Source organism: Paracoccus mangrovi (assembly GCF_042648425.1).
GTDB classification, from domain to species: Bacteria; Pseudomonadota; Alphaproteobacteria; order Rhodobacterales; family Rhodobacteraceae; genus Paracoccus; species Paracoccus mangrovi.
In genome coordinates this window covers 111085-334749 of the sequence record NZ_JBHRXJ010000003.1, presented here as the reverse complement: position 1 = coordinate 334749, position 223665 = coordinate 111085, and the positions used below count along the sequence as shown (strand labels likewise).

At 65.6% G+C, this 223665-nt stretch carries 211 protein-coding genes and 1 riboswitch (1 of these 212 only partly in view); of the genes, 107 read left to right on the top strand and 104 right to left on the bottom strand.

Features of this window, described 5'->3' with window-relative positions:
• Position 1 precedes the first annotated feature (1 nt).
• On the top strand, positions 2-343 hold the full coding sequence (locus ACFOMH_RS06250; RefSeq protein WP_374423449.1) for a DUF2853 family protein: 342 nt from the start codon (positions 2-4) through the stop codon (positions 341-343).
• Positions 344-415: 72 nt separating this feature from the next.
• Here the strand turns inward: ACFOMH_RS06250 and ACFOMH_RS06245 are convergent, their stop codons facing one another.
• Positions 416-1033 carry an enoyl-CoA hydratase/isomerase family protein gene (locus ACFOMH_RS06245; RefSeq protein ID WP_377743308.1) on the bottom strand — a complete coding sequence of 206 codons (618 nt, stop codon included), beginning with the start codon at positions 1031-1033 and terminating at the stop codon, positions 416-418.
• Between the two features lie 94 nt (positions 1034-1127).
• Here ACFOMH_RS06245 and ACFOMH_RS06240 point away from each other — a divergent pair, with 94 nt between their 5' ends.
• The 4 genes from ACFOMH_RS06240 to ACFOMH_RS06225 all read left to right on the top strand — a co-directional run bounded on the left by ACFOMH_RS06240 (position 1128) and on the right by ACFOMH_RS06225 (position 5742).
• Positions 1128-2729, top strand: a complete 1602-nt coding sequence (locus tag ACFOMH_RS06240) for a DUF2125 domain-containing protein (RefSeq protein WP_377743306.1) — start codon at positions 1128-1130, stop codon at positions 2727-2729.
• A 245-nt stretch (positions 2730-2974) separates the two neighbouring features.
• Positions 2975-4327, top strand: a complete 1353-nt coding sequence (locus ACFOMH_RS06235; protein ID WP_377743304.1) for a TldD/PmbA family protein — start codon at positions 2975-2977, stop codon at positions 4325-4327.
• Entirely contained in the window at positions 4314-5114 is an 801-nt protein-coding gene (locus ACFOMH_RS06230) for a 3'(2'),5'-bisphosphate nucleotidase CysQ (protein WP_377743302.1), read from the top strand. The genes ACFOMH_RS06235 and ACFOMH_RS06230 overlap by 14 nt, the downstream gene beginning before the upstream one ends.
• A gap of 79 nt (positions 5115-5193) precedes the next feature.
• A complete protein-coding gene (locus ACFOMH_RS06225; RefSeq protein WP_374423456.1) occupies positions 5194-5742 on the top strand; it encodes a flavin reductase family protein in 549 nt (182 codons plus the stop codon).
• Here the strand turns inward: ACFOMH_RS06225 and ACFOMH_RS06220 are convergent.
• From ACFOMH_RS06220 to ACFOMH_RS06200, 5 genes are all read right to left on the bottom strand, one after another.
• Positions 5739-6233, bottom strand: coding sequence for a DUF2867 domain-containing protein (locus tag ACFOMH_RS06220; protein WP_377743300.1), 495 nt, complete (start codon positions 6231-6233; stop codon positions 5739-5741). The genes ACFOMH_RS06225 and ACFOMH_RS06220 overlap by 4 nt on opposite strands.
• A 78-nt stretch (positions 6234-6311) precedes the next feature.
• Positions 6312-6962, bottom strand: coding sequence for a PqiC family protein (locus ACFOMH_RS06215; protein WP_374423459.1), 651 nt, complete (start codon positions 6960-6962; stop codon positions 6312-6314).
• A 2-nt stretch (positions 6963-6964) separates the two neighbouring features.
• Positions 6965-9028, bottom strand: a complete 2064-nt coding sequence (locus tag ACFOMH_RS06210; RefSeq protein WP_374423461.1) for a PqiB family protein — start codon at positions 9026-9028, stop codon at positions 6965-6967.
• Complete coding sequence (locus ACFOMH_RS06205; protein ID WP_377743298.1) at positions 9025-9687, bottom strand: paraquat-inducible protein A; 663 nt, start codon at positions 9685-9687, stop codon at positions 9025-9027. Before ACFOMH_RS06205 ends, ACFOMH_RS06210 begins: the two co-directional genes overlap by 4 nt.
• The gene (locus tag ACFOMH_RS06200; protein WP_374423464.1) at positions 9684-10361 is read right to left on the bottom strand and encodes a paraquat-inducible protein A; all 678 of its coding nucleotides are present in this window, start codon (positions 10359-10361) and stop codon (positions 9684-9686) included. Before ACFOMH_RS06200 ends, ACFOMH_RS06205 begins: the two co-directional genes overlap by 4 nt.
• A 106-nt stretch (positions 10362-10467) precedes the next feature.
• Here ACFOMH_RS06200 and ACFOMH_RS06195 point away from each other — a divergent pair, with 106 nt between their 5' ends.
• The 6 genes from ACFOMH_RS06195 to ACFOMH_RS06170 all read left to right on the top strand — a co-directional run bounded on the left by ACFOMH_RS06195 (position 10468) and on the right by ACFOMH_RS06170 (position 17970).
• The gene (locus tag ACFOMH_RS06195) at positions 10468-12066 is read left to right on the top strand and encodes a GMC family oxidoreductase (protein ID WP_377743295.1); all 1599 of its coding nucleotides are present in this window, start codon (positions 10468-10470) and stop codon (positions 12064-12066) included.
• Positions 12067-12131: 65 nt separating this feature from the next.
• Complete coding sequence (locus ACFOMH_RS06190) at positions 12132-12932, top strand: flagellar motor protein MotB (protein ID WP_374423469.1); 801 nt, start codon at positions 12132-12134, stop codon at positions 12930-12932.
• Positions 12933-13019: 87 nt separating this feature from the next.
• A complete protein-coding gene (locus ACFOMH_RS06185; RefSeq protein ID WP_374423471.1) occupies positions 13020-14360 on the top strand; it encodes a flagellar hook protein FlgE in 1341 nt (446 codons plus the stop codon).
• Positions 14361-14396: 36 nt separating this feature from the next.
• A complete protein-coding gene (gene flgK / locus ACFOMH_RS06180) occupies positions 14397-15857 on the top strand; it encodes a flagellar hook-associated protein FlgK (RefSeq protein ID WP_377743293.1) in 1461 nt (486 codons plus the stop codon).
• A complete protein-coding gene (locus tag ACFOMH_RS06175; protein ID WP_377743291.1) occupies positions 15854-16873 on the top strand; it encodes a flagellin N-terminal helical domain-containing protein in 1020 nt (339 codons plus the stop codon). The genes flgK and ACFOMH_RS06175 overlap by 4 nt, the downstream gene beginning before the upstream one ends.
• Positions 16870-17970: a flagellar basal body P-ring protein FlgI gene (locus tag ACFOMH_RS06170; RefSeq protein WP_377743289.1), complete on the top strand. Its 1101-nt coding sequence runs from the start codon at positions 16870-16872 to the stop codon at positions 17968-17970. The genes ACFOMH_RS06175 and ACFOMH_RS06170 overlap by 4 nt, the downstream gene beginning before the upstream one ends.
• A gap of 89 nt (positions 17971-18059) precedes the next feature.
• Here ACFOMH_RS06170 and ACFOMH_RS06165 read toward each other — a convergent pair whose 3' ends face one another.
• Entirely contained in the window at positions 18060-18710 is a 651-nt protein-coding gene (locus ACFOMH_RS06165; RefSeq protein WP_374423801.1) for a carbonic anhydrase, read from the bottom strand.
• Between the two features lie 144 nt (positions 18711-18854).
• Between ACFOMH_RS06165 and ACFOMH_RS06160 the strand changes: the two genes are divergently transcribed.
• From ACFOMH_RS06160 to ACFOMH_RS06140, 5 genes are all read left to right on the top strand, one after another.
• Positions 18855-19232 carry a hypothetical protein gene (locus ACFOMH_RS06160; RefSeq protein WP_374423479.1) on the top strand — a complete coding sequence of 126 codons (378 nt, stop codon included), beginning with the start codon at positions 18855-18857 and terminating at the stop codon, positions 19230-19232.
• A 71-nt stretch (positions 19233-19303) separates the two neighbouring features.
• Complete coding sequence (locus tag ACFOMH_RS06155) at positions 19304-20698, top strand: leucyl aminopeptidase family protein (RefSeq protein ID WP_377743288.1); 1395 nt, start codon at positions 19304-19306, stop codon at positions 20696-20698.
• Positions 20695-21546, top strand: coding sequence for a C40 family peptidase (locus tag ACFOMH_RS06150; RefSeq protein ID WP_374423482.1), 852 nt, complete (start codon positions 20695-20697; stop codon positions 21544-21546). Before ACFOMH_RS06155 ends, ACFOMH_RS06150 begins: the two co-directional genes overlap by 4 nt.
• A 22-nt stretch (positions 21547-21568) precedes the next feature.
• A complete protein-coding gene (locus ACFOMH_RS06145; RefSeq protein ID WP_377743287.1) occupies positions 21569-22651 on the top strand; it encodes a saccharopine dehydrogenase in 1083 nt (360 codons plus the stop codon).
• 69 nt (positions 22652-22720) lie between these two features.
• The gene (locus ACFOMH_RS06140) at positions 22721-23929 is read left to right on the top strand and encodes a PQQ-dependent sugar dehydrogenase (RefSeq protein WP_377743286.1); all 1209 of its coding nucleotides are present in this window, start codon (positions 22721-22723) and stop codon (positions 23927-23929) included.
• A gap of 31 nt (positions 23930-23960) precedes the next feature.
• Here ACFOMH_RS06140 and ACFOMH_RS06135 read toward each other — a convergent pair whose 3' ends face one another.
• From ACFOMH_RS06135 to ACFOMH_RS06095, 9 genes are all read right to left on the bottom strand, one after another.
• Positions 23961-24332: a DUF3775 domain-containing protein gene (locus ACFOMH_RS06135; RefSeq protein WP_374423488.1), complete on the bottom strand. Its 372-nt coding sequence runs from the start codon at positions 24330-24332 to the stop codon at positions 23961-23963.
• Between the two features lie 76 nt (positions 24333-24408).
• On the bottom strand, positions 24409-26244 hold the full coding sequence (gene mutL, locus ACFOMH_RS06130; RefSeq protein WP_377743284.1) for a DNA mismatch repair endonuclease MutL: 1836 nt from the start codon (positions 26242-26244) through the stop codon (positions 24409-24411).
• A 43-nt stretch (positions 26245-26287) separates the two neighbouring features.
• Positions 26288-27601, bottom strand: a complete 1314-nt coding sequence (locus tag ACFOMH_RS06125; RefSeq protein WP_377743283.1) for a M16 family metallopeptidase — start codon at positions 27599-27601, stop codon at positions 26288-26290.
• On the bottom strand, positions 27598-29010 hold the full coding sequence (locus tag ACFOMH_RS06120) for a M16 family metallopeptidase (RefSeq protein WP_377743281.1): 1413 nt from the start codon (positions 29008-29010) through the stop codon (positions 27598-27600). The genes ACFOMH_RS06125 and ACFOMH_RS06120 overlap by 4 nt, the downstream gene beginning before the upstream one ends.
• A 125-nt stretch (positions 29011-29135) precedes the next feature.
• A complete protein-coding gene (locus ACFOMH_RS06115; protein ID WP_374423496.1) occupies positions 29136-29696 on the bottom strand; it encodes a DUF3035 domain-containing protein in 561 nt (186 codons plus the stop codon).
• A 31-nt stretch (positions 29697-29727) separates the two neighbouring features.
• Positions 29728-30408, bottom strand: a complete 681-nt coding sequence (lspA, locus tag ACFOMH_RS06110; protein ID WP_377743279.1) for a signal peptidase II — start codon at positions 30406-30408, stop codon at positions 29728-29730.
• Positions 30408-31997, bottom strand: a complete 1590-nt coding sequence (gene purH / locus ACFOMH_RS06105; protein ID WP_377743278.1) for a bifunctional phosphoribosylaminoimidazolecarboxamide formyltransferase/IMP cyclohydrolase — start codon at positions 31995-31997, stop codon at positions 30408-30410. The genes lspA and purH overlap by 1 nt, the downstream gene beginning before the upstream one ends.
• Positions 31998-32049: 52 nt before the next feature.
• Positions 32050-33699 carry a heparinase II/III family protein gene (locus tag ACFOMH_RS06100; protein WP_374423502.1) on the bottom strand — a complete coding sequence of 550 codons (1650 nt, stop codon included), beginning with the start codon at positions 33697-33699 and terminating at the stop codon, positions 32050-32052.
• Positions 33700-33729: 30 nt separating this feature from the next.
• On the bottom strand, positions 33730-34974 hold the full coding sequence (locus ACFOMH_RS06095; RefSeq protein WP_377743432.1) for an RsmB/NOP family class I SAM-dependent RNA methyltransferase: 1245 nt from the start codon (positions 34972-34974) through the stop codon (positions 33730-33732).
• A 96-nt stretch (positions 34975-35070) separates the two neighbouring features.
• Here ACFOMH_RS06095 and ACFOMH_RS06090 point away from each other — a divergent pair, with 96 nt between their 5' ends.
• From ACFOMH_RS06090 to ACFOMH_RS06070, 5 genes are all read left to right on the top strand, one after another.
• A complete protein-coding gene (locus tag ACFOMH_RS06090; RefSeq protein WP_374423506.1) occupies positions 35071-35244 on the top strand; it encodes a DUF1674 domain-containing protein in 174 nt (57 codons plus the stop codon).
• Between the two features lie 208 nt (positions 35245-35452).
• On the top strand, positions 35453-36589 hold the full coding sequence (locus ACFOMH_RS06085) for an efflux RND transporter periplasmic adaptor subunit (protein WP_377743275.1): 1137 nt from the start codon (positions 35453-35455) through the stop codon (positions 36587-36589).
• 9 nt (positions 36590-36598) lie between these two features.
• Positions 36599-39724: an efflux RND transporter permease subunit gene (locus tag ACFOMH_RS06080; protein ID WP_377743274.1), complete on the top strand. Its 3126-nt coding sequence runs from the start codon at positions 36599-36601 to the stop codon at positions 39722-39724.
• A complete protein-coding gene (gene selD / locus ACFOMH_RS06075; RefSeq protein ID WP_377743272.1) occupies positions 39694-40746 on the top strand; it encodes a selenide, water dikinase SelD in 1053 nt (350 codons plus the stop codon). The genes ACFOMH_RS06080 and selD overlap by 31 nt, the downstream gene beginning before the upstream one ends.
• A gap of 34 nt (positions 40747-40780) precedes the next feature.
• The gene (locus ACFOMH_RS06070; protein WP_374423513.1) at positions 40781-41188 is read left to right on the top strand and encodes a PaaI family thioesterase; all 408 of its coding nucleotides are present in this window, start codon (positions 40781-40783) and stop codon (positions 41186-41188) included.
• A gap of 25 nt (positions 41189-41213) precedes the next feature.
• Here the strand turns inward: ACFOMH_RS06070 and ACFOMH_RS06065 are convergent, their stop codons facing one another.
• Positions 41214-41909 carry a fumarylacetoacetate hydrolase family protein gene (locus ACFOMH_RS06065; protein ID WP_377743270.1) on the bottom strand — a complete coding sequence of 232 codons (696 nt, stop codon included), beginning with the start codon at positions 41907-41909 and terminating at the stop codon, positions 41214-41216.
• 111 nt (positions 41910-42020) lie between these two features.
• On the opposite strand from ACFOMH_RS06065, the gene ACFOMH_RS06060 reads away from it, so the two are divergent.
• The 3 genes from ACFOMH_RS06060 to ACFOMH_RS06050 are packed head-to-tail and all read left to right on the top strand — an operon-like array spanning position 42021 to position 44929.
• Complete coding sequence (locus tag ACFOMH_RS06060) at positions 42021-42674, top strand: protein-L-isoaspartate O-methyltransferase family protein (protein ID WP_374423517.1); 654 nt, start codon at positions 42021-42023, stop codon at positions 42672-42674.
• 21 nt (positions 42675-42695) lie between these two features.
• Entirely contained in the window at positions 42696-44090 is a 1395-nt protein-coding gene (locus ACFOMH_RS06055; RefSeq protein ID WP_377743267.1) for a TolC family outer membrane protein, read from the top strand.
• Between the two features lie 26 nt (positions 44091-44116).
• Positions 44117-44929: a hypothetical protein gene (locus ACFOMH_RS06050; protein WP_377743266.1), complete on the top strand. Its 813-nt coding sequence runs from the start codon at positions 44117-44119 to the stop codon at positions 44927-44929.
• Positions 44930-45106: 177 nt separating this feature from the next.
• Here ACFOMH_RS06050 and ACFOMH_RS06045 read toward each other — a convergent pair whose 3' ends face one another.
• The 3 genes from ACFOMH_RS06045 to surE are packed head-to-tail and all read right to left on the bottom strand — an operon-like array spanning position 45107 to position 47782.
• Entirely contained in the window at positions 45107-46285 is a 1179-nt protein-coding gene (locus tag ACFOMH_RS06045; RefSeq protein WP_377743264.1) for a LysM peptidoglycan-binding domain-containing protein, read from the bottom strand.
• A 31-nt stretch (positions 46286-46316) separates the two neighbouring features.
• Positions 46317-46982 carry a protein-L-isoaspartate(D-aspartate) O-methyltransferase gene (locus ACFOMH_RS06040; protein ID WP_377743262.1) on the bottom strand — a complete coding sequence of 222 codons (666 nt, stop codon included), beginning with the start codon at positions 46980-46982 and terminating at the stop codon, positions 46317-46319.
• Positions 46983-46987: 5 nt separating this feature from the next.
• Positions 46988-47782, bottom strand: coding sequence for a 5'/3'-nucleotidase SurE (gene surE, locus ACFOMH_RS06035; RefSeq protein WP_374423527.1), 795 nt, complete (start codon positions 47780-47782; stop codon positions 46988-46990).
• 166 nt (positions 47783-47948) lie between these two features.
• On the opposite strand from surE, the gene ACFOMH_RS06030 reads away from it, so the two are divergent.
• Together ACFOMH_RS06030 and ACFOMH_RS06025 are read left to right on the top strand one after the other, a co-directional pair.
• Complete coding sequence (locus ACFOMH_RS06030; RefSeq protein WP_374423529.1) at positions 47949-48872, top strand: sulfite exporter TauE/SafE family protein; 924 nt, start codon at positions 47949-47951, stop codon at positions 48870-48872.
• Positions 48869-49672, top strand: a complete 804-nt coding sequence (locus tag ACFOMH_RS06025; RefSeq protein ID WP_374423531.1) for a TIGR02186 family protein — start codon at positions 48869-48871, stop codon at positions 49670-49672. The genes ACFOMH_RS06030 and ACFOMH_RS06025 overlap by 4 nt, the downstream gene beginning before the upstream one ends.
• Here the strand turns inward: ACFOMH_RS06025 and ACFOMH_RS06020 are convergent.
• From ACFOMH_RS06020 to ACFOMH_RS05995, 6 genes are read right to left on the bottom strand one after another with little or no spacing between them, the layout of a single operon-like run.
• The gene (locus tag ACFOMH_RS06020; protein WP_377743261.1) at positions 49669-50799 is read right to left on the bottom strand and encodes a GNAT family N-acetyltransferase; all 1131 of its coding nucleotides are present in this window, start codon (positions 50797-50799) and stop codon (positions 49669-49671) included. The genes ACFOMH_RS06025 and ACFOMH_RS06020 overlap by 4 nt on opposite strands.
• Positions 50800-50831: 32 nt before the next feature.
• Positions 50832-51578 (bottom strand): SDR family oxidoreductase, encoded by a 747-nt coding sequence (locus tag ACFOMH_RS06015; RefSeq protein ID WP_377743260.1) that lies wholly within the window; start codon positions 51576-51578, stop codon positions 50832-50834.
• Positions 51579-51611: 33 nt separating this feature from the next.
• Positions 51612-52370 carry a glycerophosphodiester phosphodiesterase family protein gene (locus ACFOMH_RS06010; RefSeq protein WP_374423537.1) on the bottom strand — a complete coding sequence of 253 codons (759 nt, stop codon included), beginning with the start codon at positions 52368-52370 and terminating at the stop codon, positions 51612-51614.
• Positions 52370-52810: a RidA family protein gene (locus ACFOMH_RS06005; RefSeq protein ID WP_374423539.1), complete on the bottom strand. Its 441-nt coding sequence runs from the start codon at positions 52808-52810 to the stop codon at positions 52370-52372. Before ACFOMH_RS06005 ends, ACFOMH_RS06010 begins: the two co-directional genes overlap by 1 nt.
• 9 nt (positions 52811-52819) lie before the next feature.
• Positions 52820-53272: a YbjN domain-containing protein gene (locus ACFOMH_RS06000; protein ID WP_374423540.1), complete on the bottom strand. Its 453-nt coding sequence runs from the start codon at positions 53270-53272 to the stop codon at positions 52820-52822.
• A gap of 41 nt (positions 53273-53313) precedes the next feature.
• Entirely contained in the window at positions 53314-56760 is a 3447-nt protein-coding gene (locus ACFOMH_RS05995; RefSeq protein WP_377743257.1) for a chromosome segregation SMC family protein, read from the bottom strand.
• A 151-nt stretch (positions 56761-56911) separates the two neighbouring features.
• On the opposite strand from ACFOMH_RS05995, the gene ACFOMH_RS05990 reads away from it, so the two are divergent.
• Together ACFOMH_RS05990 and ACFOMH_RS05985 are read left to right on the top strand one after the other, a co-directional pair.
• The gene (locus tag ACFOMH_RS05990; RefSeq protein WP_377743256.1) at positions 56912-57274 is read left to right on the top strand and encodes a CidA/LrgA family protein; all 363 of its coding nucleotides are present in this window, start codon (positions 56912-56914) and stop codon (positions 57272-57274) included.
• Positions 57271-57987 carry an LrgB family protein gene (locus tag ACFOMH_RS05985; protein WP_374423545.1) on the top strand — a complete coding sequence of 239 codons (717 nt, stop codon included), beginning with the start codon at positions 57271-57273 and terminating at the stop codon, positions 57985-57987. Before ACFOMH_RS05990 ends, ACFOMH_RS05985 begins: the two co-directional genes overlap by 4 nt.
• A 53-nt stretch (positions 57988-58040) precedes the next feature.
• Here ACFOMH_RS05985 and thiC read toward each other — a convergent pair whose 3' ends face one another.
• The 3 genes from thiC to ACFOMH_RS05970 form a co-directional block, all read right to left on the bottom strand.
• Positions 58041-59897: a phosphomethylpyrimidine synthase ThiC gene (gene thiC, locus ACFOMH_RS05980; RefSeq protein ID WP_377743254.1), complete on the bottom strand. Its 1857-nt coding sequence runs from the start codon at positions 59895-59897 to the stop codon at positions 58041-58043.
• Positions 59898-59984: 87 nt separating this feature from the next.
• A riboswitch (TPP riboswitch) is annotated at positions 59985-60105 on the bottom strand.
• Between the two features lie 26 nt (positions 60106-60131).
• Positions 60132-60428 (bottom strand): DUF6525 family protein, encoded by a 297-nt coding sequence (locus ACFOMH_RS05975; protein ID WP_374423549.1) that lies wholly within the window; start codon positions 60426-60428, stop codon positions 60132-60134.
• A 9-nt stretch (positions 60429-60437) separates the two neighbouring features.
• Entirely contained in the window at positions 60438-61664 is a 1227-nt protein-coding gene (locus tag ACFOMH_RS05970) for a GTP-binding protein (RefSeq protein ID WP_377743252.1), read from the bottom strand.
• A 210-nt stretch (positions 61665-61874) separates the two neighbouring features.
• Here ACFOMH_RS05970 and ACFOMH_RS05965 point away from each other — a divergent pair, with 210 nt between their 5' ends.
• The gene (locus ACFOMH_RS05965; protein WP_377743251.1) at positions 61875-62663 is read left to right on the top strand and encodes a response regulator; all 789 of its coding nucleotides are present in this window, start codon (positions 61875-61877) and stop codon (positions 62661-62663) included.
• On the opposite strand, the gene ACFOMH_RS05960 is transcribed toward ACFOMH_RS05965, so the two are convergent.
• Both ACFOMH_RS05960 and ACFOMH_RS05955 read right to left on the bottom strand, forming a co-directional pair.
• Complete coding sequence (locus tag ACFOMH_RS05960; RefSeq protein WP_377743249.1) at positions 62639-63823, bottom strand: sensor histidine kinase; 1185 nt, start codon at positions 63821-63823, stop codon at positions 62639-62641. The genes ACFOMH_RS05965 and ACFOMH_RS05960 overlap by 25 nt on opposite strands.
• 5 nt (positions 63824-63828) lie before the next feature.
• Positions 63829-66456, bottom strand: a complete 2628-nt coding sequence (locus ACFOMH_RS05955) for an ATP-binding protein (protein WP_374423557.1) — start codon at positions 66454-66456, stop codon at positions 63829-63831.
• A 259-nt stretch (positions 66457-66715) separates the two neighbouring features.
• Here ACFOMH_RS05955 and fmdA point away from each other — a divergent pair, with 259 nt between their 5' ends.
• The 3 genes from fmdA to ACFOMH_RS05940 are packed head-to-tail and all read left to right on the top strand — an operon-like array spanning position 66716 to position 68827.
• Positions 66716-67942, top strand: a complete 1227-nt coding sequence (gene fmdA / locus ACFOMH_RS05950) for a formamidase (RefSeq protein WP_377743247.1) — start codon at positions 66716-66718, stop codon at positions 67940-67942.
• A 57-nt stretch (positions 67943-67999) separates the two neighbouring features.
• The gene (locus tag ACFOMH_RS05945; protein ID WP_374423560.1) at positions 68000-68512 is read left to right on the top strand and encodes an AmiS/UreI family transporter; all 513 of its coding nucleotides are present in this window, start codon (positions 68000-68002) and stop codon (positions 68510-68512) included.
• A gap of 18 nt (positions 68513-68530) precedes the next feature.
• Complete coding sequence (locus ACFOMH_RS05940; protein ID WP_377743245.1) at positions 68531-68827, top strand: zinc ribbon domain-containing protein; 297 nt, start codon at positions 68531-68533, stop codon at positions 68825-68827.
• Between the two features lie 117 nt (positions 68828-68944).
• Here the strand turns inward: ACFOMH_RS05940 and ACFOMH_RS05935 are convergent, their stop codons facing one another.
• Both ACFOMH_RS05935 and ACFOMH_RS05930 read right to left on the bottom strand, forming a co-directional pair.
• Positions 68945-72151 (bottom strand): efflux RND transporter permease subunit, encoded by a 3207-nt coding sequence (locus ACFOMH_RS05935; RefSeq protein WP_377743243.1) that lies wholly within the window; start codon positions 72149-72151, stop codon positions 68945-68947.
• 2 nt (positions 72152-72153) lie between these two features.
• Complete coding sequence (locus ACFOMH_RS05930; protein WP_374423565.1) at positions 72154-73326, bottom strand: efflux RND transporter periplasmic adaptor subunit; 1173 nt, start codon at positions 73324-73326, stop codon at positions 72154-72156.
• 374 nt (positions 73327-73700) lie between these two features.
• Between ACFOMH_RS05930 and ACFOMH_RS05925 the strand changes: the two genes are divergently transcribed.
• From ACFOMH_RS05925 to ACFOMH_RS05915, 3 genes are all read left to right on the top strand, one after another.
• The gene (locus tag ACFOMH_RS05925) at positions 73701-74129 is read left to right on the top strand and encodes a hypothetical protein (protein ID WP_377743241.1); all 429 of its coding nucleotides are present in this window, start codon (positions 73701-73703) and stop codon (positions 74127-74129) included.
• Between the two features lie 86 nt (positions 74130-74215).
• Positions 74216-75721 carry a multicopper oxidase family protein gene (locus tag ACFOMH_RS05920; protein ID WP_377743239.1) on the top strand — a complete coding sequence of 502 codons (1506 nt, stop codon included), beginning with the start codon at positions 74216-74218 and terminating at the stop codon, positions 75719-75721.
• A gap of 98 nt (positions 75722-75819) precedes the next feature.
• Positions 75820-76320 carry a DUF411 domain-containing protein gene (locus tag ACFOMH_RS05915; RefSeq protein ID WP_377743237.1) on the top strand — a complete coding sequence of 167 codons (501 nt, stop codon included), beginning with the start codon at positions 75820-75822 and terminating at the stop codon, positions 76318-76320.
• A 19-nt stretch (positions 76321-76339) separates the two neighbouring features.
• Here the strand turns inward: ACFOMH_RS05915 and ACFOMH_RS05910 are convergent, their stop codons facing one another.
• Together ACFOMH_RS05910 and ACFOMH_RS05905 are read right to left on the bottom strand one after the other, a co-directional pair.
• A complete protein-coding gene (locus ACFOMH_RS05910; RefSeq protein ID WP_374423573.1) occupies positions 76340-76864 on the bottom strand; it encodes a cytochrome b/b6 domain-containing protein in 525 nt (174 codons plus the stop codon).
• Positions 76857-77114, bottom strand: coding sequence for a PepSY domain-containing protein (locus ACFOMH_RS05905; protein WP_377743235.1), 258 nt, complete (start codon positions 77112-77114; stop codon positions 76857-76859). The genes ACFOMH_RS05910 and ACFOMH_RS05905 overlap by 8 nt, the downstream gene beginning before the upstream one ends.
• A gap of 126 nt (positions 77115-77240) precedes the next feature.
• Between ACFOMH_RS05905 and ACFOMH_RS05900 the strand changes: the two genes are divergently transcribed.
• Together ACFOMH_RS05900 and ACFOMH_RS05895 are read left to right on the top strand one after the other, a co-directional pair.
• Positions 77241-77894, top strand: a complete 654-nt coding sequence (locus ACFOMH_RS05900; RefSeq protein WP_374423577.1) for a response regulator — start codon at positions 77241-77243, stop codon at positions 77892-77894.
• Positions 77891-79159, top strand: coding sequence for a histidine kinase dimerization/phospho-acceptor domain-containing protein (locus ACFOMH_RS05895; protein ID WP_377743234.1), 1269 nt, complete (start codon positions 77891-77893; stop codon positions 79157-79159). The genes ACFOMH_RS05900 and ACFOMH_RS05895 overlap by 4 nt, the downstream gene beginning before the upstream one ends.
• A 32-nt stretch (positions 79160-79191) precedes the next feature.
• On the opposite strand, the gene ACFOMH_RS05890 is transcribed toward ACFOMH_RS05895, so the two are convergent.
• Both ACFOMH_RS05890 and ACFOMH_RS05885 read right to left on the bottom strand, forming a co-directional pair.
• Complete coding sequence (locus ACFOMH_RS05890) at positions 79192-80550, bottom strand: ATP-binding protein (protein ID WP_374423581.1); 1359 nt, start codon at positions 80548-80550, stop codon at positions 79192-79194.
• Positions 80547-81212, bottom strand: coding sequence for a response regulator (locus tag ACFOMH_RS05885; protein WP_377743232.1), 666 nt, complete (start codon positions 81210-81212; stop codon positions 80547-80549). The genes ACFOMH_RS05890 and ACFOMH_RS05885 overlap by 4 nt, the downstream gene beginning before the upstream one ends.
• 113 nt (positions 81213-81325) lie before the next feature.
• Here ACFOMH_RS05885 and dsbD point away from each other — a divergent pair, with 113 nt between their 5' ends.
• The 4 genes from dsbD to ACFOMH_RS05865 are packed head-to-tail and all read left to right on the top strand — an operon-like array spanning position 81326 to position 85456.
• Positions 81326-83221 carry a protein-disulfide reductase DsbD gene (gene dsbD, locus ACFOMH_RS05880; protein WP_377743230.1) on the top strand — a complete coding sequence of 632 codons (1896 nt, stop codon included), beginning with the start codon at positions 81326-81328 and terminating at the stop codon, positions 83219-83221.
• Entirely contained in the window at positions 83221-84021 is an 801-nt protein-coding gene (locus ACFOMH_RS05875; RefSeq protein ID WP_377743228.1) for a TlpA family protein disulfide reductase, read from the top strand. The genes dsbD and ACFOMH_RS05875 overlap by 1 nt, the downstream gene beginning before the upstream one ends.
• Positions 84018-84806: a L,D-transpeptidase gene (locus ACFOMH_RS05870; RefSeq protein WP_377743227.1), complete on the top strand. Its 789-nt coding sequence runs from the start codon at positions 84018-84020 to the stop codon at positions 84804-84806. The genes ACFOMH_RS05875 and ACFOMH_RS05870 overlap by 4 nt, the downstream gene beginning before the upstream one ends.
• Before the next feature lie 14 nt (positions 84807-84820).
• Positions 84821-85456 carry a DsbA family protein gene (locus ACFOMH_RS05865; protein ID WP_377743225.1) on the top strand — a complete coding sequence of 212 codons (636 nt, stop codon included), beginning with the start codon at positions 84821-84823 and terminating at the stop codon, positions 85454-85456.
• A 21-nt stretch (positions 85457-85477) separates the two neighbouring features.
• Here ACFOMH_RS05865 and ubiG read toward each other — a convergent pair whose 3' ends face one another.
• The gene (gene ubiG / locus ACFOMH_RS05860) at positions 85478-86254 is read right to left on the bottom strand and encodes a bifunctional 2-polyprenyl-6-hydroxyphenol methylase/3-demethylubiquinol 3-O-methyltransferase UbiG (RefSeq protein WP_377743223.1); all 777 of its coding nucleotides are present in this window, start codon (positions 86252-86254) and stop codon (positions 85478-85480) included.
• Between the two features lie 107 nt (positions 86255-86361).
• Between ubiG and pip the strand changes: the two genes are divergently transcribed.
• From pip to infB, 6 genes are all read left to right on the top strand, one after another.
• On the top strand, positions 86362-87285 hold the full coding sequence (gene pip / locus ACFOMH_RS05855) for a prolyl aminopeptidase (protein WP_374423594.1): 924 nt from the start codon (positions 86362-86364) through the stop codon (positions 87283-87285).
• A gap of 24 nt (positions 87286-87309) precedes the next feature.
• The gene (tspO, locus tag ACFOMH_RS05850; protein WP_377743221.1) at positions 87310-87759 is read left to right on the top strand and encodes a tryptophan-rich sensory protein TspO; all 450 of its coding nucleotides are present in this window, start codon (positions 87310-87312) and stop codon (positions 87757-87759) included.
• 152 nt (positions 87760-87911) lie between these two features.
• Positions 87912-88520 carry a ribosome maturation factor RimP gene (gene rimP / locus ACFOMH_RS05845; protein WP_374423597.1) on the top strand — a complete coding sequence of 203 codons (609 nt, stop codon included), beginning with the start codon at positions 87912-87914 and terminating at the stop codon, positions 88518-88520.
• A 3-nt stretch (positions 88521-88523) separates the two neighbouring features.
• Positions 88524-90203: a transcription termination factor NusA gene (gene nusA / locus ACFOMH_RS05840; protein ID WP_374423600.1), complete on the top strand. Its 1680-nt coding sequence runs from the start codon at positions 88524-88526 to the stop codon at positions 90201-90203.
• 15 nt (positions 90204-90218) lie between these two features.
• Positions 90219-90839 carry an RNA-binding protein gene (locus ACFOMH_RS05835; RefSeq protein ID WP_377743219.1) on the top strand — a complete coding sequence of 207 codons (621 nt, stop codon included), beginning with the start codon at positions 90219-90221 and terminating at the stop codon, positions 90837-90839.
• A gap of 7 nt (positions 90840-90846) precedes the next feature.
• Positions 90847-93396, top strand: coding sequence for a translation initiation factor IF-2 (gene infB, locus ACFOMH_RS05830; RefSeq protein WP_377743217.1), 2550 nt, complete (start codon positions 90847-90849; stop codon positions 93394-93396).
• 166 nt (positions 93397-93562) lie between these two features.
• Here the strand turns inward: infB and ACFOMH_RS05825 are convergent, their stop codons facing one another.
• From ACFOMH_RS05825 to ACFOMH_RS05810, 4 genes are all read right to left on the bottom strand, one after another.
• Entirely contained in the window at positions 93563-93694 is a 132-nt protein-coding gene (locus tag ACFOMH_RS05825; protein WP_374423606.1) for a hypothetical protein, read from the bottom strand.
• A 119-nt stretch (positions 93695-93813) separates the two neighbouring features.
• The gene (gene mutT, locus ACFOMH_RS05820; protein ID WP_374423608.1) at positions 93814-94212 is read right to left on the bottom strand and encodes an 8-oxo-dGTP diphosphatase MutT; all 399 of its coding nucleotides are present in this window, start codon (positions 94210-94212) and stop codon (positions 93814-93816) included.
• Entirely contained in the window at positions 94209-95594 is a 1386-nt protein-coding gene (argJ, locus tag ACFOMH_RS05815) for a bifunctional glutamate N-acetyltransferase/amino-acid acetyltransferase ArgJ (RefSeq protein WP_377743214.1), read from the bottom strand. The genes mutT and argJ overlap by 4 nt, the downstream gene beginning before the upstream one ends.
• Before the next feature lie 3 nt (positions 95595-95597).
• Positions 95598-96437: a peptidylprolyl isomerase gene (locus tag ACFOMH_RS05810; RefSeq protein WP_377743213.1), complete on the bottom strand. Its 840-nt coding sequence runs from the start codon at positions 96435-96437 to the stop codon at positions 95598-95600.
• 208 nt (positions 96438-96645) lie between these two features.
• Between ACFOMH_RS05810 and secA the strand changes: the two genes are divergently transcribed.
• Positions 96646-99351, top strand: a complete 2706-nt coding sequence (gene secA, locus ACFOMH_RS05805) for a preprotein translocase subunit SecA (protein WP_377743211.1) — start codon at positions 96646-96648, stop codon at positions 99349-99351.
• 156 nt (positions 99352-99507) lie between these two features.
• Here the strand turns inward: secA and ACFOMH_RS05800 are convergent, their stop codons facing one another.
• A complete protein-coding gene (locus ACFOMH_RS05800; RefSeq protein WP_374423615.1) occupies positions 99508-100224 on the bottom strand; it encodes a response regulator in 717 nt (238 codons plus the stop codon).
• Between the two features lie 2 nt (positions 100225-100226).
• Positions 100227-100745, bottom strand: a complete 519-nt coding sequence (locus ACFOMH_RS05795; protein ID WP_374423617.1) for a MarR family winged helix-turn-helix transcriptional regulator — start codon at positions 100743-100745, stop codon at positions 100227-100229.
• A 148-nt stretch (positions 100746-100893) separates the two neighbouring features.
• Between ACFOMH_RS05795 and ACFOMH_RS05790 the strand changes: the two genes are divergently transcribed.
• Together ACFOMH_RS05790 and ACFOMH_RS05785 are read left to right on the top strand one after the other, a co-directional pair.
• Entirely contained in the window at positions 100894-101763 is an 870-nt protein-coding gene (locus ACFOMH_RS05790) for a branched-chain amino acid aminotransferase (RefSeq protein ID WP_377743208.1), read from the top strand.
• Positions 101760-102158, top strand: coding sequence for a VOC family protein (locus ACFOMH_RS05785; protein ID WP_377743207.1), 399 nt, complete (start codon positions 101760-101762; stop codon positions 102156-102158). Before ACFOMH_RS05790 ends, ACFOMH_RS05785 begins: the two co-directional genes overlap by 4 nt.
• On the opposite strand, the gene ACFOMH_RS05780 is transcribed toward ACFOMH_RS05785, so the two are convergent.
• The gene (locus tag ACFOMH_RS05780; RefSeq protein WP_377743206.1) at positions 102155-102532 is read right to left on the bottom strand and encodes a winged helix-turn-helix transcriptional regulator; all 378 of its coding nucleotides are present in this window, start codon (positions 102530-102532) and stop codon (positions 102155-102157) included. The genes ACFOMH_RS05785 and ACFOMH_RS05780 overlap by 4 nt on opposite strands.
• A gap of 92 nt (positions 102533-102624) precedes the next feature.
• Between ACFOMH_RS05780 and ACFOMH_RS05775 the strand changes: the two genes are divergently transcribed.
• On the top strand, positions 102625-103479 hold the full coding sequence (locus tag ACFOMH_RS05775; protein ID WP_377743204.1) for an NmrA family NAD(P)-binding protein: 855 nt from the start codon (positions 102625-102627) through the stop codon (positions 103477-103479).
• Between the two features lie 33 nt (positions 103480-103512).
• Here ACFOMH_RS05775 and ACFOMH_RS05770 read toward each other — a convergent pair whose 3' ends face one another.
• The 8 genes from ACFOMH_RS05770 to ACFOMH_RS05735 all read right to left on the bottom strand — a co-directional run bounded on the left by ACFOMH_RS05770 (position 103513) and on the right by ACFOMH_RS05735 (position 108591).
• Positions 103513-103701, bottom strand: coding sequence for a hypothetical protein (locus ACFOMH_RS05770; protein WP_374423627.1), 189 nt, complete (start codon positions 103699-103701; stop codon positions 103513-103515).
• Positions 103702-103775: 74 nt separating this feature from the next.
• Positions 103776-104240, bottom strand: coding sequence for a PTS sugar transporter subunit IIA (locus ACFOMH_RS05765; protein ID WP_374423629.1), 465 nt, complete (start codon positions 104238-104240; stop codon positions 103776-103778).
• 79 nt (positions 104241-104319) lie between these two features.
• A complete protein-coding gene (hpf, locus tag ACFOMH_RS05760) occupies positions 104320-104895 on the bottom strand; it encodes a ribosome hibernation-promoting factor, HPF/YfiA family (RefSeq protein WP_374423631.1) in 576 nt (191 codons plus the stop codon).
• Between the two features lie 169 nt (positions 104896-105064).
• Positions 105065-105859 (bottom strand): LPS export ABC transporter ATP-binding protein, encoded by a 795-nt coding sequence (gene lptB / locus ACFOMH_RS05755; RefSeq protein ID WP_374423632.1) that lies wholly within the window; start codon positions 105857-105859, stop codon positions 105065-105067.
• A 29-nt stretch (positions 105860-105888) separates the two neighbouring features.
• On the bottom strand, positions 105889-106380 hold the full coding sequence (gene lptA / locus ACFOMH_RS05750; protein ID WP_377743202.1) for a lipopolysaccharide transport periplasmic protein LptA: 492 nt from the start codon (positions 106378-106380) through the stop codon (positions 105889-105891).
• A gap of 57 nt (positions 106381-106437) precedes the next feature.
• On the bottom strand, positions 106438-107016 hold the full coding sequence (locus tag ACFOMH_RS05745; RefSeq protein ID WP_374423636.1) for a hypothetical protein: 579 nt from the start codon (positions 107014-107016) through the stop codon (positions 106438-106440).
• A gap of 3 nt (positions 107017-107019) precedes the next feature.
• Complete coding sequence (locus tag ACFOMH_RS05740) at positions 107020-107967, bottom strand: KpsF/GutQ family sugar-phosphate isomerase (protein ID WP_374423637.1); 948 nt, start codon at positions 107965-107967, stop codon at positions 107020-107022.
• A gap of 9 nt (positions 107968-107976) precedes the next feature.
• Positions 107977-108591: a ribonuclease D gene (locus ACFOMH_RS05735; protein ID WP_374423639.1), complete on the bottom strand. Its 615-nt coding sequence runs from the start codon at positions 108589-108591 to the stop codon at positions 107977-107979.
• Between the two features lie 256 nt (positions 108592-108847).
• On the opposite strand from ACFOMH_RS05735, the gene ACFOMH_RS05730 reads away from it, so the two are divergent.
• The gene (locus ACFOMH_RS05730; RefSeq protein ID WP_377743199.1) at positions 108848-110872 is read left to right on the top strand and encodes a TonB-dependent receptor domain-containing protein; all 2025 of its coding nucleotides are present in this window, start codon (positions 108848-108850) and stop codon (positions 110870-110872) included.
• A 236-nt stretch (positions 110873-111108) separates the two neighbouring features.
• Here the strand turns inward: ACFOMH_RS05730 and ACFOMH_RS05725 are convergent, their stop codons facing one another.
• A complete protein-coding gene (locus tag ACFOMH_RS05725; protein WP_374423643.1) occupies positions 111109-112020 on the bottom strand; it encodes a LysR family transcriptional regulator in 912 nt (303 codons plus the stop codon).
• A gap of 118 nt (positions 112021-112138) precedes the next feature.
• On the opposite strand from ACFOMH_RS05725, the gene ACFOMH_RS05720 reads away from it, so the two are divergent.
• Positions 112139-113080 (top strand): ring-cleaving dioxygenase, encoded by a 942-nt coding sequence (locus ACFOMH_RS05720; RefSeq protein ID WP_377743197.1) that lies wholly within the window; start codon positions 112139-112141, stop codon positions 113078-113080.
• Positions 113081-113164: 84 nt separating this feature from the next.
• Here ACFOMH_RS05720 and purU read toward each other — a convergent pair whose 3' ends face one another.
• The 4 genes from purU to ACFOMH_RS05700 form a co-directional block, all read right to left on the bottom strand.
• Complete coding sequence (gene purU / locus ACFOMH_RS05715) at positions 113165-114049, bottom strand: formyltetrahydrofolate deformylase (protein WP_374423647.1); 885 nt, start codon at positions 114047-114049, stop codon at positions 113165-113167.
• A gap of 101 nt (positions 114050-114150) precedes the next feature.
• A complete protein-coding gene (gene folD, locus ACFOMH_RS05710; protein ID WP_377743195.1) occupies positions 114151-115077 on the bottom strand; it encodes a bifunctional methylenetetrahydrofolate dehydrogenase/methenyltetrahydrofolate cyclohydrolase FolD in 927 nt (308 codons plus the stop codon).
• A 294-nt stretch (positions 115078-115371) separates the two neighbouring features.
• Positions 115372-117105 carry a peptidase M14 gene (locus ACFOMH_RS05705; RefSeq protein WP_377743193.1) on the bottom strand — a complete coding sequence of 578 codons (1734 nt, stop codon included), beginning with the start codon at positions 117103-117105 and terminating at the stop codon, positions 115372-115374.
• Positions 117106-117186: 81 nt separating this feature from the next.
• Entirely contained in the window at positions 117187-118320 is a 1134-nt protein-coding gene (locus ACFOMH_RS05700; protein WP_377743430.1) for an iron-containing alcohol dehydrogenase, read from the bottom strand.
• A 182-nt stretch (positions 118321-118502) separates the two neighbouring features.
• Between ACFOMH_RS05700 and ACFOMH_RS05695 the strand changes: the two genes are divergently transcribed.
• Positions 118503-119276 carry a DeoR/GlpR family DNA-binding transcription regulator gene (locus ACFOMH_RS05695; RefSeq protein WP_374423653.1) on the top strand — a complete coding sequence of 258 codons (774 nt, stop codon included), beginning with the start codon at positions 118503-118505 and terminating at the stop codon, positions 119274-119276.
• A 9-nt stretch (positions 119277-119285) separates the two neighbouring features.
• Here the strand turns inward: ACFOMH_RS05695 and ACFOMH_RS05690 are convergent, their stop codons facing one another.
• The 3 genes from ACFOMH_RS05690 to ACFOMH_RS05680 all read right to left on the bottom strand — a co-directional run bounded on the left by ACFOMH_RS05690 (position 119286) and on the right by ACFOMH_RS05680 (position 122409).
• A complete protein-coding gene (locus ACFOMH_RS05690) occupies positions 119286-120656 on the bottom strand; it encodes a TrkH family potassium uptake protein (protein ID WP_377743191.1) in 1371 nt (456 codons plus the stop codon).
• Positions 120646-121308: a potassium channel family protein gene (locus ACFOMH_RS05685; RefSeq protein ID WP_374423656.1), complete on the bottom strand. Its 663-nt coding sequence runs from the start codon at positions 121306-121308 to the stop codon at positions 120646-120648. The genes ACFOMH_RS05690 and ACFOMH_RS05685 overlap by 11 nt, the downstream gene beginning before the upstream one ends.
• A gap of 63 nt (positions 121309-121371) precedes the next feature.
• Positions 121372-122409 carry a substrate-binding domain-containing protein gene (locus ACFOMH_RS05680; RefSeq protein ID WP_377743188.1) on the bottom strand — a complete coding sequence of 346 codons (1038 nt, stop codon included), beginning with the start codon at positions 122407-122409 and terminating at the stop codon, positions 121372-121374.
• 191 nt (positions 122410-122600) lie between these two features.
• Between ACFOMH_RS05680 and ACFOMH_RS05675 the strand changes: the two genes are divergently transcribed.
• The 4 genes from ACFOMH_RS05675 to ACFOMH_RS05660 all read left to right on the top strand — a co-directional run bounded on the left by ACFOMH_RS05675 (position 122601) and on the right by ACFOMH_RS05660 (position 127280).
• A complete protein-coding gene (locus tag ACFOMH_RS05675; RefSeq protein ID WP_377743428.1) occupies positions 122601-123152 on the top strand; it encodes an NADPH-dependent FMN reductase in 552 nt (183 codons plus the stop codon).
• A 90-nt stretch (positions 123153-123242) separates the two neighbouring features.
• Positions 123243-124175, top strand: a complete 933-nt coding sequence (locus tag ACFOMH_RS05670; RefSeq protein ID WP_377743186.1) for a pirin family protein — start codon at positions 123243-123245, stop codon at positions 124173-124175.
• A 114-nt stretch (positions 124176-124289) separates the two neighbouring features.
• A complete protein-coding gene (locus ACFOMH_RS05665) occupies positions 124290-125309 on the top strand; it encodes an LLM class flavin-dependent oxidoreductase (RefSeq protein ID WP_374423664.1) in 1020 nt (339 codons plus the stop codon).
• 168 nt (positions 125310-125477) lie between these two features.
• Entirely contained in the window at positions 125478-127280 is a 1803-nt protein-coding gene (locus ACFOMH_RS05660; protein ID WP_377743183.1) for a monovalent cation:proton antiporter-2 (CPA2) family protein, read from the top strand.
• A 6-nt stretch (positions 127281-127286) separates the two neighbouring features.
• Here ACFOMH_RS05660 and ACFOMH_RS05655 read toward each other — a convergent pair whose 3' ends face one another.
• The 6 genes from ACFOMH_RS05655 to ACFOMH_RS05630 all read right to left on the bottom strand — a co-directional run bounded on the left by ACFOMH_RS05655 (position 127287) and on the right by ACFOMH_RS05630 (position 134610).
• The gene (locus ACFOMH_RS05655) at positions 127287-128351 is read right to left on the bottom strand and encodes an AbrB family transcriptional regulator (RefSeq protein WP_377743181.1); all 1065 of its coding nucleotides are present in this window, start codon (positions 128349-128351) and stop codon (positions 127287-127289) included.
• 83 nt (positions 128352-128434) lie between these two features.
• A complete protein-coding gene (locus ACFOMH_RS05650) occupies positions 128435-130204 on the bottom strand; it encodes an acetyl/propionyl/methylcrotonyl-CoA carboxylase subunit alpha (RefSeq protein ID WP_377743178.1) in 1770 nt (589 codons plus the stop codon).
• The gene (locus tag ACFOMH_RS05645) at positions 130201-131757 is read right to left on the bottom strand and encodes a 5-oxoprolinase subunit B/C family protein (protein ID WP_377743175.1); all 1557 of its coding nucleotides are present in this window, start codon (positions 131755-131757) and stop codon (positions 130201-130203) included. Before ACFOMH_RS05645 ends, ACFOMH_RS05650 begins: the two co-directional genes overlap by 4 nt.
• A gap of 1 nt (position 131758) precedes the next feature.
• Positions 131759-132550 (bottom strand): putative hydro-lyase, encoded by a 792-nt coding sequence (locus ACFOMH_RS05640; protein WP_377743174.1) that lies wholly within the window; start codon positions 132548-132550, stop codon positions 131759-131761.
• On the bottom strand, positions 132547-133320 hold the full coding sequence (locus tag ACFOMH_RS05635; protein WP_377743172.1) for a LamB/YcsF family protein: 774 nt from the start codon (positions 133318-133320) through the stop codon (positions 132547-132549). Before ACFOMH_RS05635 ends, ACFOMH_RS05640 begins: the two co-directional genes overlap by 4 nt.
• A gap of 54 nt (positions 133321-133374) precedes the next feature.
• Complete coding sequence (locus ACFOMH_RS05630) at positions 133375-134610, bottom strand: NRAMP family divalent metal transporter (protein WP_377743171.1); 1236 nt, start codon at positions 134608-134610, stop codon at positions 133375-133377.
• Between the two features lie 200 nt (positions 134611-134810).
• Between ACFOMH_RS05630 and ACFOMH_RS05625 the strand changes: the two genes are divergently transcribed.
• The 5 genes from ACFOMH_RS05625 (at position 134811) to ACFOMH_RS05605 (ending at position 140405) form a co-directional block, all read left to right on the top strand.
• Positions 134811-135554: a GntR family transcriptional regulator gene (locus ACFOMH_RS05625; RefSeq protein WP_377743170.1), complete on the top strand. Its 744-nt coding sequence runs from the start codon at positions 134811-134813 to the stop codon at positions 135552-135554.
• Between the two features lie 23 nt (positions 135555-135577).
• The gene (locus ACFOMH_RS05620; protein WP_377743168.1) at positions 135578-135973 is read left to right on the top strand and encodes a VOC family protein; all 396 of its coding nucleotides are present in this window, start codon (positions 135578-135580) and stop codon (positions 135971-135973) included.
• A 104-nt stretch (positions 135974-136077) separates the two neighbouring features.
• A complete protein-coding gene (locus ACFOMH_RS05615) occupies positions 136078-137289 on the top strand; it encodes an HPP family protein (protein ID WP_377743167.1) in 1212 nt (403 codons plus the stop codon).
• A gap of 59 nt (positions 137290-137348) precedes the next feature.
• Positions 137349-138311 carry a glycosyltransferase gene (locus ACFOMH_RS05610; protein WP_377743165.1) on the top strand — a complete coding sequence of 321 codons (963 nt, stop codon included), beginning with the start codon at positions 137349-137351 and terminating at the stop codon, positions 138309-138311.
• 9 nt (positions 138312-138320) lie between these two features.
• A complete protein-coding gene (locus ACFOMH_RS05605) occupies positions 138321-140405 on the top strand; it encodes an NAD-dependent epimerase/dehydratase family protein (RefSeq protein ID WP_377743163.1) in 2085 nt (694 codons plus the stop codon).
• Positions 140406-140415: 10 nt separating this feature from the next.
• Here ACFOMH_RS05605 and ACFOMH_RS05600 read toward each other — a convergent pair whose 3' ends face one another.
• The 4 genes from ACFOMH_RS05600 to ACFOMH_RS05585 form a co-directional block, all read right to left on the bottom strand.
• Entirely contained in the window at positions 140416-141441 is a 1026-nt protein-coding gene (locus ACFOMH_RS05600) for a hypothetical protein (protein ID WP_377743426.1), read from the bottom strand.
• Positions 141442-141574: 133 nt separating this feature from the next.
• The gene (locus tag ACFOMH_RS05595) at positions 141575-142672 is read right to left on the bottom strand and encodes a DUF475 domain-containing protein (RefSeq protein ID WP_374423684.1); all 1098 of its coding nucleotides are present in this window, start codon (positions 142670-142672) and stop codon (positions 141575-141577) included.
• A 180-nt stretch (positions 142673-142852) separates the two neighbouring features.
• Positions 142853-144265, bottom strand: a complete 1413-nt coding sequence (locus ACFOMH_RS05590; protein WP_377743161.1) for a sensor histidine kinase — start codon at positions 144263-144265, stop codon at positions 142853-142855.
• Positions 144262-144945: a response regulator gene (locus ACFOMH_RS05585; RefSeq protein WP_374423689.1), complete on the bottom strand. Its 684-nt coding sequence runs from the start codon at positions 144943-144945 to the stop codon at positions 144262-144264. The genes ACFOMH_RS05590 and ACFOMH_RS05585 overlap by 4 nt, the downstream gene beginning before the upstream one ends.
• 78 nt (positions 144946-145023) lie before the next feature.
• On the opposite strand from ACFOMH_RS05585, the gene ACFOMH_RS05580 reads away from it, so the two are divergent.
• The 5 genes from ACFOMH_RS05580 (at position 145024) to ACFOMH_RS05560 (ending at position 149670) form a co-directional block, all read left to right on the top strand.
• The gene (locus ACFOMH_RS05580) at positions 145024-146139 is read left to right on the top strand and encodes an ABC transporter substrate-binding protein (protein ID WP_374423691.1); all 1116 of its coding nucleotides are present in this window, start codon (positions 145024-145026) and stop codon (positions 146137-146139) included.
• Positions 146140-146349: 210 nt separating this feature from the next.
• Positions 146350-147291, top strand: a complete 942-nt coding sequence (locus ACFOMH_RS05575; RefSeq protein WP_377743159.1) for a Bug family tripartite tricarboxylate transporter substrate binding protein — start codon at positions 146350-146352, stop codon at positions 147289-147291.
• A complete protein-coding gene (locus tag ACFOMH_RS05570) occupies positions 147288-147782 on the top strand; it encodes a tripartite tricarboxylate transporter TctB family protein (RefSeq protein ID WP_377743157.1) in 495 nt (164 codons plus the stop codon). The genes ACFOMH_RS05575 and ACFOMH_RS05570 overlap by 4 nt, the downstream gene beginning before the upstream one ends.
• Before the next feature lie 5 nt (positions 147783-147787).
• The gene (locus tag ACFOMH_RS05565; protein ID WP_374423696.1) at positions 147788-149305 is read left to right on the top strand and encodes a tripartite tricarboxylate transporter permease; all 1518 of its coding nucleotides are present in this window, start codon (positions 147788-147790) and stop codon (positions 149303-149305) included.
• Positions 149306-149514: 209 nt separating this feature from the next.
• The gene (locus ACFOMH_RS05560) at positions 149515-149670 is read left to right on the top strand and encodes a hypothetical protein (RefSeq protein ID WP_374423698.1); all 156 of its coding nucleotides are present in this window, start codon (positions 149515-149517) and stop codon (positions 149668-149670) included.
• A 20-nt stretch (positions 149671-149690) separates the two neighbouring features.
• Here ACFOMH_RS05560 and ACFOMH_RS05555 read toward each other — a convergent pair whose 3' ends face one another.
• A complete protein-coding gene (locus ACFOMH_RS05555) occupies positions 149691-150578 on the bottom strand; it encodes a DMT family transporter (protein WP_377743155.1) in 888 nt (295 codons plus the stop codon).
• A 142-nt stretch (positions 150579-150720) separates the two neighbouring features.
• Between ACFOMH_RS05555 and ACFOMH_RS05550 the strand changes: the two genes are divergently transcribed.
• Genes ACFOMH_RS05550 through ACFOMH_RS05535 form a run of 4 tightly spaced genes read left to right on the top strand, consistent with a single transcriptional unit; the run spans position 150721 to position 153879 of the window.
• Positions 150721-151626, top strand: a complete 906-nt coding sequence (locus tag ACFOMH_RS05550; protein WP_377743153.1) for a helix-turn-helix transcriptional regulator — start codon at positions 150721-150723, stop codon at positions 151624-151626.
• Positions 151627-151663: 37 nt separating this feature from the next.
• Positions 151664-152293 (top strand): lysophospholipid acyltransferase family protein, encoded by a 630-nt coding sequence (locus ACFOMH_RS05545; protein WP_374423704.1) that lies wholly within the window; start codon positions 151664-151666, stop codon positions 152291-152293.
• A gap of 3 nt (positions 152294-152296) precedes the next feature.
• Positions 152297-153235 (top strand): phosphatidate cytidylyltransferase, encoded by a 939-nt coding sequence (locus ACFOMH_RS05540; protein ID WP_377743151.1) that lies wholly within the window; start codon positions 152297-152299, stop codon positions 153233-153235.
• Complete coding sequence (locus ACFOMH_RS05535) at positions 153232-153879, top strand: CDP-alcohol phosphatidyltransferase family protein (protein ID WP_377743149.1); 648 nt, start codon at positions 153232-153234, stop codon at positions 153877-153879. Before ACFOMH_RS05540 ends, ACFOMH_RS05535 begins: the two co-directional genes overlap by 4 nt.
• Here the strand turns inward: ACFOMH_RS05535 and ACFOMH_RS05530 are convergent.
• The 5 genes from ACFOMH_RS05530 to ACFOMH_RS05510 form a co-directional block, all read right to left on the bottom strand.
• A complete protein-coding gene (locus ACFOMH_RS05530) occupies positions 153876-154745 on the bottom strand; it encodes a transglutaminase family protein (RefSeq protein WP_377743147.1) in 870 nt (289 codons plus the stop codon). The genes ACFOMH_RS05535 and ACFOMH_RS05530 overlap by 4 nt on opposite strands.
• Before the next feature lie 3 nt (positions 154746-154748).
• Positions 154749-157175, bottom strand: a complete 2427-nt coding sequence (locus ACFOMH_RS05525; protein ID WP_377743145.1) for a circularly permuted type 2 ATP-grasp protein — start codon at positions 157173-157175, stop codon at positions 154749-154751.
• A 7-nt stretch (positions 157176-157182) separates the two neighbouring features.
• A complete protein-coding gene (locus ACFOMH_RS05520) occupies positions 157183-160587 on the bottom strand; it encodes a transglutaminase family protein (RefSeq protein ID WP_377743143.1) in 3405 nt (1134 codons plus the stop codon).
• 198 nt (positions 160588-160785) lie between these two features.
• Complete coding sequence (locus tag ACFOMH_RS05515; protein WP_374423715.1) at positions 160786-161421, bottom strand: NrsF family protein; 636 nt, start codon at positions 161419-161421, stop codon at positions 160786-160788.
• Positions 161418-161960, bottom strand: coding sequence for a sigma-70 family RNA polymerase sigma factor (locus ACFOMH_RS05510; RefSeq protein WP_377743141.1), 543 nt, complete (start codon positions 161958-161960; stop codon positions 161418-161420). Before ACFOMH_RS05510 ends, ACFOMH_RS05515 begins: the two co-directional genes overlap by 4 nt.
• A gap of 185 nt (positions 161961-162145) precedes the next feature.
• On the opposite strand from ACFOMH_RS05510, the gene ACFOMH_RS05505 reads away from it, so the two are divergent.
• The 4 genes from ACFOMH_RS05505 (at position 162146) to ACFOMH_RS05490 (ending at position 164575) form a co-directional block, all read left to right on the top strand.
• Positions 162146-162436 carry a BufA1 family periplasmic bufferin-type metallophore gene (locus tag ACFOMH_RS05505; protein WP_374423720.1) on the top strand — a complete coding sequence of 97 codons (291 nt, stop codon included), beginning with the start codon at positions 162146-162148 and terminating at the stop codon, positions 162434-162436.
• Positions 162437-162526: 90 nt separating this feature from the next.
• On the top strand, positions 162527-163381 hold the full coding sequence (bufB, locus tag ACFOMH_RS05500) for an MNIO family bufferin maturase (protein ID WP_374423721.1): 855 nt from the start codon (positions 162527-162529) through the stop codon (positions 163379-163381).
• Positions 163371-164135, top strand: a complete 765-nt coding sequence (locus tag ACFOMH_RS05495; RefSeq protein ID WP_374423723.1) for an HvfC/BufC N-terminal domain-containing protein — start codon at positions 163371-163373, stop codon at positions 164133-164135. Before bufB ends, ACFOMH_RS05495 begins: the two co-directional genes overlap by 11 nt.
• Positions 164132-164575: a DoxX family protein gene (locus ACFOMH_RS05490; protein WP_377743139.1), complete on the top strand. Its 444-nt coding sequence runs from the start codon at positions 164132-164134 to the stop codon at positions 164573-164575. The genes ACFOMH_RS05495 and ACFOMH_RS05490 overlap by 4 nt, the downstream gene beginning before the upstream one ends.
• Positions 164576-164679: 104 nt before the next feature.
• Here ACFOMH_RS05490 and ACFOMH_RS05485 read toward each other — a convergent pair whose 3' ends face one another.
• The 4 genes from ACFOMH_RS05485 to ACFOMH_RS05470 form a co-directional block, all read right to left on the bottom strand.
• Complete coding sequence (locus ACFOMH_RS05485) at positions 164680-164958, bottom strand: I78 family peptidase inhibitor (protein WP_377743137.1); 279 nt, start codon at positions 164956-164958, stop codon at positions 164680-164682.
• A gap of 11 nt (positions 164959-164969) precedes the next feature.
• On the bottom strand, positions 164970-165308 hold the full coding sequence (locus ACFOMH_RS05480; protein WP_374423728.1) for a hypothetical protein: 339 nt from the start codon (positions 165306-165308) through the stop codon (positions 164970-164972).
• Between the two features lie 101 nt (positions 165309-165409).
• Positions 165410-166054, bottom strand: coding sequence for a TetR/AcrR family transcriptional regulator (locus ACFOMH_RS05475; protein WP_374423730.1), 645 nt, complete (start codon positions 166052-166054; stop codon positions 165410-165412).
• A 617-nt stretch (positions 166055-166671) separates the two neighbouring features.
• Positions 166672-166992 (bottom strand): DUF6280 family protein, encoded by a 321-nt coding sequence (locus tag ACFOMH_RS05470; RefSeq protein WP_024842734.1) that lies wholly within the window; start codon positions 166990-166992, stop codon positions 166672-166674.
• A 673-nt stretch (positions 166993-167665) separates the two neighbouring features.
• On the opposite strand from ACFOMH_RS05470, the gene ACFOMH_RS05465 reads away from it, so the two are divergent.
• The 9 genes from ACFOMH_RS05465 to ACFOMH_RS05425 all read left to right on the top strand — a co-directional run bounded on the left by ACFOMH_RS05465 (position 167666) and on the right by ACFOMH_RS05425 (position 176287).
• Positions 167666-168292, top strand: coding sequence for a hypothetical protein (locus ACFOMH_RS05465; RefSeq protein WP_377743136.1), 627 nt, complete (start codon positions 167666-167668; stop codon positions 168290-168292).
• A 111-nt stretch (positions 168293-168403) separates the two neighbouring features.
• Complete coding sequence (locus ACFOMH_RS05460; RefSeq protein ID WP_377743135.1) at positions 168404-168709, top strand: GNAT family N-acetyltransferase; 306 nt, start codon at positions 168404-168406, stop codon at positions 168707-168709.
• Positions 168710-169031: 322 nt separating this feature from the next.
• Positions 169032-170096 (top strand): multiple monosaccharide ABC transporter substrate-binding protein, encoded by a 1065-nt coding sequence (gene chvE, locus ACFOMH_RS05455; protein WP_374423737.1) that lies wholly within the window; start codon positions 169032-169034, stop codon positions 170094-170096.
• Positions 170097-170163: 67 nt separating this feature from the next.
• Positions 170164-171738, top strand: a complete 1575-nt coding sequence (mmsA, locus tag ACFOMH_RS05450) for a multiple monosaccharide ABC transporter ATP-binding protein (RefSeq protein WP_377743134.1) — start codon at positions 170164-170166, stop codon at positions 171736-171738.
• The gene (gene mmsB / locus ACFOMH_RS05445) at positions 171731-172918 is read left to right on the top strand and encodes a multiple monosaccharide ABC transporter permease (RefSeq protein ID WP_374423740.1); all 1188 of its coding nucleotides are present in this window, start codon (positions 171731-171733) and stop codon (positions 172916-172918) included. The genes mmsA and mmsB overlap by 8 nt, the downstream gene beginning before the upstream one ends.
• Before the next feature lie 3 nt (positions 172919-172921).
• Positions 172922-173824, top strand: coding sequence for a 2-dehydro-3-deoxygalactonokinase (locus ACFOMH_RS05440; RefSeq protein WP_377743132.1), 903 nt, complete (start codon positions 172922-172924; stop codon positions 173822-173824).
• The gene (locus tag ACFOMH_RS05435) at positions 173821-174438 is read left to right on the top strand and encodes a 2-dehydro-3-deoxy-6-phosphogalactonate aldolase (protein WP_377743131.1); all 618 of its coding nucleotides are present in this window, start codon (positions 173821-173823) and stop codon (positions 174436-174438) included. The genes ACFOMH_RS05440 and ACFOMH_RS05435 overlap by 4 nt, the downstream gene beginning before the upstream one ends.
• A complete protein-coding gene (locus ACFOMH_RS05430) occupies positions 174435-175283 on the top strand; it encodes an SMP-30/gluconolactonase/LRE family protein (RefSeq protein WP_377743129.1) in 849 nt (282 codons plus the stop codon). The genes ACFOMH_RS05435 and ACFOMH_RS05430 overlap by 4 nt, the downstream gene beginning before the upstream one ends.
• Positions 175280-176287 (top strand): aldose epimerase family protein, encoded by a 1008-nt coding sequence (locus ACFOMH_RS05425; RefSeq protein ID WP_377743128.1) that lies wholly within the window; start codon positions 175280-175282, stop codon positions 176285-176287. Before ACFOMH_RS05430 ends, ACFOMH_RS05425 begins: the two co-directional genes overlap by 4 nt.
• Positions 176288-176407: 120 nt before the next feature.
• On the opposite strand, the gene ACFOMH_RS05420 is transcribed toward ACFOMH_RS05425, so the two are convergent.
• Positions 176408-177859 (bottom strand): aldehyde dehydrogenase family protein, encoded by a 1452-nt coding sequence (locus tag ACFOMH_RS05420; RefSeq protein WP_374423749.1) that lies wholly within the window; start codon positions 177857-177859, stop codon positions 176408-176410.
• Between the two features lie 166 nt (positions 177860-178025).
• Between ACFOMH_RS05420 and ACFOMH_RS05415 the strand changes: the two genes are divergently transcribed.
• Positions 178026-178688 (top strand): peroxiredoxin, encoded by a 663-nt coding sequence (locus ACFOMH_RS05415; RefSeq protein WP_374423751.1) that lies wholly within the window; start codon positions 178026-178028, stop codon positions 178686-178688.
• Positions 178689-178741: 53 nt separating this feature from the next.
• On the opposite strand, the gene ACFOMH_RS05410 is transcribed toward ACFOMH_RS05415, so the two are convergent.
• The 3 genes from ACFOMH_RS05410 to putP form a co-directional block, all read right to left on the bottom strand.
• Positions 178742-179539, bottom strand: coding sequence for a hypothetical protein (locus ACFOMH_RS05410; RefSeq protein ID WP_377743127.1), 798 nt, complete (start codon positions 179537-179539; stop codon positions 178742-178744).
• Positions 179540-179611: 72 nt separating this feature from the next.
• Positions 179612-181762: a polyribonucleotide nucleotidyltransferase gene (pnp, locus tag ACFOMH_RS05405; protein WP_374423755.1), complete on the bottom strand. Its 2151-nt coding sequence runs from the start codon at positions 181760-181762 to the stop codon at positions 179612-179614.
• Between the two features lie 235 nt (positions 181763-181997).
• Positions 181998-183449 (bottom strand): sodium/proline symporter PutP, encoded by a 1452-nt coding sequence (gene putP / locus ACFOMH_RS05400; RefSeq protein ID WP_377743125.1) that lies wholly within the window; start codon positions 183447-183449, stop codon positions 181998-182000.
• A 288-nt stretch (positions 183450-183737) separates the two neighbouring features.
• Between putP and ACFOMH_RS05395 the strand changes: the two genes are divergently transcribed.
• Both ACFOMH_RS05395 and ACFOMH_RS05390 read left to right on the top strand, forming a co-directional pair.
• Positions 183738-184151 (top strand): hypothetical protein, encoded by a 414-nt coding sequence (locus tag ACFOMH_RS05395; RefSeq protein ID WP_377743124.1) that lies wholly within the window; start codon positions 183738-183740, stop codon positions 184149-184151.
• Between the two features lie 40 nt (positions 184152-184191).
• Entirely contained in the window at positions 184192-185568 is a 1377-nt protein-coding gene (locus tag ACFOMH_RS05390) for a PepSY-associated TM helix domain-containing protein (protein WP_377743123.1), read from the top strand.
• A gap of 65 nt (positions 185569-185633) precedes the next feature.
• On the opposite strand, the gene rpsO is transcribed toward ACFOMH_RS05390, so the two are convergent.
• The 5 genes from rpsO to ACFOMH_RS05365 all read right to left on the bottom strand — a co-directional run bounded on the left by rpsO (position 185634) and on the right by ACFOMH_RS05365 (position 189454).
• Positions 185634-185903: a 30S ribosomal protein S15 gene (gene rpsO / locus ACFOMH_RS05385; protein WP_374423763.1), complete on the bottom strand. Its 270-nt coding sequence runs from the start codon at positions 185901-185903 to the stop codon at positions 185634-185636.
• A gap of 169 nt (positions 185904-186072) precedes the next feature.
• Positions 186073-187035, bottom strand: a complete 963-nt coding sequence (locus ACFOMH_RS05380) for a calcium-binding protein (RefSeq protein WP_377743120.1) — start codon at positions 187033-187035, stop codon at positions 186073-186075.
• 92 nt (positions 187036-187127) lie between these two features.
• Positions 187128-187652, bottom strand: a complete 525-nt coding sequence (locus tag ACFOMH_RS05375) for a DUF1643 domain-containing protein (RefSeq protein ID WP_377743119.1) — start codon at positions 187650-187652, stop codon at positions 187128-187130.
• 41 nt (positions 187653-187693) lie between these two features.
• A complete protein-coding gene (locus tag ACFOMH_RS05370; RefSeq protein ID WP_377743117.1) occupies positions 187694-188347 on the bottom strand; it encodes a YggS family pyridoxal phosphate-dependent enzyme in 654 nt (217 codons plus the stop codon).
• Positions 188348-188422: 75 nt separating this feature from the next.
• Positions 188423-189454 (bottom strand): porin, encoded by a 1032-nt coding sequence (locus ACFOMH_RS05365; RefSeq protein WP_377743116.1) that lies wholly within the window; start codon positions 189452-189454, stop codon positions 188423-188425.
• A gap of 335 nt (positions 189455-189789) precedes the next feature.
• On the opposite strand from ACFOMH_RS05365, the gene ACFOMH_RS05360 reads away from it, so the two are divergent.
• The 5 genes from ACFOMH_RS05360 (at position 189790) to ACFOMH_RS05340 (ending at position 195658) form a co-directional block, all read left to right on the top strand.
• Positions 189790-190293, top strand: a complete 504-nt coding sequence (locus tag ACFOMH_RS05360; RefSeq protein ID WP_377743114.1) for a DUF3576 domain-containing protein — start codon at positions 189790-189792, stop codon at positions 190291-190293.
• A 65-nt stretch (positions 190294-190358) separates the two neighbouring features.
• Positions 190359-192941, top strand: a complete 2583-nt coding sequence (gene leuS / locus ACFOMH_RS05355; protein ID WP_377743112.1) for a leucine--tRNA ligase — start codon at positions 190359-190361, stop codon at positions 192939-192941.
• Entirely contained in the window at positions 192928-193425 is a 498-nt protein-coding gene (gene lptE, locus ACFOMH_RS05350) for an LPS assembly lipoprotein LptE (RefSeq protein ID WP_377743111.1), read from the top strand. The genes leuS and lptE overlap by 14 nt, the downstream gene beginning before the upstream one ends.
• The gene (gene holA / locus ACFOMH_RS05345) at positions 193422-194450 is read left to right on the top strand and encodes a DNA polymerase III subunit delta (protein WP_377743109.1); all 1029 of its coding nucleotides are present in this window, start codon (positions 193422-193424) and stop codon (positions 194448-194450) included. Before lptE ends, holA begins: the two co-directional genes overlap by 4 nt.
• Positions 194423-195658: a BaiN/RdsA family NAD(P)/FAD-dependent oxidoreductase gene (locus ACFOMH_RS05340; protein ID WP_377743107.1), complete on the top strand. Its 1236-nt coding sequence runs from the start codon at positions 194423-194425 to the stop codon at positions 195656-195658. Before holA ends, ACFOMH_RS05340 begins: the two co-directional genes overlap by 28 nt.
• Here ACFOMH_RS05340 and ACFOMH_RS05335 read toward each other — a convergent pair.
• Positions 195634-196221: a glutathione S-transferase family protein gene (locus ACFOMH_RS05335; protein WP_377743105.1), complete on the bottom strand. Its 588-nt coding sequence runs from the start codon at positions 196219-196221 to the stop codon at positions 195634-195636. The two genes, ACFOMH_RS05340 and ACFOMH_RS05335, sit on opposite strands and share 25 nt — an antisense overlap.
• A gap of 122 nt (positions 196222-196343) precedes the next feature.
• Between ACFOMH_RS05335 and ACFOMH_RS05330 the strand changes: the two genes are divergently transcribed.
• From ACFOMH_RS05330 to ACFOMH_RS05305, 6 genes are all read left to right on the top strand, one after another.
• Positions 196344-197612 carry an MFS transporter gene (locus tag ACFOMH_RS05330; RefSeq protein ID WP_377743103.1) on the top strand — a complete coding sequence of 423 codons (1269 nt, stop codon included), beginning with the start codon at positions 196344-196346 and terminating at the stop codon, positions 197610-197612.
• A 70-nt stretch (positions 197613-197682) separates the two neighbouring features.
• Positions 197683-198459 carry a 5'-nucleotidase, lipoprotein e(P4) family gene (locus ACFOMH_RS05325; RefSeq protein WP_377743101.1) on the top strand — a complete coding sequence of 259 codons (777 nt, stop codon included), beginning with the start codon at positions 197683-197685 and terminating at the stop codon, positions 198457-198459.
• A 99-nt stretch (positions 198460-198558) separates the two neighbouring features.
• Positions 198559-199485, top strand: a complete 927-nt coding sequence (locus tag ACFOMH_RS05320) for a glycosyltransferase (RefSeq protein WP_377743100.1) — start codon at positions 198559-198561, stop codon at positions 199483-199485.
• Positions 199486-199553: 68 nt separating this feature from the next.
• On the top strand, positions 199554-200747 hold the full coding sequence (locus tag ACFOMH_RS05315) for an MFS transporter (RefSeq protein WP_377743099.1): 1194 nt from the start codon (positions 199554-199556) through the stop codon (positions 200745-200747).
• Positions 200740-201801, top strand: a complete 1062-nt coding sequence (locus ACFOMH_RS05310) for a glycosyltransferase family 4 protein (RefSeq protein WP_377743098.1) — start codon at positions 200740-200742, stop codon at positions 201799-201801. Before ACFOMH_RS05315 ends, ACFOMH_RS05310 begins: the two co-directional genes overlap by 8 nt.
• Positions 201798-202418, top strand: coding sequence for a glycosyltransferase family 29 protein (locus ACFOMH_RS05305; RefSeq protein WP_377743096.1), 621 nt, complete (start codon positions 201798-201800; stop codon positions 202416-202418). The genes ACFOMH_RS05310 and ACFOMH_RS05305 overlap by 4 nt, the downstream gene beginning before the upstream one ends.
• On the opposite strand, the gene ACFOMH_RS05300 is transcribed toward ACFOMH_RS05305, so the two are convergent.
• The gene (locus ACFOMH_RS05300; protein WP_377743094.1) at positions 202415-203485 is read right to left on the bottom strand and encodes an NAD(P)H-dependent flavin oxidoreductase; all 1071 of its coding nucleotides are present in this window, start codon (positions 203483-203485) and stop codon (positions 202415-202417) included. The genes ACFOMH_RS05305 and ACFOMH_RS05300 overlap by 4 nt on opposite strands.
• Before the next feature lie 204 nt (positions 203486-203689).
• Here ACFOMH_RS05300 and ACFOMH_RS05295 point away from each other — a divergent pair, with 204 nt between their 5' ends.
• Together ACFOMH_RS05295 and ACFOMH_RS05290 are read left to right on the top strand one after the other, a co-directional pair.
• Positions 203690-204712, top strand: coding sequence for an aspartate-semialdehyde dehydrogenase (locus tag ACFOMH_RS05295; RefSeq protein ID WP_377743092.1), 1023 nt, complete (start codon positions 203690-203692; stop codon positions 204710-204712).
• 95 nt (positions 204713-204807) lie between these two features.
• Complete coding sequence (locus tag ACFOMH_RS05290) at positions 204808-206451, top strand: DUF4139 domain-containing protein (protein WP_377743091.1); 1644 nt, start codon at positions 204808-204810, stop codon at positions 206449-206451.
• A 46-nt stretch (positions 206452-206497) separates the two neighbouring features.
• Here ACFOMH_RS05290 and ACFOMH_RS05285 read toward each other — a convergent pair whose 3' ends face one another.
• The 3 genes from ACFOMH_RS05285 to ACFOMH_RS05275 all read right to left on the bottom strand — a co-directional run bounded on the left by ACFOMH_RS05285 (position 206498) and on the right by ACFOMH_RS05275 (position 210263).
• Positions 206498-207130, bottom strand: coding sequence for a 5'-methylthioadenosine/S-adenosylhomocysteine nucleosidase (locus ACFOMH_RS05285; protein ID WP_377743089.1), 633 nt, complete (start codon positions 207128-207130; stop codon positions 206498-206500).
• Positions 207131-207253: 123 nt separating this feature from the next.
• A complete protein-coding gene (locus ACFOMH_RS05280; protein ID WP_377743087.1) occupies positions 207254-208855 on the bottom strand; it encodes a PAS-domain containing protein in 1602 nt (533 codons plus the stop codon).
• A 64-nt stretch (positions 208856-208919) separates the two neighbouring features.
• On the bottom strand, positions 208920-210263 hold the full coding sequence (locus ACFOMH_RS05275) for an ActS/PrrB/RegB family redox-sensitive histidine kinase (protein ID WP_377743086.1): 1344 nt from the start codon (positions 210261-210263) through the stop codon (positions 208920-208922).
• Between the two features lie 115 nt (positions 210264-210378).
• Here ACFOMH_RS05275 and ACFOMH_RS05270 point away from each other — a divergent pair, with 115 nt between their 5' ends.
• The 3 genes from ACFOMH_RS05270 (at position 210379) to ACFOMH_RS05260 (ending at position 212011) form a co-directional block, all read left to right on the top strand.
• Positions 210379-211017 carry an SCO family protein gene (locus tag ACFOMH_RS05270; RefSeq protein ID WP_377743084.1) on the top strand — a complete coding sequence of 213 codons (639 nt, stop codon included), beginning with the start codon at positions 210379-210381 and terminating at the stop codon, positions 211015-211017.
• A gap of 52 nt (positions 211018-211069) precedes the next feature.
• Positions 211070-211618: an ActR/PrrA/RegA family redox response regulator transcription factor gene (locus ACFOMH_RS05265; RefSeq protein WP_374425696.1), complete on the top strand. Its 549-nt coding sequence runs from the start codon at positions 211070-211072 to the stop codon at positions 211616-211618.
• 84 nt (positions 211619-211702) lie between these two features.
• On the top strand, positions 211703-212011 hold the full coding sequence (locus tag ACFOMH_RS05260) for an H-NS histone family protein (protein WP_374425697.1): 309 nt from the start codon (positions 211703-211705) through the stop codon (positions 212009-212011).
• A gap of 115 nt (positions 212012-212126) precedes the next feature.
• On the opposite strand, the gene ACFOMH_RS05255 is transcribed toward ACFOMH_RS05260, so the two are convergent.
• From ACFOMH_RS05255 to ACFOMH_RS05245, 3 genes are all read right to left on the bottom strand, one after another.
• Entirely contained in the window at positions 212127-212744 is a 618-nt protein-coding gene (locus tag ACFOMH_RS05255; RefSeq protein WP_377743082.1) for an HD domain-containing protein, read from the bottom strand.
• A gap of 99 nt (positions 212745-212843) precedes the next feature.
• The gene (gene secB / locus ACFOMH_RS05250) at positions 212844-213377 is read right to left on the bottom strand and encodes a protein-export chaperone SecB (protein WP_374425699.1); all 534 of its coding nucleotides are present in this window, start codon (positions 213375-213377) and stop codon (positions 212844-212846) included.
• A gap of 49 nt (positions 213378-213426) precedes the next feature.
• Positions 213427-213981 carry an FxsA family protein gene (locus ACFOMH_RS05245; protein WP_374425700.1) on the bottom strand — a complete coding sequence of 185 codons (555 nt, stop codon included), beginning with the start codon at positions 213979-213981 and terminating at the stop codon, positions 213427-213429.
• Positions 213982-214091: 110 nt separating this feature from the next.
• Between ACFOMH_RS05245 and ACFOMH_RS05240 the strand changes: the two genes are divergently transcribed.
• Entirely contained in the window at positions 214092-214748 is a 657-nt protein-coding gene (locus ACFOMH_RS05240) for a Tim44/TimA family putative adaptor protein (RefSeq protein WP_374425701.1), read from the top strand.
• Positions 214749-214751: 3 nt separating this feature from the next.
• Positions 214752-215354 carry a Smr/MutS family protein gene (locus tag ACFOMH_RS05235; protein ID WP_377743079.1) on the top strand — a complete coding sequence of 201 codons (603 nt, stop codon included), beginning with the start codon at positions 214752-214754 and terminating at the stop codon, positions 215352-215354.
• Positions 215355-215400: 46 nt separating this feature from the next.
• Here the strand turns inward: ACFOMH_RS05235 and ACFOMH_RS05230 are convergent, their stop codons facing one another.
• From ACFOMH_RS05230 to hslV, 3 genes are all read right to left on the bottom strand, one after another.
• On the bottom strand, positions 215401-215583 hold the full coding sequence (locus ACFOMH_RS05230; RefSeq protein ID WP_374425703.1) for a PLDc N-terminal domain-containing protein: 183 nt from the start codon (positions 215581-215583) through the stop codon (positions 215401-215403).
• A 57-nt stretch (positions 215584-215640) separates the two neighbouring features.
• Positions 215641-216948 (bottom strand): ATP-dependent protease ATPase subunit HslU, encoded by a 1308-nt coding sequence (hslU, locus tag ACFOMH_RS05225; RefSeq protein ID WP_377743077.1) that lies wholly within the window; start codon positions 216946-216948, stop codon positions 215641-215643.
• A 93-nt stretch (positions 216949-217041) separates the two neighbouring features.
• Entirely contained in the window at positions 217042-217596 is a 555-nt protein-coding gene (gene hslV, locus ACFOMH_RS05220) for an ATP-dependent protease subunit HslV (RefSeq protein ID WP_374425705.1), read from the bottom strand.
• A 102-nt stretch (positions 217597-217698) separates the two neighbouring features.
• On the opposite strand from hslV, the gene ACFOMH_RS05215 reads away from it, so the two are divergent.
• Positions 217699-218601: a hypothetical protein gene (locus ACFOMH_RS05215; protein WP_377743076.1), complete on the top strand. Its 903-nt coding sequence runs from the start codon at positions 217699-217701 to the stop codon at positions 218599-218601.
• 37 nt (positions 218602-218638) lie between these two features.
• Here ACFOMH_RS05215 and trxA read toward each other — a convergent pair whose 3' ends face one another.
• The 3 genes in view from trxA to addB are tightly spaced (at most 52 nt apart) and all read right to left on the bottom strand, a layout consistent with a single transcriptional unit that may run on beyond the window.
• Complete coding sequence (gene trxA, locus ACFOMH_RS05210; protein ID WP_374425707.1) at positions 218639-218959, bottom strand: thioredoxin; 321 nt, start codon at positions 218957-218959, stop codon at positions 218639-218641.
• 52 nt (positions 218960-219011) lie between these two features.
• Positions 219012-222401: a double-strand break repair helicase AddA gene (gene addA, locus ACFOMH_RS05205; protein WP_377743074.1), complete on the bottom strand. Its 3390-nt coding sequence runs from the start codon at positions 222399-222401 to the stop codon at positions 219012-219014.
• Positions 222394-223665: the 3' portion of a double-strand break repair protein AddB gene (addB, locus tag ACFOMH_RS05200; protein ID WP_377743072.1), read on the bottom strand. The gene runs 1668 nt beyond the window's last position; the window shows 1272 of its 2940 coding nt (coding positions 1669-2940); its start codon lies off the right edge, out of view — the gene reads right to left on this strand; its stop codon occupies positions 222394-222396. The genes addA and addB overlap by 8 nt, the downstream gene beginning before the upstream one ends.

Here is a 223665-nt window from a genome sequence, read left to right as displayed (position 1 = left end):
TATGAGCAAGAGAGACGACCTGATCGCCAAATATGCCGGCGATATGAAGGACAAGCTGGGCGTATCGCCCGACATGGATCTTTTGACCAAGGTGGTGATCGGCTGCGGCCCCTCGATCTATAACGCCGATGCCGAAACCATCGCCGGTTCCGACAAGGATGAGATCGAGCGCGTCAGGACCAATTATCTGGTGAAAAAGCTGGGCCTCGCCGATGGACCCGAGCTGATGACGGCAATTCAGGACGTGCTGGCGAAATACGGCAGCGGCAACCGCAACAAATATCGCGCCGTGGTCTATTACATGCTGTGCGTGCATTTCGGCAAGCAAAGCGTCTACGCCTGAGACCCGCGACTGCGGCATAAGGTCGCAGCACGGCGGGGCGTTCCGTGACGCCCCGCCGCGTGCCTGCAGCGTTCAGTGCAGCAGCGCCTTGATCGCGCGCAGGTGCTCGGCGCTGGCGCCGCAGGCATCGGTGGCGATCCGCGCCGCCTCATCCAATAGCGCATCGGGGGCGACGATCCGGTCGATCAGCCCCCAGGCCAGCGCCTCGTCGGCGGGGATTTTCTGTCCGCCCATCAGGATCATTTTGGCCCGCGCCGGCCCGATCAGCGCCATCATCCGCTCGGGATCGCCCGGCCGGGGCAGAAACCCCAAACGCATAACAGGATAGAATAATTTCGCCTGCGGCACCGCAAGCCGCACATCGCAAGCCAGCACCATGCCCAGCGAACCGCCCGCCGAGGTGCCGTTCAGCGCCGCGATGGTCAGGCAGGGCATCGAGGCCACGCGCGCCGACAGCCGTTCCCATTCCGGCGACACCGCCAGACCGGCCCGCGCCGCATCCAGATCGGCCCCGGCCGAAAACACCGTCCCGCGCCCGGTCAGCACGACCGCGCGCAGATCGGGCCGGCCGGCGAAATCGTCGAATGCGGCGGTCAGATCGCGCAGCATCGGCTCGGTCAAGGCATTGGCCTTGGCGGGGCGGTCGATCACGATCCGGCCAACCGGTCCTGAAATCTCGGTTAAGATCACATATCCCTCCTTGGACCTGCGGGCTGGCTGTGGCAAAAGCCCCGCAAGTATTTCTTGCGTAAATCGCGATAATCTCGCTGGGAAAGGTAAAGAGATGAACCTGCGACTGACAAGCTCGGCCATTGCGCTGGCCGCGATGACGGCACCGGCCTTTGCGGACGTCACCCCGGAACAGGTATGGCAGTCTTGGGTGGATTACTATCAGGGCGCCGGCTACCAGATCAAGGAAGGCGGCCGCGAAAAGGCCGGCGACACGCTGACCCTGACCGATGTCGTGGCGGCGGGCGGCACGGCAGAAAACCCGGCGAGCTTTGCCTTTGGCACCGTCACGCTCAGCGATACCGGCGATGGCAAGGTGCGCACGGTATTTTCCGACCGCGCGACCGGCAGCATCAAGGGCAGCGAAGCCGATGGCAAATCCTTCGAGATCCCCTTTACCATCGACATGCCGGGCAACTCGACCGTGACCTCGGGCGCGCCCGAGGACATGACGCATGAATTCAACTATCCGACCATCGATATCGCGCTGACCACCATGAAGGTCGGCGACAAGGAAAACCCGCTGCCGATCCGGTTCAGCATCGCGGGCAGCACCGGCACCATGCATTTCGTCGCCGGCGAAACCGCCAAATACGAATATAAGGCGCATGCCGAACGCATGAATGCCAGCGGCGATATCCAGACCGAAGACGGCGGCAAGATCAAGTTCGACACCAATATGTCCGGGCTGGAAATGAGCGGCGATCTTGCGCTGCCCAAGGGTGCGAACATGGGCGGCGACATGAATGCCGCCATCAAGTCGGGCACCGCGATGAGCGGCAGCGTCAAATCCGGGGCGATGACCGCGACCTTCGATTTCACGGCCACCGGCGAAGACGGGCAGCCCCAGACCGGCAAGGGCAAATACGATGGCAAGGGCTTCGATCTGACCTTTGCGATGTCGCAGGACGGGCTGACCTATCAGGGCAATTCCGACGCCTTTACCAGCGAAATCAGCGGCGGCCAGTTCCCCTTCCCGATCAAATACGCCGCCGAAAGCGGCAGCTTCGATCTGCAATTCCCGGTGTTGAAATCCGATACCGCGCAGCCCTTCAAGCTGGCCTATTCGCTGGCCGGGCTGACCATGGGCGATGAGATCTGGGCGCTGTTCGATCCCGAAGCCAAGCTGCCGCGCGATCCGGCCTCGCTGGATCTGGACCTGACCGGCACGGCCAAGGTCAATGAGGATCTGCTGGACCCGGCCGTCATGGCCGCCGAGGCCGAGGCGGCCACACCGACCGACGCCGCGCCCGAAGCCAACCCCGAGACCACGCCCGATGCCGGGGACGCCGCCACGGCCGATGCCGAAGCGGTCGCGACCCCCGAACCCTTCGTGCCGGTCGACCTGAACATCAATCAGTTCGCGCTGAGCGCTCTGGGCGCCAAGATCACCGCCAATGGCCAATTGACCGGCCCCGAAGGCGGCGATCTGATTCAGGCCCCGGTGGGCAAGCTGAACGCCACCTTCGAGGGCGTGAACGGCCTGCTGGACACGCTGGGCAGCATGGGTCTGGTCCCCGAGGATCAGCTGATGAGCGTGCGCATGATGCTGACCATGTTCGGCAAACCCGCCGCCGAGGGCGAAGACAAGCTGACCACCGAGCTTGAGTTCAAGGAAGACGGCTCGCTCACCGCCAACGGCCAGCAGCTGCGCTAAGCGCGGGCTGACCCCGATAACGACGTTCGGGGGCCGGGATCAATGGCCCGGCCCCCAAATCATTCAGGCCCTATATCTGGGCCGCCATTCCGGTACGGCCGTTCCGGTGCCATTTTCCCGGCGCGCCTGTCCTGACCCGCTTTTTCCGGCCCACTTGTTCTGGCCCACTTGTTCCGGCCCCTGTCCCGGTTACGATCTGGCCCTGTCGGACCAGTCCCGGCCCGGCACCGCATCCGAGGTAGACCATGTCCGAATTCCAGCATCTTGAGCGGCTGACCCAGGCGCTTTTGGCGGCGGCGACCCGGGCGGGCGCGGATCAGGCGGATGCCGTCGCGCTGGATGCCAGCGCGGTTTCGGTCGATGTCCGCGCCGGCAGGCTGGAACATGCCGAACGCGCCGATGGCGTCGAGATCGGCCTGCGAGTGATCTGCGCGGGTCGGCAGGCCAGCGTTTCGGCCTCGGACCACACGACGCGCACCATCGACGAGATGGCCGCCCGCGCCGTCGCCATGGCACGCGAGGCGCCGGTGGACGACACGCTGGGCCTGGCCGATCCCGACCAGCTGGCCCACGACATCGACATGGCGCGGCTCGAGATGAACGATCCCGGTTCCGACCCCACGCCGCAGGCATTGCAGGAAATGGCCCTTGCGGCCGAGGCGGCGGCGCTGGCCGTCATCGGCATTTCGACCGTCGAATCCGCAAGCGCCGGCCATTCGCGGCGACGGATCTGGCTGGCGGGATCGAACGGGTTTTCCGCCGGTTACGGGCGCAGCGGGCACAGCCTTTCGGCCATCGCCATCACTGGCGAGGGGCTGGGCATGGAACGCGACTGGGCCGGTGAAAGCCGCGTATTCGCGGCCGACATGCCCTCGCCCGAGGAAATCGGCCGTCTGGCCGGTGAACGCGCCATCGCCCGGCGCGGCGCGCGCAAGCCGCCCACCGGCGCCTTTCCCATTCTTTACGACGAACGCGTCGCCGGCGCGCTGATCGGCCATCTGGTCGGCGCGGTGAACGGAACCGCCGTGGCGCGCGGCGCCAGCTGGCTGCGCAATGCGCTTGGCGAGGCGGTGCTGCCGCCGGGCTTTGACCTGCGCGAGGATCCGCATCGCCCGCGCTATGGCGCCTCGCGGCTGTTCGACGCCGAGGGGCTGGCGACCGCGCCGCGCCTGATCGTCGCCGATGGCGTCTTGCAGGGCTGGACGCTCGATCTGGCCACCGGGCGCAAGCTGGGCATGGCCTCGACCGCAAGCGCGATGCGCAGCGCCGGAAGCCCGCCTTCTCCCGGGGTGACCAACCTGGAACTGACGCCGGGCACGCGCACGCGCGAGGCGCTGATCCGCGACATGGGGCGCGGGCTCGTGGTGACCTCGATGCTGGGGGCCTCGATCAACGCGACGACGGGGGATTATTCGCGCGGCGCGGCCGGCTTCTGGGTCGAGAATGGCGAAATCACCCATGCCGTCAACGAATGCACCATTGCCGGCAATCTGCGCGACATGCTGATGCGCGTCACCGCCGCGAACGATCTGCCCGATTGGCGCGCCATGCGCGTGCCCAGCCTGCTGGTCGAAGGGATGACCGTTGCCGGCGGATGATCTGAGCCTTTTGGAACGGGCCGCCCGCGAGGCCGGCGAGATCGCGCTGCGCTATTGGCGCCGCGATCCGCAGGTCTGGGACAAGGCGGACGGCGCCGGTCCGGTGACCGAGGCCGATCTGGCCGTGAACGCGCATCTGGAACAGATGCTGCGCGCCGCGCGCCCCGATTACGGCTGGCTCAGCGAGGAAAGCCCCGATGACCCGGCCCGGCTTGCGGCGGGGCATTGCTTTGTCATCGACCCGATCGACGGCACCCGCGCCTTTATCGACGGACAGGCCGGCTTTTCGGTTTCGCTTGCCATTGCGCGCGGGCATGAAATTGTCGCGGCCGTGGTGCATCTGCCGGCGCAGGATCTGACCTATACCGCCGCCAAAGATGGGCCCGCGCGGATGAACGGCGCCGTCATCGCGCCTTCGGATCACGGCTATGAGGGCGCGACCGTGCTGTCGGGCAAGCCCGCCTTCGATCCCGTGCATTGGCGCGGCAGCGCACCGCCATTGCAGCGCGCCTTTCGACCGTCGCTGGCCTGGCGGCTGTGTCTGGTGGCCGAGGGGCGGTTCGACGCCACCTTGTCGGTGCGGCCCGCATGGGAATGGGACATCGCCGCCGGCAGCCTGATCGCGGCGCGGGCCGGCTGTCTGGTCACCGATCTGGCGGGTCGGGCGCTGCGCTTCAACACGGCCTCGGCGCTGTCGGACGGGCTGATCGTGGCGCCGCCCGCACTGCATGGCCGGATCATCGCCGCGATGACGCCGCATCCGGCGGGACCGGCGGCCGCAACTTGATGCGCTGCCCCACGGCGGCTAATAAAGGGAAAGGCCGGCCATGCTCCGGCGACATCCCCGCAGCTGACAGGGCCCGCGCATGAACCGTCTTCCCCCCGCGACCCGCGACCGGCTGGCCGACGCCATCACCTTTCACCCCGCCAATGCCGAGGCCCGCCTGCTGCGCGAGGCGCTTGGCCGGTTCGCGACGGGGGTGACGGTGGTCACCACCATGGGATCGCGCGGGCCGGTGGGCATGACGGTCAACAGCTTTACCAGCGTCTCGCTTGAGCCGCCGCTGGTCTTGTGGTGCCCGGCGCGCAACTCGACCCGGCACGAGGTATTCACCGGCGCCGAGGCCTGGTCCGTGCATGTGCTGGGCGCCGAACAGCTTGAGACCTGTCTGCGCTTTACCAAGGGCGGCCGCCAGTTCGACGAGCTTGAGCCGGTCATCACCGACGAGGGTGTGCCCGTCCTGCCCGGGGCGGCGGCGCGCTTTGACTGTCTGACCCATGCCGTGCATGACGGCGGCGATCATTCCGTGGTGATCGGCCGCGTGCTGCGCGTGACGGTGGGTGGCCCCAGCGACCACCCGCTGGTCTTTGCCGCCGGACGCTTTGGCCAGTTCAATCCCGACGACGCGGTCTAGGCGCCCGTCTCGCGGCGCAGCCAGCGCAGCATGTTCCAGACGATCAGCTTATGCGCCGGCCCCACCACCAGCATATAGGCGCGGCCAAAGAGGTTATGCGTCAGCACCGATGAAACGATCGCAACGCGGGTCCCGGCGGTCGAAATACAGGTCATCACGTCCAGATGCCGGTCGCGTTCGGTCAGCACCAGAAGATCGGGCGCGGCATGTTCGACCAGAAAGAAATCCAGCCGGTCGCCCACAGCCACCTGCGCGACCGGCTCGGTGGTAAAGCCGCCGATCCGCCGCACCCCGAACCGCGCCGACACCGCGTCCCGGATACGAAAAGCCGCGCGCAGAAAGGGTTGCGGGCGGCAGCGCAGCAGGTTCCAGACCTGTAAGGCGGTCATCGGCTCAGACAGGATCGCGACCTGCCGGTCATGAAAATCCAGCCTTTCGGGCGGGGCCAACAGGCATTGGGGCGGCTCGGCGACGGGGTGACCGGATGGCATCAGAACCTCGAACGAATATCGCGACGCGCAGGCCATGCCCCCACATCATGCATCAGCGGGCAAAGTGAGGCGGGAATGTCAGCTGCCTTCCAGCGGCGGCAGGGGCTGCGAAAAGATGTCGTTGATGTCCGGCACCGGGGCCGAACTGGTGCGGATCGACCGACCCGGCCCCGCCAGCTGCGCGATCTGGCGCGCAAGCTGGCCGACGGCCTGTGACTGCGCGCGCGCGATGGTGGCGGGCTTGTCATCGGCCAGCGGCACGGAAATGTCGAAGCTGCGCGCCTGATTGGCGCCGCCCGCGCCACTATCGGCGACGAAATAGCGCCCGCTCAGGCGATAGATGCCATCGGCCCGGGCCAGCGCCTGTTCGACGCGGACCTCGATCTTGCGGCGCGGCGGCTCGGCCAGCGGCCATGGCTCGGCGATCACCGTCGCGCCCGACACGTCCGAAATCGCCCGCGCCAGGCTTTGGGTCACGGCGCGTTGCGGATTGTCGGCCCACAATTCCTTGGTGTTCGAACGCACGGCCCCGTCGGCGGTCTGCCAGCTGACTTCGCCCGCCGCCGCATATTCCGGCAGCGACACATCCTTAAGCTCGGCGGTGCCCAGCCGGTTGGGCACCGATCCCCCCGTCACCGGCGGGTCGATCAGATAGCGGGCGGTCTTTTCGCCGTTAGAACACGCGCCCAACAGGGTCAGCACAGCGACGGAAACAAGGATCAGGCGCATCGTTATCGTCCCAGAATAAAGGCTTGCGGATTGCGTTCGATGGTGCGCGCCAGACTGCCAAAGGCATTCGCGGCGCGGCGCATCTCGCGCATCAGGTTGACGGTTTCGTTGTTGAAATCCGAACGCGCGCCATAGGCCGCCAGCACCGCATCGGCCCGCGCCGCAAGCTGTTCCAGCCGCGCCGAAAGCTGCGGCAGGCTTTTCGCCGCCTGGGACACATCCCCGGCCGCCGTGCTGGCCGAGGCCAGCGCACTGTTCAGGCTGCCGGCGGCATTGCCGTCGCGCAGATCGTTCAAAAGACCCGAGGCCGCCTTGAGCGTGTCGGACAGGTTGCGCGGCAATTGCTCGGCATCCTCGGTGCCCAGCACGGCGCGCAGATCGCGCAGGATGCCCTCGGCCTCGGTGCCGATGGCAGCAAAATCGACCTCGCCGACCTTGGCGACGGTTTCGTCGATATCCTTGACCATTTGGGGCACATCGGCGGCGGCCAGCTTGACCGCCTCGGCGGCGGCCGTGGCCTCGTCGATCATGGCGCGGATCTGGGTCAGGGCGCCGGATTCGCGCAGTTCGGCCGTGGCCGAGCGGATTTCGTCGGTGGCGGCCTGCGCATTCTCAAGCGTGCCTCGCAGCGCGGTGGGAATGGCGCGGGTATCCTCGTTGCTGGCCAGCGCAGTGACGCTGTTCATCATGTCGGTCGCGGATTTCAGCACCTCTTCCAGCGGCAGGTTGCCGACACGCGCCAAAAAGCCCTGCGCATTTCCGGTGAAATCGGAAATGTCGCCCGCGACGGCGGGGATGCGCGGATAGGGCTGGGCCGTGCGGTCCAGCTCGGCCGCGGCGGAATCGGGCAGTTCGACCAGCTCGATCTCAAGCGAGCTGCCGAAAAAGCCGGCGCTGGCCAGCCGCGCGCGAAGGCCTGCGGCGACCTGATTGGCGATGAAATCAAGTCCCTGTTCCTGGGTCGCGTCGGCGCCAAGACCAAGCCGCGCCGGCGTGATGGCCAATGTCACCTCTTGCTGGACGCGTTCCTTGCCCTGATCGTCGGTCGTCACCCGCGCCGCCAGATCGGTGACACGCCCCACGGTCAGTCCCATGAACTGGACATTGGCGCCGGTTTCCAGCCCGGTCACCGATTCGTCGATCAGCATGGTCAGGCGGACCGCGTTGGATTCCTCGGAAAACAGGTTCGCGCGGGCGGCCTCTTCGTCCGGTTGCAGCTGGAAGACATGGCCATCCTCGACCGGCTGCCCGCCCGAGGTGAAGGTGGCGAACTCGGCCCCGCCCTGAAGCACCGAAGCCAGCGAATTCACATTCAGCGACACCCCCTGCGCGCCCAGCGAAACCGAAAAGCCCGAGGTGTCCCAGAACGCCGAACTGGTGGTCAGACGGCGGTCATGCGGGGCGGCGATAAAGACATCGGCAAGGACCGACTCGTCATCCTCGGACAGGCGCAGGTTCTGCATCTGGCCGACCTGAATGCCGCGAAACGTGACCGGCGCGCCATCCATCATCCCGCGCGAGCGGTCGGTCGACAAAACGATCCGGGTGCCCTTTTGGCCCAAACTCGCCGGCGGCTTATCCAAGCCCTGGAAATGGCTCAGCTTTTCGTCGGGCTTGTCGTCCCAATACCCTTCGATAAAGGCACCGGTCAGCACCGTGTCCAGCCGCGAAATCCCCTGTGCCGAAACCTGCGGCCGCACGATCCAGAACTGGGCATCCCTGTCGATATAAGGGGCCAGATCCTTGTCGACGCGGATATTGACCAGCACCTGTTGCAGATCGTCGGTAAAACGGACGGATTCCACCTTGCCCACGGTGATCTCGCGGAATTTCAGCGCCGTCTCGCCCGGGGTGATACCGGTTGCATCCTTGAACGAAACCGAAATCAGCGTGCCGCGGCTGGCCAGAATGTTCCAACCCACGCCCAGCGTCACGATCAGCGCCAGAATCGGCACCAGCCAGATCAGCGACATGCCCGCGCGCACCTTTCGGACGGCAGGCTTGCGGGCGGGTTCGGCGGGTTTCAGGGGGGCGTTATCGCGGTCGGGCGGAGTTGTGTCCGTCATTCTTCTTCCTTGCGGCTGCGCAGCGGCAGGCCGCGCCAGATAAGTCTTGGGTCAAAGCTTTGTGCAGAAAGCATGGTAAAGGCAACAGAAAGCGCAAAGGAAACCGCCGCCGGCCCCGGATGGATCGAGGCGACAAAGCCCAGCTGCACCAGCGCCGACAGGATGGCGACCACGAAAACGTCGATCATCGACCAGCGGCCGATGAACTCGACGATTTCATAGACGACCAGCCGGCGATGGGCATCCTTGACCGTCGCCGGGCGCCCGGCGACCAGAGCCAGCCAGGTGATGATGATGAATTTCGAAATCGGCACCACGATCGAGGCGATAAAGACCACCGCCGCGACCCCATAGCTGTCGTAATGGATCAACTCGACCACACCGCCCAGAATGGTGGCTTCGCTATTGCCCATCAGCCCGCCCAGCGTCGAAGTCTTGAGCATCGGGAACATATTGGCGGGAATGTAAAAGATCAGCCCCGCCACCAGCCAGGCCCAGACCGCGTTCAGACAGCGCCGATCAGGCGGAACCAGCGCGCGGCCACAGCGTCCGCAGACGGTTTCGGCATCGGGCCAGACGCGCCCGCAGCCACGGCAACCGATCAGCCCGGCGCGATGCGCGGTCATCACCGGGCCTTCATGTCCATCGGTCGGGATCATGGCCGGCCCTCGATCATTTCGCGGCCATCCGTGGGCATGCCGCCATCCTCGATGGCGTCCCAGATCGTGGCCGCGCTGGTAAAGGCATTGCTGGCCGCGTTCACCACGATCAGCCCGCAAAACGCCCAGAAGGCCGGACCAAAGCTGATCGTGGCCAGACCGCCCACCTTGACCAGCGCCACCGCCGTCCCGATGACAAAGATCTCGGCCATGGACCAGGGGCGCAGCGCCTCGGACAGGCGAAAGGCGGTGACGGCGTGACGAAATGGCGCACGCCCCTGTGACAGCGGCAGCAAGGTATAGACCAAAAGCATCGCGCGCAGCACCGGCAAACCCACGATCGTCGCCAAAAGCGCCACCGTCAGCGGCAGCAGCGCGCCATCGGAAAACGCCATCGCGACCCCGAAAAGCGAGGTCGCATTGCCAAACCCCATGCGCGAGATTTCCAGAAACGGAAAGAACACCGCCCCCACCATCAGCACCAGCGACGTAAAGGACAGCGCGATGATACGCGTGAACGCCCCGGCCTGGGGACTGGCCAGCACCATGTTGCAACGCACGCAGCGCGCCGTCTCGCCGGATTCGAGTTCGCGTTCGATATGCAGCGCGTCGCAGCGCGGACAGGCGATCAGCCCCGCGCCCGTGGTCAGATCATAGTCGCCCTCGGTTTGCATGAACGCAAGATATTGACATGTTGGCCCGGCGCAAGGGCTCGTCATGCCAACTTGCGCAAGGGTTGCGCGGTTTCTACAGTTTCGGACAAAGCGGTCGGGAAAGATCATGGAATATGATTTCATCATCGTCGGTGCCGGCAGCGCGGGCTGCGTGCTGGCCAATCGCCTCTCTGCGGATCCCCGTCACAAGGTTTTGCTGATCGAGGCCGGCGGGCGCGACAATTACCACTGGATCCATATCCCCGTCGGCTATCTTTACTGTATCGGCAATCCCCGCACCGATTGGGGCTACAAAACCGCGCCCGAGCCCGGTCTGGGCGGGCGGCAATTGCTTTACCCGCGCGGGCGGGTGCTGGGGGGCTGTTCATCGATCAACGGCATGATCTATATGCGCGGACAGGCCGCCGATTACGACCACTGGCGACAGCTGGGGTGTACCGGCTGGGGCTGGGACGACGTCCTGCCGCTGTTCAAGGCCTCCGAGGATTACTTTGCCGGCGCCTCGGCCGATCATGGCGCGGGCGGCGAATGGCGGGTCGAGAAACAGCGCCTGCGCTGGGATGTGCTGGACGATTTCGCCCGCGCGGCCCAGGCCGCCGGCATCCCCGCGACCGACGATTTCAACACCGGCGACAATGAAGGTGTGGGGTATTTCAAGGTCAATCAACGTGGCGGCTGGCGGGTCTCGACCGCCAAGGCATTTCTCAGGCCGGCCTTGGGACGACCGAACCTGTCGGTGATGACCAATGTTCAGGTCGGCCGCATCCGCTTTCAGGATCGGCGCGCCATCGGGGTCGAGATCCTGCGCAAGGGCGGCCGGGATCGCGAACTGATCCGAGGCCAGCAGATCGTCCTTTCGGCCGGCGCCATCGGCAGCCCGCAGATCCTTCAACTTTCGGGGATCGGTCCCGGTGCCTTGCTGCAATCCATGGGCATCGAGGTGTTGCGCGACGCCGCCGTGGGCGAAAACCTTCAGGATCATCTTCAGATCCGCTGCGCCTATCGCGTTGATGGCGCGCGCACGCTGAACTCGATGACCCGGCATTGGTGGGGCAAGGCCATGATCGGCGCACAATACGCGCTGTTTCGCAACGGCCCGATGAGCATGGCGCCCAGCCAACTGGGCGCCTTTGCCCGCTCGTCGCCGGATGTGGCGACGCCAGATCTGGAATATCATGTTCAGCCGCTCAGCCTGGATGCCTTTGGTGGCGATCTGCATGATTTTCCCGCGATCACCGCCAGCGTCTGTCATCTGCGCCCAGAAAGCCGGGGGCATGTGCATATCGCCGCGCCCGACCCGCTGGCGCATCCGCGGATCGCGCCCAATTACCTGTCCACCGCCGGCGACCGGCTGGTGGCCGCGAGGGCGATTCGCCTGACCCGCAAAATCATGTCGCAACAGCCCATGGCCCGGTACCGCCCCCAGGAATTCCGGCCCGGCCCGGATGCCGATGGGGACGACATGCTGGCCGAGGCGGCCGGGCGCATCGCCTCGACGATCTTTCATCCGGTGGGCACCGCCCGCATGGGCGCGGATCCCGGATCGGTGGTCGATCAGGATCTGAAATTGCGCGAATTTCATGGGGTTAGGGTTGCCGACGCCTCGATCATGCCGACGATCACCTCGGGTAATACCAACAGCCCCACGGTCATGATCGCGGAAAAGGCGGCGCGCATGATCCTTGCGGAAATGCGCGGCATTTGACCCGTTAACTGGATATTAGCCGCTGGCTTCTAGACCTTTTCCAGACCTGTCGGAAGGGGATGGCCATGGCCACGAACGGGGGCAATGCCCCGATCATCATCAAGCGCGTGCAGGGTGGCGGCGAGGCTGGTCACCACGGCGGCGCCTGGAAAGTCGCCTATGCCGATTTCGTGACCGCGATGATGGCGTTCTTTCTGTTGATGTGGCTGCTGAACGCGACGACGGAAAAACAGCGACAGGGGTTGGCCGAATATTTCAACCCGACGCTGATCCACACCACCAGCAGCGGCAGTGACGGCCCTTTCGGCGGTGAGGTTCAGGATGCCGAAACCAATTCCGGCAAAGGGGCCGGCGCTTCGACCGACCCCATGTCCGCGCGATCAAGCCCAAGCGACGAGCCCAATTTCGACGCCATAGCCCGCCATGTTCAGAACCAGCTGACCGGCAGTGGCGCCGAGTCGATGCAAAAGACCAATCTGCTGCGCCATGTCGTCACCCGGATGACCGACGAAGGACTGGTCATCGAACTGACCGATCTGCTGAACGAACCCCTGTTCGAAGGCGACAGCGCGCAGCCGACCCCGGCGATGAAGGAACTGGCCGGCATCCTTGGCGGCGTTCTGGGGCGCGTCAAGAATCAGGTCGCGCTGACCGGACATGTCCGCGCCTATCCCGAAATGCTGATCCACTCCCCGGTCTGGGCGCTTTCGGATGCGCGCGCGCATACGGTGCGCAACCTGCTGGGGGAAACGGGCTTCAACGAAAGCCGGATCCAGCGCGTGACCGCCTATGCCGATCGCCGCAACCGTTCGGTGAACCCGATGGATCCCAACAACAACCGAATCGAAGTGATTTTACTGAGATGATCTGCCGGGAGGCGATGCCGTTAGCGGCATCTTAACCCGGCTGCGAAACACTTAACCCAAGAACGACTCACATAGGGTGACCCAAGAATGTCGATTTCATCTGCACTCGCCGCCGGCGTATCCGGGATGGCCGCCAATGCGACGCGCCTTTCCAACATCTCGGACAATATCGCGAACTCCAGCACCTATGGCTACAAGCGGGTGGATACCGAATTCGAAAGCATGGTGATCAACCAGTCGCGCGGTGGCGGCGTCTACACGGCGGGGGGCGTTCGCACGACCACCACCCGCGACGTCGATCAGCGCGGCAACCTGGAAACCACTTCGCGGCCGCTCGACATCGCGATTTCGGGTCGCGGCATGCTGCCCGTCACCACGATCGGCGAAGTCGGGCGCAATCCCGCAGGTACGCAGGATCTTACTATGACCCGGACGGGATCCTTCAGCCCCGACCATCAGGGTATCTTGCGCACCAGCTCGGGGCTGGTGCTGCTGGGCTGGCCCGCGAATTCGGATGGTACGGTTCCCGCCCAGCCGCGCGACGGGGTGAGCGGTCTTCAGCCCATCACCATCAACACCAGCCAGACCGCGGCTGATCCGACGACGCGCGTCAATCTGGGCATCAACCTGCCTGCCGACGACTCGATCGGCGGTTCCGTGGGCGACCCCCATGAAATGAATGTTCAATATTTCGGCAATCTCGGAAACGCCGAAACCTTCGCGATTTCATTCACTCCCAATGTCAGTGGTGCCGCAGGCACGCGGTCGAACACCTGGACCATGGAAATCCGCGATTCCGCGATTGTGAATGATCCCGCCACCGCGGCCGATGAATCGCTGGTCGGCAGCTATACCATCGAATTCAACGACATCCAGACCGGCGGCGGCACCATCGCAAGCGTGACCACCAACTCCGGCGGCGCTTACGACCCGGCAACGGGTGAGTTGACGGTTAACGCCGCGGGCGGCCCGATTGCCTTCGACATCGGCCGCTATGGCGACAGCACCGGCATGACACAGCTGAGCGCCGCGTTCTCGCCGGCAAACGCCTCGCGCAACGGCTCACCGGTCGGCAATCTTGTCGGCCTTGAAGTCAACGAAAAAGGCCAGCTCCAGGCCAGCTATGACACCGGCTTCACCCGTACGCTGTACCAAATCCCGCTGGTCGATGTGCCCAACCCGAACGGTCTGATCGCCTTGGACAATCAAACCTACAAGGTCTCGCCGGATTCGGGCTCGTTCTATCTTTGGGATGCGGGTGACGGCCCGACCGGCGCAATGGTCGGCTATGCGCGCGAGGCCTCGAATACCGACGTCGCCGCCGAACTGACCGATCTGATCCAGACTCAGCGCGCCTATTCATCGAACGCCAAGGTCATCCAGACGGTGGACGAGATGCTTCAGGAAACCGCGAACCTGAAACGCTGATACTAACCGGATCACCCTCATCAAAGGAGCCTCGCCATGAGTATCTCTGCCGCCATCGCAAACGCGGTTTCCGGCCTGACCGCCGCATCGCGGGGCACCGAAATCGTCTCGACCAATATCGCAAACTCGCAGACCGAGGGATACGCAAGACGTGAGCTCGAATTGTCGTCGCGCCTCTATGAGCGCGGCGGCGGCGTCGTCATCAACGGCATCGACCGGATCGTCAATGCCGGACTTCTTGCGGATAGCCGTCTCTCCCAGGCTCAACTCGGTGCATCCGACACGATTGCACAGTTTCATCGCGCAATGGAGAACGTTGTCGGAACCGCGACTGACGCGTCTTCATTGGGCGGGTCTCTTACCGCATTCAACGCGGCCTTGACGAACGCGGCTGCCCGACCGGACAGCGATGTCCGCCTATCGGCGGTTGTGGATACTGCAACCGCGCTTGCCAACAAGATCAACAAGATCGCCGACGACGTTCAAAGTGCACGCACAGATGCGGAACGCACAATTGCCAATGATGTATCGCGTTTGAACTCGGCGCTCGAGCGGGTCGCCTCGCTCAACAAACAAATTGCCGCTCTGTCTGCTCAAGGCAAGGATGCTTCGTCCCAGATGGATGCCCGCCAAGCCGCCATCGACAGCATCTCCGAGATCGTGCCGCTGAAACAGGTGCCGCGCGACAATGGTCAGGTCGCCCTGTTCACCACTGGTGGCGGCATTCTTCTGGATGGGACCAAACCGGCAAGCATCGAGTTCACCCCTGCTGGCCCCATTAGTCCGGGCATGAGTCTGGCGGCAGGCACGCTCTCTAACCTGCGCTTCAACGGCAAGGAATTGACCGTTTCTCAGCAGGCTACAATGTTTGCCAAAGGGACCATCAGCGCAAGTTTTGCGGTCCGCGACGAGATTGCCCCCGCCTACCAAACCCAGATTGATGCTTTGGCTCGCGATCTTTACGATCGCATATCCGACCCTGCCCTCGACACGACACTGCCAACGGGCGGCCCCGGGCTGTTTACGGACGATCAGAACGCATTTCTGAGTGCAAACGAAGCCGGCTTCGCAAATCGGATATCCGTGAATTCCTCTGTGGACCCCGCATCCGGGGGCGAGCTTTGGCGGATTCGTGCCGGCATAAATGCCGCAACCCCTGGCGACACCGGGGAAAGCCGGCTGCTGAACAATCTCAGCTCTGCGCTCTCGGCTGTGCGCGCACCGTCATCGGGAAACCTGTCACCCAGCTTGCGTTCGATGCATTCCCTTTCTTCGGAATTCTCGTCCCTTGCGGCATCAAATCGGATCAATTCGGAAGCAACAGCCCTGCAAAACAGGTCGCAATCCGAAAGTCTGCGAACCGCACTTTTGGCCGACGGGGTCGATACGGACAAGGAAATGGAAACCCTCTTGGCCCTCGAACGCGCCTATTCAGCGAATGCCAAGGTTTTCCAATCTGCCAACGACATGCTTGATACCATCCTGAGGCTGACATGAGCAATTTTTCTTCGATCGGTGACCAAGCCCGTTCTTATCAACTTCGCCTGTCTCAGTTTCTGCTCAAGGGCAAGCTTGATCGGCTTTCAAAGGAGGTCACGACGGGTATCAAGGATGATATCCCGCTCGCCCTCAATGGTGATCTTTCGCGCATATCGAGCATAGAGACGCGTCTTACTATGCTGGCTGCGCATAATCAGAACGCATCGGAAGCAAAGAGCATGTTTGCAGTCATGCAGAGCGCGCTTGAACGCATTCAGACCGTTGTCGTTGAAGCCGGCCCCAATCTGCTGAACGAGGCCGGAGGCTCGTCGGAAGATATGTTGCGCCTCAGCGCCAATACCATGACCGAAGAATTCCGGTCTTTTTTTGGCGCGTTGAACACCGAAGTTAGCGGACGGCATGTGTTTTCTGGCACACGGACTGATACCGCTCCACTCGCCGCATTCGAAGACATGGTTGCCGAGTTGACTGCCACAACCGCCGGCGCCACCACGGCAACGGATATCGTAAATCGGATTGATGCGTGGTTCGACGCCCCGTCGGGCGCGGGTGGGTTTGCGGATACCGTCTATCGTGGCAGTAATTCCGGCAACAACAACATCGCGGTCGCAACAGACCGGGCGGTCGGCACCAACCTAACGGCGAATTCTGCTGAACTAAGAACCACGCTGAAGGGTATGGCCATCATGACTTATGTTTCCGAATCCGGCGCTGGCCTGGATTCGGCGACCATGCGTGAACTGTTCAATGCCGCCGGCCTGAGGCTTGTCAGTGCCGGTGTCGGAATCACCAATGCTCGCGCAATGTTAGGCATGCAGGAAGCGGCAGTCGCCCAAGCTACAACCCGCAACACGGCCGAAATCTCATCCTTGTCAATCGCCAGATCGACACTTATCGCGGCCGACCCCTATGAAACGGCGACAGCACTACAGGAAACACAGGCCAGTATCGAAAGCCTTTACACTCTGACTTCCCGCCTTTCCCGGCTTAGCCTGACGGATTACCTGTCATGAAGATACTTTGCGCCATCGTATTTCTGCTGACATCGCTCAGCTGGGCAAGCGCAGCGCCTGTCCGGATCAAAGATCTGGCCAATATCGATGGGGTAAGGGGGAACGATCTCGTTGGCTATGGTCTGGTCGTCGGGTTGAACGGTTCTGGGGACAGTCTGAGAAACTCACCCTTCACAGAAGAGATCATGGCCGGTCTGCTCGAACGCCTGGGCGTAAACGTAACTGAGGAGGCGTTTCGCCCCAAGAACGTCGCGGCCGTGATCGTTACCGCGACATTACCCCCATTCGCGCGCGCGGGTTCTCAGATCGACATTAACGTGGCTGCTATCGGTGATGCGAAAAGCTTGCTGGGGGGTACGCTTGTGATGACTCCGCTAAATGCGGCGGATGGCGAAATCTATGCCGTCGCACAAGGCTCGGTGCTTGCTGGAGGGGTCGAGGCCTCGGGTGCCGCGGCGTCGGTCGTTCAGGGTGTGCCAACCACGGGCAACATTCCCTCCGGCGCAAGGGTCGAGCGCGAAGTGTCTTTCGACTTCTCGCAAATGACCAACCTGCGGCTGGCATTGCGAAACCCTGACTTCACGACGGCGGCCCGTGTAGAGGCCGCGATCAACCGCAAACTGGGGCGCGGTTTGGCTCAGCTTGTCGATTCCGGAACGATCGCAATCGACTCGACGGTCCTGGGTCAGGTCAATCCTGCGCGTCTCATGGGACAGATCGAGAATATTACTGTCGAACCTGAAACCTCAGCTCGGGTGGTCATTGACCACAAGTCCGGCACGATTGTCATTGGCGAAGACGTGCGGATATCGCGGGTGGCTGTTTCTCAGGGCAACCTGACTTTGCGTGTTCGGGAGGCTCCCGTAGTTTCACAACCCAATCCGTTCTCGCCGGGTGAAACAGTGGTCGTGCCCCGGACACAGGCAGAAATCACCCAAGAGCCTGGTATCGGCTTCGCCGAGGTCTCGGGTGAATCGTCTCTTTCTGATGTGGTCGCCGGCCTGAATGCGCTTGGGATCCGCCCAAGGGACATGATCGACGTTCTCAAGGCGGTTCACGCCGCAGGCGCGCTACATGCCGAGTTTATTGTGAACTAAAGCAAATGCCCGCATTCGCGGGCATTTGTGCATAGAAACAGCCAGGGGCGCAAAGGGTCAGAAAGTTAAAACCAGCGCGCCTTGCGCGTTCAGGCAACCGGTACGAACGCTTCAATCTTGCTGTCATATTGCTCGAGCGTTCCTTGCGCGATGTCGTGCAGAACTCCGTGCAGCGACAAATCCCCGCTCTCGACAGCCGCCCTCACAAACGGGAACGTCATCAGGTTTTCCAGTGAGATCAGCACTGCCTGCTGTTCAAGAGCACGTATCTGCTGATCCGCTGGAAGGTCCGAAACGCGATCATAACCGGGCCGCAGAATATCCATCCAACGCCCAACGAAGCTGGTTTTTTCCTCAAGCTCGGGAGCATGCCCCGAACACATGGCGTGGCATCCCTGCACCCCCCCGCAACCGGTATGACCGACAATGACCAAATGCGCGACTTTCAGCGAATTGACGGCATATTCGACGGCCGCCGACGTCCCGTGCTGTTCGCCATCCGGGGCATAGGCGGGAACGAGGTTGGCAATATTGCGATGGATGAAGAACTCGCCCGTATCGGCGCCAAAGATCGATGTGACATGGACTCGCGAATCGCAACACGCGATCACCATCGCGCGCGGACGCTGACCATCCTCGGCCAGGCGGCGATACCAGGCGCGGTTCTCGGTGAAGGCCGTCGCGTGCCAGCCATGATAGCGCTGTACCAGATAGTGCGGCAGCAGAGTGGCTAGTTTCATGGCTTCCTCATCCATTGTCCCCGCGTTTGATAGCCGCAAGACGGATAAAGTTCGAGGGGTTTAGCATCGCGCGGATAACCTTTTCTTGAGAGATTGATGACAGGTTGCAAAGCTGTGCGGGAAATCCCGGCGTGAGGAAGAAATATGACAAAAGTTGCGCTTCTGACAGTCGACGAAGCTGTGCGCATCGACCTGCAAAGGCTCGATCAACTGATCCGTGAACTGGGTGAGGCGACGGCGGTACAGGTAATCGGTGCCGCTCTTGAACAACTGGCCCTTGCGCTGACCCGCACATTGACCGCGACCGAGAAAGGCGATCTGGCTGCGGTGGCCGATCATGCCGATCAGCTTTCACGCCTTGCATGGCAGGTCGGGCTGGTCACGTTGGCGGGGGTCGCCGTCGATGTGGGAAGCTGCGCCGAACGACAGGATCGCACCGGGCTTGCCGCGACCGCATCACGACTGCGCCGAACCGGCAACCGATCGCTGACCCAGATCTGGGAAACGCCGGAAAGCGGATAGCGCCAAGGACCCCTTGCAGCCATCGGCATCCGCGCTACCCTGTGGCAAACATACCCAGCACGAGAGTTCATATGCCACCGGAATTCGGCGATCCCAATGCCCCGACACGGCCAGTTTGGCTGGTTCGGCAGACGACGGACGGCCCCCAACTGCCCGACGCCATCACCGAAGCCGATGCGGCATGGGCCCGTGCACAGGGTTTTGCCGGCAGAACCGGCCAGATCTGCCTGCTTCCCGACCATGCCGGGGGGATCGTGGGCGCGCTTTACGGCATCGGCCGCGAATCGCCACGCCATCACCGGGAACGCTATGTGCTTGCCACCGCTGCCGAAAAGCTGCCGGCCGGGAACTGGCGTCTGGCCAATCAGCCCGCAGGCTTTGATCCGGCCCTTGGCGCGCTGGGCTGGCTGTTCGCGCAATATCGTTTTGCCCGCTACAAGAAGGCCGAGCCCGCATCCGCTCATCTCGTTTGCCCCGAGGGGGTGGACGCCAAGCGCATATCGGCGCTGGCCGAGGGAGAGTTTCTTGTCCGGGATCTGATCAACACCCCGGCCTCGGATATGGGGCCCGCGCAGCTTGAACAGGCGGCGCGCGATCTTGCGGCGCGACACGGGGCACAGATTTCGGTGATCACGGGCGACGAGCTGATCGCCCGGAACTTTCCAATGATCCATGCGGTCGGGCGCGCGGGGGCAGAACCGCCGCGCCTGTTGGATCTGCGCTTTGAGGGTCGCGGGCCACGGGTCACGCTGGTCGGCAAGGGGGTCTGTTTCGACACGGGCGGGCTGGATATCAAGCCGGCCTCGTCAATGGCCCTGATGAAAAAGGACATGGGCGGGGCGGCCAATGTCCTTGGGCTTGCCGACACGCTGGCGCGGCTGGGCATGACCCGGGATCTCAATCTGCGCGTGCTGATTCCTGCGGTCGAAAATGCGATCTCCGGCAATGCCTTTCGACCCGGCGATATCCTGACCAGCCGCAAGGGGCTGACCGTTGAGATCAACAATACCGATGCCGAGGGCCGGCTGGTTCTGGCCGACGCGCTGGCTTTGGCCGATGAAGAGGCGCCCGAGCTTCTGATTTCGATGGCGACGCTGACCGGCGCGGCGCGGGTGGCGCTTGGCCCCGATCTGCCGCCGTTCTTCTGTGACGACGATGCTGTGGCTGCGGCGATGCAGGCCGCGGGGATGGCCCATGCCGATCCGGTCTGGCGGATGCCCTTCTGGAACCCGTATGAAACCATGATCGAGCCTGCAATCGCGGATCTGGACAATGCGCCCGGCGGCGGCTTTGCCGGTGCGATCACGGCGGCGCTGTTCCTGCGACGCTTTACCGGAAAGGCGCGGCACTATCTGCATTTCGACATCTATGGCTGGCAACCCAGCGCCGCCCCCGGCCGGCCCAAGGGTGGCGCCGGACAGGGCATGCGCGCCATCCTGAACGCATTGCCAGAGTTGCTGAAATGACCGTGACACATGACCGCCGCCTGACCCCGGCCACCGAACGCGTCGCATTGGACAGGTTGCGGGGCGTGATCGACCGCCCCGCCTATACGGCCGGACGCCCGGCACGGGTGACGGTGCCAATCGCCGATCTGTGCCGCGCCCCGGCGGGTGCCCGCGACCGGCAGGTGAATTTCGGCGCCGATCTGACGGTGATCGACGAAAACGAGGGCTGGGCTTTCGTCGAGGCCGCGCTGGACGGTTATTGCGGCTGGATCCGGGCCGCACATCTCGGCGATGCCGACGCACCGATCACCCATCGCGTCAGCGCGCCTGCGACCCATATCTATTCGGCGCCCAATCTCAAGACGCCCGAGACGCTCAGCCTTTCGCTGGGCGCGCGGCTGTCGATCAGCGGGCGGGACGGCGCCTTTGCGCAGCTGGTGCAAGGCGGCTGGATCCCGGCGCAGCATATCACCGACCTGCCCGCCAAGGATCCGGCCGCGGTCGCCGAACAGCTGATCGGCACCCCTTACCTTTGGGGCGGAAACAGCCGCTGGGGCATCGACTGTTCGGGGCTGATGCAGGCGGCATTGGCGGCCTGCGCGGTGGCCTGTCCCGGCGACAGCGACATGCAAGAGGCGGCCTTTGCCCCCATTGAGGGCGAGATCCGCCGCAACGACCTGTTGTTCTGGCCGGGGCATGTCGCGATGGCGCTGGATGGCGATCGGATGATCCACGCCACCGCCTTTGCCATGGCCGTCATTATCGAGCCGATCAAGGCCGCAATTGCCCGCATCGACGCCTCGGGTCAGGGTCCGTTCCGGGGCGCGCGTCGGCCCGAGCTGGTCACGAAAGGCAGCTTTCCGTAAGCTTTTTTTCGAAAGGGGGGATATGACGCATCTTTGGGTCCGCGCGGAAAGCCGCGATAACGAACGCCGTGTCGGTCTGACCCCGGACGGGGTGCGCAGCCTTTCGGCGCGCGGCATCCGCGTCACCGTCGAGAACAGCCCGCATCGCATCATCCCCACCGCCGATTACGCCGCCGCCGGGGCCAGGATCGCGCCTCAGGACAGCTGGCCCGACGCGCCCCCGGACGCCATCATCTTCGGATTGAAAGAGCTTCCCGCACAGGGCGGCCCCCTGATCCATCGCCACGTCATGTTCGGCCATGCCTTCAAGGGCCAACCGGGTGGGCAGGCATTGCTGCGCAGGCTTCGTGATGGCGGCGGGGCGCTTTACGATCTGGAATACTTGACCGATGCCGATGGTCGCCGGCTGGCCGCATTCGGCTATTGGGCGGGGTTCGCCGGAGCTGCGGTCGCGCTCAAGGCATGGGCCGCACAGCGGTTGGGGGGCGTTTGCGGGCCGGTCCAGGACTGGGCATCGCAGCGCGCAATGACCGATACCCTGCGGGCCGAACTGGATGCCACCGGCGCGGCGCGGCCGCATGCGCTGATCATCGGGGCTTTGGGGCGCGTGGGCAGCGGCGCGCTGGCACTGCTGACGCAGATGGGGGTTCCGGTCACGAAATGGGACATGGCCGAGACGGCCAGCGGCGGCCCCTTTCCCGAAATCCTTGCGCATGAGGTTTTCATCAACTGCATTCTTGCAGGTCCCGGCACCCCGGTTTTCGTCCCGCCCGAGGCCACGGCGCCGGGACGCGCGCTGAGCGTCATCGGCGATGTCGCCTGTGACCCGGAAAGCGACTTCAACCCGATCCGGGTCTATGACCGGGTGACCGATTGGGCCAATCCGGTGCTGCGCGTCGCCACGCAACCGCCCTTGGACGTCATGGCCATCGACAACCTGCCCTCGCTTTTGCCCTATGAAAGTTCGGTCGACTATGCCGGCCAGCTGCTGCCGGTGCTGCACGGTCTGGACCGTCTGGATCAGGGCGCATGGGGTCGCGCAAAGGCGCTGTTCGACCGCCATATCGCCCGGATCGGCGAGCCTCGCGATGGTGGCACCCCCTGACGAGATTGTCAGCGCCGCGACCGGGCGCGCGCGCTATACTGATCCCGACATAATGACGGAGACCCCGCCATGACGCCCCTGCGCGCCCTTGCCGCCACCTTTGCCCTGGGCCTCGCCCCGGCCTTGCCCGCATATGCCGATTTCAACGACGCCCCGCCCGAGGCGCGGGGGCAAAGCCCGGCCTTTCCCGGCCAGACCCGCGCAACCGTGATCCCGCGCGCGCCGCGCCTGATGCAGAACACCTTGGCCGAAGGGCTGAGCAACCCGTGGGGCATGGCGCTTTTGCCCGATGGCGGGGTCTTGATCACCGAGCGGCCGGGCCGGATGCGGCTTTACCGCGACGGCGCGCTCTCTGAACCGCTGAGGGGCCTGCCCGAGGTCGCGGATTCCGGTCAGGGCGGCTTGCTCGACGTGGCGGTCGCGCCCGACTTTGCCCGGACGCGGCAGGTCTGGTTCAGCTTTGCCCAGCCGCGCGGAAATCGCGAGAACGCGACAGCGGTCGGCACCGGCCGGCTGTCCGACGACGATACCGCGCTTGAGGATGTGCAGATCATCTTTCAACAGCAACCGGCGGTCGAATCGCCGATCCATTTCGGATCGCGGCTGGTTTTCGATGCAAAGGGCAATCTTTATGTCACCACGGGCGAGCGCGGCCTGTCTTCGGCCGAAAACCCCGCCTCGCAGGATCTTTCGAACCATCTGGGCAAGGTGCTGCGGCTGGACGCCGCAACCGGTCGCGCCGCATCCGGCAATCCGTTTTCCGATCCAGAGGCCCGGCCCGAAATCTGGAGCTATGGCCACCGCAACCTGCAAGCCGCAGCACTTGACCCCGAAGGCCGGCTCTGGACGGTCGAGCACGGCCCGAATGGCGGGGATGAGCTGAACCGCCCGCAGGCCGGGCGGAATTACGGCTGGCCGGTCATCAGCTATGGCCAGAATTACGACGGCAATCCCGTCAATGGCGGCATCACCGCTCAGGCCGGGATGGAACAGCCGGTCTATTACTGGGACCCTGTGATCGCGCCCAGCGGCATGGTGTTCTATCGGGGCGACATGTTCCCGGAATGGAACGGCAACGCGCTGATCGGCGGATTGCGGGCCGGCGCGGTGGTCCGGCTGACGCTGGATGGCGACCGGGTGACCGGGGAACAGCGTCTGGCCGAGGGGCTGGGCCGGATCCGCGATATCGAGATCGCGCCGGATGGCGCCCTTTTGGTGCTGACGGATGAGGATCCGGGCGCGCTGATCCGGCTGTCGCGCATCGGCGCGCAGCCCTGATCGGCGGCGTGGGGCCGGGCGCGGGCCTGACCTAGACCGGGCGCTGCAAGGCGTCCTCGGTATCCTCGGGGGAAATCCCAAGAGCGTCCATGCCGGCTTCGAGATAATCGGCCAGTTGCGGCTCGCCCATGAGGTAATCCTCGGTCGGCGAACTGCGTTCCACCTTGGCGGTTTCGATCGCCTCGTCCAGTTCCTCGGGGCCAAAGGTGTCACGGCCGATCCACATGACCGCGACCAGACTGGCCTGTTCGTCCTCGTTCAGGCTGGCGATGAATTCATGCAGTTCGGTCCGCGTGCCATGGCCTGTCCGCTGGCCGCTATGCGCCCAGGCGTTGACACCGCTGTCATATTCCCGCGCACGAATGATGACATGGGCGATCTTGTCGGGACTGATTTCCAGCATGCGATTCTCCGTCTATTGCACTGCTGTTGCGCCAGACCCTTGTCGCGCGGCCGGCCGTGCGGGTCAATGTGACGGACTAACCGCTGCGCCCGAAAAGCCGCTCGATATCGGATAGCTTCAGCTCGATCCAGGTCGGGCGGCCGTGGTTGCACTGGCCCGATTTCGGCGTCCGCTCCATCTCGCGCAAAAGCGCGTTCATTTCATCGGCGTTCATGCGCCGCCCCGACCGGACCGAGCCGTGGCACGCCATCGAGGACAGCACCGCATCCACCCGCGCCCGCAGCCGGTCCGAACTGCCCTGATCCAGCAGATCGTCCAGAATGTCGCGGATCAGCCGCGGCGCGTCGATGCGGGCGATCAGCGCCGGCACCTCGCGCACGGCGATGGCGCCGCCGCCAAAAGGCTCGATCACCAGCCCCAGCGCGGCCAGTTCATCGGCGATGGACAGGATGCGCGCGGCGTCGGGTTCGGACAGCTCGACGATTTCCGGGATCAGCAACGCCTGGCTGGCGATGCCGTTGACCTCGGCCTGCGCCTTGAGCCGTTCATAGACCAGCCGCTCATGCGCGGCATGCTGATCGACGATGACGATGCCGGTCGCAGTCTGGGCGATGATCCAGTTTTCGTGCAATTGCGCCCGCGCGGCGCCCAGCGGCGCGTCGGCCGGGGCGGTTTGTTCCGCCGGGGGTTCGACCCGCGCGGTCGGGGCCTCGGCGAAACCGGGGGCCTGAAAGCCAAGGCTGGCCGCGATGGCCGGGGCCGACGGCCTGTTGGGCGCGAAGCCGGGCGCGGGCCGGTAATCGGCCTGATAGGCGCGGGGCTGCATCGGTTCGGGCTGGGCCACGCCAAGCGCCGCCGCCGCCACCGTGGTCGACGCGCGATGCCCGGCCCCGGCCAGGGCATAGCGCAGCGCGCTGACCACCAGCCCGCGCGCCAGCGCCGGTTCGCGGAACCGGACCTCGGCCTTGGCGGGATGCACGTTCACATCGACCAGATGCGGATCGCAGCTGAGAAACAGCACCGCCGCCGGATGCCGCCCCGAGGCCAGCACATCCACATATCCCGCCCGCAACGCCCCGGTCAGCAGCTTGTCGCGCACCGGGCGGCCATTGACGTAAAGATGCTGCGCCACCGCCGCGCCCCGCGAATAGGTCGGCAGCGCGGCAAAGCCGGTCAGCGTGATCTCATCGCGCGTGGCATCGATGGGCAGCGCGTTTTCGATGAAATCGCGGCCCATGATCCGGCCCAGCCGGGTCTGCATGGCCCCGAACAATTCGCCCTGCTCGGCATCGGCGCGCAGCAGGGTGCGGCCCTCGTCCTCGTCGATCAGGGTGAAACCGACATAGGGTTCGGCCATGGCCAGACGGCGCAGCGTATCGGCCACGGCCTGGGTTTCGGCCCGGTCGGTGCGCAGGAATTTCAGCCGCGCGGGGGTAGCAAAGAACAGGTCGCGCAATTCGACCACCGTGCCGCGATTGCCCGCCGCCGGCCGCACCGGCCCGATATGGCCGCCCGCCACCGTGATCTGGGCGCCGTCATGGCCCGGCGCGCGGCTGGTGATGGTGAGCCGGCCCACCGCGCCCAGACTGGGCAATGCCTCGCCCCGGAAACCAAAGCTGCGAATATCCAGAAGGTCGCTGCCGTCGATTTTCGAGGTCGCGTGCCGCGCCAGCGCAAGCGGCAGATCCCCGGCGGTCATGCCGCAGCCGTCATCGGTGACGCGGATCAGCGATTTGCCACCCTTGGCGATGGCGACCTCGATCCGGGTGGCGCCGGCATCCAGGGCGTTCTCGACCAGTTCCTTGACCGCCGAGGCCGGGCGCTCGACCACCTCGCCGGCCGCGATGCGGTTGGCGGCGGCCTCGTCCAATTGCCGGATGATGGGGCGCATATTGGGGGCATGACTGTTCATGCCCCCAAATCTAGCAGGTTCCCAAGGATGGGAAAAGGATTCGTCACGGACTGGCGGTGATGCCTTCGGGACGGCCGACCAGCACAAAGCGGATCTCGCCGGAGTTCAGCAAACGCTTGGACACGCGGGCGACATCCTCGGCGGTCACGGCCTCGACCCGGGCATTGCGGGTGTTGACGTAATCGGCGGGCAGGCCGATCAGCTGCATCGCGCCCAGAATACCGGCGATACGGCCATTGCCGTTGAAACGCAGGGGATATTCGCCGGTCAGATAGGTCTTGGCATCGGCCAGTTCCTGGTCGGTGACGCCGCCCTCGGCGAAACGATCCCATTCCTGACGGATCAGATCGACCGCCTCGGCCACCTTTTCATTGGCGCTGGCCATGCCGCCCACCCAGTAATCGCCATAAAGCTTGTTGGCCAGCCCGGTGCTGACGCCATAGGTCAGACCGCGCTTTTCGCGGATCTCATCCATCAAGCGCGACGAAAAGCCGCCACCGCCCAGAATGTGATCGGCCACCGCGGCGGCGAAATAATCCGGGTCGGAAATCGGCAGGCCGGGCTGGGCAAAGGTCACCACCGTTTGCGGGCTTTCCCAGTCGATCACGGTGACGCCGCCGGTCAGTTGCAGCTTGGCCGCCTGCGGCAGGGGGGCGCTGCCCTGTTCCGGCAATCCGCCCAGGATCTTGTCCAGAAGCGCCCCCAGTTCCGCGGCAGAAATGTCTCCGGCGGCGGCCACCACGACGCGATCACGGGCCAGAATCCGGTTTTTTGCGTCGATCAGATCGTCGCGGGTCAGGGCCGCCACCGATTCGGCGGTACCGTTCACAGAGGTGGCATAGGGGTGATCGCCCCAGGCCTGTCGCGCCAGTTCCTTGGCGGCGATGGCCTCGGGATCCGTTGCCTCGTTGCGGATCACGGATTGCAACTGGCCGCGCACACGTTCGACCGCATCCGCGTCAAAGCGCGGCTCGGTCAGCGCCAGACGCAGCAATTCAGCCGCCTGATCGCGGTTTTCGGTGAGCGCGCGCGCACTGACGATCAGCGAATCGTCGCCGGCATCGAAATCGAGCCGGGCGCCCAGCCCCTCGACCGCTTCGGCGAACTGGACCGAATTCATCTCGCCCGCGCCCTCTTCCAAAAGCGCGGTCATCAGGCTCGTGGCGCCGCGCTTGCCGGGTGCATCCAGACTGGCGCCGCCCTTGAAGCTCAGCGAAAGCGCGGTGAAGGGGATCGAGTGATCCTCGACCAGCCAGGCCTTGATGCCGCCGGGCGAGGTGATCTGCTGGATGTCGATGGCGCGTGCCGGCAGGCTGGCCAGCGCCACGAAAGCAAAGGTGACAAGAGCGCGGATCATTCGGTTTCCCCTGAATTGGCTGGGACGGGCATGGCATCGGCGGATGCGGGTTGGGCACCGGCTTCGGCCGTGCCGGGATCGGCGGGCATCAGCCAGCCGGTCACATTGGCCGGGTTTTCCAGAACCAGTTTGGCGGCGGCGCGGATATCGTCGGGCGTCACCGCGTCCAGGATTGCGGGCCAGTCGTTCACATCCTCGATGCCCAGACCGACCGACAGGCCCTGCCCGTATTCATAGGCGCGGCCATGGGCGGAATCCTGGGAATAGATCTGCGCGGCGCGCAGCTGGGTCTTGACCCGTTCCAGCTGTGCGGCATCAGGGCCTTTGGCCAGGAATTTGTCCAGAGCCGCGTCCAGCGCCGCCTCGGCATCCGCGTTCGAGACGCCCTGCGCCGGGATCATCGACAGGCCGAACATCGTCGGATCGACGGTCAGCCCGTCGTAATAGGCGCTGACGCTCAGCGCCGTACCCGGCAGAACCAGATCATGCGTCAGGACCGAAGTCTGGGCCGATCCGGCCAGCAATTCCGCCAGCACGGTCAGCGCCGCCGCCATCTTCTGATCGCCCGGATTGCGTTCCGGCGCCAGCACGGTGCGGATCATGACAGGCTGGGCGACGCGCGGATCCGAACGCTCAATCCGGCGCGCGCTGTACTGAACCGGCTCTTGCGGGCGCGGCTTGCGGGCGACATCGGGCTTGGCCGGGATCGGGCCGTAATATTCCTGTGCCAGCTCGCGCGCGCGCTCGGGGGTCACGTCGCCGGCAATCACCAGCACGGCATTGTTCGGGGCATAATAGTTGTCGTACCAGGCGATTGCATCCTCACGGGTCAGCGCCTCGACCTCTTGCCGCCAGCCGATGATCGGGCGGCGATAGGGGTGGTTATAGAACTGAACCGCGCTGCGCTCTTCGGCGAATTGCTCGTCGGGGCTGCTGTCGGTGGTCTGCGAACGCTCTTCGAGCACGACCTGGCGTTCCGCCTGCCAGTCATCTTCGCCGATGCGCAGATTCTGCATGCGGTCGGCCTCCATCTCCATGACCAAAGGCAGCCGGTCGCTGGCGATGCGTTCGAAATAGCTGGTGAAATCGTAATTGGTAAAGGCATTGCCCATACCGCCATTGGCCGTCAGGATCCGGAACAATTCGCCCGGGGCCCGCTTGTCGGTGCCCTTGAACATCAGGTGTTCCAGATAATGGGCAATGCCGGATTTGCCTTCTTGTTCGTCGGCGGCGCCGATCTTGTACCAGACCATCTGCACGACGACCGGGGCGCGGTGATCCTCGATCACCACGGCCTCAAGCCCGTTATCCAGCGTGAATTGGCTGACCCCGGGCGGCATCTCGGCAAGCGCCGGCGTGGCGGCCAGAAACAGCGCCACAGGCGCAAAAAGGGGGGGACGTATCATCATCGGCAGGCTCCGGTTCCGGGTTGCGCAGAACCTGCCCGCAGGCAGCGGGCCGCACAAGCCCGCGACCAGTCATCTAACCGTGATCGAATCGCGTTTTCGCGAGCCGGTGAAAGGCCCCGCGGCGATCAATCGCCGCGCAGCACCGGTGCGTCGTCGATGGGGCTGGCCACCGGCTGGCCACGATCGCGCGGCGGCGCGGCGGGCAGCTGTACCCCGGTCGGGCGCCAGCGTTCCAGTTCCGTCCAGCTGTCCAGCGTCATTGGCTGATAGGCGCGGTAATAGACATTGCTGCGCGCCAGAACCTCAAGCAGGCGGCGGCCATTGCGGCTGCGCCATTCGACATCCTCTTGCGCCGTGACCTGACGGATCGCGGGATCGCGGCCAAAGCGCGAGGCATAGTTGACCAGCCCGCCATCCGAGGCGCCGATACCCTGTGCCGAGAGCTGGCCGGCATTGCCGCCAAGCGCGGCGACCGCATCGCCCAGTGGCGTCGGATCGGTCAGGTTGCCGCCGCCCGGGGTCGGGCTGGGCAGAACGTTCAGATCGTCGGGCATCTGCAAGGGTTTGGTCGGCACGATGCCGAATTCATCCGGCCCGTCGCCCCCGTTCGAGGTGTTCATCAGATGCGGATCGGTGCTGCAGCCGGCAAGCAACAGCATGGTCATGGTCAGCGCGATTGCCCGCATCATCCGTCCCTCATATCCTTGTGGCGCCGTTCTAGCGTGAATTGCCGGCCTCGTCACGGGTCTTGTCGTCAAGCGGCAATTCGGCCTGTTCCCCGGCCGGACCCGGCTGGGGCCGCGCGGTCTGGGGCGCGGCCGTCCGCGCCTTGGCGGTCGCCTTGCGTTTGCGCGGCGCGGGTTTTTTCTCTGGCGGCTGCAGCACCAGACCCAGCGCGCCCAGGAAAATCGCGATATCGGCAACATTGAAGCTGAACGGATTGCGCCAACCGGGCAGCGACATGTTCAGAAAATCCGCAACCGCGCCATAAAGCACCCGGTCGACCACATTTCCCAGCGCGCCACCGATCAGCAACCCCGCCGAGATCTGTGCGAAACGCGAGGGTTTCGCACGCCCGACCCAGATCCCGACCCAAAGACAAACCGCAAGCGCAATCGCGATCAGGATCCAGCGCGCCATATTGGCATCGCTGGCGAAGAGGCCGAAATTCATCCCCTGATTCCACGCCATGCGCAGATTGAGCCAGGGGTCGAGCACGTCGATTTCGCGCACCCGATCCAGTCGCATCACATGCACGACCAGATATTTCAGCGCCTGATCCAGCAGAAAGATCACCGCCGCCGACAGCCCGACATTGCGCCAGACACGGGGCTGCGGCTTCTTGCGGCTGCGGCGTTTCGCGGGCGCCTTGCGCGGTTTGTCGGGACTGTCGCTCATCAGTGTCGGAAATGCCGCTGTCCGGTAAAGACCATGGCAAGGCCAAGCCGGTCCGCCGCCGCGATCACCTCGGCGTCGCGCATGGATCCGCCGGGCTGGATCACCGCCTTTGCGCCCGCCGCCGCCAGGGCCTCGACCCCGTCGGCAAAGGGAAAGAACGCGTCCGACGCGACCGAGGACCCGATGGTCAACGCCTGCGCAAGGCCCAGCGCCTCGGCCATGTCCTCGGATTTGCGCTTGCCGATGCGGGTCGAATCAACCCGGCTCATCTGGCCCGCGCCGATGCCGACGGTGGCCATGTCGCGCGCATAGACGATGGCGTTGGATTTCACATGTTTGGCCACGGTCCAGGCAAACAACAGATCCTCCAGCTCTTCCGCCGTCGGCTGGCGCTGGGTCACCACCTTCAGATCGGCGCGGCTGACATGCCCGTTGTCACGTCCCTGAACCAGAAACCCGCCGGCGACCTGACGAAAGGCAAGACCGGGCGCCGCCGCATCGGGCAGCCCGCCGGTCGTCAGCAGACGCAGGTTCTTTTTCGCGGCAAAGATTTCGCGCGCCTCGTCGCTGGCCTCGGGGGCGATGACGACCTCGGTGAAAATCTCGGTGATGGCGCGGGCGGTTTCGGCGTCCAGCGCGGTGTTCAACGCCACGATGCCACCAAAAGCCGAAGTGCGGTCGCAATCATAGGCGCGCCGATAGGCATCGATCGCCGTCGCGCCACGGGCCACGCCACAAGGATTTGCATGCTTGATGATCGCGACCGCCGGTCCCTGTGCCGGGTCGAATTCGGCGACCAGCTCAAAGGCCGCATCGGTGTCGTTGATGTTGTTGTAGCTGAGCTCTTTGCCCTGCCACTGCCGGGCCGTGGCCACGCCCGGCCGGACCGAACCGTCGCGATAGAACGCCGCCGCCTGATGCGGGTTTTCGCCGTAACGCAGCGGTTGGGCCAGCGTGCCGGAAAAACTGCGGCGGCGCGGCATCTCGTCACCGATCGCCTGCGCCATCCAGCCCGAGACCGCCGCGTCATAGGCCGCCGTCCGGGCATAGGCGATCTGGGCCTGACGCTGGCGGAACGCATAGCTGGTCGCGTCGTCATTGGCGTCCAGTTCGGCCAGCACGGCGGGATAGTCCTGAACGTCCACGACCACGGTGACAAAGGCGTGATTCTTGGACGCGGCACGGATCATCGCCGGGCCGCCAATGTCGATATTCTCGATGCAATCGTCATAGGACGCGCCCTTGGCCACCGTTTCCTCGAACGGGTAAAGGTTCACCACCAGAAGGTCGATCATCCCGATATCGTGCGAGGCGGCGGCCGCCATATGCTCGGCATTGTCCCGCAACGCCAGCAACCCGCCATGCACCGCCGGATGCAGCGTCTTGACGCGGCCATCCATCATTTCGGGAAAGCCGGTGACATCGGCCACATCGCGCACAGTCAGCCCGGCCTCGCGCAGCGCCTTGGCGGTGCCGCCGGTCGACAGCAATTCGACCCCGCGCGCCGACAAAGCCCGCGCAAATTCGATTAGCCCCGCCTTGTCGGAAACGGAAATCAGCGCGCGTTTCAATGGAATGCGGTCGGTCATCGGTCAGGCCTCCGTTGATGGATCCCCGGCCAGGGATCGCGGATTTTGCCCGTCACCTACCCCCGGAACGCGCCAAGGTCCAGCCGATCTGGATCGCACGCCCCTGCAAGACCGAGGAAATCACGATCTGCCGCGAGGGGCGGGGCGCCGCCAATGCGCGGTCCAGAAGACAGGATGCCTCAAGCCGGGCCTGCCCGACACCGTCATGGGTGAACAGCCATTCATCCCCATTGGGCAGGCTCAGCACGACATCCTGCGCCCGCATCCGCGCCTGAATTTCAGGATGCAGGTGAAAGCGGATGTCAAAGGCCAGCCCCTCATCGGGACGGATCCTGTCGAGATGGGACTGGGCGCTGGCGTCCAGCGCAGCCAGCGAATCCTCGCCCCGCAGGCTCAGGCCGTCGGGGTCCAGCCACAATTCGCGCAGATGGGTCAGGCCATGGCTGACCAGCCAGCCGTCATGGCCCGACAGAAGATGCGCGGTTTCGGGCGAATGCGCCGGGCCAGTATCGGGTGCGGTCAGATTGCCAAGGGCATCGCAATCGCCCGCCCAGACCAGTTCGGGCCGTTCGGTCAGGATATCGGGCTCACCCTCTTGCCGGTTGGGGTTCAGGCGGGCGCTGGACAGCCCGGCCAGACACAGCGCCGAATGACAGGGTGTGGCGCGACTGGCCTTGGCCCAAAGCGGGCCGAACCCGTCGCCGGGGCCGCAATTCACGATCAGCGGCTGACGCTGCACCGTCAGTTCGAACCCCAGGGTCGAGGCATGCGCCCGCACCGATGCCGGCCCGCCCGGCGGCGGCGCCGCATCCAGGATCAGCGTCGTGCGCGCCCGCGCCATCCGCGCATATCCCATGGCCAGCCCGTGCGACGGCAGCGCCGCCCCGTCCGATGCCCGCAAACAGCGATCCAGCCGCCCGGCCGCCCCCCGGCCACCGCCATGAAAACTGGGCAATGCGCCATCGGCATGGCGCAGCGCCCGCAGGATCGGCGCGATTTCGGAAATGACCCGGCGCAATTCCGGGGGCGCGTCCAGCCCGGCCTCGGTCGCGACCTCTTCTGCCCAGACCAGAAGCGCCATCGCCTCAAGCAGGGTTTCGGGCGCGCGGCTTTCCGAAAGGGTGTCGACACCCATGGCATCGGCCTCTTCGGCAAGGGCGATCAGGGCGGGTCCGGCCACGCTCTGGCGGTCGCGCAGCGACATCGCGCCGATGGCCAGCCCGGCCAGCGCCTCAAGCCGGTCGAGCCCGTCGACCGCCTCGTACCAGCTGCCGCGCAAATGGTTCAGATGCTGGTCAAGCGCGCGGAAAAACGGCTCGGCCCCGTCGCGATCCAGACCGGGCAGAATCATCCCGGCATGAAAGATCCAGCGCAGCGCGCGGCGCCCGGTCAGTTCGGGCGCCCATTCCAGTTGATCGCCATGCGGCACCCGATGGCGTTGCAGCCATCGCATGACGTGATCCTGTGCAAGCGCGCGCGCCTTGGGCGTGCCGACTGCCGCCAGATCGTCCAGCCAGCCGAAACCATGCAGCTCGGCCGCCACGGTCGGCGGCAGATCGGCGGCAAAGAAATCCCCGGTCAGGGTCACACCGCCCAGATGCAGCTCGCCCGCGACGATCTGTTCGCCCCGGCCGGGATGGCCGATGGCCTTGGGTTCAGGGCGGCGCAAAAAACCCTTGGGCGCGACGGTGGTATCGATCATGGGCGAGGCATCTGTTGAAACGGCGCAACCTTAGGTCTGTTCGGCGGATTTCCGCAAGCATACGATAAAAAACCCATCCATGCCGCCGCGTTCCGGCCACATGTCGGGGCGCAGGCGCAGCGCACCTTGCGCGGTCGTCCAGTCCGGCCCGATGCCGGCCGCTTGCGGCGGCAGAACGGTCAGGCCGGGATGGCGGGCCAATGCGGCGGTCAGCTGATCCTCCCCCTCGGCAGGCAAAAGCGAGCATGTGGCATAGACCATACGCCCTCCGGGTTTCAGAATGCTTAACGCGTGATCAATCATGTGCGCCTGCAATTCTGTCAGCTCGGCCAGACCAGCGCCGTCGCGGATCAGCGGCAATTCGGGGTGACGCCGGATCGTGCCGGTGGCCGAACAGGGCGCGTCCAGCAGCACCGCGTCCATGGGCTGGGGCGGCCGCCAGTCCAGCGCATCCCCCGCAACCAGTTCCGCCGCAAGCCCGCAGCGGGCCAGATTTTCCGCCACCCGGCCCAAGCGAGAGGGCGAAATGTCCAGCGCCGTGACCTCGGCCCCGGCGGCGGCGAGTTGCAGCGTCTTGCCGCCCGGCGCGGCGCAAAGATCGGCGATCCGTTCGCCGGGTTTCGGGTCAAGCAGGCGCACCGCCATGGCGGCGGCCGCGTCCTGTACCCACCAGTCGCCGGCCGCATATCCCGGCAGGGCGCTGACCTGCGTGCCCGCCGGCAACCGGTGCGAGCCGGTCGGCAGCGCCTCGCCGGGGGTTTCGCCCCGGGGTGTCAGGTCAAGAGGGGCGCCGGCCTCATGCGCGGCCTCGATGGCGCGGGTCACGGCCTCGCCCCAGGCGGCGCTGACCGGCTTGCGCAGCCAGTCGGGCAGGCGCTGGGGCGGCAGCGCGGCCCAGACCTGATCCGAGGCCGCGACCTTGCGCAGCACAGCGTTCACCATGCCGGACGCCGCCTGCCCCTTGCCGCCAAGGGCACGCGTCAAGGTCACGGCGGCATTGACGGCACCATGCGGGGCCTCGTCCAACGCCAGCATCTCGACAGTGGCGAGGCGCAGGATGCGCATGATCTGTGGTCGGGGACGGCGGGCCAGAAACGGCGTCAGCAGGGCATCGGCGCGGTCGATCCGCCGCAGCACCTCGCGCGCGAGGCGGCGGGCGCGGGCGCGGTCGGCGGGGGAAAGCCCCTCGGTCAGGGGCGCGGCCTCGTCAAGCGTCGCGCCATCCTCGACAGCGGCCAGCAGACGCAGCGCGCCGTCGCGGGCCTGGTCCCGTATCCCGTCATGCCCCCGGGAGATCTTGCCGCGCGACTTGTTCAATGCCTGCCCCTTGCCTAGATTGTCCCCATCTAGCGCGAAGCGAGGAAAACCGCCATGACCGACCGCAAGGACCTGCCGCCCGCCGCGCAACGCGCTTTGGCCGAGGCCGAGGAACGCCGCCGCAAAACCCCGCCGCTGGACCTGCCCGTCGAACTGGGCGGGCGGGACGGACCCGAGGCGGTGCGCTATGGCGATTATGAGAAAAAGGGGCTTTGCGTCGATTTCTGATGCCGGCCCCCGCTGTGACGCCGGCCCCGTCCGGCCGTTTCGACATGGATATTTGAGTGAAGAAGAAGCCGCACATGCGCTTGTGATCGGCCCCGGCGCATTCGTTTACTTGTCATTGGGGTTCAGCCCCTAAACAATGCCGGCAAGAGCAAACCACCGGGATTGGCAGATGAGCGCGCGGCCACGGATTTTCAGATGGGCATCGCTGATGCTTCTGGTCGCGAATCAGGCGCTGGCGCAGCAGGATGGCGGGGATCGGCCGCGGGATCCGATCGAGGTCGGCGTTATGACCACCGCCGAAGAGGACGTGCCCTATACCGTCACCCTGCCCGGTCGCGCCACCGCCTATCAACAGTCGGGCATCCGCCCGCAGGTCGGCGGAGAAGTTCTTGAAATCGCCTATGATCCCGGCCTGCCGGTGAAGGCAGGCGATCTGTTGTTCCGGCTGGACCCCGAGACATTGGCCGCCGGGCTGGCCGCCGCCGAAGCCGCCGTGACCGGGGCCGAGGCCAGTCTGGAACAGGCCCGCAATACCGTCGAACGCTATCGCCGGCTGGAGGGGTCGGGGGTGTCGGCCGTCGACCGGGCCAATGCCGAGGTGGCGCTGAAACAGGCCGAGGCGGATGTGAAATCCGCCGAAGCGGCGCGCGACGCCGCCCGGCTGTCCCTGCAGCGGACCGAGATCCGCAGCCCGCTGGACGGGATGGCGGATGTGGCGGCGGTTTCGGTCGGCGATCTGGTCACCGCGAACCAGCCCGATCTTTTGACCACCATCACCCAATTGGACCCGATCTATGTCGACGTGTCCGAATCCAGCGCCCGGATGCTGCGCAACCGCAACCGTTTCAACGCCGAGCAGCTGATGACCAACGGGCGCGTGCAGACGCAGCTGATCCTTGAGACGGGCGAGGAATATCTGGGCACCGGGCGCATTGTCAGCCCCGGCATCACGGTATCGTCGACCACCGGGACGGTGCCGATCCGGCTGCAATTCGACAATCCCCGGCGGATCATCCTGCCCGGTCAGTTCCTGCGGGTGAAAGTCACGCTGGGCAGCACCCGCGCCGTTTTGGTGCCGCAACGCGCGACCAGCCGGGCCTCGGACGGGACGCTGACCGCTTTTGTCGCCCGCGATGGCGAGGCCGCGCAGGTCACGCTGATCGAGACCGGCAGCTATCGCAACAACTGGGTCGTGGTGCAGGGCATCGGCCCGGGCGAGGCGTTGATTCTGGACGGGCTGGACAAGCTGCGCGCCGGCGCCGAGGTCACGACCGTCCCCGTCACCATCGACGCGCAGGGCGTGGTCCGCGAGGCGACCGCCCCCATCGCCGGCGGCGAAGGCTGAGGCCGCGGGATGGCGCAGTTTTTCATCCATCGTCCGGTTTTTGCCTGGGTGCTGGCCATCGTGACCATGCTGATCGGCGGCTATGCGCTGTTCACCCTGCCGGTATCGCAATATCCCGACATCGCACCGACCACGATCCGCATCACCGCCAGCTATCCCGGCGCCACGGCGCGGGCGGTGCAAAACAGCGTCACCACCCCCATCGAGGATGCGCTGACCGGGCTTGATGGGCTGTTATATACGGAATCCTCGGCCTCGACGGGGCGCAGCGTCATCACGCTGACTTTCGATGACAGCGTCGAGCCGGTGGACGCGCTCAACGAGGTGCAGTCCAAGGTCCGCTCAGTCGAAAGCCGCCTGCCCTCGGCGGTGCAGAATGACGGGGTGTCGGTCAGCCGCTCATCCTCGTCGATCCTGATGGTGGGGGCGCTGGTTTCGACCGGCAACCGGCATTCGACCATCGAATTGGGCAACCTGCTGGAACAGGTGGTCGAGGGGCCGGTCAAGCGCAGTCCCGGCGTGGGCGGCGTGAACGTCTTTGGCTCGGGCTATGCGATGCGGGTCTGGCTGGATCCGCTGCGGCTGGCGCAGTTTCAGTTGACGCCCACGGATATCACCACCGCCGTCGCCCAGCAAAACAGCACCGTTTCCGTGGGCAGCCTGGGCAGCCAGCCCGTGCTGACCGGACAGCAATTCACCGCCACGATCACCGCGCAAAGCCAGCTGACCTCGGTCGAGGATTTCCGCAACATCCTGTTGAAGACCGGCGGCGACGGGGCCGCCGTGCGGCTGGGCGATGTGGCCGAGGTCGAAATCGGTCAGGCCCGCTATGGCCGCGATTCGCGTTTCAACGGCAAGAACGCGTCGGGATTCGCGATCAACCTGGCCACAGGGGCCAATGCGGTCGAAACCGCCCATGCGGTGCGCGAAACGCTGGACGGGCTGGCCAATGCGCTGCCCGAAGGGGTCGAGATCCGCATCGCCTATGACACCGCGCCCTTTGTCGAGCTGTCGATCGAAAAGGTTTACGAAACCCTGCTGGAAGCCATCGCGCTGGTGTTTCTGGTCATCCTGATCTTTCTGCAAAGCTGGCGCGCGACGCTGATCCCGATCATCGCCATTCCGGTGGTGCTTTTGGGCACTTTCGCCATGCTGGCGGCGCTGGGATATTCGATCAACACGCTGACCATGTTCGCGATGGTGCTGGCCATCGGGCTTTTGGTCGATGACGCCATCGTCGTCGTCGAAAACGTCGAACGCGTGATGCGCGAGGACGGGCTGGACCCGGTCGCCGCCACCGAAAAGAGCATGGGCCAGATCAGCGGCGCGCTGGTCGGGATCGTGCTGGTGCTGTCGGCGGTGTTTCTGCCCATGGGGTTCATGCCCGGCTCGACCGGGGTGATTTATCGACAGTTTTCGGTCACCATCATCACCGCGATGGTGCTGTCCTTGCTGGTGGCGCTGATCCTGACGCCGGCGATGTGCGCCAGCCTGCTGCGCGCGGGGCACGGATCGGGGCGATTCGCGCCCGCGCGCTGGTTCAATGCCGGGTTCGAGCGGATGACGCGCGGCTATTCCGGGGTCGTCCGCCAAAGCCTGCGCCGGCCTTTTCTGATCATGCTGCTTTTGGCGGCCATCGCCTATGGCGCGCTGAACCTGTTCGGGCGCATGACCACCACCTTTATCCCGCAAGAGGATCAGGGCGTGCTGCAATCGCGCATCACCCTGACCGAGGGGTCGACGGCGCAACAGACCGCCGCCGTGGTCCGCGAGATCGAGGACTATATGCTGACCGCCGAGGCCGAGGCGGTCGAATCGGTCTATGTCGCCCTTGGCTTCAGCTTTGGCGGCTCGGCCCAGAACCGGGCGATGATCTTCGTCAAGCTGCGCGAATTCGACCAGCGCGGCGATGCCGCCCTGTCGGCCGCCGCCGTCGCCGACCGCGCCAATGCGCATTTCGACGGGCACCGGGCGGGGCGGATTTCCTTTATGCAGCCGCCCGCCATTCCCCGGCTGGGCAATTCGGCCGGCTTCAGCATGTATCTGCTGGACCAGTCCGGTGGCGGCATCGATGCCCTGATCGAGGCCGCCGAACAGCTTGAGGCCGCCGCCGCCGACAATCCCCACCTGCAACGGGTCGAGGCCGAAGGAACCGAAAACGACGCCGCCCTGCGCATCGATATCGACCAGCAAAAGGCCGAAAGCCTTGGCGTCAGCATCTCGGGTGTGAACGCGATGCTTTCGACCATCTTCGCGGGGGATGAGGTGAACGACTTCGCCCTTGGCGCGCAGCTGCGGCCTGTCGTGGTTCAGGGCGCCGCCGCCAACCGCATGCAGCCCGAGGATATCGACAGCTGGTATGCGCGCAATTCGGGCGGCGAAATGGTGCCCTTTACCGCCTTCATGACCACCCGCTGGGAACCCGTCGAGCCGGGCCTGTCGCGCATCGACAGCGTGGATGCGATCCCCATCGACGGCGAGCCGGCGCCCGGCGCCAGTTCCGGTCAGGCCATGGCCGCGATTGAATCGCTGGTCGCCGATCTGCCCGGCGGCTATGGCGCCGCATGGACCGGTCTGTCCTATCAGGAACGACAGGCGGGCAATCAGATGCCGTGGCTGTTCGGGATTTCGGCGCTGGTGGTGTTTCTGTCGCTGGCGGCGCTTTACGAAAGCTGGTCGATCCCGTTTTCGGTGATCCTGGCGGTGCCGGTCGGGGTTCTGGGCGCGGTGGTCGCGGCGCTGGCGCTGGATCAGGCCAATGACGTCTATTTCAAGGTGGGCATTCTGACCACCATCGGGCTGGCGTCGAAAAACGCCATTCTGATCGTCGAATTCGCCCGCGATCTGGAACAGGCCGGGCGCGGCACGGTCGCCGCCGCCATCGATGCCGCGCGGCTGCGGCTGCGGCCGATCCTGATGACCTCGCTGGCCTTCATTCTGGGGGTGGCGCCGCTTGCCATGGCGACGGGCGCGGGCGCGGGGGCGCAGAACTCGATCGGCATCGGCGTCATGGGCGGCATGATCGCGGCGACCTTCATTGGCATCTTCATGGTGCCCGCCTTCTACGTTACGGTGCGCCAGCTGACGGACAGGAGGGCCCGAGAATGGACGACCAAATCCAGCAACCCCGGCTGACATCGCTGGCGCATGGCGGCGGCTGCGGCTGCAAGCTTGCGCCCTCGGTCCTGCGCGAATTGCTGGCCGGCCAGCCCGTGGCACAGGCCTTCCCGCAGCTGCTGGTCGGGACCGAAACCGCCGACGACGCCGCCGTCTGGCAGGTGGACGACAATACCTGCGTCATCGCCACCACCGACTTTTTCATGCCCATGGTCGACGATCCGCGCGATTTCGGCCGCATCGCCGCGACCAACGCGATTTCCGACATCTATGCCATGGGCGGACGGCCGATCATGGCGCTGGCGATTCTGGGGATGCCCATCGACAAGCTGGCCCCCGAACAGATCCGCCAGATTCTTGAAGGCGGGCGCGAGATCTGCGCCGAGGCGGGGATCCCCGTCGCCGGCGGCCATTCCATCGACGCGCCCGAGCCGATCTATGGCCTTGCCGTGATCGGGCTGTGCCATCCGTCCGAGCTGCGCCGCAACGCGGATGCGCGCCCGGGCGACACGCTGATCCTGACCAAGGGGCTGGGCGTCGGCATCTATTCCGCCGCCATCAAAAAGGGGGCGCTGGACGCCGACGGCCTGGCCGAGATGGTCGCCAGCACCACCACGCTGAACCGGGTCGGGACCGATCTGGCGAAACGCCCCGATGTGCATGCGATCACCGATGTGACCGGTTTCGGCATTCTGGGCCACGGGCTGGAAATCGCGCGCGGCGCCGGGCTGCATCTGCGGCTGCGGCTGGCAGATCTGCCGCTGCTCACGCGCGCCGCCGAACTGGCCGAGGCGGGGTTTCTGACCGGCGCCTCGACGCGCAACTGGGCCGCCTATGGGGCCGAGGTCACGCTGCCCGAGGGGTTGCCGGCATGGCAACGCAACCTCTTGACCGATCCACAGACCTCGGGCGGGCTCTTGATCGCCTGTGCGCCCGAGGCGGCCGGGGATGTGCTGGCCGGGATCCGCGCCTCGGGCTTTCCGCTGGCCGCCATTGTCGGCCGGGCCGAGGCCGGGCCGGCGGGAATCACCGTCGAATAACGCCGCCGACAGTGGCGCGAACAAGAGGTCCGCGATGAACGACACGCATCCCAAAGAGCAATCGCCCTTTTCGGTGTCGCTGGGCATCGTCCAGGTTTCGGCCGATCCGGGCGAGGTGCGCGTTCACATGCCCGCGACCCAGGCCCTGGCCAATCGCAACGGGGTTCTGCATGGCGGCGCGCTGATGGGATTGGCCGATCATGCCGGCGGCACGCTTGCGATCATGAACCTTGGTCCCGGCGAGGCCACGACCACGATCGAAAGCAAGACCAATTTTCTGCGCCCGATCCGAATCGGCGACACCGCCCACGCGCGCAGCACCCTGTTGCACAAGGGCCGCAGTACCGTGATCGTCCAGACCACGATCACCCGCGACGACGGCAAGACCGCCGCCATCGTCACCCAGACGCAAATGACCCTGCAATGGCGTGATCCGGCCTGAACGCCATCGGCCGGCTGTCGGGCGGCTATTCGGCCGGGCCGATGCGCAATTCGACCGGCGCCAGCCCCTCGATCCCGCCGCTTAGCCGATCACCGGCGACGACCGGACCGACGCCAGCCGGCGTACCGGTCAGAATCAGGTCGCCCGGCGTCAGATGATAGTAATGCGACAGATCGGCAATCAGCTCGTCAATCGACCAGACCATGTCCGAAATGACCGCATCCTGACGCGTCACGCCATTGACCCCAAGCTGGATGCGCTGTCCCAGCGGCTGGAAATCCTGCGCAGGCGTCAGCGCGGAAAGCACCGCAGCACCTTCGAAATCCTTGGACAGATCCCAGGGACGCTGTTTCGCCTTGGCCTTGGCCTGCAAGTCACGTCGCGTCATGTCCAGCGCCGCGCCATAGCCCCAGATCACCCCCGCCGCCCGATCCCGTGCCAGGCGGAAGCCCGGCGCACCGATGGCCACGACCAGCTCGATCTCGTGATGCAGATCCTCTGTGCCCGGCGGATAGGCCAGCACGGTCCCGCTTTGCTGCACCGCATGGGGGGATTTCAGGAAATAGAACGGCGCCTCGCGGTCGACCTCATTGCCCATTTCGGCGGCATGGGCGGCATAGTTGCGCCCGACGCAAAAGATTCTGCCAACGGGAAACCGACCCTCCCGGCCGATGACCGGAAGCGACATCACGGGCGGCAAAGGAAGCAGATAGTCGACCATGTCGATTGGAATGCCACGTCAATAACGTCAAGGCAATGCCGGCGCGCCGTTGCCCACCCCCGATTTTCGTGGCAATAGATTCCCAAAGCAACCGAGAGCAGGGTTCGCAATATGACCGATTTCGCGCAACGCCGCACCATGATGGTCGATACACAGGTCCGGCCCAACGATGTCACAAGCTATCCGGTGATCGAGGCGATGCTGAACGTTCCGCGTGAACAGTTCGTGCCCGATTCCCGCCGCGACGTGGCCTATGCCGGCGAAAACCTGGAACTGGCCCCTGGCCGGGTCCTGCTGGAGCCGCGCACGCTGGGCAAGATGATCGATATCCTGGATCTTCAGAACTCTGATCTGGTCCTCGATATCGGCAGCGGCTTTGGCTACAGCGCCGCGATCATCGCCCGCATCGCCGAGGCCGTCGTGGCCGTCGAGGACGATCCCGAAATGGCCACGCAGGCCGAGGCCCGGCTGGCCGCGCAGGACGTTTTCAACGTCGCCGTGGTCCAAGACGCCCTGAACGAGGGCTGCGCCAGCCAGGGCCCCTATGACGCCATCCTGATCGAAGGCGCCATCGAGGATATGCCCGCCGCCATTACCGATCAGCTGAACGAAGGCGGCCGCATCGTCGCCCTGTTCCGCGAAGGGCATCTGGGTGTGGTCAAGTTCGGCCGCAAGCTTGACGGGCGCATCAACTGGCGTTCGGCCTTTCATGCCGATGCCCCCGTCCTATCCGGTTTCGTCCAGCAGCGCGGCTTCATTTTGTAAACGACGACAGAAAGGCGAGAGATGCTTCGCAAAATGCTGAAAGATCTTCGACGCCCGGTCCTTGCGGCCGTTCTCGCCGGTGCAAGCGCATTGCCGGTCACGGCCCAGACGCTCGCCGACACCATGGTTGACGCCTATCGCCATTCGGCGCTTCTGGATCAGAACCGCGCCGTGCTGCGCGCCGCGGACGAAGACACCGCGGCGGCGCTTGCCCAGCTGCGGCCCGTGATACAATGGGTGGCCGAGCATACCTATAATTACAACAGCGGTCTTGATACCCGGACCACCAGCATCGCGCTGCAAGCCCAGATCACGCTCTATGACTGGGGTCGCAACGCCTTTGCCATCGACATCGCCAAGGAAACCGTCCTGGCGACGCGGGCGGCGCTGGTCGGCGTCGAACAGGATGTGCTTCTGGGTGCGGTTTCGGCCTATCTCGATGTGCGCAGCGCCGTCGAACAGGTTGATCTGCAATCGAATTCGGTACGCGTGATCGGCCAGGAACAACAGGCCGCCACCGACCGGTTCGAGGTGGGCGAAATCACCCAGACCGACGTCGCACAGGCCGATGCCGCGCTGGCCTCGGCCCGCGCCAGCCTGTCCTCGGCCGAGGGCGATCTGGAAATCGCGCGCGAGGCCTATCACACCGCGACCGGCAAATATCCGGTCAAGCTGTCGGCGCCGCCGCCGCTGCCCAAGCTGCCGGCGAATCTGGGCGCGGCGCGGGATATCGCGCAACGCACCCACCCCCTGATCGTTCAGGCGCAGCGTCAGGCCACCGCCTCTGAACTGGGCGTCGGCGCCGCCGAGGCCGAGCGCAATCCCGAGCTGACCGGTTCGGTGGGAATCGGTCGTCAGCGCAGCAATGCCAACAGCCTGCTGCGCGATGAATACGACACGGTCGGTTCGGCATCGGTCCAGATGTCGCAGACCATCTATTCCGGTGGCCGGCTGCCCGCCGCGCATCGCAAGGCGATGGCCCAACGTGATTCGGCCCGCGCCTCGCTTTTGAACACGTCGCGACAGGTCAATGCCGCTGTGGCCAATGCCTGGGCCTCGATCGACGTCGCCAGGGCACAGATTCGGTCGATCGACGAACAGATCCTCGCCGCGCAAAAGGCCTATGATGGCGTGCGCGAAGAGGCCACGCTGGGCGCGCGCACCACTTTGGACGTGCTGGACGCCGAACAATCGCTGCTTGAGGCGCGCGCGAACAAGATTACTGCAGAAGCCAACCTGCAATTAGCACATTATCAATTATTGTCCGCTATGGGTTTGTTGACGGTAGAAAACCTGAAACTGGGGATTCCCACCTATGACCCATCGGCCTATTACAACTCGGTGCAAGACGCACCCTTCACAAGCAGACAGGGCAAAAGCCTGGATCGCGTCCTGCGCGCCATCGGGCAGAACTAAGCCCGCCCCTCAAACGGGGGCGCATCATGCAGCATGAAATGATGCGCCATCCGGCCCCCGCGCAGGGTTCGGAAAATGTCGGCGACGTGCTCGCCTCGATCCGCCGGCTCATTGCCCAGGACGAAGCCGGCAGCGAAATTCCGAACCAGCTGCTGAATACCCTGCCGCAGGCGTCGCAAGCCCTGCCCAAGGACGAAGAACAGCCCGCAAAAGACGATCAGCCCACCGTCGTCCCGCTCAAGCTGGACAGCAGCGACCTGATCGCACCCGAAGCGGATGTCACCGACACCCCCGAGCTCGAAGCCAGTGCGGCACCCGCCGAAATACGGCTGCATCTCGCATCGACGCAGGATGAGGTGAAGGCGATGCCCATCGCCACCTTCCTGGGGGGCAACCCCTGGCGGGACGCCATCGCCGGCATCGGCCTTGATACCACAGAGGATCAGGAAACCGGACCCGAGCCGGATCTGACCGCTGAAGCGGCCGTCGAAATCGACGATGCCGCAACCACCACCACCGACACCATCAACATCACCACGCCCACCACCGCGCAAATGGAGGAAACCATGCTGCATGCGAATGCTTCCGTGACCCCGATCACCCCTGTCATGGAAACCCAGATCAAGCTTGACGATGCTCTGCCCGAAACCGGCGAACCGCATCTGTTCGCGCGCCAGGACAAGGACGCGCAAAAGGGCACGCATCTGCGCGGCATGATCCGTGAAGCCATTCGCCAGGAACTTCAGGGCGAGATCGGCAACCGTCTCAGCCGCAATCTGCAACAGATGATCCGTCACGAAATCGAGCTGACCCTGCGCCAGATGTGCGAACAGGAATGACGGCAAGCCGGGACTGGGGCATGGGCCGTTTGCGCCCGCGCCCCGGTCCCTGATGCCCGGCCATCCCCGGGCGCGGCAAGGACCCCTCACGGGACCCCCTGCCCGCGTCCGGTGATCAACGCTCGGGGATCAATGCCCGGCGGTCAGCAAACTGTGACCGGCAATCGGCGAACGGATTCAGTTCAGATATTTCTCGGGATTGACGCTCTCGAACCCCTGACGCACCTCGAAATGGACGACGCCCTGACTGCGGGCCTTGCCCAAGGCGGTGCCGGCGCTGACGCTTTGGCCCTTGCTGACGGTGACATTGTCCAGCCCGGCATAGACGGTCATCAGATTGCCGTCATGGCGGATGACAATGATCGGAACCTGATCGACATCGCGGGTGATGGCGGCAACCGTCCCGCTTCCGGCGGCGGCTACCGTGCTGCCCGGTGCGGCGGAAATGTCGATCCCCTCATTCTTGCCCTTCTGATAGGTGCGGATGATCGAGCCATTGACCGGCATGCGGAACTTGCCGTTGCCGGATGCCGCGGTGCGGGTCTTGCCCAGATCGGGACTGCTTGGCTTATCGACAGGGGCGCTGACCGGCTTGGTCTTTTCGGCCGGCAAGGGTTCCGATGATGACGGCGGGCGCGGGGTCGGACTTCCCGTTCCGGGCACGGTGGTCACGGCCACGGCATTTTCTGGACGCTTCTGCCCCGCCACCGGGATCAGCAGGCGTTGCCCGACACGCAATGTCATGTCCGATGACAGCCCGTTCCATTGTGCCAGATCATTGGCCGACACGCCGTACTTGCGGGAAATCGACCATGCGGTTTCCCCCGCCGCCACAACGTGCTGCTTGGGTTGGCTGGATGCCGGCAGGGTGGTCGACGTCACCGCACCGCCGGCGGCGGCAACATTGGGCTGTTTGATGCCTTGGCCGGCAAAGGGATCGCTGACCTGCCCGGTCGATGACACGACCGGCGCCGCCACAGAGGCCGTCGCGGGCGCGGCCCCCGCGGCCACGCGACGCGGCAAGGCCACGACCGCACCGGGATTGAGCACGGTATTGGCATTGATGGCATTGTAGCTTGCCAGCTCGGCCGCGTTCATCCCCAGCCGCGCGGCAACGGTCGCGACGGTATCGCCCTGTCGCGCGATGGCGACCTGATAGCCGGGATAGGAAATCACCCCGCGCTGATCCGGGGTCGGACGCGGCGCCGAACGGGCGGCGGCGTCCGCAGTATTCAGCCCCCCCAGCCGACGCAGGTCCGGATCGAAATTGTTCAGGTCCAACCCGCCATTCGGTCCGCATGACGCCAGGGCCGCCATGGTTCCGGCGGCCAATGCCAATTGCTTGATTTTCGCCATCTGCCCGTTCCTTACTCTGGTCGGCCGGGGATCATGTCTGTCCCAATCCCTCGACCAGCGGCACAAAGCGCACCTGCCGCAATTCGTCATAATCAAAGCCGTTTTCACCGCGCCTGACACGGATCAGGGTCTGGACCGCGTCCGACTGCCCGACCGGCACCACCATGATACCGCCGATCTTCAACTGCGCCAAGAGCGGCCCGGGCGGGTCTTCGGCCGCGGCGGTCACCATGATGCGATCAAAGGGCGCCTGATCGGGCAAACCGCGCGAGCCGTCGGACACCATCGCGGTGATGTTGGACAGGCCGAAATGGCGAAAGATCGCCTCGGCTTCGGTCACCAGCCGGCGGTGGCGGTCCACCGTATAGACGCGGCGGCACAAAAGCGACAGGATCGCCGCCTGATAGCCCGAGCCCGTCCCGATTTCGAGCACCTTGTCGCGCGGCCCCACCTCAAGCGCCTGGGTCATCAGCCCGACCACCGAGGGCTGGCTGATGGTCTGACCGCAGGGGATGGGCAGCGGCGTATCGTCATAGGCGCGATCCTCGAAATGACCGCGCACGAATTCGCCACGGTCGATCCGCTCCATCGCCTCAAGCACGCGGGGATCCGTCACCCCGCGCTGACGCAGCTGAAACAGAAAGCGCATCTTGCGTTCGGCGCCACCCGGATCGTCATCTGCGGGATCGTCGCTCATCCGCGCTAGCCTTTTTCCAGGGCGCCGCGCAGCCCGGCCAGCGAGGCGTGACAGGTCAGATCGGGCCGCATCGGCGTCAGCGAGATATAACCCTGCATGTTCACGTCGACATCGCTGCCCGGCGTCGCCGGCGCGGTTTGCGATCCGCCCATCACCCAAAGAAAACGCCGCCCGTTCGGGGCATGATAGGGCTCGACCTCAAAGCGAACGCCCTGTCGGCGGCCCTGGGCCACCACCCGCACCCCCTTGACCGAGGCGGCATCGCAGGGCGGAAAATTGATATTGTAGAACAGGCGGAAATCCTGATCCGCATTCCAGTCGCCATGTTCCAGCAACTGCCGGATCAGGGCCGGCCCATGCACGCGCGCCGCCTCGAACGGATCGTTCAGCGCGGCGGTCTTCGGGCCCATATATTGCGACAGCGCGATGGCCGGCAGACCTTGCAGCGCCGCCTCCATGGCGCCGCCGATGGTGCCCGAATACATGACGTTTTCACCGGAATTGTTGCCCCGGTTCACCCCCGACAGCACCAGATCGGGGGGATTTCCCTTGAGCACGTCGGCGATGGCGGCCAACACGCAATCGGCCGGCGTCCCCTCGGCCGCATAGCGGCGCGGACCCAGCTGGGCGATCAGGGTGGGGTGGACATAGCTGATGCAATGGGCGACGCCCGATTGCTCGAATGCCGGCGCCACGGTCCAGACCTCGCCCTTGGGGCCGGCCAGCTCGGCGGCGATGGCCTCAAGCGCCTCGAGGCCCGGCGCGTTGATGCCATCGTCATTGGTTATCAGAATCCGCATCGGCTTCCCCGCGTTGCCCGAATGACGCACGCGCCATCATGCTTTCGTGAGAACATGATTATCCGGGCCGCAAGCCTGCGACAACCCACAGGAAACGCCCGCAGACCGTTTGACCTTACGCGAAGTTACCGGCAGGATCGAATCAGGGCTCGCGGCCGGACACGTCATGCAGATTTATCTTCCCATTGCCGAGGTGGTGGTGAATTCCTTCACCCTGATCGGGCTTGGCGGCATCGTCGGGCTGATGTCGGGCCTGTTTGGCGTCGGCGGGGGGTTCCTGATCACGCCGCTTTTGTTCTTTATCGGCATTCCGCCCCCGATTGCGGTGGCGACCGGCGCCAATCAGGTCGTCGCCTCGTCCTTTTCGGGGGTGCTGGCGCATGTCAAACGCAAGACCGTCGATTTCCGAATGGGCTGGGTGCTGCTGGCCGGCGGGCTGATCGGATCGTCGCTGGGCGTGCTATTGTTCAACCTGTTGTCGCGGCTGGGTCAGGTCGATCTGGTGGTGCAGCTTTGCTATGTCATCTTTCTGGGCCTGATCGGGGCGATGATGTTGCAGGAAAGCCTGCGCGCGCTGCGCCGCACCCGGATCAGCGGCCCGGTCAAACCGATGCGCCGGCATCAACACGGCTGGGTGCATCGCTGGCCGCTCAAGATGAAATTCCGCGCCTCGGGCCTTTATATCAGCGCCATTCCGGTCCTGCTGGTGGGGGCGCTGGTCGGCGTTCTGGGCGCGATCATGGGCGTCGGCGGCGGCTTTATCATGGTGCCGGCGATGATCTATCTGCTGGGCATGCCGACCAAGGTCGTGATCGGTACATCCCTGTTTCAGATCACTTTTCTGTCGGCCTATACGACACTGATGCATGCGGTATCGTCGAACACGGTCGATGTCATGCTTGCGGTGCTGTTGATCGTGGGCGGCGTCGTCGGCGCACAGATCGGCACCCATTGGGGCACGCGGCTTCGGGCCGAACAGCTGCGCATCCTGCTTGCGCTTCTGGTGCTGGCGGTCTGTGGCAAGCTGGCGCTCGACCTGTTCCTGCGCCCCGAGAACCTATATTCGATCACGCCGGGGCTGTTGAAATGATCGTGCGCGGCCTGCCGCTGTTGCTGGGGCTGATGCTGCTGGTCGCGCCGGCGATGGCGCAAAACACCGATCCCGCGCCCGAAGAGCCGGCCGAAAAGATCGTCGCCGGCATCTCGCACGAAGATATCGACATCACCACCAATTTCGACGGCTCGGAAATCATCATCTATGGCGCCATCAAGCGCGAAACCCCGATCCCGCCCGGCGAGACGCTGGATGTGATCGTCGCCGTCGCCGGCCCGTCCGAGGCGGTGACCGTCCGCCACAAGGAACGCAGGCTGGGCGTCTGGGTCAATACCGGCCGCGTCAGCATCGGCGCCGCGCCCAGCTTTTATGTCGTCGCCTCGACCCGCGCGCTGCACCTGATCCTGCCCAAGGACGAGGATCAGCGTTTCCGCATCTCGGTGCCGCTGGCCATGCGCAGCTTTGCCGGCCCGCTGGATGTCGAGGATGCCGTCCCCTATACCGAGGCCCTGATCCAGCTGCGCGAGGCGGACGGCCTGTACCGCCAGGATGACGGCGCGGTGCGGCTGGCCGAACAGACACTGTTTCGCGCCGATGTCCGACTGCCCGCCAACCTGATCGAGGGGGATTACAGCGCCCGCATCTTTCTGTTGCGCGACGGCAAGGTCATCGACACCTTCCGCGCGCCGATCGAGGTGCGCAAGGTCGGGCTGGAACGCTGGCTCTATCGTCTGGCGCTGGAAAATCCGTTTGTTTACGGGATCATGTCGCTTGCCATCGCGATTGCGGCGGGCTGGGGCGCCTCGGTCGCGTTCCGGCTGGTCAAGCGCAACTAGCCGCGCCGGAACGGGCCCATTTCGGTCAGCACGGCCATTTCCTGATCCACCGCCAGACGTTCGCGCCGCAGATATTCGGCGATGGCGTTGGAAAAGCCTTCATCCGCGACCCAATGCAGGGAATGGGTCTGGCTGGGCAGATAGCCGCGCGCAAGCTTGTGTTCGCCCTGGGCGCCGGCCTCGACCCGGGGGATGCCCTGTGCGATGGCCCAGTCGATGGCGCGGTGATAGCACAGCTCGAAATGCAAGAAGCGGTGATCCTCGAGACAGCCCCAATAGCGGCCATAAAGCGCATCGCGCCCGATCAGGTTCAGCGCACCCGCGACCGGCGCGCCGTCGCGTTCCGCCATCACCAACAGGCAATCCTCGCGCATCGTGTCATGCAGGATGTCAAAGAACTCGCGCGTCAGATAGGGACGCCCCCATTTGCGCCCGCCCGTATCCTGATAGAACGCCCAGAACGCGTCCCAGTGTTCGGGCCGGATCTGATCGCCCGTCAGGCTGCGGATGGTGCCGCCGAAACCCTGCGCGCGCTCGCGTTCCTTGCGGATCGCCTTGCGCTTGCGCGACGACAGCTGCGCCAGAAAATCGTCAAAGCTGCCATAGCCCTGGTTCTGCCAGTGGAACTGTTCGCTGGCCCGGGCCAGAAAGCCCACCTCTTCGCCCAGCCGGGTTTCGGCTTCGGTGCAAAAGGTGACATGCGCGCCCGAAAGGCCGTTTTGCTGGGCGACCTGCGCCATCGCCTGCAACAGCGCGCCCTGCACCGCCGGGGACTGTGCGATCAGCCTTGGCCCGGTCACCGGCGTGAACGGCACCCCGCATTGCAGTTTCGGATAATAGCGGCCCCCGACGCGGGCATAAGCCTCGGCCCAGGCGTGATCAAAGATATATTCGCCCTGGCTGTGGGTTTTCAGGTAACAGGGCGCGACCCCTGCGACCCGGCCATCCAGCCGCGCCACAAGATGGCTGGGATGCCAGCCGGTATCCTGTCCGACCGATCCCGACGCCTCGAGCGCGGCCAGAAAGCGGTGGGTGGTGAATGGCGTCGCATCGGCCCCGCAGCCATCCCATTCGGCGGGGTCGATATCGGAAATCGCAGGCAGGACCGAGACAGAGAGTTCGCGCATGGGCTGCAAGATAGGCATCCAACGGTGCTTTGTCAGCGGCCGCCGGTGACGTCCAGATGCGTGCCGGTGACATAGCTCGACTCTTCGCCGGCCAGCCACAGGATCGCCTCGGCCACCTCATCGGCGCTGCCCGGGCGGGCCATGGGCACACCCGCGGCCAGACGCTGCGCCCGGTCCGGCTGTCCGCCCGAGGCGTGGATCCCGGTCTCGATCAGGCCGGGACGGACGGCGTTCACGCGGATGTTCTGCGCCGCCAATTCCTTGGCCAGCCCGATATTCAGGCTGTCCAGCGCGCCCTTGCTGGCCGCGTAATCGACGAATTCGCCCGGACTGCCCAGCCGCGCCGCGGCCGAACTGACCAGAACGATCGTGGCCGATGGCCGGTCCATGGGCCGGCCCAGCCGCCGCGCCGCCTCGCGCGCGGTCAAAAGCGCGCCCATCACGTTGACGTCGACGACGCGCTGCATGCGCGCCGCGCTCATCTGGGCCAGGGGCATGGTCTGGGCCAGGATCCCGGCATTGACGATCACGGAATCGATCCCGCCCAGATCGCGCACGGCGGCATCGAAAAGCGCGATCACGTCATCCTCGCGCGCGACATCCCCGCGCAGGCCGATGGCGCGGCGGCCCTTGGCGCGGACCGCCTCAATCACCTCATGGCCGGCGGCATCGTCGCTGTGCCAGTTGATCGCCAGATCCCAACCCCGATCCGCCGCCATCATGGCGACCGCCCGCCCGATGCCGCGCGCGGCGCCGGTCACGATCATCACCTTGCCCATGCCTGCCCCCATCCCAACGAGTTGCCGCCGCGATCAGCCGTTATTGGCCATGTAATCCTCAAAGGTGATATTGTCGGCGACATGGCGGGCCTCGGCCTCTTGCGCGGCCGAACGGATCGTCCAGGTCAGAACCGGCACCCCCCGCGCCTTCAGCGCCGTGACCGCCGGATTGTCCAGATCATTGCGGTCATGCGAGATGAAGCTGGCCCCGACGGCGTCGAAATCGGCGATCCGGGCCAGATGGTCGCGGCTGGCATCATCCAGCATCGGCCATTCCCCGGCCTCATAGGCACAGGTGGTCAGACCGACCGCGATCCCCGGCGCCGCCTTGTGAAAGGCCGCGATCACATGCGGGTTAAAGGACATGACCGCAACCGGCCCGTCATAGCCGGCCAGCACCTCGGCCACGCGCTGGGGCAGCGCGCCCACATCCGCCCCCGAAGCCAGCGTCGGGTCCTTGATCTCGATCAGCAAGGGCACCCGACCGGCAACCTCGGCCAACATCTCGGCCAGGGTCGGCATCGCCTCATCCGTGCCCGAAAGCCGCAGCCGCGCCAGCTGGGCCGGGGTGCTGGCGGCGACGGTGCCGTTCGTCTCGCCGGTCAGACGGCCCAGCTCATAGTCGTGAAACACCATCGGCGTGCCGTCCATGGCGCGCTGAATATCGCATTCGATGCCATAGCCATGGGCGATGGCGGCGCGAAACGCCGCCATGCTGTTTTCCGGCAGCCCCGGACGGTGCAGCCCGCGATGCGCAATCGGCACATGGATGAAATCGGGATGCAGCGCCATCAAACGATCTCGAAGATGGCATCCACCTCGACCGCGACGCCGCGCGGCAGGGCGGGAACCGACACCGCGGCCCGGGCATGCCGGCCCTTGGGACCGAACACCTCGACCATCAGATCCGAACAGCCGTTCACCACCTCGGGCTGTTCGGTGAAATCCGGGGTCGAGGTCACGAACCCGCCCAGACGCACCACCTGCTTGACGCGGTCGAGCGTCCCCAGCGCCGCACTGGCCTGCGCCAACAGCGCCAGCCCGCAGCTGCGCGCGGCATCCGCGCCCTGCTGGGTGCTCAGATCGTCGCCCAGCCGGCCCTTGGTCGTGCTGATCTGGCCGGAAATGTAAAGCATGTTGCCCACGATCACATAGGGCACATAATTGGCCGCCGGCGCCGGCGCGGCAGGCAGCGCGATCCCCAATTCGCTCAGTCGTTTTTCGATGCTCATCCCAATCCCCTACCAGTCGATGAATTCACGGAAATCCTGCAACAGGATACGCCATGTCTCTAGCGCGTCATCGAAATTCTTGCGCCCGATGCCGTCGCCTGCAAGTCCGATATCCATTTCGATGAACGGATCGCCCGAGGAATCCAGATAAACCCGGGCGAAACGCCGGTCGCGATTCCACAGATTCGCCATTTCCATCGGCATCGGGGCATCCAGCTGAAACCCGGCCGAAAACTGCATCGCCTGACAGGCCGGGCGGCAATCGTAGAAATTGACATGAAAGACCGCGCCCTCGATCTGGCTTTCCAGCATCGGATCGCCCTTGCGGTCGGTCAGCCGCGTCACCGACAGGCCAGCCTCGGCCATCATGCGCGCCACCGCATCCGCATCGCCGCGATTTTGCGCGGCAACGGCCGGGGCTGTCAGCAAGGCGACAACCAAGAGGGGAATCAGGGCACGCATTAACCACTCCACGCCACGGCGCCTCCTTAACGGATGCATGCTCAGGCGACCAGAGCCTCGGCGCGCTTCAAATCGACGCTGACCAGCTGGCTGACGCCCTGTTCCACCATGGTCACGCCAAACAGCCGGTCCATGCGCGACATGGTGACGGCGTGGTGTGTGATCACAAGAAAGCGGGTATCGGTGCGGCGGGTCATTTCGTCCATCAGATCGCAGAAACGGGTCACGTTGGCGTCGTCGAGGGGGGCGTCCACCTCGTCCAACACGCAGATCGGGGCGGGGTTGGCCAGAAACACGGCAAAGATCAGCGCCAGCGCGGTCAGCGTCTGTTCGCCGCCCGACAACAGGCTCAGCGTGCTGAGTTTCTTGCCAGGCGGCTGGCACATGATTTCCAGCCCGGCCTCAAGCGGATCGTCGGATTCGACCAGCACCAGCCGCGCCTCGCCGCCGCCGAACAGATGCGTGAAAAGCGTGGTGAAATTGGCGTTCACCGTGTCGAACGCCGCCAACAGACGCTCGCGCCCCTCGCGGTTCAGACTGCCGATGCCCTGGCGCAGCTTGCGGATCGCCTCGGTCAGGTCCTCTTTCTCGCCGCCCAGACGGTCGCGTTCCGCGTCCAGCTCGCGCTTGTCTTCCTCGGCGCGCAGGTTGACGGCGCCAAGCGCATCGCGGCTTTGGCGCAGGCGGGCGACGCGATCCTCAAGCTCGGCGGGGGCCGCATCCTCAACCTCGCCCAGGGATTCCAACAGCGCCTGCGGCGTCGTTTCGGTTTCCTCAAGGATGCGGGCGCGGGCCGCAGCTTCGGCCTCGGTGGCGGCGTCGGTGCGGGCCTCGCGCGCGGCGCGCAGCTCGCGCGCCTCGGATGCGGCACGCTCGGCCTCGCGTTCGGCGTCCGAGACGGCGCGCAACGCCTGATCGGCGACCGACAGCGCGGCACGGGCCTGATCCAGCCGGTCGCCGGCACGGGCCTCGGCCTCGGTCAGAACCTCGCGGCGTTCGGCCAAAATCTCGGGCTGGGCCTCGGCCTCTTCCAGATCGAGGGCGGCCTGTTCGCGGCGGGCGGAAAGCTCGGCGGCCCGGGTGCCGGCCTGATCCAGACGCAGCCGCCAACCGGATTCCTCTTTGGCGATTTCCTGCGAACGCCGCAGCCGGGCATTCGCCTCGCGCCGCAATTCGTCCAGCGCGCCGCGCCGGGTCATGGTGGCGATGCGCGCCGCCTCGACCCCGGTACGGGCATGTTCGACGGCATCCGCAGCAGCAGCGCGATCGGGCAGATCGGCCAGCATCCGTTCAGCCTCGGACAGGCGGGCACGGGCGTCGCCGGCATCGGCCTGATGGCGGGCCAGTTCAGCGCGGGCGGATTCGGCGCGGCTTTGCGCCATGGACAGGTCGGATTCTGCCCGCGTCACGGCACGGGCGGCATCGGACAGGCCGCGCTCCGCCTCGCGCCGGGCATCGCGGGCACGCTTTTCGGCCTCGCTGGCGGCGGAAAGCCGGTCGCGCAGGCCCTGATGGGCGGCTGCGGCATCCTCGGCCCGGGCCTGTGCGGCCTCGGCCTGACCGGTCATTTCGGCCAGCTGGTTCACCTTTTGCAGATGCAGCGCGGCGGATGACGCGGCCTCGCCCGCCATCACCCGCATCCCGTCCCAACGGAACAGATCGCCGGCGCGGGTCACCAGCCGCTGCCCCGGGGCCAGCGCCGCCTGCATCGCCGAACCCGCCTGCGCATCCGCAACCAGCCCAACCTGCGACATGCGCCGCGACAGCGCCCCCGGCCCCTCGACATGCGGGGCCAGCGGCTCGGCGCCGGCGGGCAATGGCTGGACCCGGTCATAGCCCGGCAGCGCGTGCCAGCCCGAGCCATCGCTGGCCAGCCCCGCCGACAGATCGTCCCCCAGCGCCGCGCCAAAGGCCGTCTCATAGCCGCGCGCCACGCGCACCAGATCAAGGATCGACTTGCCGCCGCTGTCGCCGCGCTCGACCAGCCGCCGCAACGCCGCCATTTCGGCGTTCAGGGCGGAAACCTCGCCCTCGGCCTCGGCGCGGGCGGCGCGGGCGGCGGATTCCTCGGCCTCAAGCGCGCCGCGCGAATCCTCGGCGCTGGCAAGGGCCTCTTCGGCGGCCTCGACGCGCTCGCGGGCCTCGTCCTGGGCTGCGTCGGCGGCGGCGCGGGCGGCCTCGGCCTCATGCCCGGTTTCGGTGGCGCGGGCGGCGGCGGCCTCGGCCTCGGCGGCAGCGCGGCTGGCACGGTCCAGCATCTGGCGCAGGTCATGGGCCAGCCGCTCGGCGGATTGGTGCCGCGCGGCCAGACGGGCGGATTCGTCGGTCAACTCGGCCAGCTTGGCCTCGACCTCGCGCAGAGCCTCGGCGGCCTCATCGGCGCTGGCGCTGGCGGTTTCCAGCCGCGCGTCATGGCCCTGACCGGCCTTGTCCAATTCGCGCTTTTCCCAATCCAGCCGGGCGATCACCTCGCCCGCGTCATGGTTCAGCGCCGATTCGCGTTCGATGTCGCGGTCCAGTTGGGCGATGCGCGCCAACAGGGTCTGGATCGCCTGCGCGGCGCGGGCCTCGGCCTCGTCCAAGGCCTCGCGCTCGACGGTGGCGCGCGACAGGATGGCGGCAGCGATCTGTTCCTCTTCGCGCAGGGGCGGCAGTTCGCTGTCGGCGGCCTCGCGCGCGGCGATGGCGCGACGGGCGGCGGCCTCGGCCTCGGCGGCGGCGGCAATGGCCTCGCGCAGCGCCTGCACGGCCAGATCGCGCGCCCGGTCCGCCTCGGCCCAGCGGCGATACAGCAACTGCCCCTCGGCCAGACGCAGGGCGGCCCCGATTTCGCGATAGCGGGCGGCGGCGCGGGCCTGTCGGCCCAGACTGGCGGCCTGTGCCGACAGCTGATCCAGCGTGTCATCGACGCGGGTCAGGTTCGCCTCGGCCCCGTTCAGCTTCAGCTCTGCCTCGTGGCGGCGCTGATACAGGCCCGAAATGCCCGCCGCCTCTTCCAGAATGCGGCGGCGCGCCTTGGGCTTTGCGTTGATCAGTTCCGAAATCTGTCCCTGCCGCACCAGCGCCGGCGAATGCGCCCCGGTCGAGGCATCTGCGAAAAGCATCTGCACGTCGCGCGCGCGCACCTCTTTGCCGTTGATGCGATAGGCACTGCCGGCGTCGCGGGTGATGCGGCGGGTGATGTCCAGGCTGTCGCTGGTGTTCACCGCCTCGGGGGCCAGACGCTGGGAATTGTCGATGCTCAGCGTGACCTCGGCATGGGCGCGGGCCGAGCGGCGCGAGGTGCCGGCAAAGATCACGTCCTCCATCCCCTCGCCGCGCATGGCGGTGGGACGGTTTTCCCCCATGACCCAGCGCAGCGCCTCAAGCAGGTTCGACTTGCCGCAACCATTCGGCCCGACCACGCCCGTCAGCCCCTCATGGATGACCAGATCGGTCGGGTCCACAAAGCTTTTGAAGCCATTCAGTCGCAGCCGGTCAAAGCGCAAGGGGGGTCCATCCTATGCCGTAAATGCCGGTGATTTTCGCGGCTGGCCGCCGATGAGTCAACCGAAACCACAAGATATTGGCGGGATGACGCGGTTATCCACAAGTTTTAGGGGATCAACACAAGAACATCGCGGTGATAACCTGACCGGCATGATTCCTGCGCTTTGTGTCCTTTTGTCGCTGCAACTGATCGGTGAGGTCGTGACCCGCGGCCTTGGCCTGCCGCTGCCCGGGCCGGTGCTGGGGCTGCTCTTGCTGGTCGCGGGCTGCGCGCTGCGGCCGTCGCTGGCCCAGATGCTGCGGCCGGTCACATCGACCATTCTGGGCAATCTGTCGCTGTTTTTCGTGCCTGCGGGGGTCGGCGTGGTCGCGCATCTGCAACAGTTCCGGCAAGAGGGGCTGGCCATTGCCGTCGCGCTGACCGTGTCGACCGCGCTGGCCATCGCGGCGGGGGCGCTGGTCTTCAAGATCGTGGCGCGCTGGACCGGTCAGAACAGCGAGCCCGGCGAATGACCGATCCCGCCCTGATCTGGAGCTATCTGACCCGCGAGCCGCTTTTGTGGCTGACCGCGACGCTGATCGCCTATTGGCTGGGCGCCAGCTTTTTCCAGCGCATGGGCCGGCAAAGCTGGGCCAATCCGGTGCTGGTTGCGGTGATCATTCTGGCCGTGCTGCTGTGGATCACCGGCACCAGCTATCAGACCTATTTCGAGGGCGCGAAATTCGTCCATTTCATGCTTGGACCGGCGACCGTCGCGCTGGGGATGCCGCTTTATGACAATCTGCGCCGGGTGCGACAGGCGGCGCTGCCGCTGATCGCCGCATTGCTGGCGGGGTCGGTGACGGCGGTGGTGTCGGTCCTGCTGATCGCGCGGGCATTCGGCCTGCCGCAGGTGATGATGGCAAGCATGGCGCCGAAATCGACCACGGCGCCGGTCGCGATCGGCATCGCCGAACGGCTGGGGGGCGAGCCGACCATCGCCGCCGTTCTGGTGCTGTTGACGGGGGTGTTCGGCGCCATCATCGCGACGCCCTTGCTGAACGCGCTTGGCATCCGGGACTGGCGGGCGCGGGGGTTTTCGCTGGGCGTGGCCGCGCATGGGATCGGCACCGCCCGCGCATTTCAGGTCAATGAAACCGCCGGCGCCTTTGCCGGCATCGGCATGGGGCTGAACGCGGTGCTGACCGCGATCATCGCGCCGCTGATCCTGCATCTGTTCGGATAGGCGGCCCGCGCAGGCGGGCGGCGCAATGCACCGCCCGCCCCAACCGGCCCCGATCAGCCGTCCTGTAGGGCGGGCATGTAAAGATCGCCGCCCTCGCGATATTTGCGGGCCATATCGGCCATGCCCTGTTGGCGGGCATCGGCGCGGATCTCGTGCGATATCCGCATCGAACAGAATTTCGGCCCGCACATCGAACAGAAATGCGCCAGCTTATGCGCCTCTTTCGGCAGGGTCTGATCGTGAAAGGCCCGCGCCGTGTCGGGGTCCAGCGACAGGTTGAACTGATCCTCCCAGCGGAATTCGAACCGCGCGCGCGACAGCGCATCGTCGCGCAGCTGCGCGGCCGGGTGCCCCTTGGCCAGATCGGCGGCATGGGCGGCGATCTTGTAGGTGATGACCCCGGTTTTCACATCGTCGCGGTCGGGCAGGCCCAGATGCTCCTTGGGCGTGACATAGCACAGCATCGCTGTCCCGAACCAACCGATCATCGCCGCGCCGATGCCGCTGGTGATGTGGTCATAGCCCGGCGCGATATCGGTGGTCAGCGGCCCCAGCGTATAAAAGGGCGCCTCGGCGCAGATTTCCAGCTGCTTGTCCATGTTTTCGCGGATCTTGTGCATGGGCACATGACCCGGTCCCTCGATCATCACCTGGCAATCGTGATCCCATGCGATCCGGGTCAGTTCGCCCAGGGTTTCCAGCTCGGCGAATTGCGCCGCGTCATTGGCATCGGCGATCGAGCCGGGGCGCAGCCCGTCGCCCAGGCTGAAGGACACGTCATAGGCGCGCATGATTTCGCAGATCTCGGGGAAATGTTCGTAAAGAAAGCTTTCGCGGTGATGGTGCAGGCACCATTTCGCCATGATCGAGCCGCCGCGCGACACGATCCCCGTCACCCGGTCCACGGTCAGCGGGATGTGGTGCAACCGCAGCCCGGCATGGATGGTGAAATAATCGACGCCCTGTTCGGCCTGTTCGATCAGCGTGTCGCGAAACACCTGCCAGGACAGGTCCTCGGCGATGCCGCCGACCTTTTCCAGCGCCTGATACAGCGGCACGGTGCCGATGGGGACCGGCGAATTGCGGATGATCCATTCGCGGATATTGTGGATATTGCGCCCGGTGGACAGGTCCATCACCGTGTCGGCGCCCCAGCGGATCGCCCAGACCATCTTTTCCACTTCTTCGGCCATGGACGAGGTGACGGCGGAATTGCCGATATTGGCGTTGATCTTGACCAGAAAATTGCGGCCGATGATCATCGGCTCGGCCTCGGGGTGGTTGATGTTGGCGGGGATGATGGCGCGGCCGCGCGCCACCTCGTCGCGGACGAATTCGGGGGTGACATGGGCCGGGATCGCGGCGCCGAAACTGTCGCCGTCCCGGCGTGGCGCGGTCTCGGCGGCCTGTTGGCGGGCCAGATTTTCACGGATGGCGATGAATTCCATTTCCGGGGTGACGATGCCGGCGCGGGCATAGGCCAGCTGGGTCACCGCGCGGCCGTCCCGGGCGCGCCGCGGCCGGTGGCAGGTGGTGAATTCCGGGGTCAGCCGGTCGTCGGCGGCAAAGCCGTTATCCTCGGGGCGGACCTCGCGCCCGGCATAGCTTTCGGTATCGCCGCGCGCCGCGACCCAGCTTTCGCGCAGGCGCGGCAGGCCGCGTTCGATGGCAATCGCCGCCCCCGGATCGGTATAGGGCCCCGAGGCGTCATAGACCCGCAGGGGCGGCTCGCCCGCGCTGGGATGCAGGGCGATTTCGCGCATCGGCACGCGGATATCGGGATGGATCACCCCCGCAACATGCACCTTGGCCGAGGCCGGCAGCGCGCCGGTGGTCACGGTCAGAACCGGCTGGGCCGGGGGTGTCGGATTGGTCGGGGCGGGGATCGTCGTCGTCGGATCGGATGTCATGTCAGGCTCCTGGCTTTGCAAGCGTTGGAGACCCAGCACTGACGGGAAAGGAGAATACCCCGAAGGCATGGCCGCAACCGGCCCGCCGCATGGGCATCCGCACCGTCCCTACGCCAGTATGAACTGGATCAGGTTCATCGGGTCCCCTGCGCTGCCTGACGGCCCAGCAGAATCTCAGCCCCTTGTCGGGACACCCCTGGTGAAATGCCAGAATGCAAAGCCGCGCCCCGGCTGTCAATCGCCCCTGTCGCGGCGGGGTGGCGCATCCAGCGGATAGGCCGCCCCCCAGATGCGCGGGCAGTCGCGCGCCAGCATCCGGCGTTCCGCCAGTTCCAGCCGGCGCAGCATCCGCGCCACATCGCCGCCGGTTTCGCGGTCCAGCCGCCGCCACAGCCGCAGCGCGGAACCCGCACTCCAGGGCAGGGCCGCCCCGGCCAGCCAGCGGCGCAGTTCCGCCGGCAGCCGGTCATAGCGATCCATCGGCCGGCCCCTGCCGCGCCGCGCCAGCGTGCTTGCCAGATTGCCCGACATCGGCAGGGATCAGGCCGTGCGGCGCTGGCCCCATTGCGGGAACGGATCGGGCAGCGCTTTCCAGTCCGAGGGACGGAAATCCTGCGTGTCGACCAGCGCCGCGTCCAGCCGTTCGGTGATGGCGGCCCAATCCATGCCGCTGCCGATAAAGACCAGCTCCTGACGCCGGTCGCCCCAGGGCTCGGACCAGTTGCGTTTCATTTCCGCAAGCGCGTCGGGATGCTCGGGCCAGCGTTCGCGGGGCACCGACGCCCACCAACCGCCCAGCGGCACCACCGTCGAGATCGCGCCCGCAAGGCTGAACTCGGCCGCCCAGTTGGGGCGGCTGGCGATCCAGAAATGCCCCTTGGCCCGGATCACGCCCGGCAGATCGCCGTTCAGCACCGCATGGATGCGTTGCGGATGAAACGGCCGCCGCGCGCGATAGACGAATGAGGTGATGCCATATTCCTCGGTCTCGGGGATGTGGTCGGCGAAACCGTAAAGCTCTTTGGCCCACATCGGGTTCAGATGCGCGCGGTCGAAATCGAACAGCCCGGTGTCGAATATCTCATTGGCTGGCACGCGCGAAAAGTCGGTCTCGATCAGCCGGGCCTCGGGGTTGAGCGCGCGCACGATCTTGCGCGCCTGATCCAGCCGTTCGGGGCCGGCCTCGGTGATCTTGTTCAAGACCACGACATCGGCAAATTCGATCTGATCGGTCAACAGGTTGACCAGCGTGCGGTCGTCCCCCTCGCCCATGCTTTCGCCACGGTCGGCGATGAAATCATGGCTGGAAAAGTCGCGGGTCAGGTTCACCGCATCGACCACCGTCACCATGGTGTCGAGCCGGGCGATATCGGCCAGGCTGTCGCCATTCTCGTCGCGGAATTCAAAGGTCGCGGCAACGGGCATCGGCTCGGCAATGCCGGTCCCCTCGATCAGCAGATAGTCAAAGCGCCCCTCTTCGGCCAGCTTGCGCACCCCTTGCAACAGGTCGTCGCGCAACGTGCAGCAGATGCAGCCATTGCTCATTTCGACCAGCTTTTCCTCGGCCCGGTTCAGCTCGGCCCCGTCGCGGACCAGATCGGCGTCGATATTCACCTCTGACATGTCATTGACGATGACCGCGACACGGCGCCCTTCGCGATTGTTCAGCACATGGTTCAGAAGCGTGGTCTTGCCGGCGCCAAGAAAGCCGGAAAGCACGGTGACGGGAAGGCGCTTGTCCTGCGCGGGGGGACTGGCGTCGGGCATGGGGTCCTCGGTATATGTTATGTTATTACATTTCTATTATCCCGGTGACGCCCGCTGTGCAATGCCCGACCGGGATCAAAGTCCCGAATCAACGCTTGGTGAAATCCCGGCGCGCGGGACTATGCGGACGGGGGCGCCGCCGCTATCGTGGTGGCGGATCGCGCCCGAAAGCCGGGCAGAGCCGGCCATATCTTGATCGGGACATTCGCCATGACGGCCCAGCGGGCCCCGCAGCCACAGGATGCCAGCCACGCGGCCATGTCGCCGCGCCTTCTGTTCGTCGAGGATGACCGCAAGCTCAGCAGCTTTCTCAGCCGCTATTTCACCGAACAGGGTTACACGGTTCAGACCGCCCATGACGGTGCCGAAATGCGCGCCGCGCTGGCGGGGAGGCGCTTTGACATGGTGGTTCTGGACGTCAACCTGCCCGGGCGCGAGGATGGCTATGCGCTGGCCCGCGAATTGCGGGGGGATGACGGCATGGGCATCCTGTTCCTGTCCGCCCGGCAAGAGGCGCTGGACCGCATTGTCGGGCTGGAAATCGGAGCGGATGATTTCATGGTCAAACCCTTTGAACCGCGCGAATTGCTGGCCCGCATCCGCGCCATCCTGCGCCGCATCCCGGCACCCGCCGGCACAAGGCCCGCCGACCCCGGCGCCGACGCCACAGGGCCGACCCCGCCGCGTGCCGGGCGGCTGCGTTTTGGCGAATGGCAGCTGGATCTGGCGACGCGGCAATTGCACGACGCCCAGAACCGCATCCGCAGCCTGACGACACAGGAATTCAACCTGCTCAGCGTGCTGGCACAACGGCCGGGACGCATCCTCAGCCGCGATCAGCTGATGGATCTGACGGTCAACCGGACATGGTCGCCCTATGACCGTTCGGTCGATGTGATGATCGGCAAGATCCGCCGCAAGATCGGCGACATGGGCCCCGAATATCACCGCATCCGCACCATCCGGGGCATCGGCTACATGTTTTCGCCCGACCCCTGATCAAGTCCCGGATCGGGGGCCTCATCGCCCCCCAGACAAGGCAGATCCAGCACCGCCCGCGCGCCGCGCGCGCCATCGCCACCCATCGCGTCACCGCCACCGGCATTGCCGATACGGAACCGGCCACCATGGCGCAGGGCCATCTGCTGGATCATCGGCAGGCCCAGCCCGGTGCCCTCGGGCTTGGTGGTGAATAGCGGCTCAAGCGCGCGTTCCAGCCCCTCGGGGGTCAGGCCGGGACCGTCATCCACGACCTCAAGCCGGGCATAGGGACCACCGCGCCAGACCCGCGAAAGCCGGATCGCGACCCGGCCCCGCCCGCCGGTCGCATCGCGGGCATTGATCAACAGGTTCAGCAACGCGGTTTCCACCTGACGCGGATCGGCGGGCACCAGCAAGGGCGCGGCCGGCAGGTCCAGATCCAGCGCCATGCCCTGGCACAGCGTCCGCGTCAGCATCGCCGCCACATTGCCCACCACCGCGCCAAGGTCGATCACCGCGCCGGGCGGCCCTTCGCCGCGCGCGAACCCCATCAGCCGCGCCACCAGATCCGCGGCGGTCAGCGCCGCCTCGCGCGCATCCGTCGCATAGGGCTTGAGCACGTCGTGCGCATGCAACCCGTCATCGATCACCATCAGATTGGCCCCGATCACCGCCAGCATATTCTTGAAATCATGCGACAATCCCGCCGCAAGCTGTGATGCCGCCTCGATCTGGTGCAAAAGCGCAAGCTGGCGCTCGGCGCGGGCCTTGTCGCGGCGCAGCTGAGCCAGTTGGAAACAACGGTCCAGCGCCTGCACCAGCTCGTCCAGAAAGAACGGCTTGCGCAGATAATCATAGGCCCCGGCCTTGAGCGCCGCGACCGCGCTGTCGACCGAGGCATAGGCGGTCATGATGATCACGATCAGATCCGGGTGCCGCGCCCGCAGCCGGGCCGCAAGATCGGTCCCGTCCTCACCCCCAAGACGGATGTCGAGAAGCACCACCTCGACCGGGTCGCGCGCCAGCTGATCCAAGGCCCCGGCCCCGCTATGGACCAGCGTGCAATCCACCCCCGCAAGCCCCAGCGCCCGCGAGGTCGAGACCGCGAAATCCACATCGTCATCGACGATCAACAGCCGCCGCACCGTGGAATCGGGCGCGGCAGAAAGGTTCGGCACATCCATCATGGCGTTTGCGCGATGCTCAGCCGCATGGCGGTGCCCAGGGGGCCGGTGCGCGCGACCCAGGCATCGCCGCCATGCATCTGCGCCACCCGCCGCACCAGCGTCAGACCCAGCCCCACCCCCGAGGCCTTGGTCGTGACCAGCGGGTCAAAGACGCGGGCGCGCATCTCAGGCGGCAGGCCGGTGCCGTTATCGGCGACCTCGATGATGGTGAAGCCGGCATCGTGAAAGGCGCGCAGCTCGACATCGGGGCGGCGGCCGGGCGCGGCCTCGGCGGCATGGGCCGCGTTCTCGATCAGGTTGCGGATCGCGAATTGCAGCCGCGAGGGATCGCAGCGCAGCCGCATCCCCGACGGCACCTGCAAACGGACCAGCCCGCCCGAGGGATGTTCCGCGATGAGCGCCGCCAGCCATGCGCGCAGATCGACCGGCACGGTTTCATGCGCCCCCTGCCGCGCGAAATCCAACAGGATATCGATGATCCGGCTGCACCGGCCGATGCTGCGGCGGATGCGCAGCACGTCCTCTTCGGCATCGGCGCCAAGGCCGGGATTGCGGGACAATACCTCGACCGAGCTTGAGATCGTGCCAAGGGGGTTGCGCAATTCATGGCTGATCGTGGCGGCCACCTCGCCCACGGCGGCCAGGCGCTGGCGCACGGCCAGTTCGCGCTGCGCCGAACCCAGCTGGCGCAGCGCGCCCAGCAGATCCTCTTCGGTCAGGCGGCGGCGTTCATTGGCCATCACCGCCCATGACGCCAAAAGCGCCACCAGCGGCGCGGCGCCCAGAAACACCGCCGTGCCCAGCCCGGGATCGCCCAGCCGGCCCGCCATGTCCCGCAAGCCCAGCCACGCGCCCCCCAAAAGCGCCATCAGAACCCCGAACACCGTCGCAATCTGCCAGACCCGATGCCAAAGCCGGGGCGGCACCCGGGTCAGCTGAACCGGGCCGGCGGCGGGCGCGGGCGCATCATCGGACAGCGCCGGCGCCCGCTTGCAGTAATCGCGGCAATGCGGCTCAAGGCTGCAACAGAGCGAACAGATCGGGCGCTCGTAAAAGGTGCAATAGGCCATGTCGCGGGTTTCATAGCCATGGCTACAAATCGCACAGTCGCAGCGGCTGCGGCGGGTAAAGACATGCGGCACCCGCGCCAGATAGCCGGCGCCGCGCCGCCACATCCCGATCACACAGGACGCGCAAAGCGACAGCGCAAAAGCGATGGGCGCCGACCACGCCTGAAGGATCGGCCCGCCCAGCCCGGCATAAAGCATCAGCCCCGTCAGCCCGCCAATCGCCATGCTGCCACAGCCGACCGGATTGAAATCCGGCAGATAGGCGCGGCGGAATTCGATCCGCGCCGGGCTCAGGCCCAGCGGCTTGAGGATCGCCAGATCGGCAAAGATCGCCCCCAGCCAGGCCAGCGCAAGATTGGCATAGATCGCCAGCACCGCCTCAAGCGTGGAAAACACCCCCATCAGCATCAGCGCGCAGCTGACCGCGATATGCCATGACAACCAGATCAGCCGCCCGGGGTGATAACGGGTGACGCGCATGAAGAAATTCGATTCCGCCAGCGAGCCGGCATAGGCATTGGTCACGTTGATCTTGATCTGCGCGATCAGCACATAGACCGTCGCCACCAAAAGCGCGGCGGCGGGCGCGAAAAGATATTCATAGGCGTGGCGGAACATGCCGATCGGCTCGACCGCCATATCGGGGGTCATACCGGCGCGGATCGCCAGCCAGGCCAGGAAACTGCCCATCAGGATCTTGGTGCCGCCGATCAGGATCCAGCCCGGCCCGGCCAGGATCAAGGCCCCCCACCACCGCGCCCGCGTGGTGGTTTCGCGCGGCGGCAGAAAGCGCAGGTAATCGACCTGTTCGCCGATCTGCACCGTCAGCGCGCAAAGAACCCCGATGGCCGCGCCCAGCGACAAAAGCCCCGGCGCCGGCCCCGGCGCGGCCAGCCATTGGCCCAGCGCGTCGGGCGCCCGCCAGGCAATCGCCGCGAACGGCAAAAGCCCCAGCACGATCCAAGGCAGCTGGGTCACCAGTTGAAACCGCGAAATCGCGGTCATCCCCCGCGACGCGACCGGCAGGATCACCATCGCCGAAAGCAGATAGCCCGCCGGCAATGGCAGGCCGAACGCAACCAGAAGCGCCTGCGCGATGATCACCCCTTCGAGCGCAAAGAAGATGATCGTATAGGTCGCATAGATCAGCGAGGTGATGGCCGAGCCAATATAGCCAAACCCCGCCCCCCGCGTCAAAAGATCCATGTCCACATTCGCGCGCGCGACGTGATAGGCGATCGGCAGGCTGGTCACAAAGATGAAGACCGACGCGATCAGCACCGCCACCACCGTCGTCTGCACCCCCCAGGACAGCGTCAGCGCCGCCCCGATCGCCTCAAGCGCCAGAAACGAGATACCGCCCAGCGCGGTATGGGTGATGGTCGCCGGGCTCCAGCGCCGGTAACTGGCGGGGGCATAGCGCAGCGCGTAATCCTCGATGGTCTCGTCTGCGACCCAGGACTGATAGCTGCGCGGCTGGGGTTCCAGCCCCAGATAGGCGCCGCCTGACCGCCCCGCCGTATCGGGCGGTTCGATGCTGCTGGTTTCGTTCATTTTCCCCTACCGGCTTTGCGGCGCGCATGCGTCTGCGCGCCCCCCTCCCCTGCGGCTGGTGCTGGACAGCCTAGCGCCGTTTTCCGGCGCTGTGAACTGTAACCCATTGCCGGCAAAAGGCGGAAAAATGCGTGGCCCGGTTACACAAAATTACGAAACCGCCCCTCTGGCGCATGAACACCGATTACACGGCGCGCGCAGGATGATCCCCGGGAAACGGGCGCGCCGGTCGCCGCCCGCCCGAATGTGGGAGGAGAAAATGTCGAACACCGTCTTCAAGGTTGACCTGAACAAGGCCCCCGAGGAGGCCGCGCAAAAGCCCCATAACCGCTGGCATCCCGACATTCCGATGGTCGAGACCTTCAAGCCCGGCGAGGTGCTGCGCGTCGAATGCTATGACTGGACGGGGGGCCAGATCGGCAACAATGACAGCGCCAACGACATTCGCGATGTCGATCTGACGAGGGTGCATTACCTGTCCGGCCCCTTTGGGTTCGAGGGCGCCGAGCCGGGCGATCTGCTGGTCGTCGACATTCTGGACATCGGCGCGCTGCCCGCTTCGAAATGGGGCTTCAACGGCCTGTTCGCCAAGGAAAACGGCGGCGGCTTTCTGACCGAGCATTATCCCAAGGCGACCAAGTCGATCTGGGATTTCGAGGGGATCTATACCACCTCGCGCCATATTCCGGGCGTGCGTTATCCGGGGCTGATCCATCCCGGCCTGATCGGCTGTCTGCCCGACGCCAAGCTGCTGGCCGAGGCGAACCGCCGCGAGGCGGCGCTGATCGCGACCGATCCCGACCGGGTGCCGCCGCTGGCCGCGCCGCCTTTCGCCGGCACCGCACTGATGGGCGAGATGAAAGGCCCCGCCGCCCAGACCGCCGCCGCCGAGGCATGGCGCACAGTGCCGCCGCGCGAACATGGCGGCAATTGCGACATCAAGAACCTGTCGCGCGGGTCCAAGGTCTATTTCCCGGTCTATGTCAAAGGCGGCGGCCTTTCGATGGGCGACATCCATTTCAGCCAGGGCGATGGCGAGATCACCTTTTGCGGCGCCATCGAGATGGCCGGCTGGATCGAGATCAAGGTCGAGATCATCAAGGGCGGCATGGCGAAATACGGCGTCATCAACCCGATTTTCCGCCCCTCGCCCATCGATCCGCATTTCGACGATTACCTGATCTTCGAAGGCATTTCCGTCGATGAACATACGGGCGAGCAATATTACCTCGACGCCCATGTCGCCTATCGGCGCGCCTGTCTTAACGCCATAGAATATCTAAAAAAATTCGGCTATTCGGGCGAACAGGCCTATATGATCCTGGGCACCGCCCCGGTCGAGGGGCGCATCGCCGGCATCGTCGACATTCCGAACGTTTGCGCCACGCTGGCGATTCCGACGGCGATCTTCGATTTCGACATCCGGCCCAATGCCGACGGCCCGAAACGGTCCGTGCCCGAGGTGTCGGTGGCGAAAACCAGCTAGGTCGGGACCGCTGTCGCGCCCCGATCAGGGCGCGGCAACCCGAGGGAGGTCGATACCATGCTTCTGGGATTTCTGCTGTTTTATGTGGGCGCGGTCCTGTTTCTGAACGGGCTGTGGCTGATGGGAAAGATCGAGGATCGCGAGATCGTCGTCATCAATGTCGTCTCGGGGCTGGTCGCGGGCGCGGTCGTGGTCAAGGGTGCCTTTGGCGCCGATGCCTCGCCCGACAGCGTGCGCGCCGCGGCCCTGACGCTGATGTTCAGCACGACCTATTTCTGGGTCGCGCATAACCGGCTGGTCGCGGTCGACGGGCGCGGGCTGGGCTGGTTCAGCCTGTTCGTTGCCATCACCACCGTGCCGGTCTTTCTGCGCGCGCTGGCCATGGCGGGCGGCGCGTTCGAGATCTGGCTGGCGCTCAACTGGCTGATCTGGGGTGTGCTGTGGTTCATGTATTTCCTGCTTCTGGCGCAAGGCCGGCCGATCCTGCGTCAGACGGCCTGGGTCACGCTGATCTCGGGGATCGTGACCGGCTGGCTGCCCGGTTTCCTGCTGCTTGACGGCATCACCTGAACGAAAGGAACGACGACCATGCCGGTCTATGACTTTCATTGCCCCGATCATGGCCTGTTCAGCGACCTGGCCAGCTATGAGGCCAGCCGCGCCGGACTGGCCTGCCCCGAATGCGGGCGGGCCAGCGCGGTGCTGCCGGCGCTGCCACAGGTCAGCCGCCTGTCCAGCGCGCTGCGCCGGGCCGAGGCCCGCGCCGAGACCAGCTCGGGCGCGCCCAAGGTGGTCAAACGCGGCCACCTGCCCAATTGCGGCTGCGTGATGTGCAAGAAAACGGCGCCGCCGACATCGCGGCGCTGGATGCTGGGGCAATGCTAGGCGACCCGGGCGCCATGACAGCGAAACGGCCGCCCCGGGGGCGGCCGTTTCATTTTCACCGGTTTTTTTCCGGGCTTTTTTCCCGGCTTGCGCTTCGGGATCGCGGGATCGGGGGGCCTAGTGCCGGCCGGTTTCCCGGTCCGCCTCTTCGCCCCCCTCCGCCATGGCGGCGACGGGATCGGCGGCGGGATAGACCGGTGGCTTGCCCATCATCGTCTTCACCTTTTCGCGGATCGTCTCGAAGATGACGTAAAGCGCCGGGATCACAAAGATCCCCACCACGGCCGAGGCCAGCATGCCCCCGGCAACCCCCGTGCCCACCGAACGGCGGGTGATCATCGACGCCCCTTCGGCGATGACCAGCGGGATCAGGCCGCCGATAAAGGCAAAGCTGGTCATCATCACCGCGCGGAAACGGTCGCGCGCGCCGCCCATGGCGGCGTCATAGATGGCCTCGCCCTCTTCTCGTCGGGCCTTGGCGAATTCGACGATCAGGATGGCGTTCTTGGCCGCCAGCGCGATCAGCACGACAAAGCCGATCTGGGCATAGATATCCAGCGACAGCCCCGCCACCAACAGCGACAGCAAGGCCCCGCAAACGCCAAAGATCACCGACAAGAGCACCGGAACCGGGATGGTCCAGCTTTCATAAAGCCCGACCAGGAACAGATAGGCGAACAGCACCGCCATCCCGAGGATCATCACCGTCTGGCCCGAGGCCGCCTTTTCCTGCAAGGCGGTGCCGGTCCATTCATAGCCATAACCATCGGGCAGGGCCGCGTTTGCCGTCCGTTCCATCGCCAACAGCGCCGTGCCCGAGGCCACGCCTGCGGCCGGACCGCCATTCAGCTTGGCCGAGCGGGTGTTGTTGTAACGCTCGATCGAGGCCGGGCCGACGGTGTTGCGCACGGTGGCAAAGGCGCTGACCGGCACCATGTCGCCGCTGATCGAACGGACATAGACCCGGCCCAGATCGTCGACCTTGTCGCGATATTCCTCCTCACCCATCAGGTTGACCCGCCAGGTGCGGCCTAACAGGTTGAAGTCATTGACATAAACCTGACCAAAGACACCGCCCAGCGCGGCAAAGACATCGTTCAGTTGCAGCCCCAGCGCGTAAAGCCGCTCGCGGTCGATATCCAGATAAAGCTGCGGACTTTCGGCCGAAAAGGTCGTGTAGACGCCGCTGAGATCGGGGTTCCCGTTCGCCTCAAGCATCAGGCCGCGCGCGGTGGCGGCAAGCTCGGTCGCGGGGCGGCCCTGCCGGTCCAAAAGCTCGAACTCAAAGCCCGAGCCGGTGCCCAGACCCGGAATCGGCGGCACGTTGAAGGGCAGCACCATCGCCTCGCGGATGCCGGCGCCCTGCTGGGCGATGCCGCGGATCCCGGCAAAGACGGAATCCTCGGGCGCGGTCCGTTCTTCGAACGGTTCCATGTCGATGACGGCAAAGGCGGCATTGGACTTGGTGATGCCGTCGATCATCGAAAAGCCGGTGACGCTGGCGACATCCTTGACGCCGGGCAGCTCCATCAGCATTTTCTCGACCCGCGCCTGAACCTCTTGGGTGCGGTTGACCGAGGCGCCATCCGGCAGCCGCGTCTCGACGATAAAGTTGCCCTGATCCTCGTCGGGCAGAAAGCCGCTGGGCACCGCCTTGACCAGCGCCCCGGCCAGCACGAAGCCCAGGATCAACAGCCCGATCCCCAGAATCGCCCGGCGCGCGATGACGCCCGCGATCTTGACATAGCCGCGTCCGGCCGCGTCGATCCGGTTCGAGATCCAGCCAAGGATCCCCTTGCGGTGATGGCCGGTCGCGCTTTGTTTCAACAGGATCGCGCAAAGCGCCGGCGACAGCGTCAGCGCGTTGACCGCCGAAATCACCATCGAGACCGAAACCGTGACCGCGAATTGTCGGAACAGCTCGCCTTGAATGCCGGGAATAAAGGCCACCGGCACGAAGACCGACAAAAGCACCATGGTGATCGCCAGAATGGCGCCGGTGATTTCCGACATCGCGGCATGGCTGGCCTCGGCCGGTGTCATGCCGGGATTTTGCTCCATCTTGGCCTCGACCGCCTCGACGACGACGATGGCGTCATCCACCACGATGCCGATGGCCAGCACCATCGCCAGCATCGACACGGTGTTCAGCGACATCCCCATGGCCAGCATAAAGGCAAAGGTACCGATCAAGGCCACCGGCACCGCGATGATCGGAATGATCGTCGCGCGCCAGCTGCCCAGAAACAGGAACACCACGATGCCGACGATCACAAAGGCCTCGATCAGGGTTTTCTGCACCTCGTGCATGCTGTCGAGCACAAAGACCGAACTGTCGGCCACGGTGGTCATGCCGACGCCCTTGGGCAGGCTGGGCCGCAGCTCTTCGAGCCGCTGTTTCAGCGTGTCGGCCGCGTTCACAAGGTTGCCGCCCGGCGCCAGATAGACCCCGATCATGGTCCCCGGCGCACCGTTGAAGGTGGTGCCGATGCTTTCCACCCGCGCGCCCAGCTCGACCCGCGCGACATCGCCCACGCGCACCACCGAGCCGTCGGAATTGGCGCGGATGATGATCTGTTCGAACTCTGCGGGTTCGGACAGGCGGCCCATGGTCTGCACGTTCAGTTGCAGGACCGGATCGACCTTTTGGGGCTGGCCGCCGACGGTGCCGATGGCGGCCTGTACGTTCTGCGATTGCAGCGCGCCCACCACATCGGCCGGCGTCATGCCGAGCGAGGTCAGCCGGTCGACATCGACATTCACGTTCATCGAGAATTCGTTCAGCGCGAAAATCGTCGCATCGCCCACATCGGGCACGCGCTTGATCGTGTCCAAAAGGTTGATGGTCGCGAAATTGGTCAGCGTTTCGCCGCTGATATCCGGGTCCTCGGCATAAAGCACGACGCCCATCATCAGGTTGGAGGACCGTTTCAGCACGGAAACCCCGGTCTGCCTGACCTCGGCCGGAAGCCGGGGTTCGGCAAGCGAGACACGGTTTTGCACGTTCACCGTCGCAATGTCGGGATCGGTGCCCACCTCAAAGGAAATAGCCAGAATATAGGTGCCGTCCGAACCGGATTTCGACGACATGTAGATCATGTCATCGACGCCCACGACCTGGGTTTCGATGACCTGGGCCACGGCCTGTTCGACCACTTCGGCGCCGGCCCCGGGATAGGCCGCGCGCACCTGCACGACCGGCGGCGCGATTTCGGGATAGCGCTCGACCGGCATCGCGGTGACCGCGATCAGGCCGGCGATGGTCAGCACGATCGAGATGACGCCCGCCAGCCTTGGACGTTTGATGAATACGTCTGAAAGCATGATCAGCCGTCCTTTGCTTCGGGCGTATCGACCGGGGCTGCGGGGGCCGGTTCCGTGGCGGCCGGGTCCACAGAGGCCGGGGCGGGGCTGGCCTCGGCGGCATCGACCTTGATGCCGGGGCGGACCTTGTTGACGCCTTCGGTGATCACCCGCTCGCCCGCGCTCAGGCCCTTGGCGATGACCGCGACATTGCCGCTATCATAGGCGACGGCGATGCGGCGCTGTTCGACCTCGTCGTGATCGTTCACCAGCATCACGAAATCGCCGGTCAGATCGCGCTGCACGGCGCCGATCGGCACGGTCAACACCTCGGCCGCGCTGGATGTGGCAAGCCGTACCCGCACCAGTTCCTCATGCAAAAGCTTGCCCTCGGGATTGGCGAAAGTCGCCCGCAGCCGCACCGAATCGGTATTCGGATTGACCACGCTGTCGACGAAATCCAGAACGCCCAAGCCTTCGTATTCGTCACCATTGGCAAGGATGATGCGGACGGCATCGTCGGCCTTGACCTCGCCAGCCTCAAGCGCCTGCATGGCGTCGCGATATTCGGCCGTGGGGACCAGGAAATTCACATGGATCGGGTCCAGCTTGGTCAGCGTGGCAAGCGCCCCCACCTCGGGACCGACCAGCGCGCCGGGATCGACATTGCGGGTGCCGATGCGACCGGGAAAGGGTGCGGTGATCTCGGTATAGGACAGGTTCAGCTTGGCGGTATCCAGCGCTGCCATGGCCTGTTCGACCGCGCCCTGGGCGCGGCCCAGCGCGGCTTCGGCCGAATCCAGCGCCGCCTGGGCCACGGCCTTGCGCTGAACCAGCTGGGCCTGACGGTCGCGTTCGATGCGCGCATCCACCACCGTCGATTGCGCGGCGGCAAGGTTGCCTTCGGCCTGACGGACGGCGGCGCGGTACTGGTCCGGCTCAATGCGGAACAAAAGCGCCCCCTCTTCGACGGCGGTGCCGGCCCTGAAGCCGACCTCTTCCAGAAAGCCGGGCACCCGCGCGATCAGCTGGATCGACTGATCCGCGTCCAGACGCCCGTTAAAGGTCAGGGTGTTCGAAACCTGTTCGTTGACGGCCGTGGCCACCGTGACCGCCGGAAGCGGCGCATCCTGCGCCAAACCCTGCGCGGCACCGAATGCCAGCGCCACTGTCGCGATTATAGCGAAACTCTTCATAAATTTCCTCTCTCGTTTCTGCTTTCGGCAGCCATGGTCAAAACGCGACGGCGAACGGCAAAAATCGCCCTAGGACGACGTACGCTGGCTGACCGGGGCCGAAGTTCAGCGGGCCGCAATTCCGGTCAGCGCCCCTTCGTATCCGCGTCCCAAAAGACGCAAGCGGTTCTGCCCGGCATTACAGAGCCGCGTCTGACCTCATGTCAACTTGGAACCAAGCGTCATTCCGGCGATGCGGAACGCGCGCGCGTTCCGCGCGGGCCACCCGGGCGCGCCCTGAACGGGACGTGATCGCCTGTTATCGGGGGGCGCTGGCATGTCGCATGGACAAGGCCGGCCACAGGGCCTAGCTTTTCGTCATGGTCCGTTTTGTCATGATGATCCTGACGACGCTGATGCTGAATGTCGTGCCCTTGGCGGCATCGGCGCATGGAATCGGCATGGCGGCCCCCCAGTCCGGGACAATGCAGCCCGGCATGGCCCATTCCGACCGCATGCAGCCCGCCCCCCATACCTTGGACAGCAATGACCCGGGCCCCATGGGCAATCCGGCGCATCCCGCCCCCGATGCCGGCGCGGCGATGCCGACCGCCATGCCGGGATGCTGCGACATGCGGGGGGATAGTTCGGTCGGGACGGCGCTTTGCGACTGGCTTTGCACCGGCGTGGTGGCGGCAACCGCGCCGCATGACACCACCGCCCGGCGGCGGCTGGCGGGTGCGCCGGATGCGCCCGCCCCGCGCTTTCTGGCCGGAATGAGCCCGGCCCCGCACGACCGGCCACCGAACGCACGTCTCATGTGATCTCGCATGCGCCGGCGGGTCCGCCCGCCCGGCGCATATCCCGGATTTCACCAAAGGGGACCTCATGCGTTCCCACGGAGACACCAATGACCGATATTTCCCGCCGCGGCTTTCTTGCCGCCGGCACCGCCATGCTTGCCGCGCAGGCGCTGCCCCGCATCGCCATGGCCCGCCCCGTGCCGATCCCGCTGATCGCCGGCAGCCGGGTTCTGGACATCGACGGCCGCGCCGCCACCGTCTGGGGCCTGACCGGCCCGTTGGGCCAGGGCCTGAGCTTTGATCCGGGCCAGCGATTCGAGGTCAATCTGCGCAACGACCTGCCCGAGCCGACGATCATCCATTGGCACGGCCAGATCCCGCCCAACCGTCAGGACGGCGTTCCCGACATGCCGATGCCGCCGCTGAATACCGGCGAAACGCGCAGCTATGACTATGAGCTGATGCCGGGCACTTATTGGATGCATGCCCATATCCCGATGCATGAAATGCGCCTTTTGGCGGCGCCGCTGATCGTGCGCAGCGCCGATGATATCGCCGCCGACCGGCAAGAGGCGGTGATGTTCCTGCATGATTTTTCCTTCAAGCCACCGCAGGAGGTGATGGAGGAGATCGCAGGCGGGCATGGCGAAACCGCCGCGCCGCAATCGGGCACGACACCGCAATCCGGCATGAACCATGCCATGACCGGCGGCATGATGATGGATCCCGGCATGATGGGTCAGGCCGGAATGCCCGGCATGGATGGCATGCCCGATATGTCAAAGATGGCCGCGATGGCCATGGATCTGAACGATTACGACTGGGACGCCTATCTGGCCAATGACCGCACGCTGAACGATCCAGATGTGATCGCGGTCGATCCCGGCGGGCGGGTCCGCCTGCGCATCGTCAATGCCGCCGCCGCGACCGTGTTCTGGATCGACACCGGCGCGCTTCAGGCGCGGCTGGTGGCGGTGGACGGCCACGCCGTGCAGCCGCTTTCGGGCAACCGCTTCGGCCTTTCCATGGCCCAGCGGATGGATCTGGAAATCGACCTGCCGGCGGGCGGGGGCAGCTGGCCGGTCCTTGCCCTGCGCGAAGGGGGGCGCGAGCGCACGGGCATCGTTCTGGCCACGGCCGGCGCGCAGGTCGCCCGGCTTGCGCCGCTGGCCGATGAGGCGGCGCCAGCCTTCGACACCGATCTTGCACAGGAAGGCCGGCTGATCGCGGCGGCACCGCTGGCCGCGCGGGCGACGCAGCGCCAGCATATGGTGATGCTGGGCGGCTCAATGACGCCCTATCTCTGGACCATCAACGGGCGCAGCTGGGGCGATCACATGCCGCTTGCCGCCAGCTCGGGCGAGCGGGTCGAGATCACCTTTCACAACATGTCGATGATGGCCCATCCCATGCATCTGCACGGGCATGTCTTTCAGGTGGTGGGGCTGAACGGCCAGCGCCTGTCCGGGGCCATGCGCGACACCGTCCATGTCCCGCCGATGGCGATGGTCACCATCGCCATGGATGCGGGCGAGGCCGCGCGCTGGATGCTGCATTGCCATCACATGCCGCATCTTCAGACCGGCATGATGACCGAATTCGCGGTCACCTGATCCGGCGCAAGCCCGGGGCGGCCGGCGTGGCCGGTCGCCCGTATTCAAACCCAAACCTGAACCTGAAACGACCGAAACCATCCCCGAAAGGACAAACCATGTCACATCATCCGCTTTCCCCCACCATGACCCGCCGCGGCATCCTTGGCATGGCGGCCCTGTCGCTGGCGGCGGCCGCGCCGCTTGCGGCGCTGGCGGCCGGCACGGAGAACCTCAACAGCATCCATGTGCTCAAGGATCCGGCCTGCGATTGCTGCACCGCCTGGGTCGACATCCTGCGCTCTGCCGGTTTTACCGCGACGGTCGAACTGGCCGATCCGATGAAGCTTGCGCGGTTCAAGCAACAGGGCGGTATCCCCCAGACGCTGCAATGCTGTCATACCGGTTCGATCGACGGCTATCTGATCGAAGGGCATGTCCCCGTCGCCGACATCCTGCGCCTTCTTGAGGAACGGCCCGATGCCGTCGGTCTGACCGTGCCCGGCATGCCCTGGGGATCGCCCGGCATGGGCCCCGAATCCGAACGCGAGGCCTATGACGTCCTTCTGATCGGGCGCGATGGCGGCACAACGGTGTTTTCTAGCTATCGCGCGGCATAGGGGACGGGATGGCGGCGCGTCAGCGCCGCTTCATCCCGGTGATCATGGACCGCACCAGGTTTTCGCCATGGCGCCGGCTTTCGAAAATCACGCCCCCGACATGAAAGGCCACCAGCACAAGGATCAGAATCGCCAGCGATTCGTGCAGATCCTCCATCCGCTGCGATCCCCAGAACGCATCGGTGGTCTGTAACCAGCCGGTCAGCGCGGTGGCCGCGGTGACCGTCAAAAGCATCACGATCATTGCGCCCCCGGCCGGGTTATGGCCCAGATAACGCCGTTCGCGGCCATGCAGCAGATCGCCCAGATAGGCGATGACCGCGCGCGGACCGCGCACGAAATCGGAAAACCGCGCGTGCCCGGGACCCAAAAAGCCCCAGAGCACGCGCAGCCCGATCAGCGCTGCGACCAGATATCCGCTCCATTCGTGTACCCACTTGACCCCATCCGCGGTCACCCAGGCCAGCGCGATCAGCGCCGCCTGCGACCAGTGAAAGGCCCGGACGAACGGGTCCCAGACGCGGATCAGCCCGGGCTCAGTCATCGGTGCCTACGGCCTCGAAGCTGAGGGGATCGAAAAACACCTCGACGCGCTTGCCGGTCTCGTCCTTGGCGTAAACCTCGTAACAGCCATCCTCGGTCTTGACGTTGCTGATGGTCCAGCCCTTGGCGGTCAGCTGGGTTTTCAGCTCTTCGACGGGGCGCCATTGATCCTGCGGGACGTTGCACATCTCTTTGGCGACGGCCGGCAGGGCGAAGGTGACGGCCAGTGCCGCAATACCGATGAAACGCATCTGATTCTCCTGATGAAATGCCATTGGATGGGACGGTTCTGACGCGGCAAGCTTGCAACAGGCTTACGGGCGGGCGCCCGACGGGACGGCTTGCGCATGCCGCCGCCGAAGGCCATGTTGGCCGCGATGCGTATCCTGATTGTCGAAGACACCGCCGACCTGAGCGACGCCGTCCAGCGCCATCTGCGCGGACAGGGTCATGCCGTCGATTGCGCCGCCACCCGCGACGAGGCCGAGGCGGCATGGGACGTCACCGAATATGACGCGGTGCTGTTGGATCTGGGCCTGCCGGACGGGTCGGGGTTGCAGCTTTTGCGCGCGCGCCGGGCGCGGGGCGACCGCACGCCGGTGCTGATCGCCACCGCGCGCGACCAGATCAGCGACCGCATCGCCGGGCTGGATGCGGGGGCCGACGACTATGTGGTCAAACCCTATGATCTGGACGAGCTGGCGGCGCGGCTGCGCGCCCATGCCCGCCGCGCCGGCGGCGATCCGGCCGCGCAGGTTTCGCTGGGCGAATTTCGCATGGACCGGGCCGGCGGCCGGCTGTTTCTGGGCCAGGAGGAAATCCGCCTGACCTCGCGCGAATGGGCGGTGCTGGACGCGCTGGTCGGCGCGCGCGGCCGGGTGCTGTCGCGACAGGCGCTCGAGGAACGGCTATACGCCTTTGACGACGAAATCGCCGGCAACGCGGTCGAGGTCTATGTCTCGCGCCTGCGCGCCAAGCTGGGCGCCGAGGTGATCGAAACCCGGCGCGGTCTGGGCTATCTGGTGCCATGACCGCCGTGCCGCCGCCCCCGGCCGCCGCATCGTGGTCGCTGCGCGGGCGGCTGACGCGCCGGGTGCTGATCGCGGTCAGTCTTGGCTGGCTCGCCAGTCTTGTCATCGGCATGCTGGTCGTCATCCATGAAACCAACGAATTGCTGGACGACACGCTGAAAACGCAGGCGCGGCTGACCTTGAAGATGCTGCGCGACGGCGGCAGGCTGCCGGCCGAGGATGACGATCTGCCGCTGCGCATCATCACCCCCCAGGGCATCGACCGCCAGGCGCCCTGGCCCGCGCTGGACCATGACGGCGCCAACGAGGCCGAGGGCTGGCACGTCTATCGGCTGTCGGATGCGGAACACGGGCTGGTCGTCGAACTGGGCCAGCCGGCCGCCACCCGCTGGAAGGAAATCCGCGAGGCGGCGCGGGCGCTTTTGCTGTTGATGATGCCGACGCTGGCGCTGGTTCTGGTGCTGTTGCGCCGGACGGTGACCACATCGCTTGCCCCGGCGCTGCGCTATGCGCATGAACTGGACACGCGCCCGGCCGGCGATACCTCGCCCTTGCCCACCGCGGTCGATCTGCCGCGCGAGCTGCGGCCGATCCCAAAGGCGCTGAACAGCTATCTGCAACGCATCGAGGCGCTGTTGCAATCGGAACGCCAGTTCGCCGCCAATGCGGCACATGAGCTGCGCACCCCCCTGGCCGCCGCCTCGGCGCAGGCACAGCTGATCGCCGCCGGCACCGCCGATCCCGAGGCGGCCCGGCGCCTGACCCAGGCTTTGCAACGTCTCGCCCTGCTGGTCGAGCGGCTGTTGCAGCTGTCGCGCGCCGAGGCCGGGATCGGCAGCGCCGGCACCTGTGACCTGATCCGCGTGATCCGCCTGTTGATGGCCGATCACGACGGCGCGCATATCCTGTTCGACGATGCCGATTGCGACCGCGCAAAGGCCGGTGTCGATGCGGATGTGGCGGCGCTGATTCTGGGCAATCTGCTGCGCAATGCCATCGACCACGGCACCGGTCAGGTCACGGTGCGGCTGCGCCCGGAAACCGGGGTGGTGATCCAGAACCGCGTTGCCCCCGACGCCGCCTTTCATCCGGGCCGGTTCGAAAAATCGCCCAGATCCAGTGGCGCGGGGCTGGGGCTGGTCATTGTCGAAAGCCTGGCGCGGTCGAACGATGTCACGCTGGATTTCGCCATCGCGGACGGGCTCGCCACCGTGTGCGTGGGCTTTCCGCCGCCGCGTCACGTCACCCCCGCCGGGCAGGACTGAACAGGGCGGGCGGGACCGGAACCCGCCCCCGATCACCCCGCCGGCAGGTCCAGTTCGACCGTCTCGCCACCGCCGGGACGGGGGCGCAGATGCAACCGCCCGCCCATGCGCAAGGCCGCCTCTTCGACGATGGCAAGACCCAGCCCGCTGCCCGAAGGGCCGCCATGCGCCCCGCGATAAAAGCGCTCGGTGACGCGCGGGCGGTCGGCCCCGGCAATGCCGGGACCGCGATCGGCGACCCGGAACAGCGCCCGCCCCCCCTGACAACGCAGCGTGATTTCGACCGCCGATCCGGGCGGCGCGGCGTTCAATGCGTTCTCGACGATATTGCGCATCGCCGAACCCAGCAGCGCCGCCTGTCCGGTCACCCAGCCGCCGCATTCCAGCGCCGGCTGCAAGGCGATGCCGCGCGCCGCCGCCAGCGGCGCCAGATCGCGCAACAGATCCGTCAGCACCAGCGCGGCGGCGGCCGGCGCGGCCTCGACCTCGGCGGATTCGATGGCCGCCATATCCAGAAGCTGGCGCACCATGCGGTCGGTACGCCCCACCCCCTGCGCCAGCTGCGCCAGCGCATGCCGCCGCGTCGCCTCGTCCGGGGCGATGGCGGCGATCTGGGCCTGTGTCTTCAACCCGGCCAGCGGCGTTTTCAGCTCATGCGCGGCAAAGGCGGTAAAGTTGCGTTCCCGCGCGCGCGCCTGGGCCACGCGCTGGAACAGCCCGTTCAGCGCCGCGATCATCGGGCGCAATTCGCGCGGCGCGCGGGAATCGGGCAACTGGCCCAGATCGCTGGCCGGGCGCGCCGTCAATTCCGCCGCCATCCGGTCCAGAGGCTGCAACCCGCGCCCCAGCGACCACCAGATCAGCCCGGCCAGAAACGGCAGCGCCAGAAGCGCCGGGATCAAAAGGCCAAAGGTCACCCGGTTGACCAGCCCCTCGCGCACCGAAAGCGCATCGCCGACCATGACCCGCACGCCCAGATCCCGGTCGATCAGGCTATAGACGCGCCATGTCTCATTGCCGGCGACGGTCTGGCTGAAGCCTTCGGCCTCTTCGCCGGCCAGCCGGGCGTCGGGGGCGCCGGCGGAATTGCTGATCAGCCGGCCGTCCAGCCCCCAGACCTGACAGGACAGCTGTCGCCCGTAATCATAGCTGCCGATCATCGGCAGGTCCGGCGCGCCGCCCTGCGTCGCGATATCGGCCAGCGTGGCCGGATCGATATCGCCCCGCGCCAAAAGCGATGCGACCATATGCGCCGCCTCTTCCAGCCGGCGGTCGAGCACCCGCCCCACCTCGGCCCGCGATGTCCATTGCAGCCAGATCACCGCCGACAGCCACACCACCCCCGTCGCCGCCAAAAGGATCAGGAACAGACGCATGCGGATCGAGCTCATGACCGGGTCGCCGCCAGCCGATAGCCGGCGCCGCGCACCGTCTGGATGAACCCCGCGCCCAGCTTGGCGCGCAGATTGTGGACATGGACCTCGATCGTGTTGCTTTCGACCTCTTCCTGCCAGCCATAGATGCGCTCTTCCAGCTGGGGCTTGCCAAGGATCGCGCCGGGGCGTTCCATCAGCGCCTGAAGAATGGTGAATTCGCGCGGCGAGAATCCGATTTCGCGGCCGTCGCGGGTGCCGTGCATGCGGGCCGGGTCCAGCCGCAGCCCGTTCCATTCCATCTGGGCCTCGGCCCGGCCGCCGCCACGGCGCACCAATGCGCGCAGCCGGGCCGCCAGTTCGTCCAGCTCGAAGGGTTTGCCCAGATAGTCGTCGGCCCCCGCATCCAGCCCCGCGACCTTGTCGGCGGTGCGGTCGCGCGCGGTCAGCAACAGCACCGGCAGCGCATCGCCCCGGGCGCGCAATTCCGCCAAAAGATCCAGCCCCGATCCGTCGGGCAGCATCAGATCCAGCACCGCCGCCTGAAATCCGCCGGCGGCCAGCGCCTGTCGGGCATCGGCGCAATCCTCGACCGCCTCGGTCGAAAACCCCGCCAGCCGCAGCCCGACGCTCAGCCCGTCGCGCAGCATCGCGTCATCCTCGACGATCAGCACCCTCACCCCATGCTCTCCTTTTCGTGTCCATCCGGGTGGCGTTTCGCAGTCCCGCCTTAAGCCTGGCTTAAGCCTGGCCCGCGACGGCTGCCCGGCAAACAAGAAAGGCAAGATCGGCAATGGCGGCAAGGCTTTGGATCATCACGCTGGCGTGGGTGCTGGCGGCACCGGCATGGGCGCAGGGGTTTTTCGTCTCGGGCGGGGCGCAGCCGCTGGACCCGCGCGAGGCGTTCCAGATGCGGGTTCTGGACCCCGAAGGGGACACCCCGCAACTGGGCTGGACCATTGCGCCGGGCTATTACCTGTATCGCGAGAATTTCGAGGCCAAGGGCGCGCAGGGTCAGCCGCTGACGGTTGAAACCCGGCCCGGCAAGATCAAGGACGATCCCGTATTCGGCCGGGTCGAGGTTTATTACGACAGCGCCCGGATCGCCCTTCCCGGTGCCTCCGGCCCGGTCGAAATCACCTGGCAGGGCTGTCAGGAGGACGGCATCTGCTATCAGCCGGTGACCGAGACCGTCGAGCTGCCGGCCATTGCCGCGCCCTCTGCCAAGACCGGCACAACCGGCCCGGACGCCACCTATGCCAATCTCGGCAAGCCGGGCCCCGCCAATCTGACATCCGCCAATCAGGACGGCGCCAACCCGGATGCCGCCACGCCGGGCGCCGCCGCGCCGGACGCCATGACGACGGATGCCACGGTGCCGGATGCCCCCGCCACCCCCAGCCTGACGCTGGAACGCGATTCCGGGCTGGGCGGGTTGGCCGCCAAGGGCACGGGCTGGGTGCTGCTGGCCTATCTGGGTTTCGGGCTTTTGCTGGCCTTTACGCCCTGCACCTTCCCGATGCTGCCGATCCTTCTGGGCATGTTGACGCGGCGGGGCGAGACCCTGCGCCCCGCCCGGGGCGCGGCGCTTTCGGGGGTCTATGTGCTCGCCATGGCCTCGGCCTTTGCGGTGATGGGCGCCTTCGCCGGCTGGTCGGGGCAGAACCTTCAGATCGCGCTGCAATCGCCCTGGGCCATCGGCACGCTGGCGGTCCTGTTCGTGCTGCTTGCGCTGCCGGGGCTGGGGCTTTTTCAGCTGCAACTGCCAGCCGCGATCTCGCAGCGCGTGGCGCGCATGCAGGGGCGGCGCGGCTCGCTTGGCGGGGCGGCGGCTCTGGGCTTTGGCTCGGCGCTGATCGTGGGGCCTTGCGTGACCGCGCCGCTGGCCGGAGCGCTGCTTTATATCGCGCAAAGCGGCGATGTGGCCTTGGGTGCGGCGGCGCTTTTCGCGCTGGGGCTGGGACAGGGGATTCCGCTGTTTCTGGCCGGCAGTTTCGGCGCCGCCCTGTTGCCCAAGGCGGGACCGTGGATGGCCCGCGTGCAGCCGCTTTTCGCGGCGGTGTTTCTGGCGATGGCCATCTGGCTGGCCGGGCGCATCCTGCCCGAGGCGGTGACCATGGCGCTTTGGGCGCTGCTCTTGATCGGGCTGGCCGTGCATCTGGGCGCGCTGGACGCGGCGGGCCGGCCGATCCTGCGCACGCTGGGGGTGGCGGCGCTGGTCGCGGGGCTGTTGCAGGCCGTGGGTGCCGCCATGGGCACCGGCGATCCGCTGCGGCCGCTGGCCGGTCTGGGCGGCGGCGGCATCGCCACCGCGACGGCCACGCCGGTCTTTGCCAGCGCGGCTTCGGTCGACGAGCTGAATCGCGCGCTGGCCAATGCCGGCGACCGCCCGGCGATGATCTATGTCACCGCCGATTGGTGCGTGATCTGTCGCGGCATCGAACGCAATGTGCTGACCGATCCGCAGGTCACCGCCGCGCTGGACGGGATCACCCGCATCAAGGCCGATCTCAGCGACCCCGATCCCGCGCTGAACGCGCTCATGGATGAGCTGGGCGTCGCGGGTCCGCCGACGATGATCTTTCTGGACCGCACCCGGCACGAGGCCCCGGACAGCCGTCTGATCGGCACCATCTCGGCGCAAGAGCTGTTGCAATCGGTGAATGCGGCCTCGGCCGGGGCGGGCTGATGCAGGGGGTCAGCCTTGGGCCGCTGGTGCTGGCCGCCGATCGCGCGGCGGTGCTGGCCGGATTGGCCGTACTGTTGATCCTGACCGGCATTCTGGGCCGCAGGCGCCCGGCGCTGGCCAGTTGGGGAACGAGCGCCGCGCTGGTGGCGGCGCTGGCCGCGCGGACGGGACATGTCGCGGGCAACTGGGCGGTCTATGCCAAGGCGCCGCTGACCATCCCGGCCTTTTGGCAGGGGGGCTTTGCCCCTTGGGCCGGGGTGGCGGGGTTCGCGCTGGTTTCGGCGCTGTATCTGCGCCGGGATCGCGGGCTGGCGCTGCCCGGGGCGCTGTCTTTGGGGGCGGCGCTGGGGACCGGGATGCTGATCCAGCTCTTGGTCGAAACCGGCGCGACCAGCCTGCCCCGCGATGTCGCGCTGCGCGATCTGAACGGGCGCGCGGTGGCGGCCGAAAGCTGGGCGCAGGGGCCGATGGTCTTGAACCTCTGGGCCAGCTGGTGCCCGCCCTGCCGCCGCGAAATGCCGATGATGGTGGATGAGGCCGCCCGCGCCGGGGACGTGCGCTATGTCTTTGCCAATCAGGGCGAAGGCGATGCGGTGATCCGCGATTTCCTGTCGCGCGAGGGGCTGGTCATGGCGCCGCTCATGGATCCGGGCAGCGCGCTGATGCGCCATTTCGGCGCGCCGGGCCTGCCCGCGACGCTGTTCATCGACGCCCGGGGACAGCTGATCCACGCCCGGCTGGGCGAAATCTCGCGCGCCGAGCTGCGCGCCCGTACCGACGCTTTGAAAGGACTGGAATGATGCGATCCCTGACCCGTCGGAAGGCGCTGGCGCTTGTGCTGGCGTCGGCCGCCTGTGCCAAGGCGCCCGCGCCGCAACAGCCCCCCGCCCCGAAACCGGCGGTCCCGCCCGAGGTGCTGGCCATGTATGCCGCAACCGAGGATGGCGGCTTTCACGTCGCCGCCATCGACCCGAAATACCTGACCCCCCGCAATATCCGGCAAGAGGTCGATTACTGGACCGACGCGCCGCCCGGCAGCATCGTGGTCGATCCGTGGCTGCGCTTTCTGTATCTGATCCAGCCGGGCAACCGCGCGCTGCGCTATGGCGTGGCCGTGGGCGATGAGGGTCGCGCCTTTTCCGGCAGCGCCCATATCCCCTATTCCCGGAACTGGCCCAGCTGGCGCCCGACCGAAAACATGATCATGGACCAGCCCGAAACCTATGGTCCCTTGCGCGCCGGGCTTCCCGGCGGGCCGGGCAACCCCCTGGGCGCGCGGGCGCTGTATCTGCACCGGGGCAACAAGGACACCTTTTATCGCATCCATGGCACCATGGACCCGGCCTCGATCGGACAGGCGACCTCGGCCGGGTGCATCCGGCTGTTCAATCAGGACGCGATCGACCTTGAACGGCGGGTCCGGTCCGGGGCGCGGGTGGTGGTGCTGGAACAGCACGAGGCCGGCCGCGGCACCGTGCCGCCGGGCACGCTGTTGCCGCCGCCGCCCCAACAGATCGCGCCGCCGGCAATTGCCCCCGAACAGATCGCCGGCGGCACGGCCGCGCCCGGCAATCGCCAGATATGAAAAGGATCCCCGCCATGATCACCCCGAACCGACGCGACACCCTGAGCCTGGGTCTGACATTGGGCGCGGGGGCCGGCCTGTTGCTGGTCAGCCCGGCCAAGGCAAAGACCGGCGCATCCGGCCCCGATCCGCGCGACCTGACCCATGACCCCGATCAGCCGGTTCTGGGCAATCCCGATGGCGACGTGACCTTGGTCGAGTTCTTTGACTATCAATGCCCCTATTGCCGGCAATCGCATCCGGCAACGATGGATTTCGTCGCCGCCGACGGCAATCTCAGGCTGGTGTTGCGGGACTGGCCGATCTTTGGGCCGGTTTCGGACCGGGCGGTGATGGTGGCGCTTGGCGCGGTGGCGCTGGGGAAATATCCCCAGACCGTCGACGCGATGATGGCGCTCGGCGGCCGCCGGCTGAGCGATGCCGATATCGACGGCGCGGCCGCCGCCGCAGGCCTGACGCCCGAGGCCGCGCTGCGCAGTTTTCAGAACGATTATGACAAATGGACCGCGCTGGTCGGCCGCAATATGGGCATGGCCCAGATGCTGGGCCTGAACGGCACGCCCTCATATGTGGTCGGGCGCGACCTGTTCCCAGGGGTCACGCCCATCCCGGTGCTGAAGCGCGCGGTCGAGGCCGCGCGCAAGGGTTAGGCCGGCCCAGGGGGCGGCCCGTCACGCCGGGTCGTCCCCGCGCAGCGCCGACAGCATATAGTTCACCGACAGGTCGCGATGCGACAGCGACCAGCTCCAGCCCAGCGGGTTGAAGACCATGCCGCAGCGGTCGACGACGCTCAGCCCGGATGCCTCGGCCATGCCGGCCAGTTCGTCGGGGGTGATGAAACGGTGCCAATCATGCGTGCCCTTGGGCAACCAGCGCATCACCCATTCCGCGCCGATGATCGCGGCGGCAAAGCTTTTCGCGGTGCGGTTCAGCGTCGAAGCGATCAGCATCCCGCCCGGCACCACCAGATCGCGGCAGGTGGCGATGAATGCGGGCGGATCGGCGACATGCTCGACGATTTCCAGCGCCATCACCACGTCGAAACGGCGGCCCTCGGCGGCCAATGCCTCGGCGGTGGTGGCAAGATAGTCGATCTCGAGCCCCTGTTCCTCGGCATGCAGGCGGGCGACGGCGATATTGCCGCTGGCCGCGTCGGCCCCGGTGACGGTGGCGCCCAGCCGCGCCATCGGCTCGGCCATCAGCCCGCCGCCACAGCCGATATCCAGAATGCGCAACCCCTGAAACGGCAGCGCGCCGGCCCGGTCGCGGCCGAATTGCGCGGAAATCTGCGCACAGACATATTCCAGCCGGGTCGGGTTAAGCATGTGCAAGGGCTTGAATTTGCCCTGCGGATCCCACCATTCGGCGGCCATGGCCTGAAACTTGGCGACCTCGGCGGGGTCGATGCTGCTGGGGGCCGCGGCTGGGGCGGCTGCTCTTTCGGTCATGTGCCGTCCTTCTTATGGCGGGCGCGTGCGAGCCGTTATATAGTGATTTCATGGACAGATTGGCAGAGCAAATCGGCGGCAGGACGTCGCATGGCAGGCTGCACCCGATGGTCGAACCCTACGACCGCCGGACGGTCGAGGTCGGCGACGGCCATCATCTGCATGTCGAGCAAAGCGGCAATCCCGACGGCGTGCCGGTGATCGTGCTGCATGGCGGTCCGGGCGGCGGTTGCAGCCCGTATATGCGGCGCTTTTTCGACCCCGCGCATTACCGCGCGATTCTGTTCGATCAACGCGGCTGTGGCCGGTCGCGCCCGCATGCCGAGGTGACGGCCAATACCACCGCGCATCTGATCGCCGATATCGAGCATCTGCGCCGCCTTCTGGGCGTGGAACGCGCCATGCTGTTCGGCGGCAGCTGGGGCGCCACGCTGGCCCTTGCCTATGCCCAGGCCCATCCCGAAAGGGTGGCCGCGATGGCCCTGCGCGGGGTGTTTCTGGGCCGCAAAAGCGAGCTGGACTGGTTTTACGGCGGCGGCGCGGCGCAGTTCTTTCCCGACCGCTGGGCCGAATTTCAGGCCCCGATCCCGGTCGAGGAACGCGGCGACATGATCGCCGCCTATCACCGCCGCCTGTTCAGCGGCGATCCGGCGCAAGAGGCGCGATTCGCCCTGCCCTGGCTGATCTGGGAAAACGCGCTGGCCGGGCTGGAAATCGCCGGCCCCGGTCATGCGCCGGCCGAATATGCCCGCGCCTTTGCCCGGCTGGAAAACCACTATTTCGCCCATGGTTGTTTCCTTGAGGACGGCCAGCTTTTGCGCGACCGCCCCCGCATCGAACATATCCCCGCCGTGATCGTGCAGGGCCGCTATGACATGGTCTGCCCGCCCATCTCGGCCTGGGAACTGGCCGATGGCTGGGACCGCGCCGAATTGCGGCTGGTCCCCGCATCGGGCCATGCGCTAAGCGAGCCGCGAATCGGTGCGGAACTGGTTCGGGCAATGGATGGTTTCCGTGATATCCGGCCTTGACCGGGATCAGAAACGGGAAACCAGATGATATTCGCCATTCTGCTTTTGGCTTGCGCGGCCGCCGGCGCGACGGGGGTGCTGTTCCAGCCCGGCGCCTGGTATCGCGGCTTGCGCAAACCGGGCTTCACGCCGCCGGACTGGGTGTTTCCGGTCGCCTGGACCACGCTTTACGTCCTGATCGCATGGGCCGGCGCGCGGCTGGCGGGCCTGCCCGGCGCGGGCGTCGCGATGGCGCTTTGGGCGGCGCAGATCGCGTTGAACACCTTGTGGACGCCGGTTTTTTTCGGCGCGCACCGGCCCGGGCTGGGCATGGCGGTGCTGGCGATGCTGTGGCTGGTCGTGGCCGCATTGATCCTTGCGGCGTTTCGGCTGGACATGGTTGCGGGGCTGATGCTGCTGCCCTATCTGATCTGGCTCAGCCTTGCGGCGGCACTGAATTTCCGCATTTGGCGCGACAATCCCGGGCCGGCCTAGACGGCCCGGATTGCCCCGCCCGCTGCTTTCCCTTGCATTCGCCGTGAAACGGTCCTATATGGCGTTCAACAGCGGTGCAGGCCTCCACAACCTGCCCACCGGGACTACGTACGGGCCGCGAGGGCCCGTTTTTTGTATTTGGGATAGCGATTATGACCGACCTCATCGCCAAGACCGCCATCGACCGGCGTCTGGCCGAGATCATCGGACCGGTGATCGAGGATCTGGGCTTTGAACTGGTGCGCATCCGCTTGCAGGGCGGCAAGACCGCGACGCTTCAGATCATGGCCGACCGGCCCGATGGCGGCATCAATGTCGACGATTGCGCCGATATCTCGACCGCGGTCAGCGCGGTTCTGGATGTCGAGGACCCGATCGAGGACAACTATCACCTGGAAGTCAGCAGCCCCGGCATCGACCGGCCGCTGACCCGGATGAAGGATTTCGCGACCTTCGAAGGCTACGAAGTCCGGCTTGAAACCAACCAGCCCATCGACGGGCGCAAGCGCTTCAAGGGCGTGCTGGCCGGGGTTGAGGGGGACGAGGTCCTGCTCAATATCGAAGAGGCGGGCGAGGTCCAGACCATCGGACTTAATTTCGACTGGCTGGCCGATGCCAAGCTGGTCCTGACCGACGACCTGATCGCGGAAATGCTGCGACAGAAAAAAGACGCGGGCGTGCAGATCGAAAATCTGGACGAATCCGCCTTTGACGAGATCGAAACGGAATCCGGCGACACGAACGCCGACGCGAAGGAGTGAGGAATGGCCATCACCTCTGCCAACCAGCTTGAGCTTCTCCAGACCGCCGAGGCGGTCGCCCGCGAGAAGATGATCGACCCCGATCTGGTGATCGAGGCGATGGAGGACAGCCTGGCCCGCGCCGCCAAGTCCCGCTATGGCAGCGAAATGGACATCCGCGTCCATATCGACCGCAAGACCGGCAACGCCACCTTTACCCGCGTCCGCACCGTGGTCGAGGACGAAGAGGTCGAGAATTATCAGGCCCAGTTCACCATCCAGCAGGCTCTGCCCTATTTCGAGGCCCGCAAGGGCGCCGACAGCTATTGGAGCCGCGAAGGCGCGCTGATCGACGATTTTTCCGGCAAGCCGCAGATCGGCGACGTGTTCCAGGAACAGGTGCCGCCGGTCGAGCTGGGCCGCATCGCCGCGCAATCGGCCAAGCAGGTCATCCTGCAACGCGTCCGCGAGGCCGAGCGTGACCGCCAGTACGAGGAATTCAAGGACCGCGCCGGCACCATCATCAACGGCGTCGTCAAGCGCGAGGAATATGGCAACATCATCGTGGATGTCGGCCGTGGCGAGGCGATCCTGCGCCGCAACGAAAAGATCGGCCGCGAAAGCTATCGCCCGAACGACCGCATCCGCGCCTATGTGAAAGACGTGCGCCGCGAAACCCGCGGCCCGCAGATCTTCCTGTCGCGCACCGATCCGCAGTTCATGGCCGAGCTGTTCAAGATGGAAGTGCCGGAAATCTATGACAATGTCATTGAAATCAAGGCCGTCGCCCGTGACCCGGGTTCGCGCGCCAAGATCGCCGTCATCAGCTATGACAACTCGATCGACCCGGTCGGCGCCTGCGTCGGTATGCGCGGCTCGCGCGTTCAGGCCGTGGTGGGCGAGCTTCAGGGCGAAAAGATCGACATCATCCCGTGGTCGGACGATCAGGCGACGTTCCTTGTGAACGCGCTGCAACCGGCCGAGGTGGCGAAAGTCGTCTTTGACGAGGACGCGACCCGGATCGAGGTGGTCGTCCCCGACGAGCAGCTTTCGCTGGCCATCGGCCGGCGCGGCCAGAACGTGCGCCTGGCCAGCCAGCTGACCGGTCTGGATATCGACATCCTGACCGAGGAAGAGGAATCCAAGCGCCGTCAGGCCGAATTCAATGCCCGCACGCAATTGTTCGTGGACGCGCTGGATCTGGACGAATTCTTTGCCCAGCTGCTGGTCGCCGAAGGCTTCACCAATCTGGAAGAGGTCGCCTATGTCGAGGTCGAGGAACTTCTCTCGATCGAAGGCGTTGACGAGGCCACGGCCGAGGAATTGCAGACCCGCGCCCGTGAGCATCTGGAAGCAGCAAACAAGGCCGCGCTGGAAAATGCCCGCGCGCTTGGCGCCGAGGACAGCCTGATCGAATTCGAGGGTCTGACCCCTCAGATGGTCGAGGCGCTGGCCAAGGACGACGTCAAGACGCTTGAGGATTTCGCCACGCTGGCCGATTGGGAAATCGCCGGCGGCTGGACCACGCAGAACGGCCAGCGCATCAAGGACGACGGCGTTCTGGAACCCTTCAACGTCTCGCTTGAGACGGCGCAGGATCTGGTGATGACCGCCCGCGTGATGCTGGGCTGGGTCGACCCGACCGAGATGGAATCGACCGACGAGGCCGAGTCCACCGAAGCAGAACAGGAGGCCGGGGTGTAACGCCCCGGGAGGCTGATGACACGCGGGGGCCGGGAAAAGGACCGCGAGACGCCCGAACGGCGCTGCATCGTCACGGGCGAAACCCAGCCAAAAGCCGGGTTGATCCGCTTTGTCGCGGACCCCGACGGGCAGGTCGTGCCGGATCTGGCGGAAAAGCTGCCGGGACGGGGCTTCTGGGTGGTGGCCGAACGGGCGGCGCTGGACAAGGCGGCGGCCAAGGGCCTGTTCTCGCGCGGGGCAAAGGCGCAGGTTTCGGCCCCGCCCGAGCTTTTGGAACTGATTGAGACCGGGCTTGCGCGGCGTGTCACCGACACGCTGTCGCTGGCCCGAAAGGCGGGGCTGGCGGTGGCCGGTTTCGAAAAGGTCAAGGACTGGCTGGCGGCCGGCAGGGCGCGCGTGCTCTTGCAGGCCAGCGACGGGTCCGACCGCGGCAAAGGCAAGCTTTGGACACCGCCCGGCGGGCGCTGGTTCGGCTGTCTGACCGCATCAGAATTGGGTTTGTCCTTTGGGCGCGATCATGTCATACACAGCGCGCTTGCGCCGGGGGGCCTGACCGACAAATTGATCAGGGACGCGAGCAGACTGACGGGTCTGCGCGGGCATGACGGCGGCGCTTCGGCCGCCGGGAAGGAATGAAGATCGGATGAGCGATACTGACGGAAAGAAACCCCTGGGTCTTGGCGGCGGCCGTTCGGGCCATGTGAAGCAAAGCTTCAGCCACGGCCGGACCCATAACGTGGTCGTCGAGACCAAGCGCAAGCGCGTGGTCGTGCCCGGCAAGCCTGCCGCTGGCGGCGGTGGCGCACGCGCGGGTTCGCCCTCGGCCGTGTCCGGCGACCCCTCGAAACGCCCGGCCGGCATCTCGGATGCCGAAATGGAGCGCCGCCTTGCCGCGCTGAAGGCCGCCAAGGCCCGCGAGGCCGAGGAAGCCGCGCAGCGCGAGGCCGAGGAAAAGGCCCGCGAGGAAGAACGCGAACGTCGCCGCCTTGAGCTGGAAGCCAAGGAGCGCGAGGACCGCGAACGCGAGGAAGCCCTGCGCCTCAAGGCCGAGGAAGACGAGCGTCGCGCCCGCGAGGCCGAGCTGCGTGAAAAGAAAAAGGCCGAGGTCCGCGCCAAGCCCGCGCCCGAGGCACGCCCCGCCGCGCCGGCCGACCGTGCCGCCGCCGAGGCCGCCGCCGCGCGCGCCGAGACCAAGGGCGTCAGCTCGACCGGGCCGCGCAAGACCGACCGCGACCGCGATGTCCGCGCCCCCGTGGCCGACGACCGCGACAGCCGTGGCAAGGGCCGCGACGACAACCGCCGCACCGGCAAGCTGTCGCTTTCGCAGGCGCTTGACGGCGAAGGCGGCCGCCAGCGCAGTCTGGCCGCGATGAAGCGCAAGCAGGAAAAAGCCCGGCAAAAGGCCATGGGCGGCAATCTGCGCGCCGAAAAGCAGGCGCGTGAGGTGCAGCTGCCCGAAACCATTCTGGTTTCGGAACTGGCCAACCGCATGGCCGAACGCACGCCCGATGTGATCAAATCGCTCATGAAAATGGGCATGATGGTGACCGCGAACCAGGCCATCGACGCCGATACCGCCGAACTGGTGATCGACGAATTCGGCCACAAGGCCGTGCGCGTGTCGGACGCCGATGTGGAACAGGTCATCGACCAGGTCGAGGACAAACCCGAGGATCTGCAATCGCGTCCGCCGGTCGTGACCATCATGGGCCATGTCGACCACGGCAAGACCTCGCTTCTGGATGCGATCCGCAAGGCGAATGTCGTCGCGGGCGAAGCCGGTGGCATCACCCAGCATATCGGCGCCTATCAGGTGAAAACCGAATCCGGCGCGCTCTTGACCTTCCTCGACACGCCCGGCCACGCCGCGTTCACGTCGATGCGGGCGCGCGGTGCGCAGGTGACGGATATCGTCGTGCTGGTCGTCGCCGCCGATGACGCGGTGATGCCCCAGACCATCGAGGCGATCAACCACGCCAAGGCCGCTAAGGTGCCGATGATCGTGGCGATCAACAAGATCGACAAGCCGGCCGCGAACCCGCAAAAGGTCCGCACCGACCTGTTGCAGCACGAGGTCGTCGTCGAGGCGATGTCGGGCGAGGTGCAGGATGTCGAGATCTCGGCCAAAACCGGCCAGGGTCTGGACGAGCTGCTGGAAGCCATCGCGCTGCAAGCCGAGATCCTTGAGCTGAAGGCAAATCCCGACCGCCCGGCACAGGGCGCGGTGATCGAGGCACAGCTTGACGTGGGTCGTGGCCCGGTCGCCACCGTTCTGGTCCAGAACGGCACCCTGCGCCGCGGCGACATCTTTGTCGTCGGCGAGCAATGGGGCAAGGTCCGCGCGCTGATCAACGATCAGGGCGAGCGCGTCGAAGAGGCCGGTCCCTCGGTCCCGGTCGAGGTGCTGGGCCTCAACGGCACGCCCGAGGCCGGCGACGTTCTGAACGTCGTCGAAACCGAGGCGCAGGCCCGCGAGATCGCCGATTACCGCATTCAGGCGGCCAAGGACAAACGCGCCGCCGCCGGTGCCGCGATCACGCTGGACCAGATGCTGGCCAAGGCGAAAGCCGATGAAAGCGTCGCCGAACTGCCCGTGCTGGTCAAAGCCGACGTGCAGGGTTCGGCCGAGGCGATCGTTCAGGCGCTGGAAAAGATCGGCAATGACGAGGTGCGCGTCCGCGTGCTGCATTACGGCGTCGGCGCGATCACCGAATCCGATATCGGTCTGGCCGAGGCTTCGGGCGCGCCGGTCATCGGCTTTAACGTCCGCGCCAATGCGCCCGCCCGCAACAGCGCCAACCAGAAAGGGGTCGAGATCCGCTATTACTCGATCATCTACGATCTGGTGGATGACATCAAAGCGGCGGCCTCGGGCCTGTTGTCGGCCGAAGTGCGCGAAAACTTCATCGGCTATGCCGAGATCCGCGAAGTGTTCCGCGTCACCGGCGTCGGCAATGTCGCCGGTTGTCTGGTCACCGAGGGCGTCGCCCGCCGTTCGGCCGGCGTCCGCCTGTTGCGCGACAACGTGGTGATCCACGAAGGCACGCTGAAGACGCTCAAGCGCTTCAAGGACGAGGTCAAGGAAGTGCAGTCCGGTCAGGAATGCGGCATGGCCTTTGAAAACTATGACGACATCCGCAAGGGCGACGTCATCGAGATCTTTGAACGCGAGGAAGTGCAGCGCCAGCTGTGATCGCCTTGCAGGAATGAAGAAAAGGGCGGGCCATGGTGCCCGCCCTTTTTCATGGGCCGGCGTTTGTCTTTATCGACGACCGCAATCGCGCCGGGAAAGATGCGCAAAAAAGAACAGGGCCCCGCAATGGGGCCCCGTCATTCTTTTCGGCACAGATTTCCGTGCGTCAGGCAAAGACGACAGGTTTGCCTTCGTAAGTCTGCGAACCGACGCGAACGATAATGTTCCCATTGGCCTGCTGACGTTCGAAAACACCCTGGACTGAAATACAGCTACCGATCGTAATGGTGCGAATCATGTCCGGCTTTCCTCTTCTACAGAGTTTCAGAATTGCCATAAAAACGTGAATTGTTAACTAACAATTGTCACTTTCCGGTCAGAAAACAGATCCGCAGAACAACTCCAAGGGTAAAGCCGCTACAACCAGTCGCGTAAAATTGGAATAAGTGGGATATCCGCAGGCGGCATCGGATAAGCGCTTAGTTCTGTTGCACGAACCCATGCCAGATTCTGCCCCTCGCGCGGGTGGGGGATCCCCTGCCAGCGGCGACAGGCGAAAAGCGGCATCAAAAGATGAAAATCGTCATAGCCGTGACTCGCGAATGTCAGCGGCGCAAGACAGGATTGCCAGGTTTCGATGCCCAGTTCCTCGTGCAATTCACGGATCAGCGCGGCCTCGGGGGTTTCGCCCGCCTCGACCTTGCCGCCCGGAAATTCCCATAGCCCGGCGAGGGATTTCCCCTCGGGCCGCTGTGCCAAAAGCACGCGGCCGTCCCTGTCGATCAGGGCGACGGCCGCGACAAGTATGATCTTCATGAGCGGTAATCGGCGTTGATGTCGATATAACGATGGGTCAGATCGCAGGTCCAAACCGTGCGCTTGCCGTTGCCCAGACCAAGATCGACGCCAATGACCAGCTCGTCGCGTTTCATATAGGCGCTGGCCTTTTCTTCGTCATAGCTGGGCGCGCGCCACCCGTTTTCGGCCAGAACCATATCGCCGAAACGGATGGTCAGCAGGTCGCGATCGGCCTTGGCGCCGGATTTCCCGACGGCGGCGACGACGCGGCCCCAATTGGCGTCCTCGCCGGCGATGGCGGTCTTGACCAGCGGCGAATTGGCGATGGCCATGGCGACGCGATGGGCATCGGCGGTATTGGCCGCGCCGGTCACCTGAACCTCGACGAATTTGGTCGCGCCCTCGCCATCCCTGACCACCTGCTGGGCCAGATCGCGCATGACATGGCTCAGCGCCTTGCCAAAGGCCCGCGCCGGGGCCGAACGCAGATCGCTGATCGGCGCCGCCTTCGACCGCCCGGTCGCCGCAAGGATCAGCGCGTCCGAGGTCGAGGTGTCGCTGTCCACGGTGATGGCGTTAAAGGTCTCATCCACCCGCGCCGACAGCATGCGCTGCAACAGCGCCGGCGCGATCTTGGCGTCGGTAAAGATATAGACCAGCATGGTCGCCATATCGGGCGCGATCATGCCCGAACCCTTGGCGATGCCGGTGATGTTGATGGTGCCGCCGTCGCCCTGAAAGCTGGCGCAGGCGCCCTTGGCAAAGGTATCGGTGGTCATGATCGCCCGCGCCGCACCCGCCGCACCCGCCGGATCCAGCTTGCCCGCCAGATCGCCGATGATGGCGGTGATGCGCCCGGCCGGCAGCGGCTCGCCGATCACCCCGGTCGAGGATGAAAACACCCGCTCGCGCGGCAGGCCAAGCGCCCGGGCGACGCCGCCCGTGACGCTGTCCACGGCCTCTTGCCCGCCCTTGCCGGTGAATGCGTTGGCATTGCCGGAATTGACGATGATCGCCGCCCCGGCGGCGGTATCGGGCTTGCCGGCAAGCTTGGCCTGACAGTCCAGAACACAGGCCGCCCGGGTGGACGACCGCGTGAACGCCCCGGCAATGGCGGTCCCGGGCGCAAGCCGCACCAACATCACATCGGTGCGGCCCTGATATTTGATCCCCGCCGCGCCCGCGGCGAATTCCGCGCCCTCGATCACCGGCAGGGCGGGAAAGCCCGCCGGCGCAAGCGGCGAAATGGCGTTCTTCGGCTTGACGCTGGCCGGAACCACGGCCTCGGCACCCGACGCCGCATCCCTGACCGAAGCTTTCAGCTTTTTAAGCTTTTTCTTCAGCACCTTCAGCTTTTCCGCATCGGAAAGCCTGGCCTTCTTGTCAGCCGATTTGGCCATGGATCATTCCCCCAGAATATCGGTTTGGTTCAGCAGGCCGGGATCCAGCCCCTCGGTCTTTTCGACCTTGGATTCGGATACGCGCTTTTCGATGGCCGACTGAACGCGGTCGCGGCGGACCTGAACCGCCAGCTGCGGCTTGATCTCGTCAAAGCTGGGCGGCGTCACCTCGCGCGAGTCGATCAGCTTGATCACATGCCAGCCGAACTGGGTCTCGACCGGGGCTGAAACCTTGCCCTTTTCCAGCGCCTTGACCGCCTCGGCAAAGGGGGCGACCATCTGCTCGGGCTGGAACCAGCCCAGATCGCCCTTGTTCGGGCCGGAATTGTCGGTCGATTTCTCGGCGGCCAGCTCGCCGAAATCGGCGCCTTCGGCCAGCTGTTTCTCGATCGCCTCGGCCTCTTCCTTGGTTTTCACCAGAATATGGGCGGCATTGTATTCGATCTTGGCATCCGCGCCGCCAAAGGCCTGATCATAGGCGGCTTTCAGCTCGGCCTCGGACGGTTCGGCGGCGGCGGTCTTTTCCAGGACCGATCCGGCCAGATAGGCGCGGCGCTCGATTTCCAGCGCGGCGGCGTCGCGCGTGCTCAGCGGATCGCCCGCCGTCTGGGCCACGGCCGTCTGGCGGATCATCTGATCCAGCATCAGATCCCACAGCGCCGCATCGGGCATGCCCTGCGTCGCATCCGGCCCCAACCCCTGCCGCATGGCGATCATCTGGCCCAGCGTGATCACCTCGCCGTTGACGGTGGCGACGGTGGTGCCGGCGTCCTGCGCCATGACGGGCAGCGCGGAAATACAGCCGGCGATCAGGGTCGTTGTGGCAAGAAACGGTTTCAGCATGAGATTCCCCTTTGTGGGACGGCGCATCCACGATCAGGTGAACGGGCGCAAGCGTTGACAGTAGGGCAACCGAAGCATACATCCGGCGCAACCGAAAATGCGCGCCCGTCGCCGTTTTTCCGGCCCAAGTGATAGGGCAAGGCGAGCGGTGGCGGCAAGTGGGCGGAACGTCCCGCGCACCCCCAGATACGCGATTTTGAAGGCTCACATGCTCGGCATCGGAACTTTGGCGAAAAAGGTCTTTGGCACGCCCAATGACCGCAAGGTAAAATCGGTCCGCCCCCTGGTGGCCCAAATCAACGCGCTGGAGGACAGGTTCCGCGCCATGTCTGACGCCGATCTGATCGGCAAGACCCGCGAATTGCAGGGCCGCGCGCAATCGGGCGAGGATCTGGACAAGCTTCTGCCCGAGGCCTTCGCCAATTGCCGCGAGGGGGCACGCCGCGCGCTTGGCCTGCGCGCCTTTGACACCCAGCTGATGGGCGGCATCTTCCTGCATCAGGGCAATATCGCCGAAATGAAGACCGGCGAGGGCAAGACGCTGGTCGCGACCTTCCCCGCCTATCTGAACGCGCTGGCCGGCAAGGGCGTGCATGTCGTCACCGTCAACGACTATCTGGCCAAGCGGGACGCCGAGTGGATGGGCAAGGTCTTTGCCGCATTGGGCATGACCACCGGCGTCGTCTATCCGTTCCAGGAGGACGCCGAAAAGCGCGCCGCCTACAAGGCCGACGTGACCTATGCCACGAATAACGAGCTGGGCTTTGATTACCTTCGCGACAATATGAAGGGCTCGATCGAGCAAATGACCCAGCGCGGTCATTTCTTCGCCATCGTCGACGAGGTGGACAGCATTCTGATCGACGAGGCGCGGACGCCCCTGATCATCTCGGGCCCGTCGCAGGACCGCAGCGAGCTTTATCGCACGCTGGACGCCTTCATGCCGGAACTGACGCCGGAACATTACAAGCTGGACGAAAAGGCCCGCAACGCCACCTTTACCGAGGAAGGCAACGAGTTTCTGGAAAAGCGCCTGCAAGCGGCCGGCGTCCTGCCCGAGGGCCAGACCCTTTACGACCCGGAATCGACCACCATCGTCCACCACGCCAACCAGGCGATGCGCGCCCACAAGCTGTTCAACCGCGACCAGCAATATATCGTGCGCGATGACGAAATCGTGCTGATCGACGAATTCACCGGCCGCATGATGAAGGGCCGCCGCCTCTCGGACGGGTTGCATCAGGCCATCGAGGCCAAGGAAGGCGTCTCGATCCAGCCCGAGAACGTGACGCTGGCATCCGTCACCTTCCAGAACTATTTCCGCCTTTACGGCAAGCTGGCCGGCATGACCGGCACCGCCGCCACCGAGGCCGAGGAATTCGCCGAAATCTACAAGCTGGGCGTGGTCGAGGTGCCGACGAACCGCCCTGTGCAGCGCGTCGACGAACATGACCGCGTCTATCGCACCGCGCAGGAAAAATATCAGGCCGTGGTCGAGGCGATCAAGGAAGCCCATGACAAGGGACAGCCGATTCTGGTCGGCACCACCTCGATCGAGAAATCCGAGATGCTGTCCCAGATCCTGACGCAATCGGGCATCCCCCATAACGTCCTGAACGCCCGCCAGCACGAGGCCGAGGCCCAGATCGTCGCCGATGCCGGCAAGCCCGGCGCCGTGACCATCGCCACCAACATGGCCGGCCGCGGCACCGACATCCAGCTGGGCGGCAATGTCGAAATGAAGGTGATGGAGGCGCTGGCCGCCGATCCCGAGGCCCATCCCGACGAATTACGCGCCCGTATCGAGGCCGAGCATGCCGCCGAAAAGCAAACGGTGCTGGATTCGGGCGGCTTGTTCGTTCTGGCCACCGAACGCCACGAATCGCGGCGCATCGACAACCAGCTGCGCGGCCGTTCCGGCCGTCAGGGCGATCCCGGCCGCTCGCTCTTCTTCCTGTCGCTGGAAGACGACCTGATGCGCATCTTCGGCTCGGAGCGGCTGGACAAGGTGCTGTCGACGCTGGGCATGAAGGAAGGCGAGGCGATCGTTCACCCCTGGGTCAACAAGTCCCTTGAACGCGCCCAGGCCAAGGTCGAGGGGCGCAACTTCGACATCCGCAAGCAATTGCTGAAATTCGACGATGTGATGAACGACCAGCGCAAGGCGATCTTCAGCCAGCGTCTGGAAATCATGCATACCGACGAGGTCGAGGAAGTCGCCGCCGATATGCGCGGTCAGGTGATCGACGATCTTGTCGACACCCATATGCCGCCCCGCGCCTATGCCGAGCAATGGAATGTCGAGGGGCTGCACGCGTCGATCATCGACCGGCTGAACATGGATCTGCCGATCGCCGAATGGGCGGCCGAGGACGGCGTCGACCAGGAGGTGGTGCGCGAACGCATCCAACAGGCCACCGACGCCTATATGGCGCAAAAGACCGAACAGTTCGGCGCCGAAAACATGCGCCAGATCGAAAAGCAGGTGCTGTTGCAACAGATCGACGGCAAATGGCGCGAACATCTGGTGACGCTGGAACATCTGCGTTCGGTCGTGGGCTTCCGCGGCTATGCGCAGCGCGATCCGCTCTCCGAATACAAGACCGAGGCCTTCCAGCTGTTCGAAACCATGCTGGACGGGCTGCGCTTTGACGTGACCCAGCAACTGGCCCGCATCCGGCCGCTGACCGATGCCGAACGCGAACAGATGATGCGCGACTACCAGCAGCAGCAGGAAGCGACCGAAGCCCAGATGCATCCCGAGCACGAAGAGGCCGAGGGCGGCGAGGTCTCGGGCCGCGTCGCGGGTTTTGACGAAGCCGACCCCACCACCTGGGGCAATCCGTCGCGCAACGACCCCTGCCCCTGCGGTTCGGGCAAGAAGTTCAAGCACTGCCACGGTGCGCTGACCTGATCGGGATGGGGCCCACGGGCCCCTTTCTCATGCGCCGGGCTGGCGGCACCGCCGCAATGGATATTTGAGTAAAGAAGAAAAGGGCGAGCGTTTCTTCTTCATATAAATATCCATTCGCTTGCGGGCAGCCGGGCGGCGCGTTGCCCGTCTCGCGCGTCAGTCGGGAACGAGCATATATCCGGTGCCGCGCACGGTTTGCAGATAGCGCGGCTCTTTCGGGTCGCGCTCGATCTTGCGGCGCAGGCGGGTGATCTGAACGTCGATGGCGCGTTCGGAATTTTCGCTGACCTCTTCGGCCGGGCTACGGCCCAGATCCTCGATCAGCTCTTGACGCGAGACGGGCTCGCGCGGCGTATCGGCCAGACGGCGCAACAGCGCCTGTTCGGTTCCGGTCAGCCGCATCGGCACGTCGCCTTGCCACAGCTCGCCCTTGTCGGCGTCATAGCGCAGATGGCCCAGCGTCAGGAACTTTGGCCCCTTGGCCTCGGCCGCGGGCACCCGGCGCAGGATCGCCGCGATGCGCAAAAGCAGTTCGCGCGGCTCGAACGGTTTGGGCAGATAGTCATCGGCGCCGCTTTCGAATCCTTCGATCCGGTCGCCGGTCTCGCCCCGCGCGGTCAGCAACAGGATCGGCGTCGCCATGCGCTTGCGCAGATCCCGGGTCAGGGTAAAGCCGTCCTCGCCGGGCATCATCACGTCGAGAACGATCAGATCGAAATCCAACCCCCCGAGCAGCCGCCGGGCATGCGCGGCGTCACGCGCCGTGGTGACCAGAAAATCGTTGCGCATCAGAAAGCGCCGCAGCAGGCCACGGATGCGTTCGTCGTCATCGACAACAAGAATATGGGCGCTTGGCTGGGAATCGCTGGCCATGGTCACGTCGCGTCGGGCAGATCTTTCAGGGCACGATACTGGCGCAACGTGTCGCGGTCCATCATCGCCTCAAGCACCTGGCGGAACCCGGCGACCGCCTGGGGGCCGGCGGCGCGATAGGCCGCGCGCATGCGGGCGCGTTGGGTTTCCGACAGGCGGCGTTCAAGGCCGGCGCCCTTTTCGGTCAGGAAAAGCTGGCGTTCGCGGCGATCACGGCGGCCGACGCGGCTTTCAACCAGCCCGTCCTCGATCAGGGTGCGCAGCACCCGGTTCAGCGACTGCTTGGTGACGCCCAGCACATCCAGCAGCGCCGTCACCGTCAACCCCGGCTCGCGATGGATGAAATGGATCGCGCGGTGATGGGCGCGGCCGTAATCCAGATCGGCCAGGATCAGGTCCGGGTCGGCGGTAAAGGCACGATAGGCGAAGAACATCGCCTCGATCCCGCGCCGCAGCTGATCGTCGGTCAGAAACAGCAGGTTTTCACCCCCTGCCGCCGCCACTCCTGCCTTGTCCTGCATGCCACCCCCTTACTGCATGGCTCTTATTACGTCAGAGTTGTTGACTTTCCAACCATGAATGGATAGCCGTGGCCACAAGTTGCGCAATTTTCTGTTCCGAATGGGGATGGGGGCGCAACTATCCGAAATGAAGCGGCCGGAGGGAAAAATGGCAGGCGCATATGACGATCGGGACGGCAAGATCTGGATGGACGGCAAGCTTGTGGATTGGCGCGATGCCAATGTGCATATCCTGACCCATGCCCTGCATTACGCCAGCTCGGTTTTCGAGGGCGAGCGCTGCTATAGCGGCAAGATCTTCAAGGGCCATGAGCATTCGCTGCGGCTGATCGAATCGGCCCGCCTGCTGGACATGGTCTCCCCCTATACCGCCGAGGAAATCGACCGCGCCAAGGAAGAGGTCCTGAACGCCAACGGCTTCAAGGATGCCTATGTCCGTGCCGTCATGTGGCGCGGCTCGGGCGAGGATATGGGCGTTTCGGCGCGCCGCAATCCGGTGCGCATGGCCGTCGCCGCCTGGGAATGGGGCAGCTATTACGGCGATGCGAAATGGCAGGGCGCGAAACTGGACATCGCCAAATGGAAACGCCCCAGCCCGGAAACCATCCCGACCGCCGCCAAGGCCGCCGGTCTTTACATGATCTGCACCATGTCCAAGCACGCCGCCGAGGCCAAGGGCTGCTCGGACGCGCTGTTCATGGACTGGGAGGGTTACGTCGCCGAAGCCACCGGCGCGAATATCTTCTTCGTCAAGGATGGCGAGATTCACACCCCGCTGGCCGACCGCTTCCTGAACGGCATCACCCGCCAGACCGTCATCCAGATGCTGAAGGACAAGGGCCTGACCGTGCATGAACGCCGGATCAAGCCCGAGGAAATGGCCGATTTCAGCGAATGCTGGCTGACCGGCACCGCCGCCGAGGTCACCCCCGTGGGCCAGATCGGCGATTACATGTTCCAAGTCGGCAACGTCACCCGCGAGGTTGCCGCCGATTACGAAAAGCTGGTCCGCGCTTGAGCCATCGCCTTGCGCATATCGCGTTGATCGTGCACGATTATGACGAGGCGATCCGCTTTTACGTCGACGTCCTGGGCTTTCGGCTGATCGAGGATATCTATCAGCCGGAACAGGACAAGCGCTGGGTGCTGGTGCAACCTTCGGGGGGCGGCGTTTCGGTGCTGTTGGCACGGGCCACGACCGATATTCAACGCACGGCCATCGGCAACCAGACCGGCGGCCGCGTATTTCTATTTCTGGACACCGATGATCTTGCCGCCGATCTGATCCGCTTGCGCGCGCAGGGGGTGCGGATCGTCCGCGAGGCCAAGACCGCCGAGTATGGCACCGTCGCGGTCTTTGCCGATCTTTACGGCAATCTTTGGGATCTGATTCAGCGACCGGCGGCGGGCTAAGCCATTGCGCCGCCTTCCGATTCGCGGTCGCAGTGCTTTGCCGCCAGCCTTTCGGTGCCCCAGACCTCCATCGCTTCGATGATCGGGGCCAGCGTCTGGCCGCTCGGGGTCAGGCTGTATTCGACATGCGGCGGCACGGTTTCAAAGACCTTGCGGGCGACGACGCCATCCTGTTCCAACCCGCGCAATTGCAGGGTCAGCATGCGCTGGGTGATGCCAGGGATCAGCCGGCGCAGCGCGTTGAAGCGCCGCGGCCCGTCCTTAAGCTGAAACAGGATCAGCGGCACCCATTTGCCGCCGATCACCTGCAAGGTGGCCGCAACGGGGCATTGGTCAAGATCCATGGGCGGCGTATCGACGCGGTTCTGATCCATCGGCCTTTCCGGGCAGTATAAAAATTGTGCGTACTTATGCAAAAGGATGCACAGACATATCTTATCCCTATCATGAATCGGAGGATAGGAACATGACCATCACGATAATGGGGGCAAGCGGGCGGGTCGGTGGCACCGTTCTGGAAACCGTCGCACAGGCGGGGCGCCAGGTGCGGGCGCTGTGCCGCAACCCGCCGGCGGATGCCGCGCGGGACGGGGTGGAATGGCGGGCGGTCGATGCGCTGGACAGCGCCGCATTGACCGCTGCATTCGCCGGCAGCACCGCGGTCTTTGTGATGAACCCGGTCGCGCCGGATGCCGAGAATGTCGATGAACAGGCTGGGCAGCTGTCGGCTTCGGTCGCGGGGGCATTGCGGGCGGCGGAAGTGCCCTATGCGGTCGCACTGTCGTCGCAGGGGGCGCATCTGCCGATTGGGACCGGCATCGTGGGCACGCTGCACGGCTTTGAAACCGCCCTGCGCAGCGCCATGATCAAGATGGCGATCTTGCGCCCGGCCTATTTCATGGAAAGCTGGGTGCCGATGGCGATGATTGCGGCCGAAAGCGGACAGATGCCTGCCCTGCTGGCGCCGCTGGATCGGGCCGTAGAGACGGTTTCCGCGCGCGATGTCGGCGCGGCGGCGGGACGGCTGCTGCTGTCGCCGCAGCCCGGCATTTATGAAATCACCGGGCCACAGCGCTATAGCGAAAGCGACGCCGCCGGCATTCTAAGCCGCCATCTGGGCCGCCAGATCACGGCCAAGCCGCTGCCCGGCGAAGACGTCGCCGAATTTCATCGCCAAGCTGGCTTTGGCGCGTCGTTTTCAGCCGGCATCGCGGCCATGTATGCGGCGCTGAACGGGGACGGCATTCCCTTTGCCGGGCAGGGCACGCAGCGGCTGCGGGGCGAACGCCGGCTTGAAACCGTGCTGACAGACGCGACCTGAGCGGGCGATTAAATGGGCGCGGCAAAGGGCCGATCAGGTCCGCAGGCCGCGATCGATCCGCAGAAATTCCACGGTCTTGCGGCCATCACCGTCGCGCATCTGCGGGCGGTGCCGCAATGCCTCGATGGCGGGATGCGTGCCCGCTTCGCGTTCGTGACGGGTGAATTCGCGCAGCCGCGTCTGGTCCTGGCTGCGTGGCTGGTCGCTGATATGCTTGCCCATCCTGACACCTCTTCGGAAACGATGAGGTCTCAATATAGGACCGAATCGGTCCGATTCAAACCGGCAAGCCGCCCTCAGGCCGCCTTGATGCCCGGCGCGGCGGACAGGATCGCGTGCAGGATGACCGGATCCTCATTGGCGCGCAGCTTTACGCGCAGATCCTGATCGCGCAGCGTGCGCGACACCAGCGCCAGCGCCTTGAGATGGTCGACCCCGGCATTCTTGGGCGCCAGCAGGGCAAAGATCAGGTCCACCGGCTGGCGATCCACGGCGTCGAAATCCAGCGGCTTTTCCAGCCGCAGGAACAGGCCGACGACACGATCCAGCCCATGCAGGCGGGCATGGGGCAGCGCGACACCATGGCCGACTCCGGTCGGCCCCAGCGATTCGCGCTCTTGCAGGGCATCCAGCGTCTGCACGGCCTCGACGCCATAAATGGCGCGCGCCTGTTCGGCGATTTCCTGAAACAGCCGCTTTTTGCTGGTGATCTGGCTCATCGTCCGCACCGCGGCCGGAGAGAGTATATCGCTGATTTGCATTTCGCCCGAAATTACCCTTATCCCGGTCGCGGGCCACGCGGCCGGGATTCTTGTTGCAGCCAACTGCTCAGAGCGCAGCTTAGCCCAGATTGCGGGGGTCGATCCAGCCCACGTTGCCATCGTCGCGACGATGAACCACGTTGACACCCCCATGTTTCTCGTTGCGGAAGACAAGCAGCGGGCTGCCGGCCAGTTCCATCTGCATCACCGCCTCGCCCACGGACAGGGTGGGCACGCGGGTTTCCATCTCGGCGATGATCATGGGTTGCAGGCCGTTTTCCTGCGTTTCCCATTCGTCCTCGTCAGCGGCAAGGACATACATCCCCGCCTGCTCGAAGGCAACCGGCTCGGAGCGGTCCTTGTGGTGATCTTTCAACCGGCGCTTGTAACGGCGCAGCTGCTTGTCCATGCGTTCCTTGCATTGTTCAAATGCGGCATAGATTTCGGTCGAGGCGCCTTTGGCCTGCACGTTCAGCCCGGTGGAAAGATGCACCACGGCATCGCAGATGAATTCATGCGCGTTGCGGGAAAAGATGACCGTCGCATCCGTCGGACGCTGGGAATACTTGTCAACCGTCTCGCCCAATTCCGTCTTTACATGCGTCGAGAGAGCCTCGCCGATGTCGATCTGTTTTCCGCTGATCTGGTAGCGCATGTCGATCCGTCCTTTCGTTTGCCCGGCGGCGACAGACCCAGCCGGGGCGCGCCGAGGGCTTTTTCAGACAGGGCGCCGTTGCCCTGTCATAACCTCATTTGGTGACAGCAGGGCGGTCGTGTCAACCGGCGCGCGCGGGTCGCGGCTGCGCCCCGGCACATGCGGGCAATCACCCCATGCGGAAGGTTTCGCCAAGATAGACGCGGCGCACCTGCGGATCGGCGACGATTTCGGCGGTGGTGCCGGATTTCAGCACATTTCCGTCATGCAGGATATAGGCGCGGTCGACGATCTCGAGCGTTTCGCGGACGTTGTGATCGGTGATCAGCACGCCGATTCCGCGCCGCTTCAGATCGTGGACAAGGCTGCGAATCTCGCCCACGGCGATGGGATCGACGCCGGCGAAAGGTTCGTCCAAAAGCAGATAGGACGGGTTCGACGCCAGACAGCGCGCGATCTCGACCCGGCGGCGTTCGCCGCCCGAAAGCGCCATCGCCGAGGCATTGCGCAGATGCCCGATCGAGAAATCGCCCAGCAATTCCTCAAGCCGCTCGCGCTGGTGATGGGGGTCGCGGCAGACCAGTTCCAGCACCGACATGATGTTCTGTTCCACGGTCAGCGACCGAAAGATCGACATTTCCTGCGGCAGATAGCCGATGCCCATGCGGGCGCGCCGATACATGGGCAGCGCCGTCGCATCCTCGCCGTCGATCATCACCTGACCGGCATCGGGAGCGACCAGCCCGGCGATACAGTAAAAACAGGTGGTCTTGCCCGAGCCGTTCGGCCCCAGAAGCGCGACCACCTCGCCCCGGTCCAGCCGCATCGCCACATCGCGGATGACCGGCCGGTTGCGATAGGATTTGCGCAGGCCCGAAACCCACAATCCCCGCGCCGGATCGGGGGCGGTGTCGGCCTGTCCGCCCGGACCGGGCACCGGCCCCAGATTCAGGACCGCATCCATTGCGCGTTCAGACCCGGTCTGCGCCGTCATCATTGACCCCCGGGCTGCAGGACGCTGCGAACGCGGCCGCTGGCATTGGCGGTGCCGGTGGCAAGGTCCACGGTCACCTTTTCGCCCGCCAGCACATTCCCGCCCTGGGTCAAGAGCACATTGCCGGTCAGAACGACATCACCCGATTCGACATCATAGGTTGCTGCGCGCGCCTCGGCCGCGTCGGGGCCGCTGACCATGGTCACATTGCCCTCGGCCAGAAGGGCGCTGATGCGCTGTTGGCCGCCGACGGCATAGGTCACGGTCACGCTGTCGGCCGAAAGCCGCATCGCGCCCTGCCCGACCAGCACCTTGCCCGAAAAGGTGGCCTTGCCGGTCTTTTGATCGACCGAAAGCTGATCGGCGGTCACCTCGACCGGCAGCTTGACGTCCTGTGCGCTGCCAAACCCCGTCGTCGCCTGCGCAAAGGCCGTGCCCGCGGACAGGGCAAGCGACAGGATCACGGGGGTAAGCGCTCCCAGCCGGGTCATCGGGACGTTCCTTTCTGGTGTGTCATGCCCGTGTCGCGCGGCCTGCGCCAAACCGGGTCATGGCTGGTATATCAAACGGACTCCGCCGCTCAAATCAAGAACATGATCGCCGGTTCCGTCACCCAGGGGTCGTAATTCCATCTGGCCGGCGGTCAGATCGCCGAACGGGGCCAGCACATTCACCTCGTGGTCGGCATTGACGGTGCCCGCCACGCGCGATGCGTGAAATTCCGGCGCGGTCACGATCCAGCCATCCGCCGTGGTCATTCTGGCCCCGTCCTGCAACAGGATGGCGTCGCCCTCCAGCGCGGCAGTGCCGGCGCTGACATCGGCGGCGCGGCCGTCCTTGGCGCGGATGGTCATGCGCACGGTGCGGGCGCTGCCCTGGCCGGGGCCGTCGCCCGGTGCGGCCTCGGTGCTGTCGATGCTGACGCGGGCGCCGTCATCGGTCACCCCCGCATAGCGCGGCGAAGTCACGGCCTGGCGTTCGGCCAGATCGCGCGGATCGACATCGGCATAGGGGATCGCCGCCTCGGGATCGGGCTTGCGCGCCAACAGAAACAGCACCGACAACAAGGCCAGCGCCGCCAGCGGCAGGATGACGCGCAGCCAGTGAACGATGCGCGACCGCAGCATGGCCTAGACCAACCCCGCCCGCAGGAAATCGTGGATATGCACAAGGCCCAGCGGCGTGCCGTCATCGCCGACCACGAACAGGCTGGTGATGCGGCGCGACTGCATTTCGGCAACGGCGGTTTCGGCCAGCGCGTCGGGGCCGATGGTGCGCGGATTGCGGGTCATGACCTCGGCCGCGCTGTGATCCAGAAGGCCCTGCATGTGACGCCGCAAGTCGCCATCGGTGATGATGCCCGACAGCCGCCCCGCCGCATCGGTCACCCCGGTCACGCCAAAGCTTTTCTGGCTGATCGTCAGCAGGGCGTCGGCCATCGGCGCGTCCTCGGTCACAAGGGGGATGTCCTGATGCATCAGGTCGGCCACGCGCGACAGCTTGGCCCCCAGCTTGCCGCCGGGATGAAAGGTGCGGAAATGTTCGGGGGTGAACTTGCGATGTTCCATCAAGGCGATGGCCAGCGCATCCCCCAGCGCCATGGTCATCGTGGTCGAGGTGGTCGGCACGATCCCCTCGCCACAGGCCTCGGGCGCGGCGGGAAGCACCAGCGCCGCGTCCGCCTGGCGCAAAAGCGTGGATTGCGGCCGGCTCGCCACCCCGATCAGCGGGATCTGAAAGCGGCGGGTATGGGCGATCATGTCGGCCAGTTCGGGCGTTTCGCCGGAATTGGACAGCATCAGCACGACATCGGCCCGCGTCACCATGCCCAGATCGCCATGGCTGGCCTCGGCGGGGTGGACGAATTGCGCCGGCGTCCCGGTCGAGGCCAGCGTGGCCGCGATCTTGCGCCCGACATGGCCCGATTTGCCCATGCCCGACACGATGACCCGGCCCTGCGCGGCAAGGATCATGCCGATGGCCCGGTCGAAGCTGTCGCCCAGCCCGTCGGCCAGTTGCCGCAACCCCTCGATCTCGGTCAGCATGACCCGCCGGGCCGTGTCCAGATAAACGCTCATGCCGGCAATCTAATGATGAAAGATGTCTTTTTCATCCCCCCAGCCCAGCAGGTCCAGATGCGACCGGGCGGGAAGGAAATCGAAACAGGCCTGCGCCAGACCCAGGCGCCCCTCGCGTTCCAGCCGCTTTTCCAGCTCGGCCTTGAGCTGGTGCAGATAAAGCACGTCGGATGCCGCATATTCCAGCTGGGCGTCGCTCAGATCCGGCGCGCCCCAGTCGCTGGTCTGCTGCTGCTTGGAAATATCGACGCCGACAAGCTCTGAAAGCAGGTATTTCAGCCCGTGCCGGTCGGTATAGGTGCGCACCATCTTGGACGCGATTTTGGTGCACCAGACCGGCTTGGTCACGACGCCAAAGGTCGCCTCAAGCATGGCGATGTCGAAGCGGCCGAAATGGAACAGCTTTTGCACCTTGGGATCGGCCAGCATCCGCGTCAGGTTCGGCGCCTTGCGCTGACCGCGCGCGATCTGAACCAGATGCGCCGAGCCATCGCCCGACGACATCTGCACCAGACAAAGCCGGTCACGGCGCGGATCCAGACCCATGGTTTCGGTGTCGATCGCCACGACCGGACCAAGGTCCAGACCATCGGGCAGGTCGTTCTGGTAAAGATGGATGCTCATCGGTTATCGAAAACTTTCACGGCTGCAATCGTTTGGGGGCGGTTTAGCGCCATTCCCCCCGCCTCGCCAGCCCGAAGGCCGCGCCCGTGGCCTCGACGCCCGGCGACAGCAGCCCATGGCCCGGCATGACGCATCTTTGCCACAACCCCGACTCTTTTTGTCATTATTGCCTTCATATTTCCGACTATTTTTGTTTATTGCCCGCAGAGCCAGCCCCAAAGCCCGCCAGATCGATAACCGAATCAAGGCTTTGACAATGAGACTGTGCCGCATTCTTCCACTGGCCAGCGTATCGACGCTGGCCCTGGCCACCGCGCTTTACGCGCAGGACACCACACAAACCGGGGAAGGCGCGGCCGATGTCGTGGTGCTGAACCCGATCACCCTTGTCGCCGACGGTCAGGAAAACGTCGAGGCCACCGGCGGCGTCAGCGTCACCCAAGAGGACATCGAGGCGATGCAGCCCGCCGATGTCTCGGAACTCTTTGCCCGCGATTCGGCGATTGCCGTGTCGGGCGGCGCGGGGCCGTCCAAGCGCATACACGTCTTTGGCCTTGAACAATCGAACCTTGCCGTGACCGTCGACGGCGTGCCGCAGGGGCCGACCAGCTGGCACCATACCGGATCGAACGTGATCGATCCCGCCTTCCTGAAATCGGTCGAGGTCGAGGCCGGCGCCGCCGCCGCCGATGCGGGCTTTGGCGCCGCCGCGGGCGCCGTGCGCTATGAAACCGTGGGCGCGCGCGACATGCTGACCGATGGCCGCACCCAGGGCGGCCGGGTCGGGCTGTCCTATGGATCGAACGGGCGCGGCGTCTCGGCCAGCCTGGCCGGCTATGGCATCTATGGCGGCTTTGACTGGTTCGCGATGGTCCATGGCACCGATGGCAAGAACTATGAAAACGGCGACGGTTACGAAATCGTCGGGACCGAGCCGGGCGCGTCCGGCGCGCTGGTCAAGCTGGGCTATGAGGCCGAGGGGCACCGCATCGAGCTTGCCATCGACCACACCCGCGACGATGCCGACCGCACCGTCAAGATGAACATGGACCTTAATGCGGATAAAGAAGTCTTTCCGATGAAGGTCACCCGCGATTCGGTCAGCCTGAAATACACCACGACCTCGCCGACCGAAGTCTGGGATCCCGAGGCGACGATCTATGTCACCAACAACAAATACGACCGCCCGAACTATCTGGAAGGCGGCACCAATGGCGACATGAAGCTCAAGAACCGCACCATCGGCGGCAAGATGCAGAACGTCTTCACGCTGGACAAAGGCAATGTGACCGCCGGCGTCGACTGGGCCTATAACGACTATGACGTCGACAATTACGGCGATACCGACACCCGCTATTGGACCATGGAAACGATGCAGATCGGCGCCTATGTCCAGGGCCGTTTCGAATTCGACAACGGGATCGATCTGTCGACCGGCGCGCGCGTGGACCATTATCGCTTTACCGATTTCAACGGCGGCCGCCATTCCGACACGGGCGCCAGCCTGAACGGCACGCTGTCTTACGAATTCGCCGAAGGTTTTGAGGTATTCGCCGGCGCCTCGCGGACCTGGCTGGGCTACAAGTTCGGCGAATACGCCCTGTTGCATGCGCGCAGCTCGGATCTTTATGTCGATGACAATTACCGCACCTCAAGCGCGCGCAACATCAAGCTGGGCCTGAACGCCAATCAGGACAACTGGACCGGGAACCTGACCTTTTTCGACACCCGGCTCAAGAATATGGGCGAATTCGTCTTTCCCGACGAAGGCGCCCCCTATCTGGGCAATGTCGAGGAATACCGCAGCAAGGGCTTTACCCTGCAAGGCACCTATAGCTGGGGCTCGGGTCGCATCGGCGGCAGCTTTACCAAGGCGGACGTGACCCAGGACGGCGACGATGTGCTGCCGGGCGGCGGCACGGCGGTTCCGATCGGCACGATGGCGACGCTGTTCGTCGATCAGGAAATCGCGAAATACAACCTCAAGTTCGGCGGCTCGGTCGAATGGGCCGACAAGCTGTCCAGCGACGCCATGACGGATGCCGGCTTCTATGACCACAGCTCTTATACGGTGGTGAACCTTTACGGCGAATGGCGGCCCGAAAACTATGAAAACGTCGTCGTCCATCTGAACGTCGATAACCTGTTCGATCGCACCTATTACGAACGTTCCAGCTATGTGGAACGCGACATCTACCGGGGCGGCTCGCTGGTCCGCGATATCGATCCGCTTTATGCGCCGGGCCGCACCGTCACGCTGGGCGTCAAGATGGAATTCTGATCCATCCCGCCAAAAGATAAATGAAAGGGGCGGCCATCGCGGCCGCCCCTTTTTTGCTGTGCTTTGCAAGGCGGTGGATGCGTCATGCGGGACGGCGTGATCGTTGATCACGAAGCGGCGCTTCCCGCATCGACACCGTTTCCCGTGATGGCCGGGACATCAAACCGCGCACGGGCTGCGAAGGCCGCGAAACGGCCCGTCACAATTTCAGAAAAACCTCGTTCAACAGCCCCAGCTTACTGCCAGGGCGCGCCGCCGGAAAACGCCACCGCCAGATGGTCGATCAGCACCCGCAGCTTGGCCGGCACCGGCGCGACCGGCGGCCAGACGGCCATGACCGGCAATGTGCGGGTCTCGACCTCGGGCAGCACCTCGGCGAGGTGCCCCTCGCGCAGCGCCGGGGCGGCGATGAAACTGGGCAGCATCGCCAGCCCCAGCCCCGCCACCGCCATGTCGCGCATCGCCTCGCCATTGTTCAGCATCAAGCGCCCCGCCACCTGTGGCGAGATCATGCGCCCGCCCTGCCGGAACTGCCACAACGCGCTATCCGACAGGTGGCTATAGCTGATGACCTGATGATCGCGCAGATCGGACAGCTTTTCGGGCGTGCCGTGACGCGCCAGATAGGCGGGGCTCGCCACCACGATCTGGCGCGCCTCGCAGAGCTTGCGCGCCTTGAGCGCGCCGTCCCGCGCATCGCCGATGCGGATGCCCAGATCGAACCCCTCGCGCGACAGATCGCGCGCGCGGTCGTCGTAATCGATGCGCATCTCTAGCCCCGGATGGGCGGCGGCGAAACGGGCCAGAACCGGCGACAGATACATGGTCCCGAAACTCATCGGCGCGGCAATAGCCAGCGTGCCGCGCAAAGGCGTGGCCCCGTCCATGCCCCAGGCCACGCTTTCGGTGGCCGCGACCAGTTCCCCCAGCGCGGGACGCAGCCGTTCGGCCAGACGCAACCCCGCCTCGGTCGGCGTGATGCGCCCGGCATTGCGCCGAAACAGCGCCGCCCCCACCGTCGCCTCGAAATCCGAAATGCGTTTGCTGATCACGGACTTGGACAGGTTCAGCCGGGCCGCCGCCGAGGTGACGGTGCCCAGCTCCATCACCGTCAGAAAGGTCTCGATATCGTCAAGGGAATAGCGCATGCCGAAAGCATAGCAGCGCCGCGACCGTTCGCAATCGCCGAACACCGGCTTCGGATCCCGGGCGCTGGCGCGATCCCCCATCGCCGCCGATATTGGGTGCAACGAAAGGAGGCCGCAGATGAACCTCACCGGCATTCACCACCTGACCGCCATCACCGCCGACGCCCCGGCGAACAACCGCTTTTACACCGAGACGCTGGGCCTGCGACGCGTCAAGAAAACGGTGAACCAGGACGATACCTCGGCCTATCACCTGTTCTTCGCCGATGGCGCCGGCAGCGCCGGCACCGACCTGACCTTTTTCGACTGGCCGGTGGCGCGCGAACGCCGCGGCACCCATTCGATCAACCGCACCGGGCTGCGCGTCGATGAGGCCAGCCTTGACTATTGGGCGGCACGGCTGCGCGATGCCGGGCTGAACGTCGGCGATATCGGCACCACCGACATCCGCGCCAGCCTCGATTTCGAGGACCCCGAGGGTCAGCGTTTCCGCCTGACCGCCGACCAGCCCGGCACCGCGCATCCCTGGGATCGCAGCCCGGTTCCGGCCGGTCACCAGATCCGCGGCCTTGGCCCGATCACCATCTCGGTCCCCGAACTCGCCCCGACCGAGGCGGTGCTGACCCGGGTGATGAACATGGAACGCCTGCGCGACTATGCCAGCCCCGATGGCGCGGGTCAGGTGCATGTCTTCCAGATGGACAAGGGCGGTCCCTCGGCGGAACTGCATGTCGCGGTCCAGCCCGACCTGCCCGTGGCGCGCCAAGGGGCCGGCGCCGTCCATCACGTCGCCTTCCGCACCCCGGATGTGGCGGCGATCCACCAATGGGCCGCGCGCCTGAACGAATTCCGCATCCCCTCCTCGGGCGAGGTCGAGCGGTATTATTTCCGCTCGCTCTACTTCCGCGAGCCGGGCGGCAACCTCTTCGAGATCGCGACCGACGGTCCCGGTTTCGCCGTGGACGAACCGTTCGAGACCATGGGCGAGGCGCTGTCCCTGCCGCCCTTCCTCGAATCCCGCCGCGCGCAGATCGAGGCCGGGTTGAAACCGCTGGACTGAACCCAGGGATCCAGCCCGAAAAACAAAAGGCCGCCGGGCGATCCGGCGGCCTTTTTCGCATCGTCCCGTCCCGGATGGCGCGGATTACCCCATGCGCTCGCTGGCATAGGATCCGGGACTCGCCGGAAAGACCACGGTCTTGTTGCCGTTCAAAAACACCCGGTTGTGGATATGGGCGTGCACCGCGCGCGCCAGCACCTGGCTTTCCACGTCGCGCCCCAGCGAGACGTAATCCTCGGGGGATTGGGCATGGGTGACGCGGATCGTGTCCTGCTCGATGATCGGGCCCTCATCCAGATCGGCGGTGACATAATGGCTGGTCGCCCCGATCAGCTTCACCCCCCGCTCATAGGCCTGTTTATAGGGGTTGGCGCCCTTGAAACTGGGCAGGAAGGAATGGTGGATATTGATGATCCGCCCCGACATCCTGCGGCACAGCTCATCCGACAGCACCTGCATGTAACGCGCCAGAACCACCAGCTCGGCACCCGAATCCTCGACCACCTGCATCAGCTGCGCCTCGGCCTGGGGCTTGTTCTCCTTGGTCACCCGGATAAAGTGGAAGGGGATGTCGTGGTTCACGACAACCTTCTGATAATCCATGTGATTGCTGATCACCGCCACGATATCGATCGGAAGCGCGCCTATCCGCCAGCGATACAAAAGATCGTTCAGACAATGCCCGAAACGGCTGACCATGATGACGACCTTGACCTTGGCGGCATCGTCGTGAAACGCGTAATCCATGCCAAAGGGCGCGGCATGCGCCGCCATGCCTTCGCGCAGTTCGTCAAGCCCCACCCCCTCTTCGGACAGAAAGCTGACGCGCATGAAAAAGCGCCCGGTCTCGACATCGTCGAATTGCGTGCTGTCGGTGATGTTGCACCCCTTCTCGGCCAGAAACCCCGCCACCGCCGCCACGATGCCGCGGGTCGAAGGACAGGTCACGGTCAGCGTATATTTCCTCATCAGGCTCTCCACTGTCGGCCGGGGCCAACCCCCTGCGTCTTTCATGTTCAAATATCCTCCGGGGGTCCGGGGGCGGAAAGCCCCCCGGTCCGGCGGTTCCGTCAGACGGTCAACCCCTCCGGCTCGGCCAGACCATTCGCCCGGCAGCACGCGGTCAGCGTATTGGCCAAAAGACAGGCGATGGTCATCGGCCCGACCCCGCCCGGAACCGGGGTGATCGCACCGGCGACCCCGACGGCGCTGTCGAAATCCACATCCCCCACCAGCCGGGTCCGGTCGCCCTCGGCAATGCGGTTGATGCCCACATCGATCACCGTCGCGCCCGGCTTGATCCAATCGCCCCGGATCATGCGCGGCCGTCCCACCGCCGCGACCAGAATATCGGCGCCACGACAAACCGCCGCCAGATCGCGCGTGCGCGAATGCGCCACCGTCACCGTGCAGCTTTCGCGCAGCAAAAGCTGCGCCATCGGCTTGCCGACGATATTGCTGCGCCCGATCACGACCGCGTTCAGCCCCGAAAGATCGCCCAGCCGGTCGCGCAACAGCATCAGACAGCCCAGCGGCGTACAGGGCACCATGGCCTTTTGTCCGGTCCCCAACAGCCCCACATTCAGCACATGAAATCCGTCCACATCCTTGGCCGGATCGATGGCATTGATGACGGCATCGGCATCCATATGCCGGGGCAAGGGCAGCTGTACCAGAATGCCGTGCACCGCCGGATCCGCGTTCAGCCGCGCGATCAGCGCCATCAGCTCGTCCTGCGATGCGGTCTCGGACAGCTTGTGTTCAAATGACTGCATCCCCGCCTCGCGGGTCTGGATGCCCTTGTTGCGGACATAGACCTCGGATGCCGGATCGGTCCCGACCAGCACCACCGCAAGCCCAGGGATGATGCCGTGATCGGATTTCAGCCGCGCCACATGCCGCGCCACATCCGCGCGCACACCGGCCGCGAATGCCTTGCCGTCGATGATCCCGGCCCGCGATCCCGCATCCACTTTCGCACCCGTCTGACTGTCCATGCGCCCTTACTCCTTCGCTTTCCGCGCCCCGGCTCGCGGATGGAACCGCGCATCGCCCGGGCTCGCGGATAGCGCAGGCGCCGGCACCACATGCCCGACCACGCGGCCGACATGACGGTCCCGGGAACGCCTCTATCCCCGTTCCGGCATTTTTCCAACCGATCGCTGTCATCGCGATGGCGATTTACGACAGGAGCTGAACCGTTTACGACCCCGCCCGCCCGATCTGCGTCAGCCCGACAGGCGGTTTGCGACAGCCAGCCGCCAACAGGGCCACGGCACCCCGGGCGGCGGCTAGCCCACGTTCCAATCCAGCACCTCGAGGGCCTGAAACGCCTCATAGGCGGCGATCACGGCGGCGGTCTGGGCGTCATGGGCGGCGATCAGCGCCGCGCCCGAAAGCGTCTCGTCGGGATATTCGGTGATCAGCGTCAGCGGCATGGGCGCGCGGCAATCCTCGGTCAGGTGACAGGCAAAGCCGCCGATGATCTCGCCCGGGGCCACGGCATGGCGCGCCGCCATCGCCATCTGCATGGCGTTGAATTCCACCAGCGCCGGTTGCTGTTCCAGACGCGCGGCAATCCCCTCGGCCAACCGCCGCGCGGTGGCGGCCCAACCCGGATGATGGCGCAGGATCAACAGAAAGCCGCGCGGCAGCGTCCAATCCGCAAAGCCGCGCGGCAGATAACCGGTCAGCGGCCGCAGCCATTCATGCGCCGGATAGCCATGCAGGTTGATATGCAGCTGCGCGCCCGACAGCTCATAGGCCAGGTCGCGCATCCCACGCTCGGCCAGCGGCGGCGCTTCGCGATATTCCAGATCGTCGCCCAGCGCCGTATAGCGCGCCGCATGCAGCATGTGATGCGGACCGTGCTGCGCCAGACGCTGGCGCAGCGCATAGCCATCGGGATTTTCCAGCGGGCAAAGGGTGAAATGCGCCCGCGCCAGCTGGGCCAGTTCCTGTCCCGCCCGCAGGGCGCCGATAGGGCCGGACATCTCATTCGCATGCTGCCCGGCCGTGATCATCACGGGCCGGTCGCTGCCGCGCCTGTAACGCCCCTCGATCGGCCGCCCGATGACCGAGCGCCCGGCAAAGACCTCGCCGGGGATCCGCGCCAGTTCCTGCGCGATCTGATCGGCCGCAAGGGCCGAGACCGCGCCGCCCAGCGGCTGCGGGCCAGGCGCGGCGGGCGTCACCGGATCCCATGGCCTGAGCTCGATCCGCAGGCTGCATTCGCTGCCGACGCGGATCTCGGGCACGATCTGGCCAGGCCTCAGGCTGCGGTCGCCGGCCGGCAGGCCGAAACGCTGCTGGAAATGTTCCAGCATGCCGAAATACAGCTCTTCGTGCAGCGCCTCGCACAGGGACAGCACCTCGTTCCCCCAACCCAGCGCCTCGTCCGGGCTGGGCAGCGTGACGGCAATGTTCAGCTCTTCGAAACAGGGGACCGAGGGGAAATCCGCGCCCCGGATCGCGGCCATGGCATCGTGATAGATCGCCTCATAGCTGGTCGAAAGCCGCGCCCCCACCCCGTCGCAGATCATCCAGCCACAGGGCGACAGCTCACCCTGCTGGTTCGCATTGGGGGCCAGCACGCTCAGACGGCGCTCTTTGCCCCCCGCATAGATCAACCGCAGCCGATAGGCCGGCATCTCGGTGCTTTTGGGACCGGGGACCAGACGGAAATCGACATCGGGAAACATCCCGGTCAGCGGATAGGCCTCGCGCAGGAAACGCTCGGGATGGGCGGCGGGATGGCGGGGATAGACGATCTCGGCCCGCTCAAGGCTGATGGTGGGGATTTCCTCGCGAAAGGCACAGACCAGCGGCTTCAGCGCCGAGCGACAGGTGACGCGCGCACCCTGCGCCGCCAGACGCGATTCCGCCGCGCGCCGGCTTTGCGCGTCGTCAAAGCTCCAGATTTCGGCGGCCTGACACCCGAAACCATCGCTCAGCGCATCCAGCGTCGCGCGATAGGTCTTTTCAAAAATGAGGACGGCTAGCCTGCGATGGCCCTCCGGCCGCATTCCGATGTCCTGCATCAATCACCTGTTTCTTCCAAAAGACTTGGGGCGCCAAGGGCCCAAGTCAATGCGGCCGGCGGCGGATCAGGCCGCCGACAGCAAGATCGCGCGCAACTGGGCCGGATCGGGCGGGAACGGATTGCCCTTCATCGAGGAACTGGCCAGCGCCGCCTGCGCCACCGCGGCATGATCGGCGCGCGCCAGCCCCTGCGCGTCCAGCCCCGGCAGACCGCATTCCCGCGCCCAGCGGGCCAGCGCCTGCGGTGCATCCGCCGGCGCACAGCCCAGAATCTGCGCGATCTCGTCACAGATTTCGACGGCGCGGGCGGGATCGGGGGCATGGTCGCGATTCATCGCCAGAACCGGCCCCAGAAGCGCGCCGCAAATCGCGCCATGCGCGGCGGGCGTGACCCCGCCGATCACCCCGGCCAGCCCATGCACGGCGCCAAGCCCCCCATTAGCCAAAGCCATGCCGCCGCAAAGGCTGGTCCAGGCCATGCGGTCGCGGGCCTGCGGATCCTCGGCCTGCATCAGCTGCATCAGCGCACGAAGGCCCGGCCCGATCACCGGCCGCACCAGCGCATCGGTAAAGGGCGTCGCCTTGCAGGACAGCCAGGGTTCGATCACCTGCGCAAGCGCATCCATCCCCGAAGCCAGCGTCACCGCGCGCGGGCAATGATCGGTCAGCGCGGGATCGACAATGGCCAGCCGGGGCAGCATCCGCGCATCGCGGACCGAAACCTTGCGGCCATGATCGGGCAGCCCGATCACCGCGTTGCGCGTGGCCTCGGCCCCGGTCCCCGCCGTGGTCGGCAGGGCGATGAAAGGCAGGGGCGGGGTCTTTAGCGGCAGGCCAAGACCGACCACCTCAAGATGGTCCATGACCCCGCCCGGCGCCGGGATCAGCCCCGCCAGCGCCTTGCCCATGTCCAGAACGGCGCCGCCACCCAATGCGACCACCCATTCCGCCCCGCTGCCGCGCAGCCCGTCCAGCGCCGCCTGCAACATGGGCAGCGTCGGTTCCGCCCCGCAGGCCAGCATATGCAGCCGCGCGCCCCCCGCGCGCAGCGCCCGCGCAAGCCATTCGGCCCGCCCGGCATCGGCGCCATGCACCAGCACACCCGTCCGCCCCAGCGCCAGGATTTCCTCGGGCGCCTTTGCGGCCTCGCCCCGGCCGAAAACCACCCGGGCCGGCAGGGCGAACTGGAACGCGGGCATGCTCATCTTGGGCCTCCGGGCAGCGAAATCGCGCGGAGGCTGCACCGCCATCCCGGCCCGGTCAAGCGTCTTTCGTTTACTATACATTTAAGGTAATAACGAATATTATCGAACCATGAAACGAATGCTTGCGCACAGTTGCGAATCGCATAAATTGACTTTCATCCAGCAAGGAGCAGCCTTTGGCCCTGAGCATCCGCCAGAACGAAATCCTTGATCTTGCCCGCGCCGAGGGCCGTGTTCTGGTCGACGATCTGGCCCATCGGTTCGATGTGACCTTGCAGACCATCCGCCGCGACCTGGGCGAAATGGCCGAGGCGGGGCTTTTGGACCGCGTGCATGGCGGCGCGGTGCCGCGCGCCGGCACGGTCAATCTGGGATATGAGGCGCGGCGGCGCATGAACGCCGAGGCCAAGGCCGCCATCGGCGCCGCCTGCGCGGCGATGATCCCCGACAATTGCAGCCTGATCCTGAACCTTGGCACCACGACCGAGGCGGTGGCCCAGGCGCTGATCCATCATTCCAACATCACCGTGGTCACCAACAACATGAACGTGGCCAATATCATGCTGGCCAATCCGGGATGCGAGATCATGGTGGCGGGCGGCGCGCTGCGGCGTTCGGATGGCGGGCTGGTGGGCGAATTGACCACCCAGTTCTTTGAACAGTTCAAGGTCGATTACGCGGTCATCGGCACCTCGGCGCTGGATCATGACGGCGACCTGCTGGATTTCGATCTGGCCGAGGTGCGGGTCAGCCGCGCCATCCTGCGCCAGTCGCGCCACGCCTTTCTGGTCACCGACCATTCCAAGCTGGATCGCCCCGCGCCCGCCCGCATCGCCAGCCTGTCGGAAATCGACACGGTATTCATCGACCGGCCCCTGCCCGCGGATCTGGCGCAGCGCTGCGCCGAATGGGATACGCGCATCTGTGTCTGTCCGCCGGCCGGCGACTGACCGGTCCGATCAGCCCAGATAGATCACGCCCTTGGGATAGCGCACCCGGGGCGTGGCCCGCGTCGCCAGGAAAAAGCCCAACGTCAGCGGCCCGACACGGCCCAGAAACATCACCGCGATAATGACCGCCCGGCCGAACCCGTTCAGGTCGTCGGTATAATTGCGCGACAGGCCGACGGTGCCAAAGGCGCTGGCCACCTCGAAACAGATGTCCAGGAAATGGCCGTCATGGGTCGCAGCCAGCAGAAAGATCGCGACAAAGACCAGAATGGCGCTGATCGCGATCAGCGCGGTCACCTTGAGGATCTGGTCAAAGCCGATGCTGCGGCCAAAGGCATGCAGCTCGGTCTGGCGGCGGAAAAAGGCGGTCGTGGCCAGAATCATCACCACAAAGGTCGTCACCTTGATCCCGCCCGCGGTCGAGGTCGGCCCGCCCCCGATCAGCATAAGCGAAATGAACATCATCGCCGTGCTGTCATGGATGGCGGCGACATCGACGCTGTTGAATCCCGCCGTGCGCGGCGTCACCCCCTGAAACCAGCTGACCGCGATGCGCTCGGCAAAGCTGTCGTAAAGACCCAGCGTGCGCGGGTTGTGCCATTCCAGCACCGCGAACATCGTCACCGACCACAGGATCAGCGCCGCCGTACCCAAAAGCATGATCTTGGTGTTCAGCGACCAGCGATGCCAGCGCCGGCTTCGCGCCACATCATGCAGCACGACATAGCCAATGCCGCCGGTGATGAACAAAAGCGGGATCACGACATTGACCACCGGATCCGTCGCAAATGAAATCAACCCGTTGGAATTCGTCGAAAATCCGGCGTTGTTAAAGGCGGAAACGGAATGGAACAGCGCCTCCCACAGACCCTGCCAGAAGCCGTGCGCACGGGTGAACGGCACCGCCAGCAGCGCCGCCCCCGCAAGTTCACAGATCAGCACCACCTTGAAGATGGTCCGCACCAGCATCATCAGCTGATAGATCGAGCTCTGGTTCAGGTCGTCGCGCAGATACATCTGCCCGGTCAGCCCCACGTTCAGCCCCAGCGCCGCCAGAATCAGCACCGCGAATGTCATCAGCCCCAGCCCGCCCAGCTGGATCAGGAACAACAGCACGGTCTGGCCAAACAGCGTCAGGCCGCTGCCGACGTCGAACACCACCAGCCCCGTCACCGTCACCGCCGAGGTGGCGGTAAAGATCGCATCCGACCAGCTAAGCGGAATGTTCTGCGACACCGGCAACATCAGCAGCGCGGCCCCGATCAGAATCGCACAGGCGTAAAGCAGCGCCAGGATCAGCGGCGGCGGCACCCGCGCCAGATGACGCGAAAACGGCCGGATCGCCGCCTGAATGCGAAAGGCGCGCTGTTCAGAGGACATCGCCGAAACGACGCAGTTCCGGGCGCTTGCCCAAGAGAATCAGCCGGTCATCCGCCTGAAGCGCGACGCCGTCCTGATCGCAGCACAGAAATTCGGTGCCCCGCATCAGGCCCAGCATGCGCAGATCGTGCTGTTGGCCGATCTTCAGCGCGGCCAGCGGCCGGCCCGAAAGCCGCGCGGGGATGACGATATTGACCACGCTGAACCCGTTGCCCAGGCTGACGTAATCCTGCACCGCCGGGTTGTTCAGCATCTGGGCGATATGGCGGCCCATTTCCTGTTCGGGCAGAATCACCCGATCGGCGCCGACCTTGGACAGGATGCGGTGATGGGTCTTGCTGGCGGCCTTGGCCCAGATCGTTTCGACCCCCAGCACCCGCAGGTTCATGGTGGTCAGGATGCTGGCCTCGATATCGTCGCCGATGGCGACCAGCGCGACGTCATAGTTTTCCAGCCCCGCCTCGCGCAGCGCCAGTTCGTCGGTGGTGTCCAGAATGATCGCCCCGGTCAGCGCCGAAGCCATCTGCGACACCCGCCGTTCATCCAGATCGATACCCAACACATGGTTGCCGAACCGCGCCAGCTCAAGCGCGACCGTACCCCCAAAGGCCCCAAGGCCGATAACCACAAAGCTGCGCTTTTCCTTTGCCATGCAGTCAATTTTCCCGACAAGGCCCGGTGTTCGCGCGCAAGTTGGAACCAGTGCCCGCGAAAGTCAATCGCCGCCAGCGGGCGCCGGTCCGGTCGAATTGCGTATGATCAATTCATGGTGGCCGACGATCTGCAATTGCGCCAGGGGCCGGCCATCCAGCAGCCCGGTCAGGCAGTCGGTGAGCGGTTTCCAGCTGTCGCGCAGGGGCGCCTTGGTCACGCTGAGCGCCGGGAAAAAGGCCGAGGCCCGCAACTGTGGCAGGTGGTCGTCATGCGCCATGACCGAGACATCGCCCGGGATCGACAGGCCCAGCGCCTCAAGCGCGCGGTAAACCCCCTTGGCCAGCCGGACATCGCTGCAAATGATGGCGGTGGGGCGCGGGGCGCCCTCGCGGCACATGCCGATGGTGGTCAGCAGGCCGCGGGCCTCGGTCATCTCGCCTTCGCTGACGATGGCGGGATCGGGGCTCAGCCCAGCATCGTGCAGCGCGCGCAGATAGCCGCGCATCCGCGCGCTGGCGAAACCGTGCCCGGGCTGGCCGTTGATAAAGGCGATGCGGCGATGGCCCAGCCCGATCAGGTGATCCATGGTCTGGTAAAGGATGCCTTCGTTGTCGATGTCGAAAAAGGCGTGGTCGGCATCGGGCCAGATGCGGCCATGCACGACAAAGGGAATGCCGTGATCGCGCAGAAACGCCGCGCGCGGATCGTCGTCGCAGGGGCTGAACAGCACGAAACCGTCCAGCATGCCGTTGCCGATCAGACGCTGATACACCTCGGTGATGGGCCGGTCATTGCCGGCCACATGCAGCACGAACTGCATCCCCCGCCCCGAGAATTGCGCCGAAAGCCCGGCCACCCCTTCGATGAACAGCCCGTTCTGCGGCAGCTCCGGCGTCTGCGGCACCACCAGCGCGACCATGCCCGAACGCCCCGTGACCAGCTTTCTGGCCGAGATATTGGCCTGATAGTTCATCGACCGGGCCACGGCCTTGACGCGCTTGCGCGTCATTTCGTTCACATCGGAATGGTCGTTCAACGCCCGGCTGGTCTGGGTGATCGACAGACCCGCCGCCCGCGCGACATCCTTGAGCGTGGCCACTGCGATCCCCCCTGCTGACAGCCCTGGGGCCCGAACGCCCCAGGCGCGCGCGCCAGGCATGACCCTAATCGAAGCCGCCGCACCGGTCCAGAGCCGCGCATACGCGCGCCCCGTTCACAGCGCCGCGCCACCGATATAGCCTTGCCCGGCAAGGAAACGCGAACGCCTTGCCTTCAGCATAAGGACCCATGATGACCACCATCCTTGGACTGTCAGGCAGCCTGCGCCGGGCCTCGTTCAACAGCGGCCTGCTGCGCGCGGCGGCCGAGCTGGCGCCGGCGGGCACCACCATAACCCAGGGCTCGATCCGCGACGTGCCGCTATATGACGCCGATCTTGAGGCCGGGGCGGGCATCCCGCAGGCCGTGCAGACCCTGCAAGCACAGCTGCGCGATGCCGACGGGCTGCTTTTGGTGACGCCCGAATACAACAATGGCATCCCGGGCGTGTTCAAGAACGCCATCGACTGGATGTCACGCGGCGACGGGCTGGCGCTGTTTCGCGGCAAGCCGGTGGCGGTGATCGGCGCCTCGCCGGGCGGATTCGGCACCACGCTGGCCCAGAACGACTGGTTGCCGGTGCTGCGCACGCTGGGCACGATCCCGTGGTTCGAGGGCCGGATGCTGGTGTCGCGCGCGGGGGCGCTGTTTGACGACCGGGGCAATCTGACCGACGACAAGACCCGGGAATTGCTGGCCCGATTTGTCCAGGGCTTTGCCGCTTCGCTGTCGCGCGGCGGCTGACGAACCCCGCTTTCGGCAAGGGCGAACGGCTGGCGCATTGCCGCAGGCCGTTCGCGCGCTTACCTTGGCTCCAGCCTGAAGGAGAAAGCCATGAGCTGGAATCCCGCCCTTGAACCGGGTTGCCCCGACGAGATCGGCATCGATGCCATCGAAACCCTGATCATCCCGCGCGCCCGCGATCTTGGCGGGTTCGAGGTCAAGCGCGCCCTGCCCGCCCCGCGCCGGCAGATGGTCGGCCCCTTCATCTTTTTCGATCAGGCCGGCCCCGCCGAGTTCCTGACCGGACAGGGCATCGACGTGCGTCCCCATCCCCATATCGGGCTGGGCACCGTCACCTATCTGTATCGCGGCGATTTCCATCATCGCGACAGCATCGGCACCGATCAGGTGATCCTGCCCGGCGCCGTCAACTGGATGGTCGCGGGCAAGGGCGTGACCCATTCCGAACGCACCAGCGATCAGGGGCGCAAGGGGCCGCATGGCCTTTACGGCATCCAGACCTGGATCGCGCTGCCCGAAAACCGCGAAGATATGGACCCGATCTTTGAACATCACGGCAAGGACACCCTGCCCGAGATCGAGGCCGAGGGCGTCACCGCCAAGCTGATCCTGGGCCATGCCTATGGCGAAAAGGCGCCGGCGACGCTGTATTCGGAAACCTTTTATCTGGATGTCGTGCTGGTCGCGGGGGCGCGTTTCCCGCTGCCCGACGATCACGAGGATCGCGGCCTTTACATCACCGAAGGCTCGGTTTCGATCGCGGGACAGGAATTTCAGGCCGGGCAGATGATGGTGTTCCGCCCCGGCGACCGGATCACCGTTTCGGCCGGCCCCAAAGGCGCGCGGCTGATGGCGCTGGGGGGTGCGACGATGAACGGCCCCTATCATGTCTGGTGGAACTTTGTCGCCTCGTCGCAGGAACGCATCGAACACGCCAAGGAAGAATGGCGCGCGGCGAATTGGGGGCAGGGGCTTTTCGACCTGCCGCGCGACGACCGCGACGAATTCATCCCGCTGCCCTGAACCTGTCCGGGGGCGATACCGGACCGGACATGCCGCGCGCGGCATGTCTCCGGCCGGCTTTCCCCGCGCGCCTTTCCGCCAATATTTCCCGTGAACCCGTTACGAGGTCGCATCATGAAAAAGATCGGTTTCCTGTCCTTTGGCCATTGGGCGGATGAACAGGGCTCGCTCAGCCGCACGGCACAGGACACGCTTTTGCAGTCCATCGACCTTGCCGTCGCGGCCGAGGAACTGGGCGCGGACGGCGCCTATTTCCGCGTCCATCACTTTGCCCGACAGCTGGCCTCGCCCTTTCCGCTCTTGGCCGCCGTCGGCGCACGCACCTCGCGCATCGAGATCGGCACCGCCGTCATCGACATGCGCTATGAAAACCCGCTTTACATGGCCGAGGACGCGGGCGCCGCGGACCTGATTTCGCGCGGCCGCCTGCAACTCGGGATCAGCCGCGGCTCGCCCGAACAGGTGATCGATGGCTGGCGCTATTTCGGCTATGAACCCGCCGAGGGCGAAACCGATGCCGACATGGCCCGCCGCCATGCCGAGGTGTTTTTGAACGTGATCCAGGGCAAGGGCTTTGCCCGGCCCAATCCGCAGCCGATGTTCCCCAATCCGCCCGGCCTGTTGCGGCCCGAGCCGCATTCGCCGGGCCTGCGCGACCGCATCTGGTGGGGTGCCGCCTCGAACGCGACGGCGGAATGGGCCGGCAAGCTGGGGATGAACCTGCAAAGTTCGACCCTCAAGGATGACGAGAACGGCAAGCCCTTCCACGTGCAACAGGCCGAACAGATCCGCCTTTACCGCGCCGCATGGGCGGCGGCGGGCCATGCGCACGAACCCCGCGTGTCGGTCAGCCGCTCGATCTTTGCGCTGATGGATGACCGCGACCGGATGTATTTCGGGCGGGGTGGCAAGGAAAGCGATCAGATCGGCTTTATCCAAAGCACCCGCTCGATCTTTGGGCGCGGTTACGCGGCCGAACCCGACCAGCTGATCGCCGAGCTGCGCGAGGATGAAGGCATCGCCGAGGCCGACACCCTGCTTTTGACGGTGCCGAACATGCTGGGCGTCGATTACAACACCCATGTGATCGAGGCGATCCTGAAACATGTCGCCCCGGCGCTTGGCTGGCGCTGAACGCGGCGCGGATCCGGTTCGGGCGGCCGGATCGCGCGCGGATCACAGGCTCGAAATATGGACCGGATCGCGGGTCGGATCGCATCTCCGGCCCGCCCGCCTTGACCATGCCCCGGATTTCGCATTCTGCTTGTCCGGTATGATGAACCAGTGCGCGAACGGGGGTAAATGATGGCGGGTGAAGTGACAGCGGCGGCCGGTGCCGCCGGTGAGGCGGCGGCGCATGGCAGCGGCGGAATGGACGTGCTCAGCGTCGTGATCCTGTTGGCGGCGGCGGTGATCGCGGTGCCGCTGTTTCGCCGGCTGGGGCTGGGATCGGTGCTGGGCTATCTGGCGGCGGGGCTTGTCGTCGGCCCCTTTGGCTTTGGCTTTTTCAACGATCCCGAAACCATCATCCATGTCGCCGAACTGGGTGTGGTGCTGTTCTTGTTCGTTATCGGGCTGGAAATGCAGCCTTCGCGCCTTTGGGCGATGCGGGGCGAAATCTTTGGTCTGGGCTTTACCCAGGTGCTGGTGGCGATGACGGTGCTGACCTCGGTCGGGCTGGTCCTGGGCTTTCCGTTTTCCGCGAGCCTGATTTCGGGCACGGGCTTTGTGCTGACCTCGACCGCGATCGTCATGCAGATGCTGGACGAGCGCAAGGAAATGGCCCTGCCGCGCGGGCGGCGGATGGTGTCGATCCTGTTGTTCGAGGATCTGGCCATCGTGCCGCTTTTGGCGCTGGTGGCGTTCCTGGCACCGGGCGGCGGCGAGGTGACCCTGGCCGAGCGCCTGACCAGCACCGCCATCGGCATTGGCGCCATCGCGGCGCTGATCTTTGCCGGGCTTTACCTGCTGAACCCGTTCTTTCAGCTTTTGGCGCGGTTCGGCGGCCGCGAGGTGATGACCGCCGCCGCGCTGCTGGTCGTGCTGGGCGCGGCCGAGCTGATGCAGGCGGGCGGGCTTTCAATGGCGATGGGCGCGTTCCTGGCCGGCGTGCTGTTGTCGGAAAGCAGCTTCCGCCACCAGCTTGAAGCCGATGTCGAACCCTTCCGCGGCTTGCTGCTGGGCCTGTTCTTCCTGGGCGTCGGCATGGCGCTGAACCTGGATGTGATCGCCAATAATGTCGGGCTGATCACCATCTGCGTCATCGCCTATATGGCGCTGAAGATGCTGGTCATCTATTGCGTCGCCCGGCTCTGGAAGGCCCCCCCGCGCGAGGCGATCGAACGTGCGGTGCTGATGGCGCAGGGCGGCGAATTCGCCTTTGTGCTGTATTCCGCCGCCGCCGGCGTCGGCATCATCACCGCCGAGGACCGCGCCGTGCTGACCGCCATCATCATCGTGTCGATGGTGCTGACGCCGCTGATGATCATCATCCACGACCGGCTGGTCAAAGAGGACATCGTCTCGATGGATGGCATCGAAGAGGCGCATGACCTGCATGCCAATGCCCTGATCATCGGGTTCGGCCGCATGGGACAGGTCGTCAGCCAGCCGCTGATCGCGCGCGGGCATTCGATCTCGATCATCGAAAAGGATCCCGAAATGATCCGCGATGCCGACGAATTCGGCTTCAAGGTCTGGTATGGCGACGGCGCGCGGCTGGACATCCTGCATGCCGCCGGTGCCGGCGAGGCCGGGGTGGTTCTGGCCGTGGCCGATGACAAGGATGCCGTCACCCGTATCGTCGAGCTGATGAAGGCCGAATTTCCGATGGTGCCGGTCCTGGCGCGGTCGTTCGACCGCCAGCATGCGCTGGAACTGACCGAGGCGGGGGCCGATTACCTGATCCGCGAAACCTTCGAAAGCGCCTTCGCCATGGGCCGCGAGGCGCTGTTGCGGCTGGGCGACGACCCCGAAGAGGTGGATACCGTCATGACCCAGCTGCGCGCCCGCGACGTCGAGCGGTTCGAGCTGGAATGCGTCAGCGGGCTTTCGGCGGGGGCGACCCTGCTGCTCAGCAATCGCGGCGACAACCCGCCGCTTTAAGCCGGTTCAGGGGGTGCGGTCGGGATCGTTCCGGCCGCCCCGCCCGCGCCGGGCGATCACCTTTTCCACCACCGGCCCCAACAGGATGACCAGCACCATCCGCAACAGATGGTGGCTGACCACATAGGCCAGATCGGCCCCGGCAATGATCGCGATCACCACCATTTCCGCCTGCCCGCCGGGCAGAAAGGCCAGAAACGCATCCAGCCCCGGCGCCAGCCCCAGCCCGACGATCAGCTCGATGAAGATCAGGCTGATCGCGGCCAGAAACGCCGAATAGACCAGCCCCGCCGTCACATCGACGCGCAATTCGCGCAGCGTGATGCCCGCATATTTCACCCCGACCGCGATGCCGATAAAGAACTGCGCCGCCTGGATCATCTCGGCCGGGGGGCGGTGCTGGATGACGCCCGACAGGGACAGCGCCGCCGTCAGCACCATCGGCCCAAGGATCGAGGCCCCGAACAGGCCCAGCCGCTCGGCCAGCTTCCAGCCCAGCAGACCGGCGGCAACCATGATCGCGACCTCGGCGGGATCGGTGGCGCGCAGCGCCGTGCCCGGCGGCTGGGACAGATCCACCCCCCAGGTCATGGTCAGGATCAGCGGCGCGACGGTGACGATGACCAGCACCCGCGTCGCATGGATCAGCGACAGCGCCCGCACATCGCCGCCCGCCTCTTCGCCAAAGACCAGCATGTCCTGCAACCCGCCGGGCATGGCCGAATACCAGGCCGTGGCGTGGTCAAAGCCGAAGACGCGGCGAAACAGCGGATATCCGACCAGCGCGATCACCCCGATGAACAGGGGGACAAAGACCAGCGAGGCCGCGATATCGGGCAGTTCGGCCAGCACGCCGGGCGTGATCGAGGCCCCGACCGCCACGCCCAGAAAGGTGCGCATGAAACTGCCCAGCCGCCCCGCCCCGGCCAGAGGCGCGCCCATCAGCGCCGCCGCCAGACAGGCCAGCATCGGCCCCAGCAACAGGGGCAAGGGCAGCCGCAGCATCAGAAACGCCGCGCCCCCCGCGCCCGCAATGGCGAATGTCAGGGCGCGGCGCTGGATCAGGGTCATCGGCATTTCCGGCATCCGGGGCCAAAAGAGATGCGCCCCCGCATCCCGATTGCCACGGGCCGGATGCCAATGTCAAAGCACCCTCAATCGATCCGTGCGATGGGCGCGTCGAACCCCAGAACCGTGCCCTCGGTGGCGATGCGGCTCAGCTTGCCGGCGCGATGCGCCTCGACGCGGGTTTCCATCTTCATCGCCTCGATCACGGCGATGACCTGACCGGCCTCGACCCTATCGCCATCCCCGGCCTGCCACAGGGTCAGGGTGCCGGCGACCGGGGCGGTGACGGTGCTCTCGTCCACGGCCGGCGCGTCGATGGCGGGCAGCGCGCCCCCCGCAGCAGGCAGCGCCGCGAGCAGGTTCGCGGGCAGGCCCAGCTCATGCCGCTTGCCGTCGATTTCGACCGCGACGCGCAGCATCGGCGCGGCGGCAGCCGGGCTGACGCGGGCATGGGGTTCCATGGCGCGGGTCAGGGTTTCGGCGAAATCGGTTTCGATCCAGCGGGTATGGACGCGGAAATTCCCGTCGGGCGCCAGGAAATCGTCCTGTTCCAGCACCGTCCGGTCAAAGGGAATGACCGAGGCCACGCCTTCGATGCGAAATTCGCGCAGGGCACGCGCGGCGCGGGCCAGCGCCTCGGCGCGGGTGGCGCCGGTCACGATCAGCTTGGCCATCATCGAATCAAAGCTGCCGGGCACCACGGATCCCGCCGCCACGCCGCTATCCACCCGCACCCCCGGCCCCGAAGGCGCGTCAAAGGTCACGACCGGCCCGGGCGTGGGGAGGAACCCCCGGGCCGGGTCTTCCGCATTGATGCGGAATTCGATGGAATGCCCGCGCGGCGGCGGGGTGCCGTCATCGGCCAGACGCGCGCCCTGCGCAACCCGGATCATGCCGCGCACAAGGTCGATGCCGGTGGTTTCCTCGGTCACGGGATGCTCGACCTGAAGCCGGGTATTCACCTCGAGGAAAGAGATCGTGCCATTGGCCGAAAGCAGGTATTCGACCGTCCCCGCCCCGGAATAGCCGGCATGGGCACAGATTTTGCGCGCCGAATCGTGGATGCGGGCGCGCTGTTCGTCGGACAGAAAGGGGGCCGGGGCCTCCTCGACCAGCTTCTGGTTGCGCCGTTGCAGCGAACAGTCGCGGGTGCCGATCACCTTGACGGTGCCGTGGCGGTCGGCCAGCACCTGCGCCTCGATATGGCGGGGGCGGTCAAGGAATTGCTCGATAAAGCATTCGCCGCGCCCGAATGCGGTCAGCGCCTCGCGCGTGGCGGACAAGAAAAGCTCTTCGACCTCGTCCAGACGCCATGCGACCTTCATGCCGCGCCCGCCGCCGCCGAACGCGGCCTTGATGGCGACGGGCAGGCCGTGTTCGCGGGCGAAAGCCAGCGCCTCGGCCGGGGTTTCGACCGGGCCGGGGGTGCCGGCAACCAGCGGCGCGCCGACGGCCTCGGCGATGCGGCGGGCCTCGATCTTGTCGCCAAGCGCCTCGATCACCGCGGGGTCGGGGCCGATCCAGATCAGGCCCGCATCCTGCACGGCCTGGGCGAAATCGGCGCGTTCGGACAGAAAGCCATAGCCCGGGTGGATCGCATCCGCCCCCGCAGCCCGCGCGATGGCGATGATTTTCGCGCCGTCCAGATAGGTGTCGGCGGGCCTGTCGCCGCCAAGGGCATGGGCCTGATCGGCCATGCGGACAAACATCGCCTCGCGGTCGCTGTCGGCATAGACGGCGACGGTTTCGATGCCCTCGTCGCGACAGGCGCGGATGATGCGGACGGCGATCTCGCCGCGATTGGCGATCAGCAGGCGGTTCAGCGGCCGGGTCGGGCCAGTGGCAAAGATGGTCATGCGGGCCTCGTCTGGTCAATGATTGCAAAGGGCGCGGCGGCGGTGAACCGGATGCGCGCGCCGGGCGGGATCTGACCGGCAAGGTCCAGCGCGCGCGGCAGCAGCGTCGCGATCACCGGATAGCCGCCGGTCAGCGGGTGGTCGGCCAGAAACAGCACCGGCTGGCCGGAATGGGGGATCTGGATCGCGCCCGTCTCGGTCCCTTCGGAGGGGAGTTCGTTGGCGTCGGGGCGCGTCATCGGCTGTTCGCCCGACAGCCGGATGCCGACGCGGCTGCTTTGCGGCGTGACCAGCCATTCCTGGGTCAGGAAATGCTGGACCATCTGGGGCGTGAACCAGTCGGTGCGCGGGCCAAGCGTGACCGGCAGTTCCACCAGATCGCCGGGCTTCGGCAAGGCCGGCTGATCCTCGGGCGCGCCCACGGCGGTGGCGGGGCGGTTCGCCGGGGCAAGGACCGCGCCGGATTTCAACGCATCTGGCCCGACAAAGGCCAGCGTGTCGGTCGCCGCCGATCCCAGCACCGGCGCGACATCATAGCCGCCGCGCAACGCAAGATAGCTGCGCATCCCGGCCTGTGGCGGGTCGATCCGCAGCTCATCGCCCGCATCCAGCGCAAAGGCGGCGCCGGGCGCGACGGTCTGTCCCGCGACCTGCGCCGTCCCCGCCCCGGTCAGCGCCAGCACCATCGGCCGGTCGGCCCGCAGGCGCACCGGACCCAGCGTGATTTCCAAGGCCGGATCACCCGAGGGATTGCCCACCGCGCGGTTTGCCCGATGCAGCGCCCCCATATCCAGCGCACCCGAGGCCGAAACCCCCTGCCCGCCCTGACCGGGCCGGCCGTCATCCTGAAAGACCAGCGGAAACACCGTCGAGACGATGCGCAGACCCTGATCCGGCTGCGCCTGCGGGATCGACGCCGAGGGATGAACCTTGCCCCCACCCTGCACAAAGCGGCAGCGCACACCAGGGCGCAACAGCGCGGGCGGATCGCGGCCAAGGTCCCACATCGGCACCTCGGTCCGGCCGATCAGCTGCCAGCCACCGGGGGTTTCCTGCGGATAGATGCCGCAAAACCGCCCCGCCAAGGCGACCGAACCTGCCGGGATCCGCGTCCGGGGCGATGGGCGGCGCGGCAGATCGAACCGCGCATCCTCGCAGGTCATATAGGCGAAGCCGGGCGCAAAGCCGCAAAACGCCACCTGCCATGTCGCGGCCTGATGGGCGGCGACGACTTCGGGGACCGTAAGGCCCATCAGCCGCGCGACATCGGCCAGATCCTCGCCGTCATAGATCACCGGCAATTCGACCGTTTCGGTCGCGCGGGCGGCGGGCGCGGTGCCGGGCGCGGGTTTGCGGGCCGCGATCCGACCCGCCAGTGCGGCATCGGCGGCAACACCCGGCGCGGTGCGGATCATCAAGGTCTGCGCGGCGGGGATGATTTCGATCACGCCGGGGACGGGATCGGCGTTCAGCGCGTCAAACAGCGCCAGCGTTTCGTCCAGATCGGCCAGCTCGGCCAGAAAGCTGCGGGGTCCGATGGGCAGAAATCGCATCTCACACCTGCCAATGCGTTTCGGGGATGTCGGTGATGAACATATAGCCCGGCGCATGGGTGATCGCGAAGGGCGGGCGGGACGCCATCAGCGCCGCCTGCGGCGTCACCCCGCAGGCCCAGAACACCGGCACCTCTCCGGCCCGGATCTCGACCGCGTCGCCGAAATCGGGCTTTTGCAGATCGGCGATGCCCAGCCCCTCGGGCGCGCCGATATGGACGGGCGCGCCATGCACGGCGGGGGTGCGGCCCGAAATCATCGCGGCCTCCGCCACCCGGTCCGCCGGGATCGGGCGCATGGAAACCACCATCTTGCCATGCAGCCGCCCCGCCGGACGGCAATCGCGATTGGTCAGATACATCGGCACATTGCGGTCCTGCGCGATGTGGCGAACCTCGATCCCGGCCTGTTGCAGCGGCGTTTCAAAGGTAAAGGAACAGCCGATCAGGAAAGTGACCAGATCGGGATGCTCGGCCCAGGCGGCGGTCGCGTCCGAGACCTCTTTGGCCAGCACGCCATCCCGCCAGATGCGATAAAGCGGAATATCGGTGCGCAAATCCGCGTCAGGGGCCATCGCCGTACGATGACTGCCGGGGTCGGTCACGTCCAGCACCGGGCAGGGTTTCGGATTGCGCTGCGCGTAAAGCAGGAAATCCCAGGCCCAGTCGCGCGGCAGCGAGATCATGTTGCATTGCGTAAAGCCCGGCGCCATCCCCGAGGTCGGCCGCGCCGGCCCCTGCCGACAGGCCAGCCGGGCCGCGCGCGCCGCCTGCGGATCGGGAAGCCCGCTCATGCCGCCACCTGCGCGAATGGCCGGATCGCGACGCCGCCCGCGACCAGCACCTCGCGGATGCGGGCGGAAATGGCGACCGCGCCGGGGCTGTCGCCATGCACGCAGATGCTGTCGGCTTGCAGATGCAGGGTCGATCCGTCCACGGCCTCGATCACGCCCTCGGTCGCAAGGCGCAGCATCCGGGCAGCGATCAGTTCGGGGTCATGCAGGACCGCGCCCGCCTCGCGCCGCGACACCAGTGTGCCGGCCGGCGTATAGGCGCGGTCGGCGAATGCCTCGGCCACGGTGCTCAGCCCGGCCTCGCGGGCCTGCGCAAGGATCGGCGCGCCCGCCAGCCCCATCAGCACCAGCGTCGGATCGATCGCCTGGATCCCCTCGATGACCGCAGCCGCCTGCCGGGCATCGCCGGCGATGGTGTTGTAAAGCGCGCCATGCGGCTTGACGTAGGTGACGCGGGTGCCGGCGGCGGCGCAAAGCCCCTGCAACGCGCCGATCTGATAGATCACATCCGCCGTCAGCTCGGCCGAGGTCACGTCCATGGGCCGGCGGCCAAAGCCCACGCGGTCGGGATATGAAACATGCGCGCCGATGGCGACGCCCCGCGCCGCCGCCTCGCGCAGGGTGGCAAGGATGGTCAGCGGGTCGCCCGCGTGAAAGCCGCAAGCGACGTTCGCGGAACTGACAATGCCCAGCATCGCGGCGTCGTCACCCATTTTCCAGGCGCCGTAGCCCTCGCCCAGATCGCTGTTGAGATCGATTGCACGGGTCATCCTGTCGCTCCTTTCCGGTGGTGGCGGCCCGCAGGGGGCCGCCGCAATGATGGATCACATGCCAAGGAAGGCAAAGATCGCACCGACCGATTTCCAGCCCATATACCAGGTCAGCGCACAGACGATGGCGCTGGCGATCAAAAGCGGACGGTTATAGCGGTGCCCGCCCATCAGATCGGGCCGCGCAAAGCCGACATAGGTAAAGATGCTCAGCCCGATGGGCAGGATCAGCCCGTTAAAGCCGCCGACAAAGACCAGAATCGCGGCGGGCGCCGTGCCCATGGCGATATAGACCAGCAGCGAAAAGCAGATGAAGATGACGGTCGCGATGCTGCGCGTGCGGTCGTCGAGCCGGGTGAACACGGTCAGAAAGCTGACCGAGGTATAGGCCGCCCCGATGACCGAGGTGATCGCCGCCGCCCAAAGCACGACGCCAAAGATGCGCATGCCCCAATCGCCCAGCGCGGCCGCGAATGCCTGCGCGGCGGGGTTCGCCGCCTGGCTCGACAGGTCCAGCGTCACACCGGATGCGACAACGCCCAGAATGGCCAGAAACAGCACAAAGCGCATGACCCCGGTGACCGCGATCCCGGTCAGCGAGGCGCGGGTGACGGCCGCAAGATTCTCTTCGCCGACCAGCCCCTTGTCCAGCAGGCGATGCGCGCCGGAATAGGTGATATAGCCGCCCACGGTGCCGCCGACGATGGTGGTGATGGTGGCGAAATCAATGACATCGGGCATGAAGGTCTGGCGCAGCGCCTCGCCCACCGGGGGGTTGGTGGTAAAGGCCACGACCAGAGTCATCGCGATCATCAAGATCCCCAGCCCGATGATCGCGCGGTCCAGAAGCAGCCCGGCCCGGCGCGACAGAAAGATCCCGATCGCCAGCAGCGCCGAGGCCGCGCCGCCGATCTTGGGGTCCAGCCCGAACATCGCGTTCAGGCCCAGCCCGGCCCCGGCGATATTGCCGACATTGAAGGCCAGCCCGCCGACCAGAATCAGCACCGCCAGAAAATAGCCCGCCCCCGGAATCGCCGCATTCGCCGTATCCGAGGCATTGCGTCGGGTCAGCGCGGTGATGCGCCAGATATTCAGCTGAACCACAAAATCGATCAGGATCGAGGCCAGGATCGCGAATGCGAAGGCCGAACCCAGCTTGGCGGTAAAGGTCGCCGTCTGGGTGATGAAGCCCGGCCCGATGGCCGAGGTCGCCATCAGGAAGATGGCCGCCAGAAAGCTGCCGCGGGTGACGGCACTGGCGGCCGAGGGGGACGGGATGGATTCGGCCATCGGTCATGCTCCTGCTGCAAGGGTGGGGTGCGTTTCGGGAATGGCTCGACCATGCGGGCAACATGACAATGCGTCAACGATTATTTGGCATTTTTGTGATTATTGTTGAACGATTCATACGAAAAGATCAGACATAATGGGCGAATTCAGGGCAAATCCCGCATCTATTGCCTAATAATCTGGCAAATATTGCCCGCATCGTGAACCGAATCACCCCGCAATCCGGCGGCTCTGCCTTGCCCATAGCCGCGCGCTGGGCCAAGATCGGCACAGTTCATCGGGGGACGATCATGACCGGCACCAGCGCCACCGCAAGCCTGGCCGAAGAAACCGCCGCCCGGCTGCGGGCGCAGGTGACCGGCGGCGCGCTGGTGCCCGGCCAACGCCTGTCCGAGGCCCGGCTGGCGGCCGATCTGGACATCTCGCGCAACACGCTGCGCGAGGTGTTTCGGCTTTTGACCCGCGAAGGCATCCTGCGCCACGAACCCAATCGCGGGGTTTTCGTGGCCACGCCTTCGATGGCGTCGATCCTCGACATCTATCGCGTCCGCCGCCTGATCGAGGTTCCGGCGCTGGCGCAGGCATGGTCGGGCCATGCGGCCGTGGCGCGGATGCGCGCCGCCGTCGAACGCGCCGAAGAGCTGCATGGCAGCGGCGACTGGCAGGGCATCGGCAGCGCCAATATGGAATTTCATCTGGCCATCGTCGCCTTGACCGACAGCCCGCGCCTGATCGGGTTTTTCACCCATATCATCGCGGAATTGCGGCTGGCCTTCGGACTTTTGCGCAGCCCCGAGCAATTGCACCGCCCTTATATCGCCCGCAACGCGCAGATTCTGGAACGGCTGACCGCCGAGGATGCCGCCGGCGCCGCCGCCATGCTGGAGGATTACCTGAACCAGTCCGAGCGCGCCGTGCTTGAGGCCTTTGCCCGGCTGGGCTGATCCCGAAACCCAAGGAGAGGACCATGGCCAAGGCCATTCACAGCATGATCCGCGTTCTGGACGAGGCGCGTTCCGTCGATTTCTATCGCCGCGCCTTCGGGCTGGATATCGCCCAGCGGCTGGATTTCCCGGACTTCACGCTGGTCTATCTGTCGAACCCGGAAACGGATTTCGAACTTGAGCTGACCGTCAACAAGGGCCGCACCGAACCCTATCAGCTGGGCGATGGTTACGGTCATCTCGCATTTTCGGTCGACGATCTGGACGCCGAACACGCCCGCCTGACCGCCGAGGGGCTGGCGCCGCGCAAGCTTGTCGATTTCGCCCCGGGGGGCGAGGTGATCGCGCGCTTTTTCTTTATCGCCGATCCCGATGGCTATCAGATCGAGGTCCTGCAACGCGGTCAGCGCTATAAATAGCCGCCCGGGACCCGGGGTGGCGGGCACAAGGCCGCTTGCCACCCGGCCGCCCACCCGACTATCAGGCGGTCGGATGCCCGGATCGCGGGCAGTTTGGACAGGCCATGACGGAAACCCTAGGGGCACGGCTTTATCGAACCCTTCAGGCGCTGGGGCCGGCCATTGCCGCAGGCTCGGCGACCGAGGCGCTGCGCGCGGGTCTTGGCGCGCTGGTCGGGCTGGGGGTGGCGGGGCTTTTCCTGTTGTCGCCACAGGCCGATCAGACGCTGGGCCTTTATCTGATCGCGCCCTTCGGGGCGACCTCGGTTCTGGTATTCGCGGTGCCGAACAGCCCCTTGGCGCAGCCCTGGTCGGCGGTGGTGGGCAATGCGGCCGCCGCCCTGGTGGGGGTGCTGGCCTGCATGATCATCGCCGATCCGGCCTGGCGCATCGCCCTGGCCGTGGGGCTTTCGGTGGCGTTGATGATCCCGCTGCGCGCCGTGCATCCGCCGGCCGGCGCGGTGGCCATGACCGCCGCCATGAATCCCGAAGCGATAGCCAAACTGGGCTTTGGTTTCGTGCTGGCGCCGGTTCTGGCGGGAACGCTGGTTCTGGTCGGCATTGCCATGATCTATGCCCGCGCCACCGGACGGCGCTATCCGTTCCGCCAGTTTGACGAGCCCGGCCCCCACGGCACCGCCGACCACCCCCCCGAGGAACGGCTGGGCCTGTCCAAGGACGAGCTGACCCAGATCCTGCAAAGCCACCGCCAGTCCCTGAACCTCGGGGTCGAGGATCTGGCCCGGCTGATCGGTGCCGCCGAATTGCAGGCCGCGACCCATCGCACAGGCCCGCTGAGCGCCGCCGACATCATGTCGCGCGATCTGATCACGGTCACGCCCGACACCCGCCTGCGCAAGGTCGCCGCCATCTTTCAACGCCACAATTTCACCTCGGTCCCGGTGGTTGACGACAAGGGCGTCTTTCGCGGCGTGATCTTTCAGATCCACCTGATCCGCCGCGCGCGTGAAAACGCCTTTCGCCAGGGCGGCGGCCTGATCCCGGCGCTGGCGCGGCTGATCCAGCCGGGCGGCGCGGCGCCGACCCGCGCAGCCCAGATCATGCAGGTGGACACGCCCCATGCCCTGCCCACGACACCGGTCGGCGCGCTGTTGCCGGTGCTCTCCAGCGGCAATTGCGACGCGGTGCCGGTGCTCGACGGCGACCGCATCATCGGCATCGTCACCCAGACCGACCTGATTTCGGCGCTGGCGCGCGAAACCCTGCGGCCAGAGCGCGCTAACCAATTCCCAAATCCGCCGGCCCCCGCGCATTGACACAAGGCGTCCCGCCAAGGATAGCTGCGCCATCGCCTGACCCAGTACGGGGGAAAGACATGACCCGCCCCAGCCTTGGCGCCGTGGTGATCGGCCGCAACGAAGGCGACAGGCTGAAAGCCTGTCTGCATTCGCTGGTCCCGGTCTGTGACCGCGTCGTCTATGTCGACAGCGGTTCACGCGACGACAGCGTGGCCTTTGCGCGCGGCCTTGGCGTGACGGTGGTCGAGCTGGACACCACGACCCCCTTTACCGCCGCCCGCGCCCGCAATGCCGGGTTTCAGGCACTGATCGCGGCGGGCGATCTGGATCTGGTGCAATTCGTCGATGGCGATTGCACGGTACAGGACGGCTGGCTTGCGGCCGGGACCGACGCGCTGGCCGCCGATCCGACGCTGGGGCTGGTGACCGGCTGGCGCTCGGAAATCCACCCCATGGCCTCGGTCTATAACCAGATGTGTCAGGTCGAATGGCGCCGCCCCGCCGGGCCGATCACCGCCTGCGGCGGCGACATGATGGTGCGCACCACGGCCTTTCACCAGATCGGCGGCTTCGACCCCACCGTCATCGCCGCCGAGGATGACGAATTCTGCCTGCGTCTGGCCAAGGCCGGCTGGAAGCTGGTCCGCCTGCCGGTCGAGATGACCCGCCATGACGCCAATATGACCCGTTTCGGTCAGTGGTGGCAGCGCGCGAAACGCGCCGGGCATGGCTTTGCCCAGCTGAACCAGATGCATCCGCCGCATTTCCGGCGCGAAAAGCTGCGCGTCGGGGTCTATGGGCTGGTGCTGCCGCTGATCCTTGTGCTGGGGCTGTTCATCAGTGGCTGGATCGTGCTGGCGGTGGCGGCGGTCTATGCGCTGTCCTGGTGGAAGACATGGCGCGGGCTGGCCGGTCAGCCCATGGCCGCGCGCCAGGCCGCATTGCTGACTTTGGCCAAGATACCTAACCTTTTAGGAATGTTGACTTACCACCGCCGTCGCCGCAAAGGCGAGGACATGCGTATTATCGAGTATAAATAGGATTTTGCCATGACCCCGGACCTTCGCATCGGCATTATCGGCGCCGGCTATATCGCAAGCTGGCACGCGGATGCGATCCGGGCCACGCCCGGCGCGCGGCTGGTGGCGGTCTGCGATCCGGCCCGCGACGCGGCCGAGGCGCTGGCGGCGGGTTACGGCGTGACCGCCTATTCCGATCTGGATCAGATGATCGCGGCGGGGGTCTGTGACGCGGTCCACATCCTGACGCCGCCGAACCTGCATCGCGACATCGCGGTGAAATGCCTTGGCGCCGGCTTGCATGTGATGGTCGAAAAGCCCGTCGCCCTGTCGGTGCAGGAAATCGACGACATGGCCGATGCCGCCGATGCCGCCGGCCGACAGCTGGGCGCCTGCCACAACTTTCTGGGCCTGCCTTCCTATGAAAAGCTGCGGGCGCTGAAACAGGCCGGCGATCTGGGCGTGGTGTCCAGCGCACAGATCAACTGGGCGCTGCCTCTCGTGCCGTTGCGGTCGGGGCCCTATGGGCTGTGGATGCTGCGCGAGACGCAGAACCTGCTATTGGAACTGGGGCCGCATCCGTTTTCCATGGCGGTGGATCTGTTCGGGCCGCTGACGGTCGAACATGTCAGTCTTGGCCAGTGGATCACCCTGCCCGGCGGCGAAAAGCGGCCGCAAAGCTGGCGCGTCCTTGCGCGGGCGGGCAATGTCGATGTGGCCATCAACCTGTCGCTGGTCGAAACCTTTGACGACCGCTCGGTGACCCTGCGCGGGTCGTCGGCCATGGCACGGATGGATTTCGCCGCCGATACGCTGGTGGTCAGCCGCGACAACACCGCCGATCTGGTGCTGAACCCGCTGTTGAAGGAATTGGGCCGCGCCGGCAGCCATCTGCGCGAAGGCGCGCGCAACGCGTTCCGACAGGCCGCCTCGCTGAACCAGAAAAGCCCCTATGGGCTAAGCTTTCGCAACACCGTCGCCGCCTTTTACGCGGGCATCCACAGCGGCGCACCGGATGCGCGTTTCGCCCCGGCCTCGGCCCGCATGGTGATGCAGGGGATCGCGGGCGCGCTGGCGGCATTGCCGGCCCTGCCCGCCGTGCCGGCGCGCCCGACCGGCACGCCCCGGCCCCGCGTCATGGTCATCGGCGGCACCGGTTTCATCGGCCGCAACCTGACCCGGCGGCTGGTCGAACAGGGCCATGACGTGCGGGTGCTGTCGCGCGGGCGCGGCGGCCCCTTTCCCGACATCGCCGACCGGGTCGAAACGGTGGGCGTCAGCCTGCGCGACGAGGACGCGCTGGCCCAGGCCATGGCCGGCATGGACTGCGTCTATAACCTGGCGAAATCGACCGATAAAAGCTGGGCCGCCGCGCTGGAAAACGACGTCGCCACGACCGAGCGCATCGGCCGCGCCGCCCTGCGCGCCGGCATCGGCCGGCTGGTCCATACCGGCACCATCGCATCCTATGACATGTCCGACCCCGCCCGCCCGATCACCGAGGCCACCGAGTTCGGCCAGATGGAATCGCGCAACATCTATGCCCGGTCCAAGGCCGAGGGCGAGCGGCGGCTGATCGCGATGCAGGCGGACGGTCTGTCTTTGGTCATCGCGCGGCCGGGGATCGTGCTGGGCGATGGCGGGCCGTTGCAGCATTGGGGGATCGGGCGCTGGCACGGCGCGGGCGCGGTCCGGCTGTGGGGCAGCGGGCGCAACATCCTGCCCTTTGTGCTGGCCGATGATGTCTCGGACGGGCTGATCCTGATGATGACCGAAGACCGGGCGCTTGGCCAAAGCTTCAATCTGATCGGCGAGCCGATGTTTTCCGGCCGCGACTATTTCGACGCCATCCACCGCCGCGCCGGGGCAAGGCTGCGGGTCGCGGGCTCGAACCTGACCGCGCTCTGGGCGGTCGATGCGCTGAAACAGGGGCTAAAGCGTCACGTCCTGCGCAAAAAGGGCGCGGCCCCCGCATCGCGGGCGGATTGGAAATCGCGCGGCCATCTGTCGCCCTTTGACAATGCCAAACCCAAGGAATTGCTGGGCTGGGCACCGGAATCCGACCGCGATGCCTTTTGGCGCCGCGCCATCGACGAGGCGCATCTGTTCTGGTGACGGCCCGCGCCTAAAGCCCGCCGGCCGGCACCCCGGTTTCGGGAATGCCGGTCACCACATCCCAGACGGTTTCCTGCATCCGGCGCGCCAGCTCGGCCGAGGGCGCGGTCGCGGGTGAGCCATCGGCGCGCAACAATTCGCGCGGCAGACCGACCGGGCTTTTGCCGTAAAGCACCGCATAATGCGTCAGCGCCACCAGATAGATGCCCAGATCGTTAGGGTGGATCGGGTCCAGCTTGCCCTCGGGCGTGGTGGCGAACAGGTCCTTGCGGGACGCAAGCTCGGCGATGCCGCCCTGGGATTCCGCCTCGGCGACCAGTTTCGCCATCACCTGCCCGGCGGGGATCAGCCAGACCGGCTTTTTCGCGGCGCGCGCGGCGGGCCATAGCAGATCGGGCTTCCACATCGTGTTCAGATCACCCGGCAAGCGGGCCAGCCAGTCGGGCTTGTCATCCAGCGAATGCCACGTTTCATATAGAAAAATCTGTCCGCCGGGATTGCCGGCGGCGGCCTCGGCGGCCCATTTGGCGACATAGCCGCGGGTGTCGAAATATTTGATCGCATCGGCCAGCGCGACCATTTCAGTCATCACGAAATCATCGTATTCGCCGCTGGCCAGCGCCTGATGCGCGTCGCGATATTTGGGCGTGTCGTTTTCCTGTGCAAAGCCGTTGATTTCGACATCGGGTTCGAAATGCGCCCTGAGCGTGGTGCCCCAGCCCAGTTGCAGCGCGTAATCGCCGCCGCCCAGCTGCGCCAGCATGGCGGGCATGTCGCGCCCGACCAGACTGTGGCCCAGATGAAAGACGCGCGGCGGCTGTGGCGGGGCGGTGCGGCTTTGGCGGTAATAGTCGCGCACATCATCGCCCGCGTCGCGGGCCGGCGCCATCAGCGGCAGCGCCGCCAGAAGCCCGGCGATCACCGCGCCCAGACCCGCGGCGGCGCTGTGCTGGCGTGACCCCTTGCGGGCGCGCCACATCAGAAACAGCAGCATCAAAGCGGTGGCCCCGAATATCGGGGGCAGGATCGCGGACATGGACAAGGCACGGCTCCGTTCGGTCAGGCCGGTCCCTTTTAGCCGAAATCGCCCCGATGACGAAGGACGGAAACGCAAACGGCCGCCGGTTGCGAAAACCGGCGGCCGCAAAAGGCATCGGATCGGCGGGCGATCAGCCCTCGGCCTCACCATTGGGGTTGTTGCGATTCCAGCGGATCGAAGCCCAGAGCGAGATCCCGATCAGCGTCGCACCGCCAAGGCCGGTGATGACCTCGGGGATATGGACCAGCGGCTGCACGAACATGATCACCGCCAGCGCGATGATGGCATAGAACGCCCCGTGTTCCAGATAGCGATAGGCGGTCAGCGTGCCCTTTTCGACCAGCATGATGGTCATCGAGCGCACATACATCGCCCCGATGCCCAGACCGATCGCGATGACGAACAGGTTATGGGTCAGCGCAAAGGCCCCGATCACGCCGTCAAAGCTGAAGGACGCATCCAGAACCTCAAGATACAGGAACGCGCCCAGACCACCCTTAGCACCGGCTTGCAGCGCCTCCTGGCTGCTGTCCAGAAGGCCGCCCAGAACCTCGACCAGCAAAAAGGTCAAAAGGCCCCAGATCGCGGAATGGAAAAAGATCTGCGATTCGGCGGGTTCCAGAAAGCGCGAAAAGACCAGAACGGTGATCAGCGCGATCGCGACCTCGATGCCGCGGATGGTGGCGTATTTCTGCATCCGGCGTTCCAGCCAGCGCACCCAGTGCACGTCCTTTTCATGGTCGAAAAAGAACGACAGGCCCACCATCATCAGGAAGGTGCCGCCAAAGGCCGCGATGGGCAGATGCGCGTCATGCATGATGCGCGAATATTCATCGGGCTGGGTCGCGGCCAGCACCATCGCCTGCCAGGGTCCGATATTGGCGGCGACCACCACGATCAACAGCGGGAATACGATCCGCATGCCGAACACGGCGATGATGATCCCCCAGGTCAGGAAGCGGTGCTGCCATTCCGGGGTCATGTCTTTCAGCTTGTTGGCATTGACGATGGCGTTGTCGAAGGAAAGCGAGATTTCCAGCACCGCCAGAACCGCGCAGATGAAAAAGATCGACAGCATGCCGCCAAAGGTGCCGGTGGTCTGCCAGCCAAGGGCGGCGCCCAGTGCCAGCCCCAGAATGGTGACGATAAAAGCCCATTTGAAATAATGCATCATCGAGCGCGGGGCACCGCTCGTGACACCCCCAGAGAGGCCGTTTCCTTGCGTCATGTTGAAAAAGTCCAGGCGGCTGGTCAAAGATCGATGCCGACATCACGAACGTGCCGCCACGTCCGCCAGAGGGGCCCGGACATCAAACTGCGTTCACGACATCGCGAACAGCGGCAAGATGGCGGGAATCGGTCCGTTTTGCAAGGGTTCTGTACGTTGAGCGGAAAAATTTAGACACAGTCAGAGCGCCAGCGGCAGGCGGATCCGCGCGATCAGACCGCGCCCATCCGCACCACCGCCAGCCCCGCCGCCGGCGCCGTCATCCAGAACCAGCGTGCCGCCGAACAATACCGCGATTTCCTCGACCACCGGCAGGCCAAGCCCCATGCCCGGCCCCTCGGTCGGGCCGCGCGCGAAACGGCCAATGGCGCGGGCACGGGCCTCGGGCGGGATGCCGGGGCCGTTATCTTCAACCTCAAGCACGGCCTGCGCGGCCTCGCGTTTCAGGCGGACGGTGACGACCGCCGCCGGCCCGGCATGCAGCATGGCGTTCGATATCAGGTTGCGCAGCGCCTCGCCCAAAAGCAAGGGTTCGGCCCGCACCGCAAGCGGGGAATCGTCGCCCGCCACCGGCTCAAAGCCAAGATCGATACCGCGTTCCGCCGCCTCGGGGATGTGATCGGCGGTCACGTCGCGCGCCAGCGCCGTCAGGTCCAGCGGCGCGCGCGGATGGGCGCCGCCGGCGGCATCGACCTTGGCCAACAGCAAAAGCTGCGCCAGAATCCGTTCGGCATGGGCGACGGCGGCGTCCCCCTTGGCGGCGGCGGCCTGTGCATCGGCCAGCGTGCCGGCACGCGCCGCCAGCGCAAGCTGCGTGCGCACCACCGCAAGGGGCGTGCGCAATTGATGCCCGGCATTGCCGGTGAAATTGCGCAACCCGTCCAGCGCCGATTTCAGCCGGTGCATAAAGGAATTGACCGTACCGACCAGACCGCGCACCTCGGACGGGACCGGGGTGCCGATGGGGGACAGGTCGTCGGAACTGCGTTCGGCGATTTCGTCGCGCAGCCGGTAAAGCGGGCGCAGCGACACGGTGACCGCGATCCAGACGATCAGCGCCGCCCCCGCGATCATCAAGGCCAGCCGCAGCGCCGACCGCATCAGAATGGCGCGCGTCAGCTCGCGCCGGGCATTGGTGGTTTCGGCCACGGTGACGACAAAGGGCACCTCGTCGATCCCGGTCGAGGCGGCGCGCGCCAGGCTGGCGACCCGCACCGGCGCGCCGCGAAACCAGTCATCGGCAAAGACCGGATCGCCCCCCTGCACCGCCATCGCCACCGGCAGATCGGCATAGCCGGTCACGATCCGTCCCGGCGGCCCGTCGACGCGGTAAAACACCCGGTCCTGCGCCGCCGAACTGAGCATTTCCAGCGCGCCATAGGGGATGTCGATGGCGATCAGCCCCTCATCGTCCAGCGAGGCGCGTTCCGCGATGACCAGCGCCGAACCCGCCAGCACCCGGTCGGCCAGCGCATTGGCCATGCGCCGCGCCTCGCGCCATGTGTCGATCAGCGCGGCCGTGCCCAGAACCGCCGTCGCCACCAGAAGCCAGACCAGCAAACGGCGGCGCAGCGAAAAGGGACGCCGGCTCAAACCGCCCCCTTGGGATCGGCCCTGTCCAGAAAATAGCCGATGCCGCGCGCGGTCCGCACGGTCAGCCCGGCCGGGGCCAGCCGCTTGCGCAACCGGCTGACATATTGCTCGATCGCGTTGGGGGACAGGTCCTCTTCCAGAGAGGTCAGCGATTGCACGATGGAATCGCGCGCCACCACCTTGCCCGCCCGCATGATCAACAGTTCAAGCAGGCCGCGTTCGCGCGCCGGCAGGTCCAGCGGCTGCCCGGCAAGCAGAAAGCTGCGCGCCGTCTGGTCCAGCACCAGATCGCCAAAGCTGACGGTGGAATCGCGCAAGCCCGCCTGACGGCGCAAAAGCGAACGGATGCGGGCCTCGAATTCGCGGATGTCAAAGGGCTTGATGAGGTAATCGTCGGCGCCCAGATCCAGCCCCCGCACGCGTTCCTCGGGGGTGCCGCGCGCGGTCAGGATCATCACCGCCGCCGGGTTCTTGCGCGCGCGCATCTTGCGCAGCACCTCGATCCCGTCCATCTGCGGCAGGTTCAGATCCAGAATGACCAGATCAAAGCTTTCCGCCGCCGCCAATGCCTCGGCCGAGGCACCGTCATGGACCACGTCCACCGCATAGCCCGACTGGCGCAGCAGCGTGACCAGCCCCTCGGCCAGCGACAGGTTGTCCTCAACCAGCAGAATCCGCATCCGTCCCCCCTTGGCCGGCACGATAGCGGGCCGCGCCGGGCTTGTGAACGGGGTCGCGCTTTGGCACAGTCGCGCATCATGCGCCAGCGTCTCCGCCACCTGCCAGCGTTGCTTTTGCCTGTCATGGCCGCCGTCCTGATATGGGCGGGCGGGGCATCGGCGCAGGTCACCCGCTTTCCCGCGCCCCAACCCGGCGCATCGGGGGGCGGCACAGGGGCGGAAACGGAACTGTCGGTCTATTCCTCGCTGGACAACGATCTGGCCGCGCCCCTGATCGCCGCCTTTCAGGCCCGCCATCCCGGCATCGCCATCCGCTATGAAAACCTGCTGACGACCGATGTCCATGACCGCATCGTGGCCGAAACCGATGCCGGCGGCCCGACCGCCGATTTCGCCTTTTCCTCGGCCATGGATTTGCAGGTCAAGCTGGCAAATGACGGTTATGCGCGCCCGGTCATGACCCCGGACACGCCGTCATGGCCGGGATGGGCGAACTGGCGCGACACGGCCTATGCGCTGACCTTCGAGCCCGCGGTCTTTGCCTATCACAAGCCCAGTTTCGCCGGCCGCGAACCACCCGCCACCCGCGCCGATCTGATGCGCTGGATGGCCGAACATCCCGATCAGGCACAGGGCCGGATCGGCACCTATGACGTGGCGCGGTCGGGGGTGGGCTATCTGTTTCTGGCCCGGGATCAGGAACTCTATCCCGGCATCTGGTCGGTGGTGCAGGCCATGGGCCGCGCCGGGGTCCAGCAATTCCCGACCACGGCCGATCTGCTGGAACGCATCTCGGACGGGCGGCTGGCGGTGGGCTATAACCTTCTGGGATCCTATGCGGCGGAATGGGCGCGCCAGCATCCCGATGTCGGGCTGATCCTGCCGCGCGATTTCACGGTGGTGGTGTCGCGGGTGGGGCTGGTGCCGGCGGCGGCGCGGGCGCCCGAGCTCGGCGGCGAATTCCTGGCATTCCTGATGTCGCCCGATGGCCAGCGCCTGTTGTCGCATACCCTGCGCCTGTCGGCCGTCAGCCTTGAGGTCGCCGGCCAGACCAGCCCGGCCGGCGGCATGGGCGAATTGGACGGCCTGCGGCTCAAGCCGGTGCCGGTCAGCCCTGGCCTTCTGGCCTATCTGGATCAGGCGACGCGGGCCAAGCTTCTGGCGCGCTGGAACAAGGCCATTCAGGGGCGGTAACGCCGCCGCCCGCCAGCCCCGTCCGGGCAGGCCGCGAAAAAATCTCTGCCATGTCAGGTCCATGACAGCTTTCTGTGGTGGAAATACCCCGGGCACGTCCGACGCGCCCCACGGGAGCGCCCGCATTCTGGGAGAGATGCGGGTCAAAACCAGAAAAACCAGAACTTCGGCGGCCGCGCCCCACGCGGCCCGTCCATGCGGAGGAAGACCATGAAACAATTCGTTCTTGCCAGCCTGTTCGCAGGTGCCATCGCGGCCCCGGCCATGGCCGATTACACCATCATCGCCCCGGCCAATCCCGGCGGCGGCTGGGACCAGACCGCGCGCACCATGCAGACCGTGATGCAGGAAGACGGCATCTCGCCCTCGGTCCAGGTCCAGAACGTCCCCGGCGCCGGCGGCACCATCGGGCTTGCGCAATTCGCCAGCCAGAACAAGGGCAACCCGGACGCGCTGATCGTCGGCGGCTATGTCATGGTCGGCGCCATCCTGACCAACAATTCGCCCGTCTCGCTCAAGGACGTGACCCCGATCGCGCGCCTGACCGGCGAATATGAGGCCATCGTGGTCCCCGCCGCCTCGCCCATCCAGGACATGAAGGGCCTGATCGAGGCGCTGAAGGCCGATCCCGGCGCGGTCAGCTGGGCCGGCGGTTCGGCCGGCGGCACCGACCATATCGCGGTCGGGCTGATCGCCAAGGCGGCCGGCGTCGATCCGACCAAGATCAACTATATCGCCTATTCCGGCGGCGGCGAGGCTCTGGCCGCGATCCTTGGCAATCAGGTGACGGCGGGCGTCAGCTCGCTGGGTGAATTCGACGCCCAGGTCAAGGCGGGCACGCTGCGCCTTTTGGCCGTCTCCTCGCCCGAGCGGATCGAGGGCACGGACGCCCCGACCCTGAAAGAGGCCGGTCTGGACGTGGAATTGCAGAACTGGCGCATGGTCGCCGCCGCGCCGGGCCTCAGCGACGAGCAAAAGGCCAAGGTTTCCGCCGACATCGAAAAGATGGTGAAATCGGAAAACTGGCAAAAGCAGCTGGCCGACAAGGGCTGGTCGGACACCTATCTGTCGGGCGCTGATTTCGACGCCCAGCTGGCCAAGGACGAAGAAGCCACCGCCGCCGTCCTCAAGGACATCGGTCTGGTGAAATGAGCGTCAAGCGCTTTGAACCGCCGCGCCGCCGTGATCCGGCGGCGCTGATCATCGCGGCGGGGCTCGCCGTGGTCGCGGGCGTGATGCTGTGGGACAGCGCGCGCCTTGCCGATCTGGGCGGCTATTCGGGCGTCGGCCCGGCCAGCGTGCCGCGCGTCGTGGCCTTCTGTCTGTTGGGCCTGTCCGCATGGACCGCGATCGAGGGGCTGCGCGGCGATTTCCCCGCCCGCCCGCCACAGGCGCCGGCGCCGGTCCTTTGGATCGTCGCGGGGCTGGCCGCGCAGCTGATGCTGTTGCATTTCGCCGGGTTCTCGATTGCGACCGGGATCCTGTTCGCCTTTACCGCCCGCGCCTTTGGCAAGACCAATCTGGCCATGACCATTCCCATCGGCATCGCCTTCGCCTTTGTCGTCTGGGTGGTGTTTTCGCAATTGCTTATGCTGCATCTGCCCGCCGGGCCGATTGAGCATCTGATCTTTCCGGGGGCATAGGGCATATGGGTGCGTTCGATTTCCTGCTCCAGGGGCTGGCCACCGCCGCCGATCCGATGATGCTGCTTTATGCGCTGATCGGGGTGACGCTGGGCACCGCCGTGGGCGTGTTGCCCGGGATCGGCCCGGCGCTGACCGTGGCGCTTTTGCTGCCGGTGACCTACCGGCTGGACGCGGCCGGGTCGCTGATCATGTTCGCGGGCATCTATTACGGCGGCATGTATGGCGGCTCGACCACCTCGATCCTGCTGAACACGCCGGGCGAAAGTGCGTCGATCATCACCGCGCTGGAAGGCAACAAGATGGCCCGCAAGGGGCGCGGGGGTCCCGCGCTGGCCACCGCCGCCATCGGATCCTTTATCGCCGGGCTGATCGCGACGCTGCTGCTGGCGTTTCTGGCGCCCAGCATCGTCAAGGTGGCGCTGATATTCGGCCCGCGCGAATATTTCGCACTGATGGTGCTGGCCTTTGTCACCGTTTCGGCCGCGTTCGGCGATTCGGCGCTGCGGGGGCTGACCTCGCTGTTTCTGGGGCTGGCCTGCGGCTGCGTCGGCATCGACCAGCTCAGCGGACAGGCGCGGCTGACATTTGGCGTCCCCGAACTGCTGGACGGGATCGAGGTCACGACCATGGCCGTCGCCATGTTCGCCGTGGGCGAGGCGCTGTTCATCGCCGGCCAGCGCGTGCATGTCGATGAAGAGGTCACCGCCGTCAAAGGCTCGATCTGGATGAGCGCCAGCGATTGGGCACGGTCGTGGAAGCCGTGGCTGCGCGGCACGTTCATCGGCTTTCCCATCGGCGCCATGCCGGCCGGCGGGGCCGAAATCGGCACCTTCCTGTCCTATGCGACCGAAAAGAAACTCAGCAAGCACCCCGAGGAATTCGGTCATGGCGCCATCGAGGGCGTCGCCGGACCCGAGGCCGCGAATAACGCATCCGCCGCCGGGACGCTGGTGCCGCTGTTGACGCTGGGCCTGCCGACCTCGGCCACGGCGGCGATCATGCTGGCGGGGTTCCAGCAGTTCGGCCTGCAACCGGGGCCGTTGCTGTTCGCGACCAACCCGACGCTGGTCTGGGGGCTGATCGCCAGCCTTTTGATCGCGAACTTCATGCTCTTGGTGCTGAACCTGCCGATGATCGGGCTTTGGGTCAGATTGCTGACCGTGCCGAAGCCGTGGCTTTACGCCGGGATCCTGCTGTTCGCGACACTGGGCACCATCGGGGCCAACCCTTCGGCCTTTGAGCTGGGGATGCTTCTGGGCTTTGGTGTGCTGGGCTATGTGATGCGGCTTTTCGGCTATCCGATCGCGCCCATCGTTGTCGGGCTGATCCTTGGGCCGATGGCCGAACAACAGCTGCGCCGGGCGCTGTCGATCAGCCAGGGCGACTGGTTCTATCTGCTGCATTCGCCCATCGCCGCGGTGCTTCTGGGCATTGCCGCGCTGGCGCTGATCGTGCCTTTGATCCTGCGTGCGCGCGGCAAGGGCGAGATGCTGTCGCAACTGGCCGGCGACGAGGACTGATCGCCACCACCACCCGAAACGACGGCGAAAGCCCCGGCCCGGTCTCTGGGCCGGGGCTTTCCTTTTGACGCCATTCCGCCCTGCCATGTGCTGGCGGCATGGCGGGATTGCGGAATGCTGCATTGCAGAACGATCGCCGAGCGACCATGTAAGCCGCGTCGAAAGACAGACGATTCCGTAACCAGATCAAGACCAGACAGGCTAAGACAATGACCGTCCTTCGTTTCCTCCGCTCGGCTTTCAGCATGCTGCGCGCCTCGGCTTCGGTCGTGGCCGACTTGCAGGCAAAGCACATGCCCAGCGAACGCGAACTGCGCCGGCTGGGCATCTCGAAAGCCGATTTCGAGACCATTCACATCAGCTGATCGCGGCAGGATCTGCCGTGTCAGGCGGGCTGAACCCGGCCCGTCCTTGGGCGTGAGAACATCGCCACATTGCCCAGAAGGGCAAGCCCCAGCCCCAGCACCCCCTGCCAGTGCCAGGCATAGCCTTCATAGGCCGTCGACAGCGCCAATGCGACAATCGGAAACAGCACCGTCGCATAGGCCGCCCGCGCCGAACCGATCCGCGCGACCAGCATCAGATAGGTCGTGAAGCCGATCACCGACCCCACCACCGCCAGATACAGCAACGCGCCCAGATAGCGCCCATCCGGCGGCGCCACCACCGGCGTCCCGGTCGCCGCGATCAGCGCCAGCAACAGCCCCGCCCCACAGGCCATGCCCCAGCCATTCGCCTGCAAGGGCGGGATGCCCGCCGCGCTGTTGCGGCGCGACACCATATTTCCCAGCGAAAACAGCATCGTACCCAGACAGGCCAGCGCGATCCCCCGGATTGCGCCGCCCCCGACCGCACCCGCCGATTCCGGCCCCAGCAACAGGGCCAGCCCGCTGATCCCCAGAACGCTGGCCAGCACGGCGCGCGCGGTGATCCGGTCGCCGAAAAAGATCCGCGCATTGACGGCATTGAACAGCGTCGCCAGCGAAAAGATCACCGAAATCAGCCCCGAAGGCAGATAGGCCGCCGCCGCATAGAAACAGATGAAGTTCATGCTGAAGAGACAAAGCGCCTGTGCCCCGATCCAGGGCCAGTCCCGCCCGGCGGGCCGCCGCAACCGCCCCGCCAGCGCCAGCCCCGCCAACAGAACCAGCGCCGCCACGGCAAAGCGGTAAAAGACCGAAACCAGCACCGGCACCGGGCCGACCTGCATGGCGATGGCGATCCAGGTCGTGCCCCAGATCAGGACGGTGGCGGCGAAAAGCAGGGCGTTCATGGGGCATTCCTTGTTGTCACGCCCGCTTTAGCACCGCGCCGCGACGTGGCCTTGCACGATCTTGCGGTAAAACACCAAAACGCCCTTTTCCGGCGCAATGGCGTGGCTAGGATGCGGGCATCAACCGATCCGGCCACCGCCCATGCCCCACAGCCCTTCGCAACCCATCTCGGCCTATCTTGCCGCCGCGCCGCATGCCCGGGCGCTGGGGCGGCTCGATCTGGGTTTCGGGCGCGCCGCCACGATCTGGCGCAACCGGGATGCCCATATCCGCTATGACGCCCCCCAGGGGCATGTGCTCAGCTTTTACCTGCGGGGCGGCGGCGGCACGCGCCGGGTCGATCCCGGCGTGGGACGCCAGCCGATGCGCGGCTGGCAGGGGGCGTTCTGCCTTATGCCACAGGGGCAAAGCTCGGAATGGGACATCACCGACAGCTTTGATTTCATCCACCTGTATCTGCCCGATGAGGAATTGCGCCGGGCCTTTGCCGAAACCTTTGACCGCGACGCCCGGCAATTGCAGCTGGCGGACCTGCCCTATGCCTCGGCGCCGCGGCTGTCGGCGCCCTTTCTGGCGCTGGCCGGCGCCATCCGCGACGGCGACCCCCTTGGCGGCGAGACGGCGATGCAGGCGCTGACCGTCGAGATACTGGCCGCCGCCGGCCCCTATCGCCTGCCAGTCGGGCACAAGCTTGCCGGGGGTCTGTCGCCGCAAAAGCTGCGCCTGATCGCCGATTACACCGAGGCGCATCTGGACGGCCCGATCCGGCTGCGCGATCTGGCGGCGCTGGCGGATCTGAGCGAATTTCACCTGCAACGCAGCTTTCGCGCCAGTTCTGGGGTTTCGCCGCATCGCTGGGTGCTGCATCGCCGCATCAACAGGGCCAAGCGGCTGATCCTTGCGGGCGAGCCGCTGGCCCAGATCGCCACCGCTTGCGGTTTTGACAGCCAAAGCCACCTGACACGCGGGTTTCGCACCGCGACCGGCGTCACGCCCGGCCAATACCGCGCCGCGCAAGCCCCCCTTACGCAGGGGACGTTTTCGTGACAGTCTTGCGACGCTAAGATCAGGTAAAGAAAGCCAGATGACTGCTTCGATCACGGTACGCGCCGCCCGCAGCGCCCTTGTCGGAACCGCCCGCGCGCTGCTCAGCCTGCGCGCCATCGACCTGCCACCGCCGGGCGCGGTGCCGCGCATTCTGGTCGCAAATCACGTCAGCCATGCCGATTTCGTGGCGCTGTGGTCGGTTCTGCCCAAGCCCCAGCGCCTGCGCACGCGGCCCGTCGCCGGCGCCGATTACTGGCGCGGTTCGGGGCTGAAAAGCTGGATCGCGGGCGAGGTCTTTCGCGCGGTGCTGATCGACCGCGACCCCGCCAAACGCCAGACCGACCCGGTCGAGACCGTGGCCCAGGTCCTGCGCGGTGGCGAGGACGTGATCTTTTTCCCCGAGGGCACGCGCAACCTGACCGATGCGCCGCTATTGCCGTTGAAATCGGGGATCTTTCATCTGGCCCATGCCGCACCCCGCGCGGAAATCGTGCCGGCATGGATCCTGAATCTGGACCGCATCCTGCCCAAGGGGGCGGTGGTGCCGGTGCCGCTGAACTGTGCCGTGCGCTTTGGCCAACCGATGCGCCCCGCCGAGGGCGAGGATCGCGACAGCTTCCTTGCCCGGCTTGGCGCCGCCATGCTGGCGCTTTCGGACAGGAGCTGACGGATGTCGCGTTTTCATTCCCCCTCGGCCTTTGTGTTCTATGGGCTTTTCGCGTTTCTGATCGTGGCCACGATCCTTGCCTATGCGCTGATCCGCAAGGGCAAGGTCGGCGGCGAAACGGCCGCCAATCTGACCGACCGGATCTGGGCGTGGTGGGTGATGATCGGGGTTCTGGCACTGGTCTTCACGCTGGGCGCGACGGCCATGACCATCTTTTTCGCGCTCTGCTCGATGGCCGCGCTGCGCGAATTCGCCACCATCACCCATACCGGACGCGCCGATCACGACGCGCTGGCCATCGCGTTCTATGTCGTCCTGCCGCTGCAATATCTGCTGATCTGGCTGAACGTGCCGATCTTTGCGGCGCTGTTGATCCCGGTTTATTGCTTTTTGCTGTTGCCGGTGGTGACCGTGTTCAAGGGCGAGGTCGCGGGCTTTCTGACCCGGGTGTCGGAAACGCAATGGGGGCTGATGATCTGTGTCTATTGCGTGTCGCATATTCCGGCGATCCTGCAACTGGACATTCCCGGTTACCGCTATAGCTCGTTCACGCTGGTGGCGTGGCTGATCCTTGTGGTTCAGGCATCCGACGTGCTGCAATATGTCTGGGGCAAAAGCCTTGGCCGGCACAAGCTGGCGCCGCGCGTCTCGCCCTCGAAAACCGTCGAGGGGCTGGCCGGCGGCATGCTCAGCGCAAGCGTGCTGGGGATGGCGCTGGCGGGGATCACGCCCTTTGCATGGTGGCAGGCGGGGCTGGTCGCGCTGGTCGTGACCACATTCGGGTTCTTTGGCGGGCTGATCATGTCCGCGATCAAACGCGACCGCGGGGTCAAGGACTGGGGCACGCTGGTCCAGGGCCATGGCGGCATTCTGGACCGGCTGGACAGCCTTGTGTTTTCGGCGCCGGTCTTTCTGCATCTTCTGGCCTGGGGGTGGCTATGACCGAGGATTTCAGCCGCAGGCCCATCGCCAGCCGCAACACGAAATGGGCCGCGCATGTGACGCGGCAACTGGTGGCGCGGCAGGTGGCGCCCAATCATATCTCGATCGCCTCGGTGGTGGCGGCGGTGGGGGCCGGGGCGGCATTCGCGCTTTCGGGCTGTGTCGCAGGGCCGATCTGGGTCGGGCTTTTGCTGGTCGTCGGCGCGGCCCTGACGCAGCTGCGGCTCTTGTGCAACCTCTTTGACGGCCTTGTCGCGGTCGAGGGCGGCCTGGGGTCGCCCGATGGCGCCTTCTGGAACGAGGTGCCCGACCGGCTGTCAGATCTTGTGATCCTTGCCGGTTTCGGGGCGGCGGCGGGATCGCCCATGCTGGGCCTTCTGGCCGGGGCGCTGGCCTTGTTCACCGCCTATCTGCGCGAATTCGGGCGGGCCGCCGGGCTGGGTTCGGATTTTTCCGGGCCGGGCGCGAAATCGCATCGCATGGCGGTGGTGATCGGCGGCGCGCTGGCACAGGTGCTGGCGCTGATCCTTGGACTGGGTTGGCCGGTGGTGACATGGGCGCTGTGGCTGGTAATCGCGCTGACCGCGATCACCGTCGCGCGCCGCAGCCTGCGCATCCTGCACAAGCTGGGCGCCGCCGGTTAATCCAGCGGGATCACATCCACCGCCTGCGTGCTTTCCTGGGCGCCGGCGGTGCGGATCGCGCCGCGCACCGGGGCCACGTCGGCATAGTCGCGGCCGATGGCGACGGTGATGTAATCCTCGCCCGCCCATTGGTCATTGGTGGGGTCGAATTCGATCCAGCCCTGCACCGGCCCGGCCCATGCCGCGACCCAGGCATGCATGGCATCGACCCCGGCCAGACGCGGCTGGCCCGGCGGCGGATAGGTGCGCAGAAAGCCCGAAACATAGCCCGCCGGGATCCCCAGCGCCCGCAATCCGGCGATCATGATCTGGGTGAAATCCTGACAGACGCCGTGGCGCGCGGCAAAGGCCTGCGCGGGCGTGGTGCCGACATCCGTGGCCTCGGCGTCGTATTTCATCGCCCGATACAGCGCATGCCCCACGGCCTGTACCGCGTCGCGGACCGATGCCCCTTCGGGCACCGCGGCGCGGGCAAATCCGGTGATCTCGGCCACCGGCACAATCCGGTAGGATGGCGCAAGGAAATGCTGCGGCGAGCCGGGTGACAGATCGGTCCCGGCGATCTGACCGGGCAGATCGGCCAGAGGCGGCGACAGATCCGCCAATGGCGGGGGCGCCCGTTCCGCCCGCGCGGTCAGGCAGAAGGCGATCTTTTCCACCGGGCGATGCCAGGCCACCGCCGAAATCGCATTGCCAAAGAAATCCCGGCCATCGCGACGCTCGTCGGGGGCGGGTTCGATGCTCAGCTGCGCGGTCTCGACGCGCTGGCCGGAGCCGCTGATCGGCATCAGGCGCAGGATATTGCGCACCTGATCCGAGGCGCTGGCATAGCTATAGTCGATGGTCAGAATGATGTCGTAGCGCATCGCCTATCCCAGCAAGGTGGCAGAGATCAGGTCATAGGCCGCCGCCAGCCGCTGGCGCAGCGCATCAAGCCGCGCCGGACTCAGCGCGCCGGGTTCGGCCACGCGCAGCTCGGTATCGATGGTCAGCAAAAGCTGTTCCAGCGGCGAAAGCCGGCCCTCGTCGCCGGCATGGGGCAGATGGGCGACGTGGTGCTGCATCTGGGTGATCTGGGTCACGACGGCGCGCGGGTTCTGTCCATCCAGCGCCAGCAGGTCCAGCACCGTTTCGCGCGAGGGGCCGAAACGATAGCGACGCTGATGGGTCATCACGCTGTCGCAGACCTCGATCGCGACCTCAAGCATGCCGGGCACCGCATCGGGCGCGGTCAGCGCCGCCAAAAGCATCAGCGTACCGTCCGCGCGTTCCTGCGCCCGGCCCAGCGACAGAAACCGCCAGCCGGCAAAGTGATACATGTTCTCATGCACCAGCCCCGAAAAGCCCGAAATCTTGCGCAACAGCACCGACATGGCCTGTGCGGCATCGTCGCCGGGCCGGACCCGTTCCGCCAGCCGGTTGGCGGATTTCGCCAGATCGTTCAGCGCCGCCCAGCCATCGGGGGAAAAGCGGTCGCGCACCTTGGCGGCCGAATTGCGGGCGAAACCGATCAATGCCAAAAGCGCGTCGGGTACCGGCTGATCCACGTCCAGATCGCGCTGCGCCATATGTTCGGCCAGCGCCCGCAGGCGGGGATCGTCGCGGTCCTCGGTCTCGGCCAGACGCAGATGCCAGGCCCGCAACAGCCGGATCGCGCCCTCGGTCCGTTCGATATAGCGGCCCAGCCAATACAGGTTTTCCGCCGCCCGGGTGGGCAGGATGCCATCGGGCGCGCGCTCGAACCCGCCCGAGGATACAAGCGAGTCCACCGTCACCGCCTGCGGCGACATCACCCAGACATCCGCGACCGAACCCCCGTCCTGCATGGCAAGCGCCGTGGCCTCGCCGCCGCGACCGATGCGGGCATAGCCGCCGGGCATGAAGGTCCAGCCGCCCTGGGCGTCGCGCGCGGCAATGACGCGGATCGTCATCGGGCGCGGCACCAGCCGCCCCTCGGACCAGACCGGGGTGGTCGAAAGCGTCACCGCCTCTTGCCCGACCAGCCGGGGGCCGTTCGCCGCCATCCATTCGGCAAGGCCCGAGCCAGCGCCATCTGTCCCCCCGCCATCTGTCCCGGTACCATCTGCCCCTGCGCCGAACCGCGCATCCAGCCCGGTCTCGGCGCCCAGCGCGAAAGGCAGCGTCGCATCCAGCGCGCCGCCGATCATCATATGCCCGGCATTGGCCTGGACATGGGCGCGTTCGGCCGGCTGACCGCACCACCATGTGGCGATATTGGGCAGGCGCAGCGGCGCCCCCGTCAGCCGCTGGCAGATGCGCGGCAAAAAGGCCATGAAGGCACGCGCCTCGATCACCCCCGAACCCAGTGCATTGACCAGCGACAGGTTGCCCTGGCGCAGGGCCTCGATCAGGCCGGGTGTGCCGATGCGCGAACCTTCGTCCAGTTCCATCGGATCGGCAAAGTCGCTGTCGATGCGCCGCCACAACAGGCCCAGCGGCTCGGGGCCGCGCACGGTGCGCACCATCGCCGTGCCGTTCCGAACGATCAGATCCTCACCCTCAAGCAGGGTCATGCCCAGATAGCGGGCGACATAGACATGCTCGTAAAACGTGTCGTTGTTCGGCCCCGGCGTCAGGATGGCCTTGCCACGGCCGGGACCGGCCAGCTGTTCCATCGCCGCGCTGAAGGCGCGGAAAAACCCGGCAAGGCGGTGGATATGCGTGCGCTGGAATGGCTCGGAAAAGATCCGCGTCGTCGCCATGCGGTTTTCCAACGCAAATCCCGACCCCGATGGCGCCTGCGCCCGGTCCCCCAGCACCAGAAACGAGCCGTCGGGCGACCGCCCGATCTCAAAGGCCAGATGATGCAGCCAATAGCCCGAGCGCGGCCGCACCCCCACCAATGGTCGCAGCCATTGCGGATTTCCGGCCACCAGTTCCGCCGGCAGATCGCCATCAGCGACCAGCTGACCGGGGCCGTAAAGATCGGCCATGACCCGTTCCAGAAGGTCGGCGCGCTGGGTCAGCCCATCGCAGATCACGCCCCATTCCTGTTCGGAGATCAGCACCGGAACATGGCTCAGCGGCCATTCACGGTCCTGCACCGGCCCGCCCGAATACAGCCGGAAATAGACCCCGGCATCGCGCAGATACTGATCGCCCCGGGCAAAGCGGGCCTCGACCTCGTCCGGGGTCAGGGCGGCAAGCTGGCCGATGAATTCGGCCCAGACCGGACGCATCCGGCCTTCGGCGTCGAAAAGTTCGTCCGCGACGCCGGGTTGCGGCGCGTAACCTGCCAGAATTGCTGACATCATCGGATCGGCGGCGGTGTCCATGCCGGGTTTATAGCCCCGCCGCCCGCCGCAGGTCGAGGGTCATCGGAAATTCCGGGTGCGGGGTTTCCGGGACCGGGCGATAGGCGCCGGGGCTGTGGCCATGGCCCTGAAACCGGGCAAGGCGCCGGGCCTCGGCCTCGTATCCGTTCACGGGGAATGTGTCGTAATTGCGCCCGCCGGGATGGGCGACGTGATAGACACAGCCGCCGATCGCCCGCCCCGTCCAGTCGTCATAGATGTCAAAGCTGAGCGGGGCGTTCACCGGCAGCACCGGATGCAGCGCCGCCGCCGGCTGCCAGGCCTTGAAACGCACCGCGCCCACGCTTTCGCCGCTGGTTTCCGTGCGCGTCATCGGCACCGGGCGGCGGTTGCACATGATGCGATACCGGTCCTGCGACAGGCTGGTCATGCGGACCTGTAGCCGCTCGACGGAACTGTCGGTGTAACGCACGGTGCCGCCGATGGCCCCGGTTTCGCCCAGCACATGCCACGGCTCAAGCGCCTGACGCAGTTCCAGCGTGACCCCGCCCACCTCGACCTGACCGCAAAAGGGGAAACGGAATTCCGACTGCGCCTGATACCAGACCGGGTCCAGCCGGAAGCCATGTTCCGCCAGATCGTCCAGAAGCGACAGGAAATCCTGCCAGATGAAATGCGGCAGCATGAAACGGTCATGCAGCACCGTGCCCCAGCGCACCGGCTTGCCATGCACCGGCGCTTTCCAGCAACGCGCGATGATGGCCCGGATCAAAAGCTGCTGGGCCAGATTCATCCGCGGATGCGGCGGCATTTCAAAGCCGCGAAACTCGACCAGCCCAAGCCGCCCGGTCGGGCCGTCCGGCGAATAAAGCTTGTCGATACAGATCTCGGCGCGATGCGTGTTGCCGGTCACATCAATCAGGATATTGCGCAAGAGCCGGTCGATCAGCCATGGCGGCGGGGCCGCGCCGCCCGCGACCGAATCGCCGATCTGGGCCAGCGCGATCTCCAGCTCGTAAAGCCCGTCCTGACGTCCCTCGTCGATGCGGGGCGCCTGGCTGGTCGGACCGATGAAAAGGCCGGAAAACAGATAGCTCAGCGAGGGATGCCGCTGCCAGATCAGGATCAGCGATTTCAACAGGTCGGGCCGGCGCAGAAAGGGGCTGTCGCCCATGGTGGCGCCGCCGACCACGACATGGTTGCCGCCGCCAGTGCCGGTATGGCGGCCGTCGATCATGAACTTGTCGGCGCCAAGGCGGCAATTGCGGGCCTCGTCATAGATCGCCTCGGTGGTGGCGACGCAATCGTCCCAGTCATGGGCGGGGTGGATGTTCACCTCGATCACGCCGGGATCGGGGGCGACGCGGATCACGTTCAGACGCGGATCGTCGGGCGGGGCATAGCCCTCGATATGGATGGGCAGGTTCAGATCCGCCGCCGTGGCCTCGGCCGTGGCCAGCAGTTCAAGATAATCCTCAAGCCGATCACAGGGCGGCATGAACAGGCACAGCCGACCGTCGCGCGGCTCGATGGCGATGGCGGTGCGCACGGCATCGCCAACGGTATCCGCGTCCTGACGCACGATGCGCTGGCGCGGTGAATCGTCGGCGCGCAATGCGCCCGGCTGGGCGTGGCCCGGGCTGACGGGGGGCAGGTGCCGGATCATGTCCTGCGCCTCTTGCGGGGATCCGACCATTTCGGCCACCACCGGCTGGGCATGGAAATCCGGCAGCGGCGCCAGCGGGATCGAGGTATCGGCGGCGAAACCATAGGGGTATTGCGCCGGTGGAATATGCGGCAACCCCGCCAGCGGCAGACGAAAACCCACCGGACTGTCGCCGGGCACCAGAAACAGATTGCCGCGCCGGGGCCGCCAGATTTCCGACCGCCAGCGCGGGGCGGCGGGGCCGCGCGCCTGCCAGCGCTGGACCGGCAGCACATAGCCCGACGGTTCGGTCAGCCCGCGCGCGAAGACGCGGGCAAAGCGGGCCCGGTCCTCGGGGTTTTTCAGCCGCGAATCCTCGGGCGTGACATTCGGGGGCAGGTTCGCCTCTTTCAGGATCCATTCGGCCGGATCCTCATAGGCGGGCTGGGCGTGGTCGCCGGAAATGCCCAGCCGTTCGGCAAAGGCGGCCATGAAGGCGCCGGCCTGTGCGGCGGTGGGGCTTTGATCGGCCCCCTCGCGCGCGATCAGATCGGGGTTTTTCCAGACCGGCAGCCCGTCGCGGCGCCAATACAGCGAAAAGGTCCAGCGCGGCAGGCTTTCGCCCGGATACCATTTGCCCTGACCGTAATGCAGAAAGCCGCCGGGGGCGAAGCGGGCCTGCAACCGCCGGATCAGCCGGTCGGCCAGATCGCGCTTGGTCGGGCCGACGGCATCGCTGTTCCATTCGGGCGATTCGAAATCGTCGATGGACACGAAAGTCGGCTCGCCGCCCATGGTCAGACGCACATCGCCATCCGCCAGCACCTGATCGACCTTGCGGCCCATGGCGTTCAGATCGGCCCATGCCGCATCGCTGAACGGTTTGGTGATGCGGGGATGTTCGGCCACGCGGCGCACCTGCATGTCGAAATCAAAGCTGACTTCGGGGGCGCCCGCCGATGAAAACCCGCCCGAAATCGGCGCCGCATTGCGGTAATGCGGCGTCGCGGCCAGCGGGATATGGCTTTCCCCGGTCAAAAGCCCCGATGTCGGGTCCAGCCCGATCCAGCCGGCGCCGGGGACATACACCTCGACCCAGGCATGCAGATCGGTAAAATCGACCTCGGTCCCCGAGGGGCCATCGAGGGATTTCACATCCGGCGCAAGCTGGATCAGATAGCCCGACACGAACCGCGCGGCAAAGCCCAGATGCCGCAGCACCTGCACCAGCAACCAGCTGGAATCGCGGCACGACCCCGATCCGATGGCCAAGGTATCCTCGGGGGTCTGCACGCCCGGCTCCATGCGGATCGTATAGGCGACCGCCGCATTCACCCGCGCGTTCAGCGCCACCAGAAAATCGACCGTGCGCTGGCGTTCGCGCGGGATCGCGTCCAGAAACCGCGCCAGAAGCGGGCCGGCCGGTTCGGCGCTGCGATAGATGACAAGATCGTCATGCAGGTCGGCCGGATAGTCAAAGGGCCACTGCTCGGCGCTGTCCTCGACGAAGAAATCGAACGGGTTATAGACCGACATGTCAGCAACAAGATCGACCTCGATCCTGAATTCGGTCACCGGCTCGGGGAACACGAACCGCGCCAGCCAATTGCCATAGGGGTCCTGTTGGTGGTTCACGAAATGGCCGCCGGGCGACACTTTCAGGCTGTGCGACAGCACCTTGGTGCGCGATTGCGGTGCCGGGCGCAGGCGGATGATCTGTGGGCCCAGCGTGACCGGGCGGTCATATCGGTAATGGGTCAGGTGGTGAATGCTGGCATGGATCGCCATGAACGTGCCCCCGGCTAATCGTGACAAGCGCGTGCCGGCACCATTGCAGCGCGACACAGACATCGCCGCCCAAGGTCAGGACGTCGCGGCCCCTGTCACGCGAAAGCATCCCGCCCTTCGCAAGGTTCACATTATGCGGAAATTCCGCGCAAACAAGCCGGCGCCGGGGCCGGGCTTGCGCGGGGGCAAAACCCGGACCTACCAGCGCAGCCGGCGCGCGCCCAGCCATGCCCCGGCGGCGGCGGTGATCGCAATCGCCGTGCCGTACCAGGTGACATAAAAAAGCGGATTGTCCTGAAGACAGAAGAAGGAATAGCACGAGGACGCCCCGGCCCCCACGACCAGCCCGGCCAAGGCGCCGCTGAGCCGCGGGCGCGTGGTCGCGCCACGCCCCAGAACCCGGATCGCGAGCCAAAGCGACGGCGCCGCGATCACCAGGATCAGCCCGACACATTCGACAACCGCAAACGGCGTCGACTGGACGAAACGCTGCGCCGGTTCCAGCGCCGCAAAACTGAAGATCCAGAGCCCCGCCGCCGCCGACAAGGGCAGCACCGCCGGCATCGCCGCAAGACCCGCGCGCGCCCCCGGACGCAACAGCGCCAAAAGCGCCGGCAGCGCCAGCAGACAGGCCAGCGCCGGCAACAGCGTCTTGGCCACGATCAGCGGCTGCGACCACAGACCCGGCAGGCCGTCCCGGATCCCGAACAGGGCCAGAAACAGCGCCCCGCAAAACCCGGTCGCGGCAACCACCGCCGCGCCGATCCGGCCCGGATTCAGCGGCGCGGGCGCGGGCTCTTGCGCCAGTGACAGGATCAGTTCGTCGGTCTTCATCCTCGGTTTCCTTTCGCGATCCGTCCCAGCCGCTGCATCGCCCGATGCAAGGCCACGCGGACCGCGCCTTCGCTCATGTCAAGGCGCTGGCCGACCTCGGCCGCGCTTTCGCCTTCGATGCCGACCGCGCGCACGATGGTGGCCGAACGCGCATCCAGCTGCGCGATCAGGACCGCGCTGTCCCGGGCCGCCGTCACATCCTGCGCCGGCGCCTCAAGTTCCGCCTGCAACTCCTCGATCGGCAGGTATATGGCCGCGCCGCGTCTGCGGAATGCGTCGGCCAGCTTGTAACGCGCGATGGCATAGAGCCATGGCAGCAACGGCGCGTCCGCCTGCCAGGTGTGGCGCTTGGCGTGGATCGCCAAAAGCACCTCCTGGACGACATCCTCATGGGCCTCGGCGGTCAGTGCCCGTCCGCGCGACCGGATCAAGCCGCGCAGCATGGGCGTGACCGCGTGCAGAAACTGGGCATAGGCACGCCCATCCCCGGCATTCGCCGCCCTGAACAGCGCCGACCATTCGGTTTCGTGATCCGTCATCTTGTCCTGTCCATTCGTTCCTTGCGGACCCGTCGTTACAGCCTCGCGATAAATAAACTTTTAACAGGTTTTCCCACCATGTCACCGAACACCCTTTCGTGAAGCCCGTAACGCCGGCCCCCCGGACCGCGAATGGACATCCCGAGGACCGCGTGACGGCCTTATCGTGACACAGGAGACTTACGATGACCAAATTCGACAAGACCCTTGGCCTGACCGCCGCCCTGACCGCCGCCCTGTCGCTGGCCGCCGCGGCTCATGCCGATGACATGAAAAAAGACGCCGGTGCCATGGAAAAATGCTACGGCGTCGCGCTGGCCGGCAAGAACGACTGCGCCGCCGGCCCCGGCACGACCTGCGCCGGCACCTCGACCACGGATTATCAGGGCAATGCCTGGAAACTGGTCCCGGCCGGCACCTGCGCCACGATCGAGACCCCCAAGGGCATGGGCTCGCTGGAACCCATCAAAATGTAACGTCCCGGCCGGACCCGGCAACGGGTCCGGCCCACCGCCAGGGACGGCCATGGCCCCCGCGTCTGGCCACCCCCGAGGAGCCCGTTTGTTATGACATCCCTACCCGCCGCCGCCGGGCTAGGCTTCAAGCCCGAGCATTTCAACGACATCGCCGAAACCCGCCCCCGTCTGGGCTTTTTCGAGATCCACGCCGAAAACTATATGGGCGCGGGTGGTCCGCCGCATCGCCTGCTGGCGGCGCTGCGCCGCGATTACGCCATTTCGCTGCATGGGGTGGGCCTGTCCATCGGTGCGCCGGGACGGCTGAACCGTGATCATCTGGACCGGCTGCGCGCGCTGGTCGACCGCTATCAGCCCGAAAGCTTTTCCGAGCATCTGGCATGGTCGAGCCATGGCAATGAATATCTGAACGACCTGCTGCCCCTGCCCTATACGCCCGAGACGCTGGATCTGGTCTGCGACCATATCGACGAGGTTCAGGAACACCTGGGCCGCCGCATGCTGCTGGAAAATCCGGCGACCTATGTGCTGTTCGAGCAATCCTCGCTGGCCGAAACCGATTTTCTGTCCGAGGTGATCCGCCGCACCGGCTGCGGGCTGCTTTTGGATATCAACAATGTCTTTGTGTCCTGCACCAATCACCGCGCCGATCCGCGCGCCTATCTGGCCGCCTTTCCGCTGCATGCCGTGGGCGAGATCCATCTGGGCGGCCATGCCGAAGAGGAACTGCCCTCCGGGCCGCTTCTGATCGACGATCACGGCAGCCCGGTCGCCGATCCGGTCTGGGCGCTTTACGCGCAGACCATTGCCCAGGCCGGCCCGCTGCCGACGCTGATCGAATGGGACAATGACGTGCCGCCCTTTGCCGAACTGATGAGCGAGGCACAGCGCGCCACCGCCATTCTGGACGCCACCCACGAGGCCCGCCGTGCCCATGCATGCTGATCTGATCGCGCAATTCCGCAGCGGGCTAAGCTCGGGGGCGGTGCCGCCGGGGATGACCGCGCTCGATCCCGCCGAGGTCGAGCGCCGCTTTGCGGTCTATCGCAACAATGTCGCCCATAGCCTCTCGCGGGCGCTGGCCTCGCGCTATCCGGTGATCGAGCGGCTGGTGGGCGAGGACTTCTTTCGCCCGCTGGCCGCCGCCTTCATCGCCGCGCATCCGCCGGCATCGCCGATGCTGTTTCAATGGGGCGGCGAATTTCCGGGCTTTCTGGCCGGTTTTCCGCCGCTGCGCGATCTGCCTTATCTGGCCGATGTCGCGGAACTGGAATGGTTGCGCGGTCAGGCCTATCACGCCGCCGATGCCCAACCCGCCGATGCCACGGCCCTTGCCCGCGCCGCCGAGGCGCCGGCCCAGACGCTGGCACAGCTGCACCCGTCGGTGCGGATGCTGACATCGCGTTTCGCGGCCGTCACCATCTGGCAGGCCAATCAGCCGGGGGTCGAACCCGAACCGATCGATCCCGACCGGCCCGAGGGCGCGGCGATCCTGCGCGACCGGCGCGACAATGTGCAGGTGCTGCCGCTGGCGGCGGGCGATCTGGCCTTTCTGGCCGCTCTGGGCCGGGGCGACACCTTGCTGGCCGCAGCCGAGGCCGCGCAGGCCCTGCAACCCGGTCATGAGGCCGGCTCGATCCTGATCACGCTGGCCAATGCCGGCGCTTTTATTGCTTTTCCGCAGGAGGTTGCGGCATGAATTCCATTACTCCGATCATTTCCCGGCTGAATCTGATACTGTCGCATCTGCCCTGGTCGCTGGCTGCATTCGGCCTGCGGCTGTTTCCGGCCTCGGTGTTTTTCGCCTCGGGGCGCAGCAAGGTCGAAGGTTTTTCGATCGCCGACAGCACATGGTTCCTGTTCGAACATGAATATGCGCTGCCGCTGATTCCGTCGGCATGGGCGGCGGTGGCCGCGACGCTGGCCGAACATATCCTGCCGATCCTGCTGGTGCTGGGGCTGGGCACGCGCTTTGCGGCGCTGGGGGTGCTGGCGATGACGGCGGTGATCCAGATTTTCGTCTATCCGACCGCCTGGCAGACCCATGGGCTTTGGGCCGCCTGCATGCTGGCGCTGATTTCACAGGGGCCGGGGCGCTGGTCGCTGGATCACGTTCTGGGGCTTGATCGCCGGGAATGATCCTGGCCGCCCCAAGGGGCGACCGATCCGGCCGGTACGAAAAACGGGCGCGACCTTGGTCGCGCCCGTTTCATGTCATGGCCCCGCCATTCGGGCCAAAGCCGTCAATAACAGGAAATCTTGGCGATGCGGCCATCCTTGCCGATTTCGAAATTCAGCCGCGACAGGCGATAATCCTGGGTCACGGCCTGGGTCGGGCCGATGATCCGGGTGCCGGCGGGCAGCTTCAAGTCCTTCAGCGCCGTTCCGGGCTGACCGATCAGACCCTGAAACTGGCTCGCCTTGCACAAGTCGCTGCTGTCGGGCGCGACCGGGGCGGGCGGCTCGGACATGGTACAGGCCCCCAGCGCGGCCAGCGCGGCGGTCATGAACAACCTCGTCATGGCCGTTCCGATCAACCACAGTCGATATTGTAGATGTTGCCCGCCGCATCCAGCCGGAAGACGATGCGCAGCGGGTCATATTCCTGTGGCTCGATGCCGCGATATTCGACCACGCGATAGTCGCGGTTGACGCCCAGCGTCGGGATGATCGTGCCGGGCTGGCCCAGCGCCGAGACATAGGTCTTGGCGTGGCAGGCATCGGGTTCGCGCGATTGCAGTCCGCTGACGCCATCGGTCGGCGCAACCGGAACCGGTTGGGTCACCGGCAACGGTTCGGGTTCGGATTGATAGGCGGACGTGCAGGCCGCCAGCGGCGCAAGGGCAATAAGGGCGATCAGAGCTCGGTTCATCAGGCAGTCATCCAACACATGGGTTTTCCGTCGCGGCGATGATAAGCGCCCGATCTTAAAATGAGAAGCCATGCCCGCGCATGCGGGCGCGGCGCCGCCACTCAATCGACCAACGCGACCTTGCGCTGGCGGCCGGTGGCATAACAGGCCAGAAACATCTCGACCGCGCTGCGATTGACCTTGCGCAACAGATCCTTGTCGATGGATTGCGCGCCCAGAAACAGCGCCCGGTCATGGATGGTGACGCCGGCCAGCTCGATCAGCTGATCGGCCGCCAGATCCAGATCCGGGATCTGCAATTCGCCGCGGCGGACGCATTTCTCAAGATAGGTGATCAGCTGCTGACGCAGCAGCATAGGGCCGGATTCATAATATTCCTGGGCCAGGGACGGAAAACGCTCGGCCTCGCCGACACTGACGCGATAGATGCGCAGCCCGAAATCCGAAATCATATGGGCCGAAACGATTTGGACGATGAAAGGCAGCACCTGCTCGACCGGCAGATCCACCTCGATCAATGCGCTGGCATCGGCGGCCTCGCGCGCCAACTCGCTGCGGAACACCTCCATGAACATGACGCGCTTGTCGGGGAAATAGCTGTAGAGCGTCGCTTTGGACACGCCTGCCTCGCGGGCGATGTCATCGACGGCCGCACCCTCGAATCCATCCCGCAGAAAGATCGTCCTCGCGCCCTCCAGAACCTGAAGAAACTTGCGCCCACGCGTTACCGGAAGTGCCTTCGGCATCCGCTACCCCCTACCTACTTCTTAAATGTACCAATCCGGGGCCGATCAAATTGCGTGGGAGAAAATCCGAACCACGGCACATCTGAACCTTACCCTTACACAGTTTCAGCACAATCAAGATCAATATGTCTAAAATCCAACGCTCGATTGCACCCGTTGTTCCAGCCCCTTCAATGGGGATCTTCATGCCAGCGATCCTACCGGTTCCTAAAAGTCACATAAAATGCGCCATATCGGCGCATTCCTGCCGAAAACCTGGCGTTTCTGCGCGCCGATCACCTACCCCTCAGGCACCACCGACTTGCAAGTCCCATTTTGCACAAGCCGGTTATGCATTAACAGAAAGCCTGATTTGCCTCACCACCCAAGGGCGAGTCGCACCCCAATTTCACCCCTAACCTGCACCCCTGTCTACACAACTTACAGGTGCATCAGGGGGCAAAGGCAAACAGGATTGAAAAGCTTGGTGATTTTGTCGCGCGGATTCACGCCTGTTTCATCGACGCGCATGAAACAGGCGGATTTTCCCACATATCGGGCCGGTTTCGGCCGCGAATCAGCTTGGAATCAGCTGGGCTGACAGGCTGCGGGCCCAAAAGGCGATGGCCCGATCACGATCAGGCGGCATCGGCCTCTTCGGCGGCGTGACGGCGTTCGCTTTCCTCACGCGACAGCGCGACCGAGGTGCGCACACCTTTGGCCACGAATTCCATCAGACCCTTCACGACGCGTTCGTTCGGGTCGATACCGGCACAGGAAAGGACCTCGCGGCCATCGCGCGAACGCGCCCAGCGCGCGATCTGATCGGGGCCGTTGCCATATTTCTTGTCATCGGCGATCGCGTCATCAAGCGCTGCCAGCACGACGGCGGCAAAAAGCTTGCGGGCACGCTGCCCCTGTTCGAAATTGAAAGCCGAACCATCCACGAAATCGCGCATCTCTTTATCCTGTTCTTATTGCGGCGCCCCGCCAAAGTGTTAAGGTCCGGCGCACCGTGTTTGTTGCCGCTATCAGGCAGCAGACGCCGAACTAACCGATTGGACCGGTGATTCGGTATGCCCCACGACGCATGCCGGCTATGCGCTGACTGCAAGTCAGCCCCAATTGCATGTTTACCCCTTCAAACGCAACATTTTCGCGACATGATACAATTCTCCATCCCACTTGACACTTGCGGAAAAAGCATCACCGCCGCCTAGAGGGCCGCAGGGATATAAGCGCTTGGCCCCACGGTTCAAGGGCCGCTGCCCGGTATTTACGCAGAACTTTCATCATCTTCGCGCTTCCGGGACAGCCTTCACCCGCGACCCGAAGCGATTCGGAAAGGCTGAAATCCGCCCGTCGCACGCTTTGCATTCCGCAGGCGAAAACGGCACAGTAAGCGGGACCCGCGTCGCAACGGGCAAATCCCTGCAAGTGTCTGGTGGAATAATTGCAATGCGACCAAAGTCAAAGGTAGCCAAGCGCCACCCACACACCTAAAGATGGTTATTACGCAGCGTCAACTAAACCTGTCGTTGGTGGCACATGGACGATATGAAAGGTGGCGAACCGCCCGACACGCCGATATCTTCTCTGCAAGATCAAGACGTTAATGAAACGATTCGCGCCATGGGCGACGCCATGGCCCGGGTGGCGCGGCTGGAACACGCCATGCGCGACATGATCTATACCGATCTGGTTGCGGCGGGGGCGTCGCGCACGGGTTTGCCCATTGCCGGCAACGCGCCGCGCTGGATCAGGCGCCGCGCCGCGACCGCGATCGCGGCGATCATGGTCGGACCCCAGCGCATAGCCGAATTGCAGCCCGAACACATCGGCCCGCATCTGGCCGCCGCCATGGACGCGATTCCGGGCTATCTGTCGCGGCAGACGCTGGACCGGCTGGCCCAAAGCCTGAATGAGCCGCCGCTGCGCGACCAGCCGGATCATCGGCGCGGCCTGTGTCTGGTCGGCCAAAGCGGGCCGGCCCGGCCGCTTTATCTGCGCATCGAGTCGCGCCTGCGGCTTTGCCTTGACAGCAACTCCAATGCCGTCGGCATCGAGCGGTTGACCGATGGCGATTGGCACCCCCTCGCCCTGCGGGCGGTCAAGGACGGCATGGGCGGGGTCGATCTGGACCTACAGGCGCTGGAACGCCTGGCCGGCCCGCTGTCGCCGACGCTTTGGCGCATCCTGAGACAAGAGGCCACACCCCCGGGGACACCTCTCCTGACTGAGCAAGATTTTGATAAATAATAATTACACACGACCTGCCTATCATCCACATCGCTGATTTTCCCGATCCCGGCCCCGCGTCATGGATCGAAATACATGTGAAGTCGTTATCTCCCAAAGACGGAGCAAAGAATGGTCAATTCGGATATTCACATCACCCATGAGGATTACGGGAATGCTGGTCGCTATCTTGCCTCGGTGACGGGCATCGAGGGTCAGGCCGAACTGACCTGGCGCAAGGACGGCCCGGGCATCATCGTTGCCGATCACACCTATGCACCCATCGCGATGCGCGGCTCGGGCGTGTCGATGGCGCTGGTCCGGCGACTGATCGAGGATGCGCGCAGCCGCGAGATGCTGATCGTGCCGGCATGCAGCTATGTGCGGCTGCAATTCGACCGCCATCCCGAATGGGCGGACCTGCGCGCCGACGGCTAACCGCGCGGCGCGGCCCGGTCGCCATCCCAATCGCCCAGTCCAATCACGCAGCCCGGTCATGCGGCGCTGTGGCGCCGCCTCCCTGCCCCCGGTGCACGACCGGCGGGCACATACCATTTTCGATATGCCCGCGCCATCAAAGCTGAATTGACGGATATATTGGCCGGGACTAGCTTCGATCCCAGGCGGGGTGTTCATCCCGCCGCGGCGCCCCGGGGGTACGGATCGAAACCCGCCCCGCCGCCGCGCAAAGGGGGGAAGCCCGGCAGGACAGACGCCGTGACAGGCCGCCGCCGGAGCATTGAACATACAGGGAGGAAGAATGCTGAACCTCAGGAAATGCGCCCTGGCGCTGGCATCCGTGGCTGTGCTTGCGGTACCCGGCATCGCCGTGGCCGAAGGCATGGTCGGGATCTCGATGCCGACCAAGACCTCGGCGCGCTGGATCGCGGATGGCGACAACATGGTCAAGCAATTCCAGGAAGCGGGCTATCAGACCGACCTGCAATATGCCGATGACGACATCCCCAACCAGCTGGCCCAGATCGAGAACATGATCACCAAGGGCGTGAACGTGCTGGTGATCGCGGCCATCGACGGCACCACGCTGTCGAACGCGCTGGCCAATGCGAAAGCGGCCGATATCAAGGTCATCGCCTATGACCGCCTGATCCGCGACACGCCGGATATCGACTATTACGCGACCTTCGACAACTTCAAGGTCGGCGTCGAACAGGCCAATACCCTGGTCGCCGGTCTGAAAGAGCGGTTCCCGGACGTGAAGCCGTGGAACGTGGAACTGTTCGGCGGCAGCCCGGACGACAACAACGCCTTCTTCTTCTATGATGGTGCCATGTCGGTGTTGCAGCCGATGATCGACGCGGGCGAAATCACCATCCCCTCGGGTCAGACGGGCATGGACAAGGTCGGCACCCTGCGCTGGGATCCCGCCACCGCCCAGGCGCGCATGGATAACATCCTGTCGGCCAACTATACCGACAAGCAGGTGAACGGGGTGCTGTCGCCCTATGACGGGCTGTCCATCGGCATCCTGTCGTCGCTGAAAGGCGTGGGCTATGGCTCGGGCGATCTGAAGATGCCGATCGTTTCGGGTCAGGACGCCGAGCTGCAATCGGTCAAGTCGATCCAGGCCGGCGAACAATATTCGACCATCTTCAAGGACACCCGCGAGCTGGCGAAAGTCACCGTCAGCATGGTCAACGCCATGATGAAGGGCGAAGAGCCCCAGGTGAACGACACCAAGACCTATAACAACGGCGTCAAGGTCGTCCCGTCCTTCCTGCTGGAGCCGGTTCCGGTCACCGCGGCGAACCTCAACGAGGTTCTGGTCGGCTCGGGCTATTACACCGAAGACCAGCTGAAGTGATCACCCTTTGCGCCGCCGCCGGGCCTGTCCCCGCGGCGGCGCATCCGCGCGAACGTAAGAGGTGACCATGGATGCGATTCTGGAAATGCGGGGGATCACCAAGGAATTCCCCGGCGTCAAAGCGTTGAACAATGTGAACATGACCGTCCGCCGCGGCGAGATCCGCGCGCTGGTCGGTGAAAACGGCGCGGGGAAATCCACGCTGATGAAGGTGCTGTCGGGCGTCTATCCGCACGGCTCTTATGACGGCGAGATCCTGTATAACGGCAAGCCGATGGCCTTTCGCGGCATCCATGACAGCGAATCGCAGGGCATCGTCATCATCCATCAGGAACTGGCGCTGGTGCCGCAGATGTCGATTGCCGAGAATATCTTTCTGGGCAACGAAATCGCCACGCGCGGCGTCATCAACCGCCACGAGACCAACCGCCGCACCGCCGAATTGCTGGCCAAGGTCGGCCTGCGCGAAAGCCCGGAAACCAAGGTGGGCGAGCTGGGGATGGGCAAGCAGCAGCTGGTCGAAATCGCCAAGGCCCTGTCGAAAAAGGTCGATCTGCTGATTCTGGACGAGCCGACCTCTTCGCTGAACGAACATGACAGCGACGCGCTGTTGCGGCTTTTGGCCGGGTTCCGCGATCAGGGCATGACCGCGATCCTGATCTCGCACAAGCTCAACGAGCTGTCGCAGGTCTGCGACAGCCTGACGGTGCTGCGCGACGGGTCGACCGTGGCCCATCACGACGGCATGGTCCCGGAAAGCCAGATCATCAAGGATATGGTCGGCCGGTCGATGGACGACCGCTACCCCCCCCGCGACCCGAAAATCGGCGAGGTGGTGATGCAGGTCCGCGACTGGACCGTCGAGGACGCCGCCGATCCCGACCGCCTGCTGGTCAAGAAGGCCGGCTTCAACCTGCGTCAGGGCGAGGTTCTGGGCATTGCCGGGCTGATGGGCGCCGGCCGCACCGAGCTTGCGATGAGCATCTTTGGCCGCTCGATGGGCAAGTTCCGCTCGGGCGAGGTCAGGATCCACGGCACGCCCGTCGATCTGTCCACGGTCCCCAAGGCGATCAAGGCCGGCCTTGCCTATGTGACCGAGGACCGCAAATCGCTGGGGCTGGTGCTGATCGACACAATCCGCCGCAATATCCCGCTGGCGAACCTGCCGGGCATCGCCACAAGCGGGATCGTCGATGGCCGCCGCGAGGGCGAGATCGGCAACGATTTCCGCAAGCGCATGAACATCCGGTCATCCTCGATCGAACAGGAAACCGTGAACCTGTCAGGCGGCAACCAGCAAAAGGTGGTGTTGTCGAAATGGCTGTTCTCGGGGCCGGAAATCCTGATCCTGGACGAACCGACGCGCGGCATCGATGTGGGCGCGAAATACGAAATATATACCATGATCCGCGACCTTGCCGAACAGGGCAAATCGATCATCGTCATCTCGTCGGAAATGCCAGAGCTGCTGGGCATCACCGACCGCGTGCTGGTGATGAACGAGGGCCGGCTGGTGGGCGAATTGCCGACCGCAGAGGCCACGCAGGAAAAGATCATGTCGATCATCATCAAGTCGGGACATGACCTGACCGAAGCAAACATCACCCCCGAGGAAATCGAAGCAGAGGCCGCCCATGTCTGATACCTCCGCAGACGCCCGCCGTGGCGACACTTTCGGCTTTATCCGCCGCAATATCCGCCAATACGGTATCCTGTTCGCCCTGATCATCATCATGGTGTTCTTTCAGGTCGTGACCGGCGGCATCCTGTTCAAGCCGGTCAACCTGACCAACCTGTTCCTGCAAAACAGCCATATCGTCATTCTGGCGGTGGGGATGCTTCTGGTGATCGTGGCCGGGCATATCGACCTTTCGGTCGGCTCGGTCGCGGCATTCGTGGGCGCGCTGGCCGGGATCATGTCGGTCAAGATGGGGCTGCCCACGCCCGTGGTCGTCGTGCTCAGCCTTGCGGCGGGGGCGGTGATCGGCGGCATTCAGGGCTATTGGATCGCCTATTGGAAGATCCCCTCGTTCATCGTCACGCTTGCGGGGATGCTGGTCTTTCGCGGGCTGACCATGTGGATTCTGGGCGGCCAGAACATCGGCCCCTTCCCGCCCGGCTTTCAGATGATCGCATCCGGGTTCATTCCCGACATCTTTGGCGTGGTCAAACCCAACATGCTGTCGCTGGTCCTGGGCTGGAGCGCGGCAGTCGCCATCCTGTGGATGCAGGTCCGCGCCCGCGCCCAACAGGAAAAGATGGGCGTCGTGGATGAGCCCTTTGCCTTTTTCGCCGGCAAGAACGCGATCATCTTCATCGCCATTGTCGGCATGACCTGGGCGCTGGCGAATTTCCGCGGCCTGCCCAACGTCTTTATCGTGATGGCGCTGCTGGTCGGGCTTTACGCCTTTATCTCGGAGCGCACGACCATCGGGCGGCGCATCTATGCCATCGGCGGTAATGCCAAGGCGGCGAAGCTGTCGGGCATCAACTCGGAACGGGTGGTGTTTCTGACCTTTGCCAATATGGGGATGCTGGCGGCGCTCGCGGGGATCGTCGTTTCGGCGCGCCTGAACTCGGCCACGCCCAAGGCCGGCGTCGCGTTCGAGCTGGACGCCATCGCCGCCGTCTTCGTGGGCGGCGCCTCGATGGCGGGGGGCGTGGGCACGGTGATCGGGGCCGTGGTCGGCGCCTTCATCATGGGCGTCATGAACAACGGCATGTCGATCCTCGGCATCGGCATCGACTATCAGCAGGTCATCAAGGGGCTGGTGCTGATGGCCGCCGTGATCTTCGACGTCTCGAACAAGAGCAAGTCCTAGGCCATGACACCGGACTGGATCGCCGTCGACTGGGGCACCACGCGCCTGCGGGTCTGGGCGATGCAAGGATCGCAGGCGCTTCAGTCCCGCCACTCGGACAAGGGCATGGGCGGGCTGCCCCGCGACGGGTTCGAACCCGCCCTGCTCGAGCTGATCCATGACTGGCTGCCGGCGCAGGGCCGGATGCCGGTCATCGCCTGCGGCATGGTCGGCGCCCGCACCGGCTGGGCCGAGGCCGAATACCGCGCCACCCCCTGCACGCCGCTGGACCCGCTGCGCGCCACCCGCCCGGATGTGGGCGACGCGCGGCTGGATGTGCGCATCCTGCCCGGCCTGTCGCAGGCCGCGCCGCCCGATGTGATGCGCGGCGAGGAAACCCAGATCGCCGGCTATCTGGCCCTGGATCCCGGCTTTGACGGCACGCTTTGCCTGCCCGGCACGCATTGCAAATGGGTCCGCATCACCCAGGGCCGGGTTACGGGCTTTCAGACATTCATGACCGGCGAGATCTTCTCGCTTATCTCGCGCCAGTCGGTGCTGCGGCTGTCCATGGCCGGGGCGGTTTCCGATGTCGCCGCCGCCGCATTGGGCGCGGCCGATGCCATGGCCGACCCCCATGCCGCGATGCGCGGGCTTTTCGCGCTGCGCGCCGGATCGCTGCTGGACGGTCTTGCGCCGGCGCAGGCAGCGGGCCGCTTATCGGGCCTGTTGATCGGGACCGAGCTTGGCGCGGCACGCGATTTCTGGCACAACCACAAGACGATCATCATTGGCGCGCCCGAGCTTGCGGCGCTTTATCAGGTTCCGATGCAAGCCGCCGGCGCGGATGTGACGCGCATGGATGGCGGCCAGCTCGTTCTTTCCGGCCTGACCGCCGCCCGCACCGCCTTGCAGGAGATTTCATGACCACGCCCATCATCGCCATCCTGCGCGGCCTGACCCCGCCCGAGGCCGTGCCTGTCGCCCGCGCGCTGGTCGAGGCCGGCATCGACCGCATCGAGGTGCCGCTGAATTCCCCCGATCCCTTTGACAGTATCCGTCTTATGGTTCAGGCGGTCGGCTCACATGCGACCATCGGCGCGGGCACGGTGCTGACCGCCGAAAACGTCGCCCGCGTCGCCGATATCGGCGGGCGCATGATCGTGTCGCCCAATGTCGATGCGGCGGTGATCCGCGAAACCCGCAAGCTGGGCATGGAAAGCTGGCCCGGCGTCTTTACCGCGACCGAATGTTTCGCCGCGATCGCCGCCGGTGCGACCGGGCTGAAACTGTTTCCCGCCGACAGTGCCGGGATCGGCACCCTGCGCGCCCTGCGCGCGGTTTTGCCCAATGACATCGCGGTTTTTGCCGTGGGCGGTGTCGGGGCGGACAATTTCAAGCATTGGCTGGCGGCGGGGGCGCGCGGCTTTGGCATCGGCTCGGCGCTTTACCGGCCCGGCGACAGCGCCGAGACCGTCGGCATCCGCGCCCGCGAAATGGTCGCGACATTGCGGGCGATCAACCCGTCCAGCCCGGCATGAGCGCGGTCCTTTTCGACCCGCGCATCTGCGAATTGGGCGAAGGCGCGTTCTGGCATCCGCTGCGCCGGCAAGCGTTCTGGTTCGACATTCACGGCCGGCGCCTTTTGTCGCAAGAGGATGGCCGGGACCTTCAATGGGGTTTCGACGAAAAGGCCTCGGCCATGGGCTGGATCGACGGCGACCGGGTGCTGATCGCGACCGAAACCGCGTTGCGGGTGCTGGACCTGCGCGATGGCGACCTGAAACTGCTATGCCCGCTTGAGGCGGAAATGCCCGGAACCCGTTCGAATGACGGGCGGGCCGATCCGTTCGGCGGCTTCTGGATCGGCACCATGGGGCATGACGCGGGCGCAGGCATGGGGGCGATCTATCGCTATGCCGGGGGCGAACTCCGCAAGCTGCGGGGCGATATGACGATCCCGAACGCCATCTGTTTTTCGCCCGATGGCCGGCTTGCCTATTTCGCCGATACCGCCGCGCAAACGGTCTGGTCCCAGGCGCTGGACCCGGATGGCTGGCCCATGGCCGAGGCGCGGGTTTTTCTGGATCTGCGCGGCACGGACCAGAATCCCGATGGCGCGGTGACCGACGATCAGGGGCGGTTCTGGAACGCCCGCTGGGGCAGCGGCACCGTCACCTGTCATGCCCCCGAAGACGGGCGCGAACTGTTTCGGCTGGACCTGCCGGCGGCGCAAAGCACCTGCCCGGCCTTTATCGGCCCGGATCTGGACCGGCTCATGGTCACCAGCGCCGCCGAGGGCCTGAATGGCCCGCAGGACGGCCAGACCTGGCTTCTGGACCCCAAGGGCGCAAGGGGCCGCCCCGAGCCGCGGGTGACGCTTTGAGCATCCAGAATTTCGGCGCGCTGCCCGATGGCGATCATGTGCTGCGCGCGACCATTTCGGGGCATGGGCTGACGGTTTCGGTGCTGACGCTGGGCGCCTCGGTCCAGGATATCCGGCTGGAGGGCGTGGATCACCCGCTGGTGCTGGGTTTCCCGACGCTTGAGCCCTATCTGGGCGAGGGGCGCTATTTCGGCGCGCTGGTCGGGCGCTATGCCAATCGCATTGCCGGGGGGCGCGCGCGGCTGGGCGGCGAAACGCTTGATCTGGACCGCAATCAGGATGGCCGCCACATGCTGCATGGCGGCAGCGACGGCACCGGCACCCGCAACTGGATGCTGACCACGCAACAGGCGGATATGGTCGGCCTGGCCGACCACCTGCCGGCGGGTCACATGGGCTTTCCCGGCGCGATGCTGATCCGCGCGACCTATCAGATCCTGCCCGGTCCGAGCCTGCAACTGACGGTTCTGGCGACCTCGAACGAGCTGACCTTTTGCAATTTCGCACAGCACAGCTATTTCAATCTGGACGGCGCGCCCACCATTGCCGAGCACCGGCTGCGCATACCCGCCCAGACCTATCTGCCGATCAACAAGGATCTGATCCCGCTGGGCGCGCCCGCCGTGGTCAAGGGCACGCATCTGGATTTTCGCCGCGCGACCCGGCTGGGGGAACGTCTGGACGGCCCGGTCATCGACCACAATATGTGCCTGTCCGAAACCCGCAGCCTGCATATGAGGCCGGTGGCAACGCTGGCGGCCGGGGATGTGACACTGGACATCTGTTCGACCGAGCCGGGGCTACAGGTCTATACGGCCGCCCATCTGTCGGGCGGCGCCGAGGGGCTTGGCGGCCGACCCTATGGGCGGTATGCCGGCATCGCGCTGGAATCCCAGATCTGGCCCGATGCGCCGAACCATCCCCACTTTCCCTCGGCCGAGCTGAAGCCCGGCCAGATCTATCGCCAGGTCACCGCCATGCGCTTTCGCCGCGACGGGTCCTGACGCGCGGGGCCACCGCGCCGGCATCTGAAACGCAAACCGCCGCCGTCCCGGCAACCCGGTCGGCGGCGGCAACGCTGGCCGGGATCGGAGCCCATCCCGGCCGCGATCCCGAACAGCGGGTCAGGCGTCAAGATCCCAGCCGCTGATCTGTTTGCTGTCCATGAACTCTTCCAGCCCCCAGACGCCGCCTTCGCGCGCGCGCCCGGACGCCTTGATACCACCAAAGGCCGAGCCGCGCCCGCGCGACTGTCCATTGGTTTCGATCATGCCGGCGCGCAGCTTGCGGGCCAGCCGGTTGCGGCGCGCGCCGTCCTGGGTCTGGACGTAATTCGTCAGGCCAAAGATCGTGTCATTGGCGATGTCGACGGCCTCTTCCTCGCTGTCGAAGGGGATGATGGACAGCACCGGGCCAAAGATTTCCTGGCGGGCGACGCTCATCTCGTTCGTGACATCGGCGAATACGGTGGGGCGCACGAAATAGCCGCGATTGACGCCTTCGGGCAGGCCGGGGCCGCCGGCGACAAGCCGCGCGCCTTCGTCGATGCCCTGTTGGATCATGTCCTGGATCTTGTCCCATTGCAGCTTGCTGACCACCGGACCGATATGGCGGCCGGGCTGATGGGCGGATGCGACGGCAGTTTCCTCGGCCACCTTGCGGGCCTGTTCGACCGCCTGATCATAGAAAGAGCGTTCGACCAGCATCCGGGTGGGCGCATTGCAGGACTGGCCGGAATTGTTGAAGCAATGCCGCGCACCGCGTTCGACCGCCTTGGGATCGGCATCGGCAAAGACCAGATTGGCCCCCTTGCCGCCCAGTTCCAGCGCGACTTTCTTGACCGTGTCGGCGGCGGCCTTGGTGATCGCGATCCCGGCCCGGGTCGATCCGGTAAAGCTGATCATGTCGACATCGGGATGGACCGAAAGCTGGGTTCCGACCCCCAGACCGTCGCCATTGACCATGTTATAGACACCCGGCGGCAGCCCCGCCTCATCCACGATTTCGGTGAACAGGACCGAAGACAGCGGCGCGATCTCGCTGGGTTTCAGCACCACGGTATTGCCCGTCAGGATCGCCGGAATCACCTTGAGCGTGACCTGATTCATCGGCCAGTTCCATGGCGTGATCAGACCGATCACCCCGATCGGTTCCCAGGCGACCATGGTGGTGGGCGCATGCGGGCCCAGCGGACGGATGAATTCGAAATTGCGAAAGCTTTCGATGAAGGTCGCGATATGGAATTCGCCGACGCCCGTCTGATCGCTTAGCGCCATATCCTGCGGGGCACCCATTTCATCGCTGATGGCGCGGGCCATGTCGGGCGCGCGGCGGCGATAGATGTCGAGGATCTTTTCCACATAGGCCAGCCGAGTTTCCGGGGGCGTTTCCGACCATGCCGGAAAGGCGGCCTTGGCCGCGGCCACCGCCGCATCGGTATCCGCCTGACTGCCCAGCGAGATCACCGCCACCGGCTCTTCGGTCGAGGGATCGATGACCTCAAGATCACGGGAGCTGGCAGGGTCGACCCATTGCCCGTTGATGTAGAATTTGCGCAGATCTGCCAATGCGGTCATCGAAGTCACTCCCTCATCCGTGCCGGTGGCGACAAATTGGCACCTGCCTCGCCGCGCTTCAAGCCCGCTGCTGCGGCGCGCAAAATCACGACCTAAAAGATCGTGTTGGACAATCGGCCCGGCATGACTATCTTGCCAGCGACAGAAACCCGAAAGGACCGCGTGCATGTCTCTGCGCATCAACGATATTGCCCCCGATTTCACCGCCGAATCGACCGAAGGCACCATCCGCCTGCATGACTGGATCGGCGACAGCTATGCCATCCTGTTCAGCCACCCGCGCGATTTCACTCCGGTCTGCACGACGGAATTCGGCGCGGTCGCCCAGCTGGTGCCAGAGTTTGAAAAGCGCAACACCAAGGTGCTGGGCGTCTCGGTCGATTCGGTCGAGGATCACGGCAAATGGAAGGCCGATATCGAAAAGATCGCCGGCGTCCCCGCCAATTTCGCCATTATCGACGACACCACGCTGAACGTCGCCAAGGCCTATGACATGCTGCCGGCCGATTACTATCTGCCCAACGAAGGCCGCACGCCCCAGCATTCGGCCACCGTGCGCACCGTGTTCATCATCGGCCCCGACAAGAAGGTGCGGCTGACAATGACCTATCCGATGTCGGTCGGCCGCAATTTCGCCGAAATCCTGCGCGCGCTGGATGCGGTGCGCATGACCGATGGGGTGCCGCTGGCCACGCCCGCGAATTGGGTGCCGGGTCAGGACGTGATCGTCGCGCTTTCGCTGGACGACGCGGCGGCCGAGGCGAAATACGGCAAGCTGGACAAAAAGCTGCCCTATCTGCGCTTTGCCAGAACGCCCCGGCTGGGCTGATCGGATCTGGCGAAAAGACGGCGCCGCGTTCCCCAAAAGGGGGCGCGGCCGCGCTAAAGGAACCCCGCCGCCCGCGCCCGCGCGACATGATGGCCCAGAAAGCTGTCCTCCGGGATTTCGCCGCCGTTTTCGGCCCTGAGGATCTTGTTGATATTGCTGGCGGTCAGATGGACGGCCCGGGTTTCTGGCCCGAAGCTTGCATCCGTCAGGTCGCCGGGCGTCACGAAACGCCGGCAATCGGCGGTCAGGATCGGGTAAAGCACCTCAAGCGGCAGCGCATATCGCAATTCGTCATGCTTGCGCAGGAACGCGGTCAGCGCGCGCGGACCGGTCGATCCCCAGGGCCAGTTTTCAATCGGCACGCCGCGCCCAAATGTCTTGATCTGGTATTTCAGCCGCCGCGCACCCTGGATATGGGGCGCGATCCCGCGCATCCCCGGCCCCAGCTTTGACAGATCCGCCAGCACCGGCGAATGCTTCGGCAGGCGCAGCACGGCGCAATTCACCTGATCCGGCTTTTCATAGCCATAGATCCGGTCGCCCGGAAAATCGAACGGTTGCAGCGCGATCATGTCCAGATCGACCCAGGTGTGATCGGTGTTCCGCATCAGCGCAAAGCGGAAGAAATTCGAATGCAGCGAGGGCGAGCCTTCGCGCGCATAGATCGCGATCTTTTCGGTCGGATAGACCTCATTCGCATCGCGCCCCTCGACCCCGGGCGGCAGGTTCACGATGGGCGCATAGCTATAGACGGTCAGCGGATTTCCCATGCGCAGAAAACTTGCGGCGGATGCCAGCTCGATCGGCCCCAGCCGTTCGCCGACCCATAGCGTCGCCAGTGAATTGCGCATCCTCGCCTCCGATGAAAAAGGACCGGCCCGAACATCGCCGGGCCGGTCCGAAAACTCAAGAAGTCGGGCCGATTATTCGGCCTGAGCTTCTTCTTTCTTCTCGGGGGCGATTTCCTCGCCGGTTTCCTGATCGACCATTTTCATGCCAAGGCGCACCTTGCCGCGGTCGTCAAAGCCCAAAAGCTTGACCTTCACTTCCTGACCTTCCTTCAGCACCTCATTGGGGTGGGTCAGGCGCTTGTTGGCGATCTGGGACACATGGACCAGACCGTCGCGCTTGCCAAAGAAGTTCACGAAAGCGCCGAAATCGACCAGTTTCACGACCTTGCCGGTATAGACCTTGCCCTCTTCGGGTTCGGCCACGATCGAATAGATCATGTCATGGGCTTTCTTGATCGAATCGGCGTTGGCCGAGGCGATCTTGATGGTGCCGTCATCGTTGATGTCGACCTTGGCGCCCGAGGTTTCCACGATTTCGCGGATGACCTTGCCGCCCGAACCGATCACTTCGCGAATCTTGTCGGTCGGGATGGTCATGGTTTCGATGCGCGGGGCATGGGCGCTGAATTCGCGGCGCCCCTCGGTCAGGGCATGGGCCATTTCGCCCAGGATGTGCATCCGGCCGTCTTTCGCCTGCGCCAGCGCCTGTTCCATGATCGCGGGCGTGATGCCGGCAACCTTGATGTCCATTTGCAGCGAGGTGATGCCGTTGGCGGTGCCCGCAACCTTGAAGTCCATGTCGCCGAGGTGATCCTCGTCGCCCAGAATGTCGGTCAGAACGGCGTATTTGCCGTCATCTTCTAGGATAAGACCCATGGCCACACCGGCGACCGGCGCCTTGAGCGGCACACCCGCATCCATCATCGACAACGAACCGCCACAGACCGAAGCCATCGAGGACGAGCCGTTCGATTCGGTGATCTCGCTGACCACGCGGATGGTATAGGGGAAGTCGGTCGCCGCCGGCAGCACCGCTTGCAGCGCGCGCCAGGCCAGCTTTCCGTGACCGATTTCGCGGCGGCCGGGCGACCCCACGCGGCCAACCTCGCCGACCGAATAGGGCGGGAAGTTATAGTGCAGCAGGAAGTTCGAACGGAAATTGCCGTGCAGCGCGTCGATGATCTGTTCGTCGTCGCCGGTGCCCAGCGTGGTCACGACCAGCGCCTGGGTTTCGCCACGGGTGAACAGCGACGAACCATGCGTGCGGGGCAGGATGCCGACTTCGCAGTCGATGCCGCGCACGGTCTTGGTGTCGCGGCCGTCGATGCGGGCGCCGCCATTGATGATGTCACCGCGCAGAATGCCCGATTCCAGCTTTTTCAGCGCCGAACCCAGGTTGGCGTCCGCCAGCTCTTCCTCGGTCAGGGCTTCCTTGATCGCGGCTTTCGCGGCGGCAACGGCGTCCTGACGCTCGGCCTTGTCCTTGATCGCATAGGCGGCGCGCATCTGCGCCTCGCCCAGCGATTTCACGCGGGCGTAAAGCGCGCTGTAATCGGGCGACTGGAAATCAAAGGGCTCTTTGGCGGCGTCTTCGGCAAAGTCGATGATCATGTCGATCACCGGCTGCATGGCGTCATGGCCGAATTTGACCGCGCCCAGCATTTCCTCTTCGGTCAGCTCATAGGCTTCGGATTCGACCATCATCACGGCGTCCTTGGTGCCGGCGACGACCAGATCCAGACGCTGTTCGGGGTTCGAACGCAGCTGATCCATATCCTGAACCTCGGGGTTCAGCACATATTCGCCGTCAACGAAACCGACGCGCGCGGCGCCGATCGGACCCATGAAGGGCACGCCCGAAATGGTCAGCGCGGCCGAGGCGGCGATCATGGCGACGATATCGGGATCGTTGACCAGATCGTGCGACAGCACGGTGCACATGACCAGAACTTCGTTCTTGAAGCCGGGGGCGAAAAGCGGGCGGCAGGGACGGTCGATCAGACGCGCGGTCAGCGTCTCTTTTTCGGTCGGGCGCGCCTCGCGCTTGAAAAAGCCGCCCGGGATTTTGCCGGCGGCATAGTATTTTTCCTGATAGTGAACCGTCAGCGGGAAAAAGTCCTGACCCGGCTTGGGTTCTTTGGCGAAGGTCACGTTGGCCATGACGCTGGTTTCGCCCAGCGTGGCGATGACCGAACCGTCGGCCTGACGCGCAACCTTGCCCGTTTCCAGCGTCAGCGTTTCCTGACCCCACTGGATGGATTTCTTCACTTCGTCAAAATGCATCTGATGTCCTCTGGGTGCGCGCCAGCCCTCTGGCCGCCCCGTGTCATATCGCGGCCCCATTGCCGCAGCCCCCTGTCCTTTGCGTAGCCCCGGAGGCGCGGGCTTCACGTCGCAGATTGGGGGGCCATACAGTAAAACTTGGGGTTTGGGAAGTGGTTTGACCCGGCCCCGCCCCGCCGTCACGAAAGCGCCCGCCCCTTTCGGGGCGGGCGCGAATTCCCGGAAATCCGCCCGATCAGGCGCCTTTCGGCGCGCGGTATTCGCCGCGATCGGGGGTGTTCAGGCTAACCAGCACGATGGCGATCCAGGACGCGATAAAGCCCGGAACGATCTCGTAAAGCGTGCTGCTGAGTCCCAGCGCGATCCACAGGATCACCACCACGGCGCCCACGATCAGCCCGGCCACGGCACCGGCGCCGGTCATCCGCTTCCAGGTCAGCGCCAGAATGATTAGCGGACCGAAGGCGGCGCCGAACCCGGCCCAGGCATTGGCGACCAGCCCCAGAACCTGCGAATCCGGGTCGCTGGCGATGATCACCGCAACCGCACCCACCGCCAGAACCGCCAGACGGCCGACATTGACCAGCTCGCGTTCCGTCGCGCCGCGCTTGAAGACGGTGCGATAAATATCCTCGGTCAGCGAGGACGAGGCGACCAGAAGCTGGCTCGACACCGTCGACATGATCGCGGCCAGCAGCGCGGCATAAAGAAAGCCCGTGACCAGCGGATGGAACAACAGATCCGACAGGATGATGAAGATGGTTTCCGGGTCGGCCACGTCCAGCCCGGTGCGCAGCGCATAGGCGCGTCCAAAGACACCCACGGCCACCGCCCCGATCAGCGAGACGATCATCCAGCTCATGCCGATGCGGCGCGCGGTCGGCACGTCCTTGACGCTGCGCACGGCCATGAAGCGCACGATGATATGCGGCTGGCCGAAATAGCCCAGACCCCAGGCCACCGCCGACAACCAGCCCAACAGGGTGACGCCCTTGAACATCGACAGATATTCGGGGTCGACCGCGGTCAGCCGCTCGGTCGCCTGTTCGACACCGGCGCCGCCCTGCGTGGTCAGAATGACTATGGGCATGATCACCAGCGCAAGCATCATGATGCAGCCCTGAACGAAATCGGTCAGGCTGACGGCCAGAAACCCGCCCATGACCGTATAGACCAGCACGACGCCCAGCGTGACCAGCACCCCGGTCATGTAATCGCCGCCAAAGGCGCTGGCAAACAGCTTGCCGCCGCCGACCAGCCCCGAGGCGGTATAGACCGAAAAGAACACCACGATGATGATCGCCGACACGATCCGCAGCAGCACCGCCTGACTGGGGAAACGATTGCCCAGAAAGCCCGGGATGGTCAGGCTGTTGTCATATTCCTCGGTCTGCTGGCGCAGGCGGGGGGCGACGATCAGCCAGTTGAGCCATGCGCCGACCACCAGACCGATACCGATCCAGCTTTGCGACAGGCCCGACACGAACAGCGCGCCCGGCAGACCCAGAAGCAGCCAGCCGCTCATGTCCGAGGCCCCGGCGGACAGCGCCGCGACCGAGGGCGACAGGCTGCGGCCACCCAACATGTATTCTTCGGAATTCGACGTCGATTTCCGCCAGGCATAAACGCCGATGGCAAGCATCAGCAGAAAATATGCCGCAAGGCTGATCCAGACTCCGGGCTGCATTGACTCCTCCTGCATTCACGAATGTGCGCGGCTTCTGTCACAGAAGCGTGCAAAACCGAAGAAAAAACAGGCGATTGGGCCACGATCACCGGGAATATGGTCGAATCGTCTAAATTTTCCCGCCAGAAATCCCAAAAGACCTTGGATCCGGCAATTTTAGACGATCCGACTTTGCGCAATACTAGCCGATTTTGCCGAAATGTTCGACCCTGGCGGGTTTTGGGCGTGCTGGCCGCACCGCATAGTCGAATTGACCACGGACCGGCGACGGGTCTATGACTGCCGCCCATGCAAGCGGGATTGTTTCAGCGGCTGCGTCGATTGGCGCTTTGGATGGCTTTGGGGCCATTCCTGATGCTGTCGCTGATCTCGCAGGGGGTGATGCCCACGCGCGGCGCCGATGGCACGGTGATGCTGGTGCTTTGCACCCCCGACGGCATCATCGAAATCGCCGCCGATGCGCAAACCTTGCAACCTCTGGACGATGGCCCGGGCAGCCCCGTCCGCCATCCCGACCCGGGGACCGGCGATCATTGCCCCTGGGCTGGACTGCAAGCGCCCATCGACCTGACCGCCGCCGCGCGCATGCCGCAGATGCTGCGCCCCGCGCTGCCGCAAGGCTTTGCGCCGGTCCATACGGTACTGGCTGCGGGTCGCGCCACGGGGCTGCCGCCGGCGACCGGACCGCCCTTTCCCGTCTGACGTTTCCCAAACCGAAACCACAGACACGGGAATATCCCACATGACCGACATGACCGACGGGGCAATCGCCCCCGGCGCCCGACGCATGGGCGCCGCATCCGACCTTTATCGCGCCGTCTGGCGCTGGCATTTCTATGCCGGGCTGCTGGTGCTGCCCTTTATGATCACACTGGCGGTGACCGGCGGGCTTTACCTGTTCCGGGACGAAATCGACGGCTATCTTCACGCCGATCTGAAACGGATCGAGGCCCAGCAGGCCACGCGGATCGCGCCCTCGGCGCTGGTGGCGGCGGCGCTTGAGGCCGCGCCCGGCACGGCGATCAAATATATCGACCCGCCCGCCGATGACTGGTCGACCGAAATCACCGTCCAGACCCCAGAGGGCCGCACCGCCGTCTATCTGAACCAATATAGCGGCCAGGTGCTGGGTACCCTGCCCGATCGCGGCACGGTGGCATGGACCATCCGCTATCTGCACTCGCTGCGCTATTTCGGGCCTACCGCCCGCAGCGCGATCGAAATCGTCGGTGGCTTTGCCATCCTGTTGGTGGCGACCGGGATTTACCTGTGGTGGCCGCGCGGCCAGCGGGGCGGCGTGGTGTCGCTACGCGGGATGCCGGGGCGACGGATCTGGTGGCGCGATCTGCACGCGGTCAGCGGGATCTTCACCGGCGGCTTTATCGTCTTTCTGACGGTGACGGGCATGCCGTGGTCCCAGCATTGGGGCGGCAAGGTGAACGAATGGGCCAATGGCCGCAATTTCGGCTATCCCGCCGGGCTGCGCACCGATGTGCCGATGTCGGGGCAAAAGCTGGACGAGATCGCCAAGACCGCATGGTCGCTGGAACAGGCGCAGATCCCCGAAAGCGACGCTCCGGCGGCGGGCATGCGGCCCATCGGGCTTGACCGTGCCGTCGCGGCTTTTGAAAGCCGTGGGCTGCATCGCGGCTATAGCGTCGCGCTGCCCAAGGATGCGCAGGGGGTCTATTCCGGCTCGGTCTATCCCGACGATCTGCGTCAGCAGCGCGTGGTGCATCTGGACCAGTATAGCGGCAAGGCGCTGATCGACATGAGCTATGGCGATTACGGCCCACTTGGCCGGGCGCTGGAATGGGGGATCAATACCCATATGGGACAGACCTTTGGCCTGACCAATCAGCTGGTGCTGGTGGCGGTCTGTATCGGTATCGTCATGCTGGCGGTGTCGGCGGGGGTGATGTGGTGGAAACGCCGCCCGGCCGGTCGCCTTGGCATCCCGCCCATGCCGAGCGACCGCAAGGTGCTGGTCGGGTTGCTTATCCTGTTGGGGATTGGCGGGGCGCTGTTTCCGCTGACCGGGGCCACGCTTTTGGTGATGATCCTGCTGGATCTGGCGGCGCAGCGCTTCTCGCGCCGAAGCGATCCGGCAAGCACCTGATCACAGAACGAAAAACGCCCGTGACACAAGGTCACGGGCGTCGATCTTTCCGGCGTGGGATGCGCTTAGCGGCGCAGACCCAGCTTGCCGATCAGATCGGTATAGCGGGCTTCATCCTTGCGCTTGAGATAGTCCAGCAGCTTGCGGCGCTGTGCGACCATCATCAGCAGACCACGACGCGAGTGGTTGTCTTTTTTGTGCGTCTTGAAATGCTCGGTCAGGGTGGCAATCCGCGAGGACAGGATCGCAACCTGCACCTCGGGCGAACCGGTATCGCCTTTCTTGGTGGCGAATTCGTTCATCAGGCGGTTCTTTTCTTCGACCGTGATCGACATCGGGGGCTCCTTTCAGAGTAAGGGGTTATGGCGCAGGCCGGGATGTCGTCCAGCACAGGCCCATGGAGAAACCGCCGGGAATCACCCCGGCGGATGCGCGCGTATAACAGGGTTCCGGCGCGATGGGAACGGCTTTATCCGTTCCGGCGGGCCATCTCTGGCGGCCGCATCAGGCCGCCGGCCGCACCGCGGTCAGGATGATGTCATGCACATCCAGCCCTTCGCCGTTCAGCAACCGGCCCACGGCGACCCCGTCCATGCGGATGACCGTCGCGCCCTCGTCATCGCGATCCAGCGACAGGGCCGGGACCTCGCCACTGCCATCGTCTTCATAGCGCAGCTCGATCTGATCCTCGGCGGCGGTGAAATCGGCGATGGTGGGGATGCCCGCACCCGGCTCATGCAGCACAAAGCGATCCTCGCCCGCGCCGCCCTCGACGAAATCGTTGGCGCCGCCGAACAGCGTGTCGTCACCTTCATCGCCATGCAGCCAGGCGCGATCGGCATGGGCCGAACCGACCAGAACGTCATCGCCTTCGCCCGCGTCCAGATCGTCCTGGCCGGGGCCCGCGATCAGGGTATCGTTGCCCGCATTGCCAAAGATCCAATCGGTGCCCGCCCCGCCGTTCAGCAGGTCGTTGCCATCGCCGCCAAAGATCGAGTCATTGCCGGCATCGCCGTTGACGGTATCGTCGCCGCCCTGCCCGGCCAGAGAATCGTCGCCATCCCCGCCCGAGATCGAGTCGTCGCCGCCTTCGCCGAAATCGTCGTCGCCATAGATCCAGTCGGTGCCGCGACCGCCCAGCATGGTGTCGTCGCCCAGGCCGCCATGCAGGTCGTCGTTTCCGTCGCGACCGCTCAGCATGTCGTCGCCATCGGCACCCGCCAGCCAGTCGGCGCCGTTGGTGCCATCGCGGGTCAGGCCGTCCGGCTCATCCGTGCCGTCGGTACCATCAGTACCATCGCCGCCACCGGAATTACCTGTGCCGTCGCCGCCCGAACCGCCATTGTCGGTTTCGGAATCGTTGTCATCCGTATTGTCGATATCTTCGTCTTCGTCCGTGGTCCGGCCTAGCGCGGTGGTGTCCACCGCCATCCCCATGACCAACAACCCGATCAAACTGCCCAACATCAACATGGCAAACCACTCGTTCGAATCATGCAACCATAACGATAACAATACCAGCGCACCCAAAGGCCCGCATCTGTTATGTTAATAAGCAGTTAATCCCAAAGATTCAATTTTAATGAACGCTTCAGATAAAGCGGGTGTCGCGGCGCGCCGGATTTCGTCAACCCGAGGTGGTAAAGCCGCAGGCCACAGCCGCGCAGCATCCGCTCGACCACGGCGGCGCGATCCCCCATCGCGCCATGCATGCCCCAGGCACAGATCACCAGATCGGCCCAGCGGGCGGCGCGCCGGATGGCCGCGTCGTTTTCCGGGCCGACCGGATCGGCGGCCAGCCGCAGCTCTTGCGGATAGGTGGCGCGCAGCGCAAACAGATTGACGATCCGATAGGCCGTCGCCCCAAGATCGGCGGCCCGGCTTTCACAACGCGCGATGGTCGGATCGTTCCTCCGGTGATCGGCGGTCGAGGGGTTCAGCATCACGAAACAGACCCGCCTGCCCCGCAGACCCGCCTCGCCCCAGTTCCGGGTCAACGCATAGCGGTAAAGCCCACAGCGCGAAAACACCGCGCTTGAACGCGTGGCGCCATCGCGATGGTTGCGGGTGATCCGATCAGACATGCGGCGGAAGGCCAGTCATGCGAGCCGCGATCCGGCTGGCGCTAGCCATAATCCCGCGCGCCAAAAATGGCGCTGCCGACACGGATATGGGTCGCGCCTTCGGCGATCGCCCGCTCGAAATCCGCGCTCATCCCCATGGACAGACCGCGCAGACCGTTGCGGGCGGCAATGCCGCGCAATTCGCGAAAATGCGGGACCGGGTCCTGATCCTCGGGCGGGATGCACATCAGCCCCACCAGCGGCAGATCGAGCCCCCGGCATTCCGCGATGAAGCCATCGGCATCATCGGGCAGGATCCCGGCCTTTTGCGGTTCGGCCCCGGTATTGACCTGTACGAACAGCTGTGGCGATGCGCCCCGCGCCTGCACCGCCCGCGCCAGCTTTTGCGCCAGCGAGGGCCGGTCCAGCGTGTGAATGGCGTCAAAGAGATCCAACGCCAGCTTCAGCTTGTTGCTTTGCAGCGGGCCGATCATATGCAGGTCGACCCCGGCAAAGGCCTCGCGCCATGCCGGCCATTTACCGGCCGCCTCCTGCACATAGTTTTCGCCGAAAACGCGCTGACCGGCGGCAAGAACCGCCTCGACCCGGGCGGGCGGCTGTACCTTGCTGACCGCGATCAGCGTGACATCACCCGGCGCACGTCCGGCCAAGGCTTCGGCCGCGGCAATCCGTTTTCTGATCTGATCCAGTCCCATGCGCCATGATTCCCAAAAGAAAAGAGCGGGCGCAAGGCCCGCTCTTTCTTGTTCCGAAATTCGGATCCGTCAGGATCAGAACTTGAACTTGATACCTGCGTCGACAACGGTGTCGTTCAGGTAGTCGGTGTCGACGATACCGCCGGCCAGGACAGCGCCGCCGCCCAGGTCGTATTCAGCGCCGATGCCGAAGCTGTCGAAGTCTTTGTCTTCAACGGCAGCAACGTCGGTTTTGAACTCGTCACGGCGCCAGAAGCCTTCGATCAGGACGGCGTCAAGCTGGTAAGCAGCCGACAGACCGAGGGTCTTGTCCATTTCGTAGCCGTTGGCCGCGTTGTTCAGCTCGGCGACTTCGTCGCTCCAGTTGCTGCCACCGATGTCGATGTTGCCACGGTTTTTGTAGTCGGCATAGATGCCTTTGACCGAGAACTGGTTGAACTTGGCTTCAGCACCCAGCACGATTTCTTTGGCTTCGTCGTGCTTCGAGTAAGCCAGACCGACCCACCAGGTTTCGGCTTCGTATTTACCGGCCAGCGACCATGCAACCTGATCCGACTCGGCGTCCAGTTCGTCATCAACGTCGTCGCCGACGGTGGTGAACCAATCGGTGTCCGAACCGTCCGAAGCCGACGCGTACAGCGAGATGTTGTTGATGGTGTATTCGTACAGGATGTTCGGACCCTGGTTGATGTTCACACCATCAGCGGTCAGGTAGGCGATTTCTTCGACGTCGCCAGCGAACGAACCATCGGTGTAGCCGACTTCGTACAGGTCGCCGATCGCTTGTTCAGCGGCCGAAACAACGTCACCCATCGACAGTTTGCCGTAGGTGCCCGAAATCCAGATGGCGCCAGCCGAACCGCGAGCGGCCGAACGGTATTCGTTGCCGTTGTAGTTCTCTTGGTCGACGCGGAAAGCAGCGCCGAACGACAGGCCGGCATCCGATTCACCGGTCAGGGTGAATTTCACGCGGGCACGGCTCGAGAACTGAACGTCGTTGCCGTCATAGATCATACCCATGCGGCCGTCGCCCGACAGCGCGACTTCAGCGGAAGCGAAGCCAGCCGACAGAACCAGGGCGCTGGTCGCGAAAAGAACCTTTTTCATGGTTTTCCCTCTTGTCTCTCTCGTGTGCCCCATCCGGGCACTCCGGGTTGGGGTATGAGCCGTATGTCGCCCTTTCACCCCCGCATTGCAACGGAATCGCATCCACTTAGCCCCATTCCACATTTCTGTGATGCACATCAGCCACACCCGATTGTACGGCGGCGTCATAGGGTCCGGGCCGGATTTTTCCAAACCTGCACGCCCGTTTTCCGCCCTACGCGCGCGAGCATCTTATAGGCGCGCCGGCGGATCGGGCACTGCCGGCGCGGCCTCTCTTGTCGCAAGGGGCAGAATTACGCTATGGGTCGCTGAAGGACGATCCCGGGGGACACCAGATGACCAGACGCGCCGCAAGGCTGACCGCCGCCCTGCTTCTTTCCGCGGGGCTTGCCGCATGTTCCGGCGGCGGCTCGGGATCGGCAGGCTCGGCCGGCTTTGGCAGCGGCGGCGGTGGCGGCCAGCAACAGACGGCGGCCACCCAACAGCGTCAGCAATCGACGCTGTGGGACCTGTTCTCGAATCGCCGCGACCCGAACGACACCGTGGCGGTCAACCGCTATCTGTGGAACGCCAGCCTTGAGGTGCTGAACTTCCTGCCGATTCAGTCGGTCGATCCCTTTACCGGCCTGATCGTCACCGGCTATGGCACGCCCCCCGGCGGCGGTCGCTCGTATCGCGCCACCGTCAAGGTCAGCGATCCCTCGCTGGACGCCCGCGCGCTGAAAGTGTCCTTGCAGGGCGCCGGCGGCAGCGCGGTCGCCCCCGATACCGTCCGCGCGGTCGAGGACGCGATTCTGACCCGCGCCCGTCAGCTGCGGGTGCAGGACAAGAACCTCTGACACCGCTGGACCTGTCCCGGCGCAACGGCTAAACCCTGCGGGCAATCTGACGCCCGGAGGTTTCCATGCCCTATGATCCCGCAAACAGCGAGCCGCGCTGGCAAAAGGCATGGAACGATGCCGGGACGTTCCGCGCCATCCGGGACGAACGCCCCAAATATTACGTCCTTGAGATGTTCCCCTATCCTTCGGGGCGCATCCATATGGGGCATGTGCGCAACTATACGATGGGCGACGTGGTCGCGCGCTTCAAACGCGCGCAGGGGTTCAGCGTGCTGCATCCGATGGGCTGGGACGCCTTCGGGATGCCGGCCGAAAACGCCGCGATGGAACAGGGCGGCCATCCCCGCGACTGGACCTATGCCAATATCGCCACCATGCGGGGTCAGCTGAAACCCTTGGGTCTGTCCATCGACTGGACCCGCGAATTCGCCACCTGCGACGACGATTATGTCGCCCAGCAGCAGGCGCTGTTTCTGGACTTCCTCGACGCGGGCCTTATCACCCGCAAATCGGCGCAGGTGAACTGGGATCCGGTCGACATGACCGTGCTGGCCAATGAACAGGTCGAGGACGGGCGCGGCTGGCGGTCCGGTGCGCTGGTCGAGCGGCGCGAGCTGACGCAATGGTTCTTTCGCATCTCGGACTATTCCGAGGAATTGCTGAGCGCGCTGGACGGTTTGACCGGCTGGCCCGACAAGGTGCGGCTGATGCAGGCCAACTGGATCGGCAAGTCGCGCGGGCTGCAATTCCGCTTTGCCACCGTGGGCGCGCCCGAAGGTTTCGATGCGATCGAGGTCTATACGACCCGTCCCGACACCCTGATGGGTGCAAGTTTCGCCGCGCTGTCGCCCGATCACCCGCTGATCCGGGCGCTGGCCGAAACGCGTCCCGAAATCGCCGCCTTTGTCGAGGAATGCAAGCGCATCGGCACCACCGAAGAGGCCATCGAAACCGCGCCCAAGCTGGGCTTCGACACCGGCCTGAGCGTGCGTCATCCGCTTGATCCGAATTGGGAATTGCCGATCTGGATCGCGAATTTCGTGTTGATGGATTACGGCACTGGCGCGATTTTCGGCAGCCCCGCCCATGACGAACGCGACCACGAATTCGCGACGAAATACGGGCTGTCGATCCGCGCCACATTCGGCGAACGCGGCATGACCGTCGAACAGGCCGACGCGCTTGTGGCCAAGGCCCCCTATGTGCCGATGAAATCGGAAATCGTGACCTATGTGCGCGGCTTTGCCGGCCCCGCCGACCAGACCGGCGAGGATGCCGTCATCGCCGCCATCACCCATGCCGAAGCGGCGGGCTATGGCGAGGGGGTGACGAAATTCCGTCTGCGCGACTGGGGCATCTCGCGCCAGCGGTATTGGGGCTGTCCGATCCCGGTGGTGCATTGCGAAAGCTGCGGCACCGTCCCCGAGCGCAAGGAAAACCTGCCCGTATTGTTGCCGCAGGATGTTGCCTTTGACGTGCCCGGCAACCCGCTGGATCGCCACCCGACCTGGCGCAACGTGGCCTGTCCGGTCTGTGGCAAACCGGCGCGGCGCGAAACCGATACCATGGACACCTTTGTCGATTCGTCCTGGTATTACGCGCGCTTTACCGCGCCCCATGCCGAAACGCCCACGCTGCGCGCGGATGCCGATTACTGGATGAATGTCGATCAGTATATCGGCGGGATCGAGCACGCGATCCTGCATCTTTTGTATTCGCGCTTTTTCGCCCGGGCGATGGTCAGGACCGGGCATCTGCCCGAATCCGCGAGCGAGCCGTTCGATGCGCTGTTCACGCAGGGCATGGTCACGCATGAGATTTATTATCAAGACGTTGCAACTGGCGTCAGCGAAAGCGGGCTCTCCGTTCGCCGTTCCTATTACTATCCAGAGCAAATAGAAAAACGTGCCGATGACCGTGTGTTTCTTAAGGAAGACGGAACGCAAGCTTTCATCATCCCCTCGGCCAAGATGTCGAAATCGAAAAAGAACGTCGTCGATCCGGTCAATATCGTCGCCAATTTCGGCGCCGATACCGCGCGCTGGTTCATGCTGTCCGACAGCCCGCCCGAACGCGACGTGGAATGGACCGCCGCCGGGGCCGAGGCCGCGAACAAGTTCCTGTCGCGCCTGTGGCGGCTTGCCGATGAGGCGCCCGAGAGCGGCGGCGACGATCCCGAACTGACCCGTGCGGCGCATCGCGCCATTGCCGATGTGACGAAATCCATCGAGGGCTTCGCCTTCAACAAGGCGGTGGCAAAGCTTTACGAACTGGCCAATGCGATCGGCAAATCGCCTGCGGGCGGCGAATCGCGGGCGGCGGTTCTGCGCATTCTGGCGCAGCTGATGGCGCCGATGGTGCCGCATCTGGCCGAAGAGGTCTGGTCGAAAGCCGGCGGGCAGGGCATGGTGGTCGATGCCGCATGGCCCAAGGCCGACCCGGCGATGCTGGTCTCGGACAGTGTGGTGCTGCCGATTCAGATCAACGGCAAGCGGCGCGCGGAAATCGAGGTGCCCAAGGACATGTCCAAGGAAGAGATCGAGGCCATCGTGCTGGCCGATGAGACCGTGCAGCGCTTCATGGAGGGCGCGGCGCCGAAAAAGCTGATCGTCGTGCCGGGGCGGATCGTCAATGTCGTGGTCTAGGCGCGGGATTCTGGCCGGCGGTCTGGCCGGCGCGCTGGTGCTGGCCGCCTGTGGCTTTTCGCCGGTCTATGGGCCGGGCGGCACCGGTGGCAAACTGTTTGGCCAGATCCGCGCCGCCGACCCCTCGACCCCCGACGAATACACATTCGCCGGCCGCATCGCCGAACGTCTTGGCCCCGATCAGGCCGCGCGCTTTGCGCTGGCCTATAAGCTGCGCATCGCCGTGGTGCCGCAGGCGATCACGCTGGACGAGGTGACGACCCGGTATTCGCTGAACGGCACCGCCGATTTCGTGCTGACAGAGGCCGCATCGGGGCAAGAGGTCACGCGCGGACAGGTCAGCACCTTCACATCCTATTCCACCACCGGCACGACCATCGCCACCATGTCGGCCGAACAGGACGCGCATGACCGGCTGGCACGGATGCTGGCCGATCAGGTGGTGACGCGGCTTCTGGCCATCGACCCCGCGACCCTGCAATGATCCTGAAGGGCGCCGAGATCGGCCGCTATCTTGCGCGCCCCGATCCGACCCGGCCAGGCCTGTTGATCTATGGTCAGGACGCGATGCGGGTGGCGTTGAAGCGGGCCGAGGCGGTCAAGGCGCTGGTCGGTGCACAGGCCGAGGAAGAGATGCGGCTGACCCGGTTGCCCGGCGCTGATCTGCGCAAGGATCCGGCCCAGCTGTTGGATGCCGTCAAGGCGGTGGGGTTCTTTCCCGGTCAGCGGGTGGTGCTGGTCGACGATGCGCCCGATGCCAGTGCGCCCGCCATCGCCGCCGCACTCGAGGAATGGAAATCCGGCGATGCCGTGGTGGTCGTGGCCGCCGGCGGGCTGGCCAAGTCATCGGCGCTGCGCAAGCTGTTCGAGCCCCATCCCACGGCGGTGACCGCGCCGATCTATGACGATCCCCCCGGCGAGGACGAGATCAATCGCTGGTTGGCGGATGCCGGCCTGCGCGAGGTGCCGCGCGATGCGATGCGCGATCTGCTGACGCTGTCGCGCGCGCTGGATCCGGGCGATTTCCGGCAGACGGTGGAAAAGATCGGGCTTTACAAGCATGGCGATGCCGCGCCTCTGGCCCCGGCCGAGATCGCGGCGCTTGCCCCGGCCACCATCGAGGCCGAGGTGGACGATCTGATCGATTGCGTGGCCGAGGGGCGGGGCCGGGAATTCGGCCCGCTGATGCGCCGCATCGAAGGGCAGGGGATCGCGCCCGTGACGTTGTGCATCGCCGCCCTGCGCCATTTCCGGGCGCTGCATGCCGGGGCCTCGGATCCCGGGGGGCCGGGGGCGGGGTTCGCGCGGCTGCGGCCGCCGGTCTTTGGTCCGCGCCGCGACCGCATGATCCGGCAGGCGCAGGATTGGGGCATGCGTGCGCTTGAGGATGCGATGCATCAGCTGATCGAAACCGATCTGAGTTTGCGGTCATCGTCGCGGGCGCCGGCCATGGCGTTGATGGAACGGATGCTTTTGCGTCTGTGCATGATGCCGCGGGGCGGGCGTTGAGCGCCGAGCGGGTCGAGGCCCTAGTGATCGGGGCCGGGCCGGCCGGGTTGATGGCGGCCGAGGTGCTGGCGGGGCAGGGCGCCCGTGTCGTGGTCGCCGAATCGATGCCGACACCGGCGCGAAAATTCCTGATGGCGGGGAAATCCGGGCTGAATCTGACCAAGGATGAACCGGCCGGGATATTTGCCACACATTTTGGGGGCTCTGCCCCCGGCCTGCGGCCCCCCCCGGGATATTTGGACATGAAAGAATTCGGACCCGCCGAGGTCATGAGTTGGGCGCAGGGGCTGGGGATCGAATTGTTCACCGGTTCGACCGGGCGGGTGTTTCCGGTGGGCATGAAGGCCTCGCCGCTTTTGCGGGCATGGCTGGGGCGGCTGGCCGGGCAAGGGGTCGAGCTGCGCAGCCGCTGGCGGTGGTGCGGATTTCAGGGCGAGGACTGGCGATTCGAGACGCAGGGCGGCGAGGTCCTGTTGCAGCCCCGTGCGGTGGTGCTGGCGCTTGGCGGCGCAAGCTGGCCCAGACTGGGATCGGATGCGGCATGGGTGCCGTGGCTGGCGGCGCGCGGGGTCGGCATCGCGCCCTTTCGGCCGGCGAATATGGGGTTTCACGTCGCCTGGTCGGCGCAGATGGCGCGGCATTTCGGGCAGGCGGTCAAGGGGGTCGCGCTGAGTGCCGGCGATCTGGTCAGCCGGGGGGAATGGGTCGTCACCGCGCGCGGAATCGAGGGCGGCGGTCTTTATGAGGTTGCCGCCGTGATCCGCGACGGGGCCGAGGCAATGGTCGATCTGGCGCCCGATCTGGGAGCCGAGGAGCTGGCCCGGCGTTTCGCGCAGGCGCCAGCAAAGCTGTCGGTCGGCAACCGGCTGCGGCGGGTTCTGGGCGATCCGTTGCGGGCCGCGCTGCTGATGGAATGGGGGCAACCGCTGCCCGGCGAGCCCGAGCGGCTGGCCATGCGCGCCAAGGGGCTGCGGCTGCGCCATGACGGGCCTTTCGGGATCGAGCGGGCGATTTCCTCGGCCGGGGGGATTACGGATGACAGTCTGGGGCCGTCGCTGGAACTGCGCGCGCTGCCGGGCGTCTTTGCCGCCGGCGAGATGCTGGATTGGGAGGCGCCGACCGGCGGCTATCTGTTGACCGGCTGTCTGGCCAGCGGATGGCGGGCCGGGCTGGGCGCCGCCGCCTATCTGGAAAGCGCGCGCAGATAGGCCGGGCGGGCCCGCATGATATCGAGATAATCGGTCAGCCGGTGCTCGGTGATCGGAAAGCGCGCTGACAGCGCCCAGGTCAGGCAATGCGCCAGGATGATGTCGGGCACGGTCAGCATGTCGCCCATCAAGAACCCGTCCTCGGCCATGCGCTGGACCAGCGTCTTCTGGCTGCGTTCGAATTCCCAGCGCAGCGTGTTCTTGATCGCCGCCAGGCGCATTTCCTCGGGCAGGACAAAACTGTGGCGGGCCGCGAGCCACAGCGCCGCGTCGAATTCATCGAGAATCAGCTGGGTCAGGCTGTCCTGCCGGGCGCGTTCCAGCGTGCCGGCGGGATGGGTCAGCGCGCCGTGGTGATCGGCCAGATAGGTCAGGATCGCCGTCGAATCGGTGATCGGCGTGCCATTGACGACCAGCACCGGAACCTTGCCGGCCGGGTTGAACGAGGTCACGCCTTCGGAATGGGCGTTGACGGGCACATGCTGATAGGGCTGGCCCAGTTCCTCAAGCATCCAAAGCACGCGCAGCGCACGGCTTTTTCCGGTTCCGATCACCTGATACATGCGCGCCCTCATCTGTCGCTGTCCAAGGCTAGCGTGGCGGCGCAGCGCAAGCAATGAGCGCCATTGACGCCGCGGGCGACCGGGCGCAGGAATAGCCTGTTGCATGGTGGAGCAGGACCCAGATGTCGACACATTCGCAAGCGCGCGCATCATCTCTTTTCACCCCGGTGCTGATTGGCGGATGTATCATCCTGTTGATCAATTTCGCGCTGCGGGCCAGTTTCGGGGTTTTCCAGATCCCCATCGCCGCCGAATTCAACTGGCCGCGCAGCGAATTCAGCCTTGCCATCGCCATCCAGAACCTGGCCTGGGGCATCGGCCAGCCGATATTCGGCGCTTTGGGCGAACGCTGGGGTGATCGCTGGTCGATCATCATCGGGGCGTTTCTTTATTCTGCGGGGCTGGTGCTGACCGCCTATGCGACCACCCCGGAATCCATGCAACTGCTTGAGGTAATGGTCGGGTTCGGCATCGCCGGCACCGGGTTCGGCGTCATTCTGGCCGTCATCGGCCGCGCCAGCAGCGACGAGAACCGCAGCCTTGCCCTGGGGATCGCCACCGCCGCCGGCTCGGCCGGGCAGGTATTCGGCGCCCCCCTGGCCGAGGGGCTGCTGGCCTATCATCCGTGGCAGACGGTGTTCATCATCTTTGGCGTGCTGGTGCTGACCTGTCTCTTGTTCCTGCCGCTGCTGGGCGACACCAAACCCGCCAGCAAAAGCGAGCTTGAGGAAAGCATGGGCACGGTGCTGAAGCGCGCCTTCACCGATCCGTCCTATCTGATGATCTTTGCGGGCTTCTTTTCCTGTGGTTATCAGCTGGCTTTCATCACCGCGCATTTTCCGGCGATGATTACCGAAATGTGCGGCCCGATCAGCCCCATGGGCACATTGGCCAGCATCGGCATCACCACCACCTCGGCGCTGGGGGCGGTGGCGATCAGCCTGATCGGGCTGGCCAATATCGCCGGGTCGATCCTGTCGGGATGGCTGGGCAAGCGTTATACCCGCAAATACCTGTTGGCAGGGATCTATACGCTGCGCACCATCGCCTCGGCCGCCTTTATCCTGATGCCGATCACGCCGACCAGCGTCATCATCTTTTCGCTGGTGATGGGGGGGCTTTGGCTGGCGACGGTGCCGCTGACATCGGGGTTGGTCGCCTATATCTATGGGCTGCGCTATATGGGCACGCTTTACGGGTTCGTCTTTCTCAGCCATCAGCTGGGGTCGTTCCTGGGGGTTTGGCTGGGCGGCAAGATGTATGACATCTATGGCGATTACACGCTGGTCTGGTGGGTCGGCGTGGGCGTCGGCGCCTTCAGCGCGCTGATCCACCTGCCGATCCGCGAAGCCCCGGCCCGCATGACCCCCGCAAAGTCGGAATTCGCATGATCGCGGTTTGACGGTCCCGCCAGCAGACCCTAGCCTGTCCCCCGAACCGCATGGATATCGGAGGAAAATCATGCAGATGAAGCCCCTTGCCGCCAGCCTGACCGCGCTGGCGAGCGTGATCGCATTGGCCGCGCCGGCCCTGGCGCAAGACGCCGCCCCCGCCGAATGCCAGGTCAAGGAATTCGCCATGGGCCTTCGGTATCAACAGCAATCGGCCGAGGTCCGCGCCCTGCAATTACAGGCCTATGCGCTGGCTCGCGCCAATCTTGAGGCGGCAATCGCGCAGGCGGGTGGCGCCGCAGGTCTGGCCGTGGTCAGCGATCTGGACGAAACCGCGATCGACAACACACCGCTTTTGGTGCGCGACATGGAAAAATGCCATGTCTATGACACCTGGGACACCTGGGGCGACTGGGAATTGCGCGGCAAGCCCACGCCGATCCCCGGCGCGCTGGAATTCTTCGATTTCGCCGACAAGGCCGGGGTGGCGATCTATTACATCTCGGACCGTTTCGGCGAGCCGGAAAACAAGGCCGCGACCATCGCCACGCTCAAGGAACTGGGGTTTCCGCAGGTCTCGGACGAGACGGTGCTGCTTTACGGCACCAGCAAGGCCGAGCGCCGCGCCGTGGTCAGCAAGGATCACAAGATCGTCCTGTTGCTGGGCGACACGCTGCATGATTTCGACGGCGTCTTCCGCAAGGCGCCCACCGATGTGAAACGCGCCGAGGTCGACAAGAACGCCGCCCATTTCGGCGCCGACTGGATCGTGTTCCCCAATGCCACCTATGGCGATTGGAGCACCGCGCCCCTGACCGCATGGGACGCCGAACTGGTCGTCAAGTAACGCGCTGCGAGTAAGCCCCAGCAAGGGGCCGGGCTTTCCCTGCCCGGCCCCCGGCGCTATGAGGGCGCATCGGGCGGCAGGGTCGCCTTTGGACCGGGGATGAAATTGGGCGATAAGGCGCAGGTCGCCATCCTGATGGCCGTGTATCAGGGCAGGGACTATCTGCCGGCCCAGCTGGAAAGCCTGGCCGGGCAAAGCCTGCGCGACTGGCTTTTGATCGCGGGCGATGACGGGTCGTCCGATGGCAGCGCCGTGCTTTTGGCCGATTTCGCCGCCCGCCGGCCAAAGGGACAGGTTCGCATCCTGCCCGGCCCAAGACAGGGCGCGCCGGCGAATTTCCGTGCCCTTCTGGCCCATGTGCCGCCGCAGGCGACCCATGTCGCCTTTTGCGATCAGGACGACGTCTGGCAGCCCGACAAGCTGGCGCGCGCCGTGGCCGCGCTGCCCGGTGACGGGCCGGCGATCTGGTGCAGCCGGGTGATCAATTGCGATCCGGCGCTGCGACAGATGTCGCTGTCGCCATTGCCGCGCCATGCGCCGGGCTTTCGCCACGCCCTGATCCAGAACATGGTTCAGGGGAACACCCTGCTGATGAACCGGGCCGCGCTGGATCTGGTCGCCGCCGCCCATGCCGAGGCCGGGCCGGTCGTCATGCATGACTGGTGGATCTATCAGCTGGTCACCGGCGCCGGCGGTCAGGTGATCTATGATCCCGAACCCTCGGTTCTTTATCGCCAGCACGAGGGCAATCTGGTCGGCGCCAACAATCGCCTGCGGTCGCGGCTTGGCGGGCTAAGGCGGATGCTCGACGGCACCTATCGCGATTGGAGCCGGACAAACCTGGCCGCGCTGCGCGCATCCGCCCATCGGCTGACGCCGGAAAACCGCGCCCTGCTTGGGGACTTCGCCCGCCTGCACGGCCCCTTGCCGCAGCGCATCGCCGCCATGCGGCGCGGCGGCTTTTTCCGTCAGGGGCGGGTGTCGCAGGCGGCGCTGTGGCTCGCGGTGCTGTTGGGCCGCAGCTAGCGCGGGACTTGCCCTTCGCCGGTGGATCGGCAAACCTTTGCGCAACAAGAACATTCCCGGGGGCAGTCATGCGCGCCTTGTTATCGGCTGGGATCATCAGCCTGATCCTGGCCTATCTGCTCAGCCAGTTCTATCGCGCCTTTCTGGCGGTGCTGTCGCCGGTGCTGCAATCGGAACTGGGCGCGGGGCCGGGCGATCTGGCGCTAAGTTCGGGGCTGTGGTTCGTGGCCTTTGCCGCCATGCAGATCCCCATCGGCAGCGCGCTGGACCGCTTTGGCCCGCGCCGGACGGTGGCCTGTCTGCTGGCCCTTGGCGGGGCGGGCGGGGCGGCGGTTTTCGCGCTGGCTCAGGCGCCGTGGCATCTGCATGTCTCGCTTGCGCTTCTGGGGATCGGCTGCGCGCCCGCGCTGATGGGCAGCTATTACATCTTTGCGCGCAATTATCCGGCGGCGATCTTTGGCACGCTGGCGGGAACGGTGGTCGGGTTCGGGTCACTGGGCAATATCCTGGGGGCGGCGCCGCTGGTCTGGATCATCGGCGCGCTTGGCTGGCGGACGACGCTTTGGGCGCTGGCGGCGGTGACGCTGGCGGTGGCGGCGGCGATCATGATCTTTGTGCGCGACCCCGAGGGGCTGGCGGCCGGTCACCCGCGCGGCTCGCTGGCCGAGCTGCTGTCCCTGCGCGCGCTGTGGTTCATCCTGCCGCTGATGTCGGTCAATTATGCCGCCTCGGCCGCCATTCGTGGGCTGTGGGCCGGCCCCTATCTGGCCGAGGTTTACGGCGCCGACGACGTGCTGATCGGGCGCGCGACCCTGGCCATGGGCATCGCCATGGTTCTGGGCAGCTTTCTGGTCGGGCCGTTGGCGATCTGGCTGGGTTCGGTCCGGCGCACGGCGCTTATCTTTAACGGCGGGGCGGTTCTGGTCATGACGGGGCTGTGGCTGGCGCCCGCCGCCGGCATCGGCCCCGCGGTCGCGCTCTTGACGCTGGTGGGGCTGTCGGGGGCGGGCTATACGCTGCTTATGGCGCATGGCCGGGCCTTTTTGCCTCCGCATCTTGTGGGCAAGGGCGTGACCTTCCTCAACATGTTCTCGATCGGCGGGGTCGGCCTGCTGCAATTCACCTCGCGCCCGGTCTATCTGAGCGCCATGAACGGGCAACCCCCCGCCGAGGCCTATTCCGACCTGTTCCTGTTCTTTCTGATCCCGCTTACGATAGGGGTCGCACTGTATTTCCTGACACCCGAGACGCCTGATGACTGATCTGCCGCCCAACCGGATGCCCGCCGACCGGATCGAGGTCGTGGCCCCGAATCTGAAACGCCGGCTGTCGGGTGTCACCGCCACCGTGGTGCGGCTGATCCCGGTACAGGCGCGCATGATCGGCATCGCCACCACCGGCCCCGGCCTGCCACCCGAGTTGCCGCATATCCCGCTGATCCGCGCCGCGACCTTGCCGCGCGACCGCTGGCGGGTCTGGCACGCGCGGCGCAACACCGAAATGGCGCTGGGGCTGATCCTGCGGCGGCTGTTGGGGCGGCGGTATCGGTTGCTGTTCACCTCGGCCGCGCAGCGACGCCATACCGGCTTTACCCGCTGGCTGATCCGGCAACAGGATGCGCTGATCGCCACCTCGCCACAGGCGGCCAGCTATCTGGAACGCCCGGCCACGGTGATCCTGCATGGCGTCGATCTGGGCGTTTTTCACCCTGCGGCCGACCGCGCCGCGCTGCGCGCCGATCTGGGCTATGGGCCCGATGACATCGTCATCGGCTGTTTCGGCCGCGTCCGGGCGCAAAAGGGGGTCGATCTTCTGGTCGAGGCGGCCTTGCGGCTGTTTCCCGACCGCCCGCGCGCGAAACTTATCTTTACCGGCCGGGTAACCGCCGACAACCAGGCGTTCTTTGACGATCTGCGGGCGCGGATCGCGGCGGCGGGCCTTTCCGAGCGCATCCGTTTCCTTGGCGAAATCCCATGGGAACAGGTGGTCAGAACCTATCAGGCGCTGGATCTTTTTGCCGCCCCCGCCCGGTGGGAGGGTTTCGGCCTGACGCCCCTTGAGGCCATGGCCTGCGGCGTTCCCACCGTCGCCGCCCGCGTCGGCGCCTATGAAACGCTGATCCGCGACGGGGAAACCGGCAGCCTTGTCCCCCGCGACGACGTGGATGCGTTGACGGCGGCACTGGCGCGCTGGCTGGACGACGACGGCGCGCGCGCCGCCGCGGGCCGGGCCGCCCGCGCGCATGTCGAGGCCAACCACGCCATCGAAGGCGAGGCCCGCGCCATCACCGAGGTTTATCGAAAGCTGCTGGCGTGAACCGGCTTGGCTTTCTGATCGCACGGACCCTGCGCGATGAGACGGCGCTGCAAAGCCTGTCGGCACCGCAATCCGCCCTGCTGGACGATCTGGCGGGCAAGCGCATCGCGTTGATCGGCAATGCCCGCGCGCTGGCTTTGGCCGATCACGGGACCGAAATCGACGCCGCCGATCTGGTCATCCGCATCAATCGCGCGCCCATGCCGGCCGCAACCAGCCACGGCACGCGAACCGACTGGCTGGGGCTGGCGGTCCGGCTGGGCGAGGCCGACCGGGCGCGCATCGCCCCGCGCCGCGTGCTCTGGATGTCGCCCAAACGCAAGCGGCTGGACTGGCGGACCGCGACCAGCCCGGGCTTTTATCTGCATCCGCTGCCGGATTATCAGGCGCTGAAAACCCGGCTGGCGGCGCCGCCCACCACCGGCGCCATGCTGATCGATCTGATCGCGCGCTCGGATATGGCGCGGCTGGACCTTTACGGGTTCGACTTTTTCGCCAGTCAAAGCCTGTCGGGCCGGCGCAGCGCCGATCAGGTTCCCCATGATTTCGGGGCCGAGGCAGCATGGGCCGACGCCCTGATCAGCCGCGATCCGCGCCTGCATCTGCGGCGCGACTAGGGCGCGGATCGAAACGCCGCAAGTTCATCGGCCAGCGCCGCCATCAGGCGCGATACCGGCATCGCGCGGGCGCGGGACGCGCCCATGCCCGACCATTGCGCGCCATATCCGGTCTGTCCCGCCGCCTTGGCCGCCGCGTTCAGTGCCTTGCCCAGATCATAGGCGCGGGGATAGGCCGCGACCGCATCCGCCGTGACCCCGGCCCCCCAATCGGTAAAGCTGTTCGACAGACAGCGCGCGGGACGACCGGAAATGACCGGCGTCATCACCGTTTCGCCCCCCTGCGACAGCCGCGCGCGATAGGCCGCATCGGCCGCGCTTTCCGGGCAGCCGACAAAGGCCGTGCCCAATTGCGCCGCCTGCGCACCCCAGGACAGCGCCCGGCCGATATCCCCGCCATCCATGATCCCGCCGGCCGCGATGACGGGCAGGGGGATCTCGCGCACCAGCGTGCGGGTCAGATCCTCGGCCGACAGCCGCGCATCGGGTGCCGCGGGGTCGAAGATCCCGCGATGGCCGCCGGCCTCCCACCCCTGGGCAATGACGGCGTCCAGCCCGGCGTCGCGGATCTGGCGCGCCTCGTCGAGCGAGGTGGCACTGGCCATCAGGATCAGCCCCGCCGCCCGCATCGCCGCGATCTGATGCGGCTGCGGCAAGCCGAAATGAAAGCTGACGACGCGTGGCCGCAGTTCAAGCACCATGCCCAACAGCCGGTCATGGCTGCGAAAACTGTCATAGATATCATGCAGCTCGGCCGGCGGACGGGCGCCGAAACCTTGGAACAGCGGCGCGGCGCGGTCGATCCAGACGCGGTCCCCGGCCGGATCGGGCGGGCGCGGCGCATGGCAAAAGAAATTCACGTTAAAGGCCCGGCTGGTCCGTTCCTGCGTGTCGCGAATGGCCTGGGCCGCCGCCTCGACCGTCGCCGCGCCAAGACCAAGCGCGCCAAGACCGCCGGCCTCGGACACCGCCGCCGCCATGGCCGGGGTCGATGTGCCGGCCATCGGCGCCTGTAGAATCGGCAGCCGGATCGCCAGCATCTCGTTCAGATTCCGCGCCTGCATCATATGCCCATCCCCCGGTTCATGCCGCCAAAGACTGCGCCAGCCACGAACAGACGGCAACCACCCTTTCCCGAACGGGCGGATCGACATGTTTATCGTCATTATGACAGTAATTCGCCGATATACCTGTCAAATCGACGAAATTCAGCTTTCGCTTTCCCGAATCCTGCCCTATATCGCAGCGTCCTTTCTGATAGGAGACCCCCAATGGGCTACAAGGTCGTTGTCGCCGGCGCCACGGGGAACGTGGGCCGTGAAATGCTGAACATTCTCGCCGAGCGCGAGTTCCCTGCCGATGAGGTTGTCGCTCTGGCTTCGCGCCGGAGCATTGGCACTGAGGTCAGCTATGGCGACAAGACCCTGAAATGCCAGGATATCGAGGGGTTCGACTTCACCGGCTATGACATCGCGCTGTTCGCTATCGGCTCGGACGCGACGAAAAAATATGCCCCCATCGCCGCCGAGCAGGGCTGCGTGGTGATCGATAACAGCTCGCTTTACCGCTATGATCCCCAGATTCCGCTGGTCGTGCCCGAGGTGAACCCCGACGCGGTCGAGGAATATCGCAACAAGATGATCATCGCGAACCCCAACTGCTCGACCGCGCAGATGGTGGTGGCGCTGAAGCCGCTGCATGACCGCGCGCGCATCAAGCGCGTCGTCGTCTCGACCTATCAGTCGGTCTCGGGCGCCGGCAAAGAGGGCATGGACGAGCTGTGGAACCAGACCAAGGGCATGTATGTCCCCGGCCAGGAGGTCGAGCCGAAGAAGTTCCAGAAACAGATCGCTTTCAACGTGATCCCGCAGATCGACGTCTTCCTGGACAGTGGCGACACCAAGGAAGAATGGAAGATGACGGCCGAGACGAAAAAGATCATGGACCCCTCGATCAAGGTCACGGCGACCTGCGTGCGGGTGCCGGTCTTTGTCGGCCATTCCGAATCCATCAACGTCGAGTTCGAGGATTTCCTGGACGAGGATGAGGCCCGCGACATCCTGCGCGAAGCCCCCGGCATCCTGGTGATCGACAAGCGTGAGCCCGGCGGCTACATCACCCCGATCGAAAGCGTCGGCGATTTCGCCACCTTCGTGTCGCGCATCCGTCAGGACGTGACCGTCGAGAACGGCCTGAACCTGTGGTGCGTGTCGGACAACCTGCGCAAGGGCGCGGCGCTGAACGCGGTCCAGATCGCCGAGCTTCTGGGCAATCGCTGCCTGAAAAAGGGCTGATCTCCCAACAATATCGTGAGGGCGTCGCTTGCGGCGCCCTCTTGCTTTCCGGCGCAGTGTCGCGGACCTTGCGGGCAACAGTCACGAGGGTTCGTATGCGTTATCTGCTTATTTCCACCGCCATTCTTCTGGCCGGTCCGGCGCTGGCCGACCGCATCGAGACGGCGGCGCGCCTGACCGATGTCACCGTCTATCCCTGGAGTGCCGTCACCCTGCGCAAGGTCGATCTGGACCTGCCCGTCGGCACGCATGAACTGGTGATCACCGGCCTGCCCTTCGATCGCGATCCGGCCCGGCTGCGGGTCGAGGGTGAGGGCGCGACCATTGGCGCGGTCCGCCTGCAACAGGAACGCGCCCTGCCTGAAACCCCGGAAAAATCGCAGGAACTGATCGCTGCCGAACGCGAGGTGATCCGCCTGACAACCGCTTTGAATGAGCGCGATGCGGACACGGCCAGTATCCGGGCGCGCGGGACCGCCGCGTCGGACATGATCGATTTTCTGATGAAGCTGGCGGGTTCGGACAGCGCCGGCGGACAGGATATCACCGCCCTGACCGGCGCCGTGGGCCCCCTGCTGACAGAGGCGCGCGAAACCATGGTCCGCGCCGCAACCGAGGCGGCCCAGGCCGAGCTTGGCCGCGAGGAACTGGCCGACACGCTGACCCGGGCGCAGGCACGGCTGGACGCCCTGCGCCAACCCGATGGTGAACGCCGCACGCTGATCGTCACCGTTCAGGGACAAGGCAAGCCCGCGCAGATCCGCATTTCCGCCTTGACCGACAACGCCAGATGGGCACCGGTCTATGACCTGTCCCTGAACCGCAAAGAGCGCAAGCTGCGCATGGAGCGCGGGCTGACGGTGTTCCAGAACACGGGCGAGGACTGGCAGGGTGTGCATCTGACACTGTCCACCGCGCGGCCCATGGGACAGTCCGCGCCCAGTGAATTGCAGCCGGAATTCCTGCGCGTCCTGGACAATGAAAGCAAGAGTTACAGCCGCGCAGCCGCGCCCGTCTCGGATGAGAGCCTCGCACGGATGGAGGATGGCGGCTATGTCATCCCCGTGACCGAGGTCGAGCCGGTGGTCGTCGATTCGGCCATAGCCGGCATGGTCGGCGAGACGGTCGTCTATGACTATCCGACGCCGGTCGACCTGCGCGACAGCTCGGACGCGCTGCGGCTGCCGCTGGACGCGCATGACCTGACCCCCGAAATCGTCGCCGAGGCTGTGCCGCGTCATGACAACAGCGCCTATCTGGTGGCCGACACGGTCAACTCGACCGGGGCGGTGATCCTGCCGGGCGATGCGACCTTCTATGCCGATGGCGCGCTGGTCGGGCGCGGCATGCTGGCGCTGACGGCGGCGGGGGACGATATGAAGCTGGGCTTCGGGCCGCTGACCGGGATCAAGCTTGAGCGCCGCCTGCCCGACGAAAGCGAAGGGGATCGTGGCCTGATCGTCAAATCCTCGGAACGGCAGGAAACCGCGATCCTCAAGATCCGCAACCTGACCGGCGAGGAATGGCCACTGCGCATCATCGACCAGGTTCCGGTGTCACGACAGGAGGATCTGAGCATCGACTGGTCCGCCGATCCCGCGCCGGACGAAACCGATCCCGACGGCAAGCGCGGCCTGCTTGTCTGGAACGGCAAGATCGCGGCTGGCGAGGAACGCGACATCACGATGACCACCAAACTGCGCTGGCCCGATGGGGCAGTGCTGATCCCCGACAACTGATCCGGCGGGCGCGGGGGGACGCATCGACGCGCCCCGCGCCACATCATCAGGGCGCGACCGCCCCCGACTTCAGCGCCTGTTCCAGAATGTCCACCGCCTCGGCCAGCCGCGCATCGACCAGATGCAGGTATTGGGTCCAGTCGGACAGGCGCGACAGCTCATCCGCGCCATCCGAAATGCCGCGCAGGCCGATCATCGGAATGCCGAATGCCTGACAGGCGCGCAGCACCGCATAGGTTTCCATATCGACCATCTCGGCCGCGATGGCGTCGTAATCGGCGCCGCTGACGATGCTGGCGCCGGTCGCGATCGCCGCATCGGGCAGGCCGGGGATGCGCAACACCAGTTCAGTGCGGGCGGGCAGGCCGGAAAGCGGCGTCACCCCCTTTTCAAATCCCAGCGCCGAGGCATCCATATCGCGATATTCGACCGCCGAAACCTGATAGACCGCCGCTTGTTCCAGCTGTCGCGACCCCGCCGAACCAAGCGATACAACCAGTTCCGGCAGATCGTCCTGCATCTGCATCCGGGCCAGTTCGGTGGTCAGCACGACCGCCGCCTCGACCGGGCCGATCCCGGTCATCAGCGGCGTGATGCGCCGGCGCAGATGTTCGCCATATTCGGCATCCACCGCCATCACGAACAGCACGCGCCGGCCCGCCAAAAAATCGGGGCTCATGCGCCACCCCGGCGGCCGTCATCGCTGCATATGGGCATTCCGGCTTCCTTTCCCTGCCTTGGTCGTCCCAAGGGACGGCAGCACCACCGCAAAGGCAAGTCTCATCCCGCAAGCGGCGCGGATCTAGCCGACCGCCTGTTGCCGCGCCGGATCGGCCTCGACCAGACCCGATTTTGGGGCGCCATCCTCTTTCGGGGCCGATGGCGCCGGCACGGGCGCCGAAAAGCTCAGCAAAAGACGCCCGCCCGACAATGGCCGCAGCCCCCATGACAACAACCCCCCCGCAGGACCGGCCATCGCGCCGCGCACCGGCTTGTCGGGCAGGGCCGCGTTGAGCATCCGGCACAGTGCGGAAAGACCCGGGCTTTGGCCGCAAAGCTGGGTCCAGCCCGCGATGTGATCGTCAAGCGTGGTCCGCATCGTCTGACCCCAAAGCTCGGCATAATGCCGGTTCGAGGTCAACAGATCGCCATTGGCGCCAAAGACGGCCACCGCGTCCTCGATCGCATCCAGAACCTCGGCCCCCAGCGACAGATCGGCGCGAAACTTCCGTGTGAGCGAAATTTCCGAGGTGATATCGTCGAAAAGAAAGGCGATGGCGCCATCGGGATGCGGCCGGCCGGTCACGCGATAGGTCTGGCCACCCGGCAGCGACCATATTTCGACATGATGCCCCGAGGACGCCGCCGCCTCGAGGGAATTCATCTGATTGCGCCAGCTGCGATAATCCTTGGGCTCGGGCACCATCCGCGCCTCGCGCAGGCGGTCGAGAAAGGCATAAAGCGTCGGCCGCGCAGTCAGAAACCCGGTGGCCAGCCCGGTCAGGTCGATCAGCGCCGGATTGAACAGTTGCAGGTTGCGGTCCCGGTCGAAAATCGCAAGGCCGATGGGCAGATCGGCGAAAGTCTTGGTCAGGGTCTGGACGAATTCGCGCAGGCTGCGTTCGGCGCGAACGGCGGCATCGGCAGGCAAGGCTATGGCGACGGTCTGATCGGCGATTTCATGCAGATAGCAATCGTACCAGCGGCTTTGATCGCCCTGTTCCAGCTGTACCCGCCGGGCCGCGCCCTTGGCGCCGCCCCGCGCCGGCAGATTGGTCAGGTCGATCAGCTGCGGCATCGGCCAAAGCGTTTCGCCGCCCAACCGATCCTCGACCAGATGCAGATAGGCCGAGTTTGCCCATGTGACGTGCCCCTGTCGGTCCTGACGCCAGGCCAGCATCGGCGAATGATCCATGGTGCTGCGCAGCAGCTCAAGCTCATGCTCCATGGCGGAATGGGACAGGGAATCGACCATGATCCCCGCATTTTCCGCCGCCAGATCGCTGAGCGTCAGGCGCAGCGCGCCATTTCCCAGATCCTCGGCCAAAAGCCGCAGGGATGATTCGGCCGTCGCCTCGCTCAGTTCAAGGCGCGGCAGCCGGCCCAGATCGGCCAGCGCGGTAACAGATTCAGGCATGCGCATCGACAGCCAATTTGTCAGGCGCATCCAGTCATCATCCCCCGGCACAACCGAAAGGAGTGCGCGCGCAGGCCCGGTCGCATCGACCAGCACCTTGTTCCTGAACAGGAAAACAATGGATTCCAGATTGCGATCCAGGGCCGGTTTGCCCGGATTGCGCCCATGTCTGCGGCTGATCGTCCAGATCAGCACCAGCGCCAGCGCCACAGCGGCCAGCGCCGCCATGAAAGCGATGAAGAACTGCAAGACCATCGCGACATCCATCGAGAAACACGTTCTTGCACAACTATAGATAGAATTTTTAAAAAAATGTTAACGGAAAATTGAATCAGCCGTGAATTTCGGGATTTGGCCCCAGAGCGCCACGGTCATCGGCCGCAATCGCGGCGCGCGACCAGGTCACGGTGATCCGCGCGCCCCGGCCGGCGGCATTGGCGAATTCCAGCCGCGCCCCCGATCCTTCGAGCAGCGCCTTGGCGATAAAAAGGCCCAGCCCCATGCCTTCGTAATTGCGGCCATCCTCGGCGCGCGGGCGCGTGGTCAGAAACGGACTGCCGATGCGCGGCAGCAATGTCGCGGGAAATCCCGGCCCGTCATCGCTGATGCGCACCCAAAGCTCGTCCTGATCCAGCCCGGTTTCGACCGTGACCCGACTGTGGGCGAAATCGACCGCGTTCTGGATCAGGTTGCGCAGCCCGTGAATGATGGCGGCGTCGCGGCGGATCACCGTCGTCTCGTCATCGCAATGCAGGACGATCCGCGCGGCGCGCCCCTGATGCGGGGCCGCCGCCTCGTTCAGAACCTCGCAGATCGGGGCCGAGCGGATCAACAGATCGTCCCGCCCAGACGCCCCCATCGAACGCAAAATATCGCGACAACGATCCGCGGATTGCCGCAACAGCATCACGTCCTCGGCCAGGTCGTCGCGGTCGGGCAATGCCTGCGAAAGCTCATCCGCCAATTCCGAACTGACCAGCTTGATCGTGGCCAGAGGGGTGCCCAGCTCATGCGCGGCGGCGGCAACGACACCGCCCAGATGTTGCAGTTTCTGTTCCCGTTCAAGCGCCATGCGGGCGGCAAACAGCGCCTCGGTCGTGGCGGTCAATTCGGCGGCGACGCGGCGGGCAAAGCTGGCAAAGAACATCGCGCCAATGACGATGGCCAGCCAATGCCCCGCCAATAGCGGCTCATTGAGGCGAATCACCCCATCGGTTCCAAAAACCAGCGGCTGCGCGAACAATGCCGACAATGTCACCATGATCAGCGTCCCCACCCCCAGCGCGATCAGCTGCCGCCCCGGCAATGTCGTCGCGGCGATGGTCACCGGCGCCAGCAAAAGCAGCGCGAACGGATTGGTCAGCCCCCCGGTCAACGCCAGCAGCGCCGCCACCTGCGCCAGATCGAAGCCCAGCTGCCACGCCACCTCAAGCGCAGAGATGCGGCGGTTCGGCCGCATCATCAAAAGCAGGTTCAGAACCGCAGCCAGGGCGATGATGGTCAGCACCGCGACCAGCGGAAAGCGCACCCCGATCAGCAACCCGCCACAGACGGCGGCCAGCTGTCCCGTGATCGCCGCCCATCTGAGCAGGATCAGCGTGCGCAGGCGGATCGGCTCGGGGTCGGGCTGGCCGGGAAACAGCTCGATGCGGCGGGCGATGATATCAAGATTCATGCGACGGCTTTCTTCCGGGGCCGGAACGTCAGAGGGGCCCCGGCATTGATACCCATCGCGGAATGCGCGATCAATGTGGCCATATCACGGGCAAGGGCAGGAACGGGACGAGGGTATGAACAAAGACAAGCGGATCCTGATCCTGGGCAGCCTTGCGGCGGTGCTTTTGTTGCTGACGGGCGGGCTGTGGCTGTCGCGCGACGGCGGCAATCCCGGTTTCGCGGAATGCCGCAAAAGCACGATCGCCGGCGGGTTCGACCGTCTTGGCGGCCCCTTCACCCTGACCGATCAGCACGGCGCGCGCGTGACAGAGGCACAGGTTTTCGCCAAACCGTCGCTCTTGTATTTCGGCTATACCTATTGCCCCGATATCTGTCCGCTGGACGCGGCCCGCAATGCCGAGGCGGCCTCAATTCTGGAGGCCGGCGGGATCGAGGTGACCCCGGTTTTCATTTCGGTCGACCCGAAACGGGATACGCCGCCGGTTCTGAACGATTTCGCGCAGGCCATGCATGAACGCATGATCGCCCTGACCGGGACGCCCGAGGAAATCGCCGCAGTGTCGAAATCATGGGGCAATTATTATCGCATCAACGATCAGGACGACCCCGAAAACTATCTGGTCGATCATATGACCAATACCTATCTGGTGATGCCCGGCAGCGGCGCGGTCGAGCTTTTCGACCGCAATCTCGCGCCCCAGGACATGGCCAACCAAACCGCCTGTTTCATAAATGCGGCCAAGCGTATTTGACCCCCGGCCAGAATAGGCATAATCAACGCCCAGAAATTCGAGGTGACCGCCCATGGCCGAAGACAGTGAAATCGGACCCGATCCCAGCCTGTTGCTTGTCGACGACGACGAGATTTTCCTGAACCGGCTGGCCCGGGCCATGGAAAAACGCGGCTTTCTGGTAAGTCGCGCCGCCTCGGTCGCCGAGGCGCGCGTCCTGCTTGAGGGCGGCGCGCCGGCCTTTGCGGTGGTCGATCTACGGCTTGAGGATGGCAACGGTCTGGATGTTGTCGATGCGCTGCGCGAGGCGCGGGCCGATGCGCGTATCGTCGTGCTGACCGGATATGGCGCCATCGCCACCGCCGTGGCCGCGGTCAAGATGGGCGCGACCGATTATCTGTCCAAGCCCGCCGACGCCGAGGATATCACCCGCGCCTTGCTGTCGCGCGGCGAAACCCTGCCGCCGCCGCCCGAGGCGCCGATGTCGGCCGACCGCGTCCGCTGGGAACATATTCAGCGCGTTTTCGAACAATGCGACCGCAACGTTAGTGAAACGGCGCGCCGGCTTCATATGCATCGGCGGACATTGCAGCGGATTTTGGCCAAAAGAAGCCCACGTTAATCGACAATAATCGCGCACCCATTGCAATTCTTTTACAAGTGCGAATATCTGGAATGGTGAACTGCCTAACCAGGAAACCCCAATATGAGCATCGAACTGGACAACATGTCCTTGCGCGAGCTTCGTGATCTGCGCAACAAGCTCGACCGCGCAATTTCTACATTCGAGGATCGCCGTAAACGCGAAGCCTTGGCCGCCGCTGAAACCGCAGCGCGTGAATTCGGCTTTAACCTCGCCGATCTGACCGCTGGCAAGCCCGCGCGCGCCAAGGTTGCACCCAAATACGCAAATCCCGGCGATTCCTCGCTGACCTGGACCGGTCGTGGCCGCAAGCCGCGCTGGGTTCAGGAATATCTGGACGCCGGCAAGAAGCTGGAAGATCTTGAAATCTGAAAGCCTTGCCCGATCGTAACCCGATCCGGGACGATCCTTGAAAAAGAGCGACACCCCCGTGATTTAATCGCGGGGGTGTCGTCTTTCAGGGTTTCTTTTAGCGCAGCGGTTTCTTTTAAACGCCCTTTTGGACGCTGTCGATTTCCGCAATCAGGGCGTGAAACCGCGACAAATAGGCGGCGCGGGTTTCGCGGGGCGGCCGCAACCGGATTTCCAGCCCTTCCAGCAGATCGGGCTGGGGCACGGGAAACAGCCGGTCGGCCTCGGCGCGCGAAAAGCCGGCGATCTGTATCGCCTCAAGCCAGGCGGAAATGCGGTCCGCGCGTTTGATCGCGCGCTTGATGGGCGCGGGGATCTGCGCGGGCAATCCAAAGCGGCGGTGGATCGCGGCGGCAAGGCGGTCGTCCATTTCACCATATTCGGCGCCGATGGCGGCTTTGACCGGGGAAATCATATCGCCGATCACATATTCGGGCGCATCATGCAGCAGCGCCGCAAGCCGCCAGCGCGCATCGCCGCCCGGATCGGCGCGGCGGTGGATTTCCTCGACCAAAAGCGAATGCTCGGCCACGCTATAGGCCCAGTCGCCATGCGTCTGGCCGTTCCAGCGCGCGACGAAAGCCAGCCCATGGGCGATGTCGCCAATCTCGATATCCATCGGCGTCGGGTCCAGCAGGTCCAGACGACGCCCCGAAAGCATCCTTTGCCAGGCACGTTTGGCGCGCTTTGCCATGACATCCCCACGATGACGCCCCGGTCACGATTGCGGCGGCAGGAAAGAAAAAGGCCCGCAGGTTCGTGAACCCGCGGGCCGATGCAAGGCCGGCGTCGCTCAGGACACCGGCTGGCCCGCCGGCCGCTCGGCCTGCATGCGGCGCGCGATTTCCTGGCGGTACAGCGCCACGAAATCGACCGGATCCATGTTGAAGGGCGGGAAGCCGCCATCACGCGTCATGTCCGACACGATGCGCCGCACAAAGGGGAACATCATGCGCGGGCATTCGATCATCAGGAACGGATGCAGCTGATCCTCGGGGACACCCTCGACATGGAAGATGCCGCCATAGTCCAGCTCGCACAGAAACAGCGAGGACTTGTCCTTGGCATTGACCGACTGCACGCGGAATTTGGTGATGACTTCGTATTGATGTTCGGTCGGGCGCTTGCGGGCATCCAGGCTGACCTGAACGCTGATTTCAGGCTGCACCTCGCCCGAAGGCAGGCCCTTTTGCGCCACCGCATTCTCAAATGACAGGTCACGGACATATTGCGTCAGGATCTGCATGCGGACAGCCGCCTGCTCGGCCTTGGGGGCGTCGGCCGCGGGCGTGCCGGCGGGGGCGCCGTTGGTGTTTTCGTCGGTCATGGAATTCTCCTGCGATCTGCGGAGGTTTTAGCACCGCAAATCGCCACGCTCAATGCCGGGTCCAACCGGAATCGCCGCGCCGTGGCCCGGCCGCACCCGCGCCGCCATCGCCGCGCCGATCGGTCAGTCCCTCGCGGATCGGCGTGGGCGGATCGTCCTGAACGGTGTATTCGCCGTCAATCGTGCCGTCATCGCCCCAGCGTCCGCCATCCGGGCGCGGCCCGCCGGGATAGCCACGGCCAAACCCCGCGCCCGCGACCCGCACCCGCGCCGCCATTCGCCGCAGGATCAGATCGCGCACCGGCTCAATCAACAGGATCAGGCCGACCGCGCTGGTCAACAGCCCCGGCAGCACCAGAAGCATCCCCGCGATCATCACCAGCGCGCCATGGGCCATGGGTTTCGCCGGATCGCGGAAATCCTGCATCGCGCGCTGCACGTCCATCGCCGCCTGCGCGCCCTGCCGGCGCATCACCGCCACCCCCAGCACCGCCGAGCCCAGAACCAGCGCGATGACAGGCAAAACCCCGATCGCGCCGCCAACCTGAATGAACAGTGCGATCTCAAGGATCGGCAGGATGATGAATGGCAGCAAAAGCCACATGAAAGCGTTCCCCTGGACGTCCGTTTTCCGGCGCCAAAACTGGACTTGGGCCGGTCTGCACCCTACATAAGCATTCAAACCTCCGGTTACAAAGTTCGTTAGGCCCGCCGATGACAAACCCTCTGCTGCAACTGCTCGTTCTGGGCGCCATCGCCGTCTTTCTGATCCTGCGCCTGCGCGGGGTGTTGGGCACGCGCGACGGGTTCGAACAACCCCGCGTCCCGGACAACACGACCCAGCGCAGCCGCGCCGACGTCATCGATGGCGTGGCCGAGCCGGCCGACAACGACATCGCCGATCACGCCGAACCGGGCAGCAGCACCGCCCGCGCCCTGACCCAGATCAAGCAGCTTGAACCGGGTTTCGTCGTCGGGCCGTTCCTGTCGGGCGCGAAATCCGCCTATGAGATGATCCTGATGGCCTTTGAGCGCGGCGATCTGTCGGATGTGCGCGCCTTTCTGGCCCCGCCCGTGGCCGAAGCCTTTGACACGGTGATCGCCGACCGCAAGGCGCGCGGGCTGACCACCGAGGCGGAATTCCTCGGCACCCGCGAAACCAGCCTCGCCGCCGCCGAATTCAACCGCGACACCGGCATGGCCGAACTGTCGGTGCGCTTTGTCGGCGAAATGATCGTCGCCACCCGCGATGCCGATGGCCAGGTCGTCGATGGCGATGCCAAGGCCGCCCGCAAACAGCGCGACACCTGGACCTTTGCCCGCCGCATCGGCCAGGATGACCCCAATTGGCAGCTGGTCGCCACGGCCTGATCCATGGCGCGCAAGCGGGGATTATCGACCGAGGACAAGGCGCTTTGGTCCCGGGTCGCCGCAACCGCCGTGCCCATGCATCCCGACCGCAAACGGCCGGCGCCACGGGTCGATCCCGGTGCGCCGCCGCTGCCGCGCGCGCCCGAGCCTCCGGCCCTGAACAATGTCGATTTCGGCGATCTGCGCATCGGCGGCCGGGCCGGGGGCAACAGCACCCGCATCGACCTTTCGCCCCACCCGCGCGAGGCGGTGCAGAACCAGCCCCTGCGCATGGATCACAAGACCCATCGCCAGATGACGCGCGGCAAGCTTTCGCCCGAGGCGCGCATCGACCTGCATGGCATGACATTGGCGGTGGCACAGCCGGTCCTGATCCGCTTCATCCTTCAGGCGCATGCCGATGGCCGCCGTCTGGTGCTGATCATCACCGGCAAGGGCCGCGATGGCGGACCCGATGCGCCGCTGCCGGTGCGGCCCGGGGCGCTGCGCCACAATGTGCCGCATTGGCTGCATATGCCGCCGCTAGCGGGGATCGTCCTGCAAGTGCGCGCCGCCCACCGCCGCCATGGCGGTGACGGCGCCTATTATGTCTATCTGCGGCGATAGCAAAAGGGGCGGCCCAAAGGCCGCCCCGATTCACGATCCGTCCGGTTCACGATCCGCCGTAATTGGCCTTAGGCCCGGCGAACCACCAGATGATCAACCCGACCACCGGCAAAAGCGCGACCAGCAGAATCCAAAGCAGCTTGGTGCCGTTCGATTCATTGGTGTTGATGATCGAGGCGATCGCCCAGACATCAAGGGCAAAGATGATGATGCCAAAGATAAACTTCATGCCGCATCCCTATATGTTGGCTGACGGGACAACGACCACCGCCGCCCGCCGGTTCCCTTACAGAACATAGCGCGACAGATCCGCCGAACGCGACAGGTCGCCCAGATGCGTTTCGACGAAATCCGTATCGACCACGACCTTTTCGCCCGAACGGTCCGGCGCGCTGAAAGACAGCTCTTCAAAGACCCGCTCGATCACGGTGTAAAGTCGCCGCGCGCCGATATTCTCGACCGAGCCATTGACCTCGGCGGCGATGCGGGCCAGCGCCCGGATCCCGTTCTCGGTGAACTCGACCGATACGCCCTCGGTGGCCATCAGCGCGGTATATTGACGCGTCAGCGCATTGTCGGTCTCGGTCAGGATGCGGATGAAATCATCCTCGGTCAGGGCGCGCAGCTCGACCCGGATCGGCAACCGGCCCTGCAATTCCGGCAAAAGATCGCTGGGCTTGGCAATATGGAACGCACCACTGGCAATGAACAGGATGTGATCGGTCCTGACCGGCCCGTATTTCGTCGAAACGGTCGTGCCCTCGATCAGCGGCAAAAGATCGCGCTGCACGCCTTCGCGGCTGACATCGCCGCCGCGCGTCTCTTGCCGGGCGGCGACCTTGTCGATTTCGTCGATAAAGACGATGCCGTTCTCCTGCACCGCCTCAAGCGCCGCGGCCTTGACCACCTCATCATCCAGAAGCTTGTCGGCCTCTTCGGCGATCAACAGCTCATAGCTTTCGGCGACCGAAACCTTGCGCCGCACCCGGCGCCCGCCGAATGCCTTCATCAACCCCGACAGATCCATCATCCCGCCCATGGCGCCGCCGGGCTGACCCGGCACCTCCATCATCCCGAAGGGATTGGAATTGTCCTGAACCTCCAGCTCGATCACGGTATCGTCCAGCTCACCGCGCTTGAGCTTGTCGCGAAACATCTCGCGGGTCTGCTCGCGGGCATTCTCGCCGGCAAGGGCGGCGACAACGCGATCCTCGGCGGATTTATGCGCCCGCGCCTTGACCTCTTCGCGCATGCGCTCGCGGGTCTCGATGATGGCGGCATCGGTCAGATCGCGGATGATCTGCTCGACATCGCGGCCGACATAGCCGACTTCGGTGAACTTCGTCGCCTCGACCTTCAGAAACGGCGCCCGCGCCAGCTTGGCCAGACGGCGCGAAATCTCGGTCTTGCCGACGCCTGTGGGCCCGATCATCAGGATATTCTTGGGATAGACCTCATCGCGCAGATCGTCGCCCAGCTGCTTCCTGCGCCAGCGATTGCGCAAGGCCACCGCCACAGCGCGCTTGGCGTCCTTTTGCCCGATGATAAAGCGATCCAGCTCGGACACGATCTCGCGCGGGGTTAGGTCACTCATCTTCCACCTTTCCTGTCACGGGCATGGGGCAAAGCCCGTCTTTCATGCCCAAATATCCCGGGGGAGGCCCGAAGGGCCGGGGGCAGAGCCCCCTTAACCCAATACCTCGACCGTCAGATTGCCATTGGTATAGACACAGATATCGGCGGCGATCGCCATGGCCGCCCGCGCGACCCCCTCGGCATCCAGATCGCTCGCCATCAACCCGCGCGCGGCGGCCAGCGCGAAATTCCCGCCCGATCCGATGGCGGCCACATCATGCTCGGGCTCAAGCACGTCGCCGGCACCGGTCACCACGAAAATCTCGCGCCCGTCGGTGACGATCAGCATGGCCTCCAGATTGCGCAGATACTTGTCCATGCGCCAATCCTTGGCCAATTCGACACAGGCCCGCGCCAATTGTCCCGGCGCCGACTCAAGCTTCTTTTCCAGCCGCTCCAACAGGGTGAATGCATCCGCCGTCGATCCGGCGAAACCGACCACCACATCATGTCCGCCGGGGCTCAGCCGCCGCACCTTGCGCGCCGTGCCCTTCATCACCGTCTGGCCGACGCTGACCTGACCGTCGCCGGCGACCACGACCTTGCCGCCGCGCCGCACCGCCAGAATGGTGGTGCCGTGCCAGCCGGGGAATTTCTCATCGGACATGCGTTCGCTCCCGCTTGTGTCTCGGGGGTCAGATATGACCGGCACCCGGCTTTCGCAACCCGCCCCTTTCGCAGGCCCCTTCCAGCCGCTAGCCTGCGCCGCATGAGCCATGCCCCCATTCTGCGCATCTATCTGCACGGCAATATGCTGGACACCTCGCGCGCGGGGACATTCAATTTCATGAATGTGCTGAAAGCCGCGGTCGAGGGCGCCGGATGGCAAGTCGAATACCACGAAACCGGCCCGCAATCCCGCCGCCAGGCCCCGCGCCGGGACGGCTATGCCCTGTTTCATATGGAATCGCCCACCCATGACCGCGCGCTGACCTTTCGCCGCGCCTATCACTATCCGTTCTGGCAGATCGAGCCGGTCCAGCAACGCTGGCGCTTTCGCGTCGCGCGCCGTGCCTTTGACCCGCAAAGCGTCGACGCCACGGCGGCCCGCAACTTTGCCGACCAATTGCGCAAACGCGTGCTGCCCGGCCCGGCACCGCGACGCGGCGAAACCATTCTGGTCCCGCTACAGGGGCATATCCGCCGCTGCCGGTCGTTCCAAAGCATGAGCCCGCTCGACATGCTCGATGCCGCCGCCGCCACCGGCCGGCCGGTCGTGGCGACCCTGCATCCCCGGGAAAGCTATGATACCGGCGATCTGAAGGCGCTGGACCGGCTGGTCGCGCGCCATCCGAACCTTGTCCTTGGCGGCGATACCGCGTCCATCCTGCGCGACTGCGCCTTTGTGGTGACGCAAAACAGCGCCGTGGCCTTTGACGGCTATCTCTTGGGCAAGCCCGCCGTGCTTTTCGCCCAGATCGATTTTCATCATATCGGGCTAAGCGCCGCCCGGCTGGGCGCCGCACAGGCGCTGGCACAGGCCGAAACCCATGCGCCGGATTTCGACCGCTATCTCTACTGGTTTTTACAAGACATGGCGATCAACGCCTCGCGCCCCGAGGCGGGCCGGCGCATCCTTGCGGCCATGCAAAAGGGCGGCTGGCCGATCTGAGCCGCCGCCCCCGCAATATCGTCAAACCGGCCCGAAATCAGATCGCGTCGTCGATCCAGGCTTTCAGCGCGGCCTTGGGCGCGGCGCCGATCTTGTTCGACACAACCTGACCGTCCTTGAACAGGAACAGCGCCGGAATGCCGCGCACGCCCAGCTGGGCCGGGCTTTCGGGGTTCTCGTCCACGTTCACCTTGACGATCTTGACCTTGTCGCCATATTCGGCGGCCAGTTCTTCCAGCGCCGGACCGATCTGGCGGCAGGGGCCACACCATTCGGCCCAGAAATCGACCACAACCGGGGTGGCGGACTGGCGGACTTCGCTGTCAAATGTAGCGTCGGAAACGGCTTGCGTGGCCATGAAATTCTCCTGCGATGCGCCGGATCATGCCGGCAGGAACGTCCCCAAACAGCTAGGTACCCGATCCGGCCGGGTCAAGACCCGCCATCACCCCGTCCAGAACAGCGTCCGGCAAGCCCATGATGCTGCGCGTGGCCGTCCACAGAACCGCGACCTCGATCCGGCGCTCGGGCCAAAGCTGGCGCAGCGCCGCGCGATAGGCCGCCATCTGCCGCAGAATGCCCAAGGGCACATCCTCGGCCCGCGCGGGCACATCGCGGTTCGATTTGTAATCGACGGCCAGCACGCGGTCCTGCGCAATCACCAGCCGGTCGATCTGTCCGCTCAGCGGCACCCCCCCGAACCACGGCACGGCCAGCCGCAATTCGGCCATGACCTCGGCCCCCTCGGGCAGGTCAAAGACCTCGGCCAGCGCCGGCGCGGTCAGCACCTCGCGCGCCTCGTCCAAAAGCCCGGCCAGCGCGGCGGGTTCGGGCAGGCCGCCCTCGGAATCGGCCAGCACGTCGCGGGCGACGGTCGGCCAATCGGCGGGATCGCGACCCGGCAGATGTTCCAAAAGCAGATGCAGCCTTGTCCCGAACAGCATCGCCGCCTCGGCATCGCCATCGCCGCCCGCGACGACCTTGGCCCCGCCCAGCGAGGTCGCCGCCACCGCGCGGCGCTTTTCCGGCATGGGCGGCGGCGCCGCGTTCAGCCAGCCCGGCGCGGCAAGGGGCGCGGGCGCGGCGCGGGTCCCCTCGGGCGCGGCCTCGGGCCATTGGCCATGGCTCAGCCGCCGGATCTCGCCGCCCCAGGGCGCGGGGATACGCGTCTCGTCCAGATCGCTGCGGCCGAAACCCGCCTCGACCATCGCATGCCAGCTGTCTTCCTCCGCGCCGGTTTCGCCGGCCGCGGCAACGATCAGCCAGCTTTCGGCCCGGGTCAGGCCGACGTAAAGCAGGCGCTTTCGTTCCTGCAACTGGCGCGCGGTCTGATCGGCGGCCAGTTCGGCGACCGGATCGGGGCGTTCCTCCTTGCGGCCGCGCCAAAGCGCGGTGCCATCGGGGGCGATCAGCATCTGACCTTCGCGCGGCGACTGGCGTTTGGCGCTGTCGGGCATGATGACGATGGGGCTTTCCAACCCCTTTGAGCCGTGGACCGTCATCACCCGGATCAGCCCCTCGCCATCCTCGCCGGCCGATCCGGCCTGACGGCGGACCTCGACATCGTCGCCGCTGAGCCAGACCAGAAAACCGGTCAGCGAAGGGGTCTCGCCGGATTCATAGCTCAGCGCCTGGGACAGCAATTCGTCGATGCCGTCCTGTGCCTCGGCGCCCAGCCGCGCCGACAGCCGCGCGCGCCCGTCATGGCGGATCAACAGCCGCTGGATCAGGTCATAGGGCCGCATGAAGCCGGTCTGCCCCATCAGGTCCGACAACAGATCGACCGCCGCGCGATGGTTGGAATCGCGCAGCCGCCGCCACAGATATTCCCCGCGCTTGCGCCCCGCCGCCAGGTGGTAAAGCTGTTCTTCGCTTAGCCCGAACAGCGGCGAACGCAGGGCCGCCGCCAGCGACAGATCGTCCTCGGGCGTGGCAAGGGTCGACAGCACGGCGCGGATGTCGCGCACCGCCATTTCGCCCGCCAGCTTTAGCCGGTCGGCCCCCGCCACCGGCAGGCCGGCCGATTTCAGCGCCGCGATGATTTCGGCAAACAGGTCCGAGCGGCGCTGCACAAGGATCAGCACGTCACCGGCCCGGATGCGCCGCACGGCGCCGGATTTCGCGTCAAAAATCGGGCCGCCCAGCATGTCGCCGACCGCATTGGCGATGGCCCGGGCCAGCTGCGTGATTTCCGAATTTTCGGCCGGGCGATCGACGGGATCGGTCCAGTCGCCGGGCTCGGGCTTGTCGGGTTTGGGGATCGCGGGCCACAGATCGACCCGGCCCGGCATGTCGGTGCGGAACGCCCGATGCCGGGGCGGATCGCCAAGACCCCGCGCCGCGTCGCCCGCGAAGACCTGATCGACCAGCGACAGGATCGCGGTCGAGGATCGGAAGCTGTGGCGCAGTTCCAGCACCTGCATCGGGTTCTGGATCGCGGCAAAAGCCTCGGCAAAGCCGGCGCGGCGGGCCTCGAACACGGCGATATCGGCGCCCTGAAAGGAATAGATCGACTGTTTCGGATCGCCCACCACGAACAGGCTGCGCGCGCCCGTGCGCCCATCGTCGCGGGCGCCATGACCCGAGGTGAATTCATCGGTCAGCCGTTCGATCACCCGCCATTGCGCGGGACTCGTGTCCTGGGCCTCATCGACAAGGATATGATCGATGCCGCCATCCAGCCGGAACAGCACCCATTGCGCCATGCTGTTTTCCGACAAAAGCCGCGCCGTGCGGTCAATCAGATCGTCGAAATCCAGCCAGCCCTGCGCCGCCTTGGCGGCACGGTAACGGTTCAGGAATTCATGCCCGAAACGGTGCAGCGCCGCCGTCTTTTCGGCGTGATCCAGCGCCAGACTGCGGGGACGGGCGGATTCCACCCGCTCCATCAGGATGGCCAGATCGTCGATCAGCCCGGCGGCCGCACCCTGACGGACGGCTTTGGTCGGAAAGCTGTCATATTTGGCGCTGAAGGGGACTTTGGCGCCGGCGCCGGTCAAAAGCACGTCTTCCAGAATGACCAGCTCGGGCAGGCCGGGGCGCGTCCAGTCGCCGGCGGCAAGCTTGGCCGCCGCCTTCTGGTCGTTCGCGCCGCTTTTCAACAGATGCGGGATCAGCGCCGCGATGACCAGCGCGCCATCCGAAAAGGTCTGCGCCAAAAGATCGTCCAGCGCGGCGTCCGGGGCCAGACCCGAAGCGGCCCAGAGCCGGCCCCGATCAGGCGGCGTTTCAAAACCGCGCAGACCGGACAGGAATTCGTCAAGCCGTTCGCCCGAATGCAGCAGCAGCAGATCGTCCAGAACGGGCGCCTCGGTCCGGGCCATTTCCTCGATGATCTCGGCACGGATCAGGGCGGCGCTGCGGTCGTCAAGCTCGGTAAAGCCGTGGGGAACACCGGCCTCGATGGGGAAACGCCGCAAGACGCCCGCGCAAAAGCTGTGGATCGTCTGGACCTTCAGGCCGCCGGGCGTCTCGATGGCGCGGGCGAACAGACGGCGCGCGGCGCGCAGATCGGGGGCCGCGCCCGTATCCTCGCCCAGCCGGGCCAGCTCGGCGCGCAGATCGGGTTCGGAGAGCATCGCCCATTGCCCCAGCCGCGCCAAAAGCCGGTTCTGCATCTCGGTCGCGGCGGCCTTGGTATAGGTCAGGCACAGGATCTTTTCGGGCGCGGTCCCGGCCAGCAACAGCCGCGCCACCCGGTCGGTCAGCACCCGCGTCTTGCCCGAGCCGGCATTCGCCGTCAGCCAGGTCGAGCGCCCGGGATCCGCCGCCCGGACCTGTGCCAGCGTCGCCTCATCCATCGTCGAACCTTTCGGGTTTCGCGGGCTGGGTCAGGTCCCATTCGCCGAACCGCGACAGGTGGTCGTAATCGCCGGTATGATCGGTCCGTTCCATCGCAAGGCGGGCGGTAAAGCCACGTTCGCCGCGCAGATAGCGCCCGATCAGATCGACGAAACCCGCCCAAGTATCCTGTGCGAATCCGGGGCCAAAATCGCGGCTATGGGTTTTCCCCTCTTCGCCCAGCTGGATATAGCTGATGCCGGCCACATCGGCGCGGCCCAGCGCACGAAAGGCACCCTGTTCGACCATCGCCGCCTCAAGCGGCAATTGCTTGTCGAAATGCGCGATCTGCTTGTCGGTCGGCGGCTTGCCGGATTTGTAGTCGTAAACCTGAACCCGGCCATCGGTCAAAAGGTCCAGCCGGTCGGGTTTGGCGGTCAGACGGAAATCGGCGCCGGGCACCGACAGTTCGGCCCGATCCTCGATCACGGCGGGGCGGCCCTGGGCAAGCCGCGCCACCTCATCGGCGATCAGCCGGTCGGCCACGCCCGCGATCCGCGCCCGCCAGAACAGCCGGGCCGAGGGCCATGGCACATCCTCATCCAGCACCTGCCGGGTGATCGCCAGAAGCCGCGCCTTCATCGCATCCGGCGCCTCGGGCAGGTCGGGCAGACCGCGCAGGAAAATGTCCATGATCCGGTGCAGGGTATTGCCACGCTCGGCCGCGTCGGGTTCGGGACGCAGCGGGTCCAGCGCGCGCAGCCCCAGCACACGGCGGGCATAGACCGCATAGGGGTCGCGGATCAGGTTGCGCACCTCGGTCACCGACATCTGTCGCAAGGCCGGCGCGGGCGGGATCGGCGAGGGGCGCGGCGCCGGCGAAAGCGCCATCCGGGGCCGCGCCTGCAACGCCGCCAGATCCAGCCAGCGCTGCCCGCGCGCGCGCATCTGCGCCAAGGCCTGCGGACCCTGCTGATCGGGCAATCCGCCCAACAGGTTCACCAGCCGGTTCAGCCAGCGCGACGGGATCGTCTCGGCCTCGGCATCGCGGCGGGCGCGGCTCAGCACCACCTGCGCGGCACCCACGGCCTGTTGAAAGTCATGCGCGGCAAGCCCGACCCGCCGTTCCGGCAGGGTCAGCCCGGCGGCCAGCCGCATCGGCCGCGACAGCCACGGATCCGGGGGCAGGGCCTGCGGCCAGCCACCTTCGTTCAACCCGGCAAGAATGACCAGCCCGGCGGCATCGCCCACGGCCTCGGTCCGGGCCTCGCGCGGGCCGCGAAA

What these genes read in the sequence shown, in the direction of transcription:
- ACFOMH_RS05235 (WP_377743079.1), top strand. Translation starts at nt 214,752, where the DNA reads ATGGCGCGCAAGCGGGGATTATCGACCGAGGACAAGGCGCTTTGGTCC.
- ACFOMH_RS05795 (WP_374423617.1), bottom strand. Translation starts at nt 100,745, where the DNA reads ATGCAGGACAAGGCAGGAGTGGCGGCGGCAGGGGGTGAAAACCTGCTG.
- ACFOMH_RS05215 (WP_377743076.1), top strand. Translation starts at nt 217,699, where the DNA reads ATGAGCCATGCCCCCATTCTGCGCATCTATCTGCACGGCAATATGCTG.
- thiC (WP_377743254.1), bottom strand. Translation starts at nt 59,897, where the DNA reads ATGACATCCGATCCGACGACGACGATCCCCGCCCCGACCAATCCGACA.
- ACFOMH_RS06145 (WP_377743287.1), top strand. Translation starts at nt 21,569, where the DNA reads ATGACGCATCTTTGGGTCCGCGCGGAAAGCCGCGATAACGAACGCCGT.
- ACFOMH_RS05230 (WP_374425703.1), bottom strand. Translation starts at nt 215,583, where the DNA reads ATGAAGTTTATCTTTGGCATCATCATCTTTGCCCTTGATGTCTGGGCG.
- ACFOMH_RS05300 (WP_377743094.1), bottom strand. Translation starts at nt 203,485, where the DNA reads ATGATGCAGGCGCGGAATCTGAACGAGATGCTGGCGATCCGGCTGCCG.
- ACFOMH_RS05280 (WP_377743087.1), bottom strand. Translation starts at nt 208,855, where the DNA reads ATGGATGTCGCGATGGTCTTGCAGTTCTTCATCGCTTTCATGGCGGCG.
- ACFOMH_RS05705 (WP_377743193.1), bottom strand. Translation starts at nt 117,105, where the DNA reads ATGCGGCCGGAGGGCCATCGCAGGCTAGCCGTCCTCATTTTTGAAAAG.
- mmsA (WP_377743134.1), top strand. Translation starts at nt 170,164, where the DNA reads ATGGATGCGATTCTGGAAATGCGGGGGATCACCAAGGAATTCCCCGGC.
- ACFOMH_RS05945 (WP_374423560.1), top strand. Translation starts at nt 68,000, where the DNA reads ATGCTTCTGGGATTTCTGCTGTTTTATGTGGGCGCGGTCCTGTTTCTG.
- ACFOMH_RS05435 (WP_377743131.1), top strand. Translation starts at nt 173,821, where the DNA reads ATGACCACGCCCATCATCGCCATCCTGCGCGGCCTGACCCCGCCCGAG.
- ACFOMH_RS05510 (WP_377743141.1), bottom strand. Translation starts at nt 161,960, where the DNA reads ATGACGGATCACGAAACCGAATGGTCGGCGCTGTTCAGGGCGGCGAAT.
- ACFOMH_RS06135 (WP_374423488.1), bottom strand. Translation starts at nt 24,332, where the DNA reads ATGCTGGAAATCAGTCCCGACAAGATCGCCCATGTCATCATTCGTGCG.
- ACFOMH_RS05640 (WP_377743174.1), bottom strand. Translation starts at nt 132,550, where the DNA reads ATGAGCGGGCTTCCCGATCCGCAGGCGGCGCGCGCGGCCCGGCTGGCC.
- ACFOMH_RS06170 (WP_377743289.1), top strand. Translation starts at nt 16,870, where the DNA reads ATGAAGATACTTTGCGCCATCGTATTTCTGCTGACATCGCTCAGCTGG.
- ACFOMH_RS05535 (WP_377743149.1), top strand. Translation starts at nt 153,232, where the DNA reads ATGACCGAGGATTTCAGCCGCAGGCCCATCGCCAGCCGCAACACGAAA.
- ACFOMH_RS06060 (WP_374423517.1), top strand. Translation starts at nt 42,021, where the DNA reads ATGACCGATTTCGCGCAACGCCGCACCATGATGGTCGATACACAGGTC.
- purU (WP_374423647.1), bottom strand. Translation starts at nt 114,049, where the DNA reads ATGAGGAAATATACGCTGACCGTGACCTGTCCTTCGACCCGCGGCATC.
- ACFOMH_RS06165 (WP_374423801.1), bottom strand. Translation starts at nt 18,710, where the DNA reads ATGAAACTAGCCACTCTGCTGCCGCACTATCTGGTACAGCGCTATCAT.
- rpsO (WP_374423763.1), bottom strand. Translation starts at nt 185,903, where the DNA reads ATGTCGATCACGGTCGAAGAAAAGAACCGCCTGATGAACGAATTCGCC.
- ACFOMH_RS05920 (WP_377743239.1), top strand. Translation starts at nt 74,216, where the DNA reads ATGACCGATATTTCCCGCCGCGGCTTTCTTGCCGCCGGCACCGCCATG.
- ACFOMH_RS05890 (WP_374423581.1), bottom strand. Translation starts at nt 80,550, where the DNA reads ATGAGCTCGATCCGCATGCGTCTGTTCCTGATCCTTTTGGCGGCGACG.
- ACFOMH_RS05835 (WP_377743219.1), top strand. Translation starts at nt 90,219, where the DNA reads ATGACACGCGGGGGCCGGGAAAAGGACCGCGAGACGCCCGAACGGCGC.
- ACFOMH_RS05390 (WP_377743123.1), top strand. Translation starts at nt 184,192, where the DNA reads ATGACCGACATGACCGACGGGGCAATCGCCCCCGGCGCCCGACGCATG.
- ACFOMH_RS05540 (WP_377743151.1), top strand. Translation starts at nt 152,297, where the DNA reads ATGTCGCGTTTTCATTCCCCCTCGGCCTTTGTGTTCTATGGGCTTTTC.
- folD (WP_377743195.1), bottom strand. Translation starts at nt 115,077, where the DNA reads ATGGACAGTCAGACGGGTGCGAAAGTGGATGCGGGATCGCGGGCCGGG.
- ACFOMH_RS05900 (WP_374423577.1), top strand. Translation starts at nt 77,241, where the DNA reads ATGCGTATCCTGATTGTCGAAGACACCGCCGACCTGAGCGACGCCGTC.
- chvE (WP_374423737.1), top strand. Translation starts at nt 169,032, where the DNA reads ATGCTGAACCTCAGGAAATGCGCCCTGGCGCTGGCATCCGTGGCTGTG.
- putP (WP_377743125.1), bottom strand. Translation starts at nt 183,449, where the DNA reads ATGCAGCCCGGAGTCTGGATCAGCCTTGCGGCATATTTTCTGCTGATG.
- ACFOMH_RS05265 (WP_374425696.1), top strand. Translation starts at nt 211,070, where the DNA reads ATGGCCGAAGACAGTGAAATCGGACCCGATCCCAGCCTGTTGCTTGTC.
- ACFOMH_RS05725 (WP_374423643.1), bottom strand. Translation starts at nt 112,020, where the DNA reads ATGCGCTATTCCCTTGACGATATCGAGACCTTTCTGACGGTGATGGAG.
- ACFOMH_RS05580 (WP_374423691.1), top strand. Translation starts at nt 145,024, where the DNA reads ATGCGCCAGCGTCTCCGCCACCTGCCAGCGTTGCTTTTGCCTGTCATG.
- ACFOMH_RS05495 (WP_374423723.1), top strand. Translation starts at nt 163,371, where the DNA reads ATGCATGCTGATCTGATCGCGCAATTCCGCAGCGGGCTAAGCTCGGGG.
- ACFOMH_RS06085 (WP_377743275.1), top strand. Translation starts at nt 35,453, where the DNA reads ATGCTTCTGGTCGCGAATCAGGCGCTGGCGCAGCAGGATGGCGGGGAT.
- ACFOMH_RS05600 (WP_377743426.1), bottom strand. Translation starts at nt 141,441, where the DNA reads ATGTCCGCGATCCTGCCCCCGATATTCGGGGCCACCGCTTTGATGCTG.
- ACFOMH_RS05650 (WP_377743178.1), bottom strand. Translation starts at nt 130,204, where the DNA reads ATGACCATCTTTGCCACTGGCCCGACCCGGCCGCTGAACCGCCTGCTG.
- ACFOMH_RS05975 (WP_374423549.1), bottom strand. Translation starts at nt 60,428, where the DNA reads ATGTCGGGCAATCTGGCAAGCACGCTGGCGCGGCGCGGCAGGGGCCGG.
- ACFOMH_RS05685 (WP_374423656.1), bottom strand. Translation starts at nt 121,308, where the DNA reads ATGGCAAAGGAAAAGCGCAGCTTTGTGGTTATCGGCCTTGGGGCCTTT.
- ACFOMH_RS05465 (WP_377743136.1), top strand. Translation starts at nt 167,666, where the DNA reads ATGGGCGACGCCATGGCCCGGGTGGCGCGGCTGGAACACGCCATGCGC.
- ACFOMH_RS05655 (WP_377743181.1), bottom strand. Translation starts at nt 128,351, where the DNA reads ATGACCCTGATCCAGCGCCGCGCCCTGACATTCGCCATTGCGGGCGCG.
- ACFOMH_RS05810 (WP_377743213.1), bottom strand. Translation starts at nt 96,437, where the DNA reads ATGCTGAAACCGTTTCTTGCCACAACGACCCTGATCGCCGGCTGTATT.
- ACFOMH_RS05325 (WP_377743101.1), top strand. Translation starts at nt 197,683, where the DNA reads ATGCAGATGAAGCCCCTTGCCGCCAGCCTGACCGCGCTGGCGAGCGTG.
- ACFOMH_RS05675 (WP_377743428.1), top strand. Translation starts at nt 122,601, where the DNA reads ATGACCACCATCCTTGGACTGTCAGGCAGCCTGCGCCGGGCCTCGTTC.
- ACFOMH_RS06205 (WP_377743298.1), bottom strand. Translation starts at nt 9,687, where the DNA reads ATGATCCCGACCGATGGACATGAAGGCCCGGTGATGACCGCGCATCGC.
- ACFOMH_RS05520 (WP_377743143.1), bottom strand. Translation starts at nt 160,587, where the DNA reads ATGGCGATCCATGCCAGCATTCACCACCTGACCCATTACCGATATGAC.
- ACFOMH_RS06195 (WP_377743295.1), top strand. Translation starts at nt 10,468, where the DNA reads ATGGAATATGATTTCATCATCGTCGGTGCCGGCAGCGCGGGCTGCGTG.
- ACFOMH_RS05490 (WP_377743139.1), top strand. Translation starts at nt 164,132, where the DNA reads ATGAATTCCATTACTCCGATCATTTCCCGGCTGAATCTGATACTGTCG.
- ACFOMH_RS05245 (WP_374425700.1), bottom strand. Translation starts at nt 213,981, where the DNA reads ATGTGGCTTTTGCTGCCATTCATCATCCTGCCGATCCTTGAGATCGCA.
- ACFOMH_RS06120 (WP_377743281.1), bottom strand. Translation starts at nt 29,010, where the DNA reads ATGATGATACGTCCCCCCCTTTTTGCGCCTGTGGCGCTGTTTCTGGCC.
- ACFOMH_RS05700 (WP_377743430.1), bottom strand. Translation starts at nt 118,320, where the DNA reads ATGCCCGCGTTCCAGTTCGCCCTGCCGGCCCGGGTGGTTTTCGGCCGG.
- ACFOMH_RS05530 (WP_377743147.1), bottom strand. Translation starts at nt 154,745, where the DNA reads ATGCGCTACGACATCATTCTGACCATCGACTATAGCTATGCCAGCGCC.
- ACFOMH_RS05630 (WP_377743171.1), bottom strand. Translation starts at nt 134,610, where the DNA reads ATGGCCGAATCCATCCCGTCCCCCTCGGCCGCCAGTGCCGTCACCCGC.
- ACFOMH_RS05545 (WP_374423704.1), top strand. Translation starts at nt 151,664, where the DNA reads ATGACTGCTTCGATCACGGTACGCGCCGCCCGCAGCGCCCTTGTCGGA.
- ACFOMH_RS05470 (WP_024842734.1), bottom strand. Translation starts at nt 166,992, where the DNA reads ATGCGCGATTTCGTGGATGGTTCGGCTTTCAATTTCGAACAGGGGCAG.
- ACFOMH_RS06140 (WP_377743286.1), top strand. Translation starts at nt 22,721, where the DNA reads ATGACGCCCCTGCGCGCCCTTGCCGCCACCTTTGCCCTGGGCCTCGCC.
- ACFOMH_RS05290 (WP_377743091.1), top strand. Translation starts at nt 204,808, where the DNA reads ATGCGTTATCTGCTTATTTCCACCGCCATTCTTCTGGCCGGTCCGGCG.
- ACFOMH_RS05550 (WP_377743153.1), top strand. Translation starts at nt 150,721, where the DNA reads ATGCCCCACAGCCCTTCGCAACCCATCTCGGCCTATCTTGCCGCCGCG.
- ACFOMH_RS05420 (WP_374423749.1), bottom strand. Translation starts at nt 177,859, where the DNA reads ATGACCGCATTGGCAGATCTGCGCAAATTCTACATCAACGGGCAATGG.
- ACFOMH_RS05395 (WP_377743124.1), top strand. Translation starts at nt 183,738, where the DNA reads ATGCAAGCGGGATTGTTTCAGCGGCTGCGTCGATTGGCGCTTTGGATG.
- hslU (WP_377743077.1), bottom strand. Translation starts at nt 216,948, where the DNA reads ATGAGTGACCTAACCCCGCGCGAGATCGTGTCCGAGCTGGATCGCTTT.
- ACFOMH_RS06100 (WP_374423502.1), bottom strand. Translation starts at nt 33,699, where the DNA reads ATGATCGATACCACCGTCGCGCCCAAGGGTTTTTTGCGCCGCCCTGAA.
- ACFOMH_RS06080 (WP_377743274.1), top strand. Translation starts at nt 36,599, where the DNA reads ATGGCGCAGTTTTTCATCCATCGTCCGGTTTTTGCCTGGGTGCTGGCC.
- lptB (WP_374423632.1), bottom strand. Translation starts at nt 105,859, where the DNA reads ATGGATGCGGTCCTGAATCTGGGGCCGGTGCCCGGTCCGGGCGGACAG.
- ACFOMH_RS05915 (WP_377743237.1), top strand. Translation starts at nt 75,820, where the DNA reads ATGTCACATCATCCGCTTTCCCCCACCATGACCCGCCGCGGCATCCTT.
- ACFOMH_RS05775 (WP_377743204.1), top strand. Translation starts at nt 102,625, where the DNA reads ATGACCATCACGATAATGGGGGCAAGCGGGCGGGTCGGTGGCACCGTT.
- ACFOMH_RS05285 (WP_377743089.1), bottom strand. Translation starts at nt 207,130, where the DNA reads ATGAGCCCCGATTTTTTGGCGGGCCGGCGCGTGCTGTTCGTGATGGCG.
- ACFOMH_RS06070 (WP_374423513.1), top strand. Translation starts at nt 40,781, where the DNA reads ATGAACGACACGCATCCCAAAGAGCAATCGCCCTTTTCGGTGTCGCTG.
- surE (WP_374423527.1), bottom strand. Translation starts at nt 47,782, where the DNA reads ATGCGGATTCTGATAACCAATGACGATGGCATCAACGCGCCGGGCCTC.
- ACFOMH_RS06050 (WP_377743266.1), top strand. Translation starts at nt 44,117, where the DNA reads ATGCAGCATGAAATGATGCGCCATCCGGCCCCCGCGCAGGGTTCGGAA.
- ACFOMH_RS06010 (WP_374423537.1), bottom strand. Translation starts at nt 52,370, where the DNA reads ATGGCGCTGCATCCCGATTTCATCCATGTGCCGATTGCGCATCGCGGG.
- trxA (WP_374425707.1), bottom strand. Translation starts at nt 218,959, where the DNA reads ATGGCCACGCAAGCCGTTTCCGACGCTACATTTGACAGCGAAGTCCGC.
- ACFOMH_RS05665 (WP_374423664.1), top strand. Translation starts at nt 124,290, where the DNA reads ATGAAAAAGATCGGTTTCCTGTCCTTTGGCCATTGGGCGGATGAACAG.
- secB (WP_374425699.1), bottom strand. Translation starts at nt 213,377, where the DNA reads ATGACCGACGAAAACACCAACGGCGCCCCCGCCGGCACGCCCGCGGCC.
- ACFOMH_RS05610 (WP_377743165.1), top strand. Translation starts at nt 137,349, where the DNA reads ATGACCCGCCCCAGCCTTGGCGCCGTGGTGATCGGCCGCAACGAAGGC.
- lspA (WP_377743279.1), bottom strand. Translation starts at nt 30,408, where the DNA reads ATGAGCGACAGTCCCGACAAACCGCGCAAGGCGCCCGCGAAACGCCGC.
- ACFOMH_RS05565 (WP_374423696.1), top strand. Translation starts at nt 147,788, where the DNA reads ATGGGTGCGTTCGATTTCCTGCTCCAGGGGCTGGCCACCGCCGCCGAT.
- ACFOMH_RS06200 (WP_374423464.1), bottom strand. Translation starts at nt 10,361, where the DNA reads ATGCAAACCGAGGGCGACTATGATCTGACCACGGGCGCGGGGCTGATC.
- ACFOMH_RS05570 (WP_377743157.1), top strand. Translation starts at nt 147,288, where the DNA reads ATGAGCGTCAAGCGCTTTGAACCGCCGCGCCGCCGTGATCCGGCGGCG.
- ACFOMH_RS05930 (WP_374423565.1), bottom strand. Translation starts at nt 73,326, where the DNA reads ATGAAGAGTTTCGCTATAATCGCGACAGTGGCGCTGGCATTCGGTGCC.
- pip (WP_374423594.1), top strand. Translation starts at nt 86,362, where the DNA reads ATGGTCGAACCCTACGACCGCCGGACGGTCGAGGTCGGCGACGGCCAT.
- hslV (WP_374425705.1), bottom strand. Translation starts at nt 217,596, where the DNA reads ATGTCCGATGAGAAATTCCCCGGCTGGCACGGCACCACCATTCTGGCG.
- infB (WP_377743217.1), top strand. Translation starts at nt 90,847, where the DNA reads ATGAGCGATACTGACGGAAAGAAACCCCTGGGTCTTGGCGGCGGCCGT.
- ACFOMH_RS06065 (WP_377743270.1), bottom strand. Translation starts at nt 41,909, where the DNA reads ATGGTCGACTATCTGCTTCCTTTGCCGCCCGTGATGTCGCTTCCGGTC.
- ACFOMH_RS05865 (WP_377743225.1), top strand. Translation starts at nt 84,821, where the DNA reads ATGATCACCCCGAACCGACGCGACACCCTGAGCCTGGGTCTGACATTG.
- ACFOMH_RS06125 (WP_377743283.1), bottom strand. Translation starts at nt 27,601, where the DNA reads ATGATCCGCGCTCTTGTCACCTTTGCTTTCGTGGCGCTGGCCAGCCTG.
- ACFOMH_RS05825 (WP_374423606.1), bottom strand. Translation starts at nt 93,694, where the DNA reads ATGATTCGCACCATTACGATCGGTAGCTGTATTTCAGTCCAGGGTGTT.
- ACFOMH_RS05895 (WP_377743234.1), top strand. Translation starts at nt 77,891, where the DNA reads ATGACCGCCGTGCCGCCGCCCCCGGCCGCCGCATCGTGGTCGCTGCGC.
- ACFOMH_RS05380 (WP_377743120.1), bottom strand. Translation starts at nt 187,035, where the DNA reads ATGTTGGGCAGTTTGATCGGGTTGTTGGTCATGGGGATGGCGGTGGAC.
- ACFOMH_RS05940 (WP_377743245.1), top strand. Translation starts at nt 68,531, where the DNA reads ATGCCGGTCTATGACTTTCATTGCCCCGATCATGGCCTGTTCAGCGAC.
- ACFOMH_RS05320 (WP_377743100.1), top strand. Translation starts at nt 198,559, where the DNA reads ATGAAATTGGGCGATAAGGCGCAGGTCGCCATCCTGATGGCCGTGTAT.
- ACFOMH_RS05635 (WP_377743172.1), bottom strand. Translation starts at nt 133,320, where the DNA reads ATGACCCGTGCAATCGATCTCAACAGCGATCTGGGCGAGGGCTACGGC.
- ACFOMH_RS05770 (WP_374423627.1), bottom strand. Translation starts at nt 103,701, where the DNA reads ATGGGCAAGCATATCAGCGACCAGCCACGCAGCCAGGACCAGACGCGG.
- mmsB (WP_374423740.1), top strand. Translation starts at nt 171,731, where the DNA reads ATGTCTGATACCTCCGCAGACGCCCGCCGTGGCGACACTTTCGGCTTT.
- ACFOMH_RS05740 (WP_374423637.1), bottom strand. Translation starts at nt 107,967, where the DNA reads ATGAGCGTTTATCTGGACACGGCCCGGCGGGTCATGCTGACCGAGATC.
- ACFOMH_RS05485 (WP_377743137.1), bottom strand. Translation starts at nt 164,958, where the DNA reads ATGACGAGGTTGTTCATGACCGCCGCGCTGGCCGCGCTGGGGGCCTGT.
- holA (WP_377743109.1), top strand. Translation starts at nt 193,422, where the DNA reads ATGATCCTGAAGGGCGCCGAGATCGGCCGCTATCTTGCGCGCCCCGAT.
- ACFOMH_RS05615 (WP_377743167.1), top strand. Translation starts at nt 136,078, where the DNA reads ATGACGGAAACCCTAGGGGCACGGCTTTATCGAACCCTTCAGGCGCTG.
- ACFOMH_RS05480 (WP_374423728.1), bottom strand. Translation starts at nt 165,308, where the DNA reads ATGAACCGAGCTCTGATCGCCCTTATTGCCCTTGCGCCGCTGGCGGCC.
- ACFOMH_RS06225 (WP_374423456.1), top strand. Translation starts at nt 5,194, where the DNA reads ATGAACCGTCTTCCCCCCGCGACCCGCGACCGGCTGGCCGACGCCATC.
- ACFOMH_RS05505 (WP_374423720.1), top strand. Translation starts at nt 162,146, where the DNA reads ATGACCAAATTCGACAAGACCCTTGGCCTGACCGCCGCCCTGACCGCC.
- ACFOMH_RS05955 (WP_374423557.1), bottom strand. Translation starts at nt 66,456, where the DNA reads ATGAACGAAACCAGCAGCATCGAACCGCCCGATACGGCGGGGCGGTCA.
- ACFOMH_RS05270 (WP_377743084.1), top strand. Translation starts at nt 210,379, where the DNA reads ATGAACAAAGACAAGCGGATCCTGATCCTGGGCAGCCTTGCGGCGGTG.
- ACFOMH_RS06005 (WP_374423539.1), bottom strand. Translation starts at nt 52,810, where the DNA reads ATGAGCATCGAAAAACGACTGAGCGAATTGGGGATCGCGCTGCCTGCC.
- selD (WP_377743272.1), top strand. Translation starts at nt 39,694, where the DNA reads ATGGACGACCAAATCCAGCAACCCCGGCTGACATCGCTGGCGCATGGC.
- ACFOMH_RS06210 (WP_374423461.1), bottom strand. Translation starts at nt 9,028, where the DNA reads ATGACGGACACAACTCCGCCCGACCGCGATAACGCCCCCCTGAAACCC.
- ACFOMH_RS05645 (WP_377743175.1), bottom strand. Translation starts at nt 131,757, where the DNA reads ATGCGATTTCTGCCCATCGGACCCCGCAGCTTTCTGGCCGAGCTGGCC.
- ACFOMH_RS05765 (WP_374423629.1), bottom strand. Translation starts at nt 104,240, where the DNA reads ATGCAAATCAGCGATATACTCTCTCCGGCCGCGGTGCGGACGATGAGC.
- ACFOMH_RS06240 (WP_377743306.1), top strand. Translation starts at nt 1,128, where the DNA reads ATGAACCTGCGACTGACAAGCTCGGCCATTGCGCTGGCCGCGATGACG.
- ACFOMH_RS05430 (WP_377743129.1), top strand. Translation starts at nt 174,435, where the DNA reads ATGAGCGCGGTCCTTTTCGACCCGCGCATCTGCGAATTGGGCGAAGGC.
- ACFOMH_RS06175 (WP_377743291.1), top strand. Translation starts at nt 15,854, where the DNA reads ATGAGCAATTTTTCTTCGATCGGTGACCAAGCCCGTTCTTATCAACTT.
- ACFOMH_RS05240 (WP_374425701.1), top strand. Translation starts at nt 214,092, where the DNA reads ATGACAAACCCTCTGCTGCAACTGCTCGTTCTGGGCGCCATCGCCGTC.
- ACFOMH_RS05515 (WP_374423715.1), bottom strand. Translation starts at nt 161,421, where the DNA reads ATGAAGACCGACGAACTGATCCTGTCACTGGCGCAAGAGCCCGCGCCC.
- ACFOMH_RS05990 (WP_377743256.1), top strand. Translation starts at nt 56,912, where the DNA reads ATGATTCCTGCGCTTTGTGTCCTTTTGTCGCTGCAACTGATCGGTGAG.
- nusA (WP_374423600.1), top strand. Translation starts at nt 88,524, where the DNA reads ATGGCCATCACCTCTGCCAACCAGCTTGAGCTTCTCCAGACCGCCGAG.
- ACFOMH_RS06030 (WP_374423529.1), top strand. Translation starts at nt 47,949, where the DNA reads ATGCAGATTTATCTTCCCATTGCCGAGGTGGTGGTGAATTCCTTCACC.
- ACFOMH_RS05375 (WP_377743119.1), bottom strand. Translation starts at nt 187,652, where the DNA reads ATGTCTGATCGGATCACCCGCAACCATCGCGATGGCGCCACGCGTTCA.
- pnp (WP_374423755.1), bottom strand. Translation starts at nt 181,762, where the DNA reads ATGCATTTTGACGAAGTGAAGAAATCCATCCAGTGGGGTCAGGAAACG.
- ACFOMH_RS06040 (WP_377743262.1), bottom strand. Translation starts at nt 46,982, where the DNA reads ATGAGCGACGATCCCGCAGATGACGATCCGGGTGGCGCCGAACGCAAG.
- ACFOMH_RS05730 (WP_377743199.1), top strand. Translation starts at nt 108,848, where the DNA reads ATGAGACTGTGCCGCATTCTTCCACTGGCCAGCGTATCGACGCTGGCC.
- ACFOMH_RS06215 (WP_374423459.1), bottom strand. Translation starts at nt 6,962, where the DNA reads ATGCGCCTGATCCTTGTTTCCGTCGCTGTGCTGACCCTGTTGGGCGCG.
- ACFOMH_RS05360 (WP_377743114.1), top strand. Translation starts at nt 189,790, where the DNA reads ATGACCAGACGCGCCGCAAGGCTGACCGCCGCCCTGCTTCTTTCCGCG.
- ACFOMH_RS05330 (WP_377743103.1), top strand. Translation starts at nt 196,344, where the DNA reads ATGTCGACACATTCGCAAGCGCGCGCATCATCTCTTTTCACCCCGGTG.
- ACFOMH_RS05595 (WP_374423684.1), bottom strand. Translation starts at nt 142,672, where the DNA reads ATGACGCAAGGAAACGGCCTCTCTGGGGGTGTCACGAGCGGTGCCCCG.
- ACFOMH_RS05255 (WP_377743082.1), bottom strand. Translation starts at nt 212,744, where the DNA reads ATGGCAAAGCGCGCCAAACGTGCCTGGCAAAGGATGCTTTCGGGGCGT.
- ACFOMH_RS05365 (WP_377743116.1), bottom strand. Translation starts at nt 189,454, where the DNA reads ATGAAAAAGGTTCTTTTCGCGACCAGCGCCCTGGTTCTGTCGGCTGGC.
- ACFOMH_RS05800 (WP_374423615.1), bottom strand. Translation starts at nt 100,224, where the DNA reads ATGGCCAGCGATTCCCAGCCAAGCGCCCATATTCTTGTTGTCGATGAC.
- ACFOMH_RS06015 (WP_377743260.1), bottom strand. Translation starts at nt 51,578, where the DNA reads ATGGGCAAGGTGATGATCGTGACCGGCGCCGCGCGCGGCATCGGGCGG.
- ACFOMH_RS06250 (WP_374423449.1), top strand. Translation starts at nt 2, where the DNA reads ATGAGCAAGAGAGACGACCTGATCGCCAAATATGCCGGCGATATGAAG.
- ACFOMH_RS05965 (WP_377743251.1), top strand. Translation starts at nt 61,875, where the DNA reads ATGACGGCCCAGCGGGCCCCGCAGCCACAGGATGCCAGCCACGCGGCC.
- flgK (WP_377743293.1), top strand. Translation starts at nt 14,397, where the DNA reads ATGAGTATCTCTGCCGCCATCGCAAACGCGGTTTCCGGCCTGACCGCC.
- ACFOMH_RS05410 (WP_377743127.1), bottom strand. Translation starts at nt 179,539, where the DNA reads ATGCGCAATTCACTGGCGACGCTATGGGTCGGCGAACGGCTGGGGCCG.
- ACFOMH_RS05875 (WP_377743228.1), top strand. Translation starts at nt 83,221, where the DNA reads ATGCAGGGGGTCAGCCTTGGGCCGCTGGTGCTGGCCGCCGATCGCGCG.
- lptE (WP_377743111.1), top strand. Translation starts at nt 192,928, where the DNA reads ATGTCGTGGTCTAGGCGCGGGATTCTGGCCGGCGGTCTGGCCGGCGCG.
- ACFOMH_RS06185 (WP_374423471.1), top strand. Translation starts at nt 13,020, where the DNA reads ATGTCGATTTCATCTGCACTCGCCGCCGGCGTATCCGGGATGGCCGCC.
- fmdA (WP_377743247.1), top strand. Translation starts at nt 66,716, where the DNA reads ATGTCGAACACCGTCTTCAAGGTTGACCTGAACAAGGCCCCCGAGGAG.
- ACFOMH_RS06025 (WP_374423531.1), top strand. Translation starts at nt 48,869, where the DNA reads ATGATCGTGCGCGGCCTGCCGCTGTTGCTGGGGCTGATGCTGCTGGTC.
- ACFOMH_RS05440 (WP_377743132.1), top strand. Translation starts at nt 172,922, where the DNA reads ATGACACCGGACTGGATCGCCGTCGACTGGGGCACCACGCGCCTGCGG.
- mutL (WP_377743284.1), bottom strand. Translation starts at nt 26,244, where the DNA reads ATGAACAGTCATGCCCCCAATATGCGCCCCATCATCCGGCAATTGGAC.
- ACFOMH_RS05260 (WP_374425697.1), top strand. Translation starts at nt 211,703, where the DNA reads ATGAGCATCGAACTGGACAACATGTCCTTGCGCGAGCTTCGTGATCTG.
- ACFOMH_RS06090 (WP_374423506.1), top strand. Translation starts at nt 35,071, where the DNA reads ATGACCGACCGCAAGGACCTGCCGCCCGCCGCGCAACGCGCTTTGGCC.
- ACFOMH_RS05905 (WP_377743235.1), bottom strand. Translation starts at nt 77,114, where the DNA reads ATGCGTTTCATCGGTATTGCGGCACTGGCCGTCACCTTCGCCCTGCCG.
- ubiG (WP_377743223.1), bottom strand. Translation starts at nt 86,254, where the DNA reads ATGACCGAAAGAGCAGCCGCCCCAGCCGCGGCCCCCAGCAGCATCGAC.
- ACFOMH_RS06045 (WP_377743264.1), bottom strand. Translation starts at nt 46,285, where the DNA reads ATGGCGAAAATCAAGCAATTGGCATTGGCCGCCGGAACCATGGCGGCC.
- ACFOMH_RS05970 (WP_377743252.1), bottom strand. Translation starts at nt 61,664, where the DNA reads ATGCCCGACGCCAGTCCCCCCGCGCAGGACAAGCGCCTTCCCGTCACC.
- ACFOMH_RS05525 (WP_377743145.1), bottom strand. Translation starts at nt 157,175, where the DNA reads ATGGACACCGCCGCCGATCCGATGATGTCAGCAATTCTGGCAGGTTAC.
- tspO (WP_377743221.1), top strand. Translation starts at nt 87,310, where the DNA reads ATGATATTCGCCATTCTGCTTTTGGCTTGCGCGGCCGCCGGCGCGACG.
- ACFOMH_RS05790 (WP_377743208.1), top strand. Translation starts at nt 100,894, where the DNA reads ATGGCAGGCGCATATGACGATCGGGACGGCAAGATCTGGATGGACGGC.
- ACFOMH_RS06020 (WP_377743261.1), bottom strand. Translation starts at nt 50,799, where the DNA reads ATGCGCGAACTCTCTGTCTCGGTCCTGCCTGCGATTTCCGATATCGAC.
- ACFOMH_RS05310 (WP_377743098.1), top strand. Translation starts at nt 200,740, where the DNA reads ATGACTGATCTGCCGCCCAACCGGATGCCCGCCGACCGGATCGAGGTC.
- ACFOMH_RS05870 (WP_377743227.1), top strand. Translation starts at nt 84,018, where the DNA reads ATGATGCGATCCCTGACCCGTCGGAAGGCGCTGGCGCTTGTGCTGGCG.
- ACFOMH_RS05475 (WP_374423730.1), bottom strand. Translation starts at nt 166,054, where the DNA reads ATGCCGAAGGCACTTCCGGTAACGCGTGGGCGCAAGTTTCTTCAGGTT.
- ACFOMH_RS05370 (WP_377743117.1), bottom strand. Translation starts at nt 188,347, where the DNA reads ATGGGACTGGATCAGATCAGAAAACGGATTGCCGCGGCCGAAGCCTTG.
- ACFOMH_RS06190 (WP_374423469.1), top strand. Translation starts at nt 12,132, where the DNA reads ATGGCCACGAACGGGGGCAATGCCCCGATCATCATCAAGCGCGTGCAG.
- ACFOMH_RS05415 (WP_374423751.1), top strand. Translation starts at nt 178,026, where the DNA reads ATGTCTCTGCGCATCAACGATATTGCCCCCGATTTCACCGCCGAATCG.
- bufB (WP_374423721.1), top strand. Translation starts at nt 162,527, where the DNA reads ATGACATCCCTACCCGCCGCCGCCGGGCTAGGCTTCAAGCCCGAGCAT.
- ACFOMH_RS05780 (WP_377743206.1), bottom strand. Translation starts at nt 102,532, where the DNA reads ATGGATCAGAACCGCGTCGATACGCCGCCCATGGATCTTGACCAATGC.
- lptA (WP_377743202.1), bottom strand. Translation starts at nt 106,380, where the DNA reads ATGACCCGGCTGGGAGCGCTTACCCCCGTGATCCTGTCGCTTGCCCTG.
- ACFOMH_RS05735 (WP_374423639.1), bottom strand. Translation starts at nt 108,591, where the DNA reads ATGAGCATCCATCTTTACCAGAACGACCTGCCCGATGGTCTGGACCTT.
- rimP (WP_374423597.1), top strand. Translation starts at nt 87,912, where the DNA reads ATGACCGACCTCATCGCCAAGACCGCCATCGACCGGCGTCTGGCCGAG.
- ACFOMH_RS05605 (WP_377743163.1), top strand. Translation starts at nt 138,321, where the DNA reads ATGACCCCGGACCTTCGCATCGGCATTATCGGCGCCGGCTATATCGCA.
- ACFOMH_RS05720 (WP_377743197.1), top strand. Translation starts at nt 112,139, where the DNA reads ATGAACCTCACCGGCATTCACCACCTGACCGCCATCACCGCCGACGCC.
- ACFOMH_RS06235 (WP_377743304.1), top strand. Translation starts at nt 2,975, where the DNA reads ATGTCCGAATTCCAGCATCTTGAGCGGCTGACCCAGGCGCTTTTGGCG.
- ACFOMH_RS06055 (WP_377743267.1), top strand. Translation starts at nt 42,696, where the DNA reads ATGCTTCGCAAAATGCTGAAAGATCTTCGACGCCCGGTCCTTGCGGCC.
- ACFOMH_RS05335 (WP_377743105.1), bottom strand. Translation starts at nt 196,221, where the DNA reads ATGTATCAGGTGATCGGAACCGGAAAAAGCCGTGCGCTGCGCGTGCTT.
- ACFOMH_RS05690 (WP_377743191.1), bottom strand. Translation starts at nt 120,656, where the DNA reads ATGTCCTCTGAACAGCGCGCCTTTCGCATTCAGGCGGCGATCCGGCCG.
- ACFOMH_RS06220 (WP_377743300.1), bottom strand. Translation starts at nt 6,233, where the DNA reads ATGCCATCCGGTCACCCCGTCGCCGAGCCGCCCCAATGCCTGTTGGCC.
- ACFOMH_RS05560 (WP_374423698.1), top strand. Translation starts at nt 149,515, where the DNA reads ATGACCGTCCTTCGTTTCCTCCGCTCGGCTTTCAGCATGCTGCGCGCC.
- ACFOMH_RS05910 (WP_374423573.1), bottom strand. Translation starts at nt 76,864, where the DNA reads ATGACTGAGCCCGGGCTGATCCGCGTCTGGGACCCGTTCGTCCGGGCC.
- argJ (WP_377743214.1), bottom strand. Translation starts at nt 95,594, where the DNA reads ATGGCCAAATCGGCTGACAAGAAGGCCAGGCTTTCCGATGCGGAAAAG.
- ACFOMH_RS06150 (WP_374423482.1), top strand. Translation starts at nt 20,695, where the DNA reads ATGACCGTGACACATGACCGCCGCCTGACCCCGGCCACCGAACGCGTC.
- hpf (WP_374423631.1), bottom strand. Translation starts at nt 104,895, where the DNA reads ATGCGCTACCAGATCAGCGGAAAACAGATCGACATCGGCGAGGCTCTC.
- ACFOMH_RS05620 (WP_377743168.1), top strand. Translation starts at nt 135,578, where the DNA reads ATGGCCAAGGCCATTCACAGCATGATCCGCGTTCTGGACGAGGCGCGT.
- ACFOMH_RS05275 (WP_377743086.1), bottom strand. Translation starts at nt 210,263, where the DNA reads ATGAATCTTGATATCATCGCCCGCCGCATCGAGCTGTTTCCCGGCCAG.
- ACFOMH_RS05555 (WP_377743155.1), bottom strand. Translation starts at nt 150,578, where the DNA reads ATGAACGCCCTGCTTTTCGCCGCCACCGTCCTGATCTGGGGCACGACC.
- ACFOMH_RS05460 (WP_377743135.1), top strand. Translation starts at nt 168,404, where the DNA reads ATGGTCAATTCGGATATTCACATCACCCATGAGGATTACGGGAATGCT.
- dsbD (WP_377743230.1), top strand. Translation starts at nt 81,326, where the DNA reads ATGGCGGCAAGGCTTTGGATCATCACGCTGGCGTGGGTGCTGGCGGCA.
- ACFOMH_RS06115 (WP_374423496.1), bottom strand. Translation starts at nt 29,696, where the DNA reads ATGCGGGCAATCGCGCTGACCATGACCATGCTGTTGCTTGCCGGCTGC.
- ACFOMH_RS05315 (WP_377743099.1), top strand. Translation starts at nt 199,554, where the DNA reads ATGCGCGCCTTGTTATCGGCTGGGATCATCAGCCTGATCCTGGCCTAT.
- ACFOMH_RS05985 (WP_374423545.1), top strand. Translation starts at nt 57,271, where the DNA reads ATGACCGATCCCGCCCTGATCTGGAGCTATCTGACCCGCGAGCCGCTT.
- ACFOMH_RS06160 (WP_374423479.1), top strand. Translation starts at nt 18,855, where the DNA reads ATGACAAAAGTTGCGCTTCTGACAGTCGACGAAGCTGTGCGCATCGAC.
- addA (WP_377743074.1), bottom strand. Translation starts at nt 222,401, where the DNA reads ATGGATGAGGCGACGCTGGCACAGGTCCGGGCGGCGGATCCCGGGCGC.
- ACFOMH_RS05745 (WP_374423636.1), bottom strand. Translation starts at nt 107,016, where the DNA reads ATGCTGCGGTCGCGCATCGTTCACTGGCTGCGCGTCATCCTGCCGCTG.
- ACFOMH_RS05585 (WP_374423689.1), bottom strand. Translation starts at nt 144,945, where the DNA reads ATGCGGATTCTGCTGGTTGAGGACAACCTGTCGCTGGCCGAGGGGCTG.
- ACFOMH_RS05660 (WP_377743183.1), top strand. Translation starts at nt 125,478, where the DNA reads ATGATGGCGGGTGAAGTGACAGCGGCGGCCGGTGCCGCCGGTGAGGCG.
- ACFOMH_RS06000 (WP_374423540.1), bottom strand. Translation starts at nt 53,272, where the DNA reads ATGCGTGCCCTGATTCCCCTCTTGGTTGTCGCCTTGCTGACAGCCCCG.
- mutT (WP_374423608.1), bottom strand. Translation starts at nt 94,212, where the DNA reads ATGAAGATCATACTTGTCGCGGCCGTCGCCCTGATCGACAGGGACGGC.
- leuS (WP_377743112.1), top strand. Translation starts at nt 190,359, where the DNA reads ATGCCCTATGATCCCGCAAACAGCGAGCCGCGCTGGCAAAAGGCATGG.
- ACFOMH_RS05925 (WP_377743241.1), top strand. Translation starts at nt 73,701, where the DNA reads ATGATGATCCTGACGACGCTGATGCTGAATGTCGTGCCCTTGGCGGCA.
- ACFOMH_RS05575 (WP_377743159.1), top strand. Translation starts at nt 146,350, where the DNA reads ATGAAACAATTCGTTCTTGCCAGCCTGTTCGCAGGTGCCATCGCGGCC.
- purH (WP_377743278.1), bottom strand. Translation starts at nt 31,997, where the DNA reads ATGACCGACCGCATTCCATTGAAACGCGCGCTGATTTCCGTTTCCGAC.
- ACFOMH_RS05295 (WP_377743092.1), top strand. Translation starts at nt 203,690, where the DNA reads ATGGGCTACAAGGTCGTTGTCGCCGGCGCCACGGGGAACGTGGGCCGT.
- ACFOMH_RS05935 (WP_377743243.1), bottom strand. Translation starts at nt 72,151, where the DNA reads ATGCTTTCAGACGTATTCATCAAACGTCCAAGGCTGGCGGGCGTCATC.
- ACFOMH_RS06155 (WP_377743288.1), top strand. Translation starts at nt 19,304, where the DNA reads ATGCCACCGGAATTCGGCGATCCCAATGCCCCGACACGGCCAGTTTGG.
- ACFOMH_RS05670 (WP_377743186.1), top strand. Translation starts at nt 123,243, where the DNA reads ATGAGCTGGAATCCCGCCCTTGAACCGGGTTGCCCCGACGAGATCGGC.
- secA (WP_377743211.1), top strand. Translation starts at nt 96,646, where the DNA reads ATGCTCGGCATCGGAACTTTGGCGAAAAAGGTCTTTGGCACGCCCAAT.